Here is a 224,221-nt window from a genome sequence, read left to right as displayed (position 1 = left end):
ACCACTGCCCAACACCGAACACGTCGACTGGACGCTGCGGGCCCTGGCGGCCGGCAAGCACGTCCTGGTCGAGAAACCCATGGCGATGGACGAGGACGGCTGCGCACGCGTCGAGAAGGCGGCCGAGGCGGCGTCGCGTACCGTCATGGAGGCGTTCATGTACCGCTTCCACCCGCAGCAGTTGCGCGCCGCCGAGATCCTCGCCTCCGGCGAGATCGGCGAACTGCGGCTCGTACGGGCTTCCTTCGCGTTCCGCATCGAGAGCGGCAGCGGCAACATCCGGCTGGACCCCGCTCTGGGCGGCGGAGCCACCTGGGACGTCGGCTGCTACGCCGTCGACGTCCCGCTGCTGTTCTTCGGGCAGGCTCCCCAGCACGTGAGCGCCCGCCTCAGCAGCCGCCCCGGCCTCACCGTGGACTCCAGCGCGGTCGCGACGATGGACTTCGGGCGAGGGCGCTCCGCGGTCGTCGACTACAGCATCGACTACGGCCCGCGCGCCGCCTACGAACTCCAGGGGACCCGCGGCACCCTCATGGTGCGCAACGCCTGGGCCATGGACGGTGAGGACGGGGTCATCACCGTCCTCACCGAGAACGGCGTCCGCGAGGAGACCGTCCCGGCGGCCAACCACTACCAGCGTCAGGTCGAAGCCTTCGCGCGAGCCGTGCGCAACGGAGCGCCCGCACCGATGTCGCTCACCGAGTCCCGGCGCACCGCCCGGGTGGGCAGCGCACTCGTGGCATCCGCCGCCGTCGGCGGCGTCGCCGTGGACACCTCGACCGACACGTCGGAGGCCCGGTGAAACCGACGAGATCACCGGCGGCAACCCGCACCCTGACGGTCTGCGTCGCCTCCGTCGGGGGGCTGCTCTTCGGCTACGGCACGGGCGTCATCGCCGGTGCCCTGCCGCTCGTCACCGCCGAGTACGGCCTCTCGCCCTGGGCCCAGGGCGCCGCGGTGTCCGCCGCCCTGCTGGGAGCCGCTCTGACGGCTCCCAGCAGCGGCCGGCTCGCGGACCGCTTCGGCCGGCTCCCCGTGATCGGTTCGGCGGCCGCGGTATACGCGGTGGGCACCCTCGCGTCCGCGGCCGCCACCGGCACCGGGTCGCTCCTTGCCGGGCGCTTCCTGGTCGGCCTGTCCCTGGGCGCCACGTCCTTCGCGGTACCGCTGTACATCTCGGAGATCGCGCCGCCGGCCCGCCGGGGCGCACTGGTCACGCTCAACCAGCTCATGATCACAGTCGGGCTGCTGCTGTCCTACGTCGTCGCCTATGCCCTGGAACCGTCCGGAGCCTGGCGCTGGATGCTGGCCGTGGGTATCGCCCCGGCCCTCCTCCTGCTGGGCGGGATGTTCCTCGTCCCCGAGTCACCGGACTGGCTGCACAGCCGGGGCCACGGCTCGCGGGCGGCGCTGGCGGCGGCCCGGCTCGGTATCGGGACGGGGAGCAGCCCCACGGCGGAGGGCCCGGTGCGCGGAACCGGTCTGCGCGTGGCCTGCGCCCGGGCGGGGCGCCGGTGGGTGGCGCTGGGCCTCGCGATCGCCGTCCTGGTCCACCTGACCGGCCTGAACACCGCTATCTACTATGCGCCGACGATCCTGGCCTCCAGCGGCCTCACATCGGCCGGTGGCATCGTCGGCTCGATCCTGGTGGGATTGTGCAATGTCGCGGCCACGGTGATCACCGTACTGGCCCTGGACCGCTGGGGACGGCGACCGCTGATGATCGGCGGACTCGTCGTCATGGCGCTCACCGCCCTGGGGATCGCTTTCGCCGGGCTCCTCGGCCACGAGGGCACCGTCACCGCTCTACTGCTGTGCGTGTTCATCACGGCCGGCGCGGTCGGCCCCGCCGCGGTGTTCTGGGTGTACATCTCGGAGATCTATCCCTCCGAGGCGCGGGGAGCGCTGATGAGCGTGGCCACCGCGGCCCACTGGGCGGCGGACTTCGTGGTCGCCACCACGTTCCTCCCTCTGGTCCAGCAGCTGTCGCTGGCCGGGACGTTCGCCCTGTACGCGGCGGTCACCGGCGCGTCGGCGCTGGCGCTGGCCCGGTGGATGCCCGAGACACGGGGTAGGCCACTGGTGGCGTCCGGGCGGCCGGCGGCCGCCGTGCACCACGCCGACTGAATTCCCTCCACCTTCTCCGACCCGCCCCGCTCAGACCCTGCTCAGCCTGATCGCAGAACCCGCCACGGCCCTCCTCCGACTCGACCCGACCCGACCCGGCTCGACCCGTCCGGGCTCACACGGGCGGGACCCGGACAGGGCCCACACCCAGAAGGCTCCTTTCGCATGCACCCCGACCTTGCCCCCCGCCACGCCAGCTGCCTGCTCTTCGACTGGGACGGCACTCTGGTCGACAGCCAGTACGCCAACTACCGGGCCATGGCAGCCGTCCTGGCCCCGGAAGGCGTGCACCTGGAACAGGAATGGTTCGACGCCCGTACGGGCCTCTCGTCGGCGGAGATGATCCGCGCCCTGGTCGACGAGCGCGCGCTCACGCTGTCCCGCCCCGTGGAGCAACTCGTCGCCGACCGCGACGAGACGTTCCTCAAGGAGGCCCACACCGTGCGACCGCACCGGGAGGTGCTGCGGGTCGTCGAGGCCATGCACGGCCGGGTCCCCATGGCGGTGGCGTCCGGCGGAGCGCGCCGCGTCATCGAGGAGACCCTGCGCCACCAGCCGTTCAGCGAGCACTTCGACACCCTGGTGGCCCGTGACGACGTCGACCGGGGTAAGCCCGCACCCGACATCTTCCTGCGCGCGGCCGAGCTCCTCGCGGTCCATCCCTCGCGCTGCACGGTCTACGAGGACAGCGACGAGGGCATCGAGGCGGCCCACGCGGCGGGCATGACGGTCATCGATGTTCGCCCCTACACCGGCACCCGTTCCCGGTCCGGCGCCTGATCACCCCCGGTGGACCGGCTCGGCGAGGAACCTGCTGGTGAGTTGCTCACCGAAGAAGCTCGGCTTCTCACCGATCAGGCCGAACTTCGTCATGCCGGCCGCCCCGTGGGATGGCCGACACGGGCCGAGTGCGCAAAGCCTGGTGGGCCGGACTGCCAGTCGCTTCCTGCGCCACGGCGGCGTGTTCACTGGCCCCTGGACCAGAGCAGCCCCTTGAGCTTTCGGGTGGACGGCGGCCCTGGCGTTCGGCCCGCTGGTCGTGCACTCCCGCAGCAGCGACAGGACCTCTCGCGTCATCGGCACCGTCTCGAACTGCCCGTGTGCCGAAGGCCGCACTGTCGGACGCGCCGGCCGTCACCATCCGGGATCCGGCCGAGCTTCTCGACGTCGACGTGGACCGGTTCGCCCGACCGGTCGCGTTCGTAGCGGCGGATGACCTGGTCGGTGGGCCACTCCAGGAGCACCACCGCGGCCCCGCTCGCTGTGAGCCACGCCGGCCGGCCTCCGGTTCGCGGACCTGTGCCGGCAGGCCGGTGCGGCGGCGCACCGAGTACGCCTGGAACGGTGACGACCGGGTGCCGCCTGCCTGACATCACCCCGGGGACCGGACTCGTGATCCCTCAGGTGATGGGTTCAGCCTCCTACGGCCTTCGCCCAGCCCCGGTCGACCGTCACCCTCGCCTTCTCCAGTTGCGCGTCCGTGGGGAACTGGGGCTCCCCCTCGACCGTCGGCAGTTTTGCCGCGGCGTCCTCGTCGAGGGTGCCGTCCTCGCGCATGGTCTCCATCAGTACCGCGCGGGCGTAGCCCTTGAGCCGGAGGTTCTGGCCCGTCGCGCTGAAGAGATACTCCTGCCACAGGCGGGCCGCCGCCGGGTGCGGGGCGTTCTTGTTGACGGCCAGGGCGTAGTACTGGGCGAAGCTGCCGTCGAAGGGGATCGCGACCCGCCAGTCCACACCCTTGTCACGGACTTGGTGATCAGCTCGCTGAAGACGAGTTCGGCGGCGAAGTCGATCTGCTCGAGGCCCCATTCCCGGAGCCGCCGGACACAGGCGGCGCGGACCGGGGCGACCGCCGCCGGGTCGCGGGGCACCTGCCATTCGGCGATCCGGGTGGGATCGAGCCATTGCGTGCGGGCCACCAGCAGCGCGATGTCGTCCCGGGGCCGGTCCGGCATCATGGCGTCGACGACCGCGGCGCAGGTTTCCTCCGGGGAACGGTAGCCGACCGCTGGACGCCGGTCTGATGCGTCAGTCCAAGGTCTGCGTCAGTTCACTCCGGCTCGGTGTGTGAACGATACGGCCGTACCCTCCGTTGACGATCGGCATGTAGGGCGGCACGTGGCCGCACTCGATGTCGGCGATGATCGGCACGTTGAGAGAACCAAGTGCGTCGAGGACGGCCTCGTGCTGGCTGAGGGAACGGTTGTCGGCTGCGTTGGTCCGGCCGACGAGAACCGCGTCGCGCGGGAGCCGCCCTCTCAGCGCGCGGTGTCCGGCACCGCGTGCTCAAGGCCAAGGCGGCGGGCGTAGCGCTCCGGCCGGACAGTCGTCACGGCGAGGGACGCCGGCAGTCGCTGGTGGCGCACGGTCGGATCCGGTTGCTGACCGGCGTAGGTCCGGTTTCTGACGGACCAGACGTCGCCGTACAGACGGGCGCATGCTCACATCGATTGGCGCTGGCCGGCTGCCGAGTGCGACATCGGCGAGGTGCCGCACGTAGGGGCTATGACACCAGTCGTCCGGTGCGCCGCCCGCCGTTCCCTTGCCGCACCACCAGAGCGGGTACGGCCTCGACCGCGAGGCTGCGCCTCAGGCGCCTTTCGGGCGGAAGCCCGCTCGCCCTGGTCACCTCGTTGAAGAGACCCTATGGGCATGGAGTTCTTCTGCTACCACCGAGACCGGCCCGGATCCCTGCCGCTGCGCTCCGAGCTACTGGAAGAGCACTGGTCCTACATGGACCGGTACGCGAAGGAGATGATCGCCCGGGGCCCGACCCTCGCCGACGAGGGCGACGCACCCACCGGCAGCGTGCACATCCTCGACCTGCCCGATCCCGCCGTCGCCCGCGCGTTCGCCTTCGACGAGCCCGGCTACCAGGCCGGCGTCTACCGGGACGTGCTGCTGCGGCGGTGGCGCAACCTGCTGGGGCGCACCATGTGGGACTTCCCTGGTGGCCGGACCGGCGGCAACCGGTACCTGGTGCTCGGCCTCGGCGCGGGGCAGGCCGCCGACCTCGCGGTGCCGCCCGACCGGGACGAACTGATCTCCTACGGGCCGCTGCTGTCCGACGACGGTGACACCTGGCTGGGCACGGCGGCGTTGCTCCGGGCGCCGGACCCGGACACGGCACGCGCCATACTGACCCCGGACCGGTACGCCGACATCGAGGTGCACAACTGGCAGTTCGGCGGGCGGCCGTCATAGCCCCAGGACGTCCGGCCGGCGCACCGCCGAAGCCCTTCGGATCGCTCAGCATCCTCGCGTTTCACGCGAACCCACGGATGCATCGGCCTGACGCACACCGGTGGACCCGTAGGTTCGCGTTGAAGACCCCTCAGTTCCCCTGTACACACGGGGATCTCGAGGTGCCGGTAAGAACGGTGTCACCAGCCTGAACTGCGCACGAAGTCGGAGAGGCCGTCGAGGGTTGGGGACGTCGTGCAGGGCCGGGTGAGGATTTGCCGAAACTGCTGCTCAGTCCCCGTTTCTTGCAGGGATGAGAAGGATGTTCACCCTGGTTGACATCTCCAACCGCTCGGCCGCCCCCGGCTCCATGCGGAGCCGGGGCGGTTTCTCGTCGTGTGCGGTCAGGACCGGGGAGGGTTGCGGCACAGGCAGAACGGATGCCCGGCCGGGTCGGTGTAGACCTGCCAGCCGTAGCCGGACTCGCCGACGAAGCTCTTCTGGAAGGTGGCGCCCAGCTTGATCACCCGGCGCTGCTCGGGCTCGAACTCGTCCACTTCGAAGTCGAGGTGGAACTGCTGCGGATGCTCCTGGCCCGGCCAGCTGGGCTGCTGGTAGTTCTCCACCCGCTGAAACGACAGCTCGACGCCGTCGTTGCGCAGGTTGACCCAGTCCTTCTGGCTGATGTCGGTGTTGATCTCCCAGCCCAGCAGCTCGGCGTAGAACTCGGCCAGCTTCCAGGGGTCGGGGCAGTCGAGGATGACATCGGTGAACGTCAGCATCCGATCATCATAATTCGCGGCGCCGGACGCCCGCGATGCATTGGTCGGCGGCGAGCTCCCGTTCGAGGCCGTTGACGAAGGCGTGGAGCCTGGGCAGGTCCTCGGCGCGGACCGCCTTGATCCCCTGCGGGAGCTGGTCACCCTGGAGTTGGGTGAGCATCTGCCCGAAACGCGCGTACGTGCCCGGTGAGGGCATCCAGTTCAGGGCAGCAGGCGAGGACGGATTTGAGCTTCAGCCGCTCAATCTCCGGCAGGGTGTCGGGGTGAGTCAGGATCCAGCCGGCCGCCGTCCGTGGGGACGGCGGCCGGGCTGCCGGTGTGGTCGGGGTTGTGCGAAACGGCTGGAGGTAGGCGTGTTGGGGCTTCGTGAGAGTCCCCAGACCTGCTCTTCACCACCACGTGGTTGCCGGCTCAATGAAGGGGGCGGCTCGGGGCTGAGGAACATCGCGTAGATCGTCCGCCAAGCCTCTGGTCGTGCTCATCGCGCGTCGGCCTACAGTCGCTCGATCAGCTGGACGACGATCTCCGGCTCGCGCAGCGTCGGGAAGTGGTCGGAGGCGGCCAGTCGGACCAGGCGGCAGCGGGGGATCCGGTCCGCAATCTCCTCGTTGCAGCGCACCACCTCGGGCTGGTCCAGCTCCCCCAGCGCCAGCAGCGCGGGCGCGGCGATATCCCCGAGCCGGTCGAATGCGGGGGCGTCGGTCCCCTGGTGACCGGCAATGCTGAACCAGGCGGGCAGTACACCCCGGAGCTGGGCGGCTGCAACCGGATCGGCCTTTGGGCTGCCGCCGCCGGCCCGCCCCCAGATACCGAGCGCGAGTTGCACGATGCCCTCCATGTCACCGGCACTGGCCAGCTTCCCCACCTGTTCGTAGAACCCGGGCGGAGTCCCGTCGTACCCCGTGACCCCAGGCATGAAGAGTGCAAGGCCTGCGACCCTGTCCCGGGCGTCCAGAGCCAGACTGATCGAGGTGGCGCCGCCCATGCTGGAGCCCACCAGCACCGCACGGCTCAGCCCGAAGTGGTCGAGGACCGCGGCAAGGTCCTCGACAAGGGAATACGCAGCAGTCGGCGCGGGCGAGCGGCCGAAGCCGCGGGAGTCGTAGCGGATCACCCGGCGCCGTGCGGTAAGCGCCGGGAGAACGGGGTCCCAAATCGTTGAGTCGCCGACGCCGGGGTGGAGCAGGACCAGGGGCATCCCGTCTCCTCCCGAATCGTCTGCCCACAGTTCACCGTTGCTTGCAGGCACCTTGGTCTCCATGATTTTCAGCCTGGTTGAACGGTACGGGCGCCCGCCAGCGGGATCTCAGCCGTGATCGCCGCCACGGACCCGTCCCGCCAGCATCAGCCCTGTCGCAGGGATGAGGAACAAGAGCAGGTCTGGCGAACGACATGAGCGCCCGTGACGGGCAGCGCGAGCGCCTCGAGCAGCTCGGCATCACGCCGCTGGCCGCAGCGCAACAGACGTCCGCCAAGGCACCCAAGACGGCCTCCGGCGCCTTCGAGAAGGCCGTAGCAACCCTCGCGCTGCCCTCGCGCAGTTCCTGTCGAACAGCAAGAGCAGGCGGGGAAGCTCACCGCAGACAAGCTCCAGGCGCCGGCGGACCTCGGACTCCACTGGACCGCATGACATCGTTCTTCGCCGATTCACCCGCAGCCGGGGATTCAGCTGCGGGTACCTTCCCCGAGGTCCTCGGCAAGAGTCCACTGGCCGTCTTCGCTGTACTCGCCGGCGTGCGGCAGGATCGAGCGGTTCATCCAGGCGGGTTCCCTTGCCACACTGCGGCGAGCTGGGAGTCGGAAGGATGTACGGCGCTGGGCTCCTTTGGCGTCCGTTTCTTCTGGGTGGATGCCGGTGAAGGGATGTGATCCTTGGCCTGGCAGTCTGTCCAGGTGGACGCTCTCATTGGCACTCAGGTGCCTCATCGGCGACTGGCTGATTCTGCCTCGGCGGTTGCGGCCCTGGAACGGGTCGCACCCGAGCTTGCGCGTTTCCGGCGTACGGCTCCCGCCGGCATCGACTGGGCCCAGGTGGAGGAATGCCTGGGCGTGGGGCTTCCCTCGGACTACAAGCTGCTCGCCGAGACCTACCCGTCCTTGGTCTTCGATGACTTCCTGTGCGTCGGCTTCCCGCCCCCGGGGCGGGAGAAGGCGTGGGCCGAAGACCCGGAGGATCTTGAGATCCTCGCCGAGTGGTGCGAGGACGCCGAGATGGCCGTCCCCTTGTACCCGTTTCCTGCTCCTGGAGGACTGCTGCCCTGGGCCACGTCGAACCAGGGCGACTACTTTCTCTGGACCACCGCTGAGGCCGGCCCCGATGAGTGGACTGTCACCGTGGCCTCCCGTAATGGCGGCTGGTGGCACTACACGGGAGGCGCCATTCAGTTCCTGGCGGACCTGATCAGCGGGTCCCTGGAGCTGTGGGAGTTGCCGTCGGTGCGGCCATCCGTCGAGGCCTTCGGAGCGAACTGAGACCGTCTACATCCGTCCAGGCGGCGGTGACAGATGAGGGTGGCGCCTATGCCGACAAAGGCGAGAAGTGCTCAGCCTTGCGTTCGTAGCGGCGGTGAAGCCGACGGCACCCCGCGAGCCAGGACACGGTCCTCTCAACCACCCACCGGTGACGACCCAGCCGCCGCGATGAGTCGACGCCCTTGCCGGGCGATTCGGTGACGGATGCCGCGCTTGCGCGTGCAGTTTCGCGGGCCTTCGCCGCCGTGGTCCGCGGCGCGAGCGGATGGGCGGGATTCCCCGCACCAACGGTTCGAGGCCCTGGCTGTCATGCATGGTCGTGCCCGAGATGCCCAGGGACAGGGGCAGTCCGTTCCGGTCTGTAATCAGGTGGATCTTCGATCCCAACTTGCCTCGGTCGGTCGGATTCGGTCCCGTCAAAGGCCCCCCTTTGCCGCCCGAAGACTGACCGAGTCGATCGCACACCGCGACCAGTCCAGCTCGCCTCGGGCGCCGAGCTCATCGAGGACAACGCGGTGGAGCCGGGCCCAGACCCTGGCCCGGCTCCACTGGGCGAAGCGCCGATTGACGGGCTGCCAGCTGTGGCCGGGCGGAAGCTGCCGCCACGTGCAGCCCGAGGTGGACACGAAGATGATCGCAGCCAGTACCTCGCGGCCCGCACGCCGCCGGCCCCCGCCCTGTGGACGGTTCACCTCTGTCGGCGGCACCACCCGGCGGAACAGCACCCACAACTCGTCGGGCGCCGGACGCTCAACCAAATTTGTCATGCGCGGCTCAACTAGCGATCCCACCAAGAGAAACGACCTCTTTAGTCCTCCGGAGGGAACACGGCCTCGCCCGTCCCGGCCAGCCGCAGGGAGATCGCCTCGACGGGACAGTTCTCCGCCGCCCCCATCAGTTCTTCCGACGCCGGCGTCTCCTGCTCCACCGGATGCGATTGCCGTGCAGAGTCCAGCCGGAATCCCTCGGGCAACGCGGCCACGCACATCGCCGACCCGATACAGGCCTCCCGGTCGACGTCCACTTGCCACCGCTCACCCATCAGTCCGTTCCCTTCCAATGTGCGGGCAGGTCATGTGCTCCAGAACGATCAGAGCGCATGCGGGAACGCGATGCTGTCTGGCTTAGGCCAGACCGGTCTCGGGATGGCAGATCTCACACGGCTTGCCGTCCGACTCCCCGAGCGCGATCAGCGCCTCATCGCGGTCCTGCCAGCCATCGGGTGCCGGTACCACTGCACCAGATCCATACCCGGTGCGGTGGCGGCCGGCACGCGCGGGAAGCTCACCGCCGACGAACTCCAGCAACTCGCCGACCTCGGACTCGACTGGGCAGTAGCGTGAGGTTGCCCGCCTACGGCAGGCGGCAGTGCCGAGCAACTGCCACCGCGACCGCCCTGCGCAGGGCGGTCGCCGGACCGACAAGGACATCTGATCGAGCACGGGGGAGCCGGATGGTGCGCGGTGCGGAACGGCAGGCGCGATTAAGGGTGCGTCGGCGCCCTCGCCCGGTTCCCGTGCAGGTAATGCACCCGCGGGCCGAGGCGGAGCAGGCACGGGTGATCGCACCAGAGCCTGGTGGCGGGCGGTGGAACGACAAGCCGGGCCCGGCACACCTGACGCGCCGGGCCCGGCCGGGCAGGGCGTGCGTCAACAGGCCCTGCAGGCGTCCTGGTGCGGCGGACTGCGACCCGTGTACTCGGGAGCCCCGGGGAGTCGGCAGCTCGTGACCCGCATCATGGCCCGCGGCGTTCTCAATGGGGCAAACAGACCTGGGACGCTGGTGACCACCGGATTCACAGGCTGTAGTCCCGAATCGGGCGTAGCCGCTGGCCACGCCCGGTCTGCGAACGCTGCCGCCTGGCCGCCTAGCCGCCTAGCCGCCTAGCCGCCTAGCCGCCTAGCCGCCTAGCCGCCTGGGAACGGGTGTCACCGGGTGACGACACGTGCTGGAACACCGCTGACCGGCAGGAACCATTTCGGGCATTCGGGCCGGGCGGCGAGCGACGACGCCGTGGCATGCTGGGCCCGTCCGGGCCGCGCATGGAAGCGTCGGTGGGGCGCCGGGGTATGCGCGCTGGCGCCGGTGTCCGCCTGGTTCGCCTTCGTGGTCGTGTGACGGCCCCGATGCAAGAAGCAACGAGAGAACCCCAGCCAGGACGCTGCTGTTCGTGCCCGGCGACCGACCGGAACGCTTCGCCAAGGCGGCCGCGTGCGGTGCGGACGGCGTGCTCGTCGATCTGGAGGACGCCGTCGCGCCATGGATGGGAAGGCCCGAGCGCGGGATGCCGCGGTGGCATGGCTAGCTAGCTAGCCGCACACGACGGATATCTGCGGATCAACGCAGCCGACACGATGTCGGTGTACGGCCTCGGCTGCCCAGTTGCGTACGGATGAACGTCCCCAGTTGGAGGGTTCGCGTTCTTGGTCTGGCTGGGTCGAGATCACGAGGTCGTCTCTGCTGTAGGCGGCCTGCCGGGCGAAGTCGCCGTCGAGGTCGCCGAGCGTGACGTGGGCACCCTGGGGGGCGTACGCCTTCGCGGTGGCGAGTCCGATGCCGCGTGCGGCGCCGGTGACGGCGATGTCGGCGCCGCGCATGTCGATGGCGGGGAATCTCATGCGCTGAGCTCCTGCCGGTCGGTGGGGTGGATGACGGTGAAGTCGCGGGCGTCGAAGCGTGCCACCTGTGTGCGGAGCCGGCCGGTGGACCAGGGCCAGCTGAAGCTGTTGCGGCCGTTGGCGTCGAGGTAGTAGCTCCGGCATCCGCCGGTGTTGTAGACGGTGCCCGCGAGGGCGGCCTGCAGTTCGGTGTTGTAGGCGGTCTGCACGTCGCGGCGTACCTCGACCGACGCCCACCCCTCGGCGCGTGCTGAGCGGATCGCGCCGAAGACGAGATCGAGCTGGGCCTCGAGGATGGTGAAAGCGGAGCTGTGTCCGGTGCCCAGGCCGGGACCGAGGAGCAGAAACGCGTTGGGGAACCCGGCGGTGACGGTGCCGAGGTACGCCTCGGGGGAGCCCTGCCAGTGGTCGGCGAGGGAACGTCCGGCGCCGTCGTGGATGAGGTTCGACAGCGGCATGTCGAGGATGTGAAAGCCCGTGCCGAGGATGATCGCGTCCACTTCGGCGCTGCTGCCGTCGGCGCCGAGCACGGTGGTGGCGTCGACCGTGCGGACGGCGCAGGCGTGCACGTCCACATTCGGGCGGGTCAGGGCCGGGTAGTAGTGGTTGGAGAACAGGATGCGCTTGCAGCCGATGGTGTAGTCGGGGGTCAGCTTGCGGCGCAGTTCACGATCCCGCACGGTGGCGCGCAAGTGTGCGCGTGCCACGGCCTGTACGCCGCGCAGCAGCGAGGGCCTGCGAAATCCGCGGCCCAGCATCTCCATGGCCCGGTACTCCACCGCGGCCACCGCAGCCCGGGCGCCGGGCACGTGCCGCATCACCCACCGTTCGGCCTTCGGTATGCGATGGTCCGGCTTGGGCAGCACCCACTGGGCGGTGCGCTGGAACAGGTGGAGCCGGTCGACCTGGGGGGCGATGGCCGGGACGAACTGCACGGCCGATGCCCCGGTGCCGAGCACCGCGACCCGCTTGCCGCGCAGGTCGTACTCGTGGTTCCAGCGCGCGGAGTGGAACACCTCGCCGGGAAACTCCGCAAGGCCCGGGATGTCTGGAATGAGAGGCTCGTTCCACGGCCCGGCACCGGCGATCAGGAACCGGGCGGTGAACTCGCCGGCATTGGTGCTGATCCGCCACCGTGCCGCCTGGGGGTTCCAGTGCGCCTCGGTCATGCGCACGCCGAACCGGGTGTGCTCGCGCAGCCGGTGCCGGTCGGCGACCCCTTCCACGTAGGCGAGGATCTCCGGCTGATGCGCGTACACCCTCGTCCAGTCCGGGTTCGGCGCGAACGAGTAGCTGTAGAGCCGGGACGGCACATCGCACTGGCAGCCCGGATAGGTGTTGGCCCGCCACGTGCCGCCTACGTCGTCGGCGGCCTCGATGATCAGGAAGTCCCGGATCCCGGCCTCGCGCAACCGGACCCCCGCGCCGACCCCGGAGATACCGGCGCCGATGACGATGACCTCGAAATGGGCGCTCATGCCGTGGTGCTCCTGTCGATGGCTCGCTTGACACGGTCGGGTGCGGTACGCAGGGAGACGTCGAGGGTGGCCGGTCGGCGGGCGACGTCCATGAAGTTGAAGCCCATGACGGCCAGTTCCTCGGCGTGGGGCTCGATCCGGACGACGCGGGTCCCCGCTGCCCGAAGCAGGTGTTCCTCCGCGTCGAGGGTCCGGGTCATCCAGCGCCTGGCGACGCGTTCGAGGCGGCTCAGCCCGGTGGCGGGCGCGCCCCCGGACGTCGCCATCGGGGCGACGATCACCACCTCGTCCAGGCCGAGCGGGGCAACGAGGTCGGCCGACGTCGGCGACACCACCCCGCCGTCGAGGTAGGCGCGCCCGTCGATCCGGACGGGAGGGAACCAGCCCGGGATCGCCCACGACGCGGCCAACGCGCTGCCGATGTCGGCGACCGGGGCGTCGGGCGAACCGAACGCGACCCGCCTGCCGGAGCGCGTCTCGGTCGCCACCAGCCACGTACGTGACGACGCGAGCCACGTGTGGCCGTCCGCCAGCGCGACGCCGAAGCCCCGCAGCCACCCCGCATCCCCGCGGCCGCGCGGCAGAAGGCCGAGCAGCCCCGACCCAAGCGGGACACGGCCCCGGGTTGCCGCCGCCGTCAGCCCGGCGCCCGGCAGCCCCGGCCACGGAACCGGTGGCAGGGCGCCCGGGTGCGCGCCGACGTGCCGCAGGAGCAGCGGGTCCGCGTCGGAGCGGCCCTGCAGTGCCGCAAGCAGGTCGGAGACCGACCGGCCGGATCCGAGCGCGGACACGACCTCCGCCCCCGCCGACGTCCCCACCAGTACCTCTGCCGTGCGGGCATCCCAGTCGAGCTGCTCCTCGACCGCGGCCAGCGCCGCAACCGCCCATGCGAAACCGAGGGTGCCGCCGCACCCGACGACCAGCCCGCGTCGTTGACACCCCGCCATGGATTCTCCCGGTATTTGAATTCCAAGGGAATCCGAAAGCTAGCGGTATCCTCCGGGGGTGGCAAGACTGACCCGGGCCGAGAGCCAGGCCCGCACCCGCGAACACGTCCTCGACACCGCGTACGCGCTCTTCCTGGGCGAAGGCTTCACGGCGACGTCAATGGAGCGTGTCGCCGAGGCGGCGGGCTACTCGAAGGGGGCGGTGTACTCCAACTTCGCCACCAAGAACGAGCTGTGCCTGGCCGTGCTCGACCGCATCGCCGCGGAACAGGTGACACAGCTGGCCGCCGCGATGGGCGACGCGCCCCTCTTCGAGGACCGGATCGCGGGATTCGCCCGCTGGGCCGACGAGACCATCGGCGACAGCTCGTGGACCTCGCTGGAAGTCGAGTTCGCCACCGCCAACCGCCGCGACAAGCAGGTGTGCGAGCAACTCGCCCAGCGCCGGCGCATCGTCACCGACACGCTCGCGGACCTGATCCGGGCGCAGGCGGACGAACTCGGCATCACACTCGCCCTGCCCGCCGACACCGCCGCCCTGACGCTGCTCAGCCTCGGCATCGGGCTCGGCGTCCAGCGCGCCTTCGACCCGACCGTACCCGTGCAGCCCATCGTCGACCTGCTGCGCAGCGTCATGAGCGGGCGCCCCTGAGGGTGCCCATGCTGCTGCGCTGACGGTGCGGGACCCCCGGCTGCGTGTCAGCGTGGGCGCCAGGTGCGGACTTCGAGGTGGGTGATGTGTGCGTCCGGGTGAATGCGGGCGGCTGCCGGAGGGGTGGACGTAACCGGTCTTGGCGAGGCGGACGGTGAAAGCGAGACGCAGGCCCCGCGGGCGGCCCGGTAGGACAGCTTGCCGTCCGCTTCGAGGCCACCGTCCAAATCGCCGCGATACACCAGGGGCTGTGAGCCACCGCTCCTCGTCCGGCCGTGCCATGCTGGGCCACCGAATTCGACAGCACACGCATGGGGAGAGTTCAGTGGCCGCCAGGTACTACTGCGCTGACAGCGAGAACGGCGACCACGTCGACGACCCGTCCGAGGACGCCCTGTTCATGCTGATCGACGACCTCAACGACACGGACAACACCTTTGTCGTCATCCAACCCGACCAGGACGACCCCTCCTGGTTCGCTTCTGTCGCCGTCCTGAAAAACGGCGGATACGAGATCGTCCGCCTCGACACCACCCGCCGCGAGCACGACGTCGTTGTCGCGACCAGCACCGACCACATCGCGGGCGACCTCACCAAGTGGCTGGCCGCCCGCGCTCCCTGAAAGCCGGCCAAGCGCACGCTCCTGGGGTGCGGTGGTCAGATGCGCCAGGTGCGGATGCAGTCAGCCGCCTGGTAAACGTCCGCCTTGGCGGCCTGGATGTCGCGGACCAGGTCGACCATGGCTCCGTACGGGGGGGTCGATGCCCTCGCCGGAGGCGTGTATGTAGGCGGCGGCGACCCGGCAGGCGTACAGCTGTTGCGGTACGGCAGCGGCTGCAGCCGTACCAGGGTGTGCAGCAGGGCGGCGGCCCCAGTTCGAGGTCGACCGCGCGGTGCGGCTCCAGGCCGGTGAGCTGGCTCAGGGTGGCTGCGGTCGTGGGGGTGTGGCGGGCAGTCCGCGCGCCGCGACACCGGATCCCCTTCGGAAGGGCACCACATCGGCCGACACCCTGCGCATCTGGGCTCACCGCATTTCGGCGGATGAGAGGCTGGAAGCGCGGATTTCCCGGCGAGGCCCGCGTCGGGCGGCTCAGCAGCCTCCGATGTGCCTCCTCTCTGGCGATCGGAGGTGCACCGTGGCGTCCACGCCGAGTGGGCTGGGGCCGGACGGCCAGGAGGTGACCGGCCCCCTGTCCTGGTACCGGTCGTTCACTCGCGAGGGGCGCCGGGCCTTCAAGGGGGCGTTCGGCGGCTTCGCTCTCGACTCCTACGACTTTCAGGTACTGCCGCTGAGCATGGTCGCGATCGCGGGCTACTTCAGCCTCAGCACGGCGCAGACAGGACTGCTGACGACCGTCACACTGCTGATGTCCGCCATCGGTGGAATTCTCGCCGGGGTGCTGATCGACCGTGTGGGCCGGGTCCGCACCCTCATGATCACCGTGGGCACCTACGCCCTGTTCACCGTGCTGTGCGGTTTCGCGCTGAACTATCCCATGCTGCTGGTGAGCAGGGCCTTTCAGGGCATCGGTTTCGGCGGCGAGTGGGCGGCCGGTGCCGTCCTGATCGCCGAATACGCCAAGAGCCGGTACCGGGGCCGGGTGTTGGCCTTCATCCAGAGTTCCTGGGCCGTCGGCTGGGGGCTGGCGGTCATCGTGAGCACCGTGGTGATGGATACCCTCGACCCCGCCATCGCCTGGCGCGTGATGTTCTGGACCGGCGCTCTTCCCGCACTGCTGCTGGTGTATGTGCGTCGCAAGGTGCAGGACGCCCCTCAGGTGACCAGGCGGCTCACGAAGGAGGGGCGCGTCCCGCTGTCATCTGTCTTCCAAGGCGCCCTGGCCCGCAAGACGTTCTTCGCCACCCTGCTCGCGACGGGGGTGCAGGGCGGCTACTACACCATTGCGACCTGGCTGCCCGCCTATCTGAAGACCGAACGCGGTCTGACCGTCGTAGGCACCGGCGGCTACTTGTTCGTGCTGATCACCGGCGCCTTCTGTGGTTACGTCACCGCCGGCTACGTCGTCGACTTCCTGGGACGCAAGAAGTCCTTCGCCCTGTTCGCGGTTCTCAGCGGGGGCCTGTTGATGGCTTACATCAACATCCCCCAGGGTTCCAACAGAATGCTTCTGGTCCTGGGCTTCCCTCTGGGTTTTTGCGCCTCCGCCATCTTCTCCGGCTTCGGCGCTTTCCTCGCCGAGCTCTACCCGAGTGCTGTCCGCGGCACCGGGCAGAGCTTCACCTACAACGTCGGACGCGCCTGCGGGGCCTTCTTCCCGACTTCCGTGGGGTTTGCGGCGGGCGACGAAGGCGTCGGCGGCGCTCTCGTCTACGGTGTCATGGGTTACGCCGTCGCCCTCATCGCCCTCGTCGGTCTGCCGGAGACCCGCGGCACGGAACTCTCGTGACCGGCTCAGCGGCACAGGCAGCCGCCGGTCGCCGATCCGGTGACGGGCCCGGAGTGCGGAGGTCTGGAGGGCCGGCCGGCGCGGAGCCCGTCCGGTCCACGATCTGGCCGGCTCAGATCCGGCGGCGTCGGTGGATCGGGCCGAACCTGACCGGCAGGCCCGGCACGGCCTGAGCTGCCGCAGCCAGTCGGTTCTCGGGTACGACACCGATGACGGGATAGCCGCCGGTGGTCGGGGAGTCGGCCAGGAAGACCACGGGTTTCCCCTCGGGTGGCACCTGAATCGCTCCCACGACCATCCCCTCGCTGGCCATTTCACGGTGCACGGCGCGCTCGAGAACGGGGCCGTCCGTCCGCAGCGCGATGCGGTTGCTCTTGGAGGAGACCCAGAATCGGGCGCTCGCGAGTGTGTCCACGGCGGCGCGCGTGAACCAGTCGTCCCGAGGACCGAGGAGTACGGGAAGCACCAATTCGGACGGGGGTGCCTGCCATGCCACGGTGTCGGATCGCATCGGCCGACCGCCGGGTACGCCCACGGCGACGGTGTCGCCGTCCCGGAGCGGGGCGGGGCCGAGGCCGGAGAGGAGATCGGTGGAGCGGCTGCCGAGGACGGGCGGGACGATGATGCCTCCGCTGACGGCGATGTAGCTGCGCAGGCCGCTCGTGACCGTGCCCACCGACAGCACAGCGCCTGCGGGCAGGTACACCGGCTCGGCCCACGCCGCGGGTCTGTCGTTGACGCGTACCGGTGCGGGGGCACCGGTCACGGCCACGACCACGGCCTGCGTAACGCGTACGGCTACGCCGGTGAGTGTCGTTTCCAACGTTGCAGCGTCGACCGGGTTGCCGACCAGCCGGTTCGCCAGACGGTGCGCAGGCTGGTCGAGGGCGCCGGACCGCGGTACGCCCAGACTGGCGTGGCCGAACCGGCCGAGGTCCTGAATCGTTGTGAGGGCGCCGGCCCGTATGACTTCCATCTTGCCGCCGCTCATGCGTTGTGCCTCCCGCCCTTCGTCTCGGCCTGCCTCGTTCTCCTGGATCCGCCACGATCACGGGTTACAGGCTGGGGGATGAAGCGGACACGCGTGCCCGGGGCCAGCAACGCGGCGGGGTCGCGTTCCATGTCCCACAGGCCCACGTCAGTCGTGCCGATCAGCTGCCAGCCGCCGGGAGAGGCACGAGGGTAGATGCCGGTGTAGGGGCCCGCCAGTGCCACGGAGCCCGCGGGTACGGACGTGCGGGGTTCTGCTTTCCTGGGCACGTGGTAGGGCTCTTGGAGCCCGAGCATGTAGGCGAACCCGGGAACGAAGCCGCAGAAGGCCACGCGGTACTGGGTACTGCTGTGAATGCCGGCCACATCCTGCTCGGAGACACCCCACAGCTCCGCCACGGCTGGAAGATCGGCACCGTCGTAGCGCACCGGAATCTCGACCAGCGGGCCGCTGTCGCCTGTGAGCGCCGGAACCGACCAGTGACGCAGCTCTGCGGCCATGGCGTCGATGTCGCCGACTCCGTACATCAGTACGGTCTTCTCGCCGGGCACGACCTCGCGCACCGGCGGGAGCGTGCCTGCGCTGCGGCGGTTCAGGATCTGAGCATGCCAGGCCTGGGCCTCCTCCGGCGTGTCCAGGTCGACCAGGAGGGAATCGGCTCCCACAGGGCTCAGTCTCATGCGAAGGCCTCTACCCTGACACCCGCCGATTCCAGCGCCCCGCGTACCTGCTTGGCCAGCTCGACGGCCCCAGGGGTGTCTCCGTGCAGGCACAGCGAGCGCGCCCTGATCGGCACCGTCTCCCCGTCGAGGGAGACGACGCAACCCTTCCGCGCCAGGTCCACTGCCCGCCGGGCGACTTGCTCGGCAGAGGTGAGCACCGCTCCCGGGGTGGCCCTGGGGACGAGGGTCCCTGCCGCCGTGTAGGCGCGGTCGACGAAAGCCTCCTCGACAGCCGGCAGGCCTACGAGCCGGGCTTCCGCATGCATGGCCGAGCCGGGCAGGCACAGGACGGGCAGCGTGGCATCCGCGAGCCGGACACCGGCAGCGACGGCGGCCGCCTGCTCCTGGTCGAACACCACCCGGTTGTACAGCGCCCCGTGGGGCTTGACGTATGCGACGTCCGCTCCGGCTGCCCGGGCGAACACCTGGAGGGAGCCGATCTGGTACGTGATCTCGTCGGCGAGCTCCTGGGCGGGGACGTCCATGGCTCGGCGCCCGAAGCCCGCCAGGTCTCGGTAGGAGACCTGGGCTCCGATCCGCACGCCGCGTCGGGCTGCCGTGTCGCAGACGCGGTGCATGATGCTCGGGTCTCCGGCGTGGAACCCGCAGGCGACATTGGCACTGGTCACCACCGACAGCATGGCCTCGTCGTCGGTGAGCGTCCAGCGACCGAAGCCTTCTGCCAGATCGGCGTTGAGGTCGATCACGATGTCTGTCACAGCTGTTGTGTCTCCTTGAAGCAGTCCACTCGGCACGAGCAGCCACTGCGCGGTCATGCGAGGCGGTAGTCCGTGTCACGAGCGTCGGTGATAAGCATGTAGCCGGGGGCGTGCGTGATCGCGAAGGGGGTCGCGACACCATCAGCGCTGCTCGGGGCGTGACCCCACAGGCCCAGAACACCGGCACGTCGCCTGGCTCGGCCGCCACCGGATCTCCGAAATCGGGCCGGCCGAGGTCCTTGATGCCCAAAGTGGCCGGGTCGCCGACGTGCAGCGGGCTTCCGTGGACCGCCGGCAGACGCGGCGCACCGACCCGTGGTGGGCACGTCGGTGCCGTGGCGGAATCCGGCCCGCGCGGCCCGGGGAGTCAGAGCTGCCGGGGCTGGAACATTCGTCATCGATGATCCTCTCGTCACAGGTGTCGGCTACGACTCCCGTCCGGTGCAGGCCTGCGGAATCAGGCTCTGGGCACTGAGGCACTGCGACCCTCGGCAGCGCTGGCGTGCCCCTGATCCGGACTCCAGATCTTGACCGGCAGAGCAGCACCTCTGGAATCCATATTAGAGGATCGTTGAACGATCCGGTAGATGGTGTGTTGTTTCGTTCACGCATTTCCGGTTGACTGGAAACGAGCAGGCTTGAAGAGGTCATCGGCCGCACCGTCGGCCGTCGGGGAAGGAAAAAAGGGATGACAACCGAGGTCGACCCGTCGGTTCTCGCCGGGGACCGGGCGCTCTTGGGGCGGTCCAGCACCGCGGACCGGGTGGCCGACATCCTGCGGTCTCGTATCACCGATGGGTATCTGCGACCGGGAAGCAAACTGTCCGAGGACGCAATCGGCAGCGCATTGGGAGTCTCCCGCAACACACTGCGCGAGGCCTTCCGTCTGCTGACCCACGAGAGGCTGCTCGTCCACGAGCTCAACCGCGGCGTGTTCGTCCGCGACCTCACGGTGCAGGACGTGACCGACATCTACCGGGTCCGCAAGCTCATCGAATGCGCGGCAGTCCGCAATCTCGGGGCGCCCCCCTACGACTTGAGCAATGCTGAAGCTGCGGTCGCCGAAGGCGACCGGGCGGCGGCAGAAGGCTCCTGGCTCGAGCTCGGCACGGCGAACATCCACTTCCACCACGCTGTCGTGGCCCTCGCCCAGAGCAAGCGTCTGGACGAGCTGATGCGCGGTGTCCTGGCCGAACTGCGGTTGGTCTTCCATGCCATGGACAATCCGCGCGGATTCCACGAGCCCTTCCTGGAGCGCAACCGGCAGATCCTCTCCGCCCTGCGCGAGGCGGACTTGGTCAGAGCCGAGTTGCTCTTGGCCGACTACCTCGCCGACGCGGAGAAACTGCTGATTCAGAGGTATTCAGAGCTCCCGACCGCCTGACGGGCCCGGCACCGGGCCGGCGCACCGGCTCCACCCGCCCGACGCCGGTGACGCATGCCGCTTACCCACCGTCACTCGTCATTGGCCACTCCAGCTCGGCCTGAGCCACGTCGAAGGGGTAGACGAGGCGGTATCTGCCGGCATGCACCTGTTCCACGATGCCGCGTGCGCCGATGTTCTGATGGTTGTCGTCGAATTTCACACCGTCCCAGGGCATGATCGTGTCTCGTCCCGGTACATCCGTGTTCACCAGTGCCGAGCGGATGTCGGCCGGCCGGCGGGATCCGGCATCGTTGATCGCTTGGGCGAGGGTCATGACGGCGGTGAACGCACGGGCGGCGTCGTCATTCATCGGAGCGCGATAGCGCTTCCTGTACAGGCCTGCGACGGCCTTGGCCGTGGGATTGCGTTCGGCCAGGTCTGCCGACCACGCGAACCGGCTGCACACTCCTTCCGCCCCGGCACGGGCCTCGCGCAGGAAGACAGGATCCGCATAGCCGCCGCCGAACGCGATGAGTGCCCTGGGGCGGTGGGCAAGGGAGCGGAAGGACTCCTGCAGCGCCAGGGCCTGCGCGGTGTACAGCAGCGTCAGGACGACGTCGGGCTCCTCCTGCGCGACCGTACGCGCGGGATCGACGAGGCCTTCCGTCCCGCTCTCGACTGCCACGTCGGCGACGACGTGCGCGTCGACGTGGGACGCGAGGCGTTTGATCATGGCGGCTCCGTCGTTGCCGTACTGATCGTCCGTGTGGACGACGGCGATGCGTCGGATGGACGTACCCATACTCTGGCGTTCCTTGAGCATGGAGAAGACCACCCGGCCGTAGTCGAGCTCAGAGGGGCCGGTGCGGAAGAACCAGTCCAGTCCCCGTTCGGTCAACGATGAGGCGGAGGAGCCTCCGTTGACGAAGGGGATCTTCAGTTTCTCGGACCGTGCGCTGGACGCTTCGGTGACGGCCGACTCGTAGCCGCCGACGACGGCAACCACCTGCCCGTCGGTCACCAGCTGCTCGACTTCGGCGGCACCCCGCGTCGTGGAGCCGTGGGTGTCGGCCACCAGGAGTCTGATGCGGGCGTTGTGCAGGCGTGGCAGGCCCGCGCCCTTCGCCAGGGGCAGAGGGATCGGGTAACGGCCGTTGACGATCTCGACGGCGAGTTCGGCGCCCCGCCGGGTGTCGGTTCCCACCGTGGCCACAGGCCCCGACACAGGTGCGAGGAAGCCGATGTTCACCGTGCGGTGAGGCTGGACCGGCACGTCGGCACCTCCGGTGCAGGCCGTTGCGACGAGCAGCGCGGTGGACAGAAGCACGGCGACGCCGGCAACTGGTCTGGGCATCAGAGGTGGCCTTCCGTGTCGGGTGGGGTGCTGCCGGATCGGGCGGGAGGCAACGGGCAGGGAGCGGGGGTGTCACCGCTGTGCAAGCGTTGGGCGAACCGGCGCTGGGTCAGCCATTCCTGCGGCGAGGAGAAGGCCGGTGCGGAGTCGGTGCTGTGGGGGGTGCCGCGGGGGAAAACGTGGTCGCCGTCAGTACCCGGGGAGGAGAGCCGGGCGGGCTCGGAGCGGGAGACGGGTCGATCGGCGGGCGGGGGGCACTGCTCGTGGGTGGCGGGAGCACCGTCGTGGCGAGCGGTGAGCAGGCTCGCCGGGATGCGTACCAGTGCCGTGGTCCCCCGCTGGACGCCGGAGACCAGATGGACGTGGATGCCATGTTTGGCGGCGAGGCGGCCGACGACGATCAGTCCCATGCTCCGGCCTGCGCTCGGGTCCAGAGACGAAGCGGAAGCGAGCCGCTGATTCACCGCGGCCAGGTGCTCGGGCGCCATCCCGGTGCCGTGGTCCTGAATGGAGACAAGGAGGTCGCTCGGACGGTCCGGCGCCATCCCGCATGTCACTGTGACGCGCGTGTCCGCGCCGGAGAAGTCCGTCGCGTTCTCCATCAGCTCGGCGAGCAGGTGCACCAGGTCGGTGACCGCATCCGCCGCCATGTCGGCGGTCACCAGGGGACGGTAGTCGATCCTGGTGTACTGCTCGACCTCGGCGCCGGCCGCCAGCATGATGTCGGCCAGAGGCATCGGCTGTTCCCAGATGCGGCCGGTGTCGGACCCTGCCAGCACCAGAAGGCTCTCGTCCGTGCGCAGCATCTGCGTGGCGAGGTGATCCAGGCGGAAGAGGCGGGCAAGGTGGTCGGGGTCGCGCTCGTGCTGCTCGAGGTCGCCGATCTCAGTGAGCAGCCTGCCCACCCGTTGCTGGTTGCGGCGTGAGAGGTGGATGAACATGCCGTTGATGTGCGCGCGCAGCGCCGCCTGGTCCCTGATCAGTGCGACGGCGGCGTTCTGCACCGCGTCGAAGGCCTCGGCGACTTCCCCGATCTCGTCGTCGGACGCCACGCCGGTGGGCGTGGACCGGTAACCGTCGAGATCGTCGACATCCGCCTGCCGCAGACGGGTGAGCGCCTCGGGCAGGCGCTCGTTGGCAACCTCCAGTGCCGACATGCGCAGCCTCGCCAGCGGACGGGTCAGGGACCGCACTACGGCAGTGATCACCCAGCCCGTGGTTGCGAACACGGCCGCCATTCCTGCCGCGGACCACAGGGCCACACTCTCCCGGGAGGCGTGTGCCTCGCTGCTGACGGCCACGAGGTCGGCGAGGATCTCCGCTTCCACCTCCCGCATCAGCGTGATCTTGTGGCTGGAGGCTCTGCGCCAGGCCGCGGGGTCCACGTCGATGCGCGGAGACTGTGCCTGTTCGGTGGCTCGTTCCTGGATGGCGTGTGCGGTGCTGACCGGTGCGCCCTTCACGGTGTCGGCGTACAGACTCCGCTGCTTCGTGCTTGCCGTGGTCATGAATTGGTTGATGGATTCCTGCTGACGGGCGACTGTGCCGGCGAAGTCAGGGAACTGCCCGACGAGGAAGGTGCGGGTCGTCAGGACGCTGTTGAGTGAGGCACGCACCCGACTGGTGTTCTCCGTGGCCCGGGAGAGGGCGTTGAGGGAGCGCACGTGGGATGCGGCCGCGTCGCCGCCGTTTCGCGAGGCCAGGGCCGGTCCGATGTCCAGCAACCTGCGAATGGCCGTGGTGTAGTTGGCGAGGATGGAACTCTGCGTGAGGTTGGCCCGGTCCACGGACGTGCGGAGTGCCGGAAGGCTGCGCAGTTCGCGGGTGATGTCCTGGAGGACTGTGTCGAGTTGCGGATCATCGGTGGTGTCGATGCCCGCCGCTGCCGAGCGGTAGGCGGCCACCGCTGTGTCGACCTCGGCGCGTTGTTCCCGTGGGTCGGTGTCTACAACCTTGCGCCGGCCCCGGATGAAAGAGGCAGTGACGTCGCGTTCGTCCTGGAGAGCCCGGACCAGGTCGAGGGCCGGCTGCTGGAGCCGGGCCATCTCGGAGAAGCGTCTGTGGTCGTTCGCGTCGCCGATGGTGTGAGAAATGCTCACGACGGCCATGGCAGCCGCCAGCAGGCCGGGGAACAGCACGACCGCGGTCAGCTTGTGCCGGACGCGCCAGTTCTCGGGTCGGTACAAGCGGCCCACGGCCTTGACGTCCGGCTCATACCGGCGTCGAAGCCTTCCTATGTGGGAGTGGCTCGCTCTGGTGTGCAACGGCTGGAACCTCTCGTGAGTGCCGGCCCGGCGGTCTGGACTTGGGCGTTGAGCGATGCCGGCCCGTGTGTCGGCATGACAGTGGTGGCCGGCAGTGCCGCCGACCACCACTGATCTGCAGAACCATGTGCCTGAAGGCCGACTGTGCGTCAGGACAGTTCCTTGCCACGGGTTTCCGGCAGCCAAAGCAGCGCGACGAGGGCGAGTCCGTAGCCGATGGCACCGTAGATCAGCGCACCGCCGACACCCGCCGAGGAAAAGCCCACGGCGGTGGGGAAGATCGCCCCGACGGCCCGTCCGACGTTGTAGGTGAAGCTCTGGCCAGTGCCGCGGACCGCGCTCGGGTAGAGCTCGGCCAGGTAGGAGCCGAAGCCGGAGAAGATGGCGGAGGCGCTGAAGCCGAGGGGGAAGCCGAGTACGAGCAGGAGAGTGTTCGACCCCTCGGGGATGTTCACGTAGGTCATCAGCAGGCCCGCGCTGAGGAATGCGAAGAGGGCGAACGATGCCTTGCGTCCCAGCCGGTCGACGAGGTGACCTGCGGTGACATAACCACAGAAGGCGCCGGTGATCAGCACGCTCAGGTAGCCGCCGGTACCGACGACGGTGAGGCCACGCTCCGCCTTGAGGTAGGCGGGCAGCCATGTGGCGAACGTGTAGTAGCCGCCCATCACGCCGGTGGCCAGCAAGGTCGCGAAGAACGTCCTGCGGGTCAGGTCGCCTTGGAAGATGGAGGACAGTGGGACGCGCGCGTCCTTTTCCGCGAGCCGCTCGGTCACCTCGGGCGCATCCTCCACATTGCGCCGCACGTACACCAGCAGTACCGCCGGCAGCGCTCCGGTCCAGAACAGCACCCGCCAGGCGAGATCCGGGTCGACGTTGTTCATGACGGCGGTGCCGACAACGACGGCCAGCGCCCAGCCCACCGCCCACGAACTCTGGACCCAGGCGAGAACACGGCCGCGGTAGCGGGACTTGGCGTATTCGGCGACCAGGATTGCTCCGGCCGCCCACTCGCCGCCGAAGCCGATTCCCTGGAGCGTCCGGAAGCCGAGCAGCATCGGGTAGTTGGTGGCGAAGCCGCACAGGACGGTGAACAGCGCGTAGGTGGCCACCGTGACCATCAGCGTCTTCACCCGGCCGATACGGTCGATCAGCATGCCCGCGATCACGCCACCGACTGCGGATGCAAGCAGCGTGACAGTGGTCAGGAGGCCTGTCTGAGCCGTCGTCAGGCCGAAGTAGGCGGTGATGGCCACCATCGCCATTGGCAGCACAAGGAAGTCGTAGGAGTCGAGGGCATAGCCGCCGAATGCCCCCTTGAACGCCTTGCGGCCTTGCGGGGACATCGACCGGTACCAGGCGAACCGGCCAGTCGGCTCAGCCTCCACAGTCGTCGGGGGGGTGGTGGGGATGGATGTCACGATGACCTCACGGAGGGAGGGGAGGAACGGGCCGAGACCTCTGGGGAACTGCCGGTGAAGCGTTGCTTCCGGCCTCGCGATCGGGAGACCACGCACATCGGGCTCGGCTCGACGATGGGAACAAGGTAGGGATCGTTGAACGATCCTTCAAGAGGGTGGGAGGTTACTTCTACAACTCGGGCTCATTTCGGGCCGTACTCGTACGGCAGCTCTTCAGTCGGCAGCTCTTCAGCGCGGATCATCCCCGCGCCGGCTTCTCCGGCAGGCAGCACCGCCCACACCACATGGCCGTGAGGCAGGCGCCACACTCCCCAGTCCGAGGAGACGGCCTCCACCAGGAAGAGTCCCCGGCCACTGCAGAGGAGTTCGCCCCCGTCGGCGCCCAAACCGGGCACCTCGCGCCGAGCGGGAACACTGCCCGACTCCCCACCCCCGCAGTCGCCGACTTCGAGGCGAATCATGTCGTCGCGGTCGCTGGAGATGCGGCGCATCGTGTGCCAGACCGGCTCCACCTTCGAGCCATGCCTGACGGCATTGGTGACCAGCTCAGAGATGATCAGTTCGGCTTCGTCGATGAGATGCCGCAGGCCCCAGGCCTCCAGCTGAGCACCGACCTGCCGACGAGCGGTCTGGGCGGAACCGGCCGCCGGGGGCAGAACCCAGGTCACACTCACCTGGAGCTCCGCCTGGCCGAAGGTCGGACCGGCCGGCTCGACCTGGGCGGAAACGAAGGGAGGCATTGCGTACCCCAAGAGGGATGTGTGTGCGGCGCCGACGTTGCCGGGACTGACCGCAGGCGGTCCGCCTCGAGAGGGCTCGAAGCGGAATGAATGGCGACTGGCGCCTCTGGCGTCGGCGAGACCGCGGTCATGCGCTCGCGAGTCCCGACTTTCGCCCACCTTTTCCGGGGATCGTTCTACAATCCTTTTTCTGGATTAGCAGGCGATTCACCGATTGTCAAGGGCTCCCGCCTTGAAGTTGCAGCCGCTCCCAGGCGCCCCTTCAGGCGTCAGGCACTGCCGCCCGCTTCGCGAGCGAGGCACCTCAGGCGGGGGGCAAGGACAGGTCAACTGGTGCAACGGCCCGGTTGGTCAGCCGCCCCCGCAGGCGCGTGCGGACCGCAGAGGAGTCCGTGCCGCCGAGAGGGACGGGACCACCAGCACTACCGACGCAGAAAGGATTGAGGAATCGTTCAACAATCCCTACACTCCCGTACTCAGCGACGCCTCGGCCATGCCGCCTCATGCACCCTCCGCGCCACACACAAGGCGTGCCATGCCCCCTCTTGACCCCGCATACCGCCGGTAATGCCTACGAAGCAGCTTCGGCGCCGGCCCTCGTCCGGTACGGCCTCACCGCCGACGGGCCGCGGCCACCCCCACCACCCAAGGGAGTCCTGCAGCGTCGGATCCCTGCCTACCTGTCTCGTACCGGGCGCAGTGTGCCCCGGAACAGCCCATCTGTCACCCACCCGCTCGCCAAAAAAGGAGGCGCCCATGGCCGCCGAGAACAAGGACCACCGTGGCGCTGCGGTGCGCAACAAACCCGTGGACCACTGGAGCGTCGAGGGCGCGGCCCCGGGGGCAGGGACGACCGCCCGGGAACGCGTGAGGCAGCTGGTCGATGAATCCTCCTTCCTGGAGTTGGAGGAGGCGGCCGCGCGACCGGGAGACGCCCGCCCGCGCGGCAGCGGAGTGGTTGCCGGGTACGGCACGGTCGACGGTCGGAGGGTGGCCGTCTATGCGGTCGACTGCATGGTTCCCGGTGACGCTCTGGACGAGGCGCTGGCCCGGAAGATCGTCAAGGTGATCGACTTCGCGCTCAAGACCGGCTGTCCAGTCGTTGCCATCCATGATGCCGGGTTGGCCGGCTGGGGGGACCGGACGAGCGCCCTCGGCCTCTACGGTGGAATCTTCCGCCGCCATGTGCACTGCTCGGGCGTGCTGCCCCAAATCTCACTCGTCTTCGGTGCGTGTGTCGGCAGCGCGGTGTTTTCACCGGCGTTGACCGACTTCACGGTGATGACGGAGGGGACCTCGTGTATGTTCACCGCTGCGCCAGACGCCATCGCCGTGGCCACCGGTGAGGATGTCGGCCTTCAAGAGTTGGGCGGCGCACGCACTCATGCCGCCGCCTCCGGCGTCGCACACTACATGGCGGGCGATGAGGAAGACGCCGTCGAGTACGTCAGGGCTCTGCTGTCGTATCTCCCGTCGAACAACTGTGACGAGCCGCCGGTACACCCCTGTGAGGTGGCCCGGGACAACTGCATCGAGGACCTGGAGCTGGACACGGTCGTTCCCGACTCCCCCAATCAGCCCTACGACATGCGGCAGGTCCTCGAGTCCGTGCTCGACGACGGGGAGTTCCTCGAGACGCAGCCACTGTTCGCCCCGAACATCATGACCGGCTTCGGCCGGGTGGAGGGCAGCCCGGTCGGCGTGGTCGCCAACCAACCGCTGCACTTCGGCGGGTGCCTGGACATCGACGCCTCCGAGAAGGCAGCCAGATTCGTTCGGACCTGCGACGCCTTCAACGTGCCGATACTGACGTTCGTCGACGTTCCAGGTTTCCTCACAACAGTCGCTGAGGAACACAACGGCATCATCCGACGCGGGGCAAAGCTGATATACGCCTACGGTGAGGCCACGGTCCCCCTCGTCACCGTCATCATCCGCAAAGCGTACGGCGGCGCGTACGACGTGATGGGCACCAAGCCCCTGGGCGCCGATCTCTGCGTGGCATGGACCACCGCACAGATCGCTGCGGCCGGTCCCCACACTGCCATGGCTCCCCTCTTTCCGCACGAGCCGGTCCCAGCCGACCACAGTGGAGTTGCCTCGGCGGAGGAGCGGCGGGCCACGCTGATGGCCGATTACGCACAGACACTGCTCACCCCTGCGGCCAGTGGAGAACGCGGCGACATCGATGCGGTGATCAGGCCGTCCAGGACACGTCAGTACATCGTCCGCGGTCTGCGGGCGCTGCGCACGAAGCGGGAGGCCCTTCCTGCGAAGAAGCACGGCAACATCCCCCTGTAAGACAGGTGTTGGGCCTGCCAGTTGGTGCGCCGCACCCATGACACACGTTCTTCCGGCATCAGGAGCAGGCATCCCATGGATTCCATCGAAGTGCTGTACGGGCGGCCCACCCCCGAGGAACTGGCCGCGGTCGTCGCGGTGCTCAGAATCCGTGCGGCGCACGCCGCGGCCGCCGGCCCGGCAACGCTCCGCACAGGGCGTTCGGCCTGGGCGGACCGCGCAGCCGCCATCGGGGTGCGCCCGCAGGCCCTCGACCGCCTGACCGGCCTCCCCCGCACCGCCTACGGCTGGCCGGCCGGGTGATGTCCGGCCTTGGTACGAAGCTCGTCGGTAACGCTCGCAAACCGACGCTGCCGGGCGCCGCACAAGGTGAGAGGAACTCACGGTGGGTAGGGCAAGCAGGAGCCGCAAAGAAGTCAGAATGAGGACGCGGGCGGGCACTCGAGCAAGGACACCGTCACAGGACGAGCGACTGGAGCAGGTCCTCGGCTCCATTCGTGGTCGCCAACTGTCACCAGCCGCCGGCCTGTTCATGGGTTATGCCGAGGTCGTCACCAGACTGCAGGCCGGAGCGGCCCACCCTTGGCACTCAAAGTGCGATCCGCTTGACCTTCTGTTCCTGGGCATGTGCAGGGGCGAGTCCCCGAAGGGCGAGGCCTCCTTCGCCAACGCGCGGGACGCCTGGTTGGACGTACTGCGCGAGAACCGGCAGTGGCCCGCCGTCGCGGAGCTGCTGGAGCGCATGCTCGCGCTCAGCAAAAGGCTGGATGTGCCCATCGACACCCCGCAATTGTTCCTGGAGCTGTCCGCGGACCTCTCAACCGCTGAGCGGTGCATGGAAGCGCTCCCTTTGGGCCTCCATCCTGCCGAGGCACTCGCCGAGCACCGATCAATCGTCGACATCAACCTCCGTGAGCGGCTGCCCGAACCCACCCGGGGCTCCCACCGCGCGGCCGATGCCGTGCGGACGCTCGCGGCCATCGAGATCGAGCTGCCCCACGACCTCACTCCGGCCGACGCCCTCCGCATCGGCCTGCGGACTCTCACCGCGGCCAACGTCACCGCAGCCGACCACGAACTCGTACTGCTCGCCCTCTTCCTGGGATACACCGGATACGCCGGGGGCACGGCCGACATCACCGCAGCGCTTGCTCGCGAGCGCGCACAAAACTGGGTGGCCGGACTTCCCGAACGAGCTCCGGTCACCGCGGTCGCCGACCTCGCCTGCCGGGCAATGGCCCAGCGCCTGGGCAGTGCGGAGACGCTCGCGCGGCTGATGACGCTGCCCCAAGTTCACGTCCCGGCCGAGCCCGCCCACGTCTCCTGGCGATCAGAGGTCGGCATCGCCGCCGTACGCGAGGCCCTTGCCCTGTGGCCCGGAACTTGCGTCCGGACCAGCGAGCACGAACACATCGCGCTCGGAGAGCAGGCCGCGGCCTTGGTGGAGTTCCAGCGGAAGCTGCGGGAAGCACAGCTCCAGCGGCCGCTGCATCTCAACGATCCGCTGTTCGACCCGTCCATTCTCGACCTGCCCGAGCCGCCGTGGCTGGCCCTGCTCGAAGAAGCCGGCCTGTCGGTCACATCACTGCATGCCTCGCGGACCACCGGACTGACACCACCGGGACCAGCCGGATTCACCAAGACCTCCCACCAGCGTGCATGGAGGGCGGCCATCGACGACTTCCTCCATGCACACCCGGAGCACGAGAAGGACTACGACCCCGAGCACGACGCCGGTGTCGCCGAGACGCTGGCCTTCACGCTGGGCATGAAGACAGCCGCCATCGACCCCTCGGTGGGCGCAGGGACCATCGCCGAGATCCGCAGGGACCCCGACGGCCCGGCCGCAGCAATGACGCTCCGGACCGCGGTCACGACGGCCGGTCCTCTCCTCGACGCAAGCCTGGTTGCCGCGGCGAAGGAACATGCCCGCGCCTTCGACGGCCACGGCCTGGCGCGCGACATCGAGCCGGCTGCCGCCCTTCTGTCTGGGCACCGCGAGGGCTTCACCGACCCCAATGCGACAAGGCAGGGCCGCAGGCTGGCCCCCGCATTGTTCTGCCTCACCGTCGCGGCCGCCGCACGGACTCCCCGCTGACCCGCACAGCGCGGGCAGAGTCACGCCTGATCGAGTCCAGGATGTCAGTCTTCACTCGTCACGCGGCGCACGACAGCAATGCGCTGAAAGGCGGTCTCCCGCATGCGAAGTGACCTCGCACGCTTCCGGGCCCGTGGCCTGCGGTGCGTGGCCGAACTCGACGAACGGGGCCGCGACTTCCTCGCCGGTACCTGACCTAAGCGGCACCCAGAGAAGCGGCGGACGACCGGCTCCAAGTAGTCCGCGTGCGGACCGGCCAGACCGGCCAGTTCGTCCGGTGAGCGCACCAGGGCGATGTCGTCGAGTTCAGGTTCGCGGCCCAGCACGCGCTCGGCTGCCGCAGCAGCGGTGAAGTCTGCGCGCAGCGTGGCCTCGGGAAGGGCCGGGGCGAGGTAGGACAGGCCGATACTGCCGTTCTCGCCGCGGGTGACGACCCACAGCTTCAGGTCCTCGGCGGCCGCGCCGATCCCCAACTCCTCGGCGAGCTCTCGCGCGGCCTGGCCGGCCAGTGCCGACTTGTCCAGCACCGCCCCGTCCCGGGGAGGCTCCACAGCCCCCCTGGCAACTGCCGGCGGCCCGGGGCGCCCGTCGAGGGCGACATCCTCGCTGCCGGCACACGGCCGTCGTCCGTCGGCTGGACGACGTTCACGAACAACGAGGGCAGTGCCGTGGCGCCGGGAACGCGACGCAAGGCGTAATGCCGGTAGGTCACCCGCGCCCAAAAGAGGCGCAGGATCCCCGGGCCAGTCCACTCCAGTCCCCCACACGCCACCACAGGCCCGTCGAAGAGGGCGGGGTTGGCCCGGACTGCCATGTCCCACACCCGGTCTCGGGCCTCAGCATCCCGGGGTGGCAGCGGCGGCGCCGCAGCTTCGGTCAGCAGGAGCCGTTCAACGTCGAAGAGGTCAATGCCCACGGGGGCAGTCTCTCGGTCACCGGCCCATCGTAGAACCCGCTCCAGGCTTGACCGCCGACTTCATACGTGAGTTCAGTGTCTGCCTGAGATCCCACGCTGTGCCCCGGAGGTTCTGACCCCTGAACGGGAGTCAGGCAGATGCAGAGGGGTGTGTGCTCCCTGTCCGTGAGTGCGAGAGACACGGCAAGGAGTGGGCGATGGTGTAGTCACCGTACTGACGGATGACGGTGGGTGGCCCAGTACTCGCCAGCAGTGATGCCCATCAGCACTACGTCGTGGTAGCTGCCGGCGAAGAATTCATGCTGGCGAAGCCGCCCCTCCTCGACGAAGCCCAGCTTGCGGTAGAGGGCAAGGGAGGCATCGTTGAAAGCGTAGATCTCTACTTCACACTTGTTGCAGCGCTGCTCGGCGAACATGTAAGTAAGGAGTAGTTCGGTGGCTTCGACCGCGTAACCCTTGCGGCGGTTGTCAGGGGTGATCGAGATGCCCGTCTTGAATCTTCCTGCCCGACTGTCGGTTTCGCCGACTGTCACAGAGCCTGCGAAAGCACGGTCGGCCAGCGCCTCGATGACCAGCCGAAATGCTTCACCACCTGGCGGACGTCCAGCGCGCTCGGCAGTCCAGACACGAAAGCTTTCCTCAGAGCGGGGAGGCTCGATCAGGTCAGCATTGCGGACATCGACGGTGTGCTGAGCCAGGTCGCGGAAGCCTTCCCAGTCTTCCGGCTCGACGCCCCGCAGACGTACCCTCTGACCAGTCCACATGTCACCCATGGCGCCCACCACTTCAATCGGTTGCAGGCGCTGTCGGCCATACATGTCAGATGCCAGATGATATCGCCGGCATACGATTGCGCCTTGAGCATTTTGAAGTCAACGGCTCGTCGTCGGCTGAGGGATGCTTCTGCGCGGTGAGAGAACCTGAGCAAGTGCGCCGGTCAGGGCGGCGAGGGTGAGGATCGCGGCGAATGTGGTGGCGGCCCGCCTGAGGGCGGCGGGGTAGGTGGCGCCGCCCAGACGGATCAGGGGCCCGCCGGCCGGGCCAAGTCCGCACCGGAGCCGCGGGCGAAAGCTACTTCGTGCAGGTCGTCAACACGACGGGCCAGGACGTAAGAGGGTGTCTCACCTGGCAAGTTTCGCGAGCTTCTTGTAGCAGGTCAGGGCGGCGGCCATGGCCAGGCCTCGGCTCTGCCAGTCGCTGCGGACCACGTACGGAAGATCTTGAGACGACGAGCAGCCCATGGCAGGCTCATGCCGCATGATCGATGAATTGGCGAAAGACAACCTGCACGGGAGACTGCGGCGGGACCGCAAGGCGCTGCTCTGGAAACTCGACGGCTTGTCCGAATACGACGCCCGCCGACCTTTGACAGCGACCGGGACCAACCTCCTCGGCCTGGTCAAACACGTGGCCACCGTCGAGGCCAGGTACTTCGGCGAGGTCTTCGACCGCCCTTCCCCGGAACCGCTGTCCCGGTGGCAGGACTCCAACGGCAGCGATCTGTGGGCGACCGAGGACGAGACCCGCGATCAGATCATCGGGTTCTACCGGCGCACGTGGGAACACTCGGACGCGACGATCAACGAGCTTCCCCTCGACGCCCCCGGCCACGTGCCGTGGTGGCCGGAGCCTTATGCCGACACGAACCTGTTCGCCATCATGGTCCATGTCCTCGGCGAGTCCATCCGGCATGCCGGGCACGCCGATATCCTGCGCGAGGGCCTCGACGGCCGGACCGGGTTGCGCGCCGAACACGAGAAGCAGATCGACGAGGAAGCCCGTGCAGCCTACTGCGCGAAGATCGAGCAGGCCGCCAGGTCGGCCGCACCAATCAAGGCTTAGAGGTTGTCTCACGTGTCTTGATGTTCGTGCGGCATGATGCCGGTCGTCGGTGCTGATCTCCTGATCGCTGCCGAACTCGGTCAGGCGGCCTGACTGCCCGTACCGGAGGGATTCCTCACCGACGCGCGTACGACTGCGGGGTCGATGTTCAGGTGTGCCATTCCCACGTCATCAGGCGGGGCGGTACGCGACGTCGGTTGCGTACCGCCCCGCCTGTCCTGGGGTGTCAGCTCGCCAAGGTGACCTTCACCGGCTCGGTGCCTGTTTCACTGTGCCGCTCGGCCCAGTTCTCCAGCGCCGTGCGGCAGGCGTGGTCCAGGTGGTGCAGCCCGGACAGGTCCAGCTCGACCGGTCGGTCTTGCGGCAGCGCCTCCAAGCTGTCGAGGATCTTCGGCAGCCGCAGGAAGGTGGCGTTGCCCGAGAGGTACGCCTGGACGGGGCCGGCGCCCTTGTCGATGACCTCGAGCTTGATGTGCGAGGCCTCCCAGGCGGTCTTGGCGACCGACAGCGCCAGACCGATCAGCACGCCCTCGAACATGTTGACCGCGACGATCGCCACGGCCGTGACCACCAGGATCAGCGCCTCACCGCGGTGTGTCCGCCACAGCGGCACGATCTGCCGGAACGGGATGAGCTTCCAACCCGCGTGCACGAGGATTCCGGCGAGGGCGGGAAGCGGGATCAGCGCCAGAGCCGCCGGCAGCAGTGCCGCGAACAGCAGCAGCCACACGCCGTGCAGAACGCGGGAGGCCTTGGTCTTCGCGCCCGCTTGGACGTTGGCCGAGCTGCGCACGATCACGGCGGTCATCGGCAGCGCGCCCAGCAGCCCGCACACGGCATTGCCCGTGCCCTGTGCCATGAGTTCCTTGTCGTACGCGGTACGCGGCCCGTCGTGCAGCCGGTCCACGGCCGCCGCGCTGAACAGGCTCTCGGCGGATGCGATCAGTGCGAAGGCGATGATGGTGCCGAAGATGGCCGAGCTGGCCAGTTCGCCGAAGGCGTCGGCCCCGGGCGGCTGGATCGCGCCGAGGAGTCCCTGCACCTCGACCGTCGCGACCGGCAGGCCGAACGCCAGCGAGGCGAGCGTGGCCAGCGCGACCGCCGCGAGCGCGCCTGGCACCGCCTGGGCCCGCTTTGGCATCCGCTTCCACAGCACCATCACGGCGATGGTGCCCGCGCCGACCCCGAGCGAGGCCAGGGCCTCGGTGCTGCCCAGGGCGCGGACGAGCGCCTCTGGCAACTCTACGATCTTGTCGATGCCGGACGCCGGGGCCTTCAGGCCCGCCGCCGCGTACAGCTGTCCCGCGATGATCACGAGCCCGATGCCGGCCAGCATGCCCTCGACCACTGAGACCGAGATGGCCCTGAACCAGCGGCCCAGCTTCAGTGCGCCCATGGCGAGCTGGAGCAGCCCGGCTGCCAGCACGATGATGCCGAGCGCGGGGAGCCCGAATTCGCGGACGGCCTCGAAGACCAGGACGGTCAGGCCCGCTGCCGGCCCGGACACCTGCAGGCTGCTGCCGGGCATCAGTCCCGTGACGATGCCGCCCACGATGCCGGTGACCAGGCCGAGTTCTGCCGGGACGCCGGAGGCGACGGCCACGCCGACGCACAGCGGCAGCGCGACCAGGAAGACGACGAGGGAGGCGGCGAAGTCGTGCTTGATGTAGGGGAACTTGGTCGTCGCAGTCATGGCGCCGCTCACAGGGACTCGAAGGTGTCGGTGTCCGCGAGGTGTTCGCGTACGGTCCCGGTGTGCACTTCGTAGTACCAGCCGCGCACCCGCAGCCGTCCCTCGGCCACTCCCTTTTCCACACAGGGGTAGGAGCGCAGGCGGAGCAGCTGGGCGAGCACGTGGTGCTGCACGGCCGCGGCGACCGCCGGGTCGCCCGGGTCGGCCGACACCGGCTTGTCCGCGGCGTGCGCGAGCCAGTCGCGTACGGCGGGCACGGCGTCGAGGTCGTCGCCGCGCACCAGCGCGCCGACGGCACCGCAGTGCGAGTGGCCGCATACGACGATGTCCGGGACGCCGAGCACCTGCACGGCGTACTCGATGGTGGCGGCCTCGGCGGTGGGGCGCTCGGAGACGTACGGGGGGACGATGTTGCCCGCGGTGCGCAGCTCGAAGAGCTCACCGGGGCGGGCGCCCGTGATCAGGGCCGGTACGACCCGGGAATCTGAGCAGGTGATGAAGAGCACCTGTGGTGACTGGCCCTCGGCGAGCTTGGCGAACTCCTCAGGGCGCTGTCCGAAGGTACGGGCGTTGTCGATGAGGGGCTGCATATGTGGTGATTCCTCCTGGCGCGCCGCGTGGCGCGTCGGACGGGCAGGACAACGTGGGGGGTGGAGACTGCTCCGCTGTCAGCAGCGGAAGACCTGGAGTGCGGCCGGGAAGTGGGCTGTCGAAGTTCTCGACAAGCTGTGGTGCCCGGCGCTGAGCGCGGCCGGTTCCTCCGCAGCGGCCGGATCCTGCGCCACCAGCAGGGGACGCTCGGACGGCTGCGGCGCGGAGTCGGCGGCGCGGTTCTGGTGGAGGGTACTCAGGGGGAAGGCCGGGCCGCCGACGTAGCCGACGTCGGGACCGGCGACGGCCTCATTGCGCAGCGTTGTCCCAGAGGGTTTGATTCCGGACTGGGCTTTGGCCTCAGCATGACGGGCCGCGTGCGCCGGTGCGAACGGCACCGCGGATGCCAGGAGCGGGAGGGCGAGCAGGACGGCAGCGAGGACCGCGAGCGCGGTCCGGGCCGTCGTACCTCCGAACATTCGCCCCTCCAGTGCAGTTCACACTTCTTGCGCGTGCCAACGATTGGTCAACGACTGGTCAAGAAACACGTTAACCGGGCAGAGTTGTTTGCTGGGTTAACGCAACGTTTCGTGCCGGAGAGAGCCCGAAAATGGAGGCCGGATTGACCTGAAATGGCTCTTGACCTGCGAGGATTGGCACGGTAGCTGATGCCCCGTTTCCGCTGGCCTGTACACCCGGCAGGGAACAAACGCGTGGGCCGGGACCCTGGCGAACACCGTGCCTGCTTCCCGCTGGGCTGCTGGACCCGTGGCCAAGCCGCTTGGCGGTCAGCTGGCGGCGAGGCAGTGCCTTCCCCGAACGGCGGCACGTCGTCTGTGGTTATGTCCAGCCGCAGGCGCACATAGCGCGTGGATGGCGCCAATGCCCCGCGGAAGGGTGTGGGCCATCCCTGTCAGTGAGGCGGGGTCAGGAACTCTTTGACGATCCGCCGGACCTTGGATGGGACGGTGGAGTCCCCCAAGCGCAATGCGGTGTTTGCGGCGGTGAGGACGGCGTCGATGTGAAACGCCGTGAGTTCCGTGTCCAACTCGGCGATCTCACCGTTGTCCACTGCCTGGCGCAGCTCGTCGGCGAGGAGGCCGAGCCAGGCGTTGCGGTGGAGCAGCAGGGTGTCACGGACCTTGCCGGGCCGACTGTCGAAGTCCGGGAGGGTGGCGGCCCAGAAGCAGCCTCCGGCGAACAGGGGCGCCTCGGCGTACGCGATCCAGTTCTCTGTCAGCGACTTCAGCCGGGCAGCGCCGGCCGGTGCGGTCTGCGCAGGGCGGATGACCGCTTCGGCGAACTCGCGACGCGCCGTCTCGGCGGCGGCGAGCTGAAGGTTCTCCTTGGTTTTGAACAGTGTCTGGATGCCGCTCTTGCTGATTCCGAGGTCGGTGGCCAGGCGGCCGATGCTGAGGCCGTTGAGCCCCTCCAGCGAGGCGATGTCGACGGCGCGGCGTGCGATCTTGTGTCTGGCCCGGGCACCGCGCACGAGGCGTTGGTCGGCCACGACTGCGACCGCCGCTTCGACCGAGGGAACGGCTGCTGCCGAGCTGGGGGGCCCTGTCTGTTCGTTCATCGATCCATCCTGTCATGTGCTTGCCTCAAGCATACGACCGATCGTATCTTTTGTTTCCCGCTGAAGGAGGCTGCCATGCATGACCGACGGATGTTCGAGCTGGCACACGCGCTTGCTGTCGCCAAGAGCCGACAGGACGTTCCCGCCGCGCTGCGGGTGCTCCACCCCGACATCCTGCTCGAGACCCCGGCCTTCGGCACGACCGCCCGGGGCTTGGCTCAGAACGAGAGGGTGCTGAGGCGGTTCTTCGTCTCGTTCCCGGACTATGAAGTCGCGCTGGGCGGTCACGCCGGCAACGACGACACGCTCGTGTGCTGGGGGACGGCACGGATGACCATGACGGGCGACCGGTTCGGCGTTCTCTCCAATGGCAACCGGGCCGAGGTGCCGGTGTTCGTCCAGTTCACCTTCAAGGACGACCTCATCGCGAGTGAGCGGTTCTTCTTCGACCTCGCGACGCTGTGCGCCCAGTCCGGAGTCTCCACGGACGCGGTCCGACGCACGTTGTTCCCCGAGATCACGGAGGGAGATGCCGCATGACAACAGACCCTCGTGTGAAGGACGTTGGGAGCATCCGGACGGCGCACCTTTTCGACATCGTCGTCGACCTGAACCCCCGCCTGCCCATCGGCAGCGGGCCGTTCGGCCGACGGGTCCTCTTCGGAGCCGCCGGCGGCACGTTCCACGGCCCCAGGCTGAGCGGAGATGTCGTGCCCGGAGGCGGTGACTGGGCGTTGTTCGACTCCGATGGAACGATGACCTTGGACGTACGCCTCACTCTGCGCACCCACGACGGCGCTCTTCTGCACATGACCTATGGCGGCCGTTGGGTAACCCCGCCCACGCTGCGCGACGCCATGACAGACCCCGCCGAGCGGCACCGGATCGACCCCGACCGCTACTACTTCCGGACCAACCCGCTCTTCGAAACCGGAGCCGAGCCTTACACATGGCTCAACGGAATCGTCTGCGTGGGCTCGGGCTACCTCGTCGAGGGCGGAATCGCGTACAAGGTCTCCGAGGTCTTGTGACAGGTGGCGGCCGCCGTGGCCGGCGCGCACCTCGTATGGATCTCGGCCGCCCGCCCGGGCCGGTCCTCGGAGATCACCACCGCCCGCCACGACAAGATCCCCGCCTGGCCGCGGGAGACCGGCCTCTGCACCCCGCCAGTGGCGGACCGGCCCGCACCGCCCCGAACCCGACCTCACCCCCGATCCAGAGGATGTGGCTGCGCTTACGGGCATCTGCGCAAGGCGTTCGAGGACGGGAAGAACGAGCCCGGAGCCGCAGACTCATACGCTCTGACCTGCAACGTTTCTTGATCACTCGGCGCTTGCGCCTGTCGGCCTGGGGCAGGCAGCATGCGTAGTCGCAACACGTGCAAGGGGTGGGAATGCGAAGACCGTCGGACGCTGGAGAGTCGTGCTCGCGCTGCTCCCGACACTCGTCGACGCGGCCGCATGCCAGACGGGGAGACAAGGACCGGACGTCGGGGAAGGCGGTCTACGGCCGGCCGCAGGCCGAGCAGTTCCACGCGGCCCAGCAGGCCACAAGGGAAGCGGACGCCGCCGCGTCGCCGCGACACTGACGTACAGGAGCGCCGCCGGCGACACAGTGCACACGACCATCGGCAGCCAGGACCACTCCGCAGGATCCGCACGGGCGACGTCCAGTCTCCGGGTCCCGGCAGACTTCCCCGAGCCTGCCGCCGAGTTCCTCGCGGAGCCGGGCACGACCGAACACTGGCACCAGGAAGCCCTCCACCTGCCCCTGCCGGCACATGTGACCTCCGTACTCCTGGCGGTAGAAGACGTAGGTCCGTGCCTCGACCAGTAGGCGCAGCGCAGCCCGCTCGCACCAGACCCTTGCGCGGCGCTGGTCAGGTCCCCGGGCCAACCGGATCTCCCAGGGCGGCCGGGCTGGTCCGGGTCATCAGGGGGTGTCGCCGGAGTAGTAGAAGCGACAGCTCAGGCCAGGGCCGGGCGCGCGGGGTTCTGCGGGGCGTGGGCCGGGCAGGGTGCGGCCGCCGGGAACTGGCCGAGTTCGGTGGACAGCGGTGCCCCGGTCAGCGGTCCAGTGCGGGCAGGTGGGCCAGGCCGGTTTCGGACATGATGCGGTCGACGGTCTCCTGCAGGGCGCTGTCGGCACCGATGACGGTCTCGAGCCGTCCGGCAGCAGATCGCGCGGCCGGTACCAGTCAAGCGCAGCTGCGTCTCGTTCACGTCATCAGCGGTCGGCTCGGTGGCATGCCCAACGAAGGTTTCGCCGAACGGCACGTCCAGGTAGTACCCGTGAGTCGGACCGCGGTGGTCGGCGCGCGGCTGAGCGAGCATGTCGCCGTAGTGGTCGGCGTAGAGGTCCGGACGTCGACGTCCTGCCGACCACGCGTACCAAGGTCGACTGCCACAGCGCCTGCCGCTGCTCGGCTCGGCCTTCATCCGACGCGTCGCGGTTTGGTGCGCCCACTTTGTGGTGGGCGCGGCGGCTGTATGCCTGACCGGTGACGAGGACGCGTCCCACGTCGTGGCGGGTGGCCGGGTGGCGGTTCTTCGAGCCCGGTGCCGGCGTGGCAAGGACCCGCAAGCGACTGGAGCGACCGGGGAACCGGAACAGTGCAGGCGGCCTCGACCGACGGGGAGTCCACGGTCAGCCGTCACGGGGAACAGGCAGCGGCCCTTGCCGGTGTCCGTGATCACAGCCACCGCCCGCGCCGGGGCTCGCCCATCCGCTTGCGTCGTGCGTCCTTCGGCCCGGGGCGGGAGCGGTTCACCCTGCGCGGCCGGGAGCCACGGACCGGAGGCCACGGACCGCGCGCCATCACCGCCTCGTGGCCGCGAGGACCGCTGTCATCAACAGGGCTCCCCCGCTGAAGGCAGCCTGCAGCGCAGCCCCCACCGCCGGGTGCTGGTGTGCCACGTACGCCAGGCCGGCCAGCAGCAGACAGCCCGTCACGAGCCAGTGCACGATGCGTCCGGCGACTGAGTCGGTCCGGGGCGCGGTGTCCGGCGTGGGGCTGCGCTGGTCGTCGTTGCTCATCCTGGGCTCCTTCGTGTCGGACATGCGCGGGCGCACACGAGTGGATCGAGACGCGGGTGGAGCCTGAAGGCTGCTCGGCGGTGGTGAAAACGCCGTTTCCGCCCGGGAGGCACTCCCTTGGGTATGGAATGGCAGCGCTGTCCCGGCTCCGGGGCCGCGTCTTCATTTCTAGAGCCGGTCGGACGCCGCCGGCCAGGGCGTTCAGGCCGTGGTCAACGAGTGAACGCCGGTGAACGGGCAGGGACGAGGAGAGCACATGCCAGGACGTGGAGGCTTCCAGGCGAGAGGCCCCCGGCGCCCTGATCCGCAGTCGGTGGAGCCGGGAGATCACCACTGGGCGGTGCTGATGCGCCGTGTCTACGACGAGCTCTATGAGCGCGGTGAGCCCGCTGAGCGGCCCACCCTGACCGCTCTGGCCGACGCGGCTCATGTGCACAAGAGCTACGTCTCACAGATCTTCTCCGGGAAGAAGCATCCTCAACGGGAGGTGTTCCTGTCCCTGGTGCGGGCTCTGGGCGGGAACCCGTCGCAGTGGGAGCCGCGTTGGCATGCCGCGGTCGCGCAGACGCGGGCCGGGGAGCGGGGGGACGGCCTGCGGCTGCCGGGCGTCGACGACGAAACCCCCGAGGCCGCGGTGCCTGGTGCCGTACCCGGCTGGCCGGCCCGTCGCCATCTCACCCGTCGCTTCCTGCGCATGGTCATGGGCTGGCTGGTCACGGTCGCCACCTGGCCGACGCGGATGCGCAGCGACAAGGCGGCAGCGAAGCTCAGGCGAAGGATGCTCAAGAGGGTGCGGGCCAAGACCGCGGACGAGATCCGCCGCGCCGAGTCCCATTACTACCTCTGTCCCCGGTTCGTGATCTGGCGGGACCCGGAGGGAAGCGGAACCGGCCGGACGACGCGGGGAAGGAGGACACGGCGTTCCGAGCCCGTTCGCGTGCCAGCCTCCGAAACGGAAATCCGTGTGCTGTTCGACGACGTCGACGAGGTCGTGGTGCTGGGCAGGCCTGGGCTGGGCAAGACCACCCAGCTCGCCCGGCTCGGGCACCAGCTCGCTGTCGAAGCCCTGGAGCAAAACAGCAGCGCAGAGCCGTCACCGATACCGGTCTTTCTGAGCCTGGACAGCTACCGCGGGGAACCCATGGAGGAGTGGCTGGTCTCGGCGATGGGCCGGGGATCCTACGAGCTGCCCGCCGTACTCGTGCGCACCTGGCTGAGCCGGCGGCAACTGCTGCCGGTACTGGACGGTCTGGACGAGGTGCCCGAGGCGGAACGTCCTCGCTGCGTCGAGGAACTGCGCCGGCTGCGGGTGCAGTGCCCCGGCATAGCCATCGGCTGCCGTACCGACGAGGCCGATCTGCGGCGTCTGGCGCGCAGCATCGGCGCCCTGCGCTACGCCGAGCTCCTGCCGCCCACGCGCCAGGACGTCCAGGACTTCCTGGCCTGCGACATCGAAGCCCTCAAAGACGTGAGCGCCGCCCTGGAGGCCGATCCCGACCTGTGGCCGCTGCTGCAGTCACCGATGGTGCTGAACGTCATCCACGTCGCGTACCGCAACCGGTCGGCGGCCGAGCTTCGGGAACCGGGCAGCCTGACGGACCGTCGAGGTCGCATTTTCGACACCTACATCCGGCGGTGCCTGGCGGACGGCCGCCCTGGGGCATACGACGAGCCGGAACGCACTCTTCACTGGCTCACCTGGCTCGCCCGCACGCTCACCGAGCGCGGTGAGCACGTGCTGCATCTGGATCGACTGGATCTGACCTGGCTCTCGCCGGCCCAGCAGGTCCTGCCGAAGAGTGTGCCGAACGTCGTCATGTCGGCCGTGGCCCTCGGGGTGCCGTTGGTGTGGGTGGTGGTCGCCACCCAGGCCGGGGTGATACGGACGAGCCTTTCCGACGCGGCGGCGTTCGCTGTGGCCATGGCGCTCACCATCGCCGGCCAGGCGTACAGGTCCGAGAAGCACTACGCCACGTCGCCGTCCGAACGGGGATCGACCGGGCCCGACGAACCGGGCAGCATCCTCATTCCCTTCGGGGCGAACATGCCGGTGATGCTCTTCAACTTCTTCTGGCTGGTGGTGTTGCTGCGGGCCGATCTGACCGCACCGGGCGTCCTGGTGATCGGACTCGGCTACCTGTGGGTGACCGCCACACAGTTCGACGCCGCGTTCACCGACGTCTACTCACCGGTCGAACAGCTGAGGTGGACCTGGCGGCGTCAGGAGCGGACGCTCTGGTCGCCGACCAAGCAGAACTACATCCGAGGCATCGTCACCATCTTCCTTGTGGTGACGAACGTCCTGCTGTTCGGGTACGTCCTTCATCTGCTCTGCCCCGACCCGTGGTGGATCGGTCCCGCAGCGACCCTCCCCCTCGGGGTGCTCTACGCCTTCGGTAACCAGCTCGAGCCATCCCTGCAGGACCGGCGTCCCCGTCCCAATGAAGGAATCCGCCGCACCCTGCGGTTCTCCCTGATCCAGGGCATAAGCACGTGCCTGTTGATCGGCCTGGCACTCTTCGCTCTCATCACCCTGACCTCGCCGCAGGACGACCGGGCGCGCAGCGCCTGGTTCGTCGCCCTGCTGCTCGGCAGCCTCTACGGTCTGGCCCGAGCCTTCCGCTACGGCGGCCTCGCCATCCTGCGGCACTGGACGATACGCGCAGTCCTGGCGCAGAGCGGCAGCTCGCCCTACCGGTACCGCCGCTTCCTGCACACGGCGGAACAGCGCATTCTGCTGTACCGCGCCGACAGCGGTTTCTCCTTCCCGCACCGCCTGCTCCAACTGCACATGAACACCACAGCGGCGGAGCTGCTGCCGCGTGTCACCCCCAGACGCGAGTAGTCGTGGGTCCGAGCAGCAGGGCACGCTCGCTTCGAGGGATGTCGTGGGCATGGCGGCGCATCTCCATCTCGCCGTAATAGAAGTCGGCGGCGCCGGTTTCGTGCTTGCCGTCCTCGAAGGCCTTGCGTAGCTGTGCCGACCACCGCCGAGGGCATGCCGCTGTCCTGGTGCCTGGCGAGCTCCAAGCTCGGTGAGCGGGAAGTGATGACCGCACTGCTGGAACGCGACCAGCACCTCGTCCGCACTGGTCAGGTGATCCTCGCGGACAAGGGCTTCGCCGTGCGGGAGTTCGAGGCGTTTCTCGACGAGCGCCTGGGCGTCCGTCTGTTACGGCCGGACCGGAAGAACGAGCCCGTCCGCCACGGCCGACTTGCCCGTGCCCGTCAGCGGATCGAGGCCCCATGCGGGGTCTCCAGCCTGCGGGGAATTCCCCCTGAACCAGGGGGAACCAAGAGACCTGAAGGGCATTCCCCCCGCTCTGGATGCCGACCTGCCGGTCAGCATCCAGACCGTCGGGGCGGCTCAGCGTACGGGGCGTCGGGTTCAGTCGGTGATGTACCAATCGTTCTTGAGGTACTCCAGGGTGCAGCTGCCGAGGTCGCTCTCGGAGAAGGTTGCGGAAGCCCTCACCGCTTCGACCGGCATCTCGATCTTGTAAGGCGTTCGCACGGCGATGCGCTGCGGGTCGACCGTCGCGGTTTGCAGGGCCTTCTTCTGCGCGGGCGAGATCATCTGGAACACGACGGAGTACGTCGACGTGCACGGGCCGGAGCCCTGGTCCTGTGCCTTCTTCGCGGCGGGCCCGGCCACTTCGCAGACCGTGTCGATGTCCTCACGGCCCAGGGCGTGGAGGTACTGCTCGTACCGCTGGATCGCGCCCTCCTTCGTCCTGGGTGCGGGCTGGTCGCCGGTTGGCTCGGCCGACGGCTTCTCGGTCCGAGCGGACACGGACGGCGTGGCCGACGGCTCTTCGGCGTCCATAGACGGGGACGGCTGCGAAGGCTTCGCGTCCGTGTCCTCCTCCGAATTCTCCGGACCGCACGCGCACGCCACCAGCGCCACACAGGCCGATACCGCCACGCTCACCATCGTCCGAGCTTTCATTCGGATCCCCCGTCACCAGCCGACAACACGTCAAGAGTCACGCACCATCCCGGGGAACGGTTCCCGAGCCGGTCCGGGCGGAACGCCGACCAGTTCACGGAGGGCCCCGAGTCCGCGTTCGCCGCTGCGCGAGGCCCCGTGCCAGCCCAGACCTCCCAGGCGCCGACGCGGTTGACGAGCCTCGGCGGTCGCCCCGGGGATGGAGAGGGGGTGTCCCACGCACGTCTGACCTCCCGCCCGGTCGAGAGTGACGGCCGCGGCTGGTCTCCGACGGGGATCAAGCGGATGTTCCGCCCCCCGGTGCCCCAGCCCCAGCCCCAGGAAGTCGGACAGGGCGCAGCGTTGCTCTTCCTTCGTCGGGCAACCTGCTCGGCGAGGACCAGGCGCTCGGGTACCGACGTCGTGAACATCGACCTCACCGTAATCGGGGTGCCCCGCAGCTCATCGACAAACGACCCCCGTTCTCGTTCTCGTGTTCAAAGCCACCCGGTGTCGATGACCTGATCCGGGTCGGAGTCAGCAGGGGCTCGTACAGCCGCACCAATGTGCTGTGGGCTTTCCCGCCAGGGCGGCGTCCACCTCCTCGACGGCCGCCGGCCGCAGCAGTGGGCCGCCGGGCGTCCCTGGACGACCTCGGCCTCCCCGGCTGACACCGGTACCTCAGTACACGCGTCGACCGCACGGACGCCTGAGCGAACGCCCCGCCAAAGTCGGGCACTTCCCAGGGTAGCGGTCGGTAACAGTCGGAACCGTTACCCAATCCGACCTGGGGAAGTTCTATTAACCGGCCCTCAAATGAGTGTTACAGGTTGGCTTTCCTGTCCGGCGCCGAGCGGTCGACGGCCGACTGCCGACCGGTACGGCTGAAGCTCGGCCGGGGCGGAGGCACGCTGGGCAGCGAGCTCGGCAACCGTGCGGCCGCGTCCGCCCCGGTCGTCCGCTTCAGCGGCAGGGTACGGACGGGGACCGATGCCCAGCGGGCGGCGCGTGCTCACGCGGTCAGTCGCCCAGCGCATGCGAGTCGAGCACACCCCGGTCCCTCAAGTCGGCAAGGTCCGGGAGGTGGTGGATGGGGCCGGTGTCCAGATCGGCCTCCGTGGCCACGACGCGGGCTCGCGGCTCTGCGGCGGCCACGCTCGGGGCTGTCGCCGGCGCCTTCCTGCGCGGCCAGCTCAGACGGCAGTTCCGCATCGGTCAGGGACGATGCCCCTGGCCAGTGCTCTCAGTCCGTCAGGGGCGCCGAGACCGTCTCCAATGCCACCCGCGGCTTCGACGCTGGGAAGAAGATCAACGGGCGCAAGAGCACATCGCCGTCGACACCCTCGGCCTGCCGGTGATGATCACGGTGACACCCGCAGACACCACCGACCGCGACGCCGCCCGCGAACTGCTTTGACGCCTGCGCCTTATGCAACCGCAGATCACGCAGCTCTGGGCCGACTCCGCCTACGCCGGCCAGCTCATCAACTGGTCCGACGACTTCCTCCACATGACGCTCAGAACCGTCTCCCCTCCCCCGGGGCGAGAGCCTTCGTCATCCCGCCCCGCCGCTGGAAGGTCGAACGGACACTGGACGGGACGGTACGGCTGTGGGACCCAGTCACCCTCACCCCCGTCGGCAACCCCTACACCGGCCACACCGCGGCAGTCCGGTCGTTGGCCTTCTCCCCCGGCGGGGGCATGCTGGCCATGGAACCCTGGAGAAGGTCCCACGGCTGTGGGACCCGTCCACAGGCGCCCCCATCCGCGCCCCAGACAAGCCACCATGGGAGTTCCCTGGCGGTGGCGTTCTCCCCGGACGGGCAACTACTCGCCACCGGCGGGCGGGACGGGACGGTACAGCTGTGGGACCCGCTCCTCCGCCCCCTGTGCGACCCCCTCACCGCCGACGGCGGAGTACGTCGTCGGGTGGACGATGAGTGATCAAGTGCCGAGGCGAGCCGGCCCGGCAACCGGCTGTGGGGCAGGGCGTGGAGTTGCAGGTGGGCAAGGTCGCCATCGCCTCCCGGCCGGGCACGCTCGGACGCCGCGAGCGGCAGCCCGGCGTCTGCCTCAGCGCGCCGGGGCCCGCCGCTTCAGCAGTCCGGCCACCAGGGCTGCCAGCAGCGACCCCGCCACCGGGGCCAGTACGTAGACCCACAGCAGCCCGGTCGTGCCGGAGACCAGCGCGGGTCCGAACTGGCGCGCCGGGTTGGCGCCGCCGCCCGAGAGCGGCCCGAGAAAGATGATCACGGCGGCGACGCAGGCGCCCACCACCGTGGGCAGGTATGTCAGCAGGTGCCGGCGCGTACCGGCGAAGGCCACGATCAGCATGATCACGGTCATGGCGCCGGCCTCCGCGGCGAACACGGCCCCGGTGCTCCAGCCGGCAGCCGGCGTCAGCGCAGCGTCCCCGACCCGGGCGGCCGCGTCACCCCACGCCAGGCGCGCCAGACCCACGCCGGCCACCGAGCCGGCCAACTGCGCGACGACGAACGGCAGCACGGCCTGGACGGGGAAGACCCGCAGCAGCCACAGCCCGATGGTGACGGCCGGGTTCAGGTGCCCGGCCGTCTCCCGGCGCATGGACGGCCCGAGCACGAGCACGACGATCACACCGACCAGCAGACCCATGGCCACGAGCTGGCTGGTCAGCGTCGGAAAGAGGTCCGCGAGGGGCGTGCCGGGTCCCGCCATCCAGCGGACGGCCGTGACCACGGTGAACAGCATGCCGGTGGACAGCGCGAACTCGTAAAGGGCGGTCTCCAGGACGCGGGGCACCCGCCTTCGCACGCGCACGGAAGGTTGTTCGGTCCGTGGACCGGTATCGAGGAAGGTCCCAGTCATGCTCGGAATGTGGGGCCCCGCCCGGGCCCCGGCAACCTCGGGCGCGCCACTTCGTCAGGTGCTGCGGACCTGAAGAGGCCCCGGTCATCTGACGAAGTGGACCGGCGCCCATGGACCGGTCCTTCCGCCGTGCAGCACATTCATGCCAGTCGGCCAAGGACCCCGGCTCGGCCTCCCCTTGAACGAGGCGGCCCGTGGAGCGCCCGCGCCGTCGTGGAGCGCCTGATCGAGTTGAGCACCTGGTCACCGAGTACGACGTCCGCGTCGGGCTCTGAGCACCGGGTGCCCGGCCGCCGTGCGGCGGCCGGGCGCAGCCGCGCCCGTACCCCCGTGCCCAGGAAGCCCGTACTCATGAAGGACGTGAAGGAACGGACATGGTGAACGACACCGCCGCCCCGACGGTGACCATCTGGTCGGACATCGGCTGCCCCTGGGCGAGCCTGGCCCTGCACACCTGCACGGCGTCGCCGAGCGGCGGGAGCTTGCACTGATCATCGACCACAAGGTGCGAGGCGTACCCGCCGGGAGCGAAGAAGTGCGGGCTGCCCTGGATCCGCGGACCCTCGGCCGTGGCCCACTGCCCGGCGCCACGTTCACGTGGACGGGATCCCCCTACGAGGGCGGCTTGCCACGGCTGGACGACTACAGCACCGCGTGGGCCGATGAACTGCTCGACACGATTCACAGAGATCAGTAGAGAAAGAGGAGCTCGATCCATGTCCAAACGATTTGCTGGAAGGGTCGCCCTGGTCGCGGGAGCGGGCGACGGCATCTGCCAGGCGGCGGCAGTCGCGTTCGCCCGGGAGGGTGCGCGCGTACTGGTGGCTGGGCCGGACCCGGAGGAACTGGCGGGCACGCTGAAGCTGATCCGCGATGCGGGAGGTGAGGCCGACAGCGTCGCGGCGGACATGACGAGGGGCGGCTCGGCCGCGGCCGCGGGCATGGTGGCGGCTGCGGTGAAGCGGTTCGGCGCGCTGGACATCGCGTTCAACAACGCGACCGTCACCGGGCCGAACAGCAACGTCGCCGACATCGCCGAGGACGTGTGGGCCGACATCCTCGCCGCCAATCTCACGGGGGTCTTCATGGCGATGAAGCACGAGCTCGCGCACATGGAGTCGCGCGGTCGCGGAGTGATCGTGAACACCGCCTGCAACATGGCGAGCAGCGGGCGACTGGTGGGCATGAGCGCGTACGCGGCTTCGAAGGCGGCGCTGAGCGCGTTGACCCGTACCGCCGCGCACGAGTACATCGGCAAGGGCATCCGGATCAACGCGATCAGTCCCGGGCCGGCCCACGAGGAGGGGGCGAACCACGCCGACGGGGCGACCGCCGCGGAGGTCGCCGAGACGGTGGTGTGGCTGTGTTCCGACGATGCCTCCTTCATCGTCGGACACGACATGGTGCTCGACAAGAAGTTTGTGGTCTGAGATTCCCTCGGCGGCGTCCGCCGTCCGCCACGGCCCGTCGCTGGGTTCCCCGGTCGCCGTCATGATCGGTACAGTGAGTGACCCCAGGTGGGAGAAGGTCATGTCGGCCGATCCCGTGGACCCCTCCCGCTGAAGGAAACTGGCGCAACGCACCGCTGACGCGGCCGCGCCCCCCGGCCACGCCGACCTCGCGGGCATGCAGAAGTAACGGCTTCGACGACGCCCGGTCGATCCCGGAGCGCGCCGGCGCCCGGGAGACCGTCGCCCTCGGCACGATCGCGCGGCCAACGAGCACACGCCCGCAAGAGGTCGCGCAAACGGTCACCGAAGCATGGGATCAGGCATGACCGGGGCGGTCATGGGTGACGGGTGGGCCGCGGGCCGGGAGTGATTTCCGGTAGAGGCTTCCTGCTTCGTGTTGTTGTGAGATGGTCGTCCCGAAGATGCCGAGGACAAAGCGGACTTGGGGGATCAGTGGGTGATGGTGGCGGGGAAGACTGGATGGATCTGGCCGACGCGATCACGCTGTTGCGGGACCAGGTCGCCGAGGCGCAGCGGCGGCTCTCGGCCGAGGGGGACAAGGGGGTCCTCTTCTCCTTGGGAGAGATCACGCTGGAGCTCGGGCTTGAGTTGACCGGCAGCCGGAATCTGGACGGGGGACTGCGTTTCGCAGTCGTCAGCGTGGGGGCCAAGGCGGAGCGGGCGAGCAAGGCCACCCACCAGGTCACGGTGCGGCTGGAGCCGCACGGTTCAAACCTCGGGCCGGTCAACGTCTCCGATGAGGAGTAGACCGGTGCGGTAGCGGTCCGGGACAGCAGAAGGGGGCAGGGTGGAGTTCGACCGGCGGGTGCAGATCAGGGTCCACCGGCGGGAAGGCACAACATTCGGTTCCGGCTATCTGGTCGCGCCTCGGCTGGTGCTGACGGCCGGCCATGTCATCGAGACGGCCATGGGGCCGGACCCGACGCGGGTGACTGTCTGCCGGCCCGATGCGGGGAAGGACCAGTTCCCGGCAGCCGTCCGGTGGTGGCGCATCGACGACGAAGTCGACGCGGCGCTGGTCGAGGTCGACGCAGCGCCTGCACCGGGTGGCGACGGCCTGCGCTGGGAGCCGCCCGAGTCGCTGATTGACGTGCGCACCCGGCCTCAACAGCGGTGGGGCCGAATCATCGGCACCCGGCCCCACCCGGTCACCATCGCTGGGTTTCCCCGCATGGAGAAGGACCCACGCACCCGCGACCGCTTCGACGGCCAGATCAGCGGGGAGATCATGCCGGGGACCGGATCGCTCGCCGGGCGCTACGAGGTCTTCAGTAAGGACGCGACCGTCCCCGTGAGCGAGGGGAACGGCACTGGCTGGTCAGGGATGTCCGGCGCCGCCCTGCTGGCCGAGAGCCGCCAGAGCGGCCTGCTGTGCGGGGTGGTCCGCAAGGACCGTCAGGCCGTGGGCGGCACCCGGCTGACAGCCACCCCGGCGTCGGCGCTTCTTGCGGACAAACGCTTTTCGGCGCTGGTCGCCGAGCACGGCGGGTGGCAATCCCTGCTGGAAGCCGCCGAACCGGTGGACCTGCTCGAACCGGCGGCCCGCGAGCGGGACCTGCGGTCGCCGACCATGCTGCTGCGCGCCGACGCCGAGGCCGTGACGTTCCGCGGGCGGGAGGACGAGCTACACGCGCTGCGGGACTGGTGCCAACGCGACGCCGAGGGCTTCTCGGTGCGGGTGATTACCGGGCCCGGCGGGCAGGGCAAGTCCCGCCTCGCCCGTCGGCTGAGCGATATCCTGCGCGAGGAGGGCTGGGTCACCGGGCACCTCCGGGCGGAACTGCGTCACAGCGACCTCGCCCTGCCCGAACTCAGGTCCCTGGAGACCGCGCTCCCCTTCCTGCTGGTCGTCGACTACGCGGATGCCCGGCCGAGCCTGGTACGCCGCGTCATCGACCAGCTCCGGAGCTGTCGCCACCGCACCCGGCTCCTGCTCCTCGCCCGCACCGGCGGCACCTGGAAGACCGACGGCTTCACCGCCTCCCACGCCGACGAGATCCTCGCCAGGGCCCCGACGACCGAACTGGCGTCACTGGCACCCGAGGACGGCCCGCCCGAGACCCGTACCGAAATGTTCACCGACGCCCTCGGCGACCTCGCCGACCTGCTGGAGGAACTGCCGGGCCTGCCCGGCCGCCCGCCCGCCGGGTGGCCGATGCTCGCCAACGCCCTGCGCGCCCCGCAGGATCTGGACGAGCCCGCGTACGAATCCGTCCTCACCGTGCAGATGACCGCCCTCACCACTCTTCTGCAGAACGGCTCGGCGCCCGTCGAGACCGCGCTCGAGGAACCCGCCGAGGCCACCCTCCTCCGACACGAGCAACGGTACTGGGTGCGGGCCGCCGAGCGGCTCGGGCCGCTCGATCCGACGACCTTGCACCGGGCCGTCGCCGTCGCCGCGCTGTGCGGGGCGACGGACGAGGCCGAGGCCCTCGCGGCCGTCGGCGTACTCCCCGAGGTCCCCCCCGCGCGGGCAGCGGAAGTGACGGCGTGGCTACGCACCCTCTACCCGCCCGGTCCCGACCGGTTCTGGGGCACGCTTCAGCCCGACCGCGTCGGCGAGTACCACGCCTCCCGTGCCCTCCTCGACCTCGATCCGCCACTCCCACTGGCCGCCCTGCTGGCGTGCTCCTCCACCGACCAGCAGGTGCAACTGGTCACCGTGCTCGTACGGGCCGCCGTCGCGCACCACCAGGCGGGCCGCACGGCCCGGACGGCCGACATCCAGCAGGCGCTGCTGAACGCCCTGGAAGCCACCACCGCCGGCATCGACGTACTCCACCAACTCCAGATCGTCGTGCCCTACGGGAACAACGGCCTGGACGACCTCAACCTGCGGCTCGCCGAAGACCACTTGGCCACGGCCCGCCAGCATGCCAAGGACGGTTCGACGTCCGCACAGGCCGCCCTCGGTGTCGCCCTGAGCGGCCTGAGCTCCGCGCTCAGCCGCGCAGGCCGCCACGAGGAGGCCCTGCACACAGCGCAGGAGCGACTGAAAGTCTGGCAGGACCTGGACAGAACCCACCCCACCCGTGACATCCAGTACGCCCTCGCGCTGAGCGGGCTGAGCTCCTACCTGCGCGCCGTCGGCCGCGACGAGGAGGCGCTGCGCTCCCTCGAACAGAGCGTGGACCTGATAGAGCGGCTAGCGAGAACGGACCCAGACCTTCGGGACGACCTCGCCCTCGAGCTGCAGCTACTCACCGACTTCCTCCGAAACCTGGGCCACCACGACAAGGCCACGCGCGCACTGCGCCGGTCCGTGGAGCTCACCCGACAGCTGGCCAGGACCGATACCGCCTACGAATTCGAGCTGGCGCTCCGGAGCTCGAACCTCGGAACGCTCCTGGTCAAGTCGGGCCACCACGAGGAAGCCCTGCAGCTCATGGCGGACTCGGTGGACGGCCACCGCCGACTGGCCCGTCGCGACCCGCGCAACGGCGAGCCGATGCTGATCAGCGCGCTCATGAACCTCAGCAACCTCCTGCAGACCGTGGGGCGTTCCACCGAGGCTCGCCACACCATGCAGCAGGCGATCGCCATCGGGGAGCACCGGCGACGGATCGGGCTCGGCAACAGCGAGACGGACACCGACATCGTCGTCCAGACGCTTCAGCTCGGCCGCTGGCAGGCCGAGGCCGGATCCCCGTCGGCGTTCCTGGCCGCTCTGCGACGTGCACTGGATGTCTGGCACCAACTCGACGAGGCGTCACCCGAGTACGAGCCCGCCGTCGCCGAACTCCTCTCCCGCACGGTGAACCAGCTGACCGCCTACGGCCTCTGGGAGACGGCACTGGAACCCGCGATGACTGCGCTGGACATCTGGAGCCGACTGGTCTGCCGGAACCCCGAGGCCCACCTGCCCGGCTTCGTCCTGGCGGTCGGTGCGATGGAGCAGGTGGCGTCCAACGTCGAGGACGTGTCGGTCCAGGCCGATCCCCTGCTCGCGGCACTCGACCGCCACCTGGCGGAGCTGCTGCCGGTCGCCTTCGAGGCAGCGCAGAGCGCCATGATCCACCGCAGGTAGCGCCGACCCGCCACGACGGGGCTTCGACGGCGGCAGGATCCGGTCTCAATCCGGTCTGAGCCGCGCTTGTCAGCCACTTCCGATCTCCGTGACCACCCGTCGGCGTCAGGAACGCTCAACGACACTCCCTCTTGACTGCGCGCCGCACGCTGCATCCCAACGGCCCCATCTTCACCGCAAATCGCCGGGGAAAGCTTCCGGCCCGGGGCATGGGACACGTAGTTGGCCCACCAACATGGCCCCTGGGCCCGACAAGAGAGCGATGTCAGTGAGAAAGGGCAACGGACCTCCCGCCGACTGGTTCTGCGTCGAGTCCACCGCCCGCACCGAGCAATCCCAGTCAGGGCTCGCCGCACCTCCAGCGTGGAGCGGAACGGGTACTCGTCTCAGTCGTCACCCAGCGTCGGCCGGAGCAATCATGGGCGCGATCTTGTACATGGACCGCACGGGCGTCCAGTGGCGCTACCTCCCGCACTGGAACACGGTCTACGGCTACTTCACGAAGTGGGGTGTGGTTACCGCGGCGAGCGTGTTCCGGGACGAAGCGCCGGGTGGAATGACCTCTGACTGGATCTTGTCCGGTTAGCCGTACAGGAGACAGGATCGTGGCATGTCCAGCGACCGTTTCATGCGCATCCACAGCGCCGAGTTCCAGGCCATGGCCGAGAGGGTCCTGCGGGTCACCGAGCTCACCTCCCGCCTGAACGTCCTGCCCTTCGAGGACGAAGCGGGCAAGGCCGAACTGTTGGAACAGATCCTCGGCAGGCCGCTGCCGCCGAGAGTCACGATCTATCCGCCCTTTTACACGGACCACGGTCTCCACCTCGACCTCGCCGAGCGCGTGTTCATCAACCAGAACTGCACGTTCCTGGACTACGCCGGTATACGGCTCGGCGAGCGCGTGATGGTCGGCCCGAAGGTCACGTTCATCACCAGCGGCCACCCGGTCGATCCCGAGGAGCGGCGGCTGTACCTCACCGGCGCGCCCATCGACGTTGCAGAGAACGTGTGGATCGGTGCCGGTGCCACGATCCTGCCCGGCGTCAGCATCGGCCGTGATGCCGTGATCGCCGCTGGCGCGGTCGTGGCCGATGACGTTCCATCGGCAAGCCTGGTGACTGGCACCAAAGCCACCGTGCACCGACGGTGGTGACGACCTCTCCGAAGCCCCACCAACCGCAGATCCTGGGATGAAACACCGGGAGGAAACGACGTCTAGTACGTGGGGATGTGGCGTCCCGGGATGTCTTGCCGCTCGCAGGACGCACGAGACGTGGCTTCGCGGCGTCCGCACGTGCGTGCAGAGTTTCATGAATTCAGGATTCCGTGTACTGTCGGTGGTGTGCTGACTCTCGCTGCTGACATCCAGGTGCTGGCGCGGTTCGGCCGCGCTCTCGCCGACCCGATCCGCTGTCGGGTCCTCCTCGCCCTGCGCGAGGCACCGGCCCACCCCGCAGACCTCGCTGACACCCTGGAGATCTCCCGGACCCGGCTGTCGAACCACCTGGCGTGCCTGCGCGACTGCGGCCTGGTCGTCGCGGTACCGGTCGGCCGGCGCACCCGCTACGAGCTCGCCGACGAACGCCTCGGTCACGCGCTGGACGATCTGCGCACCGCCGTGGTCGCCGTTGAAACCGACAAGACCTGTGTGGACGCGGAAGACAAGGACTGCTGCTGATGACCGCCGAGATACCCATCGGCACAGGCCCGGCAGCGGCCCGCCGCGACGTCCTCGCGAAGCGGATACGGCTGCTGGTCGCGGCCACCATCACCTACAACGTCACCGAGGCGATCGTCGCGATCAGCGCCGGGACGATCGCCTCCTCCACCGCCCTGATCGGCTTCGGCCTGGACTCGGTCATGGAGGTCTCCTCCGCCGCCGCGGTCGCCTGGCAGTTCTCCGTGCGCGACCACGCGGCACGAGAGGCACGGGAGAAGACCACCCTGCAGATCATCGCGGTGTCGTTCTTCGCGCTCGCCGCGTACGTCACCATCGACGCCGCCCGTGCGCTGGCCGGCACCGGCGAGGCCGAACGCTCCATCCCCGGCATCGTCATCGCCGCCCTCTCGCTCGCGGTGATGCCGTTCTTGTCCGCCGCCCAGCGCAAGGCCGGACGCGAACTCGGCTCTGCCAGCGCGGTCGCCGATTCCAAGCAGACCCTGCTGTGCACCTACCTCTCCGCCGTCCTTCTGGTCGGCCTGGTCCTCAACGCCACTCTCGGGTGGTCCTGGGCCGACCCGATCGCCGCCCTCGTTATCGCCGCCATCGCGGTCAAGGAAGGCTGCGACGCCTGGCAGGGCAAGGGCTGCTGCGCCACCCCGGCCGCCGCCGCGGCGGTCCCCACCGCAGCCGTTGAGACAGACGCGTGCCGCTGTCGCCCCGGCTGCGACTGCTACCGCTAAACCGACACCCGCACAGCACAGGACCCCGGCCATCACGTGGCCGGGGTCCTCTACTGTCCAAGATCATTGCTTAGCGCAATGGCGGTGTGGCCGCTGCCCTGGACATAACCGGGTTTGTCGGAGCGAAACTCGGGTACGCGCGACGTTCAGCCATGACCTGGGCATACCGCCCCCTGTCGGAGTGCGTCCGGGGGGGCCTCAGGTCGGGTGCGTCGCCTTGAGGTCCTTGGCTGTGTCGGTGTGCCCGCGGTCGGCGTCGGATCCGGCCGGTATGCCTCCGGCCGCCGGTCGCATGCGCCGGAGACCGGGTGTGAGGGCCAGGGTGACCGCGGCGGAGGCGACGGCCATCACGGTCATGGCGGTTGCGGGTGAGGTGAGCTGCGCGATGCCGCCTGCGACCGCCGCGGCGATGCCTTGCATGGTGAACATGCCCGAGTGGTGCAGTCCGAGGGCGTGGCCCCTCAGCTCGCTCGGGACAAGGGACATCAGGCGTTCCTGGAGCAGCAGGTTGGCGGAGAAGCCTGTCGACGCCACGGTCACGGCGGCGAGCGTCAGGGGCATCGGCGGGTGCAGGACGAAGATCAGATATGGGACGGCGAGCAACAGGAGTAGTGGCGGCGCACCGAACCTTTCGCGCCAGTGCCTGGGCAGGAAGCGGCCGGTCACGGTGTCCCCGGCCAGCATGCCCAGCGCGGCGGAGGCGAACAGAAGCCCCGCGTGGTGTGGTGCGTAGGAGACGAAGAGGGACTCGCAGCCGACGACGAGTCCGTTGGGTACCCACAGGGCGAGGTACACGCGGCGCCGTGGTTCGGATGCCCACAGGCGCGTGTTGGTCCGCCAGGTCTCGCTCACGGACGGACGGCCTTGTGCGCGCGGCGGCCGTCTTTCGAGACCGAGGCGGGCGACGGCTGCGGCGACGAGGAAGAGGGCGGCACCGGTGAGCAGGGCCCCGCGCGGTGTCAGGACGTTGACGAGGACGGCGCCGAGGGCGTAACCGCAGATCTGCAGGCTTCCCGCGCACATGTTGAGCACCGAACGGCCGAGCAGGTAGCCCTGTGCGGGGAGGAGCTCGGTGAGGAGTCCGTAGCGTACTCCGCCGCCGAGGGAGCCGAGCATGCCCTGCACCGACAGGATCGCGAAGATCGCCCCCATGGACAGGCCGGGCAGGGCCAGGGCGGTGGTGGCCACGGCGAAGAAGAGCGCCAGGCCGATGGTTGCGGTGCGCGGCGGCAGGCGGTCCGTCGCCGACAGCAGGAACGTCGCGCCGATCATCTGCGCCAGCAGCGGGCCGAACATGCTGAGGGCGGTGAGGAGCGGTGAGCCCGTCGCGTCGTAGACGAGCGTCCCGAGCGCCGTTCTGCTCACGGTCTGGGCCGCCACGTGTGCGGCAAAGGTCGCGAGGAGCGGGGTGAACTCCGGGGCTTTGAAGAGCTCCTGGTAGTAGCGCATGGACGGAGTGTCGTCACATGTCCGGGCGCGGAGTTAATGTTTCGCGGGGAGGCGAAAGCATTGGGCTGGTGGGAGGTCGACGCGGATACGCTCGCGAGCAGCCGGTTCGTCGTGTCGCCGCTGTGCGAGACGACAGCGAGCCTGATGGTCCTGGAGAAGGAATCCCCCGGCCATCCCGCCGAGAGCCGCTGGCTGGACAGTCACAGATCCGCCTACCGGGAACGGCTGGCCGCCGATCCGGTCACCGCTGTGCTGGTGCCCGTCGCGCTGGGCAGGCACCGGTGGATCGCCGACTTCCTGACGCCGGTGCCGTCCCGGGCGGGTGAGGCACGCGGCGGTGCCGAGTTCCACGACGAGCTGGCACGGATACGCGAGACGCCGGCCGACACCGCCCGCACCGACCTCGAGAAAGCTCACCGCGGACCGCTGCCGGGCCCGTTGCTGCGCCCCGATCTGCCGGAGCGCATCGCCGACCTTTTGGAGTGGGTGTGGCGGGAGACAGTGGCGCCCGACTGGCCGCGGCGGCGGCGTGTCATCGAGGCCGACGTCGTCGCGCGTGCGGGCCAGTTGAGCCGGGCGGGCTGGGCAGCGGCACTGGACGACATGCATCCGCAGATGCGGTGGCTGGGCGACAGCCGGCTGCAGATCAACACCCGTGCCTTCCCGCCACGGCAACTGAGGGGATCACAGCTGCTGCTCGTGCCGGTCACGCCGCGCAGGGGATGGATCTCTATGGACCGGCCGGACTCCCACGGCGCGGTGCACCGCAACGCCGTGGTGTATCCGTGTTCGGGCACGCTGGCGGAGCCGGAGCGTGCCGCTGCTCCGAAGGCGCTGGGCAGGCTGCTCGGTGCCGGGCGGGCGCGGGTGCTGGTGTTCCTGGATAGCCCGATGAGCACGACGCACCTGGTGGCGGTGACGGGCCAGGGTCTCGGCTCGGTGGGCCGCCACCTCAAAGTGCTCCTGGACGCCGGGCTGGTCGGCCGCCGCCGTGCGGGACGGTCCGTGCTCTACTACCGCACAGCCGCCGGCGACGTGCTGGTGCGGGCGCAGGACTGTTAGCGTCCACGGGGCCTTTATCGCTGGGCTGCGAGGCCGCGCATGATCGGGGGCGGGGACGGGAAAGGCGAGCCGAAGGCGCCGGGATCGCTGAGGCGGCGATCGATCTGCAAGCGGGCCGGCGAATCTCGCATCATGAGCTGTTCTTGTTCTCGTCATGGGGTGAGGTGCACGAATACGCCGAGCACGACTCCGCGGCAGCGGAGCTGAAGGCGATCGTGGAGCCGGTCGACACCTACGGGACGCAGCAGATCATCGCGGCCGTGAAGCGAATGGTCGACGAGGACCAGGCGCGGGTGGGGGTGTTCACCGTCCACAAGGCCAAGGGTCGCGAGTGGAGGCGGGCGCGGATCGGGAACGGATTCACGCCGACGGCGGATGAAGCCAGGGCACGTGCAGAATGCTGCGCTGCACCCACGGCACCGCCCGCCGGCTCGTCCACGAGCAGCCCTTCGGCAGCGGTTCGCCAGGCACTCGGCCGCCGCAGCCGGGCGTCGCCCGTTCGACTCGTCCGACCGGTCAGGAGGGCGCGCCGGCCAGAACTTCCACCTTGCCGGTGTCGAGCGAGTAGTAGGCGCCGACCACGGCAAGGGCGCCCTTTCTCACGAGTGGGGTCAGGTCCTGGTTGGAGCGCAGATCGGCCGCGGTCAACGTGACCTGGGCGCGGGCCATGGTCTCGACCGGGTCGGCGCCACCCTCCCGGACTGCCTGCTCGTACGCCGGCTGCAGGGCCCTGACGATCGCCTGCAGGTTGCCGGGCAGCGGTTTGCCGTCACGAAGGGACGTGTACGCCGCCTTGACGGCGCCGCAACGCTGATGCCCGAGGACCACGATGAGGGGGGTGTCACTCGTCATGGGCCCGTACTCGACAGAGCCGGTGACCACCGGGCCGACCGCCTCGCCACCCGTGCGCATCACGTAAAGGTCACCCAGGCCGGTATCGAAGAGGAGTTCAGGCGGCACGCGGGAGTCGATACACGAGAGGATCGCCCCAAAAGGCTCCTGCTCCTGGGCCACGAACTGACGCCGGTTCGGATCCCGGTCGGGGTGTTGAAGGTCTCCGCTCACCCAGCGCTTGTTGCCTTCCATCAGCCTCGCAAATGCCGCGGCGGGCGTGGTGGGCCGCGCTTGCGGCGAAGCGCCGGTCGCCGACGAAGCGGCCCTCGTGGTTGAGGAGCACCCCGCAAGCGCGACTGTGGCGCCCATAAGTCCGCCGGCAAGCAGCGCTCTACGATCCGGACGTCGGGCACTGTCCATCGGTCGCTCCCCTCGATGTCGCTCAGGCACGTCCCCGCGTTTGACCAGGCCAATTGTTCAGCGTGGTGTGGGTGCCCCGGCAGCAGGCGCAAGCGGGCGCGGGCCACATTGCCGCAAACGGCCCACAGAACCGGCTCGGGCGGCGGCGTGGAGCAGCCCTCATGCCGAGACCGGCTCTGCCCGACCGGAGTGCCGAATCCGCGGATCGTGTCCCCTGTCGTGGTGTAGGGGATCAAGGCGGTGAGCCTGGGTCGGTGCGCCCCGCAGGTGCTTCCGCTGCTCCGGTTCGTGCCCCCTGAACGGCAACGGCCATCGTGCAACGCTCCGGGAAAACGGCAACCGCTCATGTGCGATGCCGGACCATGTGCATCACCCGGCCGCGCGGCAACCGGGTCAACTCGCCGGGCTGGTCAGGACGCAGTTCGGATAATCGTTGTCCGGATCGCCGACGGCGACCCAGAGCTTCAGGACCTTGCCTTGCCTCAAGGCGGCGTAGGAGGCGGGCTCCCGCTCACCCGTTTCGGGGTGAGCGGCGTCGAAGGACACACCGACGAAGCTGTACTCCTCGTTGGAGCCATGCTTCCAGGTGCCTGTTCCGGACCCGGTCAAACCCTCGTCCCAGCGGTAGGCGATGCAGACTTTATCGGCGATGAACGTCCCGTCCGGCTTCAGCGTGAGGGTGCCGCCGTCGGCATCGGTCCACGTGGTCGCAAGTTCGGCCGGCTTCAGAACGACCGGCTTGCCTTCGGGCGGCGGCATGACGGTGAGCCTGCCGCAGGCCGTCAGGGCGAAGGCCATGGCGAGCAAAATCAGCGCAGTACGACAGGAACGCAACACACTCCACCCCTAGCGGGTTCCGCAGGCCGCGTGCACGACCGATGGGCTCAAGAACGCACGCCGTACCCTGGCACAGAGTTTGAACGCGTTCAAGTCGTAGTTGTCGGCGGCCACTCTTCACGAGGCGTGAGGCGGTACGGCAGCGAAGTACCGCAACCACAGCGGCCGATCGCGTTCGGGCCGCAAATAGCCCATGGATCACCTTCTTCGCGAACCGCGTCCTGGCCCGGCGCACGCGACGATCCATGCCATCACCACTTGACGCGACGGGCGCCGCAACAGGTTGCTGACCACCCAGGGCAGAGAACAGCTGCCCGCCGCTACACCACACCAGGGGACAACCAATCCGCGGAGGATCCGGACGGCCTTGAGCTGGAGCTGTTCTGTTTGGGTGAGGGTTTGCGGGTGTCGCGAGGAACTGCTGCGTGCAGGCGCGCCCCGGTCGCAGCGCACTGGATCGGTGACCGGCAGACAGGCCCGTCCGTCCTGCGCCACGGCACGCCCGAGCTGCGCGAGGAGATCCTGCCGCAGATCGCCGCCGCGACCGCGGTCGATGACCTTGCTGTCACGGCGGCCGGGAGCCGGCGTCGTCGTACACGAGAAGGCCGTCGCCACGCAGGCGCACGCCTGGCGTCGGATTGTGCACCGTGAGGCGTCCATCGTGCATCAGGTGGTGAACGAGCACGCCGCGGGCCAGGACGGCGAAATCGGCGATCAGGCGCCGGTGGCATCGCCACCACACCGCCTCGCTGCACATCACCGTGGTGCGCTCCTCGCCCGCTTGGCGCACGAGGGCGTCCATGGCGGAGATGAACTCCGGGCTGCGTGTATGAGCGGCGTAACCACGGAAGGACTCGTTGCGCCATACCGTGTCGGGAGAGTCCGGCGGCGGCTTGCGGAAGCCGCCCAGGCGCGGCTCCCACCGGTAGGCGATGTGCTCCTCGGGCATCCACTGGGCCAGCCGTTGCCGTGACAGGTCTGGGTCACGGCGACTGCCGGGAGCGGTCCTGACGTCCACGACGGCGGTGACGCCGGCTTCTCGGAGGAGTTCTGCCAGAGAGGTCCGGTCCGCGGTGCTGTGGCCGAAGGTGATCAGCTCGAGCCGGGGCATCGCGAACCCGTCTGCAGGGTGGTCCGATCGAGATCCATACAGCAAGTTCAGCAGCTTCCGGCCGGCACGGTGCCACCCGTCCCGGCCGCTGCTGTGGTCAGCGGGGCAGGCCGGTCAAGGCCAGGAACTCGCTGCGGGACCGCGCATCGCTGCGCAGCAGGCCGAGGAGTGTGGAGGTCATCGTCGTCGTGCCGGTGGCCTGGACGCCGCGCAGCGTCATACAGGTGTGTTCGGCCTGGATGACGACGCCGACGCCTTTCGGCTCCAGGTGAGCCTGGAGCCAGTCGGCGACCTGCTTGGTGAGCCGCTCCTGCACCTGAGGACGGCAGGCGAAGTGCTCCAGGACGCGGGCGAGTTTGGACAGGCCCAGGATCCGGTGCCCGGGCAGGTAGCCGATGTGGGCCGTCCCGACGAACGGCAGAAGATGATGCTCACAGACGCTGCGGAGCGGGATGCTCCGGGCGAGGACCAGTTCGTCGTAGCCCTCGTCGTTGGGGAAGGTGGTCAGGTCGAACGGGCGAGGGCTGAACAGTTCGGCGTAGGCGCGGGCCATGCGTCCCGGGGTGCCGCGCAGGCTCTCCGAATCGGTGTCGATACCCAGCGCCTGGAGGAACTGCGCCGCTGCGAGTTCGGCGGCCGTCAGATCCACCCCGTCCACGTCGTGGACCACACGCAGCGCAGCAGGCGCCGAAATCGGTTCAGGGGCGGGGTACGGGCCGGGGGCTATGTGCACGGCGGAGCGGAGGTCCTGGGTCATGTCACTCACCCATCCCGAGAGCACTGCCCATCCGCCCACCGACCGCCACGGCGACCGGGTTCGCATCGAACGGATGCCCGTACGAGTCCGCGAGGGTGGTGCTGACCGGCTGTTTCCCCTGCTTGTGCAGTTCCATGGGCATGGCTACCTCCTTAGGAGTTTCACCAATCAGTATTGGACTTATTGGAGAGGATGGTCAAGCTTCCTGGGAAGAAACCCAGATCGCTTCAGTTCCGCCTGCGTGGATTGGAGTTATCGTGAAGGTATGACCTCAGGACTGACTCCCCCTTCGCCCCATCCCCGCACCGCGGCGGGCGTGGAAGCGGTCTCGGTGCTCGCGGATGATGTGCGTCGCACCCTGTACAACTTCATCCGGCTCGCGCACCGGCCGGTGACACGGGAGGAGGCAGCCTCGAATGCCGGCATCTCCGCCAAGCTGGCCGCCTTCCACCTGGACAAGCTCGTCGCGGCCGGGCTGCTGACCTCCCGCTACGACCATCCGGGAGGCGTCCGCAAAGTCGGCCGCAAGCCCAAGGTGTACGAGCCGGCCGAGACCGACATCCGCATCAGCATCCCCGAGCGTCGGCCCGACGTGCTGGCCGAGATCCTCATCGACGCGGTCCTCGAACAGGAGCAGGGCGAGGATGCGCTGTCATCCGCGCTGCGCACGGCCCGCCGCCGGGGCGAGGAGCTGGGAGCGGCGACACGCGCCAGCAGCCGTCCCGGCCGTCTGGGGCCCGAGCGTTCCCTCACGCTGTCCGAGTCCGTGCTGGAGGAGCACGGCTTCGAGCCCGACCGGCAGGCCCCGACCGAGGTGCGGTTGCTGAACTGCCCCTTCCACCCGCTGGCCACCCGTTCGCCTGAGCTGGTGTGCGGGATCAACCACGCCTTCCTCGGCGGCTTCCTCACCGGCCTGCAGGCAGCCGGGATCGACGCGGTCCTCGCCCCTCACCCGGGACGGTGTTGTGTGGAACTGCGCGCCGCGGCCGGCGGTGCGAGCGTGCCCGGCCCTGCCACCGGGGGGTGTGTGAAGGAGCTCTGCGCCCGGCCCACGGAGGATCCGGGCGCGACGTAGACGGCATCCCGCGAGACGACACATGGGAGAAGATCATGAGTGAGAAGCTGGATCGGCTGGCCGCCGAAGGCGTAGCGGTCTGGCTCGATGATCTGAGCCGGGAGCGGCTTGCCGGTGGCGGGCTGGCCGGCCTGGTGCGTGACCAGCGGGTGGTGGGTATCACCAGCAATCCGACGATCTTCGCCAAGGCGATCCGCTCGGGTGCCCGCTACGACGCACAGGTCCGTGATCTTGTCCGGCGCGGGGTGCGGGTGGAGGAGGCGGTCAGGCTGCTGACGGCGTTCGACGTGCGCTGGGCCTGCGACGTACTGCGACCGGTGTACGAGGCCGGCGACGGGGTGGACGGGCGGGTGTCGCTCGAGGTGGACCCGCGCGTCGCTCATGACACGGCGGCGACGATCGCCGAGGCGCGGGCCCTGTGGTGGTTGGTGGACCGGCCGAATCTGTTCGTGAAGATCCCAGCCACCGAACCCGGCCTGGCGGCGATCAGTACCGCGCTCGGCGAGGGCGTCAGCATCAATGTGACGCTGATCTTCTCCCTCGACCGCTACGACCAGGTGCTTCGCGCTTTCCTTGACGGCATGGGCAAGGCCCATGCGGCGGGGCGTGATCTGGCATCCATCGCGTCGGTGGCCTCCTTCTTCGTCAGCCGGGTGGACACCGAGGTCGACAGCCGGCTGGACAAGATCGGCACGCCGGAGGCGCTGGCTTTGCGCGGGCGGGCCGCGATCGCCAACGCGCGCCTGGCCTACCAGCGCTTCGAGCGGGCCGCCGCATCCCGGCAGTGGCAGGCGCTGGCCGCGGCCGGGATGCGCCCCCAGCGTCCGCTGTGGGCCTCCACCGGGGTGAAGGATCCCGCCTATGAGGACACCCGCTACGTCGATGACCTGGTGGCGCCCGGGGTGGTCAACACCATGCCGGAGCGGACCCTGCGCGCGGTCGCCGACCACGGCCGCATCCGGGGCGACACCGTTCACGGCACCTACGCGGCATCCCAGCAGGTACTCGACGACTTGGAGGCTGTCGGAGTGTCCTACGACGACGTGGTGCGTGTGCTCGAGGACGAGGGCATCGCCAAGTTCACCGCCTCCGGCAACGAGTTGTTCGAGCAACTGGAGGCCGAACTGCACCCGAGGCGCTTCGCCGCCTGATGCAGCCGGCCGCCGACGAACCGTACGAGCGCCACGGTCTCCGGCGACGACCGATCGGCGGACACACCGGGGAACAAGTCAACCGCTGACAGCTCAGGGCTGTCGACGACGATGGTCTGGCCACGTGCGACGTCAGCAGGGAGCGGATCGCCATCCGCCTGCGGGCCGAGCCAACTCAGCAGAGGAGAGAGCATGGCCGCGAACACAGCATTCGTGATCGTCGGAGCGAGCCTGGCCGGTGCGAAGGCAGCACAGACCCTCCGGGAGGAGAACTTCGACGGCCCCGTAGTACTGCTCGGAGAGGAAAGCGAGCACCCCTACGAACGCCCGCCGCTGTCGAAGGGCTATCTGCTGGGCAAGGACGAGCGTGACACTGTCTATGTCCATCCTGCCCAGTGGTACGCCGAGCACGACGTCGACCTGCGCCTGGGCGCCACGGTCACGGGGATCGCCCCAGATCGGCACGAGGTGACGCTCGCTGACGGCAGTCGCATCGGCTACGAGAAGCTGCTCCTGACCACCGGTTCCTCACCTCGTCGCCTGACCGTGCCCGGAGCCGACCTCGACGGAGTGCTCTATCTGCGCCGGCTCGCCGACAGCGACCGCATCAAGGAATCCCTTGAGTCCGCATCCCGCATCGTGGTGATCGGCGCCGGCTGGATCGGTCTGGAGACAGCGGCCGCCGCCCGCGCGGCCGGCGTGGAAGTCACCGTGCTGCAGAGGGCGGAGCTGCCGCTGCTGCGCGTGCTGGGCCGCGAGGTCGCCCAGATCTTCGCCGACCTGCACAACGATCACGGGGTGGACCTGCGCTTCGGTGCTCAGGTCGCCGAGATCACCGGTGCCGGCGGCCGGGCGAACGGCGTACTGCTGGCCGACGGCAGCCGCATCACTGCCGACGCGGTCATCGTAGGGGTCGGCATCACCCCCAACACCCAGCTCGCCGACGCTGCCGGCCTGGAGGTCGACAACGGCATCCGCGTTGACGTCGGCCTGCGCACCTCGCACCCCGACATCTACGCCGCCGGGGACGTCGCCAACGCCTTCCACCCACTGCTCGGCCGACACATCCGTGTCGAGCACTGGGCCAACGCCGTCAACCAGCCGCAAGCTGCGGCCAAGGCGATGCTCGGCCAGGACGTGACCTACGACCGCCTTCCGTACTTCTTCACCGACCAGTACGACCTGGGCATGGAGTACACCGGCTACGTCGAACCCGGCGGCTACGACCAGGTGGTCTTCCGCGGCCGGAGGGACACCCGCGAGTTCATCGCCTTCTGGCTCGCCGAGGGCCGGGTCCTGGCCGGAATGAACGTCAACGTCTGGGACGTCACTGACCCGATCCGGGCCCTCGTGACCTCTGGGCGCCCGGTCGACGCGACGAGGCTCGCCGACTCCGACATCCCGCTGAGCGACCTTCTCGACCGCCCCGACTCGGCTGGGTGACAGCCGGGAGAGGGCATGAAGGTGACGCCTTCGCACGTCATCTCGACGGCGAGCACGGTTTCCTGGCCCGCTCGTGTGGTTTGGCTCGCCGGCTGCCGCTGGCTCACCGTCGCTACGAACGCAAGCCTGAGCACTTCCCGGCCTTCGCCGGCACTGCATAGCCGCAGCCCTCATCTTCCATCGGCGTCCGGCAGGCCGTAACACCGACGACAGCGACGATTCGCCTGGATACGCTGACCTGCCATGACCGGCTGAAGGGTGCCAGGATGAGCCAGTACTTCGATCTCGGCGACGAGACCCTGTGGAACCCGTCCAATGGAGCTTCCCGTATGTTCCAGCGTCAAGTAGCCGTCTTCGAGTCGGAGCTGGAACTTCCATCGGGCATCGGGCCGATGGAGAACGACGAGTGCCAGATCCACCCGGCAACCTACAAGGCCTTCGTCAAGGCCCTGCTGGCACAGCACCGAAGAACGAGCCACGCCATCGTCCTCGCGCGCTCCGAAGACTTCATCGCCAAAGTGCCCGTTCTTGCAGAGCGCGCCGGGATCGGAGTGGACTGGGCGGAACTCGGAGCCACCCCGGAAGCCCCGAACGAAGACGTGAAGGTTTCCGCCGTCACAGGTATGTCGATCCCGGCGGAAGGCGGAGCCTGGGGTGCGGGTCTGCGCGAGAAGGCACGGGAGCTGGGGCGGCGTATGCCCCGCTGACCGGAGCAACCGCGTACGACGAACCGAGCACACCCCTCGCCCCTGCAGCCCGCCACAAGAAGCGGCTTCTCACCTTGAGTTCTTAATCAGATGGCTCGTCGTTCCAGCGAAACCACGCTCGGTCCTGGTGTATGTGCAGGAGGAACTCGTCAACAGGTCCGGAGGGTGACAGTAGGGTCAGGGCGTCCTCGATACGGTCGTACGCGTCGTCGAACCGCTCGAACTCCTCCGTCTCCACGATCGCGTGTACCTCGTCGAACCACGGCTTGACCTGTTGGAAGGCGGGCTCGGGGGCGACCCGGCCTCGCAGCCAGGGGAAGACGGCTTCATCCACGGTGATCGTGCCGATAAGGGCGTCCTCGCGCACCAGCCGCCACACGATGTCGTCGTCGGTCATCCTGCTCTCATGGTGCCTGTCGTCCGGTTCGCACTCCTTGGCCTTCCCTGGCCCAAGCGTCGGCAAGAGGTTACGGAACACGGGCCAGGCGAGCCTCCGGCGGGGTGGTGTTCCTGAACCGAGCTGAGCTTGTAGCGAGGGACCAGGTCAGCCGCTGACCGGCAGAACCACGGGACGATGGCTCTCGCGCCGCGGACAGAGAGGACCGGCCTGCGGTCTCCGCCTGCGGTCTCCGTCCTAGTAGGGCTAACCGCCGCTGATCAGCTCCCCAGCCCAGTCGGTGAGCGGCGGCTGCCGCGTCGCAGGAGGTTACGTAGAAGTCCGCGCAATCTGGCGCGGCGTGGGAAGGACTCCCCGGGCCGGGCGGTCTCCCCTCTGCCAAGTGGCCTTTCGGGCATGGGATGCCTGAGTCCGGCGATCTCCAGCACCAGGGGTGGCACGCTCGGTGGTGGCCTCTGTGTGGAGAGACGTCGAAGGGCTGGGGCGGGTCACGTACCTCACGTTTCAGTCGCAATTTGAGCAACCGGCGTGCGGTGATCCGTTGAACCCGGTAACCGGCGACCCACCGTTGAGCCGGCGAGTGAGCGAGGTTCGCACATGTCCAGGCCCCTTCCCCACAGTGCCCGGCGCCGCCCCGTGACCGCGGGCCGCCTCCCAGCAGGCCGACCCGGCCGAGCTCCCTCTCAGCAACTCGCGCACTGATCGGTCGATCCCATGGACTACTGCGTTCCTTGCCGCCGCCCTCTCAACGACACCGTGACGTGCCCGGAGTGCGGGGCGTACGACGATGGCATGGCACTGCCGGGCGAGTCGGGCGACCGCGCTCCGGCGGTCGACACGGCGGTGATGGAGGTCCTCTTCGGCACCGGACCGGACCCCGTCGAAACACCCTCGCCTTCCCCGGCGATCCCCACTACCCGGAAACGGGCCGCCGAGGACGCGACCGCCTCGGCCCCGACTCCCCCGGACGGGGGGCCCGAGGCCCGGCGTCGTCACGGCGCGCCGCGCTGGAAGAAGTACGGCGCCCGGGCCCTGGCCGCGGCCGCGTTCACCGTGCTGGGCGGCCTCGCCGCCGGCGCGGTGCTTCCCGAGCCGACGGCCGGGCCCCAATCCGCGGACATCCCCGACGCGCCCCCGGAACAGGCATCCTCCGAGGCACCCCAGGGGCACGCCGCCGCACCGCCGCGGGCCTCACGCCCACCGGAACGTGAGGCCAGGCACCCTGCCAGAGGAACCGACCGGGACCGCGACAGCAAGGTGATCCGGCCCCCACGCGCGACCGTCACGCAGCCGGAATCACCAACTCCCCCGGCTCCTCCCGCCGTCACCGCTCCGCCGTCCGGGAAGCCCACCCCGGCCCCCCGCCCGCCGAGCGGCCGCCCCAGCCCCTCGCCCACCCCGACGGCACCGTCCACCTCGGCCCCGGCTCCCACACCGAGTCCGAGCCCGAGCGGCAGTACCGGCACCCCACCCACGGCCGGCCCCACGCCGAGCACCACGGTCAGGTCGCTGGCCGATGCGCTGCGCGGTGGTACGGGGTTGCTGCTGCCGGGGCGGTAACGGGCGGACGGGCGGGGACCAGGGTGATCGAGTACATTCGCGTCAGCGGGTGCGGCGCGCTGATGGCAGGGTTTCGGTCATGAGCGATGGCGGCGCGACGGACGCAAGCGGCTCCTGCCCCTGGCCGGTGGACGTCGGGCGCTGTGACCCGGACGACTCCGACGCGAAGCTGGACGCGCTCCGCGCGCTGCCCGCCACTGAGCGCCGGGAGTCCCGGGCACAAGGCGGGGGGCGGACCGGAAACGAGTCCCGGTCCGCCCCCGCCTCGGGGATCGGATGTCAGCCCATGAAGCCGCCATAGTAGCCGCCGAGTTCGTCCCGGTATCCCGGGTCGTCGGCGTGCGAATCCTTCTCGAACTCGGGCGCGTTCTTGATCTCGTCCTTCGTGCGGGAGACATGAACGGTCTCCGCCGCGAAGTCGATGCTCGAAACGACTCCGGCGGGCAGCAGGACATGCTTGCCGAAGATCCATGGGCCGGTGTCGACGACGATGTGCGAGGAACCCATCTCGTCGGAGTGCTTGTCGACCTTCCCGATGCTGCCGTCGGTGGCCTCCACCTTGAAGCCCACCAGGCCGGCGCCGGTCGCGCGGCCGGAAGCGGGGGTGTAGGCCCAGAGGTTGGGGTCCATGAGAGTCCTCTCAACTGTCGATCCTGCGGCATCGGTTGCTCGGCGACGGCCAAGGGCCGCCTGCAGACGAGGGCCGGATCCCTACCAGCGGTACCAGCGGCCCCGTCGGCCGCCTGAAGCCGCGGGCCGGACCACGAACCCCAGCAACCACACCACCAGCACGATGACGGCGATCCACCAGAGTGCCTTGAGGGCGAAACCGGCACCGAAAAGAACGAGCGCAAGCAATAGGACGAGAAGAAGGGGAACCATTTCTCATCACCTCCGGAATTCCGTATGCCCCGCACCTGAACCGCCATGCGCGCACTGTGACCCGTTTCTCGGAGCCCTTCCCGGGTACACGCACCGCCGCAAAACAGTGCCGCCGACCACTTCACAGTGGTCAGCGGCACAGGGCACGCATCATCGCTCCAAGGCCCACGCCCTTTCCTTCCGCTCATTGAGAATCATCTTTCGTAGCGGTCTTGTGTCGCCGTCACCCATAACGTCGCAACGCAACCGGAATTGCGGCGTGCAAGACCTCCGTATTGCAGCCGGTGAAGACGACAGGGATCAGTCCGTCCTGCGGACCCATGCCGGCAGAACGACCCGGAAGGCCACGCACCAGGTCCGGATGCCGAACGATCCACGCCGCGAGGACGTCACTCAGTACGAAGCGCAGGTTCTACACCCCGGTCTGCGCCACGCGTACTTCCTGGAGCAGCTGGACCCGCCGTCTGTCCCGCACGCTCGGACTTCGACTCGCCGCTCGCGTCGGTCCTCGCTTCGTCAACCGTCATCGCCTGCCCCCTCGTTCTTTCCCCGGCCCACCCTGCGGAGCCTCGACTCGTCGTGTTCCCACGCGCCTGCGTCACCGCCGGCTCGAGCCCGCTCGGGTGCGGAGGGTGTGCACGAGCCGACGGACGACGGCGACGGCGGAGACGCCGTGAGGGCCTCTGCCGAGCCGGGAGTCCACGGCCGGCCGGCGACGGGCGTTCCTGTACCGCCGCAGTTCGCGGACGATGGTGTTCAGCTTGGAGGACATCCGGCCATCTCCCTCTGCGTTTCGGTTTTTCGGGGCAGACACCCCGCTCACCGATTGCCCCGTAGGAAGCGCGACATGCCTGACGCCTGCACTCGCCGGAATCCACGAGGACGCGCCGCGCCATGGCCCTTCGCGCGCAACTCCTCCTCGGCGTAGGACGACGCGCCGACGGCTCCGGCGGGGCGACGCGTTCTCGACGCGGCGGAAGAAGTCTTCGGCGAGCCCTGATGCCATCGGAACGGCCACAGGACGGCGAGGTTCACATGAACGGTGCCGTGTACCGCCCAGTGGTCTTCACGCCTCGAATGTTCGCCCCGCCGGACGGCAGTTGAGGTCCGGGTATGGGCGGCGATGCGCCGATGCAGGCCACCGCCGACATGATCTGGAGCGCCTGCGCCCACCATTGGGGATGGACATGACACCGCACCCGGCCGGCGCAGCCGGGTTCTCGACGGCGACCCGAACGCCCCGCTCGGCATGCCGGGGCACCTGCCCGCGTGGACACTGGGCGCGGGCGAAAGGAGTGTCATGCTTCCCGGATTCCTCACCAGGGCGGTCGGCGTGCTGCTCGGCCGGGAAGGACGGTCACTGCACCTGAAGGCGGCGGGCGGCGCGACAGTCGTCCTCGTGCTGGTGATGCTCGGCGGTTCCTGGGCCGTCGTGGCCGCCGAGGACGGGGCTCCCGGCGCGAACCTGACGTCGTACCCGAGGGCGCTGTGGTGGTCGATCGAGACGGCGACCACCGTCGGTTACGGCGACTTCTACCCGATCACGCCATGGGGCAGGGTCGTCGGCTCGGTCGTCATGGTCGTCGGAATCACGACGTACGGCATGGTCACGGCCGCACTGGCGACGTGGTTCGTCGGGCGGGAGGAACGACGGCTCAGTCGCGCGCACCATCTGCGCGACGACGCCCTCCAAGCCCTGCACGAACGCTTCGACCGGCTCGAACGCCTGCTGGCCGGCGAACGGGACGGCGACTGAGCCCGTCATGAGCAGAGCAGGAAGCGATCTCTGAAGCGTGGAACGCCCCCGAACCAGAACTCCGTCCGGGCTCCGCCAGCCGCCACACCGTACCGGCCGTTGCCCGGCAGAGCGCATCCGGTGCTGCGTCGTCGAAACCCGAGGAGTCGCCGTCTGCTGATCGCCATTCGCTGTATCCGATCCGCCCGACAGCGTGGACGGCCCTCTGCCGCGGACCGCCGGTCCGTGACGCACTCCACACGGTCACAGACGCCATTCAAATAGGAATCGTTCATTCGTATTTGCTAGCGTCCCGACTGTGCGACTGACCAAGTTCACCGACCTGGCGCTGCGATCCGTCATGCGTCTGGCGGTCTGTGCCGATGACGAGGTGCTCACCACCCGTGAGGTGGCGGAAGCCATGGACGTGCGGTACACCCACGCGGCGAAGACGATCACGCGCCTGCAGCACCTCGGTGTGGTGGAGGCCCGGCGCGGCCGCGGCGGAGGGCTCGCCCTGACCGGCCTCGGCCGGCGCGCCTCGGTGGGTTGGCTGGTGCGGCAGCTCGAGGGCGAGGTCGAGGTCGTCTCCTGCGACGACCCACCGTGCCCCCTGCGCGGGGCCTGCCGACTGCGGAGTGCACTGCGCGACGCCCAGGAGGCGTTCTACGCCACGCTCGACCCGCTGACCGTGGCCGACCTGGTCGCCTCGCCCACGGGGCCGGTGCTGATAGGCCTGGCCGGCCCGCCACCGCGGTAGCCCGGTCCCTCACATGCACCTGCGCGTCAGAGCGAGGGCTCACGCGCCTCAAAATACGAAGATCATTTACCTATTAGGAGTCACAGTGCTCTCCGAGCAGTCCGCCCCGGTCGTCCGGGCCACTCTTCCGGCGGTCGGAGCCGCCATCGGGAACATCACCGAGTTGTTCTACCGGAAGCTGTTCGATGCCCATCCCGAGCTGCTGCGCGACGTGTTCAACCGCGGCAACCAGGCCAACGGGGAGCAGCAGAAGGCGCTGGCCGGCTCCATCGCGGCGTTCGCGGGCCTGCCCCTGGAGAAGCCGGACGCGCGCCCCGACGCGTTGCTGGCCCGGATCGCGCACAAGCACGCCTCGCTGGGGATCACCTCCGACCAGTACAAGACCGTCCACCGGCACCTCTTCGCGGCGATAGCCGAGGTGCTCGGCGACGCGGTCACCGATGAGGTCGCTTCGGCCTGGGACGAGGTCTACTGGCTGATGGCCAACGCCCTGATCGCCATCGAGGCCCGCCTCTACCAGGAGGCGGGCGCAGCGGAGGGCGAGGTCTGGCAGCGCATGGAGATCACTGAGCGGCGCCAGGAGACGCCCGATGTCGTCTCCTTTCTCCTGCGGCCCTGCGACGGCCGGCCGGCGGCGTCCTTCCGGCCGGGCCAGTACGTCAGCGTCCAGGTCGAACTCCCCGACGGCGCCCGGCAGATACGCCAGTACAGCCTCTCTTCCGCCCCCGGCCGGCCGAACTGGCGGATCAGCGTCAAGCGCGTCCGCGACATGGCGAGGCCGGACGGCGAGGTCTCGTCCTGGCTCCACGAGCACGCACAGCCGGGCGACACGCTGACCGTGTCGGCGCCGTTCGGCGACCTGGTCCTGCCGGAGCGCGACGGCCCGCTGCTGCTGGCGTCCGCTGGAATCGGCAACACGCCGATTCTGGCCATGCTCGGCCAACTGGCCTCCACCGGCTCGGCCCGCCGCGTCATCGCGGTCCACGCCGACCGCTCCCCCGCCGACCACGCCCACCGCGAGGAGCAGCTCGGCCTGGTGCGGACACTTCCGAACGCCCGGCTCCACCTGTGGTACGAGGTGCCCGGCGACCAGGCACCGGAGGCGGCGGCCGGCCAGGCCGACGTGGGCAGCCTGGCACTCCCGGGAGATCTGACCGCCTACCTGTGCGGTCCGCTGCCGTTCATGCGCGCGGTGCGTGGCGACCTGCTGCGGCTCGGCGTGCCCGCGGAGAGGATCCACTACGAGGTCTTCGGCCCGGACCTCTGGCTGGGCCAGTAGGAGCGGGGGCCCGCACCCGGGGCGGACGCGACCGGCGCGGGCCCCTGACGAGGGCCGTCCCTGTGAGACCGGCTCGCAGGCGCAAGGGACGTCGTAGAGAGAGGAATACACCGTATGCATGCCACTTCGGCGGCCGTGGCCGCCGCGGCTGTCTTCGTCTGGCTCGGGATGGTGCTTGCCATCTCCTTCCTGGAGGCGCCGCTGAAGTTTCGGGCCCAGGCGTGAACGTACGGATCGGGCTCGGCATCGGCCGTCTTGTCTTCCGCGCGCTCAACCGCGTCGAGGCCGTACTGGCCGTTGTCGTGATCGCTGCCGTCGCCGTCGGCGATCCGCCGGCGGCGGTGGGGGTCCTGACGGCCGTCGCCACCGCGCTGCTGGTGATCCAGCTTGTCGGCGTCCGGCCCGCCCTCAACCGCCGGTCCGACCGGGTGCTGTCCGGGGAGGACGTTCCCCGCTCGCGAGCACACCTGCTCTATGTGGTCTGTGAGGTGGCCAAGGCCCTCACCCTGCTCGCGCTGGGCGCTACCGCGCTGATGACCTGAACATCACCACCGCTCCGCCGCGCTGGGCCGTACCAGCGGGGGCCCGCCTGGTCCGGGGACAGGCTCGCAGACGAATCGTCGCAGGGAGCAGCTCGGGCGGAGCCAGCAGGCCGTGAGACCGAGCCGGCCACCAAGTGGTCCATGAGTGAGTTCCTAGGCGGGAGAGGGACCGGTGCCGGATCGCCGGGAGAGCCAGATACGCAGCGGGACAGCGACCAGCCACGAGAGCTGCGCCAGCACGGGTGAGGCAAGGGTGAGCGGCATCGAGGCCGCGAAGACGACCACCACGACCAGGCCCTGCTGGACGGACCGGGTCAGAGTCTCGCGCGGGATGCCCGGTTTCACCAGGGCCGGCCGGCAGACGAGCCGTAGCGACATCGCGGTCATCAGGCTCGAGGCGGCAGCGATCGCTCCCGCGTAGATCATCGTCGCCGGAGCGGTGTCCCCGTACTCGCTGATCAAACGCGTCGGGAACGGAAGCCCTGCGATCACGGCCAGGAGCGCCAGATAGAGGTACAACAGCCACGCGTCGAGCCGGCCGATCGAGGTGAACAGGGCATGCTGAGCCAGCCACAGCATCCCGATGACGGCGAAACTGAGGACATACGCGCCCACGTCGGGCAGTGCGTCGTGGAGCGCGTCGCCGAAATCCGAGGGGGCCAGCCCGTCCGGCACACCGACGTCGAGGACGAGCAGCGTGATCGCGATGGCGAAGACCGCGTCCCCGAACGCCAGAAGCTGCTCGGGCCCCATGGCCGGCCTGCCGCGTTCGACTCCCGGCCCACGTCTCACTGCGCTCACGCCCCGGACGCTACCCGGGGGTGCCTGCGGCGGCACGCGGTGTTGGGCCGGGTGCCGGACGATCTGGTTCTTCGGAGCCTGTCGGCCCGGCCGTCTCCCTGCCGCGCACGGCGGCGCTGGTGCCATCCGCCGCTCCGCTCGAAAGGCGGGACGCCGACGCCCGCCCCGGCAGACCGGGGCGGGCGTCACACCGAGGTGGCTCAGGCGGGGGTGATGTTCTCCGCCTGCGGGCCCTTCTGGCCCTGGACGACGTCGAAGTTCACCTTCTGGCCTTCCTGGAGCTCACGGAAGCCCGAGCTGGCGATGTTCGAGTAATGGGCGAAGACGTCCGGGCCTCCGCCGTCCTGCTCGATGAAGCCGAAGCCCTTTTCCGAGTTGAACCACTTGACTGTTCCGCTGGCCATTTGCCCTCCAAGGGGACTGGAAATCGGTTCCCGCACCGCGCGGGAGCCGGAGGTGATCGCCCTGGTCCTCAGAGGCTTTGAACAGCAAATCGCCCGTGAACTCGCGCTCACGGGCGACCGGTACTTCGGAACCATGACAGCTGGCACTGACGCTACACGGCCCGTCACCTCTTCACCACAAAAACCACGGTGCAAGGGGTAGGACGGGTGATTTGTGGCCACTCTGCGTCCCCCGGTGGTGTGGCGCTCCGGAGGCCGCCTGTCCGGTGCGTCGGACCCATAACGTGCGCGGGCCAACACCCTTGGCGCGGTGCGGCCCTTGGTCCAGCGCAGCTCCGGATCGTCCACGGCGGAGCCGCCCGGCAGGTGCCGCTGCGGACCGCACTCGGGCGACTGCCTGTGATGAGCTCGCGGGCCTCCCAGCGCAGCGGGTCCGGGACGGCACGGTGAGCGTCGGCCGGCACCACCGCGCAGCCCTCACAAGTGGTCGCGGGGCAGTGTCTCGTTCCATGTACGGGAGAAGACACGGCGGTCGTTTTCGAAGCCGTCCAAGGTGGCGTCGACGAAGAACTCGGTCTCGCTGGACCTCAGCTTGGTGCGCGTCTCCACCCGTACGTCCCAGTCGTCCCGACGAAATCGCATTGTCCAGGTCGCTTCTCCGCTGACCGAGGTGAAGTCGTCGGCGACCGCGCTGTACTTCTCGTAAGCCCGCAGGCCGACGTCGAGGCCGATGTCGTCGTAGCGCACCATGCCGCGATCCTTGACGATCTCGAGTTCGGAGTTGTAGCCGACCAGGTCTCGTTTGACCTCCCAGCGTTGTTCCGGAGGGGTCAGCTGGATGGTGGTGCGGGGTGCTGTGCCCTCGGGCTCGCCGAACGGACGCTGGGGAAGGTGGTCGGGCTCACCCGCCGGGCGCAGCGGCAGCGTCAGGCTGCTCGTGCCCTCGTAGACGCTCAACAGCACTGGACGGGGCGGGGGCCAGGCGAGCGGCCAGTAGGAGGTGGACAGCGACAGCCGGATGCGGTGTCCGGGCGGGAAGGCCTGGGCCACGCCGTTGAGGCGGACGGTCGCCCGGTAGCGGGTGCCGGGTGTCAGCGGCTCCGGTGTTCCGGTCTCATTGCGGTGAGTGAGATTGAGCAGGCCGTACGTGACGCGGGTGGCGCTGCCGTCGGGTGCCACGTCGGACAGCCGGGCGGCGACCATGGCGACCGGTTCGCTCACCGAGAGGTCCAGTTCGACGCTGGGAGAGCCGAGGATCTCGACAGGCTCGACGAGTTGGTCCGTCTCGAAGACCAATGAGCCGCCGTCCTCCTCCCGCTGGTCGTAGGGCAGGTCGGGTGGCGCGTTGTACGAGGCCCACTTGCCGGCGAACTGTCCGACGGACAGGGGAGACTGCACGGTCAGGGCATCCTTGCTCGACGTCGTCTCACCGGGGGTGCCGATGCGATGCCGGCTGAGGGGGTGGGCGGTCGGCACGACATGCGGTGAAGGCCAGTCCGGTTCGCCCACCCAGCGACCGGGCCGTTCCTCGTAGCGGGTGGAGGGCGGCACGCTGTCCTGCATCCAGGTCTGCAGCATGGGCCCTTCCATGATTCCGTTGTCGACGCCCTTGAGCCAGTGGTCCCACCATGCGACGACCTCTTGCAGATAACCGATGGCGGGGCCCGGTTCGCCGAGGTGGGGGTACTTGTGCGACCACGGGCCGATCAGGCCCTTGCGCGGTACGTCCAGGTTTCCCAGCAGACGCGTCACCGCGTTGGAGTAGCCGTCCGCCCAGCCGCTGGAGGCGAGGACGGGGCAGCGAACGTCCTGGTAGTTCTCGCACACCGAGGCATGCTGCCAGTAGGCGTCGCGGCGCTGGTGACGCAGCCACTGCAGCACCCACGGACGGGTGTTCTCCAGGCGTTCGTGCCACATCTCCCGCCAGCGCGCGCCTACGACGGAGGGGTCCGGCGGGCAGGTGGCGTAGGCGAACATGGTGCCGGCTTCGGCCAGGTTGTCCGACAGCAGGGCGCCGCCCATGTAGTGCATGTCGTCGGCGTACCGGTCGTCGGTGAAGGAGGCGATGACGATGGCTCGCAGGCTCGGCGGTTGCCGTGCGGCGACCTGAAGGGCGGCGAACGCGCCCCAGGAGATGCCCATCATGCCGGTATTGCCGTCGCACCAGGGCTGCTCGGCCAGCCAGGCCAAGGTGTCCTCTGCGTCGCTCTGTTCCTGCTCCAGGTACTCGTCCGCCAGCACACCCTCCGACTCGCCCGTGCCACGCAGATCGACGCGGACGCAGGCGTAGCCGTGACCGGCGATGTAGGGATGGTGGATGGAGTCGCGTACCGAGGACAGGTCGCGTTTGCGGTACGGGATGTACTCCAGCACGGCCGGTACGGGTTCCGCGTCCGAGGAGAGGGGACGCCAGATCCGGGCCGACAGGCAGACGCCGTCGGACATGGGGACGGCGATGTGTTCCTCTTCCGTTGTCGCGTAGGGCAGGTTGCTCACACAGCGCATACGGCCGGCTCTCTCCTTGTCTTTGCTCGGGCTGGGTGGCTGCCGCGGACTTTGTTCGGCACACCGGTCGGACGAGGCCGTCCTGCGTCAGGCGCTCTTCTCGTCCCGGCCTGCCGACGCGGGCCGGTTGAAGGTGAGGTCCAAGGCGGCCACGCAGCGGTCGTACTTCTCGCGCAGATCCTCTTCGCTGTCCCCTCCGGTGAAGACGTGGGCCAGCTCAAAGCTGTAGCTGTCCTGCTCGGGCATCTGCGACAGCCGCTGGCCCTCCTCGGGCACCATGTCGACCCGCACACCGGGGATCTCCCGCTCGATGCGCCTGAGGTCCTCATCGGAAGGCACATCGTGCACCACACCGTCGGCGAACCAGCGGTAGTACCACTTGGCGGCAGTCTTGTAGCGACCGGCGCCCTTGGGCAGGCTCGGGTCCTTGCCGAGAGCGAGGCTGATCATGCAGTGGTGGTTGGGCACGCCATCGACGTACTCGAACAGTTCGGCGTGCGACTGGGAGTGCCGGGGATTGATCTCCAGCAGGTTGATCGCGTCGGTCCGCGGATCGTAGAAGTACTCGATGCTGAACGTCGCCGAGTCCATCCCTATCCGGCGTATCACACGCTCGGAGACGTCGTGCAGGCGCCGCACCACGGGCTCGGGGAGCGTGGAGGGGTACTGGTGGCGCAGAAAGGACGAGCTGTCGGGATAGTTGATGGAGTCCAGTGCACCGTAGACGGTGACCTCGCCGTGGTGGACGTACCCCTCGACCGCGACCTGGATGCCGGACAGCGCTTCCTCCGCCAGACACACCTGGCCTCCGATGCCCTCCATCTCCGGCGGCAGGTCCAGCTGGTCGAGGATGTACTGGAACGGGCGACCGACGCGGCCGACTCCCTCGCGGATCTCCTCCACCGCCGCGCGGAACTCCTCCTCGTTCTTCACGCCGAAGGCCAGCTCCGACGAGTACGACAGGGCGGGTTTGAGCCACATCGGGAAACGGACGCCCTCGGGCGGGCGCGGGTCCCTGGCCTCCAGATCGACCCGGCCGAAGCGTGGGTGCTCCTCCACCACCTTCTGCTGCTCCAGGCGACTCCAGTACTTGTGCTCGCACTTGACGACCGACTCCAAAGTGGTGCTGCGCGTGCCGTACCGCTCACTCAGGATGGGCACGAGTGTGCTCACCGGGAAGTCCCAGTAACCGACGATCGCGTCGATGCTTCCGTCGAACGCGTTCAGTACGCCCTCGGCCTTCTCCAGAAGTCGGGGCACGGACACCTCGCCGACCTGCAGCTCCTGCAGGGTCAGGAGCGGATGAAAGCGGTACTCGCGAGCATGCGGCACGTTCAACAGGGTGTTCAGGTTGGCGTCGTCCAGACCGATCACGAAGATGTTCTTCTTGCTCACCGGATCTCCTCGGGCATGTGGTGTCTCTTGTCCGGGACTTTTCGATCCTCGCCACGCAGGTGGCCGGCCGGCTCAACAGGGCACGGTCAGGTGCCGAGCAGGGAGTCGTCCTCGGGGCGGGCCCCGGGGAGCCGGTGGCGGGCTGCGACGAGAGCGGCGGCCACGTCGCTCGTTCCGGTCGAGACGCACAGCGTGTAGGCCAGATCGTCCATGCGCTGTCGCGCCTGCGACGACCCCTTCTCGGCGCGCAGCACACGCAGCGCGTCGTACTGTTCGAGCAGATTGCGCAGGACGACAGGGTGAGCCATCAGCACGGGGGGAGCCTCCTTCGGGCAAGGTCGCTGCGGATCGGGGGTTGGCTCGCGCCTACCCCCCGCCTCGCACGACATGCCGTCACGATCACCGTTGGACGGCTCTGGACCACCTCTTGTCCTCCAGCGGCCACCCGCACCGCTCGGCCGCTCTGCCCGCCCCGCAGCAGCAGCAGCAGCTAGGTGAGGCTCGACGGGACGATCCCGTAACGGCGCATCTTGCGGTACATGGTGGCGCGGGAGATGCCGAGGTCCTGCGCGGTGCGCTGGACGTTGGAGTTGCGCTCCATCAGGCCACGCAGAATGGCATCCCGTTCCAGCGCTTCGATGGTGGTCAGGACCTTGTGGGACGACACCCGGCATTCCGGCGGGAGATCGTCCACGTGGATCGTCCCCGCCAACGGGCGCCGTGCGAGGCCGCGGATCACCGCCTCCAACTGTCGGACGTTCTCCGGCCAGGGACAGCGCTCCAGCATCGCCAGTGCGTCCGGGGAGCAGCTGCTCTCTCCGCCTGGCCGGTATTTGAGCAGGAAGAACCGAACCAGGTGCTCGATGTCGCCATAGCGATGACGCAGGGGCGGCACCTCCACCGAGGCCCCACACAGACGGTCGAGCTCGTCGTCGGGCGTGACCATGGACGGTTGGCTGGTCATGATCAATTGCCCCTGGGCGGTCCCGTCGGGGTGCGCCAGCAGGCTTGTCAGCTGCCGGCGCAGCTGATCGCCGAGCAGGTGCACGTCGCGCAGGACGACCACCGTCGACGGCCGGGCCCGCAGCTCGCGGACGTCGCGCAGCCAGTGCTCGGCGGCGTGCGGTGACTCCGACAGCGGCGCTTCCACCATCTCGAGCCGGCGCCCGGCACTGTGGGCCCGGTGGACGGCATGGACCAGCGTCCGCTTGCCGGCACCGGCCTCGCCCACGAGGTGAAGCCAGGATCCGGCGACGAACGCCGCCTCGGTTTCGGCGACCGCGCGCAGCCACTGCGGGGAGGAGCCCACCAGCCCCAGGCCCGATCGTCCGGGGCCGGTGGAAAGGGCCGGTCCGGGCTGGGGGCGTCCGATGACCCGGACCCGGAAGACTGCGCCCGCGTCGCTGTCCTCGCGCCGGCTTCGGCTGACCCGCAGCTCGGCGACTCGTCCGGAGGGGAGGGCGATACTCCGTGTCCCTTCGAACCGGGCATCGGCGGCGATCTCCCGTGCGTGGTCGAGCAGCGCGTAGTGATCCGGACCTGTCACGGCTGATCTCAACTGCTCGTTCATCATGACGACTTCAGGGTTGAGGGCCAGGACAGGTCCCGGGCGCACCGAGGAGCAGGCGTCCATGTAGTCCTGGAACAGGGCCCGCTCCCGTCGCGAGCTGATCGCGGCGATCTCGCCTTCGATCTGGCCCGCGACGGAGCGGGCCAGGGCCATGAGCATCCCGGCGGAGCCCTGACGGAGCGTGGTCAGGTTGAAGGCTCCCAGCAGCGTGCGCCGGACGGGATGCAGGATCGGCACGGCCGCACAGTGGAAGTCCCGGAGCTCCTCGACGTAGTGCTGGCTTCCGGCGATCATGACCGGACGGCCGCTGGCCAACGCGGTCCCGATGCCGTTGGTGCCCACATAGCGCTCGGCGAACACGTGGCCCGGGGCCAGTTGCACTCGGTTGAGGCGCGTCGTCAGACCCTCGTGGGAGAGTTTCCGGGACAGCACCACGCCGTCCCGGTCCGTGATCATCGTGGACACCGGGTCGTCGGCGAGCTGCTCGTGCAGCCTGTTGACGATCGGCAGCGCCGCCCTGGCGAGCGGGCTGTCCAGATTGGGATTCTCGAGGTACGGAGCGTTGATACGGCTCGACTTCACCTCGTACTCGATCGAGCGCTGCCACGAAGCGACCAGGAGCGGGCGGGCGCTCGGATCCTTGGTGACTTCCAGATACAGCTCTCTGGCTGCTGTCAGCGAGCTGCCAGGCCGGCGTCGGGGCATTTAACACTTCCGTATCACGCGCGTCATCCCTCGATGGACTGATTGGAACAGCTCGATGACGCCGCGCCTATGGCGTGTATCACATTGAGACATCCGCGGACCGTTTCTGAGACATCGGCCTGCGAGCAGCGGCCTGTGTAATCGGCGCACCGTCCACCCGCCGAATCGCAGGGAGCGCCATGAAAGCCGTGCAGGTCATCGAGTACGACGAGCCGCCAGTCCTCGTGGATGTGCCGGACCCGCAGATCACCGGTCCGCTGGATGTGATCGTGAAGGTGGGAGGTGCGGGAGTCTGCCGCACCGATCTTCACATCCTCGAAGGACAGTGGGCCGCCAAGAGCGGAGTCGCCCTGCCCTACACCATCGGCCATGAGAACGCCGGCTGGGTGCAGGAGGTGGGGCAGGCCGTCACCAACGTCAAGGTCGGCGACCCGGTCATCCTGCACCCTCTCGTGACCTGCGGTCTGTGCCGGGCCTGCCGGGCCGGCGACGACGTGCACTGCATGAGCTCGGCCTTCCCGGGCATCGACGCCGACGGGGGCTATGCCGAGTACCTGAAGACCACCGCCCGCTCGGTCGTGGCGCTCGACCCGTCCCTCGAGCCGGCTTCGGTGGCCGCTCTGGCCGATGCCGGGCTCACCGCGTACCACGCCGTCGCCAAGGCGGCCCGGATCCTGCGACCGGGCGACCGGGCCGTGGTGATCGGCGCCGGAGGTCTCGGGCACATCGGTATCCAAGTGCTCCGGGCTCTTTCTCCGGTCGAGATCATCGTGATCGACCGGAGCTCGGATGCCCTCGCCCTCGCCAAGGAGCTGGGGGCCGAACACACGCTGGTCGCCGACGGCAGTGAGACCGAGCGCGTGCGGGAACTCACCGGAGGGCACGGGGCCGAGGCGGTTCTGGACTTCGTCGGCGAGGGGGGCGCGGTCGAGACGGGCGTGGCCTGCCTGCGCCGTAACGGCAACTACTACGTGATCGGCTACGGCGGCCGGCTCGACGTTCCGACGATCGACGTGATCTCCACCGAGATCAACTTCATCGGCAACCTCGTGGGGTCCTACAACGACCTGTCCGAGCTGATGGTGCTGGCAGCCCAGGGCAGGGTCGGCCTGCACACCCAGCGGTACCCCCTGGCGTCCTTCCAGGACGCCCTCGACGACTTGTCCGCCGGTGCCGTACGCGGCAGAGCGATCTTGATTCCCTGACGGTCGAAGGAGCACTCCCATGGTCAAGAGTTCGTACAGGGGCGTGGTCGCCGCCGCGATCGCCGTGGCCCTCTCCGCCACTGCCTGCACCGGCCAGGGTCCGGTGGAGAATAAGCCCGACAAGCCCGCGATGTTCAAGCCGGGTTCGGAGATCAGCTACCGGGCGTACAGCAAGGCGTACCCGGCGACGAAGGTCAAGGACGTCCCGGGGCCGTGCAGCTATGAGTCCATCAGCCGTAAGGACTACTCCGGACAGACACTGAAGATCATCAGCCATGCCGTCCCCGTCATCGGCGAGCCGACCCAGCTGCACGCCCGGCAGTTCGAGGAGATCACCGGGGCGAAGGTGCAGGTGGTCAACGTCCCCTTCGGGGAGCTGCACCAGAAGATCCTCACGCCCCTGCAAGCGGGCCAGCCGGCGTACGACGTCATGTTCTACCCGTCCTTGTGGATCGGTGACATGGCCCCCTATCTGGCCCCGGTGCCGAAGAAGTACCTGGACACTCCCGGCATGAAGGACGTCACCAAGGCCTACATGGACGTGGCGACCTGGGACGGACAGGTCGTGCAGTACCCCGTGGACGGTGACAGGCACTATCTCAAGGTCCGGACGGATGTCCTCGAGGACCCGAAGCGGCAGGCGGCGTACAAGGCGGCCACGGGCAAGGACCTCCGGACTCCCAGGACGTGGGCCGAATACCAGGAGGTCGCCTCGTTCTTCAGCGGCAAGGATGTCGACGGTGACGGCAAGCCGAACTTCGGCAGTGCCGAGGTGACCAAGCGTGACGACCTGACGTTCTCGGCGTTCATCAGCCGTGCGGCGCCGTACGTCAAGCACCCGGATGTCAAGGGTGGCCTCTTCTTCGACGTCAACACCATGAAACCGCTGATCAACACGCCCGGTTTCGTGCGCGCCCTCGAGGACATGGTGAAGGCCAAGTCGACCTGGGCACCGGGCGGCGCCAACTTCGGCCTGGGGGACGAAATCCTGTCCTTCGGCGGTGGCCAGAGCCTGATGTCCTATTCGTGGGACGACGCCTTCATCCAGGGCCAGCAGCCGGACGGCCAGATCCGCAACAAGATCCGGGCGGCAAAGTTGCCGGGATCCGAGGAGGTCTACAACCGCACCACGAAGAAGTGGGACAAGAAGCCCAACCAGGCTCCCTACTTCACCTGGGGCTGGACCTCGGCGGTGGCCAAGGGTGCGCGTAACCAGAACATGGCCTTCGACTATCTGTGCTTCTTCAGCAACGAGGCCAACACAGCCCTGGACCTGACCATCGGTCGTTTCGGTGTCAACCCCTACCGCAACGCGCACTTCAACGCGGAGTTCTGGGAGCAGCAGGGCTGGGACAAGGACGTCGCCGAGTCGTACGTCGAGACACTCTCCGGCATGGAGTCGAGCATCAACCGCGTCTTCGACCTTCGCGTACCGGGTGTCAACGGCTACATGTCCGCACTGGCCGACGGCGTCGCCGCGGCTCTCGCGGGACAGAAGTCTCCGCAGCGCGCGCTGGACGACGTGGCCGCGGAGTGGGACACCATCACCGGCCAGATCGGCAAGGACAAGGTCCGAAGCGCCTATCGACACGTGGTCGCACTCGAGGACAACTGACCTGATGACGGGACGTCCCGGGTGGCCGGCCGAGCCGGTCGGCCACCCGGGGGCGCCCGCCCACTTCCACAAGGACAACCATGGAAGCTCTGCGCCGGCACAAGAGCATGTTCCTCCTCCCAGGACTGCTCACGCTCGCACTCATCATCATCTTTCCGCTTCTGTTCACCATTCGTGTCAGCTTTTCCGGCTGGAACGTCAGCAACCCTCAGTTGGACTTCATCGGTGCGGCCAACTACGCCACGATGCTGCACGACAGCCGATTCTGGTCCTCGATCATGCGTCTGGTCCTGCTGGCGGGCGGCACCGTCCTGATCCAGTATGTGATCGGATTCGGGATGGCCCTGCTCGTCTGGCGTGAGACACGCGGCCGTCGTCTGTGGCGGGTGCTGTTCCTCGTCCCCATGATGACCACTCCCGTGATCATGGCCGCCATCTGGCAAATGATCTTCCACGAGTCGCTGGGGCCGGTGAACGATCTGCTCGGGATGCTCGGCCTGCCCAAGGTTGCCTGGCTCACCGAGTCCGGTCCGGCGCTGGTCGCGCTGATGACCGTCGAGGTCTGGCAGTGGACCCCGTTCATGTTCCTGCTGCTGCTGGCCGGCCTGTTGAGCCTGCCCAAGGAACCGTTCATGGCCGCGGCCATCGACGGGGCGGACGCTTGGCGCACCTTCCGGAAGGTGACCTTCCCGCTCATGGCGCCGGTGTCGGTCGCGGCGATCATCATCCGGCTGATCGAGGCGTCCAAGCTCTCCGACAGCGTCTACGTGCTGACCTCCGGGGGGCCCGGCTCCGCCACGGAGACGCCGGGCTACTACCTCTACATCCAGGGGCTCAGGGATCAGCAGACGGGGTACAGCGGGGCGATGTCCCTGACCTATCTGGTCCTGATGATCGTCACGCTCACGGTCGTCGCCGCCCTGCTCGCCAGGGCCTTCAAGCTGAAGGGGGACTCATGAGGTCGCGCCTTTATCCCGTATTCAAGTACACGGTGATCGCCCTCTGGGCGTGCTTCGTCGCGGGACCGTTCTTCTGGGCCATGACGACCAGTTTCAAGGACGTCAACGGCGTACAGAGGGGCGCCACTTACCTGCCATGGCTGCAGTACGAACCCACCGTCACCGGGTGGCGCAACATCTTCGGCGGAGCCGGGGGTGTCGATGTGATGCAGCCCTTCGTCAACAGCGCCATCGTCACCGTCGCGGCCTCGGCCATCAGCCTCGTCCTCGGGTCCCTGGCCGCCTACGCGTTGTCCCGATACCGCTTCAAGTTCGGCTTCGTCAAGAACAGCGACATCGTCTTCTTCTTCGTGTCGCAGCGGATCATGCCGCCCGTCGTCCTGGTGATCCCGTTCTTCTACCTGCTCCAGTGGACGGGCCTGCTGGACACCATCCTCGGACTGGTCATCGTGACGGTCGCCCTGCTGCTGCCGATCGCGGTCTGGGTGATGGTCGACTTCTTCAACGGCATTCCGCGTGAGATCGACGAGATGGCCATGCTCGACGGCTGCGGCCCGTTCCAGACCTTCGTGCGTGCGATCCTGCCGAATTCCCTGCCCGGGCTGACCGTGGCCGCGATGTTCTGCGTCGTGTTCGGCTGGAACGACTTCTTCTTCGCCTTCAGGCTGACCTTCACCGAGGTCCAGACCCTGCCCCAGGCTGTCGTCGCCCTCAATTCGTCCATCCCGCCCTGGTGGACCCTGTCCGCAGCCGCCCTCTTCGGTGTGACGCCGCTGGTTCTTCTCGCGCTCCGGGTCGAGCGCTATCTGTCAAAAGGCAACCTCTCGGGAGCGGTCCGATGAAGCTGAGTGCCACTGATCTGAGCGCCACCGATCTGTGCCTGACCGTCGACGGCGTCGATCATCTCAAGGAGGTGACCGCGGTCTTCGAGCCGGGACGGCTCCACACCGTCATCGGCCGGACGATGGCGGGAAAGACCACGCTGCTGCGGGCACTGGCCGGTCTGCAGGCGGTCGACTCCGGCTCCCTGACCAGGGAGGGAGCCGACTTCCTGAAGACGCCGGTCTGGCGGCGCGACACCGCCATGGTGTACCAGCAGTTCATCAACTACCCGCATCTCAATGTGTTCGACAACGTCGCCTTCCCGCTCAAGCGGGCGGGACTGTCACGAGACGAGATCCGGCGGCGTGTGAGGGAGAGCCTGGCACGTGTCGGCCTTGCCGACTTCGAGCGGCGCAAGCCGTCTCAGCTCTCCGGCGGCCAGCAGCAGCGAGTGGCGCTGGCTCGGGCCCTCGCCCGATCCACGGGCATCCTCCTGCTCGACGAGCCGCTGGCCAATCTGGACTACAAGTTGCGTGAACAGTTGCGAGACGAGTTCAAGACCCTCTTCTCCGACCAGGGCGACACCATAGTGATCTACACGACGACCGAGCCCGCCGAGGCGATGATGCTCGGAGACGTGGTGCTGGTCATGCACGAGGGGCGGATCCTCCAGATCGGTCCTCCGCAGGAGGTCTTCGAGCGCCCGGCGACGACCACGGTGGCGTCCATCATCAACGACCCGCCCATGAACATCTTCACAGGCCGCATCGGGAGCGGTCAGGTCACGGTTGCCGGCTTCCAGGCCACGCACGTGTCCGCGCATCTCGCCGATCTGCCCGACGGCGCCTACCAGTTCGGCCTGCGCGCGACGGACGTCGGCCTGGCGTCCGCCGGCGTCGAGGGCGAGGTCACCTTCGTCGAGATCTCCGGGTCGGAGACGTTCGTCCATGCGGCCGTCGGCGAGACCCCGTTCGTCATACAGATCGAGGGCATCCATGACGTCGCTCTCGGTGACCTGGTGAAACTGCGACTCCGTCCCGAGCGTTTGTTCGCCTTCGACGAGGAAGGGGCGCTCGTGCGGACGCCTTCCTACGATCTCGCTTCAGTGGAAGGGCGTTGATATGACGCAGTTGGACATCGTCGACGTCGGGCACAGCTACGCGCACGGGGTCGAAGAGGAGCAGTGGGCTCTCAAGCCACTCGCGCTGACCTTCGAGGCCGGCAAGACCTACGCACTGGTCGGGCCGTCGGGCTGCGGCAAGACCACGCTGCTGAACATCCTGTCCGGGCTGGTCAGGCCGACACAGGGCCAAATCCTCTTCGACGGCGCGGACGTCACTGCTCTGCCGACCAAGGCGCGCAACATCGCCCAGGTCTTCCAGTTTCCCGTCATCTACCAGTCGATGACGGTGTACGAGAACCTCGCCTTCCCCCTGCAGTGCCGCCGGTGGGACAAGGCGAGGATCGATGCCAAGGTCCATCAGGTCGCCGAGGCACTGGACCTCGACGACCGGCTGAGGCAGCCCGCCCGGCGGCTCACCGCCGACGACAAGCAGCTCATCTCGCTCGGCCGTGGTCTTGTCCGCGATGACGTGGCCGCCGTGCTGATGGACGAACCGCTGACCGTCATCGATCCACAGTTGAAGCACTCGCTGCGGCGCAAGATCCGCGAGATCACGGAGCAGTTCCGGCCCACGGTCATCTACGTCACCCACGACCAGTACGAAGCAATGAGCATTGCGCAGGAAGTGCTGGTCATGAAGGACGGCCGAGCCATGCAGCAGGGCACTCCGGAGCAGCTTTTCGAGGCCCCTTCGTCAACGTACGTCGGCTACTTCATCGGATCACCGGCAATGAACTTCTTGACCGTGGACCGGGCACACGGCAACGTCACCCTTGGGGGCCGGGCCCTGGCCATGGCGTGGGACATTCCGGAGAGCACCACCGAGGGCCAGGTGGGAATCCGGCCCGAGTACGTCAAAGTCGTCACGGAACCGGGGCCCAACACGTTTCCCGCCAGGCTTCGGGGCGTCCGGGACCACGGGCCGCAGCGCGTGCTCGAGATGGAGGTGGCCGGCCGGCTCATCCGGGCGAAGGTGCCGCGGGAGGAAGGCATTCCGGCGATGGAGGAGGTCCTGGTGCATCTGCCTCGCGCCAAAGTCCTCCCCTACGCGGGAGGTCGCCTGGTACTCCAGTCGTAGATCCTGCTGGTGCCGACGGCCGGTCAGTTGTGCCGGGAGGAAAAGCGCCCGCGCCATCGCGGCTCCCGCACCAGCGGGTATACGCGTAAGCGCAGGCCCGTCCGGGGCGCCGCCGCCGGCCTTGTCCGCAGCCAGCGGCTCCAGGGCGTGTACGCACTCGTCATGGAGCTCGCGCACGTCGATGCCGGTCAGTTCCCTGATCGGGACTCCGGCGAGCTCCAGTCAACGGCGGGCACAGCGGCCGGTGCGGTTGTCGGCGCGCCGCACCGGCTGTTCATTCCTCCCCACGGCGTCCGCTCAGTGCATCCCGAATCCGGTCCACCATCCCCACGCCGGGCGCCAGCAGTTTGGCGACCGGCGGTTTCGTGGGCATGGAGGGATGGGGTCGCGTGGGCGCTGTCTCCTTGGACCGGCGAACGAACTCTCCCAGCTCATCCAACTTCTGCGGTGTGCAGGAGGCTGCCAGCTTCGGGAAGAGGCGGCTCTCCTCGTCACGTACGTGCGAGGCCACCTCCAGCCTCAGCTTCGCGACCAGATCGTTGAACCGCGGATCATCCGCGCTCAGATCCTCGAGGTCCTTGAGCACCCGCTCGACCTTGGCGTGATCGGCCAATTCCTTGTCCGCCAGCATCGCACCGTCCTCGACGTACTCGCGTACCGCCGGGTACAGGTGCATCTCCTCGGCGACCGAGTGCCTCACGAGCTCCCTCGTCAGCTCGTCCGCCAGCTCCCGCCTCCGCCGGTCCCCCACCGGCTGCGCCTCGATCTGCTGGAAGATCTGCTCCACCTCGCGATGGTCGGCCTCCAGCTCAGCAATCACATTCCCGCCGTGATCCATGACAGCCCCTTCGCAATTCCTCGCCCCGCAGTACGGCAGAGCGCTGGACCACGGGAGCTAGCCGGCAACCAGGCATACACCAAAGCCGGGACCTGTCGGCTGCCGACAGACCAGGCGCTCACCTCTCTGGCTCAGCGCCGGCTGATCCGTCACCCGGCCGGAGGGCGGCGGGGGGGCTCCGACCGCCGGTGACCGGTCATGGGCCCGGAGCACCCCGCCGCGCCGCCCCGCCTCGAGGCCGCGTGGAGTGCGGTGGCTTCGGCAGGCCGGCGCGGTTCTGGCGAGGAGGGCTCCGGACCACGGGCCGGGGTGCCGTGTCGAGCTGCGTCACCGTGCCAGTGCCGGGCTCCCGGGCAAGGGCCGGCCGTGTGCCGGGCCCTCCTCGCCCGTAAGAATTGCACAGTGCAAAGGTGTATGCCAGGGGTGGAGGCCCTCAGTGCATCCGTCGGCCCTTCCCCGTCGCCGCCTATGCGGGCGTGACGGCGGCTTCCACTTCCTGGAAGGTGGCGCTGTCGACGAGCCCCGTGTCCTCCAGGACCTCCATGTGGTCAAGCACGGTCTGGTTGGCCTGGCGCGCATGACGGCGGATGAGGTCGTTCTGGGTGGCGGCCCTCACCTCCCCGATGGTGGCGAAGATCTTGCCGTGCGAGGCACGCAGCAAGTTGGCGAAGAGGCGGTCGAACTCGGCTCCGCGGGCGTTCTCCAAGCGCCGGACGAAGCCCTGCTGTTCCTCTGTGGCCTCGTTCGGCAGCGAGACGCCGAGGATGCCGGCGTCCTCGCGCACGAGCTGGTCGAGCTTGCTGTGGCCGTCGAGCAGGTGCAGCCCGGCACGCTTCACCGCTTCGCTGTCGGCGTGGGTCTGCGCCAGTCGGCCGGCGGGGATCTCCCACAGACCCGCTTGGCGGACCTTGACGAGGAAGGTCTTGTCCACTTCGGTCACGGGCTGGGGACCTGCGTGCGCCTGCGCCTGTGAGCGGGTGGTGGACGAGTGGCCGCCGTCGTGCCGCGGGATCCCGGCCGGCGAGCCGGCGGACGCTTCGCCGCCGGTGCCCCGTACGAGGATCAGCAGGGTGGTGACGGCGGCGCAGACCGCGACGACGACCGCGACCATTCGTATCGAAGCCCTGGTATGTGCTGCCCGTCGGTTCGGACGCATGGTGCCTCCTGGATCGGCATGGAGAATTCTTCGTTCCTGTCGTCCCGGGAGCTGTTCGGCGGCTGGCACGGCGCGCAGCAGGAGATACGGCTGTGGCTCCTGCGTTGTTCAACCGGCTTGCTGCTCCATGCCGCCGTCCAGCCGTACGAACGGGATGGATGGCCGAAGCCGGAAGCCACGGCCCGCACGGGCGACCGGGGGTCATGGCTCGGCCTTCCGGGCGGCCCCGGTGGCACGAATCCGCGGATCGCTGCTGTCTGGACGAAGGAAGTGCGGACAGAGAGCGAGGGACCATGGACCACAAGCACGAGCGCCTCGGGACACCACGGGCCGCCGGGATCGCCGGGGTCGTGTTCGCGATGCTGATGGCCACGGCGATCGTCCTGGTGCGCATCGCCCTGCCCGGGGGAGCCGACGGGGACGACATCGCCGTCGATGCCGGGCAGCGGAGCGCTGTGCAGACAGCGCTGGCGCTGCTCCCGTTCTCCGGGATCGCCTTCCTGTGGTTCATGGGGGCCCTGCGCGAGCAGGCAGGTGACGAAGAGGACCGGTTCGTGTCCACCGTGTTCCTGGGCAGCGGCCTCGTCTTCGTCGCCACTCTGTTCGCCAGTGCCGCGGCGGCTGGGACCGTGCTGGACGAGAGTCAGCAGCACCCGCCGTTCGGCCGCCACTTCGCCTACACCCTGCTGACCACGTACGCCATGCGGATGGCGGCCGTGTTCATCTTCACGACCTCGGCCATCGGCCGCCGCCTCGGCGTCTTCCCCGGCCCGCTCGTCGTCCTCGGCTACCTCGCGGGCCTGACGCTGCTCCTGGTGGGAGCGGACGTGCCCTGGTCCGAACTGGTCTTCCCGGCCTGGGCGCTGATCGTCGGCCTGTACATCCTGTCGGGCCGGCGCCCCGCCGGCCCGCTGCCCGCCGCCCCGGCCTGACCGGCCACGGCACTCACCCGAACGGTCCGCCCTCGTCGCCGTATCCCCTCCGGACGCAGAGGGTGGTCGCAGGGGGCCGGACGATCGGAGAGGACCGTTCCCTTGGTAAGGCTTGTGGTCGACCTGAACCACTGTCAGGGGTACGCGCAGTGCGCGTTTCTCGCCCCTGACGTCTTCGCGATGCACGGCGAGGAGGGGCTGCTGTACACCCCGGAAACCGACGAGGCACAGCGCGGGAATCTGGCACAGGCCGCAGCAGCATGCCCCGTCCAGGCCATCCTCGTCGACGCGGTGGACGCACCGGCCGAGGCGGTGTCCGGTGAACGCTGACGGATGGCTGGAAAGACTCAGACGCGAGGGCCGTATCGTCGTCGTCGGCGCCTCGCTGGCGGGCCTGCGCGCCGCGGAGACCCTCCGCGACAAGGGCTTCGCCGGTTCCCTGACAATGATCGGCGACGAGCCGTACGAGCCGTACGACCGGCCCCCGCTGTCCAAGCAGGTGCTGCTGGGCATGTCCACCGCGGACCGCACCGCCCTGCCCAGGCGCCGTGCCCTGGACGCGACCTGGCGGCTCGGCGTCCCGGCCACCGGCCTGGACATGGCCGCCAAGCGGGTGCGGCTGGCCGACGGCGACGAGGTGCCGTACGACCGGCTGCTGATCGCCACCGGCGTGCGGGCACGACCGTGGCCGCGCGAGGCCGAGGCGGAACTCGACGGGGTCTTCGTGCTGCGGACCCGCGACGACGGCGCCGCGCTCGCACGGCGGCTCGCGGAGGGCCCCAAGCGGGTCTTCGTCATCGGCGCCGGGTTCACCGGCTCGGAGATCGCCTCCGCCTGCCGCGAACGCGGCGTCGCCGTCACCGTCGCCGAACGCGGCGCGGCGCCCCTGGTCGGCGCGCTCGGCGGGGTGGTCGGCGCGGTCGCCGGCGACCTCCAGCGCAAGCACGGCGTCGACCTGCGCTGCGGGGTCATGGTGACCTCGTTGGAGGGCGACGCCTCGGGACGGGTGCGCGCCGCGCACCTGTCCGACGGCTCCACCGTCGAGACCGACGTGGTGGTCGTCTCGCTCGGCGCCACCCGCAACACCGAGTGGCTCGCCGGGTCCGGGCTCGGTGCCGGGCCTCGCGGCATCGCCTGCGACGCCGGCTGCCGTGCTTTCGACGTCCGTGGAATCGTGACCGACGACATCTTCGTCGCCGGTGACGTCGCCCGCTCCCCGCACGCCCTGTTCGGCTACCAGTTCCTGTCGCTGGAGCACTGGGGCAACGCCGTCTCGCAGGCAAGGACCGCGGCCCACAACATGCTCAGCGAGAGCACCGACCGCATCCCCCACATGTGGGTGCCGGCCTTCTGGTCCTCACAGTTCGGCGTGAACATCAAGTCCGTCGGTGTGCCGTCGCTCGGAACCGAGATCGTCATCTCCCAGGGCACGCTCGACGATCACCGGTTCATCGGCGTCTACGGATACCAGGGACGCGTCATCGGCGCGGTCGCCTTCGACCATGCCCGGTGGCTGCCGTTCTACCAGGAGCAGATCGAGACCACTGCACCGTTCCCGCCGCCGTTCCCCACGGTCGACCGGCGCTCGGACGGACAGCGGCCGATGGACGCCGACTTCCCCGACCCGTCGATCCCCACCCACGGCCCCACTGTGACCCTCAGCGGATACTCACCGGCCGACCGCCGGATGACGTTCACCCCCGCACACTGACCCGCACGGCCACGAGGACCCGCCATGACGCCATCCCTGCTGCACCAGATCCTGGACTACGCCAACCGCGCCAATCCGTACCCGATCTACGAGGAGCTGCGCAAGACACCGGTCCACCAGGAAGCGGACGGGCCGTACGTCGTGAGCACCTACTACGAGATCCGCAGCCTCCTGCACGACCCTCGTATCAGTTCCGACGCCCGCAATCTGGCCTCGACCACCCACGACCCGCTGGCCGAGTCGGCCCAGGAAGAGGAGAGCGCCCTGCCCCCGGGCTTCCTGCGGCTCGACCCGCCGGAGCACGACCGGCTGCGTCGCATGACCAACCGGCCCTTCGGCCCTCCGCACTCCCCCCGCCGGGTCGACGGGATGCGCCAAGAACTCCACGACATCGTCTCCGGCCTCATCGACGGCATCGGCGACACCGGCCGGATCGACCTGGTCGACCAGTTCTCCTACCCCTTCCCCGTGACGGTGATCTGCCGGCTGCTCGGAGTGCCGCGCGAGGACGAGGCACGCTTCCACACCTGGGCGGACACCATCGCCGCCAGCCTGGATCCCGATCCTGACGCGGACCCCACTGAGCGGGGCAAGATCTCGCACGACGCCCGTATGCAACTGGGCATGTACCTGGCCGGGCTGATCGAGGAGCGCCGCAAGAACCCCAAGGACGACATGCTCTCCGAGCTGGCCACGGCCAAAGGCCAGGACGGCCCGATGACCACGATGGAACTGCTCAGCACCGCCGCGCTGCTGCTGATCGCGGGACACGAGACCACGGTCAACCTCATCACCAACGGAATGCTGACTCTGCTGCGCAACCCCGACATCCTGCAACGGCTGCGGACCGACCCACGGCTCGCCGTGCCCATCGTCGAGGAACTGCTCCGCTTCGAACCGCCGGTACAACTGGTGCCGCAGCGCACGACCGTCGCGGACATCGAGATCCACGGCACCACCATCCCCAAAGGCGCCTCCCTCTGGCTGGTCCTGGCAGCCGGCAACCGCGACCCCCAGCGCTTCGAGAACCCCGACCGCTTCGACCCCGACCGCCAGGACATCCAGCACCTCGGCCTGGGCAGCGGCATCCACAGCTGCTTCGGCGCACCACTCGCCCGGCTCGAAGCCCAACTCGCCCTGTCGGAACTCGCCCGCAGACTCGAGAACCCACGCCTGCTGGAGGACCCACCCTCCTACCGGCAGAACGCCGTACTCCGCGGGCCACGACACCTGCCCATCGCCTGCGACGGAATCCGTCCCTGACGCCTCCCTCTGACGGCACGCACCGCCCTCATGGGGCGTTTCGCGACCGCCGGCTTGCCGGAATCGGCCGGAACGCACCGGCTGGGGCGTCCCAGGCACGGATTGGAGGCGCAAGGCGCCGAAGAGGGACAGCGGTGCTCCTGCGGTCCGGGCTGTCCGGGACAGCCCAGACGTGTCCCGGACAGGGAAACAGCCTGGTGGGAGCGTGGCCTCTGCGGAACAGTCGACGACTGTCAGAGTCCACAAACACCTGGGAGTTCACCCATGAGACTCCGTTCGTCCCTCGCGACGTCCACGGTGAGCGTCGCTCTCCTGCTCACGGCGACCACCGCGGCCGGCGCTGTCACTCCCTCCGATGCCACCACGACCGGCCGGTCCGGGATCGGGGCCTCAGCGCCTCCACGGGAGAACAGCACGCTGCGTCCGGTCTTCTTCATCAAGGGCTATACGCCCGGCGACAAGTGCGGCGACAAGTGGAAATCAGCCGTCAAGCTGTTCAACAAGTCGAAGTGGAAAGGGGAGTTGCACCGCGTCGGGTTCTACGGAACAGACGATGCAGGGTGCGATGTGCGGATCGACCCCGGCGGGCAGGGCACCGCTGACACGTCCCTGAAGGATCTGGGACGTGAACTCGCCTGGAAGATCCACACGATGTACTCCTCCAAGGGACAGACCGTCGACCTCGTCGGCCATTCCATGGGCGGGCTCATCGCCCGGGCTGCGGTGGCCGGATACGAACAGGGCGACCCGACCTGGCCGGACACACTGTTCGTGGAAGACGTCGTCACGCTGGGCACCCCGCACAAGGGCGTGCGGGCCGCCCACTGCGTCATCAACCGGCAGTGCCAGGAGATGTACCCGGACAGCACATTCCGGCGCTGGCTCGGAACCGAACTCCCCCAAGCACAGGGGGGAACGGACTGGACCCTCATCGGCTCGAACGCCGACTGGAGCGTCAGTGCCGGGAACGCCGCCCCCACCGACGTCTGGGCGCAGCACCTCGTGCGCTACTCGGAGCGGTCGAACATCGACCACTCGGCGCTGCGTACCCACAGGACGGGCGTGTACCCGCTCCGGTACACCAACAACGGCGGCGCCTGGGGATCCCTGACGCGCGGCGCCGCACCCTTGCGAGCAACGATGAACGCCCTGTACTGGCACAGGCAATGGTGAGCCTCTCCCTCACTGCGCGGTCTGGCGCGGTCCGGCATCCGTGACATCAGCGGCCGGCGGACCAGCCGGGCGCGTAATCGCCGGCTGTCACCCCACACGAGTCCCGCCGTGAGGCGTCGGCCAAGCGCTCGTCACATCCACCGTGCGCACGACAGCAAGGCAGCCCCGGCAACCTGACCTGGTTGCCGGGGCTGCCTTACGTCCTCGGCAGTGCAGTCGGCTCGTCGGCTGGGGTCGGGCGAGGGAAACCGCCATCCGGCCGTCTGAGAGGCTGTGGCCATGGCAGAAGAGATCCCCCTCTGGCGTCGGCCCACCCGCGGTGGTTGGCGCGTCGATGTCGACGAGACGCGCACCCGCGCCGACGTGATCGACCCCTCGGGACAGGTCCGGGCGTCCGTCGCCATCGAGCCTGTGCCGCACTTCACCGGCTGGTTCGCCAAGCGGCAGAACGCGGTCACCAGCCGCGCATTCGAGACCAACGGTCCGTCGCTGCCTGCCCGGACACCCACCCCGGTCACACTGCGTCCGCACGATGAGCAGGCGTTCGTCAGCGATGGCACCCACAGCGGGCGCCGTCGGGAGAAAGCCGGTCGTGCCCTCGTCCACGGCCGGAGTTACGCGTTCCTTCACACCGGCGGGCAGAGTGCCGACGCAGTGCGGGACGGCACCCGAATCGCCTCGTTCGCCAAGCACGGCTTCCGCCCCCACGACGGCCACGTCAGCCGCGACGACCACCATGTCCTGGACGAGACCGACGAACTGGTCATGACTCTCTTCGAGAAGCTCCTGAGGCCCGGACGCCCCGGTGCCGTCTCCGACATCCTCACCGACCTCACCTGAGCCTGCCGGGCCACGGCCCGGCCCTGCCCGGCAGCTGATCACCTCGGATCGTTGGTCCGGGTGTGCCGGTGACCGGCGCGCGGATCACATGGCTGGGCGAGCCTCTGGCGGCGGCGAGTGGGCAGGCCGGGGACCGGGTGGTGACAGTGAGGAGGCTGAGCCCGCCCAGTGGGGAGACATCGGGGCCGGCGACGTCGACCGTGCCCTTCAGCGGCGAGGCGGTGGCGACGTCGGCGCGGGCGTCGACGACGTCGGCTGCCGCGACGGGATGCCCTGGAACAGCAGCCGGTCCGGATGCCGCTTACGCCCGGGGTGCCGGGCCCCGACGCCAGGCCTTGGGCAGCAGTGGCTCGACCACCGCCCACAGCTCGGCGTCGGCTTCCCACGGCTTCGGCCGAGCCACCCAGCCCCCTGGATCATCGGTCCCGGAGTGATCCGACCACCTTGAAGATCATTTCGTGAGGAGTTCCCAGACCCGGGAGTCGGTACATTTGTGCCAGGGCGAGCTGCAGCTGAGCCGACGTTGTTGCCTGTGCTCATCCGCCTCCCGAGCGAGGAAGACATGTCCGACCTGAGCGCGCCGGTTCTGGCCACGTTCATCGTCTACGTGGTGGCCGTGATCGCGGTGGGGATCTGGGCCTACACCCGGACCCGTACCTTCGCCGATTTCGCGCTGGGCGGGCGCAGGCTCAGCGCGCCGGTCGCGGCGCTGTCCGCCGGCGCGAGCGACATGTCGGGCTGGCTGTTCCTGGCCCTTCCCGGGGCCGTCTACGCCGCCGGCATCGGCGCAAGCTGGATCGCCGTAGGTCTGGCCGCCGGCACCTATCTGAACTGGCTGCTCGTCGCGCCGAGGCTGCGTACCTACACCGAGCGGGCCGGTAACGCCGTCAGCCTGTCGGCCTACCTGGAGGAGCGTTTCGAGGACCGCACCCGGATGCTCCGGATGGTCTCGGCCGCCGTCACCGTCGTGTTCTTCACCGTCTACGTCGCCAGCGGCCTGGTGGCCGGGGGGCTGCTGTTCGAGCAGGTATTCGGGGTCGCCTTCGAACTCGGGGCCGTGTTGACCGCTGTGGTGATCGTGACCTATGCGTGTCTCGGCGGCTTCCTCGCCGTCAGCCTGACGCACGTCATGCAGGGCACTCTGATGTTCCTCGCCCTGCTGGTACTCCCCCTGGTCGGTATCGCGGCGCTCGGGGGCTTCGGATCCCTGGCGGACTCCCTCGACAGCAAGACGCCGACCCTGCTGGACATCGGGGCCGAGGCCGACTTCGTCGACGGCCGGTGGACGGCGGGCGGATCGCTCGGCGCCGTGGCGATCGTTTCGCTCCTCGCCTGGGGCCTCGGCTATTTCGGCCAGCCGCACATCCTGGCCCGCTTCATGGGCATCCGCAGCCCCAGGGCTGTCCCGGCGGCCCGGCGCATCGGAACGGTCTGGGTGCTGGTCGTGCTCACCGGCGCCATTCTCGTCGGCCTCGTGGGAATCGCACAGTCCGGCGCCCCCCTGGCCAACCCGGAAACCGTCTTCATCGTCCTGAGCGAGACCCTGCTCAACCCCTGGATCGCCGGGCTGATGCTGGTCGCGGTACTGGCCGCGATCATGTCGACCGCGGACAGCCAGCTCCTGGTGTCCTCCGTCGCCCTCACGGAGGACTTCTACCGGGCGTTCCTCAGACGGCGTGCCTCGGACAGGACGCTGGTGTGGGTCGGTCGCGGCGCCGTGGTGGTGGTGATCACGGTCGCCTGCCTGGTCGCGCTGGGGGGCGGCGGTGTACTGAACATCGTCGCCTACGCCTGGGCGGGCTTCGGCGCGGCCTTCGGACCGGTCGTCCTCCTGTCGTTGTACTGGCCGCGTATGACCTGGGCGGGGGCCATGGCCGGAATCGTGTCGGGCGCGGCCACGGTGCTCCTGTGGGACAGGATCAATCCGCTGCTCGGGCCGCTCGAGTCGGGCATCTACGAGATGGTTCCGGGCGTGCTGGTCGCCACAGTCGCCGCGCTGGTCTTCGGCAGGTTCGTCGGCCGGCCACCGCAGCGTGCTTTCTGGCGGATGCCGGGAGGCGGGGTCAGCCAGCTGCTGCTCGTGCCGTTCCTGTCCGACGCGCCGGTCGGTGTGGCCGTCCTGGACACCGATCTGCGCTACGTCTGGGTGAACAAGGTGCTGGGGCGGCTGATGCCAACGGAACGACGACTGGGGCGCCAGGTGAAGGAGGTACTGCCGAGGCCCACGGCAGAGGCGTTCGAGGAGAGAATGCGGACCGTCCTGCGGACCGGGGCTCCGGTGATGGACCACGAGTTCAGCGGCTTCGGCCATGGCGAGCCCTACCTGGAGCGGGCGTACTCGGCCTCGTTCTTCGGCATGAAGGACCGCCGCGGCCGACAGGTGGGCGTCTGGTACATGATCATCGACGTCACCGAGCGCCGACGGGCACAGGAGCGCCTCGCCCTCCTGAACGACGCCAGTGCCCGTATCGGCAGCGCGCTGGATGTGCAGCTGACCGCGCAGGAACTGGCCGACAACGCCGTGCCCTCCGTCGCCGACTTCGTCGCCGTCGACCTGCTGGACTCGGTCATCAGGGGCGAGGAGCCCGCTCCCGGGCCGGTCGACCTCGGACCCGTCATCCGCCGCGCGGGGCAGAGGTCGGTCCGCGAGGGGAGCCCGGAGGCGCGACTGGCCGTGGGGGAAGTGGTCCAGCGCGCGCCGTCCTCGCCCGTCGCCCGCTGCCTGCTGGAGAGCAGGACCCTGGTGGAGGACCTGGAACACTCCCCCGAGGCGTGGGTGGCCATGGACCCGTCGCTGGGCCCCGCCATCCGTCGGTTCGACCTCCGCTCAATCATGGTGGTGCCGGTGCGGGCCCGCGGCGTCACCCTGGGCGCGGCGACGTTCGTCCGGTCCGGGCGTTCGTGGCCCTTCGAGGAGGACGACGTACGTCTCGCCGAGGAACTCGTCTCCCGTGCCGCCGTGTCCATCGACAACGCACGCCGCTTCACCCGCGAGCGGACCGCGGCCCAGTCGATGCAGCAATACCTGCTGCCGCAGGAGCTGACCGGAGGATCCGCGCTGGAGGTGGCATCGTGGTACTGCCCGGCGGATGCGCCGAACGGCGTGGGCGGTGACTGGTTCGACGTGATTCCCCTCTCCGGGGCCCGGGTCGCGTTGGTCGTCGGGGACGTGGTCGGGCACGGCATCCACTCCGCGGCGACCATGGGGCGGCTCCGCACGGCGGTGCGCACGCTGGCCAATCTGGACCTTCCCCCCGACGAACTGCTGGCCCACCTGGACGACCTGGTCATCGGCCTCATCGAGTCGCGCGGCGGCGGTGAGCCGACATCGGCCGAGAACGAGAGCGTGGGCACCGCGATGTTGGGGGCCACCTGCCTGTACGCCGTGTACGACCCGGTCACCGGAGTGTGCACACTGGCCCGGGCCGGTCACCTCCCGCCTGTGATCGTCGGACCCGACGGCGCCGTCGACTTCCTGGACCTGCCCGCCGGACCGCCGCTCGGCCTCGGCTCCCTGCCCTTCGAGTCGGGGGAACTGGAACTGGCCGAGGGCAGCCTGATCGGGCTGTACACCGACGGCCTCATCCGGGCTCCGGACCGGGACATCGACGTCGGGCTGTCCAAGCTGAGCGGCACACTCGCGGTGCCCGGCCCGTCTCTGCAGGAGACAGGCAACCACGTGGTCGATGAGCTGCTGGCCGTTCCGCCGCGCGACGATGCCGCCCTGCTCCTTGCCCGGACCCGCCTGCTGGGCTCGGACCGGGTCGCGTCCTGGGACCTGCCCTCGGACCCCGCCGCCGTCGCAAACGCCCGCAGCGTCGCCGGCCGGCAACTGTCGGAATGGGACCTGGACGATCTGACGTTCACCACGGAGCTGATCGTCAGCGAGCTGGTCACCAACGCCATCCGTCATGCGACCGGCCCGATCGTTCTGCGGCTGATCCGGGACCGTGCCCTGATCTGCGAAGTGTCCGACGCGAGCAGCACTTCGCCTCGCCTGCGCCACGCCCGGACGACGGACGAGGGAGGGCGGGGCCTGTTGATCGTCGCCCAGCTCGCCCGCCGTTGGGGCACGCGCTACACCAAGACGGGAAAGATCATCTGGACGGAACAGGTGATCCCCTGATCCCCCACCCGCCGTCGGCGCCGTCGACCGGTCGATCTGCCGGTAGTCACAGGTGGGACCACCGGCGGCGCTGAGGGCGCTGATCAGCTCGGCCCAGGTCTGGCCGGCGTCGGGGTCCGCCTTCCGCGCTGTTGTTGTCCCCTGGACCGGACCGCGTTGTAACGCGGACATGGCCCGCCTACGACAGTGTCATTGCAGCGGGGGCCGAACGAACCGACGCTTCTTGACCGGGTTTCGGCCCGTGGCTACGTTCGCCGATGTGCGGATCTCCCAGCGGTTTCGGAAGAGGCGGGCCATCGATCTGATGCGCGTCGCCACCGCGGTGTGTAGCTGAGCCCACCGGGGTGTGCAGCTGACCCCACCGCGGTGTGCAGCTGACCCCACCGACGCTGTCCGACTGCTTCGGCTTCCCCTTTCCCCTTTCGCCACGTTCCGGGCTCATCCCCGCCCTGGTGGCTTCTCACGCTCTGTGAAGGCATGAATGTCCCCTCGCTTGCGCATGCCCCCATCCCTACCGACCGCCCTCACGGCCACGCTCTCGGCTGCCCTTCTGCTGACCGCCTGCGCGGGCACCACACAGTCCACGGCTACCGGCAAAGACGTCTCCGAGGAGAAGATCCCGGCCGCGGTCTCCCCCGACACCACCCTGACCGTCGGTGCGCCGCAGCTCAGGGTCGCACTGGAGCTGTCGGGTCAGATCGACAAGCTTCCCTTCAAGGTGGAGTGGGCCAACATCAGCGGCGGACCGAAGTGCTCCGAGGCCTTCCGTGCCGGGGCTCTCGACCTCTGCTCGGCCGCGGAGATCCCGTCGATCAACGCTCACTGGACGGGCCTCGACACCAAGCTCGTGGCGGCGAAGTTCCGCAAGGATCCGCTCCGGCACCCGGTCTACGAGCTGGGCGTCGCTCCCGGGGCAGGCATCAGGACGCTTGCGGACCTGCGCGGCAAGAAGATCGCCTACAGCCCGGGCCAGGCGCAGGGCGCGCTCGTGCTGCGGATCCTGGAACAGGCCGGGCTCACGCAGAATGACGTCCAGCTCATCGAGCTGGCCAGTACCGACGACGTCTATCCCACGGCACTCGGCAATCGCCAGGTGGATGCCGCTCCCATCGCAGACGTCAACGTCAAGCGCTATCTGACCACATACGGCAGCGCCGGCGGAACGACCGTCAGGCACGGCCTGCGGGACGACCCAGAGCACCTGTGGGCGCTCACCGACACCGTCAGCGACGCGCAGAAGTCCTCCGCCGTCAGGGAACTCATCGCGTTCTGGGCGCGGGCCCAGATCTGGATCGACAAGCACCCGAAGGAATGGGTCGAAGGCTATTACGTCAAGGACCAGGGACTGAGCCGCGAGGACGGCGAGTATCTCGTCGAGCGGATCGGCCACCCCGACATTCCGGCGGACTGGACCGGCGCCATCCGACGTCAGCAGCAGACCATCGATCTGTTGGCGAAGAAACAACACCGTGAGGCTTTCAAGGCGGACATCCTCTTCGACCGGCGATACGAGTCCGTGGCCGCCGCCGCCATCGCGGATGACGGGAACGGCGGAGGGAAGACACCATGAGTGCCACGGTCTTCGACGAGCGGCCGTCGCCGGCGACGAACGACGATCAGCCGCCCCCGGCTGCGAAGCCCGCAGCGGCCGCCACCCTCCGGCGCCCTTCGCGCCACCGCAGCAGGGGACGGCTCGGCCCGGGCCGCCCCCTGCCGTACGGCTGGGCTGCCGGCCCGCTGCTGCTGCTCGCAACCTGGGCGGCAGGCTCCGCCGCAGGCCTCATCGACGCCCGCAGCCTGCCCGCACCGTGGACCATCGCGGCCTCGGCGGGTGACCTCATCGCCGACGGCAGGCTGCAGTCCCACCTCACGACGTCCGCCCGACGCGCCCTGCTGGGCCTGGTGTTCGGCGTGGCCGGTGGGCTTCTGCTCGCGGTCGTCTCCGGGCTCAGCCGGTTGGGCGAGGCGTTGATCGACGGACCGGTGCAGATCAAACGGGCGGTCCCGTCACTCGCGTTGATCCCCCTGCTGATCCTTTGGTTCGGCATCGGCGAGACGATGAAGGTCGTCACGATCGCGCTCGGCGTCTTCGTGCCGGTCTACATCCACACCCACAACGGACTGCGCACCATCGACAACCGCTATGCCGAACTGGCGGAGACCGTGCGGCTCGGCAGGCTGCGGTTCGTCCGCCACGTCGTCCTGCCCGGGGCCCTTCCCGGCTTCCTGCTGGGGATGCGTTTCGCGGTGACCGCCGCGTGGCTCGCGCTGGTCGTCGTCGAACAGGTCAACGCGACGAGCGGAATCGGCTACATGATGGAGCTCGCGCGGACGTACGGACAGACCGACGTCATCATCGTCGGCCTCGTCGTGTACGGACTCCTCGGGCTCGTCTCCGACGCCCTGGTACGGCTCGTGGAGAGGAGGACGCTGTCATGGCGGCGCACACTGGCGGGCTGACCGCCGCCGAGGGACGGGCGACCGACCGCGCGACCGACCGCACGGCGGTCCGGATCGGCGCTCTCGTACGCTCCTTCGGTGAACGCAGGGTCCTCGATGGGCTCGAACTGAGCATCGTTCCAGGTGAGTTCGTCGCCCTGCTCGGGCGCAGCGGCTCCGGCAAGAGCACGCTGCTGCGAGCGCTGGCCCGGCTCGACCACGAGGTGGAGGGGAGCGGCGAACTCGTCGCGCCCGACCAGGTCTCCGTCGTCTTCCAGGATGCCCGGCTGCTGCCCTGGAAACGCGTGCTCGACAATGTCGTCCTGGGTCTGACCGGACCGGGCGCCCGACAGCGCGGCAGGGCCGCCCTCGCCGAAGTCGGTCTCGAGGGGCGCGAGCGGGCCTGGCCCGTCGAACTGTCCGGAGGGGAGCAGCAGCGCGTCTCGCTCGCGCGCTCCCTCGTACGCGAACCGCACCTGCTGCTCGCCGACGAACCGTTCGGCGCGCTGGACGCCCTCACCCGGATCAGGATGCACGTACTGCTGCGCCGGCTGTGCGCACTGCACCGGCCCGCCGTACTCCTGGTCACCCATGACGTCGACGAGGCGATCGTTCTCGCGGACCGGGTGGTGGTGCTGGACCGGGGCCGGATCGCGGCAGACCTTCCCGTGGACCTCCCGGCACCGCGCCGCCACGGCAGCCCCGAGTACGCGGCCCTGCGGGACCGCCTGCTCGCACAGCTGGGAGTGGACCTCGTGGAGGAGGGCAGCCCGGCATGACCGCGCGACGGCAACTGCATCTGAATCTGTTCGTCTATCCGGGCGGCCACCACGAGGCCGCCTGGCGCTACCACGGCACCGACCCGAGCCGCATTCTGGACATCAGGTTCTACCAGGATCTCGCACGCACGGCCGAACAGGCCGCCTTCGACGCCGTCTTCTTCGCGGACGGCCCGTCCCTCGCCGACAACGTCCGCTACGCCAGCCGCTTCCGGCTGGAGCCGTTCACCTGGCTGTCCGCCATCGCCGCGGCCACCGAACGGATCGGGCTGATCGCCACGGCGTCCACCACCTACACCGAGCCCTACAACCTGGCTCGCCTCTTCGCGTCGCTGGATCATCTCAGCCGGGGCCGGGCCGGCTGGAACATCGTCACGACGGGCGCACCGCAGGCAGCGCAGAACTTCGGCCTCGACGAGCACCCGGTGCACGCCGAACGCTACGACCGGGCGCGCGAGTTCGTCGACGTCGTGACAGAGCTGTGGGACAGCTGGGAGGACGAGGCGCTGGTCGCCGACCAGAAGACGGGTGTCTTCGCCGACACCGACCGGATACGCCCAATCGACCACGAGGGCCGTCACCTCAAGGTGCGCGGGCCGCTCAACACACCTCGCACGCCCCAGGGCCGCCCGGTCTACGTCCAGGCCGGTTCCTCACGGGACGGTCGCGCGTTCGCGGCCCGCTACGCCGAGGCCGTGTTCACCGCGCACCAGACTCTCCACAGCGGCCAGGAGTTCTACGCCGACATCAAGGCGCGGGCCGCGGCGCTCGGCCGAGACCCGGGCCGGGTCCTCGTCCTGCCGGGCATCAGTCCGTTCATCGGCTCGACCGAGGTGGAAGCACGCGCGCTGCAGGAGGAGTTCGACGAACTCACTCAGCCCGAGTACTCGCTCCAGCTCTTGCACCGCCTGCTGGGCATCGAGCTCGGTGCCGACCAGCTCGACGGCCCGGTACCGCGCGAGCTGATCGAGACCCGGGGCGAGCGCGGCAACGGCAGCCGCTTCCAGCTGATTCTCGACATCATCAACCGCGAACAGCCCACCGTGCGCCGGCTGTTGCACCGCCTCGCCGGCGCCCGCGGCCACCGCGTGGTCACGGGTACACCGGAACGGATCGCCGACGAGATCCAGGAGTGGTTCGAGCACGGGGCGGCCGACGGCTTCAACATCATGCCGCCCTGGCTGCCGGGCGGTTTCGACCTCTTCGCCGAGCAGGTGGTGCCGATCCTGCGCGAGCGCGGCCTGTTCCGCACCGCGTACCAGGGCGCCACGCTGCGCGATCACTACGGACTGCCGCGGCCGACCGGCAGCCACACCTCCCCGACCCTACCGAGCACACCGGCCGCACCGGCCGCACCGGCCGCACCGAAGGAGAACGCGTGAAATCGTCCGGATTCCGGCCCGCCCTCGTCGCCCTGGGCTCGGCGGCCCTGCTGACCGCCTCGGTTGTCGTTCCGCAGGCCGCCGCGGTCCCGCAGTCCGCCGCGGCCGGCCGTACTTCCACGGCGCTCACCTGGTACGACGCCACGGCCGAGACCATCGCGTCAGCCGGGGCGCCCACCCAGATCACCAACAGCCGTACCTGGGCCATCGGCTGGCTCGCGGCCGCCCGAGCCACCCGCAGCGTGCCCGCGGACGTCGAGCGCGGCGCCTACCAGGAGGCCGCGCTCGCCGGTGCCGTGCACCGAGCTCTGGTGACGCTGGTCCCGAGCCGTACGGAGCAGCTGGACGCGACGTTCAGGGAGACCCTCGACGCGATACCCGACGGCCCGGCGCAGGAGCGCGGGGTCGCGGCCGGAGTGCGGCAGGCGGACCTCGTCCTTCGATGGAGGGAGAGCGACGGACTCGACCCGGCATCGGTCAACGCGCCATATGCCGTGCCCCCCGCGGCGCCCGGCGTGTGGCAGCCGACGCCACCCGCGTACGCACCGGCGACACAGTACGGCAACCGGCTCGCCGAGCCGTTCCTGCTCACGGCACAGAGCCAGTTCCGGCTCGGCCCGCCGCCGGCCCTGGAATCCCGGCGCTACGCCGCCGATCTCGCGGAGGTGCGGGAGTACGGCGCGGCGGACAGCACGGCGCGCGGCGCCCACCGGACCGAGACGGCCGCCTTCTGGCTCGGCTCCTCGCTCACCCTCTACACCGAGCCGCTGCGCGTCGCTCTCTCCCGATCGGGCGAGGGAGCCGCCGGGCAGGCGCGGCTGCTCGCGCTCTTCCACGTCGCGCTGGTCGACACGCAGATCGCCACCTCCGACAGCAAGTACGCCTACGAGCGGTGGCGTCCGGTCACCGCGATCCGTACCGGCGCCATCGCTCCCGATCCGGGATGGACGCCGCTGCACACCACCCCCGCCCACCCCGACTACCCGAGCGGCCACACCACGTACTCGGGCGCCTCGGAGACCGTGCTGTCGGCGCTCGTCGGGCCGCGTACCGCCCCGTTCCCCCTGACCAGCCCCACCGCACCCGGAGTGACCAGGACATACACCGCCTGGAAGCAGCTCTCGGACGAGAACGTCGACGCCCGGGTCTTCTCCGGCATCCACACGCGGTCGGCCGACGAGGCCGGGATCACGCTCGGCTCGAACGTGGCCCGGTACGTCCTGGCGAACGCGGGACGACTCCTCGCCTCACCCTGACAGACCATTCGGCCGCTACGTCCCGGCAGCACCCGAACGCCACCGCACGGCGTGCTCTGACGAACCCCCTGATCGGAGACCCCGCGTGTCCCTCACCTTCCACTGGTTCCTCCCCACCAGCGGTGACAGCCGCCACGTCGTCGGCGGCGGCCACGGCACCCCTGCCTCGGAGTCAGGACGCGACCGGCCGCCGACGGTCGCCTATCTGAGCCAGATCGCCCGCGCCGCCGAGGACCTCGGCTTCGTCGGAGCGCTCACCCCCACCGGCGCCTGGTGCGAGGACGCCTGGCTGACCACGGCGATGGTCAGCCAGAACACGGAACGGCTCAGATTCCTGGTCGCCTTCCGCCCCGGCTTCGTCTCGCCGACGCTCGCCGCGCAGATGGCGTCGACCTTCCAGCGGCACACCGGCGGCCGGCTCCTGCTCAACGTCGTCACCGGCGGGGAGAGCCACGAGCAGCGCGCCTACGGCGACTTCCTCGACAAGGACGCGCGCTATCGCAGGACCGGCGAATTCCTGCAGATCGTACGGGAGTTGTGGGAGGGCAAGACCGTCGACCTGGACGGCGAGCACCTCCGGGTCGAGGACGCGGGGCTGGCCCGGCTGCCCGACCCGGTACCGGAGGTCTATTTCGGCGGCTCCTCGCCTGCCGCCGGCGAGGTCGCGGCGCGCCACGCGGACGTGTACCTGACCTGGGGCGAGCCGCCCGCCCAGGTCGCTGAGAAGCTCTCCTGGATCCGGAGGCTGGCCGCGGAACACGGCCGCACCCTTCGCTTCGGGATCCGGCTGCACGTCATCACCCGTGACACGGCCGAGCAGGCCTGGGCGGAGGCGAGCCGGCTCCTCGACGGCTTCGGCCACGAGGCCGTCGAAGCCGTCCAGGCGGGCCTCGCCCGCAGCGAGTCCGAGGGCCAGCAGCGCATGCTCGCCCTGCACCGTGGCAGCCGTGACCGCCTGGAGATCCACCCCAATCTGTGGGCCGGCATCGGTCTGGTGCGCGGCGGCGCAGGCACCGCGCTGGTCGGCAGCCACGACGAGGTCGCCGAGCGGATCAAGGAGTATCACGCCCTCGGCATCGAGGAGTTCGTCCTCTCCGGATACCCGCACCTGGAGGAGGCGTACTGGTTCGGGGAGGGCGTGCTGCCGAGACTGCGGGCGCAGGGCCTGTGGACCCATCCGTTGTGGACCTCGGCGTCCACCACGCCGTGAGCGGCACCGCCCGTCTGCGCAACCTCGCTCTCTCCGGACGAACGAGTGGGCCGGACACCGGGCGACCGCGTCCGCACCGACTCGAAGATCGGTTGGGGACAAGCCTTGGGTGAGGTGACACGAAGGCGAGCGGCCGACCGCCGGCCGTAGAGGAGACGACGAGGCCCCTGCCGTGGTGATCACGGCAGGGGCCTCCCGCTGTCGCTCCAGCCCTTCGCAGCGCCGCCTATCGGGCCGTGCCGAAGTCCTGCGTCCAGTAATCGCCCGGCTGCGCGAGGCCGACGCCGATCTCCTTGAACGCGCAGTTGAGGATGTTCTCCCTGTGGCCGGGGCTGGACATCCAGCCCGCCATGACGCTCTCGGGGGTCTCGTAACCGTAGGCGACGTTCTCGCCGTACGTGCTCCAGCTGTAACCGGCGCGCGTGATCCGGTCACCCGCGTCCGAGCCGTCGGAGCCCGTGTGGGACATGTTCTGGTGAGCCGCCATGTCCTCGCTGTGATCCTGCGCGGCCTTGCTCAGCTTCGCGTTCAAGGTCACGGGGGAGCATCCGGCCTTGCTGCGCTCACTGTTGACGAGTTCCACGACGCGGGCGACATCGCCGGACGCCGGCGCCGCGGTGGACGGCGCGGCCGACTCGGGCGCGGCCGGCTTCGTCGTGGTCGGCTTGGGCGCGGCCGGCTTCGACGCGACGGGCTTGGGCGCGGCCGGCTTGGGTGCCGCCGTCTTCGTCGCGGTGGGCTTGGGCGCCGCCGGCTTCGACGCTGCCGGCTTCGGGGTGCCCGGCGTCGCGGTGGGGGTCTGCGACTCCTGCGCGCTCGGCTTCCTGTCCCACTTGTTCCCGTCCCACCACAGCTCGGACTCGTTCCCGTGCCACGCCTGCTCGGAACGTGCATTCTCCCACTGGTAGGACCCTCTGTTCCCGGTCCCCTCCGGGTTCATACATGCCATGGCGACTGAGGGCACACCCACGGCCGCCATGGCGACGGCAGCGATGGCTATCTTCCGGTGGTGCGTCGTTCTGCGGTGCTTGCTCATGTGTGACCTCACTCGTCATCGCGGAGCGCCACCGACAGGGTTTGCCGGCCCGTTCTGTGTGTGACCTGCGGGGACGCCTTTGCGGGCAGCCATTGTTAGGACCACTGCGCGCTGAGGGCAACGCGCGCCTCCTACTACCTCGGGTAGTAGGAAAGGGACGCCCTTGCGATGTGCACAGGGGCGTGCAGGCCCCCATGCGGAACCTTCCGATCCTTTTGACACCCCATCAAAAAGCCCTCTGCGGTCGAGAGGCGGGCGGATGCACCGAGACGACCAAAGGCGGCCGAGCGCCGCCGGGGGCATGTCCGTATCGAGATGGACAAATAGCCTTATGTCGACAAGGGGCGATCTACTATCGGCCCTCCTGTCGCCTGAAACGGCTGTGACGGATGTCACGGAACCATTGCTTCCGTTTCGTTGCCGGGCCTGACCGCCGAGATTGATCCCGCCGCGCCCGGGTCAGATGGGTCGGTCGCCCGGACGAGGCCGACGGCGGCCTGGACGTACTGATCGACAACGCGGGACGCCGATGAGGTTTTCGTCCCCGTCCCAAGGACGCGTCAGCCGACACAGCCGGCCTGCGGGCAGGTCGCAGAGCCGGCTGACCGGAGCTGTTCCCGGGAGGGGGCCTTGGCCTTCTCGGAGGAACGCTCAGCCGATCCACTCTCGGACCTCGCCCAGGAGGCCGTCGAGGGCGGCGAGGCGTTCGAGAGCGGCGCGGCTCTCCGACCGTTCCTGCGTGCTGCGCTACGAAGGGCTCGATCCTCGCAGCCCGAACGCAAACTCGATGTTCATGACAGGCTCGCCGACTAGCGTCGCCTCATGGATGAAACCGGTCTTCCGCCGCGCCCGACACGGCTCGCTTTCCACGGTCCCCCGTCCGAGGCCCGAGCCGCACGGATCGTCGGCAGACTCGCCCGAGCCGCCCCAGCGACGGTTCTGGACATCGGTTTGTGGATGGGGTGAGCTGATGCTCCGCATCCTCGAAGCGGTGCCGGCGGCGACCGGGCTCGGGATCGATCTCAACGAAGAGGACACCGCTCGGGGGCGCGAGAACGCCGAGGCCCGCGCGCCGGCCGAACGCGTGGAGTTCGTCCGGGGGTCTGCTGCGGAGGGAGGGGCACGTGGGCCCGCCGATCTCGTCCTGTGCCTGGGAGCCAGTCACGCGCTCAGCGACGCACGCCCACCGCAGCACACTGTCGACGCACTTCAGGCACTGCGACGGATGGTCGCACCCGGAGGGCGTGTACTCCTCGGCGAGACCTTCTGGCAGCGTTCCCCCACTTCCGCCGAGCTGGCAGCAATGTGGCCGGGCGCCCGCGCCGACGAACTCCATGACCTGGCCGGGCTCGTTGACCTCGCCGTATCCGCCGGGTTCCGGCCTGCCTGGGTCGAGACGGCCGGCAGCGAGGAGTGGGAGGAGTTCGAGTCGGGCTACCACGCCGACGTGGAGGAATGGCTGGCCACCCAGCGGGACCCCCCACTGGCGAATGAGACGCGCGAGCGTGTCGACCGGCACCGGACGAGCTGGCTGAGAGGGTACCGGGAGGTGCTCGGGCTGGCCTACCTCACACTGATCCCCGTGGACTGAACGACGGCGGTGCTCCTCGGCCTGGCTGCTCAGGCAGGGAGCGCATCGCCAACCGCACAGCCTCCCGTGGCCCGGCAGCGACGGGGCGACGCGCCCGTCGGGGAAGCGGCATCCCCCTACGAACTCCCGATACTCGGCCGTTGCCTGTCTGCGCACCGGCGTGCGAGGTACCCCCTGCCCAACGGGAAGCCGGCGGCTCCGCCTCACAGCGAGGACGCCGGCACAACGACGCCCCGTGCCTCAGTGGGTTGCGGGGGCGTTCGGCCGCGTGTCGCGGTCAGGACACGTCGCCTCGGACCGTGTCGCCAAGGAGACCGTCCGTGTACGTGACGTACTTGGGCGTGAAGCCGCCCTTGCCGGTGATGACGCCGGTCATGTTCTCGCCGGGCGCGAGGTCGGTGGTGTCCATCTGGTTCTCGTCGACACCGAGTTCGGCCGTGTGCTTGCTGCCGCCGGTGTCGGTGAGGGAGAAGTACAGCGGGTTGACGCTGATCTTCTTGTCACTGTTGTTCGTGATCGTCACCTGGACGCTGGTGTACGCGCCTCCGTCGTGGAGGATGCTCGGGGCGAACGCCGTCTTCTTCGCCGCGATCTTCACGGGCGACTGGGGGGCCGGTTCGGACTCGGCAGGGGTGTCGTCCTTCTTCTCCTGCGCCGGCTCGGCCGGGGCGCTGCTCTTCGGTGCGGCCTTGCCGTCGGCCTGGGTGGTGTCGTCACCGCTCCCGGCTATGGCGCCGACGAGGATGAGGAAGGCGAAGACACCGCCGAAGGCGATGCCGGCGACGGCCCAAGTGGACATGCGCTTCTTCGGGGGCGGCGGGGTCTGGTACGGCGCGGGGCCGCCGGCGTAAGGGCCGGGGTGGGGCTGCTGGGGTGCCGGGTATCCGTAGCCGGGCTGCGCGCCGTGCCCGTGCCGTGGCTGCTGACCGTACGGCGACCGGGGCGGGTTGGGGTGCGTCATGTGAGCGGGTCTCCTGATGGTGGGGACGAAAAGGGGAAGGGATCGGCCGAGCGGTCCGGCGAACTCGCCGGTTGCCGCTTCCTGTTGGGCGCGCCTGGATACGGCTCCGGCTGCCGAACTCGGCCTGCTGGAGGCGGTTACCGCCGTCGGTACTGAGGGGATGGCCGCCCAGATGCCGTCTCCGAGCGCGGGCCGAGCGTCGGCCGTGCACTGTCTTGTGCGCACGAAGTGCTGATGATGTGTTCGTTTCGTGACGACAGAGTACGGATCGGATGTGTGACGCGCGTAGGTTGCGGAGGGTTGCAACACGCGAAGCGCATCACGTAGCCGGGGGCTACCCGCGGCTCGTGAGCTTCAGGATCGGCAACGCCGCACCGACGGCAGCACAGAGTTGCGGCTCGCGCAGCACGAAGGCGTCAGGCGCGGCGGCGAGTACGTCGCTGTGGGTCATGCCGGATGAGCCGTGGGGTCGCTTGCCGCTGCTGCCGCAGCGTGAGCGGCGCGTCGACATCCGGGTTCGCCGGCCGCGGCCGGACCGGGAGCGATTCTGTCGCTGCACGACACCGAGGCCGTCGCCGAAGGCCCCCGCGGACGGGAGATGGGCGAGGCCCTTCACGAGGTACGAGCGTGGCGCCTTGGCAGCGACCGGGCGTCGGTTCTGTCGCGACAGCAGTTCAGCCGCTCGTCTCGTCGGCCACGTCACCCGAACACGTCCCGCACTCGTTCAACAGATCCGGTTATCGGCTCTCACCCAGCCGTGCGCCGGGCCGCACGGATCAGCAGCACCGCGGGGACAAGGCCGAGCAGCAGCGGAGTCGGTTCCAGAATCGCCGCCCCCACCAGGCACCACGTGGCAAGACCCCAGCCGATGGACTGCGGCACCGCGACGCCCCGGCGGGCGAGTTGGCAGATGAGGAGACCGAGCAGCAGCAGGGGAACGGCGAAGCTCGCGACCACGATCCAGAACGCCCCGTTGGCCCCGCTCGGATGCACGAACTCGTCGCGAGGCAGCCCCCAGAGAGCACCACTGAACCATTCGTCGACGTACTCGCCGTTCTGCGCACCTAGCGCGATCAGGTGTCCGACGCCCATCACGACCAGGATGCGACCCGCCCAGAGACTCATGGCTCCCCTTACGAGACTCATAGTTTCGGAACTGTGGGTACCGTATCATCCCGGCATGGGACGACCAAGAGACAGCCGGGTGGACGAGGCGATCCTCACCGCGACCCGCGAACTGCTCGCACACAGCGGATACGCCGGCTTGACGATGGACGCCGTGGCCGAGCACGCGGGCATCGGGAAAGCGGCCATCTACCGGCGCTACGCGACCAAGCAGGACATGGTGTTCGCGGCCGCGATTCACGTCCCGGACCTGCCCCCGTCGCCGGACACCGGGACCCTGGAGGGCGACCTGACCGTCCTCGTCCAGGAGATCGTCGACCACCTGACCGCACCGGCGGCCACCAGTGCGGTCCTGGGGCTGCTCGCCGACATCGGCACCTCGCCCGACCTCGCAGTCCACTTCCACCAGACGTTCGTCGTCCGCGAGCAGGCCGGCATCCGCGAACTTCTGGAACGGGCAGTCACCCGCGGCGAGCTCCCCACGCTTCCCGACGTCTCCCTCGTCCACGCCCTGGTGACCGGCCCGGTCTTCACCACGCTGTACCTCCAGCACCGCACCCCGGACGGCCTGGCCGCACAGCTGGGCCGGCTCATCGCCGCCGCATTGGCCACCGAGCCGGCTCCCCCACGCCCGTGACCGGCCACCACGAAGGCGCCGTCTCTGGGTGCAGAACGGGGAGCAGGGAGGGGTCGCGTGCTGGACGTGTGGAGTGCGCGGGCGGGCGCGCGGGGCTCATCCGGGCGCGGCGAACCTGGCAGCCATCACTCGAACAGCCGAGGGGCATGACCGGCGATTCTCGCTCTCGTGTCGGATCGGCCGTCGTCAGGACAGCGTGATGAAGAAAATGACGCGAGAATTGAGAACCTACACGTGCTCGGGGATGTCACGGAGGTTCTCGCCATGCCCCGCCCCATCTGGTCCGGTGCCGTGAGCTTCGGGCTCGTGACCATCCCGATCAAGGTGGTGCCCGCCACCGAGAGCCACAACATCTCCCTCCGGCAGATCCATCTCGAGGACGGCGGCCGGATCCGGTACCGCAAGATCTGCGAGCTCGAGGACAAGCAGGTCAGCGACGCCGAGATCATCAAGGGCTACGAGGTCGACAAGGACACTGTCGTCGCCGTCACCGACGAGGACCTGGCGGACATGCCGCTGCCCACCGCGAAGTCGATCGAGATCGCCGCGTTCGTCCCCGCGCAGTCCATCGATCCTGTCCGTATCGGCGACAGCTACTACCTCGAGCCCGCCGGGCAGGTCGCCGCCAAGCCCTACAAGCTGCTCCGCCAGGCGCTGGAACGCTCAAGCAAGGTCGCGGTCGCGCACTTCGCGCTGCGCGGCCGCGAGCGGCTCGGGCTCCTGCGCGTGAAGGGCGAGGCGATCGTTCTCCACTCGATGCACTGGCCCGATGAGATCCGTTCCCCCGAGTCCCTCGCGCCGCCGCCCGTGGAACTGGGCGACTCGGAGATCGACGGAGCGGTGGAACTCATGGACGCCATGACCGAGGACCACATGCCCGACCTCACCGACCACTACCGCGAGGCACTCGAAGAGGTCATCGCCGCGAAAGCGGAAGGCAAGGCACCGCCGACGCCGGAGGAGCCGCAGCCGGCCGGGCAGGTCGTCGACCTCATGGCCGCGCTCAACGCGTCCGTGAAGGCCGCCAAGGAGTCCCGCGGCGAGGAGCACGCGACGGTGCACGAGATGCCGAGGAAGAAGGCCGCGGCGAAGAAGGCGCCCGCCAAGAAGGCGACGGCGAAGAAGGCCGCGGCCAAGAAGACGGCCGCGAAGAAGACGCCCGGGCGCAAGCCCAGAGCGTCCTAGGCCAGGCCGTTTCTGACAAAGATCATCGCGGCGGCGGCCTTCCTCCAGGGATGTTGGGCCACTGCGTGTGGGGAGGTCATGCGTGTGATCAACCAGGATGGCGGCCCGTACCGCGAACTCGTACTCGTGGACGGACTGAGCCCTGCGGACGTCGTGCTTGTTCATCGCGAGGCGCTTCGCGTCCTGCGCCCTGGCATCGACACAGCCCACCTCGACGCCTACAGCGACGATGCCTGGCCGCCTGCAGTGCTGCACTCGTACGAACGGGCGCTGTCCTTGGCCAGGGAGGCGGTGGCGCAGGGCACTCGCTCCCGGCGCGCCGATCCCGGGATGGGGATCGACATCGACGTCCGTGACGACGCGCAGTTCGAGCTGCTGCTGGACTTGGCTCCCCACACGATCAACGCCGAAGGCCGGCGAGGAGACCGGCTGATCTTCAGCGCCAGTGACTCGGGGACCTCCCTGTGGATTGCCGTCACACAGGATCAGGCGGCAGAACTCCTGTCCCGACTGGACGCGCTGGGGATCCCACCGACCGTGCTATCCGTCCGGCCACGTGGCCGCTGAGGCGCGTTCATGATGCGGGCCCGTCGCGATCAGCACCTCCAGCGGGTCCAACGCATCGTCCACGGCCCGGGTCGTCAGGCAGACGGGACGCGTGGCTGGACCAGATGCCCACCCTGGGCGCCTTCACCCGGCTCCCGCCGGACAAGCCGGCGAAGGTGCTGGAGGGCGTCAGCGCCGCCATCGACGCGATAGGCGGCAGCTTCACGATGCGTTACGCAACGGTGGCCGTCACCGCGGCGCGAACCGGTGCCCCCTGACCCGGCTCCACGGCCTGTCACTGCTCGCCACATGTGTCCATCAGCACCCGCCCTGCCGAAGTCGAGGACCGCAACGTGCCCTGCCGCTGGGCACCCATGAGAACACCAACCGCCGACTACGGCAGTACCTGCCCCAGGGCGCGGATCTGCGGACGTTCAGCCAGGCCGACCTCGATGCCATCTGCCACAACGTCAACCACCGTCCCCCGCGGGGCTCATGGCCACCGCACTCCGGCAGAGGTCTACGCCGGCCTCCTGAACAGTGGTGATGCGCTGACCGCTTGAGCTCGCCAAGGTTTCTTGAAGCGTGGCAGCTCAGCGAACGAATAATCGGTTGCCTCTTGGCGATGGTGGTGGATGCAATGTCCGGCATGGTCACCCAGGTGCGCCCCCCACGGCGGGACGAGATGAGATGAACACGTACTACGCTGACGGATCATCCGTCCAGATCGGCGCTCTCGTTCCGCTGACTCGGCCTGGCTGGGTCGAGGCAGGCCAACACTTGCTCGCTGGACTCGAGTTGGCCGTTCGGGAGGTCAACGAGGCCGGCGGGATCGTCGGAAGACCACTCGAGCTGGTGGTCCGCGACACCGCGGCTGATCCACAGAGGGCCGCGGCGGCCGTAGACGAATTGGCTCACCTGGGCGTGGCCGCCTTGGCGGGGGAGTATCACAGCGTCGTCGCTCGCGCCGCTGCCGCCAGGGCCGACGCCCTCGGCCTGCCGTTCCTCTGTTCGTCAGCGGTTGTCGACGCGCTCACCGAACAGCCGACGGAATGGGTCGCGCGCCTCGCCCCGGCGCAGTCCCGGGGCTGGCAGATCTACGCGGACTTCCTCCTCAGCGCGGGCCACAGTCGAATCGCCGTAGCAGCCGAGCCGAGTGTCTACTGGGCGTCCGGGATCCGCATTCTGCGGGACCACCTCGCTCCACGCGGCGGCACCGTCGTCGAACTCGACATGCGCGCGCTCGCCCCCACGGCGGTGTGCGACGAACTCGTCGACAATCGCGCGACAGCCCTCCTGCTTCTGGTCGGCCACCCGGAGCCGGCAGTGTCGATCGTCAAGTCCGTCCGCCGCGACCAGCGCCTCGCCGGGATCATGATGGGTGCTCCGGCCGGGCAGCCGGAGTTCGCCGAATGGGCGACGTTGCTGGGCGACGACAGCGCCGCGATCCCGTTCCTGCGCTACCTGCCCGAGCGCCTCAGCCCACTCGGTGCACGAGTCGAGACGGTTCTCCGCGAGCGGCTGGGCGAGGCGCCCTGCTTCGTCGCCTTCGAGGGCTACGACACGGTCGCCGTCCTCGCCGATGTGCTGCGTACTCAGGGCGCGGACCGGGCGCGCACTGCCGAATACTGGCCGCGCGTTGCCGTCGAAGGCACCCGCGGGCAGATCCAGTTCTCCCGCATGCCAGGCATCAGCGTCTGGCAATGGGCTCGGACGCCAATCCAAGTCGTTGATCGAGATCCGGCAGAACCCGATCGCTTTCGGATCCTTCACGCCGACTGAGAGAGCGCCGCGCCGCCTGCACCAGGCGCGCGCCCACCCCCGCCGACCGCCGCCCCGGCCAGCCGTGGCGGCCCGGCGCCCCGGCGCCCGCGCCCGTCGGCCCGGACACCCCCAGCGCGGACATCCGCATGGGATACGCCCGCTGCTCGATCCTCACCCCAGGAACTCCAGACCCAGCTCGACGCGCTCGCCGCCCGGCGCATCCCCCGCGACAAGACAGGGCCGCAGTCGGCGACCCATCCGGCTCCCCGCGAACGTGGGGCACTACGAAGACACCTTCCGCCTGACGGACGGCAGTTGGCTCCTTGCCACCAGAACCACCTTCCTGCCCTTCGGCGGCACGACCGAACGTCTCGCCCCCACGGACCGGTCGTGAGCCGCACACGTTGATCCGCCTCGGGTCCCAGCGTGCTCAAACCACAGCGACAAGATCGTCCGCTGCCGTCCGGCGGGGAAACCCACTCCCCCACCGGAACGGGCCGAGCGTTGGAGCGTCAGTCGCCCTTCACCATCTGCGCGCCCCGTGCGGCCGGAGCACCGGTCGCCGCCGTCACGGCCCTTGATCAGTGCCGTCGCCCGGCCCCCGGCGCTCGCCACCCGGGTCGGAAGCGGGCCTTCGGACCGTCTGCTCGGGTTCGATGGTGAACGCCCCGCCGCTGCCGGACAGCCGCAAGACGCGGGCCAGGGAGCACGGCACGGCCCGCAGGCACAGATCCACGTCGTGGGCGCGGGCGGCACGGGCGCCCGCCAGGAGCGCGCTCACTCCCGTGCAGTCGCAGAAGTGCACCTTCCCCAGGTCCACGACGATGTGCTGGTACTCGGCGACGGCGGCGCGGAGGGCTTGCCTGACGCCCGGGGCGGTGACCACGTCGAGTTCCCCGGCCATGGTCATCCGGCAGCTGTCAGGTCCCGTGGCCGTGAGTTCGACCTGCATCGTGACGTCGTACACCAGCGCCTCCTCACCGGCCGGCGCCCATTCGCAAGAATCGTGTGTCCTACCAGGAAACTCCCGAACCACCGGGCTTGTCTACGCCCTGCCCGGCCGGACGCTCCCCAGAAGCAGTGGGGCGCCCCGTGCGGCTGGATGCCGGGGTGACACGATCGCCGCCGGACCCTCCCGGCGAGGCCCGCGGGCCGGGAAGCCGACGGCGATCCGTGCTCCGGAGCCGGTGACGGGTCCCCACCCCTCTTCCAGAGATCGGACGCCACCGTCAGGCCCTCGAGGACCGCTTCCTCGACCGTGCGCGGGGTGACGCGATCACCGACTGCGAAGACGCGACCGGCCGGGACCCGAGGGCGACGGGGTCGAGCTCGACTCGGTCATGGCGCGCGGCATGACGTTGAAGAGCTCGCTCGGTGTGGCCGAGGGCGCCCACGCCGCCGGTGCGCTGCCGTCCTCGGATTCCAGAACCTCCCGGCGGGGATGGAACAGCTGGCCGAAGATCTTCGTCCCGTGCCGGTGCGCGTACGGCGGGCGCGGCGTACACGGAGGGGTGAGCGGCGGCGCGGTCAGCGCAGGGTGATGTGCGGCTCGAACGCGTCCAGCAGCAGCTCGCGCATCCGTGTCACGGACATCTCTCCGGTCCCTGCCAGCACTTGGATGGCCAAGCCGTCGACCAAGCCGGTGAACCGGCTCGTCAGCGCCTCCGCGTCGGCGTCCGTGCCCATGCCCTCGTCCTGGCAGGCGATCACCAGGTCGAGCACCGTCTGCTGCCAGCGTGCGTAGATGTCGCGCTGTCCTCGGCGCAGGGCGGGGTCGACGATCGCCTCGTTCCACGACTGCACCCACACCGACCATTCGTCGCGGTCCTCGTCACCCGTGATCAGCTGGACCTCGATCAGCCGGCGCAGCTTCTCGGTCGCGCTGTCCGCGTCCCGGAACTCGGCTTCGAGGCGCCGGTGGAGACGTTCGGCGCAGTGGAGCAGAGCGGCTCGCAGGGCGTCGCCTTTCGTCGGGAAGTGGTAGTGCACCGTGCCGGTACTGGTCCCGCACGCGCGGGCGATGTCGGCGACCCGCACCCGGTGGAATCCGCGACGGGCGATGAGTCGTGCGGTCGCCTCGAGGATCTGGGCCCTGCGGACCTCCGCGTCCACGGCGTCCGCACGGCGGCGCGTGTCCGGTGCCGCTGTGTTCTCCGGCGGGGCGGGCGGCCGTCCCTGTCCGGTCCGCAGATACCGCAGTGACACCTTGCCCTCCCGGGCGATGGCAGCGAGTTCGCGGTCCCGGAGACGGCGGTTGCCGTGCAGGGCCTTGGACAGGGCGGTGGGGTCCATGCCGATGCGGTCGGCGAACGCGCGCTGGCTGACCGGTGCCGACCGCACCACCAAGCGCACCCGCTCGGCCACTGTCCGGGCGTCGTCCGCCTGTCGCAACGATGTCATCGTGTCCGGTCCGTCCTGTCCGTCGTCCGTGGGAGCGCCGTCACCGCAGGGAGGCGAGGACGTCGTCGGCGGCCCGGTAGCCCGACGACACGGCGCCGTCGATGTACCCGTTCCACTCCGTCGCGGTCTCCGTTCCCGCCCAGTGCAGGTTCCCGGTCGGCTCCCGCCAGCCGCGTTCGCCGTACCGGCTCCAACCGCCGGGAGTCATGTACGCCTCGTATCCGCCCTGGGCGAAGGGATCCTGTGTCCAGATCTTCTCGGTGTAGTCGCGCGGGCGCCCCGCCCTCGTTCCGGCCACGGCGGCGAAGCTCTCCAGTACGGCGGCCCGGCGGCGGCCCTCGTCGAGGGCGCTGAAGCGGTCCAGGCGGTCGCCGTACACGAATCCGACGAGGATTCCGCACGAGCCGTCGTCCGGGGAGTTGTCGAACACGACGCCGACCGGTCCGTTGTCGTACAAGGTCGCCACACCGGACAGCCCGGACTTCCGCCAGAACGGGGTGTCGTAGACGGCATGGATCTTGGCGACGCGCCCCATCGGGCTGTGCGACAGCCAGCCGTCCCGGCTGTCGGGGAGCGGTGGGGTGAAGCGTATGGCGCGTACGGCGTGCGGGGGCAGTGCCACGATCGCCCGGCGTGCCCGGAGCAGGACGGACCGCGTGCGGACGCGGACGCCTGCCGTGTCGTACTCGATCGCATTCACCTGCTCGCCGAGGCGGACGCGCTCCCCGAGCAGGGCCGCGACGGCGCGGGCCGGGCCGGCCGCGCCCGTGGTGAAGCGGCTGTCCTGGGCACAGCCGCGGGTCTCCATCAGCTGCTCGAAGCCGCCGGCCGCGGCGATGCAGAACAGCACGTGGAAGAGGGAGATCTCGTGCGGTTCCGCGCACCACAGACCTTCAACGGCGAGGGCCAGCCGGCGCCGGGCATCGGTGGCGTCGGTCCGGGAGCGGAAGAAGGAGTGTGCCGTCCGGGCGTCCCACTCCGCGAAGCGGGCGGTGCGCCACGGCCGCTCGGTGTCCACCGTGCGGGCGAGTTCGTCCAGGATCCCCGTGACACGGACGTACTCGAGGATGCCGGGCCCGTCGCTGGGGGCGGCACCGGTGTAGGGGATCCTGCCGCCGTCGTGCCACACCTCGATGTGGCTGCCCGTCTCCCAGGTCGGAAACGTCCGGCATCCGAAACGTGAGGCGAGTTCGAGCAGGCGCGTCTGCGTGGGGCCGACCCACTGGCCGCCGTGATCGAGCGTCACGCCGTCCGCGCGGGTCTCGGTCAGTACCCGCCCGCCGACACGATCGGCCGCCTCGACCAGGGTGAAGTCGGCGTCGTTGTCGTGGAGTCGGAGCCCTGCGGCAAGGCCGGCATACCCTCCGCCCACCACGACGACCTCGGATTCGACCAGATGCTGTGCGCTCCGTCTCTCCATGCCCCGAGAGGATGCGGCAACACTGACGGGTCCGTCAATGGTTGCGGTCAAGCAACGCGGACCGCACGTGCCGGCGCGGGTTCACGCAGCGCGGCCGCCGGCCGCTGCCCGTCCGTCCGGCGCCCGCCGGCGTCGGGAATCCGGCCCCCGGCTTTACCCTGCACGGCTCTTGACAGTCCCGTGTGGCCGGGCTCACAGTGCAGGCTACTGACTGGCTGTTCAGTCAGTAGATGTGCCGCGCCTGTACGAGACCGCCGTGCCGCCGTAGGAGTCCGCCCAGTGACCCAAGCACCCGCCACCTCCAGCAGGGCCGAAGGGCCCGCCCCCGAAACCCCCGACCTCTCCGAGGGCTGGGGCGAACAACGCAGCCGGCTGCGCAAGGAACTGCGCCGCTTCGACGTCCTCCTGTTCCTCATATGCACCCTCGTCGGACTCGACACGATCGGGTCGGTCGCAGCGCAGGGTCCGCAGGGACTGACCTGGATGGCCATCCTCGCGTTGTTCTTCTTCCTCCCCTACGGGCTCCTCGTCGCCGAGCTCGGCTCCGCCTTCCCCGTCCAGGGCGGACCGTACGTCTGGACCCGGCTCGCCTTCGGACGGCTCACCGCGGGCCTCAACCAGATCCTCTACTGGATCTCCAACCCGGTTTGGGTGGGCGGCAGTCTGTGCATCATCGCCCTCACCACCTGGGAGGAGTTCTTCACCCCGCTCCCCGGGCTGTGGAAGTACGCCGCCGGGCTGGTCTTCATCTGGGGTGGCGCGCTCGCCGTCGTCCAGTCCGTCCGGGTCGGCAAGTGGGTCCCGATCGCCGGAGCCTTCGCACGCATCGTGCTGCTCGGCTTCTTCCTCGTCTCGGTCGTCGTCTTCGCCGTCCAGAACGGTGTGCACGCCCTGCCCGCAGGTGAATTCACACCGACCTACGTCGGCTTCGTGGCGCTCGTCCCCGTCCTGATCTTCAACTACGTGGGCTTCGAACTGCCCAGCTCCGCCGCCGAGGAGATGCGCAACCCGCGGCGCGACATCCCGCTCGCCATCCTCCGCTCCGGCTTCGCCGCGCTGCTGCTCTACGGCGGCCCGATCCTCGGCATCCTCTTCGTCCTGCCCAGCGACCGGATCGGCAGCCTCGGCGGCTTCATCGACGCCTGCAAGGCCGTCTTCACCGTCTACGGCGGCTCCATCGCCGCCGACGGCACGGTCACCCTCACCGGTGCCGGCACGGTCTTCGGCGGCATCGCCGCCGCAGGCCTCATCATCGGCCTGCTCACCTCCGGCGTCACCTGGGCGATGGGCGCGCACCGCGCCCAGGCCGTCGCCTGCGCGGACGGCGCCGGACCTGCCTGGCTCGGCACGATCTCCGAGAAGCACGGCACCCCGGTACGGGTGAACCTGCTGTCCGCGGTCCTGGCGTCCGTGCTTCTCGTGGTCGCCCTCAACCTCACCGAAGGCGACGGCGAGAAGTACTTCGCCGCGGGGCTCGGCCTGACGATCTGCACGACCTTCATCTCGTACGTCATCACCTTCCCCAGCCTGGTGGTGCTCCGCCGCAAGTACCCCGACACGCCGCGCCCGTACTCCGTGCCGGGCGGACGCGTCGGGGCCTGGACGGTCACCGCCCTCGCGACCGGCCTGGTCGCCTTCACGGTGGTGGTGCTGATCTGGCCGGGCTTCGGGGTGGGCTGGTTCGGCACGGAGGGCTCCGCCGCCGACTCGCTGCCCGAGGCCTTCGCCGGCCAGCGCCTCGCGTACACACTGAGCCAGGTCGTGCCCCTTCTTGTCATCGCGGTCATCGGCCTCGTCTTCTACTCGCTGGGGGCGAAGACGAGGCGTACCAAGAGCTGAGGATCCGGCGGGGCTCCCGCGCAACGACAGAGGGGGCGGCCCGAGGCCGCCCCCTTCGTCACCTTCCCGGCTGCAGGCGGCGTGCCGCCACAACCGCTGAACTGGCGGGTGTGGTGAGTATTTCCGTGGCGTCCAGGGCTGTATGGGCGAGGTAGAACAGGCGGAGCTCATCCACTTCGCCGCCGAAACGAGGCGGCCAGTCGGGCGATGGGGTGAAGTCGTCCAGGATGAGCAGGCCACCGGGAGCAAGCAGCTCGACCACCCGCTCGGGGTCGTCACGCTTGCCTCCACCGTCGCAGAAGAAGACGTCGAAAGGGGCGTGCTGCTCAAGCAGCCGCCAGTCCCCGGTGAGGACGCTGACGCGGTCGTCGTCCGCGAAGACACCAGCCGCTCGACGGGCCAGCTCCTCGTCACGTTCGACGGTGATCAGGCGCGCACCGGCACCGAGCCCACTGTGCAGCCAGGCGGTACCCACGCCCGAGCCGGTGCCGCTCTCCGCAATGACTCCGTGGGGTTTCGCAGCAGCGGCCAGGCCGAGCAATCTGCCCACCTCAGGGAGGCAACTCTTCTTGAAACCCACCTCGGAGGCGACACGCTCAGCGGCCACCACGCGAGGCGGAACCGTACGCTCTGCCATGATCATGAATCCCCCTTCACCGTGGACATGACGCTATCCGCCGGCAGAGGCGTCCGCACGGAGCTTCGCCCGTAACCGGACCCAGCAGTCCGTTCCCGTCAAAGCATCAGGCGCCCGTGCGTCCGTACACCTGCTTGCCCAGCCACTGGCCGCCGTCCACCGTCAGGCACTCGCCCGTCACGTACGACGCCCCCTCGCCCAGCAGGAACAGCGACGCGTCCGCGATCTCCGCGGGCTCGGCGAACCGGCCCGCCGGAACCGTGGCCAGGACCTCCTCGCGCGCCTCGGGGGTGGCCCACAGGGCCGCGCCGGCGCCTGCCGTCTCCGTCGGGCCCGGGGCTATGCAGTTCAGCCGGATGCCCAGCGGGGCGAGTTCCACCGCGAGGGTCCGGGTCATGGCCAGGACACCGGCCTTCGCGGCGGCCGAGTGGACGGTCCCCGGATGCCCGTGCCAGGCGTAGGCGGCGATCACCGACAGGACGGATCCGCCCGTGCCCTGCTCGCGCAGCCTGCGGGCGACCGCCCGGGTGCAGTAGTACGAGCCGTTCAAGACGATGTCCACGACCGCCCGCCAGCCGCCCGGGGAGAGGTCGATGCCCGGCACGACGAAGTTGCCGGCCGCGTTGTTGACCAGGCCGTCCAGCCGGCCGAAGCGCTCCACCGCCGAACTCACCAGCGCGTCCACGGCCTCGGGGTCCCGTACGTCCGTCGGCACCGCGAGGGCCTCGCCGCCGGTCTTCTCGACCAGGGCGACCGTCTCCTTGAGCCGCTCCCGGGTACGGCCCGCGACGGCTACCCGCGCGCCCTGCGCACTCAGCGCGAGCGCTATCGCGCGGCCGATGCCGCTGCCGCCGCCGGTCACGATGTAGGTACGGTCCGCGAAGCGGCCGGATTCCGAGGTCATGCCAACACTCCATGGGCGTCGAGGGCGACCGCGCCGCCCGGGTGGACGAGCAGTGGATTGACTTCGAGCTCGGTGAGCTCGGGGTGTTCGGCCGCGGCTCGCGCCAGTGCGCACAGCGCGTCCGCGGCGGCGTCGAGATCGACGGCGGGGGCGCCGCGCCAGCCGGTGAGCAGGGGTGCGTGGCGCAGCGAGAGCAGCAGGTCGCGGGCCCGTCCCGGGGTGAGGGGGGCGAGGGCGAGCGCGGTGTCGGCGAGCAGCTCGGCGGTGAGCCCGCCGAGACCGACCACGGCGACGGGCCCGAACGCCGGGTCGCGCCGGACCCCCGCGATGAGTTCGACGGAGTGCGGGTGGGCGACCATCTCCTCGACCGCGTACCGAGTGGCCCCGGTGGAGTCACGCATCCGGGCGAAGGCGGTGCGCAGCGCGGTCTCGTCGGCGATGCCCAGGGCCACCCCGCCCGCCTCGGTCTTGTGGGCCAGGCCCATCGCCTTGAGGGCGAGCGGGTATCCGGTGCGGCGGGCGGCGGTGGCCGCCTCGTCGGCGGTGGTGACGAACTCGGCGGCGGGGAAGGCGAGTCCGCGGGATCCGAGGAGCGTACGGACGGTCTCGTAGTCCCCGGTGGGGAGGGGGTCCGGGGCGGGGGGCGGCAGCCGGGGTGGCGCCTGCTGTGTCGTCCGGTCCTGCCGTGCCGCTTGGGCCAGGGCGGTCGCGGCCTGCTCGATGCGCTCGTAGACCGGTACGCCGTGCTCCCGGAGCACCGTCAGGGCCGGGGTGTCCCTGGCCATGGTGTGGACGACGAGCAGCCGGCCGGACTGCCGTGCGGACTCCCCCAGCTGCCGGGCGACCTCGCACTCCTGGCGGGCCTGGTCCGGGTTGGCGGTGGCGTAGTCGCCGAAGTAGCCGGTGAGGACGGTGGCGTCGGTGTCCCCTCCGTCGAGCAGCGCCCGCGTGATGCGGGCGTAGTTGCGGAGGTCGGCCTCCCCGGCGCCCGCGAGGTCGACGGGGTTGCCGCATCCGCTCCGGCCGGGGAGGTGCCGGGCGACGGCTGCGCGGGTGGCTTCGCCCAGTACGGGGACGTGGAGCCCGCGCGCGGTCAGCGTGTCGGCGGCCAGCGCGCCCTGGCCCCCGCTGTCTCCGACGACGGCGACGCGCAGGGCTGGTCGTCCGCGGGTCTGCGAAGGGGCTCCGCCGGCCGGGGCCGGTGACGACGGCCCACCGGCCCCGGCGTCACGGACGGCGCGCGTCCTGGCGTGCCCGATGCGGCGGCCCGCCGCTGTCAGGAGCACCGCAGTGTCCGCGAGTTCGCCCGCCGACTCCAGCAGCAGCGCCCCCGTGTCGCGGCACACCGCCTCCACGACCGCCCGGGCGCTCACCAGCGCTCCCGTGTGGGAGGCCGCCGCGCGCCCGGATGCCTCGCTGCGGCCGAGCGACAGCAGCAGGACGGATTTCCCTGCCGTGTGGGCGGTGGCCAGGGTGCGGGCCAGGCGGCGCCCGTCCCGGAAGTCCTCCACATAAGCGGCGACGACCCGTGTCGCGTCGTGCGCGATCAGTGCGTCCAGCGCGTCCGCCGCGTCGATGTCGCGCTGGTTGCCGAGCGAGACGAAACGGGAGAAGCCCTGTCCGGCGCGTGCGAGGAGTCGGCCGATCTCGAGCGCGAGGTTGCCGCTCTGGGACACGAGCCCCACCGCACCCGCCGGGAAGTCGCCCCAGCTGAGCCTCAGTTCGGTGGTGGTGTCGACGACGCCCATGCAGTTCGGGCCGAGCAGCCGACCTCCGTGGGCGGTGACGAGGGCGGCGAGTTCGCGTTCCTCTTCGGGGCCTGTCCCGCCGGACGTGATCACGGTGAAGCACCGCGCGCCCGCCCTGAGTCCCTCGACGACGACGGGCCTTACCTGCTGCGGCGGCACCGCCACCACGACCTGCTCGGGGACGGTCGGCAGGCAGTCGAGGCCGGGCAGGAAGGGCACGCCGTCGAGCCCGCCGCCCCGCTGGTTGACCAGGTGGACGGTGCGCCGGGCACGTCCGGCGAGGGCGCCGGACGCCAGCCAGTAGCCCCATTTGGCGGGGTTGGCGGATGCTCCGACGACGGCGACGGAGCGCGGGTCGAAGAGGGCGTCCAGGCTCATGCGTACCAGCCGAGGCGTTCGGCGATGACGGGCAGCCGGTCCGCCACGACCTCGTGTGCCGCGGCGCGCGGGCTGGTCCCGTCCCGCTCGGCCCGCGTCAGCACCTGCTCGACCAGGGCGCGCATGGAGCGCCGGATGTGGGCGAACGCCTCGTCCGCGTCGGCGCCGATGTCGCCGAAGAGCGTCCACCACCACCAGGCGTTGGTGGCGGAGTTGACGACCACGTCGGGCAGGACGGTGATCCCGCGCGCCGACAGCAGGTCCTCGGCGGCCGGCAGCACCGGCATGTTGGCGGCCTCGACGATCCAGCGGGCCGTGATCCGCGCCTGGTTGGCCGTGTCGACCGCGTACGAGACGGCGGCCGGGACCAGCACCTCGGCGTCCGCGGACAGCCAGGCGTCGCCGGGCAGTTCGGCGTCGCCCGGTCGCAGGGCGGTGCGGTCCACGGTCCCGTACGTGTCGCGCGCGGCCAGCAGCGCCTCCACGTCCAGGCCCTCCGGGTTGGCGATCGTTCCCTTGACGTCCGCCACGGCGACCACCGTCAGCCCGGCCCGTGCCAGGAAACGGGCGGTCGCCCCGCCCATCGTCCCGAAGCCCTGGACACAGACGCGGGTGCCCTCGTGGGAGACACCGGCGCGGTCCAGCGCCGTCAGCACCGACTCGGCGACCCCGCAGCCGCCCGCCAGCTCGTCGAGCCCGATGCCGTCCACCTCCACCGCGAAGGCGTCCGCGAGCCGGCGCCGTGCCGCGGCCTCGTCGTCGAGCAGCGGGTAGACGGCCTGGACGGAGGAGACCAGACCGGCCTCGGCCGCCGCCCTGTCGACAATGTCCTGGGTGAGGCCGAGGTCCTCGCCCGTGGTCCAGAAGCGCTCGATGTACGGGCGCACCGCCCGCAGATAGCGCACCAGCACCCCGTACGCCTCGGGGTCGCGCGGGTCGCAGTCGATGCCGCCCTTGGCCCCGCCGAGCGGGATGTACCGGTTCCGGGGGTCGTAGTGGAGGGCCTCCTTCATCGTCATGCCCCGGGCCAGCCCGGTGACCTCGTCGAGGGTGCAGCCCTCGCGCATGCGCAGCCCGCCGCTGGACACGCCGCGTACGAGCCGGTCGATCACCAGATGGCCCTGGCGGCCGGTGACATGGTCCGTCCAGGTGAGGGAGATGAGAGGGGTGGTCGTCATCGGGGGCTCTCCTCGGGAACGGTGACGATGGTGGGTCTGGGGGTGTCCAGCGCGTCGGCCAGGGCGTCGGCGAGCTCCTTTGGCGAGCGGACCGCCGTGCCGTGGCCGCCGTAGGCGCGGGCGAGCGCGGGCAGGTCGACGGGCGGCAGGTCGACTGCCGTGGGGCTGTCCCCGCGGGCCGCCATCTCCTCGCGGATCTCGCCGTAGCCGCCGTTGTCGAAGACCACGACGGGCAGCGGCAGTCCGAGCTGGGCGGCGGTGGCGAGTTCCTGCACGGAGAACTGCAGACCTCCGTCGCCGCTGAGCGCGACGACCTGCCGCTCGGGGCATGCGGTCTTCGCGCCGATCGCGGCGGGCAGGGCGTAGCCGAGGGTGCCGAAACCGGTGGGGTGCAGGTAGCGGCCTTCGGGGCCGATGGGGAGATGGGGCAGGGCTCCGTAGTAACAGCACTGGGCGCTGTCGGAGGTGATGACGGCGTCCTCGGCGAGGACGCGGCGCATGGCCCGGAGGTACGGCGCCCAGCGCGCGTCCCGGGTGCGGGTCTCGTCGTCACGCGCGGCGCGCAGCGCGGTGACGCCGGCGGGTTCGGCGCCCTGTCGCGGCCCTCGCTCGCGGTACGCGGCGAGCAGTGCGTCCAGCAGGGGGCGCGCGTCGCCCACCAGGGCCACGTCCGCCGGGAGCCCCGCGTACATCTGGGCGGGGTCGACGTCGACGCGGATCAGAGTGCCCGTCAGGGCCGGCAGTGGGCCCCAGACGTCGGACTCGGCCAGCTCCGTGCCGACGGCGAGGACCACGTCACGGTCCGCGAGCCACTTCTGCACGGCCGGGCTGTGCAGCGACACGCCCAGCGACAGCGGGTGGCGTTCGTCCACCACGCCCTTGCCGTTGGCGGTGGTCACCACCGGCGCCCCGAGTTCCTCGGCGATGGCCAGGCAGGCGGCGGCCGCCGCCCGTGCTCCTCCGCCGAGGACCAGCACCGGACGGCGCGACCCGCGCAGGGCGTCCGCCGCCTCCCGCACCGCCGCCTCGTCCGGCGCCGGTGGCGCGACGGGCGGCGCGAGCCGTGTCGCGCCCACCGGCTGCGCGGTCTCCAGCAGGTCCAGCGGCACCTCGATGTGCGCCGGGCGTGGCCGCTCCCCGCGGAACAGCGTGAAGGCACGGGCCACGGCCGCACCGATCTCGTCGACGGACGCCACCCGGTGGCTGAAGGCCGCGACGCCCCGCAACGCCTGCGTCTGGCTGCGCATTTCGTGCAGGAGGCCGGTGGACTGCCGGGGGTGCCGCAGCGGCATGCCGGGCGAGACGACGAGCAGGGGCACGCTGTCGGAGTAGGCCTGGCCCACCGCCGCCGCGATGTTGAGCAGTGCGGGCCCGGTGGTGGTGATCGCGGTACCGGGCCGGCCGCTCACCCGGGCGTACGCGTCGGCCGCGTATCCCGCGCCCTGCTCATGACGGGTGTTCACATGTTGGATGCCGTACGGCTGGAGGTGCCGGTAGAGCTCCAGGTTGTGGGTGCCGGGGATGCCGAAGGCCTGGGTGACGCCGTGTGCGGCCAGAGCGCGGGCGAGGGCCTCGCCGCCGGTGAGGGCCGGGGTCATCACAGGCCCCTCGAGATCACGAGCCGCATGATGTCCGAGGTGCCCTCCTCGATCTCCTCCAGCCTGGCGTCCCGCATCCACTGCTCCACCGGGTACTCGCGCGAGTAGCCCCAGCCGCCCAGCGTCTGCACCGCTGCCCAGGTGCAGTACGCGGCCGTCTCCGAGGCCGTCAGCTTGGCCATGGCGGCCTCGGTCGTCGCGGTCAGACCGGCGTCGAGGCGCTTGGCCGCGCGCCAGGTCATCAGCCGGGCCTGCTCGATGCGTGTCCGCATGTCGGCGAGCCGGAACGCCACCGCCTGGTGCTCGACGATCGGCTTGCCGAACTGCTGCCGGGTCCGGGCGTAGTCGCGGGCGTACTCGTACGCGGCCCTGGCCACGCCGGTCGCCGCCGCGCCCAGCACGGCGCGCGAGATGTCGAAGGTGCGCATGAGCCCGTGGAAGCCCTGCCCGTCTCGGCCGAGGCGGTTCTCCTCGGGCACGAAGGCGTCGGCGAAGAAGATCTCCCGGCAGACGATGGCGCGCTGGCCCATCTTCCGCATCGGCTCGCCGAAGGTGACCCCGGTGGTGTCCTTGCCGAGGAGGAAGGCGGTGACGCCCCGGGAGCGCTGCGCCGGGTCCGTCTTGGCGAAGACGACGTACTGCTCGGCCTCCCCCGCGTTGGAGATCCAGGCCTTCTGGCCGTTGAGCAGGTATCCCCCGTCCGTGCGGGTCGCTGTTGTCACGATCGACGCGGCGTCGGAGCCCGCGCCGGGCTCGGTGGTGGCCAGGGCGGTCATCGGGGTGTCGGGGCCGGTCAGCGGGGTGAGCCAGGTCCGCTTCTGCTCCTCGGTGCCGAGTGCGAGCAGCGGGTCGGCGAAGAAACCGTTGGAGCAGAGCAGATTGCCGATGCCGAGGTCGCCGACGCACAGCTCCTCCTGCACCAGGCACTGGGTGAAGACGTCCGTGAATCCGCCGCCTCCGTACTCCTCGGGAAGCATGAAGCCGGTGATGCCGACCTTCGCGGCCTTGCGCCACAGGTCCCAGGGCGTCTCGACATCGGCCTCGTCCACGGAGCGCGCCCGCGGGCGGATCTCCTCGAGGGCGAAGGCACGGGTGAGCTCGACGATGCCACGCTGCTCGGGGGTGAACGGAACCAGCTCGGTGGGGAGGTCGGACATGGTGCCTCCAGGTACGGCAACGACAGATACTGACTGAACCATCAGTCAGTATCTGGATGCCTGTGCGGCGCTGTCAACGCACTGGTGCCACGCCTTCGGGGAGGTCGTCGACACCGCGCCCCGAGCGCCGGGACCGCCGTGGGCGCCGGCCCGGCGTGTCCACGCCGAGAGTCAGGGCGACGCCGTTCGCGCCCGTACCAGGACGGGTGCCCCGTCCGGGGTCCTCACGTTCGCGCCCGTACCGGACGCCGCAGCAGGTAGGCGGCCGCGGTCGTCACCAGGGCGGCCATGCAGGCGATGAAGACGAGCCCCGCACCCTCCAGGCCGATCGGGCCCACCAGTACCCCGACACCGATCACCGGCACCGAGATACCGGCGTACGCCACCACGAACAGGGTCGAGACCACAGACGCGCGACGGTCCGGGGGTGACGCCTCGGCCACCGCGGACAGCGCCCCACGAAAGGTCAGCCCCTGCCCGACGCCACCGACGAGCGCGCTCAGCACCACCAACAGCAGAAGGTCCCAGCGCAACGCTCCCGCCAGCAGCGCCAGCCCGGCGAAGAGCCCTGCGCAGCCCAGCGGCAGCGATCGCGTCACGCCGGCCCGACCGACCGCCAGTTGCCCCGCGGTCGATGCGAAGAAGGCGAGCGCGACGACCAGCCCGCTCACGGCGTGGTCGTGCACGTCCAGGGACTGCGCGAGGAACGCCGGGCTGACCGACGTGAACACCCCGAACAGCGCGAAGCCCACGAACGAGGCGGTCGCCGCCGGCCCGAACACCGCCCGCACCTGCGGGGGCAGGCCGGGCCGCTGCGGCCGTACGGTGGCCGGCGACCGCCGTACGGCCACGGTCTCCGGCAGCCGGAGCAGGACGGCGGCCGACACGGCCACCAGTGCGAGGTGTACGGCGAACGGCAGGTACAGGGGCCACGAGGCGTGCTGCGCGAGCACTCCGGCGAGCAGTGGGCCGCATCCCAGCCCGCCCATGTTGGCGGCGGTCGCCACGAACGTGGCCCGGGAAGCGCCGCCCGCGGGCGCCAGCTCCAGCACGTACACCGTGGCGGCGCCGGTGAACAGACCGGCGGACAGTCCCGACAACAGCCGCCCCGCATACAGCCAGCCCAGCCCGGTGGCACACAGGAAGCAGACGGCGCTCGCCGCCGCGCATCCCAGGCCGGCCAGCAGGACCGGCCGCCTGCCCACGGTGTCCGAGGCGTTGCCCGCCAGCAGCAGCGCACCGATGACCCCGAAGGCGTACACGGCGTACACGACGGTCACGGTCAGCTCGTCGAACCCGAACTTCGCCTGGTAGAGGGAGTAGAGCGGGGTCGGCAGCGTGGTGCCGGCCATGCACACCGCGAACACCGCTCCGCCGAGCAGACATTGGCGCCACCCAGCGCGATCACCGTCCATGCCGCCGACGGTAACCCGCGAACCGCCCGGGCAGGGGCGCGGCGTGCCCGACGCGCCTCTGCCGCGTTCCGGGCCGCCGGCGTAGGGATCAGGCGTCGTAGGCGATGGTGGTCATCATCCCGGATTCCGAGTGGTAGAGGTTGTGGCAGTGGAGCATCCACTGGCCGGGGTTGTCGGCGTCGAAGTCGAGGACGAGCTTGTTGTGGGGCAGGACGGTGGCGGTGTCCTTGCGGGCGCCGTTGGAGTCGATGCCGGCGAGGGCGTAGGTGTGGCCGTGGAGATGGACCGGGTGCCACATGTCGGTCGCGTTGATGACCACGAGCCGTACGCGTTCGCCGTGTTCGACGCGGTGGACGCTGTCGGGTGTGTAGGGGCGGTGGTCGGTCCCCCAGTCGTAGTCCTTCATGTCGCCGGTGAAGGTGACTCTGACGATGCGGTCGGGCCTGCGCCGGTCGAGTGCGACGGATTCGTGGGGCTTGAGCCGGCGGGCCGAAGGGAGGACGGCTCGCCTCAGTTCGGCGGGGCGGGCGTCGGGGCCGGGCAGCGCGCCGCCGGCTGTGCGCAGGACGGCCATGGCGGCGCCGTTCTTGCCCTCGGCCAGTGCGGTGAGCGGGAAGACGCCGTCCTTCGCGGTGATCAGCACGTCGTACCGTTCGCCCATGCCGATGAGCAGGGCGTCGGTCCGGTGGTGGCGTACGGGGAAGCCGTCGCTGTGGGTGATCGTCATCCGGTGGCCGCCGAGTGCCACGCGGAACGGTGTCTCGGCACCCGCGTTGATCAGACGCAGCCGGATCCGGTCGCCGGGCCTGGCCCTGAACTGGGTCGGATCGTCGGGCGTGCGTCCGTTGATCAGATAGTGCGGGTAGGCCACATCGCCCGCGTGGCCGCCGAGCAGGGGGCTGTGGGCGCCCGTCATCAGCCGGTTGGGGCGTCTCGTCGGCCTCGGTGAGGGCGACGCGTCGTGCTGCTCCGGCCCATGGGCCCCGGGCGGCCCGTACCCGGCCGCGACTCCTCCGGAGGGTTTCGGCCGCACGGGCCGGTCACCGCCGTCGTGCCCGCGGTGTGCGGAGCCGTGGCCCATGGCGGGCTTGCCCTTGCGGAGCTGGTCGAAGACGTCCTCGGAAGTGGAGCCGTCGACCCCGTCGAGCCAGTCGTCCAACAGGACGATCCATTCCGCGTCGTACTCGAGGGGCTCGTTGGGATCGTCCACGATCAGCGGCGCGTACATGCCCCGGTCGACCTGGAGGCCCAGGTGCGGATGGAACCAGTACGTCCCGGGGTGCGGCGTCCGGAAGCGGTAGGTGAACTCTCCGCCCGCTCTGATCGGCGGCTGTGTCACGTCGGGCACGCCGTCCATGTCGTTGCGCAGGGCGATGCCGTGCCAGTGCACCGTGGTGGGTTCGGGCAGATGGTTGGCGAGCGTCAGCTCGAGCATGTCGCCGGCGGCGATCCGCACCTCCTCGCCGGGCAGTTCGCCGTTGTAGACGGAGGTCCTGACGGTGCGTCCGCCGCCGATCTCGACCGTGGCCGGCGTCGCCGTGAAGGTGCGGTGGCGGAGCTTCCCTTCGGGACTGGGTGTCCAGGTGGGCGGGACCTTCTTGCCGTCCCCCGGGACGTAACCTCCGGCGCCTGGACCGGGGGCTTCCTTTCCGACACCGCCTGCTCGGCCGGCGTCGCCGCCCGAGCAGGCGGCCAGCAGTGCGGATCCGGCTGCCGCGATCCCGGCACCGAGAACGGCACGCCGCGTGCGAGGGGTTGGACGGGTGTGATCCTGCTGCCTGTACATGGTCCTCCGGTCGGTCTGCACCTTGCACATACCGCCCCGACGAGGGGCGCGCCGCGGGGCTGGGCCTGACGCGGCACGATCCAGCATGGAGCACGATGACCGGAAAATTGCTTATGTGGCTGCCTGTCGCGTATGTCGACACCGAGGCGCCTCACCCGCTGTCCGACCGGCGGTGTGCGCGCACAGACCCACAGCGGTGAAGCGGCGAGAGTCCTGCGGCAGCTCTCCACGGTGCCCAACACGGCGTCGTGCGAGGCTGTGCGGCATGAGCGTCGAACCGAGCGAGTACGTGAAGCGGTTGCCGATCGGGGAACGGATCCCCTTCCCCGCGGAGGGCATCCGGTTCCCCGAAGACGTCTGGCACGAGAGCAACCGCCGGATCGCTCAAGCCATGGCGAACGGCGACGGCACCGCGCACGTCTGACCCCGCCCGCGCGCACGGCGGTCGGCCACCTGCTGGACTCGGCCGCCGCCGGACCGCCTTCCTCGGCTCCGCACGAGCCGCGAGCGCCGCCCCGCCCGTCTCATGGGCAGGTGAGGGTCACCGACATGTTCCGGACCGCCGTGAGCGCGACGACCGTGGGACGGGCCTGGCCCTTGACCGCGATGCGCAGCCGGCCACCGTCCGCCGACAGCAGGGTGCCGCACGTGGTCTCCTCGCCGTGGGTCACCTTCACCGAACCACGCTGTGCGCTGGGCGCCCACCACGTGAGCGCCGTGCCGGTGAACAGCAGCGCCAGGGCCACGGCGACCGCCCGCCGCGCAAGGGTGAGCCGCCGGGCGGACCGCATCGCGGTGGCGACCTCGAAGCCGTCGAGGGATCCGTGGTCGCGGTGGATGTCGGCCAGGGTGACCGCCAGCGGCCGGGTACCGGCCTGAGCGGCCAGAGCCTGCCACAGGCCGACCACGGCCAGCGCCAGCCCGCCGCCGACGAGCAGGGTGACCGCCGCCCGCCAGGCCGTCGTCATGTCGGCGGTGGTGGCCGGGCCCTTGACCACGAGGGCCGCGCCGAGAAGCGTGATGAAGGCGGCCAGCCCGTTGCGCCAGGCCTCGGCCGCCGCGCGTACGCCGGGCAGCGACGAACGCACCAGCTCCCGGAAACGGTCGCGTTCGGCGAGGTCCGTGGCCGAAGGAGGGCGCTGCGGCAGGCGTGGCCTGAGCGTCATTCGGTGACCAGCTCGATCCGGAAGCTGGCGCCGCAGCCCGCGGTCCCCTCCGGCGCGTCGTCGTGCGCCGAGCCGCAGCCGCAGGTGACGTCGAGGACGACGGCCGCCGGGACGACGCCCCCGTGCTCCTGCCGGTCGGGCCCGGAGAGCCCGGCCAGCGCGACCAGGACCTGACGGTCGGTGAAGTGGTGCCCGCACCGCGGACAGGGCCCGCTCACCACGTATCCGGGGACGTCGCCCGCGCCGTGCCGGGACACCGTCAGCTGCTGCGACTCCAGGAGCCGGAAGGCGCGTTCGGTCCACTCGAAGTCTGCCGTGGCGAGATAGGGGGACGCTGCGTCGGACATGGCCACACTCTATTGAAACCTCCCCTCCCTGAAGGGAGGGGATTATTAGCTCACTTCGCCTGGCACCTAGCAGGCGGCAGGGCTTACAAGATCAGCACTAGCCGGGTTGAGACCAGCCCGGACGAGCATCACGCGGGCGGAGTTCTTGTCTCGTGGCGAGACGGCTCCGCACGCGGTGCACGTATACGTTCTCTCGGAGAGGGGGAGTGCGTGCTTGGCTCTCGCTCCGCACTGCGCCTGATCCCCACGCTGCATCAAGGCAACCCGCCGCCGAGCCCGCTGAAGCCTCCGCCACAGCTTGTAACAGAGCGACACCGGCGCACGGAAGCGTGATCGACTTCACGGAGATCTTGACAGAGCCCGAGAACCGACACACCTGGACACGAGATGGGGAGGCGTCGGCGGCGCGTCATGTTCGATGTTCATGAGGAACAACACCTCCCGGCGCGCCCCGCCGTCGCATGGCCTCGCCTCGGCAAGCCGGGATGAGACCTCAACGGGCTCTGCGTGGTGTTCCGACTCCCATCACCCGTTCGGCTCGGTGTCGTTGGTCGCGATGTTGCTGTCGTCCGGGGCCTGGGGTGGGTTGTGACCTCGATCGAGCGGACCGCGTATCCTCGCGTGCCTGACGCACAAGGCGAGGATGCTGGTCCGTGACGACCTGGCGACGATGTTCTGCAACGGGTGGCCACGAAGATCAAGAAGGCCAAGGCCGAGCTGGAGAGATCCGGCTCGCTGAGGAGGAGATCGTGGAGGCCGGAGCACGGCCGGTGTTGCCACGCGGCGGTCAACGAAGCGATCTGCTCCGCGAGGCCTGCGTCGCTGCCGTCTCCGCCAGGACGATCCCCGAGGCCCAGCCGCCAGCTGTCTCGACGTCGTCCAGGGATACTCCCGTCGCTGCGGCGATAGCGCGCTGCGCGAGATCGTTGTACCCACGGTCGGCGATCTCCGTGGAGATGCCTTGGCCATCGGGGAGGAACCCGGCCGCGGTGAGTACAGCCGAGACGGGCGGGCTCATCTCGCCCCATCGGATCCCGCTGTCGAGCGCCATGCCGCCCCACCTGTCGTCGAGGTCCGCGTACAGCAGCTCAAGACGGTTGGGATTCTTGAAGACAGTCATCGCCGGATACTCGGCGCTGCACAACTCAAGGAGAACGGACCGTTCGGCTCCCACGAATCCCGTGTAGCCGCTGGTCTCGATGATGATGCTCCAGTCAGGGTGCACGCGGCCGGCGACGAGAAGAACACCGTCTTCAGCAAGGCCTTCGTCCTCTTCCTCGCGGAGCGCATCGAGCGGGTTCTCGATGGGGCGGATGGAGACCGCTTCCATAGCCTGCAGCGCCTCGAGCGGGGACAGCTTGGTGAACGTGAAGGACCAGCCGCCGAAGTAGCCATCGAGGGTCTGCATCAGGTCCACGAGGCCTCCGGCGAGAACGGGAACGGCGCTCCTCGATGTCCGAGGAGCGCCGTCATCATACTTTCCCGGTGTGACAGTCCTGTGGGCTAGAAGTCCACGATCTGCACGTAGTACCGGTCGTTGCTGTTGGCCGGGTCTGGGAGGGTGTCATCCCACGCGAGGATGCGGTGGTTACGCACGTAGTTCATCAGCGTGTTTCCGGCAGACCGGTTCTGGCTGAGGTCGACGGGATACATCGAAGTCCTTGTAGGCTTGGCTTGGGCTTCCTTAACGCTGTCCGCGGCCTGCTTGTAGGCGTCGGCGAGCGTCATGGGCTTGCCGCTCTGCCGGTTCGCATCGGCAGGGCGCTTGCTGGTCTGTTGCGGCTTTTCGAGCGGCTTGTTCGCCTTGACGCGGTCGCGTGCCTTGTCGATCTGCTCCTGGGTCAGGTCGACCGTCATGGTGATTTACGGCGGCGGCCTGGCAGGCGCCTGCGGCGTACTGCCACCAGAAGCGGGCGCCGTCGTCGGTGTCGGTGAGCTGCAGGACGCAGGCGAGGATCATGGCGTCGCTGCGGGGTTCGGGGAGGCTGTTCGGTGACGAAGTCGGCGACGTCGTCGGCGGGGGTGTGGGTTACGAGGGTTTCGCACAGGGCACGCAGGTCTTCGGCGGCTGCGGTGGAGGTGCTGCTCTTCGCGGACGTGTCGCTGGTGGCCATTGGGTCGGGGGAAGCGGTGTAGGACGGCGGGACGATGTCCTGGGGCACTGTGCGGTCCCGGACCTGCAGGCGCTTGGTGTCGGTGGTCAGGTGCCGCAGGGCGACGGTGTCGAAGGCGGCTGCGCCGAACTCGGGCCGGCCGTCGATGTGCGGGGTGCGGGTCATGACAGTGGTGCGCAGGGTGTCCCAGGCGAAGCGCCGGATGTCGGGGCCGGCGAGGGGCTCGTTCCAGCGCAGCCAGAGGAGGTCGAAGGTGTTGGAGACTGCCGTGTTGCGCTGGTCGTCGTCGAGGAAGACCTGCGCATAGTGGCGGTAGTCGTTCTCCACCATCTCGCGGAACGCGCGGTGCTCCAGGGGCGGTATTTGAGACGTGGTCACCGAGGCCTTGTCGCCGGATCGTTCGATCCAGTCGCTGGACTTCTGGGCCTCGGACGCCGCTTGCCGCCATAGCCGGTACAGGGGCCAGCCGGGCAGCTTTAGCGTGACGGACAGGTTGAGGATGATCTCCCATCGCGGTAGAGCCCGGTTCGTCGCAGCAGCTCGGAGAGCTTCGACTTGGCGAGCGGGACCCTGGTGCTGAGGTCGCTAAGTGGTCGGCTCCGTAGATACTTCGGGGTTGACTGTGGAGCCTGTGTTGTGTGTGGTGCCGGGGTCAGATGATGGGGTCGGTGAGGTATTCAATCGAGGCGTTTGACAGCGAACCCAGTCGTTCAGGCTTCCTTGTCAGCGAACCTGGTCGCTCTTCGGCCCGATGCCTTTGATCCTGGTCGGAGCTCCCTCTGGGGCGAACGAGTGGTGGAAGGTGAAGGCGTGCGGCGCGGAGCCGTGGTCGTGGAGGTGCTCCAGCCTGGAAACCCCGTCCTGCCAGGTGGGTATCACGCCGTCGGAGACCCACCAGAACACGTAACTCGGGTGTCCTGTCCTCTCGAACCAGTCGTAACGCCTGTTCAGCGCCTCACGGTGCAGACCGGTGTAGATGGCGTCGAAGGCGGAGCGCAGGTCGGTCCAGAGTGAGAGGGTCGCGTCCAGGGCGGTGGTTTCCACCGTACGGCCCTTGCCGTACCAGGTCGGTACGGCGAACTCTCCCCATGCACCCCAGTCCAAGTCGAAGTGTGTGCCCCGGTCGCCGTCCGCCGCTTCAGCACGAGCGAGGTACCCGGGGTGCTGGCTGATCTTCCGGTAGATGGCCTCGCCGCTGTCGTGGAGTTCGCGCGTGAGAGGTGCGGGATCGGCGAGAGGCGACTTCAGGACGCCGAATGTGTACAGCGCAAGATGGGGCATGTGTCTCTCCCTGGTTGGGGGTGCCTGGTGTGGACCCGGTTCGGTGGCTTACGCATGGGGGCGACGATTCGTGGGGCGTGACCAACTCATTCCGTCGCGGGTGGCTCAGCCTGAAGGAACTCCTGTGCGACCGTGGGCGATCGCCGAAGACCAGGTGAAGGTAGCTGCCTCTGCGGGCCATGTCGAAGTTGCGTTTTCCCTGTCCAAGTGGCCTCTTGCACCGGTCATTGCGGGGGCTGGGGCGATGACGGGCGGGGCAGGCTGCGAGGTACCAGTGATCCACTTCGGCCGATCGGTTCGCCCGCCATGCCCGTCCGCACCCCCTGTCCGATAGCCCCGAGTGCCGCCGAACACGTGCGGTTGAAGAAGATGGCCTACGGCCACAAGACCGAGCACCGGCTGCGGGTGCGTGCACAGGTGGTGCTGCACGCCGCGCGTGGACGCTCCAGCGCATGCATCGCCCGGGAGACGGGGCTGCATTTGGACACGTGCGCCGCTGGCGTGGCCGGTTCGCCCAGGCGGGCCTGCCCGGGCTCAAAGACCGTCAACGGTGCGGGTGCCGGGCGTGCCCCGTCCCCGTCTCGACTGTCACTGCGGTCGGCATGATCCGAACCTAACAGCCCCTACTGACAACGGAAGAAAGTGCACGTCAGAAGAGATACTCAGAGAACTCCGCCGCTTCGCGGCTCCGGTCCGAGGACCCATTCCTCCCCGCGCGAAGGGCTGAGCCTTTTCGGAGAAACCCGGTGGGAGGGGGCCCGCCCTGGAATGCTGATCGGGTTGTCTCCCGGGGCAGTTGGGGCCCTTCGGGCGGCCGGGGGGAGCACCGATGGATGGACACGACGAGGCGGCCGGATGGCGGTCGGCAGTGCGAGGAGCGGAGCTGGACCGCCAGGGCCGTACGGCGGAGGCCCGGCAGGCGTTCCTCGAGGCGACGGCATACGGCGACGCCAACGGCCCGTACAACCTGGGGCTGTTGGCGGAACGGGCCGGTCGCATCGACGAGGCACGCGCCTGGTACGCCCGCGCGCACGACGCGGGGCATCCGGAGGCGGCCAACAATCTCGGCGTCCTGCTGTACAACGCGGGCGACCCCGCGGCCGAAGGCTGGTTCGCGACCGCCGCGGCGGCGGGGCACGCGCAGGCGGCCGCCAATCTGAAACGGCTCCGCTTCCGGCCGGGTGCAGACGGCCCCGTCGAGGACCCCGTGGTGCTGCGAGCGCTCGCCGTCGCGGCGTTCCGGGCGTTCGAGCTGACCGGTGACGACGCCGCTCTCGTACGGACGGTGAACGTCCACCGGGAAGCCGTCCGGGCCGCGCCTCCAGGGCATCCGCTGCGTGGAACGCTCCAGGGTGAGCTGCGGGACCTCCTCGGACACCGGTACGACCTGCGGGGGCACATGGCCGACCTCGAGGAGGCGGCGGCGGTCGCGGTGACCGTGTGGTCGGACCTCCCGCCCGACCACCCCGACCGCTTCGGCGCGGCCCGCCCGGCCGTCGCCCTGCTGCGCCGCCGCTTCGAGGTCACCGGCGAGGCGGCATGGGGCAAGGAGGCTGTCGGCATCGGGCGGGAGACGCTGGAGCGCCCCGGTGCCGGGGCCCGCGAGCGGGCGGAGCTCGAATCGGCCCTGTGCGCCGTTCTGTCGACCCTGGCCCACTTCCGCGCGGACACGGAGACCGGAGCGGGTTCGGAGGCGGAGACCGGCGCGGACTCGGACACGGAGACCGGGGCGGAGTGGGACGCGGGCCGGATCCTGGACGAGGCGGTCGCATGGGGACGCGCCGCGGTCGAGCGCTTCCCTGACGTCGTCGGGCGGATCAACTGCGGAGTGGCCCTGCTGGTGCGCGGCGGACGCCGCGGGAGCGTGGAAGACCTGGACGCCGCCGTCGTCCTGCTGCGCACCGCGTACGCCGAGGCCGACGAGCCACAGCACCGGATCGCCGCGGCCACGAACCTCGCCACCGCACTGCGAGGGCGCGCCGACCTGACCGGTCGCGGCGCCGACGCACAGGCGGCCCGGGAAGCGGCGCGAGCAGCGCAGCGGGCACAGGAGGAACAGCAGACGCAGGCGCCCCTCGTCGCCGGCCGGGCGGAGGCGCTGGTGCAGTCCGCGTACACGGTGGAGGGGGACGGCACGTCGGCCGCCGTCAGGCGTGCGCTCTCGGCGCTGCCCGAGGGCCACACCGCGCAGTCGGTGCTTCTGCTGCGCCTGGCCGCCGCGCTGCTGGAGGACGAGGACCGGGACGGCGCCGTGCAGGCGGCTCGGCGGGCGGTGGCCGCCGCAGAGGGCACCGGTCCGGTGGTGGAGGCGCAGCGCACGCTCGGCCGGCTGCTCCTCGGTACGGAGGAGGACGACGACCGCCGGGACGCGGCCGTGGCGGAGGCGGTGGAGGCGTTCACCGCGGCGGCCGCCCTCTGCGACGAGTCGGCCATGGTCTACGCCGAGGTCATGACGGGACTGGCGGGCGCGCTGATCGCCCGGTGTCTGCCGGCCGAGGCCGCGCGGGACGGGGCGCAGGGCGGAGCCCAAGGGGAGGCGACAGGGGGCGAAAAGGGTGCCGCGCCCGACCGCGTGGCCGCGCTCGCGGCGGTCCGCGCCGCGGCGGGAGCGCCGGGGTCGCCGGTCCGGGACCGTCTTGTCGCCGCCCGCATCTGGGCGGGTGTCGCGTGGGAGGGCGGGGACGTCGCCGACGCGCTGGCAGGGGCGCGGGCCGGTGTGGCGCTGCTCCAGGAGTTCGGCTGGGCGGGCCTCGACCGCGAGGACCAGCAGCAGGGTCTGCGCGACGGGGCAGCCCTGCCCCGGGACGCGGCCGCCATCGCGATCGCGGCCGGCCGTCCGGAGGTGGCGGTGGAACTGCTGGAGCAGGGACGTTCGGTCATCTGGCGGGGCACCTTGCACCTGCGCGCGGATCTCGACCGCCTCGCCGCTCGGGACACGGCTCTGGCGGCCGGGCTGGCAGAGGTCCGTGACGCCCTGACGGACGGCGGCCACCTGGACGCCGAGGAACGTATGCGGCTGGTGCTGCGCTGGCGGCGGCTGGTGGACCGCGTGCGCGACCTGCCGGGGTTCGAGCGCTTCCTCGCCCCGCCGCGGTTCGCCGAACTCGCCGCCGCCGCCGCGGGCGGTCCGGTGGTCGTCGTCAACATCAGCGCGATCCGATGCGACGCGATCGTCGTGCTCCCCGGCGGCAGGGTGGAGGTGGTGCCGCTCACCGGGATCGACCTGGCGGAGACGGACCGCGTCGCCAACACCTACCTCGCACACCTCTCCAAGGCGGCCTCCTCGGGCGGACTGGCCCGGGAACGCGCGCGGCACACGGTGCACGACACCCTGGAGTGGCTGTGGGAACGGATCGCCCGCCCGGTGCTCGACCGGTTGGGCCTGCCGTACAAGACGACGTCGCCGCCGCGCCTGTGGTGGTGCCCGACGGCCTCTTTGGTGGTCCTGCCGCTGCACGCGGCCGGAAGGTACCCCCGTTCGCTCCACGACCGGACCGAGCCGGCCGGCCTGCCGTACGCCGTCGTGTCGTCGTACACGAGCACACTGTCCGCCCTCGCCGAGGCCGCCGGCGGCCGCCGCGGCCCCGACGCGGGCAGCGGCCGGTGGCGGGCGCGCGTACGGCGTTCCCGCGCCACTGGGCTGCTCGCCGTGGGCCTGTCCGACACCCGCCGGGGGCACACCGTCCTGCCCGACGTGGCCGAGGAGTTGCGGGCGGTGCGTGAGGCGGCCGGCCGGCGGGTGAAGGTGCTGAGCGGCGACGCCGCCACGGTACGGGCCGTGCGTGAACAGCTGCCCCGCCACGCGTGGGTGCACTTCGCCTGTCACGGGACCCTCGACATGACCGCCCCCACCACCTCGGGGCTCTGTCTGCGCGACGGGGACATGAACGTGGCCGACTTCTCCGGGCTGCGCCTGGACGACGCCGAGCTGGCGTTCGTGTCCGCCTGCCACACGCGCCTCGGCAGCGGCCTGCTGCCGGACGAGGCGATCCACACCGCTGCCGCCCTGCGCACCGCGGGGTTCCGGCACGTGGTGGCCGCGCTCTGGTCGGTCCCTGACCGCGTGGCACCGGTCGTCGCTGCGGCGTTCTACCGGCACCTGGCCGACACGGACGCTGCCGGCGCGGCGGTGGCCCTGCACCGGGCGGTCGCCGTCCTGCGTGAGACCCACCCGACCGACCCGGCCCTGTGGGCACCGTTCGTCCACGACGGCCCCTGACGCGGGTACGCCCGGCGCCTCCGCGTGACAGCAGGCGGGCCGGGGTGAGGCACGCGCGCCCCGTACGCCTGTGGTCCGCAAGTCGACTCGGTGGCGGGCGCCCGGCGGGCAGGTCAGGCTGGTCGCATGGGCGGACACACGACGAGGGAGGGCCGCTTCAGACATCGCCGGGCCGAGCTGGTCTACGACGATGCCGGTGAGGGCCCTCTCGCCGTGTACGCGCACGGCGGTTTCGTGAGTCAGGCGGCCGAGGACCGGATGGGCCTCTTCGACTGGGCGCCGGTCGTGAAGGCGGGGCATCGTCTCGTCCGCTACGACGCCCGGGGCCACGGTCGGTCGACCGGCGATCCCGTGGACTGCGACTACACCTATCGGTCGCTCGCCGACGATCTGCTGGCGCTGCTCGACCACCTGGACGCCTCGGAGCCTGCCGTCGCCATGGGGGCGTCGATGGGATGCGGCACCGTGCTGCACGCCGCCGTGCGTGCGCCCAGCCGGTTCTCCCGGCTGGTTCTGCTCATCCCGCCGACGGCCTGGACGACGCGCACGGCGCATGCGCGGGCGAATCGGGAATCCGCGGACGCTGTCGAACGGGAGGGACGGGACGCCTGGCTCGCCACCAGGGCGCGGCAACCTCGCCCGGCCGTCGTGGCCGACGTTCCGCAGCTGCCGCCGACGCCCGCCGAGCGGCTGCTGCCCGCCATCCTGCGCGGCCTGGCAGCGTCCGATCTGCCCGCCCCCACGGAAATCGCCACGCTGCGTCAGCCGGTCCTGGTCCTCGGCTGGGCGGATGACCCGGGGCACCCCTTGTCCACCGCGGAAACCCTGGCGCATGTCCTGCCGCGCGCCGAACTCCACGTGTCCCGAACACGCGCCGACATCCGCACGTGGGGAAGCCGCATCGCCGGGTACCTGAGCCGGCCTCTGCCATAGCCGGCCCGAGGGTGCGGCAGCCGCACGCTCTGCTCGGGCCGAAGAACCCTTGGCGGCAGACGCGCAACGCGGCCTCGCCGAGGGGCGACCGTGCCCGCAGCCACAGGCGCCGCGCCACGGCGAGCATGCGGGCGACAGAGCGTCCGCCGGGCTCCTTGAGATTCCCGGACGGCTGGATCAGGGCGGCGGCCACGGGGGTACCGCGGCCCGGCTCGGATCGCGGGCGCGGCCCGACGGTGGGCACCATGGCAGGAAGCGGGCCGGGTCCGTGAGGCCGACGGCGTGCCGCGGTCACCGCAGCCCGCCCTCCCGTCGACTGCCGGAGGCCGACCACGTGCACACCCTGCTGCCGGTGCTCTTCGCGCTCGGCGCGGCGCTCAGCAACGCGTTCGCCACCGTGCTGCAGCGCAAGGCGGCTCTCGACGTACCGCGTTCGCAGGGTCTCCGCGCCGGTCTCATGCTGGATCTGCTGCGCCGGCCCGTCTGGCTGGCCGGCATGGCCGCCGTCGTCGTCGCGGGCGTCTGCCAGGCGGTGGCGCTGGGGACCGGGCCGCTGACGATCGTTCAGCCGCTCTTCGTCCTCGAACTGCCGCTCGCCCTGATCCTGGCGACCTGGCTGCTGCACGGAAGCCTGCCGCGCGGCGGGTGGGTGGCGCTGGCCGCTGTCGTCGTGGGTCTCGGCATCGCTCTCGGTGCCGCCTCGCCGTCGGGCAACCGCACCGATGTGCCGGCGGAGCGCTGGGCCGTCGCACTCCCGGTGTGCGCCGCGGTGGTCCTCGCGCTCGCCGCAGCGGCCCTGCGCCGGCCGGAGGGCCGCGCCCGCGCGGCCTGTCTCGGCACGGCCACCGCTGTCAGTTACGCCGTCACCGCGGCCCTGATGAAGGAGGCGGTGCACATCCTGGACGACCACGGCCTCGGCGCGTTCCTCACGGCCTGGCAGACCTACGCCTTCGCGGCCACCGGAGTGGCCGCGATCTTCCTGCTCGAGCACGCGATGCAGGCGGGCCCGCTGGTCGCCTCCCAGCCCGCGCTCACCCTCGGCGACGCCGCCGTGAGCCTGTGTCTCGGCATCCTCCTCTTCGAGGAACACGTCCGCACCGGCTGGTGGCTGCTGCCGGAGGCGGCGGGGGTGGCGCTGGTGGTGGCCGGTGTCCTGGCCCTGGCCAGGATGCCGCTGGCCAGGGCCTTGGCCGCCTCCGACGAGCGGGGTGCGGCGGTGCCCTGAGCGCCGGTCAGCCGCTCCCGCCGGACAGGCGCGCGGTCCGGAGCGCCTGACGGACCGACCAGACCACGGCCACCAGGGGCACCGCGACGACCGCGCCCACCACACCGGCGGCGACAGCCCCGCCGACGACCGACAGCGCGACGACCAGGGGATGCAGCCGGACGGCCCAGCTCATCACGATCGGGTGCAGCAGATGCCCCTCGATCTGGCCGATGACGACGATCAGGGCGACGACGGCGGCCGCGATCAGCGGGCCCTTGGCCGCGAGCGCGACCACCGCGGCGACCGCGAGGGCGATGGGCGAACCGACGAGGGGGATGAACGCGGCGAAGAACTCCAGCAGGGCAAGCGGCAGCGCGAGTGGCACCCCGAGCACGAAGAGGGCGACTCCCACCAGGATCGCGTTGGTGGCCGCCACCAGCAGGATGCCGTGGGTGTATCCGGTGAACGTCCGCCAGGCGGCCCGGCCCGCCACCATCGCGTGATCCCGGGCGGCGGCCGGCAACTGGTCGCAGAACCACCCCCACTGGCGGTCGCCGGAGTTGATGAAGAAGACCGAGCAGAACAGTGCGAGGGCGAGCACGGTCAGCACCTCGACCAGGCGTCCGGCGCCGCTCAGCGCTTCGCTGACGACGGTGGACCGGTGGCTGGACAGCAGCTGGCCGATGCGGGACTGGATGTCGCCGAGGGCCTCCGGGGCGACGCGGAACGGAGGCCGTTCCAGCCAGTTCTCGATCCTCTCGATGCCGTCGCGGAACTCCCGTACGAGCGTGGTCCGCTCCCCCGAGACCACCTCGCCGACCAGCGCCAGCACACCCAGCACGAGCAGGATGCTGCCCAGCACCGAGCCGGCGACGGCGAGCGGACGCGGCAGGAGGCGTGCGGCCAGATCGGCCACCGGCCGGAGCACAGCGGTGAGGACGAGGCCCAGGAACACGGCCGCGGCGATCTCGTGGAACCGCCCGAGCAGTGCGAAGACACCGTAGACGGCGGCGGCCACCACGAGGATCCGCCAGGCGTACGCGGCGGCCGTCCGCAGCGCGTCCGGCACGCGTGACGTCTGTGCGGCGGGCGGCGCACCGGAAGGGCGCTCCTGGGGGTCCGACGACCTGGGGGCCATGCACATGCGCGTACCACCGGACGCGTCGCGCACCACGTGTTCGGTGCATTGTTCGCCCGAAGGCACCCGGCAGAAGGGGCCGGCGCCCGGCATCGGCAGCAGGCCCTCCGCTCCGCCTGCGCCGGGGCATGCTCCGAAGAAGAAGGTCCGCGTGACGCGGACCGGATCACGGCCGGTGCCCGTCGGGCGTCACGACAGGCTGGCGCCTTGGGAGCGGAGCTCTGCCTGGACCGCGTCCGCCGGGACGTCCCTGGGGCGCTTTCCCTGAGCCGCCGCGAGGGCCGCGCAGACACCCGCGGCCTGCCCGGTGGCCATGGAGATCGGCATGACGCGGTAGGAGGAGTGGGCCACGTGGTCACCCGAGATGCAGCGGCCCGCGACCAGGACCCGGTCCACATCCGTGGGGAAGAGGCAGCGCAGGGGGATGTCGTAGGACTGACCGCGCGGGAGTCGTTTGAGCGTCGTCCCGCGACCGCTCGGGTTGTGGATGTCCACCGGATAGGCCCCGCGAGCGATGACGTCGTCGAACTTGCGGGCGTTCAGAACGTCTTCGCCCGTCAGCTGGTACGCGCCCTGGATCCGGCGCGTCTCGCGGACACCGACCTGGACGCCGCTCTGCACGATGTACGAGTCGGCGAAGCCCGGCACGCGGCTGCGCAGGAAGCGGGCGATCTGCGCCATCTGCCGGTGGGCGGCGAACTCGGCACGGGTCAGGTCCCAGACGCTGGTGCCGAGCACTTCGGTGACGCGGGTCGAGTTGACCGCCACCTCGCCGGTGTTGGGTGTGGCGAAGAACAGCATGTCCTCGCGCGGCAGGTCGAGTTCCCCGGCATCGGTGGCTTCGCGGACCAGGTCCCACAGCCCGTGCACGCCCTTCCACTGATCCGGGTGGGTCCGGGCGTACTCGGCGAATTCCTCGTGGTCGAAGCGGACCATGCGGAACATCAGCGTCATCGGCTGCGTCCAGCCGTCCTCGGGCCGGCCGATCTCGTACGCGGCCCCGGCCGAAGCGGCGATGTCGCCGTCGCCGGTGCAGTCGACGATCACGTCCGCGTCGATGACGATCGGCCCCGACTTGGTCTCGAACACCGCCCGTGCGCGGTCCGGCATGGCCACCACACCGGAGGCGAACGCGTGGAGCAGGGTACGGACCTCGTGTTGCTCCAAAAGGTCGTACACCACGAGTTTGAACAGTTCCGCGTCGAAAGGCACGGTGTAACCGGTCTCCAAGGAGGGGCGGATCGCCGCCTGCGCGCGAACCAACTGCTCGAGCAGCACCCAGAGCACGCCGCCGACGACCGGCTCGCCCTCTCCATGGTCGGGCGGCAGCAGACGTGCCGAGTCGCCGCTGACCGCCTGCTTGACCTCGTTGTGGAAACTCATCAGCGGCATCACCAGCGCCGCGGTGGCGTTCCCGCCGAGAAATCCGTACCGCTCGACAAGGGTGACCTGGGCGCCCGCGTTGGAGGCGCCGAGCGCTGCGCCGATACCGGCGGGGCCGCCGCCGATCACCAGTACCTGGGTGGAGCCGGCGTGCAGCGCCTGACGCGGGGGCAGCTCCACGTTCCGGGGCACGCGGGGCGGCATCAGGTAGGACACGGTTCCTCCGTGGGGATCAGGGGCTCGTGGTGCGGGTCAGCCGGTCCGGAAGGCGGCTGCCGGTTCGACCTGGTAGGCGAGCGGCCGGGGAGCGGCCTGGTCGAGATAGGCGAGGAGCCGGTCGGCGGTCTCGGCCGCCCGCGACTTCATCGCTGCCGTCCGGGTGGCGGTGTGTGCCACGCGGGCGGGCCGCTCGTCCCACAGACGGTCCACTTCCGCGAGGAGGGGGCCTGCGGCCTCTCTGACCACTCCCCGCAGGGCGGGGGCGCCGATCTGCTGGGCGAAGTCGAACACCTTCCCGGCGTAGGGCAGGGGAAGCAGGGGGATCCCGGCGAGCGCGGCGAAGATCAGGAAGTGCAGTCTCATGCCGATGGCGAGGTCCAGCTGCTTCACGATGTCGAGAACCTGCTGCGGCCGGTAGATCCCGTGCAGCACCTGACAGCGTTCGGCATGGGTCATGTGGGAGACCACGCCGTGCGCGTGCCGGATGTCGTCGCGTTCCATCGGGACGAAGACGATGTGGCCGTCCAGCCGGTGGACGAGGAAGTCGGCCACGTTCCCGAGGAGCTGGTGGTAGCCCTCTTCGTCGAGGTGCTCGGCCGCGCGGCCGGGCTCACGCACGCTCATCCCCACGAGATGCCCACCGCGCGGCACCGCCTCCGCCCGGAGCAGCTCCTCGCCGCTGTCACCGGGTTCCAGCAGGAGTGCCGGGTCGGCGGTGACGGAGATGGGCCGGGTCAGCCCGGCCTCCTCCAGCACCAGCTTGGACTCCTCGTCGCGGACCGTCACCTCGGCCGCGTCGGCGAGTGTCGCGCGGACCCACGCGCAGTCGGACTCGTCGGTGAGCGGACCGGCTCCGATGGCATAGGTGAAGACGGGAACCCCCAGATCCTGCGCGGTGCGGACCAGCCGCAGGTAGCGGCGCGCCTCGGTGTTGTACAGAATCCCGCCGCCGCCGAGCACGAGCAGATTGAGCCGGCGCAGGTGCTCGGAGATGCGCTCCCGGCACACGCCTTCCCAGCCCACGACCTCGACGCCCGGGTAGGTGCTGCGGCTCTGGTCCGGATTGCGGGAGAACACGACGATGTGTGCGTCCGGACGGCCCGCCCGGATGCGGTCCAGCATGGCGGTGAGGATCGCCTCGTCGCCCACGTTTCGCCCCCCGTAGGATCCCAGCACCCCTACGGTCACGCTGCTCAGGTCTCCCATGATCGGCCCCTCGAGAGCTCACCGGAGATGTTCTTCGCGGCCCAGGCGGTAGAGGCCCGGCTTCCTTCCCGCAGTGCCGGGGTGCTCACCTGGCACCGAGCCGGTGCCCTTCCCGGGCCTTTGCCATCCTGTACCCATTTGCGCACTCCCGCACCAGTTCACGCGACGCCTTGGAGGACCGAGCCGCCGGGCCCGCCGTGGTGCGCGGCACCCGGGCGGTCGTTTAGCCCCCTGGCTGCCGGTTACCCGCTTGGCGCAGGAGATCGCATCGCACGCGGGAGGCGGCCATGACCCTGCCGATACGACATGGAGGCGGCTCCCCGGAGCTGCACCGGGCATGGGACCCGTTCAGCGAGTTCGAGGACATGTGGAGCCGGATGGGGCGGCTCCTGGAACAGGCCGCAGCACCCGCCGCGACGAGCAGCGTGTGGATGCCGACGGCCGAGGAGGAGGAAGAGGAGAACGCGTACGTCGTGCGGGCGGAGCTGCCCGGCGTTCCCGCCGAGAGTATCGACATCGAGGTCGAGGGCGACGAGCTCTCGATCACCGGAGAGCTGAGCGAGGAAAGGCGCGGCAGGGTGCTGAGCCGGCGGACCGGAAGGTTCTCCTACCGCACGAGCGTGCCGGCGGGGACGGACAGTGACAGGATCGCGGCCGACCTGACCGACGGCGTTCTCACCGTCCGGATCCCGAAAACGCAACCGGAACACGAGAGGCGCCGGAAGATCGAGATCGGCGGGCGGCACGGGCTCACCGGCGACACCGCCCGGGCCGGCGGGACCGCGCAGCCGAGCCAGAGCCCGGAGCAGCCCGGCCGCACCCCGCCGCCGACGAGTCTGCCGAGCCGGGAGGGTTTCGGAACCGACGAGATGGGAGGAATCCCGGAGTAAGGAGGTCCGGTCGGCCTCCACCTGCGGCGAACGCCGGGCGCCCACGCGCGTACCGGGCACCGCGCTCTGCGCTGCGACGTGGGTTGCTGCCCGTGGTTCACGGGCTGCGGGTGATCCATCGCTGGAGTGCGGTGTGGGTGGTGTCGTCCAGTGTGCTCAGCGCCTCGATGGCGGCGAGATCACCCGGTCGCGGCGCGATGCCCGCCGTGGTGAGCGCGGCGTGCAGGTCCAGACGCCGCCGGTCGGCCGGCTTGAGCGGCATGGCCCGCTCCCGTCCGCGGTCGGGAGCGGGCCACAGGAGGTCGCCGGGCTCCAGAAGGCCGAGGGTGGTGTGCCTCGCCTCCGGACGTTCGTCGGCGACCGCGCCCGGAAACCGGTAGGGGTCGAACACGGGCCCTGCGCCCGGCGTTGTGGTGAAAGCATGCCAACCGGTCATGAGTGCCTCCTCGGTTGTCGAGCAACTGGATACGAGGAGCGCATACAGGACCGGGGCAGTTGCAGGAGCGCCGTCGAACCACCCGGATGTCCCCTATGACATCTCGTCACACAACAGATGAACACCTTGAAACAACGGGCTCTGCACCAGGTCTCGACCGGGGCGGCTACGACAAGACGGCGGCCCCTGCGGCCGGCTGGTCCGTCTCCGGCTCCTGCAACGGGTCGCCGAGCTGCTCGCGCAGGTAGTTCCAGACCACCGCGATCAGCGCGGCGACCGGTACCGCGAGCAGGCTGCCCACGACTCCGGCCAGGCTGCCTCCCAGCGTCACCGCCAGCAGGATCACCGCCGCGTGCAGACCGAGCCCGCGACTTTGGATCATGGGCTGGAACACGTTGCCCTCCAACTGCTGCACCACGACGATGACGGCCAGCACGATCAGCGCGTCCGTCAGGCCGTTCGAGACCAACGCGATGAGCACCGCGACCAGGCCGGCGAACAGGGCGCCCACGATCGGCACGAACGCCGATACGAACGTCAGCACCGCCAGCGGGAGCACCAGGGGTACTCCCAGAATCCACAGGCCGATGCCGATGAGGACGGCGTCGAGCAGGCCGACGAATGCCTGGGAACGCACGAACGCGCCCAGGGTCTCCCAGCCGCGCGCGGCCACGGTCGGGACGTCGGTGGCGAGCCGGCCGGGGAGCTGACGGGTGAGCCACGGCAGGAACCGCGGTCCGTCCTTGAGGAAGAAGAACATCAGGAAGAGCGCGAGGACGGCGGTGACGACCCCGTTGAACACGGTGCCGACTCCTGTGGCGACAGCGGTGACCATGCTGCCGACGCTGTCCTGGACGCGGGCGATCGCGGTGTCGAGGGCACCGGTGATCTGGTCGTCGCCGATGTTCAGCGGCGGCCCGGCGGCCCACTCGCGCAACTTCTGGATGCCTTCGACCACGCCGTCGGTCAGCTCCCCGGACTGGGACGCCACCGGCACCGCGATCAGCGCCACGATGCCCGCGGCGAACAGAAGGAACAGCACGGTCACCACCGACGCGGCCAGGGCGGGGGGCCATCCGCACCGGCGCAGGAAACGAGCCAGGGGCCACGTCAGCGTGGTGAGAATCAGGCCCACGATGAGCGGCCAGACGACCGACCACATCTGGCCCAGCAGCCAGAGGACCGCCGCGGCCATCACGAGGATCATCAGCAACTCACCGGAGACACGCGCCGAAGTACGGAGCGCGGCGCGGGTTCTCGTCGAACTCAGCGTGGCAGACATGAAGGTCACCTTATGGGTACTCCCGTCGCACCCCATGCACCGGTGACCGCGGCGAGCAGTGGGCCCGGCCCCGAGGCGGCACCCCTCGGGTCGAGGTACGCGGCGGCGGTCAGGCGGGGCAGATCCGGTCCGGCAGCCCGGCGGGCATGCCGCGGCGCTCGTCCTCGCCGAGGTCACGGCCGATGGCGCGGCACAGGTGGCGCCCCCAGAGTTCGGGGTCCAGGCGGATCAGGTCCAGGCGTCCGCTGCCGCCGTTTGTCCTGAAGCCGCTTGCGGACAGAGTCCGCAGCAGAGTCCTCCCGTCCTTGGCGGCCGCGATGAAGTACTGGTTCGTCTCGAAGTCGTAGGACTCGAAGTGGCTGGGGTCCGATGCCTGTTGGAAGCGCACGGAGCTGCCGTTGGCCAGGTAGAACTCGCCGTCCCTCCCGGTGAAGTCGAAGGTGAACCCGTCGCCGGTGAACAGGTCGTTCGCTCCCAGCGGCCCCAGCGGGCCGATCGTTCTCCTCGGCCGTTGCCCCGCCTTCGCCGACCACAGCTCCAGCATGCCGCCCGGAGTCTTCGCCGCGGCGTACCGTCCGCTGCTGTCGAGAAAGGCCCGCTCGACGTCCGGGCCGAGAGAGACGCGCAGGGCCTTGTTCTCCTTGCCCGTGCGGCGATCGACGGCGTGCAGCGTGTGGTCGCCGGTCACCATGATCTGGACATGGTCCGCCTCGGGGCGTCTGTTGACCGCGAAGCCCGAATGCACGGCGCCCTCTTCCGAGGCGAACGGAGGCGGGTTCTTCTCGCCGAGCTTGAGCGCACGGGCGTCGATGACCCGGGAAATGCGGCGGCCGCTCTGGCCGTTCCAGTGCTCGACGCGGCTGCCGGAGACCGTGACCAGTTCGTCGCCCCGGTGGAAGGAGAGCGACAACGGCTCGGCGTACCCGGCTTCGTCGACGGGAGGCATCAGCGTCGTGATCTCCGCCACCTTGCCAAGGGACGGGATCTTCCGGACCAGGATCCTGTTCCGGCCGACCACGTCGGCCACGAGTGTTCCGGTGTCGTTGACCGTGAGGGAGTTCGCCTCGTGCGGGGCAGGAACCGTGGGCGTCCTCGGCCGCTTCACGCGGGAGGTGATCCGTCCGGAGGCCACGTCGACAAGGGCCAGGATCTCGTCGCCGTCGGGTTCGTCCCCGGGCCGGACGCGGGCCACCAACGTCTTCCCGCCGTCGACCAGCCGCGGTTCGTTGAGGACGATGTCGTCGCCCTCGACGTCTCCGGCGCGCAGCGGCAGGGCCATCAGCGTGTTCGCACCGTCAGGGACGGCCAGCACCGCAGGAGCCGCTGTGTCGCCGAGGAGACGGCCGGTGTGGTTGTCCACCTCGGGTGTCCTGATGTGGTGCACGTGACTGCCGCGCCTGGTGCCGACGAGTGCCCAATCGGCGAACTGGCCCACCGCGAAGCGCTCACCCGCTCGGTCCGCGGCGATGGTCTTGCAGCTCTCTTCCTTGTCGGTGTAGCTGTTGAGCACCCGCCCGTCCGTCACGCGGACGGCCCGGTAGACGGCGTCGGTGAGGTCGCCCTGTTGTCGTTCCTTGCTGCACGCGACCAGTACGGTGCCGTCGCCCGACAGGGCGAGGGCCGGGCCGTACAGCGTGGCCGTCAGATCGACGTCGTCGACCGCCAGGTCGCGCACCTTGCCTGTGTCGGCGTCCACGGTCACCAGCGAGGCGCCCCCGGCGTCCGGTGGGGGCCGAAGGACCACGAGCGTGTCCTCGTCCGGTCCGAAGCGCACGCTCACCCTGTACGAGGGCACCCGCCCGGGCACCTCCCGGTGGTCTCCCGTCTCCAGATCCCACAGCCGCAGCCGATCGTCCGCCACCGTGGCCACATGGCCGGCGTCCGGTGAGAAGGCCATGACGCTGTCCTCCTCGCTCCGCGCCTCCACGTCGGCCTTGTTCTCGAACTCCGGGTCGCGAATCGGGTGGGGCGCTCCGAGGACGTTCTGCCCCGTGTCCGCCTCGGGGTCCACGTCGTGCCAGACCAGGGCGCCCGCGGCCGTCACGTAGGCGATCCGCCGTCCGTCCCGGCTGACCAGCGGATGGAAGGCCATCTCGGCGAGGCCCAAGTGGTGTCGCAGCACCCCTCCGCCGGCTCGGCGCACGAAGAGTGTGGCGCGCCCGTTGCCCGAGGTCACCAGTGTCACCGTGCCGTCCACGCTGGTCACCGCGTCCTCGATCTGTCCCTCGGTCCCGCTCAGCACCCACGCGGCGTCCTTGAACTGGTCGTACCTGCGCAGCATGGCGTTGCGGGCCTCGTCCGTCGGCGCGATCCGATACGCGGCCATGGCGATCAGCGTCGCCTGCCCCGGATCCTGCTTCGCCACCTCGGCCGAGAAGCCGGCCAGCAGGCGTGACCTGCCCTCCGCCTCCCGTTGTGCGCTGATGCGCGACTGGTGGACGAGGAACGTACCGAGCGCGGCGATCAACGCCAGTACCACAGCCACCGCGGTCCACGCGGCGCGCATCCGGTTCCGTCGCGCCCGGCGGTGCTGCCGTGCGATGCGGATAAAGTCCCTGTCCTCGTCGTCGAGTTCCTCTTCCCGGCCGGCCAGCCGCCCTTCGACAGCGGCGAGTTGGAGGGCGCCGGGCAGCAGGCCCGGTGCCCTGTTCCCCTTCGTCCACCGCTCGCGCTCATGGGACAGCTCCGCCCGCCCCGCCAGAAATTCGCTGTCGGCCCGTACCTGTTCCTGGAGGGCGGGCCAGACGGCGACCAGCGCTTCGTGGGCGAGCTCGACGGTCTCCGGCTCCCCGGGCCCGCCGTGCGTCACGAGCAGCCGCCGCTCGGACGCGGCCAGCCATTGTGCGACCCGCCACCGCTCCTCGCCGGCCTCCTGCCGGGTGAGTCGGCGGCGCAGCGGGGCGGGGCTGCCGGGCAGTACCCGGACGAGCCCGGTGAGCAGCCGCCGCGCCCCGGCTTCGTCGTGCTCCTCGACGCAACTCTCCCAGACCTGTTCGGCATGGCGGGCCAGCGCACCCGGGACGCCACCGGCTTCTTCGTACGCCGCGAGACGCAGCAGGCCGCGTTCCCTCTTCTCCCACAGCTTCTTCAGCACGAAGCCGAGGAGCGGCAGCGTTCCCGGCCCGCTGTCGGCGTCGTCCAGGATGCGCTCCACCAGCCCCCGCTCGTAGTCCACGCCCGGGACCTGCTCCAGCGGTTTGATGATCACCTCGCGCAGCTGATCCCTGGTCATCGGTGTCAGCGGGAGCGTGACGCCGCGCCGGAGCGCCGGACCGAGGTGGGGATGCCTGAGGGCCGCGTCCATGAAATCGGCCCGCAGGGTCAGCAGCACACGCAGTCCACCGGTCGGCCGGCTCTCCGGGAAGAGAAGGCCGGCCACCTGGGCGACCTCGGCTGCGTCCCGGGCCAGGAGCGCCTCGGCCTGATCCAGTACGACGAGGAGCTTCCCGCCCGCCTTCCCGCGCACGCGATGGAGCGTGTCCACGAGCCCCAACTCCGTGAGCCACTCCTGCACCTCGCCGGCGCTCCGCGCCCGCGCGGGCTCCTGCGGCCGCCCGACGACGAAGGCTTCGTACATCTCGGTGGCGAGCGCGACCAGCGGCGAGCCGACGGCCGCGGCGTTGACCACCAGGACGTCGTACGTGTCCGCGCGCATCCGCGGCACCACACCGGCGAGGGCGAGCGACGACTTTCCCGACCCCGAGGGCCCGCACACGGTGACGGCCGCGTGCCGGGCCAGAGAGCCGGCCGCCTTCTCGACGTCGTCGTCGCGGCCGAAGTAGACGTGCGTGTGGCTTTCCCGGAAGGTTTCCAGGCCGGGGAAGGGCGAGGCGGGCGTCAGGGACGGAGTCCAGCCCGGGTATGTCCCGGACCACGGAGTCCGTACGGATCGCGAACGCCTGCTGGGCCCGGCGCCCGGACTGGGCCACCGAGACGATGCCGACCACCGCCCGGTGCCGGGGGTCCCAGACGGGACTGCCGCTGAAGCCCTCCTCCACGTACGCGGTCAGGTCGTCCGTCCGGGAGAACTGCCGTCTGCCTTCGCCTGTGGGGCCGCTGAGCTTCGCCTTGACCCAGATCCCGCCCGGTGCGGTGCCGGTGAACCCCACGACGCCGACCTCGTCGTCCCAGGCGGTCCCGGGCTCGACCATCGGCAGCGGACGGGCCCCGGGGATGGCGGCCGGCAGGCGCAGAAGCGCCACGTCCCCCGTCCCGTCGTCCCGTTCCGCCACGCAGTGCTCCACCCGAGCGGTCCGGTTCGGCCCCGCCACGCGCGGGTCCAGCGGCATGTCCAGCGTGACCGGGGTCCCGGCCTCCACCTCTTGCGCATCGGACACGCCCAAGGCGTACGCCACCACATGGGCGCAGGTCAGGACCACATCGGGTGCGACGAGAAAGCCCGCGCCGATGGGCTCGGCGTCCTCCCCTTTGATCCGGACGACCGATGAGACCAGTGCCTCATCGGGCTTCCGCGGCTCAGCCCCGGTCACCTGGCCTCCGCTTCACCACAAGCCCCCGACGGCACCGTTCAGCCAACGGGCCGGCCACTGTCGCCCGTTGCGTCCGGCCGGTCACTCCTGTTCCATGTGAGCCTCACGGAGAAGTTGGCCGCGGTCGCCGTCGAGGCGATGACGACGCCCGCCTCCGCCGAGAGGGAGACCCCGAATTCCAGGGCGATCTCGTCCGGCGCGTACGCCAGGCCGCGGAACCGCCCCACGAAGCTGTCCGCAACGGGACGTACCGCGTCCAGCATCTGCCCAAGGGTCTGCTCGGCCCGCGCAACGGCCCGGCCGCCACGCCCGACGCGCACGAGCGACTCGTCCACCTCGCGGATCTGGACCCGTACGACCTCCTCGCTGCCGTCACCCAGGGGGACCTCGACGGTGCGCACGTTCCTTTCGCTCATCGGAGCGCCGTGCCGGTGGCGGTGATCTGGACGTGGGTCCCGCCGGCGTCAACGCCGCGGTTCGACCGGCGCCACGGACGGCGGGCCGGAACAACAGTGGTGCTCACCATGGAGCTCCTCCCTCATTCGGGTGACGAGCTCCGCCGGCTGGTGGGAACGAGGCGGACGCTCGCGGGAGATCATAGCGATGCGAACGCGCCCTGGAGTCGGGAGAGTTGGCGAGATCCGGTCCGGCGGCACGCGCCGGCCCGGAGGCCGGCCCCGCCTTCCGGACCCGGTCCGTGCGGTGGTCCACGTGCCCGCCCGCCCCACATTCATCCAGGACATTTCCGGCCTGGTCCCCCTGGCCGTATCCTCCGCCGGGCATGCGGGACCATACTGGAGCCCGTCCTCGACCGCCCCACAGAACGCCTCCATGCCAAAGACCAGTAACTCCGTGACCGCCGCCCCCGACACGACGTGGCTGGGACACGGACGCCACCTCGGGCCCTCGCCCGAGCAGGACGTCCGGCGCAACCTCATCGCGCTCAAGGCCGCTGGGGTCATCGACGATTTCCTCGACCTCGGTCCCGCCGACGCCTTCGCAGGCGGTCCGAGCGGCCTCCCTCCCGCGCTCGACACCGCCGACAGCGCTGCCGCGCCCGACTCCTCCGTACGCCGCCTCTTCGAGGCCCGCTGGCGCGTGGACGGCGACGTCACCGTGCGTGCCCAGCTGACGACTTTCGACTCTCCGGGGCGGCCGCGTGACGGTCAGGCCGTCGCCTGGGCGCTGGCCGCGGAGGCGGAACGGGCCTGGGACCAGCGGTGGCCCTCCCCCGCCGCCATGTTCTGGCCCGACGACGACCGCATCGCCTGGGACCACGACGCCGTACCCGGCCCACGCCTGCGGACCACCAATCCGCTGCCGAACGACGACAAGGAGATGCGACGCCTCCTCAAGGACTGCGCCCGCAACAGCTGGAACATCCATGTCGTCGTCCACGAGGCGATGACCCCCGACGCCCGCGGCCGTCTGCCCCTCACGCCCTACCTGCCGCCGAGCCTGCGTCATCGGGTCGTGGAGCACCGGGCCGCGCCGGACCAGTTCCAGATCGTCAACTGGGCGGTGAAGGACCTGCAGGTACGGGTACCTCGGGGCGGTGCGGCGGTCCTGCCCACGGCGTCGGCGAGCCCGGAGTTCGACGCCGAACGCTTCGCCGTCCGCAGTGTCTTCCTGGACGGCTCGGAGCCGACGGAACTCGTCGGGAGGATCACGGCCTTCGCCGATCTGCCGCAGACCCTGACCGCCGGTGCGGAGCAGGCCCTCGACAGTCTTCGCCACCGCTGGCATCTGCTCACCGTGGAGGAGGAGCTGGCCTACACCCGCGAGCTCGTCACCAAGTACGCCGAGGCCCTCGACGCCATGACCGCGTCCCGCGACCTGTACCGGGAGGCGGCCGAACTCGCGCGGGCCGCGCTGGCGGAGGCGACCGGATCGGACAGCCTCCCGCTTCCGCGCTCGCCCGCGTCACGCAAGCCCGAGACCTCCCCCCGGAACGTACTGACCAAGGCTCTGGGACGCTTCAAGGACGCATCGCGGCAGCACCCTCAGAAGTGACGGCCCGGTCGCGGCCGGGCGTTCGGGTCGGCGCCCGGGGCCGGACGCTCCGCCGGCGTGTCGTGGCTGGGCTCCGCCGGCGTTCTGATCCGTCGCCTCCGGGGTGCGCTCCTGGAGGCCGGCATGGGTGCGGGTCAGTCCTCCTCGTCCTTCTCCCGTCCCTTCAGGGGCTCTCCCGCGCCGGTGCCGTGGGGGTCGTATCCCTCGGCGGCGCTTGCCGTGCCGGGCACGGTGCGTTGTCCGGCCTGCTGTTCGCGCCCCGAATGGGCGCCGGGACCACGGTCGGCCCGACCGCCGTGGCGGGCCTTTCGCGGGTTCTCGTGCTTCTTCGTCATGGTCGTTCGTCCTTGTCGTGAGGACCGGCTCCCTGGGGGACCGGTTGGGCTCGATGAACGCCCCGCCGGCCGTGTGCGGCCGGTACTGCCGGCGAGCAACGCCGAGGCCGGCGCTCCACCGCCCGCCGGTGCGCCGGCTGGACGGACGGTGATCCGACGGCCTTCCGGGGCGGTGCCGCCCGTCAGAACGGCGGATCCCCGCTGCCCTCGATCACCAGGAGGCCGGCGTCGAAGCTGCGGCGGCTGACGACGAAATCACCGACACGGCCGTCGGGCATCCGCAGGTGGCGCTCGGCCGCATGCATCATCATGTCGGCAACCTCTTCGTCCCTGACCTCGAGCTTGCCGTTCCAGTCGGCCGCGCCCTCGACCCACGCCTCGGTCGGGCCGAACGCCGCCACGTGTCGCTGCTCGACCCACGAACGCAGGTCGGCTTTCGCCGGATACTCGGTGCCGTCCGCGATCACCGTGACGTCGCCTCGGTAGACGTCCATACGCCCAGTGTGCGCCGGCTCGCGCCGCCACGCCTCACGCAGCCCTGGGAACCCACGCCGGACGCAGGCTGCACCCCGGGGCTCGCCCCCGACCGATCCGTTGCCCTGCACGACCGTACGCACGAACCGGCATGGTGCGTCGCCGACTTGTCCGGCCGAAGACGTTGTCGTGTGGCCGGACCCTCCCGCAACGTCAGCCGGCGCCCGGTCGCGGTGCCGGCTTCGGGGGCCGGACACGAAGCCGTCCGTCGGCTGTCCGCCGCGGATCCCGTCCCGCCTCCTCGCCCGGTGGCTGCGTGGCCGGGGAGGCGGGCCGGTCGGTCTCCGTCCCCTGCTCGGCTGCCGCCTGCTCGGTCATCGACGAGATGAGCGGGGACAGGACCATGCCGAGGAGGGAGGCCGCGGTGATCGCGCCGAGGGCGATGCCCCAGGCGACGGGGCCGAGAGGTGTGCAGCCGAAGAAATGGCTGATGCCAGGAGTCTGGATGATGGCGACGAGCACGGCCGCGGAACCGAGCCCCGCCGCCAGGACGTTGCGGTCGGTGCCGCCGGTGACGAGGGTCTGGGCGAGCTGGGTGCCGACGACGGCGGCGAGAGCGACGGTGCCGGCTCGCCGTGCGCGGCCGGTCAGGCGCGCGGCACCCCAGGCCAGGGCCGCACCGGTCGCGGTGACGGCGCCGCGCAGCAGCATTTCGTGGGTGAGCGCGGTGCCGAGGGAGCGGTGCGGGCCCTCTTTGAGGAGCCGTTCGCCGGCTTGGCCGGCTGGTTCGCGTACGGCGATGGCGAGGGAGGGGGCCAGATCGGTGAGGAGGTTGACCAGCATGATCTGGCGGGCGTTGAGGGGGGTGGTGCCGGTGAGGGCGGAGATGAGGACGCTGAAGGTGACTTCTCCGAGGTTCCCTCCGATGAGGATGCCGAGCGCGGCGCGGACGGAGGCCCACATGGCCCGGCCCTCCATGAGGGCCGCGACGATGGTCTCCAGGCGGTCGTCGCTGACCACGAGGTCGGCGGCGGCGGTCGCGGCAGGTGTGCCGCGGCGGCCGAGTGCGATGCCGATGTCGGCGAGCCGGATGGCGGGCGCGTCGTTGGCTCCGTCGCCGGTCATGGCGACGACGCGGCCGAGGCGCTGGTACGCCTGGACGATGCGGACCTTGTGATGGGGGCTGCAGCGGGCGATGACGTTCACGTGGGGCAGGAGTTCGTCCAGGGCGTCGTCGTCGAGTGCGTCGATGTCCGGGCCGGTGCAGACTTTGGGTTCCGTGACGTCGCTGATGGCGGAGGCGATGGCGTCGGCGGTGGCGGGGTGGTCGCCGGTCAGCATGACGGTCTGGACGCCGGCCTCGTGCAGCCGGGCCGTGGCGGGGGCAGCGCTGGTGCGTACGGGGTCGGCGAGGGTGACGAAACCGAGAAAGACGAGGTCGCGCACGGTCTCGTCGGTGAGGTCCTCGCCGGGGTCCATGCGGCGTTCCGCCACCGCGAGGACACGGCGGCCGGCGCCGGCGAGCCTCTCGGCCACGGCGGTCAGCTCCCGGCCTGCCGCATCGTCGAGGTGGGTGACGTCGCCGTGCGGCGTCCTGCGGCGGGCGCAGCGGGTCAGGACGTTCTCCGGTGCGCCCTTCACGCTGAGCAGGGTGCCGTGGGCTGTGTGCCCGGTTGTCGCGTGGTAGGCGCGTGCGGGCTCGAAGGGGAGGGTGTCGCTGCGCCGCCAGCGGGGCGCCCCAAGGGATGCGGAGACTCTCGCCCGGCCGGCTCCGGCGGTCACGGCCCGGTCGGTCTGGTGGGCCATCGGTTCGGCCTGCCGGGCGGGCGGGGTGGCGCGCAGTGCGGCAGCGAGGACTTCCTTGCACCGGGTGTCCAGCGCGTCGACGGGCAGGGCGCGGTCGCCGTCGCTGACGTCGGCGAGCTGAAGCTTTCCCTCGGTGAGGGTGCCCGTCTTGTCGAAGCAGAGCACCTGGGCGCGGCCGAGAGCCTCGATGGTGCGGGGGTTGCGGACCAGCGCGCCGGCCTCGGCCAGGCGCCGGGCGGCCGCCAGTTGGGCGGCGTTGACGAGGAAGGGCAGACCTTCGGGAACGGAAGCGACGGCGAGGTTGACCGCCGATGCGAGGTTCTCGGTCAGGGGTCGTCCGTGCAGAACGCCGGAGAGGGCCACCGCCGCCGCGGAACCGAGGGCAATAGGCAGGCTGGAACGTGTGAGGGAGGTCAGCCGGGCCTCCACACCCGTTTCGGGTGCGGCCTGCCGGGCCGTGGCCAGGCTGCGGCCGACTTCGGTGGCGGCTCCGACGGCGACCACGACGGCGACCGCCCGGCCGGCCGAGACCGTGGTGCCCTCGTACAGCATGGAACGGCGGCCGGTGATGTCGGCCGAGACCACGGGTGCGGGGTCCTTCCCCACGGCGAGGGATTCGCCGGTGAGTGAGGACTCGTCGACTTCGAGGCCTTCGGCTTCCAGAAGCCGGCAGTCCGCCGGCACGACGTCCTCGGGCAGCAGCACGACGATGTCGCCGGGTACCAGGTCTCCGGCGGTGACCAGCCGTTCGCGGCCGCCCCGGCGTACCCGGGCGCCGATGGCGGAACGGGCGAAGAGTTCCGCGAGGGCGCGCTCGGTGCGTACCCGCTGGACGCCGCCCACCAGCGCGGATGTTCCGGTGATCGCGGCGACCAGCGCGGCGTCGGTGCGCGAACCCACCGCCATGGCCAGCGCGGCGCCGGCCGCGAGGACGGGGGTCAGTGGGTTGGCCAGCTCCTCGACGAATGCGTGCGGAAGGCTCAGCTTCGGCGGCTCGCCCGTCGGGGATTCGCCGCGCCGCGCGTCGGCCTCGTCCGCGGACAGTCCCTCGCGCCGGGTGCGCAGACGTTCCAGTACGCGGTCCGCCGGCATCAGGTGCCAGGGGGTGGTGGCCACGGGCGGAGTCATGGGGCGGGCCAGCAGTTGCCGGGCGCGCCAGACGCCGAGGCAGAACGCCACGCTGCCGGCGGTGTTGCTCACGGCCATGGCCCGTGCGGTCGCCCGTGGGCCCGCGGACTGCAGCGCGGCCACCGCGCCGACGCCGCCGGCGCCGGTGGCCAGATGGTGGCTGTCGCGGTCCACCAGGGCGGCCGTGCCGACCGCGTCCACGATCATGCCTGCCGCTTCGAGGTCCGTCCCGACCAGGAAGTGGGCTCCCCAGGGTGTGTGCTCGTCGCCGCTGTGGACGCCGACCGCGCAGTCGGCCGTGCCCAGCGCCCGTCTGTGGCCGGAGATGAGCAGCACCACGGCCCCCTCGGCCTGAAGGGTGCGTACGGATGCGGGCAGGCGGCTGCCCGCCGGCACGACGGTGTCGGCGAACGAGTACCCCGGGCGGTCACGGTCGGAGGCCACCACCACGCGGGCACCCGCGCGCCGGGCCGCCGCCGCGACGGCCTCGGCCCCCGGGGCCGACCGGGTGGCCAGGCCCGCGACCGCGAGCAGTCGCCTACCCTTGGCCAGGCCGAGCACCTTCTCGCTGTCGCGGCGCCGCAGCCGGTCCTCCGCCCGCCGCCCGCCGGGGCCTGCCAGGTCCAGTTCGGACAGCGGGCCCAGCACCCATCCTTCCGCTCTGGTCACGTGCAGGGGCCGGTCCGGGTCGAACAGCGCGAACAGCCGCTCCGACACCTGTCGCGGGTCGGCGCCGCCCAGCAGTTCGAGATCAACCGGTTCGTACTGGTTGCCGCGCAGCGCGTCCTCGTCGAGGACGATGGTGTTGACCTGTCCCAGCCGCCGCAGCGCGCTGCGGTCCATCGTGACGACGCCGCGCAGCGCCAGATGCCTGCCGAGTGTGGTGGCGAAGCCCTCTCTGCCGGCGCCGGGCGCCTTGGGCACCGAGGCCAGGGCGACGGCGAGGGCGCGCCGGGGGCCGGCGAAGGGCAGCAGGGCGAGGCCGGACAGGGCGCCGGCGGCCATGGAGCTCTCCGCGTAGCGGTCCGCCCCGTCCTGCTGCAGCGGGCCGGGCCGCTCGCGCATCACCGCTTCGGCCGACGCCTCCTCCGGACTGCGCACCAGTCGCGGTTGCGCCTCCTGCCAGGCCGTGCGTTCGGCATTGGCCTCCCGCCATCCTGCGAGGCGCTGGAGGACGTCGAGCGCGATGCCGCCGCCACGCGTCGCCACACCCTGCACCAGGGCAGTGGCCACGGGAAGGACCGAATCGGCCCGCTCCGTCACGCCGTCGAGCCCTTCGATCAGGTGGCGCAGCCGCGGGTGGTGCTGCACGGCGGCGGTCACGGCCGCCACCTCGGGCGGCAGCGAGAACCACGGAGCGATCCGGCGAGCCGTCGCAATGCCCAGTCCCACCGCATCGGCGGCCAGGGCCGACATCGACGCGGAAGGCGTGCCCTCGGCCGGATGATGCGGCTCCGGCCGCCACTCGTCGAACGCCTCCGCGTCCGCCGCGTGGTCGCCCTCCGCGCGCTCCACGCGTTCGACAAGCTCGCGCTCGGCCGGTGGCGGCGACGCGACGGCGACCACCACCCGCTCGGACGGAGCGTTCACCCGCGCCCAGAGCACACCGGGGTGTTCCTCCAGGGACCGCTCCACGCGTCGCACGACCCTCGCGCCCTCGGCCCCGTGGACCCCGTGGACCTGGATGTAACAGCGTCCGGGGCACCATGACACCTCACGGCTCGCGGGCCCCAGCAGATGCCCGACCAGGCCCGCCGCCCCCCGCACACCTGCCGCAACCCCGGACACCACTCCGGACGCGAGCGGCCCCAGCAAGGACGTTCCCCACATCGGTGAAGCCGGCTGGGGCGACATGGGCCGTACCTCCCTCCACCGGAGCGCTTCCCTGCGGTGATCCCGACGAATCCCAGTCTGATCCAGACTATGAGCCGCGGCATTCGGGGAACACATGCCTATATGTCTGAGGCGGACCGAAAACTCTAGCGAGGTGAGAGTCGTGACCGCCATGACGAACCCCAGCGAACACTCCTCCGTTCCGGGTGAGGGCCCGGCCCTGGGAGGGCAGGGAGTCTCCCCCGACCAGCAGGAGTCCGGCCGGTCCCAGCGCTCGATCACCCTCACCGTTCCCTCGCTCGACCGTGTGGCGAACGGTGCCCTCAACGCGGCCCTGCTGCCGGTGGCCGTCGCCCGCCAGGTGCTGCCCGCCAAGCGGGGTCTCCCCCTCTACGTCGGTCTCGGCGTCCTGGGGGCCGCGGATGTCATCGAATGGCCCGTGGCCATCGGCATCGGCCTCGGGTACGCCGTCCTGCGCCGTGGCGGGGGCGTCCTCGCCGGGCCGCCGGGTGCGCCGGAGCACACGTCGCCCCGGTTCGGAACCGAAGCGGCGGCATGAGGGCGAGGTGCTTCGGCGGCGCGCGGTCCCGGTCGGTGCCTGTCCCCGGGGACGGCCGGTCGACGCCGGCGCGCAGGGCGCATACCGAACGCCGGGACGGTTACCCGGGGGTCGAGCACCGACGGCGGTGCGCTTCATCCATCCACGAAACCGAAGGGCGGGTCCACCATGGCGAGCAACACCGAATCGGGCGGGGTCACCGGTACCAAGGACAAGGACTACAACCTGGTCTGGTACGTCGAGAACTGCCTGAGCAACGCCCTGCGACTGGAGACGTACATCCAGGACGCGGAACGCGAGAGCGACTCCGAAGTCGCGGAGCTCTTCCGCAAGGCCCAGGCCGACAGCCGTAAGGGAGCCGAGCTGGGCAAGCAACTGCTCCGCAGCCGGATGGGCAGCTGACGCCACGTCCTGGACCGGCCGCGCCGCAGGTTGCCCGGCCTCGCCGGCGGCGGGCCGGTCGTCGTCCGAGCCGGTCGACGGGTTCCGATCCACTGACGCCGGGGTCCCCTGGAGGCGTAGGGCGGCAGCGCGTCGCCGTTCGCTCACGCCGGTCGTGCCAGACCCTTGAGTGCCCGTTCCGCTATCTCGTCGACCGGCCCGACGGCCTGAACCGCCGGCGGGGTGTCCGCGTAGTGGTCGAGCAGAGGGGCGGTGTGGCGTTCGTAGACCCGCTGCCTGTGCCGGATGACGTCCTCGGTGTCGTCCGGCCGGCCGCGCTCCAGCTTTCGCGGCACCATGACCAGCGGGCCCGGGGTGCGCCAAGGACGTGGACGAGGTCCTGCTCGACGTCGAGGCGATCGCGCCTGTCTACCGCTATATACGTGAAGCCGTCGAGGCCCTAGCCATCCTCGCCCCGGCCGAGGCGTGTCGACGATCCGGGATAAGGCGTTCGTCATCCTCGACGGCACCCTGCTGCCGATCGACCGTATCGCCGCCGACACCCCACCACTCCGGGAAACACAAGCGCCACGGCATGAACGTCCAGGTCCGCAACGATCGGTTCGGACGACTGCTCTGGGCCTCACCGGCTCTGCCCGGCTCGACTCATCCACCCAGCGGCGAAACGCCCGCGGAGTCAGCCGGCGCACCTCGCTGGTCCGCGCGTTCTTCGCCCGAACCGCCGGCACCAGTACGGGCTCACCGGTCCGGCCGACGACCGCATCGGCACCGGGTTCACCAGCATGGACTCGCGCTGCACCGCCCATTCCTGCAGCCGCGCCTAGCGCGGCCAGGCCACGGTTCCACCGCGCCCCGCCCACCCGGCTCGGGTTTCGCGGCGAGCGGATGCGGATGGCGTCCGCCGGGCCTGTGATGTCCGCTGTCCCCCGATTCACCCGCTTCCTTCCCTCGGTGACCGACTGGCCTCCGAGCGCACTCCTGGACGACTGTACATGTATGGTGGACACCCGTCCAGGAATCATGGACGCGATGATCGGAGATGTCGATGGAGACGACGGCGAACGTGCTGGTGGGCCTGGTGGCCGCCTTGCACGCGTACATCCTGGTTCTGGAGATGTTCCTGTGGGAGAAGAAGCCGGGGCGCGGCCTGTCCGGCTTCGACGCCGACATGGCCAGGGCCACCGCGCCGATGGCCGCCAACCAGGGCCTCTACAACGGCTTCCTGGCCGCAGGACTCGTCTGGGGCCTGATCGCGGAGGATCCGACGGGGTACCGGGTCCAGATCTTCTTCCTCAGCTGCGTGGTGGTCGCCGGGCTGTACGGCGCCGCCACCGCCAACCGCCGCATCCTGTTCGCCCAGGCGCTGCCCGGGACGCTCGCCCTCGCCGCCGTCCTGCTGAGCCGGTGATGCAGGTGGCCAGTACGCCCGAGGACCCCCGGGCGGCCAGGACACGGGCCAAGCTGCGCCGGGCCCTCCTCGACGAGTGCGCGCAGCGCCCGCTGGCCGAGGTGAGCATCGCCGCACTGGTCCGCAAGGCCGGCGTCGGCCGCGCCACCTTCTACCTCCATTACGGCGACCTGGAGGCACTCGCCGTCGACGCCTGCGCAGACGTGGTACGCGACGCGGTGGACGCCCTGCACGCCTGGCGCGGCACGCCCGACCCGGCGTCCCCGCCGCCCGCGCTCCTCGACTTCTTCACCGGTCTCACCCCGCACGCACCCCTCTACCGGGCCCTGCTGCGTCCGGGGGGCGGTGGACCGCTCGGCCTCGTGCTCCACCGGGACCTGCGCGCCCGCAGCCTCGCCGAACGCAGCCTGGTCGGTGCCCCGGAGCCCGCACTGATCGCCTCGGCCGTGGCCGCGACCTTCGCGGGGGTGCTCGCCGACTGGCTGCACGGCCTCGTCGACGGCACCTCGGAGCGCGTCGCCCACCAGATCTGGCGGCTGCTCATCTCCCTGCACCGCGCCCGGCTGTCGTGACGGTCGCGCAAGGAGGGGGAGCGGGGCCGGACGGGGAAACGGTCGGCCCGACGTGCCGAGACCGACGGGGCGGCCGAGAGTGACGGCCGCCCCGTACGGGGTGCGCTACTTCAGGTAGGGTCCGGCAGTGCCGATCTTGCCGGTGCCGTTGAGGACGTACACCCGCAGGTTGCCCTTGCCGGGTGCGGCGACGGAGAGGGTGCCGTTGGTGACGGTCCGCACGTCGCCGGTGACGGCGTCGGTGTACGTGCCGTTCGGGATGCCCGAGCAGGTGGCGCCGCCCGAGATCGTGACGAGTGCGAAGCTGTCCGTACCGCCGCTGGTGCAGCGGCGCTTGAACGCCATGCCGCTGGTCTGCCCAGGCAGGGACGGCGAGTTCCGCCGCCACGCAAGCCATGCACCTCGGCGGGCAAGCCTGTAGAGGCCAGGGTGGCCAGCGCTGAGACGAGAGCCACGCGACGGGGCGGACACCCGCTGTCGCACGGTTCTCTCCTAGTCGGCGTCACCCCGTCGCCGAACTGCCCCTGACACCTCGGCCCCGGCCGCTACGGCAGAAATGCGCTCGCTCTCAGCGAGGGATGGCCGGTCAAGGGAGTGGCAACTCCTGCCGGGGACCGCTCGGTGAGACGGTCGGCCCGCTATGCCGGGGGCAGGAGGTCGGCGTGGGCCTTCAGCAGGCCGGGCGGAGCCGCCTGGCGCCAGGAGTCGACGACGATCGCACGGAGCTCATCAGCGTCGTCGAGCGCGGCCAGGCGCACCCGCACCCAGGCGAAGTACGCCTCGTGGTCCGCGACCCAGAACTTCTCGGGCTCGGCGAGGACCAGCTCGTCGCGCTCCTCCTTCGGGCACCGGACGGCCATCGACGTCTCGTCGTCGGGCAGGGTCAGGAACATCTTGCCGGCGACACGGAAGGTGGGCATGGACCATGCCTCCTTCTCGGTCGTCTCCGGCAGGGCGAGGGCGAGTTCACGGACTTCGGCGGACGTGCTCATGCCCCGACCGTACGACGAGCCACTGACATCGGCCGCCGACGCGGACGCCGGACCGTTCGGGCGTAGGCTTCGCTCAGCACGGACGCGGCGGGGGGCGAGGTACATGACGGCTGGGACAGTACAGACGTGGGGGTCGACCCTCGATTCGGTCGTGGTGTACGCGCAGGGCGCTGTCTGCCGCCGCCTGGCCCGTGGCAGCGTGCCGCCGGACGGCCGGGTGAGGGTGACGGGACTGCCCCGCTCGCTGGACCCCGGCTCACTGCGGGCCCGTGTCCTTCGCACCGCCGGGGTGCGCGTCACCGAGGTCCGGGTGGAGGTCGAAGCCGAGCCGCTCGGCTCGGGCACGCCCGACGACTTGCGACGCGAGGTCTCGCGGCTGCGCAACGCGTGCGCGGCAGCGCGGGGACGCCGGGACCGGCAGCTGAGCCTGATCGAGGAGGTCGGGGCCCTGCGCCCGGTCCCGCCGGCCCGCAGGCGCGAGGACCCGCACCGCCGCACGCCCGTCGATGCGTGGCTGACGCTCGCCGACTTCGTCGACGAGCGGCTGGCAGGACTGCACACGCGCCTCGTCGAGCTGGAGGAGGCGCTGCACCGCGTCGAGCACGAGCTCACCGTCGCCGCGGACAGGCTGGCCCGCGCCTCCACCGACGTACCGTCAGCCCACGTGGAGACCACGGTCTCCGCGGTCCTGGCCCTCGACGGCACCGGTGACGCGGAAGTGGAGCTGGAGTACGGGGTGCCGGGCGCCGTCTGGGTGCCGGCCTACCGTCTCACCCACCGTCAGGGCGACGGCAGCGGCCGTCTGGTGCTGCGTGCTTCGGTCGCCCAGCGCACCGGCGAGGACTGGACCGGCGTGCGCATCGCCTTGGCCACCGCCGACCTGCGGCGCCGCACCGACCTGCCGAGGCTCCGCTCGCTCCGGATCGGGCGCCGTCAGCCTGCCCCCACGCCTTCTGGCTGGCGCGAGCCTCCGGCGGGGCTCGCCGACCTGTTCGCCGGGTACGACTCGGCGGGCCCTCGCCCTGCCACGACCGCCGCACCCGCGGTTGTCGGGTCCGGCTCCGCGCCCGGCCCCGTTCCGCCACCGCCACCGCAGGGCTACGGCGGGCCGCCCCCTGCGCTCCCGATGCCCGGCGGCGCGGACGGCGCCTCCCCGGAGGTCTTCGGCGGCGGGATGCCCGACCTCGCACAGCCGGTCCGGTCGCGACCGGGCGGCAGGCCGGGTGCCGGCGGCAGGTCCGTCGCCGCCCCCGCCGCCATGGCACCTGCGGCTCCCGGCCGTGCTGCACCGCCACCGCCTCCGGCACCTGCGGCCGGTCCGCCACCACCTCCGGCACCTGCGGCCGGGCCGCCGCAGCCGAGCGGCGCCGAACTCGACTACGCCGCCCTCGTCCTGTGCGGCCCCGACGAGCAGGGCGGTCGCAGAGGCCGGCTGTTTCCCTACGCTCCCTTCGACGCGGTGGCGGCCGAGTACCGCCGCCGCGCCGAGGCGGTGGCCGCGCTGCCGCTGCCCGGGCACGCCGTGCGGCCCCGCGAGTCGGCGGATTCCTTCGACCACCGCTTCGATGCCGCCGCGCGCGCCGACATTCCGTCGGACGGCACCTGGCACACCGTCACCGTCGGCGAGATCCCGGTCGGCCTGCGCACCGAGTACGTGTGCGTGCCGTCCGTGGAGCAGACCGTGTACGCGACGTTGGTGCTCTCCAACGCCACCGACCAGGCTCTGCTGGCCGGCCCGGTGGAGGTCACCGTCGGCGACGACTTCCTGCTGACCGCCGCACTGCCCACGCTCGCCCCCGGAGGTGTCCGCCGGGTGGGGCTCGGGCCTGCCGAGGGCATCCGGGTCACCCGCCGTACGAACCTCCAAGAGTCGACCTCGGGCCTGCGCAACAACACCACCGTGCTCAACCACCGGGTCGGCGTGGAGCTGGCCAACCGGCTCGCGATGCCCGTCACCGTCGAGGTCCGCGAGCGGGTGCCGGTCACCTCGGAACCGGACGTCCGGATCGAGGAACGGGCCGACTGGACGGTACCCGAGGAGGGCGCGGGGCCCGAGCACCATGCCCCGGGCACCCGCGTCTGGCGGGTGGACCTGCCCGCCGGCGGCACCGCCGTCCTCGACGGCGGCTACGAGATCCGCATTCCGGCCGGCAAGACCCTGGTCGGCGGCAACCGCAGGAGCTGACACACGCCATGTCCACGGCCCCGAAGCCGATCGCCCTCCCCGTCACCGCCGTCACCTGCATGGAGGACCGCGCCCACATCGAGCGCGCCCTCGTGCTCGACCTGGAGGCCGGGGTGCAGCGGCTGCGTCTCGGGCCGGTCAGTGCGCTGGCCGTCGACCGCACCCTCCATGCCGAGCTGGCCGCCGATCACCTGGCGACCGTGCTCGAGGCGCGGATCGTCCGCAGCTGGACGCCGCGCGGGCCGCTGCCGTCCACCGACGACGACTCGGCCCTGCGCCGCCGCTTGCACACGCTCGATGAGGAGCGGCTCGCCCTGGGGCAGCGACGCGATCGGCTGCATGTCCACCTCGACCTGCTCGGCCGTCTCGCCGCCGATCTGCTGCGGGAGATCGGCGAAGGCGCCGGCTCCGGGGAGACCGAAGCGGCCCGCTGGACACGCGAACTGGACCGGGTGGACCACGAACGCGACTCGTACGGCGAGCAACTCCGCACCGTGGAGGCCCGGCTGGCCGACCTCGCTATTGAACTCGGCGAGGCCCAGCGGGCCTTGGACCTCTCCGAGGAGGAGCCCGCCGAGCTGGTCGGCCATATCGAACTGACCGTGGAGGCGGCGGTCGCCGGACCGGTCGGGCTGCGCCTGAGCCACCTCACCCCGTGTGCGCTGTGGCGGCCCGCCTACCGGGCCGTGCTCGACGGTGACTCCCTGACGCTGGAGACCGACGCGATGGTCTGGCAGCGCACCGGAGAGGACTGGTCGGACGTACGGCTGACGTTGTCGACGGCACGGTCGGCGCTGGCCACAGATCCCCCGCGGCTGGGCGAGGACCGGCTGACGCTGGGGGACCGCTCTGCCGCTGAGCGCCGCACGGTCGACGTCGAGCTGCGCGAGGAGGAGATCGGGGACCTCGGCCCCGCCCCGGTGCTCGGCCTGCCGGGGGTGGACGACGGCGGCGAGGCGCGCGTGCTGCACTCCCCCGCACCGGTCTCCGTGCCCGCGGACGGCCGCGCCCACCGCGTGCCGCTCTCCGCCGTCACCTCGGCCGCGAGGAGCGAGTACGCCTGCTCACCCGAGCTGTCCCCGCTGGTCACCCAGGTGGTGCGGTTCGACAACGAGTCCGGCCATGCCCTGCTCGCCGGGCCCGTGGACCTGGTCCGCGGCGGCGGATTCAGCGGCCGCGGCACGCTGGACTTCACCGCGCCCGGCGCTCCCGTCGAGCTCGCCTTCGGCAGCTCCGACGACTACCGGGTGGTCCGGCACGCCGAGGAGTCCCGCGACTCCGCCGGAATCACCCAGCGGACCGTGGTCACGCGCACCGTCCGGCTTCACCTGTCCCGGTTCTCCGCTCCCGGGGAGAACGGCGAGCAGGTGGTCGTCCTCCGGGAGCGCATCCCGGTCTCGGAGGTCTCGGCGGTGGAGGTACGCCTGCGCAAGGAAGCCTGCTCCCCGGCGCCCGACGTGGTCGACGCCGAGGGCATCGTCCGCTGGGACGTCACCCTCCCTCCCTCAGACTTCGTCCGGGGCGACCCCCATCTCGCTTCGCTCGGCAGCCACCGCACGGTCACCCTGGTCTACGAGCTGTCGGCGAGCGCCAAAGTCGCCGGGCTCTGAGCTCCGAAGGAAAAGGGTCCGGCCCGGCCGTTCACACGGCGGGGCCAGAACCCAAGACCTTCATGAGCCTTCTAGGCGGAGGTGTCGTCCGCGCCCGTGAGCGTGTGCAACTCGAGCGCGGAGTACGTGGCCTGCTCCGGCCTGTCCCTCCCCAGCACCGAGCCCAGCCACCCCAGGAGGAAGCCCAGGGGGGCGGAGACGATGGTGGGGTACTGCAACGGGAACAGGCTGAAGTCCATGTCCGGGAACAGCGCGGTGGGGGCTCCCGACACCGCCGGGGACAGCACGGCCAGGCCCACCGAGGAGACCAGTCCGCCGTAAATGCTCCACAGCGCGCCGGTGGTGGTGAAGCCGCGCCAGTACAGGCCGTACAGCAGCGCGGGAAGAACGGCGGAAGCCGCGACGGAGAACGCCAGCCCGGCGGCGAAGGAGACGTTGAGGCGCTCGGCGAGCAGGGCCAGGCCCACCGCCGCGCAACCGATCAGCACGACCGCGCAGCGGGCCACCAGCAGTTCCTTCTCCTCGGTCGCGCGTCCTCGCTTGAGCACCACACCGTAGATGTCGTGCGCCACGGACGTCGCGGCGGCGAGAGCGATGCCCGCAACCACGGCCAGGATCGTGGCGAATGCCACGCAGGCCATGACGGTGAGCATCCACGACCCGCCGAGGGAGTGGGCGAGCAGCAGGGTGGCCGTGTTCCCCGAGGGGCTCCCGGCGAGGATGGTCTCCGGGCCGAGCACCGCCGCGGCGCCGAATCCCAATACCCCTGCGGTCACGCAGAACACGCACGTCAAAGCCGCCGTCCACTGCACTGAGCGCCGGGCAGCGCGCGCCGAGGGCACCACACACATGCGCATCAGCAGGTGTGGGAGTCCAGCGGCTCCGATCAGGGCTCCGAGCTGAAGACTCAGTCTGTCCAGCGTTTCCAGAGCGGTCCCCTGGGCGCGGGCGCCGGGCGCGAGGAAGTCCTCGCCGACGCCGCTGCGGCGGGCCGCGGTTCCCAGCAGGTCACTGGGGTTCCAGCCGAACTTCGCCAGCACCAGCAGCGCCAGGAAGACGCTGGCGACCAGCAGGAGGGCCGCCTTGAGCAACTGTACGAGCGTAGCACCGTGCATACCGCTGAGGGCCACGTAGATGATCATCAGGACGCCGAGGAAGACCATCAGGAAGTTCTGGGCCGCCTCACCGGACAGGCCGAGCAGGGGTGCCGCGAGCGCGCCGGCTCCCACGAGTTGGGCGGTGAGGTAGAACAGCGAGATCACCAACGTGGCGAGACCCATGGCCAGATGTACGGGCCGCGGCCGCAGCCGGCGCGCCAGCGCGTCGCCCACCGTGTAGTGGCCTGTGTTGTGGAACGGCTCGGCGACCACCAGCAGAATGACGGCCCAGACCACCACGGGCCCCACCAGATACGGGATGCCGTCGAACCCGGCCAGTGCGATGAGCCCCGGAGTGCCGAGAAGCGTCGCCGCGGAGATGAAGTCGCCGAACAGGGCGATTCCATTGCGCGCGGAGGGCAGTTCGCGGCCGCTGATGAAGAAGCGGCGGGGGGTGTCGCTGTCCGCCGCACCCCACAGGGCGATGAGGATGACGCAGACGACGAAGACCGCGAAGACGATCAGGGTTGCTCCGTTGTGCGCGATCTGGGAAGAGAGCTGAGAGGCGCTCACCGACGCCTCCCTCTTGGTCGGAGGCCGCCCCGGACCCTCTCGGTCAGCGGATCCAGGGTGTTGTGGGCGTAACGCCCGTACCACCGGCACACCAGAAGCGTGGTGACGCACTGCAGGAGCGCCAGGACGAGCCCGAGGTTCAGGTGACCGAACAGCCTCACGGCCATCAGTCCGCCGGCCACATTGACCAGAAGGGCGTTGAGCAGATAGAAGCCGACCACGGCGGCGGCAACCGGAAGGACCTTGGAGCGGCGCTCCGCGCGCAACCGCTCGACGTCCGTCGGAAGGTCCGGCTCCGCGTAGGGCGTGTGCGAGTAAGGGGCTTGTGAGTAAGAGGTGTGCGAGTAAGGGGATTGCGCGTGGGGATCGGGGGCGTATGAGCGCGGTCGCTCGTACGGCTCAAAGGGACTGGTCAAGACGACATCAACTCCTCTTGGCTGCATGCCGCGGCGAGGGCGAGGCGTCACCGCAGGGGCAGTCGACCGGGTCGGTGTCAGCCAGAGCACGCACTCGGTGTCCGAGCCGTGCCGCAGTGATGTGCTCAGCCCTTGTGGATCCTGATCTGCTCGGTCGGCGAGGGATGTCGACCACGATCCTCAGGCTCACGGGCGGCCGCCGTGAACCAGGGCGAACAAGTGAATGATGACCGGACGGCATCGACAATGCCGAACGGCGTTCGGTTCGGGAGCCTAGAGGTCTCCGGCGCGCAGGACAAGACGTCGCCGGAGAGTCACGCTCCGCATCCGAAACGAGGTTCGCTGCCGCGGTCTTGCGCGGCGATCAGTACCCGGCCGGTTTCGGGGGTGCGGCGACGCGGACGTGCAATGCGGTGAGGCCGTCGAGGAACATCTCCAGGGCGAGTTCGAAGCTGTCCCGGTCGATCACGCCTGCGCGGTCGCGCAGGCGATGAGCCCCTGCCAGGTGCGGGTAGCGCTCGACGTAGACCTGGACGTCGTCCTCGAACCCTCCGGCGAACGAACTCATCGCGGACCCGACCACCAGGTATTTGGTCGAGGCACCGATCAATGTGGCATAACGCGGCGGCCAGCCGGCGCCGACGAGGCCGCCGTGAACGGCGTCGGCGCGACGCAGGGAGGCTTCACGGCGAGCGGGGCCATAGGCCAGGAACGGGACGATTTGGGGATGGGCAGCCAGCGCGGCGCGGTAGGACCGGGCCCAGGAGGCCACGCCGTGTCGCCAGTCGCCGGTCTCGAAGCCGGAGACGTCCACGTCCTCCATGATGGTGTTGGCGACTTCGTGGAGGACATCGTCCTTGGTCTTGACGTGCTCGTAGAGCGAGGAGACCTGAACCCCGAGGTCCCGCGCGAGCCTTCGCATCGACAGCTCGGCAAGCCCGTCCCGGTCCACAATCGCCAGCGCCATGGCGCAGATGCGCCCGCGACTGAGAATCGGCTTGGTCGGTCGGCCCACCGATGCACCCCCACACCATGAGGCGCCGCAGCCAGCAGCGCCCAGCTTCTGGGTTCACCTTACACCTACTCGCTGGTAACCGAACCCCGTTCGGAAGATCCGTCCCGGACGGATCCGGCTCACTGCACGTCCTCCGATTCCTCGGCCGCGTCGCGCAGGGCGAGAGCGACCAGCAGTTCCAGCAGATCGGCGATCCGGCGCACGTTGCGCCCGGTCCGTTCCTCGATGCGGCGCAACCGGTAGTGCGCCGTGTTGTGGTGCACCTGCAGCCGCTCCGCCGCCAGCCGCAGGTTCAGATCCGCCTCGGCGAACGCCCGTATCGTGGCCGCGAGCGCACCCCCGCGCCGGACGTCGTCATCAAGCATGGCGCTGATCCGGGGGTCGACCAGCTGACGGGCGATGTCGTCCGCGCGCAGGGCGAGGTACTGGAACGGAGACAGCCGCGGCAGCGCCGCCACCCCTCCCCCGCTGGGTACGAACTCCAGGGCAGCCCTGGCCTCCTGATAGGCCCTCGGCAGCTCCGCCGCGCCCCTGGCCACCGTGCTGATCCCCATGGCCAGGACCGTCCCGTTCCTGGCCAGGTGCCGCTGCGCCTCTTCGAAGCGCGCGCACATCTCGTCCGGCTCGGTGCCTGTACGCAGCACCGGCACGGCCACGACCTCGCCGTGCCGCACGACCAGCAGGACTCTGGAAGCCCGCAGGCCGGCGGCGGAGATCGCCGCGCTGGTGATGTACGCGCTCTCGGCCGCCGTATCCCCTCCCCCGTGCCGGGCGCCGTCGGCGCCGACCGCCACGACCACCATCATCGGCACGTGCGCGCCGATGCCGTAGGCCTGTGCCGCGGCCAGGAGAGGCCCCCGGGTCGGCATGTGGCCCGCGAGCAGTTGCTCGAGCAGGTCCCTGCGCTCGCGGTCCGCGTCGGCCACGACGTGCTGCTGGAACTCCAGGTAGGCCTGTGCTGCCTGGGTGCCGGCGAAGTCCATGTACCGCATCAACGGGGCGACCAGGGTGAGCACGGCATCCTGCCCGGCGGCCGACGAGCCCGCGCAGTCGCGCAGGGCCTCCCAGAAGACCTGCCGGCCGACCCGGAACGCGCTGATGTAGTCCTCCAGCGCGAACCCCTCGCGGGCCCTGCGCATCGCCGCCGCGCGACTGAAGGCGAGTTCCTCGGAGGCGAAGCTCCGCTCACCCGCCAGCAGCGCCAGCTGGACCCGGTAGTGCGAGAGCACCTGGTGACGCACGTCCTCGAAAAAGTGCTCGTCCTGCGCCGCGTAGGCGGGGATCTCGGCACGCATCACTGCAAGCGCGTACTCCGTCACCTGCTCCACGCGCGCCTTCACGGCGCACAGGATCCGCAGCCGCTCGCGGCGCAGTTGCTCGGTCAGGGGAGGCACACTCGGAACGATCGCGGGACGCATGGCGGGACGCATGGCGGGATCGTCGACGCCGAATCGTGACCCGTCAACAGGATGGGGGCCGGTTCTTCACGTCGGATTGTGCGCGTCGCACAGGGCGGCGACCGCGAAGTTGAGTGCTCACACCCAATGCCCGCACAGCCGGGGCCCTCCTACTGTGGCGCTCGCCCACCTCCCGGAGACCCTGCTGAAAGGCGGTGCCCATGCTCGAGGCTGACGGCGCGCCCGACAGGAGGCCCTGCGGCGTAAGGAGCGGCTCCGTCACACCCGCCGCCGACGGGACCCCGCTTCCCCCGCGGAGCCGCCCGGTTCCCCAGCAGCCCGACCTCCAGCCCCTCACCGCACCGCCCACCACCGGAAAGGGATGATCCGGATGCGCCACACCATCGCCGTGCGGGCAGCCACCGCGGGCATCGCCGCCCTGCTCACCGCCACCGCCTGCTCAAGTCAACGGGGACAGGAGGATGCCGCCGCCTCGGCCGACGGCGCCTGCAAGGGCCAGCAGACCACGGGTATCACGGACAAGAGCATCAAGCTCGGCGGCATCTACCCGATGTCCGGACCGGCTTCCGCCTACGGCACCATCAGCAAGGGTGTCAGCGCCTACTTCCAGTACGTCAATGCCGAGAAGGGCGGAATCGGCGGCCGCAAGGTCGGGTTCGTCGTCCGTGACGACGGATACCAGCCGCCGAAGGCAGTGGAGGAAGCCCGACGACTGGTGGAGCGGGAGAAGGTCTTCGCAGTGTTCCAGACACTGGGAACGCCCTCCACCTCGGCCGTGAGGGACTACCTCAATCAGCAGAAGGTGCCGCAGCCGTTCGTGGCCACCGGCGCCTCCCTGTGGGGTACGGACACCCAGCACCCGTGGACCATGGGATGGCAGCCCAACTATGTGGCCGAGTCACGGATGTACGCCGACTACCTCAAGAAGGAGAGGCCGAAGGCAAAGGTGGCCGTCCTCTTCCAGAACGACGACTTCGGCAAGGACCTGCTCGGCGGCTTCAAGCAGGCCGTCAAGGGCAGCGGCGTCAAGGTGGTCGCCGAGGAGAGCTACGAGGTCACCGACCCGTCCGTCTCGGCCCAAATAACCAGCCTCGCCCGCTCCGAGGCGGATGTGCTGCTGAACGTCACCACGCCCAAGTTCGGCAGCCAGGCTCTGGCCGCGGATGCGAAGAACCCCAAGTGGAACCCGCTGCACATCGTCAACAGCGTCTCGGCGTCGACGAGCGTGCTCAAGCCCGTCGGCTTCAGGAACGTGCAAGGCGTGGTCTCCGCCACCTACTTCAAGGATCCCGCCGACCCCCAGTGGGCGGACGACGCGGAGATGCAGACCTACCGTGCGGCGATGAAGAAGTACGCCCCGGACAGCGATCCCTCGATCCAGTTCAACGCCTACGGCTGGGCCGTGGCCTCGAGCCTGCACAAGGCACTCGACGCCATGGAGTGCCCGACGAGAGAGGGACTGAGGGACTCCCTCCAGAAGCTCGAGGCCGTCGAGGTGGGCATGCTGCTCCCCGGTGTCACTCTGATCACCGGCTCCCAGGACCGGTTCCCCATCGAGACGATGCAACTCATGCGCTTTCAAGGGGAGCGATGGGTCCTGTTCGGGGAACCCCTCGACACCCGGAAGAAGTTCGGCCCCGTCACCGGCTGACGTCCGGCCGGCCGGGAGGGACGGCTTCGCGCACACCGGCCGGCCCTTCCGGTCCCACGCGGCCTGCCATTCCCGTCCGCACCACACGCCCACACCACCGCGACGTTTCACCCGTCGCCGTGGTGTTCCGTGTGGGCACCTCGCCTTGGAGACTCCATGCCGGAGCAACACCCTGTACGGCACGACCACGCCCTCCCGCGAGTCGTACCCCTGCCCGAGGACGACTGGGACACGCGGACCCGTCACCTGCTGGCTGCCGTCCCGCGGGATCCGGGGGGCCGGGTTCCGAACATCTTCACCACTCTGGTGCGTCATCCCGAGCTCTACGAGCAGTTCATGCCCTTCGGAGGTCAGCTGCTCCGCCGGGGCCGACTCCCCGGAAGGTTCCGTGAACTGCTGATCCTGCGCACCTCGTACAACACCGGCGCTCCGTACGAGTGGGGACGCCATGTCCCCCTGGCCAAGGCGTCGGGCTTCACCGACACGGACATCGACCGCATCGTCCGGGGCCCGGAGGCCGACGGGTGGACCACCCTCGAAAGGAACCTCATCCGGGCCGCAGACGAGCTGAATCGCGATGCGCGGCTTCGCGACGCCACGTGGGAAGTCCTGACCGAGCACTTCGACGACGCGGAAATGATCGAGATCACCATGCTCGTGGGTCAGTACCACATGGTGGGATTCTTCCTGAACTCCGTCGGTGTGCAGCTGGATCCGGGCTTTGACAGCGCAGGCCTCGTGGAAGGGAAGGCTGACGATGAGTGAGGCGGAACCGGACCGCGCCGCCCGTCGGCTGGCAGGCCGCAGGGTTCTGGTGGTCGGCGCGGGCACCCGTCCCGACGCCGCCCCGCAGACGCCTGTCGGCAATGGCCGGGCGATAGCCGTTCTCGCTGCCCGCGAAGGTGCGGACGTGGCCTGTGCCGACGTCGCCGGCCCGGCCGCCGCCGTGACCGCCGACCTGGTCACCGCCGAAGGTGCCCTGGGTTTTCCCGTGGTCGCCGATGCCACGGACGCAGAACAGTCGGCCGCCATGGTCGCTGAGACGGTCAGCAGGCTGGGCGGGCTGGACGCACTGGTGGTCAACGTGGGCATCGGCCTCGGCACCGGACTGGCGGGCTCGTCACCCGAGGAATGGGACGACGTTCTCAGCCTGAATCTGCGTGCGCCCTTCCTGGCCGTCAAACACGGCCTTCCGTCCATGGCTGCTGAAGGTGCCGTCGTCTTCATCGGGTCGGTCGCCGGACTGCGGGCCGCGACCGGTTCTCCCGCCTACGACACCTCCAAGGCCGGCCTCTTCGGGCTGACCCGCCATGTGGCGAGGGAGGGAGCGGCACGAGGCATCCGCGCCAACATGGTCGTCCCCGGCCTCATCGACACCCCCATGGGCCGCCACGCATCGGCGAACCGTACCTCCCGGGCCTCCTCCTTCGCCCGCATTCCGCTCGGTCGTCAGGGCACCGCCTGGGAGGTGGCAGAGGCCGTCACCTTCCTGCTCTCCGATCGGGCCTCCTACATCACCGGCCAGAGCCTGGTGGTGGACGGCGGTCTCACCGCGGCGTGAAACCCTGGGTGCCGCTCAGGCCTGGCTGTTGAGGAATCCGATCCCCACAGCCCCCACCACCCGACCTGGGAAACCACGACGGAGATCGCTCCACGCACCAGCAGCCGGTTGCCACCCGTCGCGGCGCCCCCATGCCGGCGACCCCGACGAGCACGGCCGGGGACTCGCCATCGTCGAACTGCTGACCTCGGAGATCCGGGTCACGAGCGTGCCTCCGGCCGCCGGGTCAGCGTGCTCCTCCGCTCCGGTGCTCCCCACTGACCCGCTGGCAAGACGCCCGAGCCCCTGCTCCGCATGGTCAACGCGTGCCTCGTGCCGACGGCCGCAACGCCTTCAGCGCAGCTCGGCCAGCGGGTGTACGTTCCACTCCCATCCGCCGGTCCGGCTGAGTTCGGCGATGACGACCTGGTCCTCGTCGCCGTTCCGCGCTGCCCGTCGCGCCCGGGCGACGGCGGCGACGAGTTCGATGTGGAAGTCGAGCGGGAGCGCGTCGTCCCCGTCCACGGAGTCGGCCAGCACCACGGTCGTCGCGCCGTGTTGTCCGGCCTTGACGCTGTACTCGTTCGCGCGCAGCAGGCTGATCGTGTCGGCCCGCACGAGAACGGAGGAGGCCGCCGACGTGTCCGTGGCCGGGGCCGGGGTGCGGTGAAGCACCCATACGTCTGCCACAAGTCCCTCCCAAGGGCTCGAGGATCCCTTGCCCGCCATCACATACCGAAACGCCGCCCATGGGGCCGGCCTCGGCAAGGGCGGCGAGCATGCTCCGCCCGGGACAGCCTCGACCGCAGAGGCTCTCGCCCGCCATTCCATGGGGAGCGCTTGGAGTGTCCCACTTGCCTCCGCGCAACGGCAGGACCGCCACGGCACTGACCGCCGATCTCGGCTGCGAGGTGCTGCATACGGGCTCGCGGAACCGCTCACCGCGCGCGCAGCGGTCAGTGCGCGACGTGAAGATGCTGAGCGAGTTGGCGGTGACGACGGCTCCGACGGCGGCCCACTCGGTCCACCCCAGGCTCTGTCCCAGCCCGATCCATCCGGTCAGCGCGGCCGGGACAGGATTGACGCTCATGAAGAGCCAGAAAGCCAACCCGGCGTCGTCTACCGTCCCGTCCGCGACGTCGAACCCATCGCCGTACGGCTCGCCTGGTGGCGGGAGGATCCGCATCCCGCCACCCAGGCCGCGATGGAACTGCTCACCACCCTCTACCGCAGGGCCTGATCGCTGAGGCGAGCGCATGCCGAACGGTTCCTCGTCCAGCGGTGTGGCGGGGGCTCGGGGCGGACGGGCTCTGCCAGGCTCCGGCCGCGCGGCTTCGCCGCTCCGTGTCGGGCGCCCGGCCGCAGGGTGCGACGACGCTTGGTGTGGTCAGCAGGCTTGAGGCTGCTGACCACAGCGCGCTCACCGCTCACCGGCGACGTCAGGCTCCCGGTGCGGCGACCAGGCCCGGCAGGCGCCGCCGGATCAGGTCACCGGCTTCCGTCACCGTTCGGCCAACGAGCTCGGCGACGGTGGGGATGTCGTCGATGAGGCCCATCGCGAGCCCGGCGGTCCAGATGCCGGATTCGGGGTCGCCCAGTTCGTACACCTGCCGGCCGCGTGATCCCGCCACCAGATGCCGTACGTCCTCGAACCGGCCGCCGGCGGCGAGCTTCCCCACGGCCTCGCGGCTGACGGCGTTGCTCGCCACCCGGGAGGTGTTGCCCAGCTGACGCAGGATCAGCTCGGTGTCGAGTTCGCTCGACGCGACGATGTGTTCCTTGACGTTGCGGTGGACGGGCGCCTCCTCGGTGCACAGGAAGCGGGTGCCCATGGTGACCCCCTCGGCCCCGAGGGCCAGTGCGGCGACGAGGCCGCGGGCGTCGGCGATGCCGCCCGCCGCGAGGACAGGGACGGTGAGCGCGGCCGCGGCGCGCGGGATCAGGACGAGGCCGGGGATGTCGTCCTCACCGGGGTGCCCCGCGCATTCGAAGCCGTCGATGCCGACGGCGTCGGCGCCGAGTGCCTGCGCCTTGAGGGCGTGGCGCACGCTGGTGCACTTGTGCAGGACCTTCACACCGGCGGGCTTGAAGTCGGCGATCTGCTCGGCCGGGTTCGCTCCGGCGGTCTCGACGACGGTGATGCCGCACTCGATGACGGCCCGCCGGTACTCGGCGTACGGAGGCGGGGAGATGGCCGGCAGGACGGTGAGGTTCACCCCGAACGGCTTGTCCGTCAGGTCCCGGCACCGGGCTATCTCCTTGACCAGCGCCTCGGGGGTGGGCTGGGTGAGCGCGGACAGCATGCCCAGCGCCCCGGACTCGGCGACGGCGGCGACGAGTTCGGCCCGTGCGACCCACTGCATGCCGCCCTGGACGACGGGGTGGTCGACGCCGAAGAGATCGGTGAAGCGCGTGCGCAGCACGGCGGTCATGGACGGCTCCTGATCAGGGGTAGAAATGCGTGAGCGATTCGGCGACGCAGGCGGGCTTGGCGGAACCTTCGAGCTCGAAGGTGAAGGAGCGGGTCATCCGCATTCCGCCGTGGGCAACGGGTTCGACGGAGGCGACGGCCGCGTGCAGGCGCACCCGGCTGCCGACGGGGACGGGCGCGGGGAAGCGCACCTTGTTGACCCCGTAGTTGAGGGCCCTGCCGACGCCGGTCACCTGGAGGAGTTCGGCGAACATCGGGATGCCCCAGCTGAGGATCATGTAGCCGTGCGCGATGGTCCGCCCGTACGGGCCGGCCTGCGCGCGTGCGGTGTCGGTGTGGATCCACTGGTGGTCGCCGGACACGCCCGCGTAGGTGTCGATGAGTTCCTGGGTCACCTCCCACCAGCTGGAGTGCCCGAGATCCTTGCCGTCGAGCGCGGCGATCCCGTCCATGCCGTGGACGGTCAGTGTGCTGCTCATGTCTGTTCCGGTTCGGTGTCGTTGTTCCGGTTCGGTGTCGTCGGCGGCCGGTCGGCGCGGCGGTCAGGCCGGGACCGCGTCCGCCGCGGCGGAACGGGGAGCGGCGGACTGCTCGTCGTGGTTGGGCCGTCGCAGCAGCAGGAGCATGCAGCCGAGCGTGAGGGCGACCTGGAAGACGGCGTACGCGATGACGGCGGTGATCGAGCCGGTCCGGTTGAGCAGGAACTGACCGACGATGGGGGTCGTGCCGCCGAGCAGGGTGCCGCACAGCTGGTAGCAGAGGGAGATGCCGGTGTAGCGCAGGTGCGCCGGGAAACGGCTGGCGAGCATGCCGGCCAGGGCGGCGTAGTACAGGCAGTGCGGGACGGTGGCGACGGCGACGCCCGCCATGGCGAGACCGTAGTTCTCGGTGGCGATCAGCAGGAACATCACCGGCATCAGCACGAGCTCCGGGAGCAGCATCAGACTCACGGTCCGTGACCAGCTCTTCATCCGGGTGGCGAGGACGGCGCCGAACGGCTGGACGACGACCTGGGTGATGTTGGCGACCAGGAGGATCGTCAGGAAGGAACTGCGGTCGAAGGCGAGGCTTGTCGTGGCCCAGGAGAGAGCGAAGGTCGACTTGAAGTAGGTGGCCGAGAGACCGATGGTGCAGGCGCCGATGCCGAGGGCGATCAGCGCGGGCTGGGTGCGCAGGACCTCGGTGAGCGGGACCTTGGCGACCTCGCGCTTCTCGATGAGGTGCGCCATGGCCGGCGACTCGGCGACCTTCATGCGGACGAAGAGGCCGACGACGACGAGCGCGGCCGAGGCGAGGAACGGCACCCGCCAGCCCCACGACACGAAGGCCTCGTCCGGCAGTTGGCTGATGGCGAGGAAGCTGAGGGTGCTGAGCGTGTTGCCGACCGGGGAGCCCTGCTGGGCGAACGCCCCGTACAGCACGGACTTCCCCTTGGGTGCGTGCTCGGAGGCGATCAGTACGGAGCCGCCCCACTCACCGCCGAGGCCGATGCCCTGGATCATCCGGATGAGGACCAGCAGGATGGGCGCGGCGACGCCGATCGAGGCGTAGCCGGGGAGCAGACCGATGGCCGTGGTAGAGATGCCCATCATCAAGAGCGTGATGACGAGGGTCTTCTTGCGGCCGAGGCGGTCGCCGTAGTGGCCGAAGACGATGCCTCCGATGGGTCGGGCGAGGAAGCCGACCCAGAAGGTGGCGAAGGCGACGAGAGTCCCGATCGCGCCTTCGAGTTCGGGGAAGAAGACTTTGTCGAACACCAGGGCGGAGGCGGTGCCGTAGATGTAGAAGTCGAACCATTCGATCGTCGAGCCGATGAAGGCTCCGATTCCGGCTCGTCGTGCGGTTGCGCTCATGTCGGCTCCCATGGGCAGCTGGGGGACGGGGCGAGGGGTGGGTGCGCGTGACGGCGGTAACAGTGGCAGCCGTCATCGAGAGCGGTCCAATACCGAATAACGGATGCAGCAAGACGGTTTGCGTATCGATTCGGGCGGGCCGAGACAGGGCATCCGGGTTCGGGCGTCCGCATGCGGACGCCCGAAGGACCGGCATCAGGGTTCAGGCGCCCACGCGTTCGAAGACGGCGGCGAGTCCCTGGCCGCCGCCGATGCACATGGTCTCCAGGCCGTAGCGGGCCTGTCGGCGGTGCATCTCCCGCGTCAGCGTGGCGAGGATGCGCGCACCGGTCGCGCCCACGGGGTGCCCCAGTGAGATGCCCGAGCCGTTGACGTTGATCCGCTCGTGGTCGGCGGCTGTCAGACCGAGGGCCCGGGTGCAGGCGAGGACCTGGGCGGCGAAGGCCTCGTTGAGTTCGACGAGGTCCAGGTCGGCGAGGGTCAGCCCGGCCCGCTCCAGGGCCGTGCGGGCGGCGGTGACGGGCGCGATGCCCATGGTCGCGGCGGGCACTCCGACGGCGGCGCAGGACACGAGCCGGACGAGCGGGGTGAGCCCGAGGCGTTCGGCGGTGGCCCGGCCGGTCACCAGGCAGGCCGCGGCCGCGTCGTTCTGGCCGCTGGCGTTGCCCGCCGTGACCGTGGCCTCGGGGTCGGTCGCGCTCATCACCGGCCGGAGCCTGGCCAGTTGCTCCGCCGTGGTGTCGGGGCGGGGGTGCTCGTCGTCGGCGACGACGGTCTCGCCCTTACGGGTGCGCACGGTGACGGGGACGATCTCCTCGTCGAAGAGTCCGGAGGTCATGGCGTGGGCGGCGCGCCGCTGCGATTGCAGGGCGAGGGCGTCCTGGTCCTCGCGGCTGATCCCGTACTCGCGCCGCAGGTTCTCGGCGGTCTCGATCATTCCGCCGGGCACCGGGTGGTTCCGCCCGCCGGCGGTGACCCGGCCGCGGGCCAGGGAGTCGTGCAGCTGGAGGCCGGGTGAGCCGATGCCCCACCGGCCCTCGTGGGTGTAGTAGGGGGCGGCGCTCATCACGTCGACGCCTCCCGCCACGACGACGTCGCTGAAGCCCGCACGGACCCGGAAGGCCGCGTCGAGGACGGCCTGGAGCCCGGAACCGCACCGCCGGTCGACCTGGACGCCGCCCACCGAGTCCGGCAGGCCCGCATCGAGAGCGGCGACCCGGCCGATGGCGGGGGCCTCTGCGGTGGGGTAGGCGTGGCCGAGGATCACCTCGTCGACGCGGTGCGGCTCGACGCCGCTGCGGCGTACGACCTCGGCGATGACGTGTGCGGCGAGGGCGGCGGGCTCCTGGGCGGCGAGGACTCCGCCGAACCGGCCTATCGGGGTGCGCAGGGGTTCGCAGATGACGACATCGGTGTCCGATGGCATGCGTCGGCCTTTCGTGGGCGGCGGGATGTTGCGTCGACCTTCGCATCCCCCGACCGTGAACTTCCAATACTCAGTTGATCGACCACTGAGACGTGAATGCTCTCAATCCTCGTCGCCCGGCGGTGTGGGCAGCGCCTGCTCCGCCACGGCGAGGACGGCCCGCAAGGCGGCGGACGGGTTGTCGGTCCGCCAGGCGAGGGCCGCCCGCATCCGCACCGGCTCCCCTTCGAGCGGCCGGTAGGCGAGGCCGGTCTGCTGGATGTGCTGGACGGACGTGAGGGTGAGAGTCACCCCCACCCCGGCGGCGACCAGCGCGAGGATGGTGTGCGAGTCGGGCGCCTCCTGGACGACCCGCGGGGTGAAGCCCGCCGCCTCGCAGGCGGCGACCGTCACCGCGCGCACACTCGATCCCGCGTTGGCGGGGAAGCTCACGAACGGATCGTCGGCCAGTGCCGCGAGGGGGATGCGGTCGCGGCGGGCCAGCTCGTGGTCGGCGGGCAGGGCACAGACCAGTTCCTCCTCGCCGATCGCCCTGGCCTGTACACCGGGCTGGGTGACCGGCAGCCGTACGAACCCGAGGTCGAGGGACCCCTCCGCGACACGGGTGAGCGCGACGTTGGCGTACGTCTGGCCGGTCAGGACGAGCTCGATCCCGGGGTGCGCGGCCCGCACGGCCCGGGTGAGCAGCGGCAGCGCCTCGTGACTGGAGGCGCCGGCGAACCCGACGGTGACCCGGCCGTACTCACCGCGGCCCGCGGCCTTGACCGCCCGGACGGCCAGGTCGAGGTCGGCGAGCACGGTGCGCACGGGCTTGAGGAACGACTGCCCGGCGCTCGTGAGCCGCACCGAGCGGGTGTTGCGCTCGAAGAGCTGGACGCCGAGTTCCTTCTCCAGCTGGCGGATCTGCTGGCTCAGCGGCGGCTGCGCCATGTGGAGCCGACGGGCGGCGCGGCCGAAGTGCAGTTCCTCGGCAACGGCGACGAAGGCGGTCAGATAGCGCAGCTCCACAGCGACTCCCGGGCAATTTATCAATCCAACGTCTCGATCTGACCTTAATTCGGTATTGGACGGCAATCAATGCTCCCTGTCACGGTGTGAACGACCGCCCCCGCACCGGACCGCCGAGGAGCTGCCAGCCGTGGACCACGTGGACAAGACGATGACGATGAGGGACGCGATCGCGTCCTTCGTCCAGGACGGCGGCACTGTCGCGCTGGAGGGATTCACCCACCTCATCCCCACCGCCGCCGGCCACGAGATCATCCGCCAGGGACGCCGGGACCTCACCGTCGTACGGATGACCGCCGACATCGTGGTGGACCAGATGCTGGCTGGGGGCTGCGTGAGCAGGCTCGTCTCGTCGTTCGTCGGCAACTCGGCGGCCGGGTCGCTCGGTGAGCTGCGCCGCCGCATCGAGCGCGCCGACCCGGATCCGCTGGTGTACGAGGAGTACAGCCACTACGGCATGGTCTGCCGCTATCTCGCCGGAGCCCAGCGGCTGCCGTTCTACCCGCTGCGCTCCTACGGCGGCAGCGACCTCACCGGGGTCAACCAGGGGCTGCGCAAGGTGACGTCCCCCTACCCGGGTCCGGACGGCGAGCCCGAGCAGGTCTATGTCGTGCCGCCGCTCAACCCGGACGTGACGATCGTGCACGCCCAGCGCGCCGACCGGTCGGGAAACACCCAGCTGTGGGGCCTGACCGGCATCCAGGCCGAAGCGGTCTACGCCGCCCGCAAGGCGATCGTCGTGGTCGAGGAGATCGTCGACGACGAGGTGGTGCGCTCCGACCCGAACCGCACCCTGATCCCGGCGCACGCCGTGGACGCCGTCGTCGAGTGCCCGCGTGGCGCCCATCCGTCCTTCGCGCAGGGCTACTACGACCGTGACAACGCCTTCTACCGCGCCTGGTCCCACATCAGCAAGGACCCCGAGCGGCTGCGGAGCTGGCTCGCGGAGTGGGTGTACGGCACCCGCGACCACGCCGAGTACACCGCGAAGTTCGGTGAGGAGTTCTGGACGTCGCTCGCCGTGGGCGAGGCGCTCAGCCTGCCTGTGAACTACGGGCGCCGGCTGTGACCGGACACGACTCACCAGAAGGAACCGGCCGCCCGCACTCCGAAGGAGCCCACGCCATGACGACCGCCGCGACCGACGCCACGCCTCCGCGCCTGCCCGCGGCCACGCCCCCACAGCGGGCAGGCACCGCGACTCCACAGCCCGTCGGCGACACCTCCGCCGAGCCGTCCGGGGCCACATCCCCCGAGCCTGTCGGTGGCACGTCGTCGGAGCTGCTCGCCGTGGTCGCCTCGCGTGCGCTGGCGGGCCGGCGCACCGTGTTCGCCGGCATCGGCCTGCCCACGCTGGCCACCTCGCTGGCACAGCTCACGGTCGCGCCCCGGCTGGAGGTCGTCTACGAGTCCGGGGTGTGCGGGGCCCACCCGTCCCACCTCCCGGAGACGATCGCGGACGCGGTGCTCATCACCGGCGCCGAGGCCGTGCTGACGATGCCCGCACTGTTCGGCTACGTCCTGCAGGGCGGCCACATCGACGTCGGGTTCCTCGGCGCCGCGCAGATCGACAAGTGGGGCAACCTCAACTCCTCCGTCATCGGCGACTGGCACTCCCCCGGCGTACGACTGCCCGGCTCCGGCGGGGCCATGGAAGTCATGGCCAACGCCCGCGAGGTCTTCGTGGTGATGCGCCGCCACACCCCCCGCTCCTTCACCGCGGAACTGGACTTCTGCACCTCCCCCGGCCCGGACCGGGCACTCGCGGACGGCATCCGGCCGCTGGGCGCGGGCGTCACCAAGGTCATCACCGATCTGGGCGTGCTGGAGCGCGCGGGCGCCGGCGAGGAACTGCGCCTCGTCGCCGTGCACCCCGGTGTCACGGTCGGGCAGGTGCGGGAGGCGACGGGCTGGGACCTGAAGGTCGCCGAAACCCTCGCCACCGTAGAGCCGCCGACGGAGGAGGAACTGCGGCTGCTCCGCGAGGACGTCGACCCCAAGCGCGTCTACCTGCGCTGACCACCAAGGCCCCCTCTTTCCCGAATGTGACGAGTGATCAGATGCGCATCAGAATCGCGGGCGCCGGAGTCATGGGCCGGGGCATCGCCCAGTGGGCCGTGACCGCCGGCCACACCGTGGAACTCTGCGACGCCCGCCGCGAGTCCGTGACCGAGGCGGTCGCCTTCGTCCGCGCGATGCTGGAACGGGCCGCACAGAAGGGGCGGATGACGGCCGAAGCCGTCGAGTCCGCCCTGGATCGCCTGCTGGAGCTGGACGATCCCGCCGCGCCGGGCCCGGACGTCGACCTGGTCGTCGAGGCCGTGCGCGAGGACCTGACCGCCAAGACGGAGCTGCTGCGGAAACTGGAGGCGGTCCTGCCCGCCCGCACACTGTTCGCGACCAACACCTCCTCGCTGTCGGTCACGCGCATCGCCTCCGGGCTCGACGACCCGTCGCGGCTCGCGGGACTGCACTTCTTCAACCCCGTGCCCCTGATGAGGATCGTGGAGGTCGTCCCCGGGATGCTCACCCGGCCGGACGTCCCCTCCGTGCTGGCCGATCTCGTGCGGTCGACCGGCCACAGCGCGGTCGTGGTGGCGGACACGCCCGGCTTCCTGGTCAACCACGCCGGGCGGGGCCTGGTCACCGAGGCGCCGGCACTGCTCGAGGAGTCCGTGAGCGACGCGGAGGGCATCGACCGCATCGCGCGCGACGTACTCGGCCTGCGCATGGGCCCGTTCGAGCTCATGGACCTGACCGGTCTCGACGTCACCGCCACGGTCGTCGACACCATCTGGGAGGGCTTTCGGCACTCCGACCGGCTCCGCCCGTCGTACCTCACCCCGAACCGGGTCGCGGCCGGCCTGCACGGCCGCAAGACGGGACGCGGTTTCTACACCTACGGGGCCGATGCCCCCGCTCCGGCCGCCGAACCGCCGGTGACCGGCCATGCGCACCGCCCGGTGCTCGTCGCCGGTGAGGGGCCGGACGCGGACGTCCTCCGCGACGCCCTCACCGCATCGGGCGCCCGGCTCGACGCCGCGCCGGAGGCCCTGGTCCTCGTCCCCACCTGGGGCACGACCGTGGCCTCGGCTGTCGCCCGCGACGGACTGCCCGCCGCCCGTACGCTGGGCGTCGACCCGCTGTCCCTCGGCACGCCCCGCCGGGTGCTCGCCCTGACCCCGGCCACGGACCCGCAGGCGGTACGCGACGCCCGCGCCGTCCTGGCGGCGGACGGCCACGCCGTCAGCGTCGTACGCGACACGGCCGGCGGTGTCGCCCAGCGGCTGCTGGCGTCGATCGTCTCCGTCGCCACCTCGATCGCCGAGCGCGGCATCGCCTCGCCGGCCGACATCGACACGGCGGTCACCGCCGGCCTCGGCTACCCCGCAGGCCCCCTGGCCTGGGGCGACCGCATCGGCGCCGCGCGCCTGCACACGCTCCTGGAGGCCCTGCACCGCACCACGGGCGATCCCCGCTACCGCCCCACCCGCTGGCTCACCGAGCGCGCCCAGCTGGGGCTCCCGCTGACCGAGCCGGGCGTCTCCCCCGGCTGCTGAAGGAGAACACACCATGCTGAACAGGGACTTCGGTCTCACCGAGACCCAACGGGACTTCCGCGCGATGGCGGCGGAGTTCGTCGACACCGAGATCCTTCCCCACGCCCGTGACTGGGACCGCGCCGAGCAGGTCGACCCCGGCATCCCCAAGCGCCTCGGCGAACTGGGCTTCCTGGGGCTGATGCTGCCGGAGCAGTACGGCGGCATCGACGTCGACATGCTGTCGTACGTCCTCGTCACCGAGGAACTGGGCCGCGGCGACTCCTCGGTGCGCGGCATCGTCTCGGTGTCGCTCGGCCTGGTCGCCAAGACGATCGCCACCCACGGCACGGACCAGCAGAAGGAGACCTGGCTGCCCGCCCTGGCGAGCGGCGACGCACTCGGCTGCTTCGCGCTCACCGAACCCGGCACCGGCTCCGACGCGGCCTCCCTCACCACCCGCGCCACCCGCGACGGTGGGGGCACCTCCCGGACGAAGTCTGGGGGAGACTGGATCATCGAGGGCAGCAAGATCTTCATCACCAACGGCACCGTCGCCGACGTCGCTCTGACGTTCGCGCGCACCGGCGAGAACGAGATCACGGCCTTCCTGGTGCCCACGGACTCCCCCGGCTTCACCGCCACGGAGATCCACGGCAAGCTCGGACTGCGCGGCCAGGCGACCGCGGAACTGTCCTACGACCGGGTCCGGGTCCCCGACCGGGCACGGCTCGGCCCGGTGGGCAAGGGCCTGGGCATCGCCCTCGGCGCGCTGTCCCGGGGCCGCATCTCGGTGTCGGCGGGTGCGGTCGGTGTGGCCCAGGGCGCACTGGACGCGGCCGTCCGCTACTCCACCGAGCGCACCCAGTTCGGCAGGCCGATCGCCTCGTTCCAACTCGTGCAGGAGCTCCTCGCCGACTCGGCCGTCGACGTGCAGACCGCCCGGCTGCTCACCCACCACGTCGCACGGCTGGTGGACGCGGGCGCCGGTCCCAAGGAGTACGCGACGGACGCCTCGGCCGCGAAGTACCACGCCAGTGAGACGGCGGTGCGGGTCAGCAACAACTGCCTCCAGGTCTTCGGCGGTTACGGCTTCATCGACGAGTACCCCGTCGGCAAGTACCTGCGCGACGCCCGCGTTCTCACCCTCTACGAGGGCACCAGCCAGGTCCAGAAGCTGATCATCGGCCGCGCCCTCACGGGGATCGACGCGATGAGCTGACGGGGGACGGTCCACCGGACCGCCGGTGCCGGCAGCCCGGCCGTCCGGCGGACCGTCTTCCCCTCATCCCCCGGCAGGATCCGAAAGAGAGGGCCGGCGCGGTGCCCCGAACACGCCGGACAAGTACGCGGCCAGCCTCTGTCCGTCCCCCGCGGTCAGGCGCAGGCCCAGATAGCCGTCCGGCCGGATCAGGAATGCGGTGGGGCCCCGTGCAGCGTAGAGGCGGCGGAACTCCCCACGGCTGTCGTGGCGGGAGGCAAGGCCCAAGAGGCCGTCCGGCCGGGCGTCGGCCCCCAGAACGGCACAGCACCGCACCTGGCCGTGCGTGCGGCGTTGTGTCTCCACCACCAGTCCGGCAAGCGGCCCGAAGGACCCCGTGTCCTCGGCGTACAGCAGCAGTGTGTGGCCCTCGTGGTCGCGCAGGACGTCGAACAGCCGCTCCGGAAACCTCGCGACGGTGCCGACGAGGCCACCGCAGTCCGGTGCCCGGTCACCGGAGCCGGGTCCGTGGAGGCCGGCTGCCCTCGGGCCGACGATCGGACTGCCCCGGTAGGCGACCAGCAGTTGGGCCTCGCGCAGCATCAGCGTCGCCGGGTCCTCCGGATCGGCCTGCACGCCGCCCGCTGTCGCATGACGCACCGTGCGGCCCACCACCTCCTCGCCCACGGGCCTGCGTTCGGCGTCGTAGCTGTCGAGCAACCGAGGATGCGCGGTGCCCGCCACGGCGAGTGCCAGCTTCCAGGCCAGATTGACGGCGTCCTGGATGCCGGTGTTCATGCCCTGCGCGCCGGTCGGCGGATGGATGTGCGCGGCGTCGCCGGCCACGAAGACCCGGCCGGCGCCGTAGCGGTTCACCAGTCGGTGACTGATACGGAAGACGGACGACCAGCGCAGCGCCGCCGCGGTCGTCGGCTCGGGTGCGAGCCGGTCGAGAACGGCCTGGACGTGTTCGAGCCCCGGGGGCCGGTCGCCCTCCAGACCGTGTGCGACACCGTCGTCGGCGGTCCGTCCGGCCGTGGACAGCTCGGGAGGTACGAGCATGGACATGCGGTAGCGCGAGCGGCCAGGCAACGGGATGCACACGAGGACGTCGTCCGGCGCGTCCTGCCTCCGGTGCGTCGAACGCACCCCGTAACCCGGCGGCAGACTCCAGTCGACCTCCACGTCGGCCAGCATGAACTCCTCGGGGAACGCACCGCCTTCGAACGAGAGCCCGAGCGCCTTGCGCACGATGCTGTGCGCGCCGTCGCATCCGACGAGGAAGCGGGACCTGACCTCCTCCTCGCCGCCGGACGGTGTGACGATCCGGTTCCACACCCCGTCCGCGTCCTGCTCGAACGAGACCAGCTCCACACCGCGTTCGATCCGCGTGTCCCAGCGCGCGAGGTGCTCCTCGAGGAGCCGCTCGGTCTCGTACTGAGGGAGCGCGGCGAAGCCGTACGGCACCTCCGGCGGCAGCTTCATGTCGAAGCGCAGGTGTTCCGCGCCGTCGACATACGTCAACTGCCCTCGCATCGGCACGGCGACGTCCGCGGCGGCGCGTGCCAGACCCATCCGGTCCCAGATCTCCAGGGTCCTCGGCTGGATCCCAACGGCCTTCGCGTACGGCAGCCTCGCCGGCAGTTTGTCGATGATGCGGCAGGAGACGCCGCGCCGCCGCAACTCCACGGCGGCGGTGAGCCCGACCGGCCCGGCGCCGACCACCAACACGTCGGTGTGCCCCACTGGTCTCTCCCGTCGAAGACCCCCTGCACCGCCTGACGTCACGGCTGCGCCCCGTCCATGGTCACCCGGCCGGCGGCGTCCGGCTACTTGTGCCCACGCCCGGCCCACCGGCCGGGCGCGCACGGTTCGGCGAGGCCCGCAACCCGAGTGCCACCATGCGGGGCCGACCCGCCGGGCCTAGCGTGGAGGAGGAGTGATGTCCTCGATCAGGACGTCCTCGTCCGGACGTCCTCGCCCGGCAGGAGGTCTGCCCGTGAGGTATTCGCAGATGCGCTGGCGCAGGGCATGCGTGACCGTGGCCGCGGCCGCGATGCTGACGGTGCCGCTGTCCACAGGAAACGTGTACGGCGTCGCACCGGCGCTGGGGCCGTCCGTCTCCGCGTCGGTCTCCGGCGACAACGACTTCCCCGAGCTCGGCCCGGCCGTCGCCGCGCGTCTGGACACCGCCGTCCGGCAGGTCATGCGCGAGGCGAACGTGCCCGGCGTGATGGTCAGTCTGTCGGCGCCAGGCAAAGGGAGCTACGTCCGGACCTTCGGCGTCGCCGACAAGGCCACCGGCGCCCCCATGGAGCCGAATCTGTACATGCGTATCGGCAGCGAGACCAAGACCTTCACCGTGACCGCACTGCTCGAACTGGTCGACGAGGGCAAGGTGGGTCTGGACGATCCGATCGACAAGTACATCAAGGGAGTTCCCAACGGAGACAAGATCACCCTGCGCAACCTGGCGAACATGCGCAGCGGTCTGTTCAACTACTCCATGGACGAGGACTTCGTCAAAGCACTGGAGTCGGATCCGAAGAAGCCCTTCACCCCCCAGCAGTTGCTGGACTACGCCTTCAAACACCCGGTGCAGTTCCAGCCCGGTGAGGAGTTCGAGTACAGCAACACCAACCTGATCCTGGTCGGCCTGGTGGTGGAGAAGGCCGGTGGCATGCCGCTGAACGAGTTCGTCGACCAGCGGGTCGTGAAGCCGGCCGGGCTGCGCCACACCGTTTTCCCCACCGGCGCCGAGTTCCCCAGCCCGCACGCCCACGGCTACACCAACCAGACGGCCTCGGGAAAGATCGAGGACACCGTGGACTGGAATCCCTCCTGGGCCTGGGCGGCCGGAGCGATGGTCTCCGACCTGCGGGACCTGCGCAGGTGGGCGCGCACTCTGGCCACTGGCACCCTGTTGTCCCGCGAGACGCAGGAACAGCGCCTCAAGACGGAGCCCACGGAAATTCCGGGCGCCGGCTACGGGTTGGGGATTTTCGACATCCAGGGCTGGATCGGCCACAACGGCTCCCTGCCCGGCTACGAGTCCCTCACCATCTACTTCCCCGAGTCGCAGGCCACGCTGGTCGTGCTGCTCAACACGGACGTCCTGCACGACAACACGGAGCCCAGCACCCTCTTCGGCGAGGCGATCACCCGCATCGTCACCCCGGACAACGTGTTCAACATTCCGGTCGTGGCGAGCCGGCCGTCGCCGTCGCCGACGTCCTAGGGACGGCGGACCGCCTCGTCCGCGCGGCGGCGACGCGACGGCCGACCCGGCGCTCCGAGCGGGGAGCCGGCTGCGGTCGCCTGACTGTGTGTGCGCTGTCGGACGCGGGGAATTCTGTGCCGGGAGGCGTGGCTCATGGACGACCTGGGGCCTTGGCTCGCGACCGAGTACACCGCCGTGCACGGCGAGAGAGCACCACGGCCCTGAGCCGCCGGGCATGCCAGCGGCTCAGGGCCGGAGGGATGTCTCCCTCACTTCGTCAGGGGTCTTACGCCAAGGACTTCCGGGCGTAGGTGAGGAAGACCGCCCCGCTCTTCAGGGCGGTGTGGCCCGTCAGTTCCCAACCGCGGGGGTCGAAACCGGCCTTGTGGGAGAAGAGCGGTATCCCGGTGCCGATGGTCAGCGGGCCCAGTTTGACGATCAGCCCGTCGATCTCGGAGTAGAGCGCGCCGGCCAGTTCGCCACCGCCGAGCAGCCAGATGTCCTTGCCGTCCTGCTGCTTCAGCTCCCGTACCTTGGCGACCGGATCCCCGGCGACGAGTTCCACGGCGGGGTCCGGGCTCTCCGTCAGGGTGCGGGAGAACACCAGGTGCCGCAGGTGCGGGTAGGCGTCGGTGACGCCGGCGTGGAGACCGATCTCGTAGGAGCGGCGCCCTTCGAGAACGGTGTCGAAATGTGTGCCGCCCGCCGTGACCGACAACGCGGCCCGGGCCGGGCCGGGGAGGGTCTCCGGGTACTCGGCGACGAGGTGCTGCACGTAGTCCTCGGGGATCGGCCAGAAGCCGTCCGGTCCGGTGGGGTCGGCACCGTCCGGTCCCGCGATGAAACCGTCGATGGTGGAGGCGATGTAATAGACGAGTCTGCGCACGAGCACCCTTACGTAGTCCGTTGGTCGTGTGGAACCTTACGAGGCCGGCGTGCCGTCAGGCACTGCCTCGCACCGGCTTCCCGGCCGAAGGGAAGTGGCCTCAACGACTCTGCGCACACCTGCTGTTGACCTCCTGTGGCGGCAAAGCCGTCAATATGTCTCCCGCCGGGGCCGTGGAAGAGCTCGCCACAACATGGGAGCCCCGCGAGCGGACGGCTCGCGGCAGCCGTCACGGTTCAGTGGAACGTGACGTAGCCGTTGCCGTCGCGGTCGTTCACGCTCTTGGTGTAGGAGTGCACGTCGGCGCGGCTGCCCGACGGCTTGTAGAAGTAGATCGTGTCCCGGTCGTTGTTCCATATGAAGTTGCAGTTGTCGCGGTAGACGACGTTGCCGGCGTCGGAGTCCGTGCCGTTGCCGCCGCGGAGCTTCACGTAGTCACCGGGCTGCAGGTAGTGGTTGGCGGTGAAGGTGAAGCGGTTGCCGGCAGCGTCCTTGACGTAGTAGCCCCGGAGGTTGACCGTCGCCGACGACGAGTAGTTCTTGATGGTCAGGTACTCCTCGTGGGTGTTGCCGGTCGAGCAGCTGTTGGAGTCTCTGCCCGGTGCGTCGTACTGGACGCCGCGGAGCTTGAGCGCGGAGGAGTATTCGGCGGCCTGGGCCGGGCTCGCGGTCAGAGCGGCGAGCGTTCCGGCCGTGACGGCTGCGGCGATGACGGCATGGATGCGCACGTGAGGTCCCCCCTCAATAGTGTGATGAGCGGCAGAAGCCTACAGAAACGACGAGTCGCTTGTTAGCGTTTCAAGTTCTTATCCCGGACGATTCCGGATGCGCCCACACCGATCGGCCGCAGCGAGCGGTACCGGGACGCGGGGACCGCCGCCGTTCAGCCGGACCTCAGGGGTGAGGTCGCCCGCCCACCGGTGCACCGGCACGGAATGTGACCCGAATGGGCTCTCCGCCGACCGTGGGCGGCGGGGTAACGGTTGTGTGGGCTCGGCTCGCCGCGCGTCGCCGCGGACAACGTCACCGCTTCGTCCCGAACCGGTGCGGCCGGTGCCCGTCACAAGGACAGGGAGGCGTCATGGGACACGGTGGAAACGTCATCGAGGAATTGACCGCGGACCACCGCGAGGTCGATGCCCTGTTCGAGAAGATGAATGGGCTGCCGACAGCCGACCCCAAGCGACGGGAGCTGGCCGACCGGCTCACCTTGGAGCTGGTGCGGCACTCGGTCGCCGAGGAGGAGTACCTCTACCCGGCGGTGCGCCGGTACGTCGACGGCGGCGACGACCTGGCCGACAAGGAGCTCGCCGACCACGCCGAGGTCGAGCGCATGCTCAGGGAACTGGAGAGCTGCCGGCCCGTCGACGACCGGTTCGACACGCTCCTCGCCCACCTCAAGACGTCGGTCGCCTCCCACGTCCAGGACGAGGAGAACCGCCTCTTTCCCCTGCTGGCCGACGCCTGCCCCGCCACCGCGCTCGACGAACTCGGCGAGAGGATCCGCTCGGTGAAGAAGGCGGCCCCGACCCGGCCGCACCCGTCCGCTCCCGACAGCCCGCCTGCGAACAAGATCCTCGCGCCCGGCGCCAGCATGGTCGACCACCTGCGCGAGCTGCTCACCGGCCGCGGCCACCCCAGCTGACCCGGTGGTCGCGGCTCACGGCCTCGTGCGAGCGCTCACAGCTCGCGTGCTCTCGTTGTCCTCTGTGTTCCGCAGCGCGTGCACCAGTCCGGCGACCAGGTTCGCCCGCTCGGCCATGGCCTCGATCACCAGGTACTCGTGGTCGGCGTGGGCGCCGCCTCCGACTGCTCCGAGGCCGTCGAGTGTCGGCACGCCCAGCGCGGCTGTGAAGTTGCCGTCGCTTCCGCCGCCGACGGCCATGCCTTCGAGGCCGGGAAGCAGCTTCTTCGCCACCGCGAAGAGCTCGGCCGACGCCGACTCGGGCATCGGTGGCCGGCCGACAGCTCCCCGCACCGTGATCTCCGCCCCGTCGAGATGGGGAGTCAGTGCCGCGAACGCGGATTCGACGCGTTCCTTCTCGTCGACCGACTCGACCCGGACGTCGACGACGACGGTCGCCTGTGCGGGAACGACGTTGCCCTGGGTTCCCGCGGACGCGACGGTCGGGGTGACCGTCGTGCCGATGTCGGGTCGAGAGAGCGCTGCGATGTCCAGTACCTGGTGCGATGCCTCGATCAGGGCGTTGATCCCGGCCTCGGGCTCAAGGCCCGCGTGCGAGGCCCGGCCCGAGACGGAGACCTCGAACGTGCCGCACCCCTTGCGGCCGGTCTTCAGGGCGCCGCCGTCAGCGGCGCCTTCGAGCACGAGGACGGCGCCGCAGGCGAGGGCTCGTTCTTCGACGAGCGCACGAGAGGAGCGTGAACCGACCTCTTCGTCGGCCGTCACCAGGATCTCGACGCCCGACCGGTCGGCCAGCGTGGCCAGGCCGTGAACGGCCTGGACCACACCGCCCAGCATGTCGAAGACCCCGGGGCCGGTGGCGTGGCCGTTTTCCACCGTGAACGGGAGGCGTTCAAGGGTTCCGAGCGGAAACACCGTGTCGTGGTGACCGAGGATCAGCACTTCGGGGTCGCCTCCGGCTGACCAGTGGACATGCGGCCCGGCCTCGCTCTCGACGAGGACGGCCTGCCCGCCGAGCCGGCTCTCGATGACAGAGGCGACGGCTTTCGCCGATGCCCTCAAGGCGTCGAGATCGCGCGAGGGAGACTCGGTCTCGACGAGTGTCCTCAGGTCCTCGATCATCGCGTCGACGCTCACATCGGCGCTCTGGTGCATCGTCACGGCGCAAGAGTACTTCGTGCGCCGTGACGGAACGCGGCCCGCCTGCCCCGGGGATCGGAGCTCAGCTCCCGTCGGCCGGAGTCACGTCGGTGAGCCTCCAGCGCTGGTCTCCAGCCGGGGCAACGTCCGCACCCTGGAGGCGATCGCCACCTCGGCCGCGCAGGAGGGCTGCGCGGTCACAGAAGCCGCTGCCCGCCCGTCACTCAACGGTCGGCGCACGAGGGCCTGTTGACGGGACGCGTTCCGACCGGCGCTGCGGGGCCCGTACGGCAGCCGGGGCCGCCACACCGTCGGCTGTCCGGCTTCACACCGCCGAGCCGGCCTCTTCCTCGCCGCGGTCGAGGCCCAGTCGCCCGCCGGGGCCTGAGCGGCGGGGGACCGGGGCCGAGCGGACCGGGCACGCCACTGCTGCCGTTGCCGGTCGGGCCAAGGCTCATGTCGACGAGGTCCACACCGTCGGCGGCCGCCCGGTCGAGGGCGGCCCTTACGGGCCCGGGGGCCCTGCCCGGCACCTGACAGTCCGGGCGACCGAGCACCCCGGCCTCTACGGAACGGCGGTGACCGGCCGGCCCCCTCACGGCGACAGGAACTCGGTGCGCGGCACAGGAGGTTGTCCTCGGGGCCGGGAGCGGATCAGTCCACCGTCAGGATCACCTTGCCGGTGATCTCTCGCCGCTCCAGGGCCGCGTGGACGTCGGCGGCCTGCATCAGCGGGTGGACCGCGCCGATCTCCGGATCGATGACACCTCGGTCCGCCATGTCCAGCAGACGCTCCAGACTGCCTCGGTACCAGTTGCGGTCCGACCCGATCTCGTGCGGCACCATGCTGAGCGCGGTGCGGCGTCCGGGTCGCAGGTTCATGAGCTTCACGCGCATCGCGCCGCGCACGGTGTCGGCGGCCATGCGACCGGGGCGCCCGGAGAACGCGTAGCTCACCAGCACCCCGCCCGGTGCCAGCAGGCGGTGGCCCTTGGTGAGATTGACGCCGCCGATGTGGTCGAACACGGCTTGCACACCGCCCGGTTCACGGTCGCGGACGACGGCCTCGAAGTCCTGGCGGCGGTAGTCGATGAACGTCACGCCGTGCCGGGCGAGCCGTTCCTCGCTGCCTGCGGCGGACGCGGTGCCGTACATCCGCAGGCCTCGCAGCTCGCCCAGCCGGCTCAGCGCCCGCCCCACTCCCCCGCTCGCCCCGTGGATCAGTACGGCGCCCCCGGCCGGGACCCGGCCGTGGGTCTCCAGCACGCTCAGCGCAGTGATCCAGTCCAGCGGCACGGCTGCCGCGGTGAGCGGGTCCAGCCCGTCCGGGAGTGGCACCAGCTGCCACATCGGCAGGCTGATGTACTCGGTGTACGCGGCCATCCTGGTCAGGGCGACCGCCACGCGCGCTCCCTCCCGCAGCCAGTGCGGCCGGGGTCCGTCGAGCACGAAGTCGGCTACCTCGCCGACGAGTTCGTAGCCGGGTGTGAACGGCGCCTTGCGCTGGAGCAGATAGTCGCCGCTGCGGGCCATGAGGTCGGTGAAACCGACTCCGACGGCCAGCACCTTCAGCCGCGCGTACCCCGGGGGCGGTGCGGGGAGGGTCGCTTCCACGGGTTCGAGCACCTCGGGTCCGCCGAACCGCGTCGCGACGATCCTCCGGTAGGGGATCTCGTTCATCTCTCCACCTTTCATGTCGTGTCACAAGGTTGCACGACACATAATTGCCCGGCCGACTTCCTCCGCGCACCGATCAGCAGATGAATGCCGTGTAACCTTTTGCTCCCGTCCACCGACACCGGGAGCCCTGCACCAATGGAGCCGGCCGAAGAACTGCGCTTCCTCGTCCTGGCCGCACAGCGCGAGGGCAATCGCCAACTCGCCCACGGACTGCGGCCGCTCGGGGTCACCCCCGCCCAGGCGGAAGTCCTGCGTCTGCTCGCCGAGCGGCAGCCGCTCAGCCTGTCGGGTCTCGGCGCCCTGCTGGTGTGCGAGAGCGGAAGCAACCCGAGCCGCTTGCTCGACCGGCTCGTCACGGCGGGACTCGTGCGCCGCGAGGAAGGCAGCAGCGACCGCCGCCAGGTCCAGCTCACGCTCACCCCGGCCGGCCACGAGACGGCCCGGGCCGTCGCCTCGGTCGAGTCGGACCTGCACGCACGCATCGCCGCGGCCGCGGAGGGCCACGACGTCGATGCTGTACTCGGCTTCCTGCGCGCCCTCGTCGCCGGCCAGAAGTCGGGTGACGCGGTGGCCCGCCGCACCGGGCGGCCGGTGGTGGCTTAGGACGTCACAGCGCGCGGAGCCGGGCAGGGCGCCCTTCACATCGTGCGCGCATCATCACACGATCCTCACAGCGCACCGTGCTCGACCTGCTCCAGCGGGGCTACCCGGAAGGCAGGACGCTTTCTTCGCCTCCGGGGAGGCCGCCGTGATAGCCGTCGCTCTGCTCATGCCCCTGCTGCTGCTGGGTCTGCTCCTCGTGCTCGATCGCTACGAGGACTACATGACCGCCACCACCCGCACGCCCCGCCACGCGGACCGCACCGGCGTCAGTCGGAGGGCGGGAGCAGCGGGCCGAGCGGCCCGAGATCCAGGTTGAGATCGTCCATGGTCAGCCCGTACTGAGCGCACAGACCCGTCATGCGGTCGTGCAGGATCATGAGGGTGGCCCCGAGCCGCTCCTCCTGTTCTTCGCTGAGATCCCCCTGGTCCACCCGGTGCAGCGCCTGGCGCTCCATGAGCTGACGCAGCAGCTCGACCAGGGTCAGGACCAGTCTGACCAGGTCCCGTTCCACGGTGTCGGGATCGGCGGTGATCCGGCGTGACGGGGTCCGCGCCGGTGGTTCCTCTCCCACCGACGGCAGGTCGCGTGGTGTCGCGGGGAGCAGGTGGAAGGCGCGGGCCGCGGCGTCCGCCACCTCGTCGAGGCGATCCCTCGCAGGGTCCCGGTCCTCAGACGTCATGGCTGTCCCGCGAAGCGGCGGGTATCGCCCAGGGCGACGGGTTCTCGGGGCCGATGGACACGATCAGGGCGCGCAGCGAGACGCGTACGAGATCGATGTCGGCGACGGACAGGACCACGTCACCGGTGATGACCGCCCCGCCGCTGAGCAGCCGGTCGAGCAGGTCGATGAGCGCGACCTGCCGCCCGTGCAGAGGTTCCGGCTCTGGGAGGTCCCGGGGCTCGGTCATGGGGCCGCACCGCCCGTGGAGTCGTCGGAACCGGCGGCGGGCGTGGCGAACGAGTAGGGCGCCCACGGTCCCGTCACCTCGACGCGCACGCCCGTGAGCCCGTCGGCCGCCTGCGCCACCTCGGCACGGAACGCCTGCGCTCGGTCCGCGTGCACCAGGTAGGCGTCGTTGAGGACGTTCTCGTCCGCGGAAGCGGCCAGGGCACCCTGCTGGACACGGTGGCGAGCGCGGCCGGCCGCGTGCCGGCGCCCTGCCGCTTCGACCCGTTCGGCCGCCACGCCGGCGGCCCGGTACACGTCGTCCCGGACGCCCTGCTGCGCCCTGCGCTGCCGCAGGTACGCGCGCCCGGGACTGAGGTCCGCCGCCTCGCCGGGGGCGGGGGCGGCGGAGGCCGCGGCGGGGTCGGCATAGATCTTGACGCCCCACTCGAGGTGCCCGGCCAGTCGTTCCAGCCGCTCGCCGAAGGTGCCGGCCCCGCTGTCCAGGGCCCTGCGCGCGCCGTCGTCGTCGAGGTACACGGTCGCCAGGCGCATGGGCAGGACCGTGGTGCGAGCGGCCAGTGCGTCGATGACGACGTGGTGAGCGCGGGCGACCGCCTCCAGCCAGTCCAGGTCCTCCAGGTGCCGCTTCAGGGCCGCCTCGTGGAAGTCGTCCGCGGGGACGGAGCTGACGGCGAGCAGGAGCCGGTCGTCGCGGGTGGAGGCCATCAGGCGCACCGATGCGCCGGCGACACCCGTCAGTGCGCCCGCGACATCCGCCAGTCCGTCGGCGTCCCGCGCCACGGCGTAGGCGTAGAGCACCTGGTCACTCATCGCGTCCGCTCCCCCGACGACGCCTCTCGCGGGGTTCTCCTTCGCCCTCGGGAAGCTCCGCGTCCTTGCGGAGGGCGTCGATCTCGGCCCGCAGTCGCCGGTTCTCCTCGGCGAGGGCCCTCTCACTCCTTCTGCCGGACGGCAGGGAGGTGTCGGACCTGGCCCTGGACGACAGTGAGGGGTCGTGCTCCCACCAGTCGATGCCCATCTCCTTCGCCTTGTCCACCGAGGCGACGAGCAGGCGCAGTTTGATGGTCAACAGCTCGATGTCGAGCAGGTTGATCTGGATGTCCCCCGCGATCACGATGCCCTTGTCGAGCACCCGCTCGAGGATGTCGGCGAGATTGGCGGAGGAACCCTGCCCGTAGGGCGGTGCCGCTCGTGACGGGTAGGAGCCGAGCCGGTTGGCAGGAAGATCGCTCACCGTGAGGCCCTCGTTCCCTCGTTGTGTGCTGTCACGGCCGCAGACCGTCGCGGTAGGCCCTGATCTCCTCCAGCCGGTCGAGCAGTTCGTCCTCGCGCCGGTCGAACGTCTCCTCGTCGATCTCACCGGCGAGGAGTTGCCGCTCCAGCTCCGCGAGTTCGCGCTGCACCGGCGCGGGGTCGTAGAACTCGTCCTCGGCGGCCTCCATAACCCGCTCCACGACCCACACGACGCCGCGAACCGGTGCGAGGGGCAGGGTGGCGAGCTGGGTGAACACTCCCATGACGATTCCTTCAGACGAAGCTGTAGGGGGGCAAGGGGCCGTTGAGCCGGAAGTGGACGTCCTCTCCCATCTGATTGGCGAGGCTCAACTCGGTGGTGACGAAGAGCTCTTCCTGGTCGCCCGGCACGAGGAAGGAGATGTTGAGGAAGTCCTCGCCGGTCGGCTGCGCCTGCTGCTGGTCCCGGGCGAACGGGCGGAGCGCCTCCACCACGCCCGAGGCCAGTGCCTCCTGCCGTGCCCGCACCTCCCCGGCGACCAGCTCACCGAGGCGTACCTGCGCGTCCGGGGCAGCCGTGCCCCTGCGGATCTCGTCGTTGAGTTCCCGGGCCGTGTCCGACGCGAGCAGAATCTCGCGCAGCAGGGCTTCCTCGTCCTGCGACACCTTCAGGTTGTACTCGGCACAGCCCTCCAACGCCTTGAGCCTGTCCGTGTACTCCCCGGCGCGCTCCTCCAGTACGCCGCGGACGGCTTCGTCGTCCGGGGCCAGAAGGCCGAACCGAAGCGGCAGCACCGTGCCGTCCTCCATCAGCCGGTCCTGGACTCGCTGGTGGGCGCTGATGTCGCGGCGCTTGGGACGCAGGTCGTCCGGCGCGTCACTGACCACTGCGCACAGCGTTCCACCGGTCACGGTGCGCAGCCGGGCAGGCGGGTCACCGACGCCCTCGAGACCATCGAGCCGGACCGGGTGCTGCTTGCCGGTGATGGAGTAGATGTAAACGGCCATGGCTCATTCCCTCTCGCGCGGCGAACTCCTCGTGCGACGGGCGGTGGTGCGGCGGGCGGGCCGCCGCCTTTCGACGGGCTCCTTCTCCTCGTCCTCCTCCTCGCCCTCGTCACGTTCGGTCACGCCTTTCAGGGAGTCGGTGACCGCTTCGACCGCGCCGGTCAGGGCACCCTTGGACTTGCCCTTGGCACCGCTTTCCACCGAGTCGCCGACGATGTCGGTCAGCTGGGTCGGTGCCTTCCTTCCGGTCTCCAGATCAAGGCGGTTGCACGCCTCGGCGAAGCGCAGGTACGTGTCCACGCTGGCGACGACGACGCGGGCGTCGATCTTGAGGATCTCGATTCCCACCAGAGAGACGCGGACGAAGACGTCGATCACGAGACCGCGATCGAGAATGAGGTCGAGAACGTCGTAGAGGCTGCCCGTGCCGCCTCTGGAAATGCTGCCGCCGCCTTGCGGCACCATGGTCATGGTGCCTCCCTTCGCGGGCTGATGAGAGCTCTCAGCCGTCCCGGTCGATGTGCCCTCGGGTGTAGCGTCGGGTCTTCTCGTAGCCGAGCAGGTTGCCCTCCTCGTCCAGTGTGACGCGGTAACTCGCCATCACGCTCGTGGTCTCGGGGATCCGCTCCAGCTCCAGGACCTCGACCCGCGCCTCCCAGCCGTCGGACGTGGGCTGGATCGCGGAGACCGACTCCGGTGTGCGGCCGAGCAGCTCCTGGAGTTGTTGGGCCGCGGCTCGCATGGCGTGGACCACGCCGGGTGAGCGGCCTTCGGCAGGTTGTTCAGGAGCCATGATCTCCCCGACGCTCGGAGCGGAAGCCATACGCCTGACAGAAACATACAATTTCATCATATAGGGATGTCTCTTACCCCATCGAAAAACCCGGCCGGTAGCAGCGGGTGAACCGGCGGTCGCCGTCGGTCCGGCCCTGCGCACGGCCAGGTGAAGGCCCCAGGGGGCCTGCTCGGTTCAATCGTGGCCCGTGCAAGGGCTGTTGGCTCCCGGCCGTCTCTCGCCTCTCCGAAGGGACCAGCCGATGAAAGACATGAACAAGATGGCCGTCGCGGCCGCCATGGCAGGTGGATACGTGCTCGGGCGGGCGAAGAAGGGACGCCTCGCCTTCGGGGTGGCGACCTACCTCGCGGGCCGCCGCTTCGGGCTGGACCCTCGGCAGCTCGTCACCCAGGGACTGCGCCAGCTCGGCGACATCCCGCAGGTCGCGCAGTTGAAGGATCAGGTGCGGGGCGAGGCCCTCGACGCCGGCCGCAAGGCCTTGACGGCGTCCGCCGACCGCAAGCTCGCCGACCTCGCCGACTCGCTCCACGAACGCACTCTCCGGCTCGTGGAACCGGAGGAAGAAGCCGAAGAGGAAGAGATCGAGGGGCGCGAGGAGGAACAGCCCGAAGCCGAGGAAGAGCTCGAGGGCGAGGAGGAGCCGGAAGCCGAGGAGGAAGAAGAAGAGGAGGAGGGCGCGGAGGAACCGGAAGCCGAGGAAGAGGAAGAGGAAGAGGAAGAAGAGGAGCGGCCGCGGAAGCGTCGCCGCACGAGCGCAGCCGAGGAGGGCCGCCCGAGGACGCCGGCCCGCAGGAAGAAGACGGCGGCGCCGGCCGGCCGGAAGAAGACAGCGGCGCCGGCCAGGCAGGCCGCGAAGAAGCAGGCGCCCGCGAAGAAAGCGGCGGCGAAAAAGACCCCCGCGAAGAAGGCCGCGGCCAAGAAGGCCCCTGCGAAGAAGACGGCGGCGAAGAGGGCGCCCGCCAAGAGGACCGCAGCGAAGAAGGCCCCTGCGAAGAAGGCGACCGCCAAGAAGACGACAGCCAAGAAGACGGCGACGCGACGGAGGTAGGGCCATGGCCACCACAGATCGCGACACCGGCCGCGGCGAAGCCTCGGGGCTGGAGCTGTTGCGTGACGAACTGATCGACCACCTCAGTGCGCAGGTGGAGGTCCTGGCGGGCAAAGCGGGCGACAAACTGGCGGGTCTGACGGACCAGCTCCTGGACGTGGCCGAGAACGGCGGCCCTCTGCCCCGAGCGGGTCTGCGCGTGTTCCAGGGGGACTCCCCGCTGAAGGCCCTGGTCGGCGAGAAGTTCAAGAGCGTCAAGGACAACGTCGTCGGAAAGGCGAAGGACATCACCGGTGGTGGCGGCGGAAAGGGCCGCAAGTCGGGCAGCACCAAGGTGATGAACATCGTCGAGGCGCTGGACGTCGGCGTACCGGTCCGCACCGCGTACGACCACTGGACCCAGTACGAGCAGTTCAGCAGCTTCACCAAGGGTGTGCGCAGCGTGTCCCAGGGCGACGAGACGACGAGCGACTGGAAGGTCAAAGTGGGCCCGTCGACCCGCGGCTGGAAGGCCACCGTCCAGGAGCAGGTGCCGGACGACCGGATCATGTGGACCTCCGAGGGCGCCAAAGGCACGACCCGCGGCTGCGTGACGTTCCACGAACTCGCCCCGAGCCTGACGCGCATCGTCCTCGTCGTCGAGTACTACCCCGCCGGGTTCTTCGAGAAGACCGGCAACCTCTGGCGCGCCCAAGGACGGCGCCTGCGCCTCGATTTCAAGAACTTCCAGCGCTACGTCACTCTCACCGAGGAGGAGCCGGAGGGCTGGCGCGGCGAGATCCGTGACGGCGAGGTGGTGCGGACCCACGAGGAGGCTGTGGAGGAAGAGGAGGAAGCGGCCGCACACGAGGACGAGGACGCGGAGGCCGAGGGCGCGTACGGCGAGGAGGAAGCCGAGGAAGGCGAGGACGAGGAGGGATACGAGGACGAGGAAGGGTACGAGGAGGAGGACGAGGACGAAGAGTGAGCCACCGGCGACCGGTCCGCGGGACCTCTTCGGGGCCCGCGGACGCGGTGGCGCGTCAGCGCCCCTGCCCGTCGCCGTGGTACCGCTGGGCGAGCCTTGCCAGCGCGACCGCGCCGAGCAGCAGGCCGAAGTCGCGCAGCGCGATGTCGTAGTGGCCCGGAATGGTCAGCAGGTTGACGATGATGCCCGCCAGCCAGCCGGCCACCAGCCAGCCCCCGAAGCGCGGGGCCAGGGCGACGACGACGCCTGCGACGATCTCGATGACCCCCACCGCGTACATCGCGGCCTGGGCGCTGCCCGGCGCGAGGTCGTCGATCCACGGCGCCAGGTAGGCGGGCCAGTCCACGAGCAGGTTGGCGAACTTGTCCAGCCCGAACAGCACCGGCGCCACCGTGAATCCGGTGCGCAGGATCAGAAATGCCTGGTAGCCCGGGTCGGTGAGCGCGCGCCGCCGGGCGGTGCCGGACCGGGGGGTGGTGTCTGCGGATGACATGATGCCTCCTTCTATCGACAACTGTTATTGACGATAGAAGGGCCTCGTTCTTTAGTCAATGGCGATGGGTTTTACACTGGTGACGTGGACGCACCGCAGGAAGCACGCGACGCCGACGTCTCCGCCATCGCCGCGCTCGACGAGCCGACCCGCAGGAGGCTGTACGACCATGTGGTACGGCAGTCGGACCCGGTCAGCCGGGACGAGGCCGCGACGGCCCTGGGCCTCGCGCGGCAGACCGCGGCGTTCCATCTGGACCGGCTGGCCGACGAATCGCTGCTCGACGTGGTCTACGAGCGCCGCAGCGGTCGGGCGGGACCGGGCGCGGGCAGGCCGGCCAAGCTCTACCGGCGCTCGGCGAAACAGGTCGCCGTCAGCCTGCCGGACCGGCGCTACGAGCTGGCCGGACGGCTGCTGGCCCAGGCCGTGGAGGAGTCCGCGGCGACCGGCGAGCCCGTACGGACCGTGCTGCACCGCAAGGCAGAGGAACTGGGCACGCAGCTGGGCGAGCAGGACGACAACACCGGTGTCCTCGACCTGCTGGAGCGGTACGGCTTCGAGCCGCGTCGCGAGGGCGACGCCATCACTCTCGCCAACTGCCCCTTCCACGCCCTGGCACGCGCCCACACCGAGACGGTGTGCGGCATGAACCTGCACCTGCTGCGCGGCATGCTGCACGGGCTCGGCGAGGAGACCCTCACGGCCCGCCTCGCCCCCACCCCGGACCGGTGCTGCGTACGGCTCGACCCGGGCGCCTGACGACGAGGGGACAGGGCCGGCCCGGCCGGGGGCACACAGCCGGTCTCAGCGAGGCGTCACCGACCGCAGGTAGGCGCCGAGTGCCGCGACGGCCGCCGGATTACGGGGGCTTTCCACCAGGTCGACGTAGTCCAGCACAAAGATGCGCCGGTGCTCGACCGCCGACACCTGGGCGAGCGGCGGGTAGGAGAGCAGGAAGTTCTTCTTCTGCTCCGCGGTGGTGTCGCCGTAGTCGTTGACCACGATGACGTCGGGGTCGCGCTGGACGACGGTTTCCCAACCCACCGTCGTCCACGAGTCCTTCAGGTCCTTCATGATGTGGTCGCCGCCGGCCTTGGTGATGATGTCGTCCGGCGCGGCGAAGCGGCCGGACGTGAAGGGCTTGTCCTCGCCGCTGTCGTAGAGGAAGACCGTCGGCCGGTCCGCCCCCTCGGGCGCCTTCGCCTCGGTGGCGCCGATCTGCCGGCGGAAGTCCGCGATGAGCTTCCGCGCCCGATCCTCCACGCCGAAGAGCTTCCCGAGGTTGCTGAGATCGGTGTAGAGCGCCTCCAGGGGCGGCATGATGCCCCGCGCCTTGTCGCGGCCGTTGCGGCAGGACTCGGTGAGGACGTACGAGCTGATGCCGACCTTGCGCAGTGCGTCCGGTGTCAGGCCGTTCTCCTCGCCGAAGCCGTAGTTCCAGCCCGCGAAGACCAGGTCGGCACGGGCGTTCAGGACGACCTCCTTGGTGATCCGGTCCTTGGAGAGCCACGTCACCTTGTCGTAGCCGGTTTTCCAGGGAACGCCGGTCAGGTCGCCCTTGTCGTCCGGCATGACGAAGCCGGCCATCCGGTCCTCCAGGCCGAGAGCGAGCATGATCTCGGTGATGCCCACGTCGTTGGTGACCACCCGTTCGGGGACCTTGTCGTACGTCACCTGGCGACCGCAGTTGGTCAGGGTGACCGGGCCGTTGCCCTTCGCCTGGGGCGTCGGTGCGACATGCGCGCCGCACGCCGTCAGACTCAGGGTGAGCGCGGTGGCGAGGGCCGCGCGTCGCAGGGCGGGGACCATGGTGCTCCTCATCGGCAGGGGTACGGGGAAGCCGAGGACGTTCGTCTCAGCTCAGGAAGCGGGCAGGTCGTCGGGGCGGGCGATGCGGTCGAACAGCAGTTGCACGGCGTCCGTCACCGGATGCCGTACGCGGTGTGCGCGCACCCCGAAGACGTCGGCCAGCAGCTCGGGAGCCAGGACGTCGTCCGGCGGTCCGGAGGCGACGATGCGGCCGTGCGCGATCACATACAGCACATCGCAGTGGCCCGCCGCCAGGTTCAGGTCGTGCAGGGCGGTCAGTACGGTCGGTCCGCCCCCGGACTCGGTCCAGGAAGACCCGCAGGCCCGCACCAGCGACAGGACGTCCAACTGCTGGGCGATGTCGAGGTGGTTGGTCGGCTCGTCGAGCACGAGCACACGGGGCTGCTGGGCCAGCGCGCGGGCGATCAGGACGCGCTGCCTCTCACCGCCGGACAGGGACAGGAAGGACCGTTCCGCGAGGTGAGCCGCGCCGACCCTGGTGAGGGCGTCGCGGCAGATCCGGGCGTCGTCCGGGGATGTGCGACCGCCCGGGACCGGGCCGCGCCGGTGCGGCAGGCGCCCCATCTCCACCACCTGGGCCACCGTGAAATCGAACTCGGCCGACGACTCCTGCGGCAGTGCGGCGAGCCGGCGGGCGCCGGCGCGCGCGTCCATGGCGTGCAGGTCCTCGCCGTCCAGGCGCACGGTGCCGGCCGCGGGACGCAGCGCCCGGTACACGCAGCGCAGCAGGGTCGACTTGCCGCTGCCGTTCGGCCCGACGAGGCCGACGACCTGGCCGGGAGCGGCGTGCAGGGTGATGTCCCGGACGAGGCGGGCGCCCGCGACGTCGACCGACAGGTCCTCGATGTCGACACGCATCAGCGGCCCCCGAACGCGTAGCCGCGGCGGCGCATCAGCAGCAGGAAGCAGGGCACGCCCACGACGGCCGTGACGACGCCCACCGGCACCTCCGCCGGGGCGAGCACCGTCCGGGAGACGACGTCCACCCAGACCAGCAGCACCGCTCCCGCGAGCGGTGTCACGGCGAGCACCTGCCGGTGGTCGGCGCCCACCACCATCCGTACGAGGTGCGGCACCATCAGGCCGACGAATCCGATCGCCCCGCTCACCGCCACCACGGTCCCGGTGACGGCGGCCGTCACGACGAACAGTTCCCGGCGCAGCCGTCGGGCGTCCACGCCCAGTGCGGCGGCCGTCTCGTCCCCCATGGCAAGGGCGTTGAGCCGCCCCGCCGACAGGGCGAGATGGACCGCCCCGGCGAGCACGGTGGCGGCCGCGACCGGCACCGAGCCCCAGGTCGCCCCGCCCAGGCTGCCGAGCAGCCACATCATCGCCGACCGGGCGGCTTCGCCACGGTCGGCACTGAACACCATGAGGGTGGTGACGGCCGAGAAGCCGTAACTCATCGCCGTACCGGTCAGCACCAGCCGCAGCGGCGTCAGGCCGTGTGCACTGCGCGCCGCCGCGTACACCAGGACCATGGCCGCCAGCGCCGAGCCGAACGCGGAGACCGGCAGCGCCCACATGCCCAGTACGGAGAACGCCCCCAGGAGGATCACCGCGTTGGCCCCGACTGCCGCCCCGGAGGAGATGCCGAGCACGAACGGGTCGGCGAGCGCGTTGCGCACCATGGCCTGTACGGCCACACCGACGGTGGCCAGGCCGGCGCCCACGACCGCCGCCAGGACGGTTCGGGGCAACCGGATGTGCCACACGATGGCGTAGGCGGACTGTTCGTCGGCCCGTATGGTGCCGCCGGTCAGCCCGGCCCGCAGCAGGTGCAGCACCTGGCCCCACGTCAGGTCCGAGGCTCCGAGGCCGACCGCGCACACGAGTGAGAGGAGAAGGAGGGCGGCGAGTGTGCCGGCGAGCGGCGGGGCCGGTATGCGCCGCGGGACGGGCGGAGCCGGCGCGGCGGTGGCCGCGGACGGGGACATGCTGACGGACACGCGTGCGGTCCTTCGCCTCGGGCCGCGTCCGTACACATCAAGGGGTGGCCCTCATGACGAGGACGTACGCCATCCCTCTCGCAGTCCGCGGCGAGCAGTCGGGAACTCCAGCCGTCCCACGGGTGATCGGGCTTGCGCGGCCTGCCCTGACGGGCGGGCGCGCTTACCGTTGCGGGTCAGCGCCGGATTCCCACCGGACTTCCCCCACGGGACGCGGTACGCAGCGTAGCAAGCACGGCGGGCCTCCCGTTCAGCGCGTGGGGGCCTCCACGCCGCGGCGAGGTCGTAGAGGTCCCGCGCCACCGCTGTGGCTCCGAAGCCGGCCAGGAGCTCGGCCGTCGACCCGCGACCCGCCGGGGGTGTTCCGGCGAAGGTCATGCGGATGGGCGGCCGCTTCGCCGGTTCCGGCGGCGCCGTTCACAAGACCGGTGGAGGAACGGCTCCGGAAAGGCGGCACATGTAGAATCGGCGCTCATGTCGAACCCTGATGACCTGCTCGTCGACATCGCCGCCATGGTGGAGTCCGAGCACTCCAATCAGATGTCCCTCACCGTCGTGATCCCCGGCGCCGTCATCACAGGACGGCTGGCTCCGGAGGCCGTCTGGCGGGAGCGAGTGGCCGAAGTACTGAAGGACTCGGACCAACTGGGTGCCTTCTCCCCCGTGTTCACGCGGGCCGGAGTCTGGCGCGACCGGCACGGTGAGGCCCCCTCGTACCTGCACTTCCATGTCGCGAGAATCCTCCAGGGCAGTGTGGGGATTCCCGAGACCGGCGGCATGTACCGCATCGCCATCAAGGACGTGAGCGCCTGGACGGTGGGGGACTTCAGCTACTCCGACCGCTGAGCTGACGGCCTTCGTGGCGGCGGGCCGGGACTCGACGGACGGTCCGGCTCACGCCACGTGGTCGCTGTATCCGCAGACCCAGGCGAGTGCGTCGTGCACTCCGCGGACGTAGTCGCGCTTCCCGGCCTGCAGAGTGGGGTCGTCCAGCTGGACCACCGCCGCGTCCACCTCGGCGGTCAGCAGCCGCAGGCCGGGAATGCCGTCGGCGCCCGCGCCCGTGACGGGTGACCGCTCCGCATGTCCCATCGCCCACTCGTAGGCCGCCGCGGCGCCGGAGGAGAACTCCGGCGCCGCTCTGCGTGCCGCCAGGCCCTTGAACACGAAGGCGACGTCCTCGTGCACCCTGACACCGATTCGCTGCTCGCCCTGCCGCTCGTTCGTGGTCACGTCGACCGACTTCCCTTCACCGGCAGCTCCTGACGTCCGCCGTCCGGGTCCTTCTCTGGCCCAGCCCTGAGAGGTGAGTGGCCAGGTGCCCATACGCCCTCCTGTTCCTCGGATGCGTTTTCGGTCGGTACCACGGGCGGGTTCCCCCTCACTCTGCGCCTACGCGCACGACGACGCCGCTGCACCCGAATCGCGCCGGCGGGTGCCCGGTGCGGGGCTCCGGCGGCCCGGCTCGCCACGCGTGGTGACACCCCCGCCCGCCCGGGTCGATACTTGGGCCATGAACGGGTCCGCGCCTGTCCTCGGGGACCTGCGGAAGCGGGTGGGAGCCGGGATCTTCCGCCGCGTCGCAGGCCCGGTCGGCCCTGCCACCAGGGAGCGTATCCACCACACACCGGGACCACGGTGGTTCGGGCCCGAGCGGCCCATCCGTACCGTGCAGGGCGACGCGTCCATGTTCATCGGCGGGCTGCGCGCCCTCCTCCTGCAGTCCCTGCACCCCCTCGCGATGGCCGCCGTGGACGCGCATTCCGGATACCGCGGCGACCCGTGGGGACGCCTGCAGCGCACGAGCACCTTCCTCGCCGTGACCACGTTCGGCACCGCGGACGACGCGCAGGCCGCCGTGGACCGCGTCCGCGCGGTTCACGAGCGCACACGGGGCACGACGGCCGACGGCCGGCCCTACCACGCGGCCGACCCGCACCTTCTGGGCTGGGTCCACGTGGCCGAGGTCGACAGCTTCCTCGGGGCCCACCAGCGCTTCGGCGCCCACCCCCTCGACGGCGCAGGCTGCGACGCGTACATCGCCGACATGGCACGCGTGGCATCGGCCCTCGGCGTACTCGATCCACCGCGCGACCGGCGTGAGCTGGCAGACCGGATCGACGCCTACCGCCCCGAACTGCGCGGCACCACGGAAGCCCGCGAGGCGGCGCGGTTCATCCTGCTCCATCCGCCCCTGCCGCTCGTGGCCAAGGGGCCCTACGCCCTGCTGGCCGCGAACGCGGTCGCCGCGCTGCCCCCGTGGGCCCGCAGCTCCCTGGGCCTGCCGAACCCGGGCCCCGCCACGGAGACCGCCGTCCGTCTCACCGGCCACGCCCTCACCCGGGCCATCCGCTGGGCCCTGGCTCCCTCCCGCACCGCACCGACCGCGCGACGACCGCCTCGGTGAGGACGCGGAGCGGCCGTGCGGTCGGTTCCGGGGTGCGTCCCTTGCTGTGCACCGCGGTGCGGACGCGCTGTGACGAGGCCCCGCCCGGCCGCGTGCGGGGTCACGTCCTGTCGCTCGGCTTCGTCGAGGACGGTGACTACGCCCTCGCCCGGGTGCAGGCGCAGGGCGGGAAGATCCTCGTGGGCGGCAACGCCCGGCCGACGCCGCGCCCCGGGCCGCCTACGCCGAGCCGGCCGTGGTCCGCGCCAGGGCCCGCCCCGGGCGGGGGCGCACGACGCCCCGCTCACCCGGTCGGTTATCGTGTGGCCTCGGCCCCGAGCGGGCAGCTTGGTCAACTGTCCCCCGTCGGGTGATGGTCCGTACGCCTTGACGGAGAACACGCGCGTGGCAACCACGGAGACACGTCCGGCACCCCTGCCGACCGGACTTCCCGGCATTCCCGGCCTCTTCGACCCGCCGTTCGTCGCCGACCCGTTCCCCACGCTGGCAGCGCTGCGGAGCACCTCGCCCGTCCACTTCGATCCGGACACCGGCCTGTGGCTGGTCAGCCGCTATGCGGACGTGCGGAGCGTGCTGCTCGACCCGGGGACGTATCTGCCGGACAACGCCCAGCACTCCGTGACACCCCTGCCCGTGCGCGTACTGCGTACCCTCGCCAGGGCGGGTTTCTCCCTGCCGCCCGCACTGGCCAACAACCGCGGCGCCGACCACGCGGACCTCCGGCGCCTGGTCATGCGCTTCTTCAACGCCGAGCGCGTCGCGGCGGCAGTGCCGACGGTCGAGCAGACCGCTGCGGAGATGCTGTCCGGTCCGCGGTCCCGCTACGCCGCCGGCGGCCGCTGCGATCTGGCCGCCGAGTACGCGCGGCTCCTGCCGTGCCGCGTGATGATGCGGCTCCTCGGCATCGACGGCGTCTCCGCCTCCACGCTCGCGACGTGGAGCGACGCCGCACTGGAACTCTTCTACGGTCGCCCTCCCGCCGATCGGCAGCTCCACCTGGCGGAGCAGGTCGGTGCGTTCCACCAGTGGCTGACCGCGCAGGTGTCCTCGGCCGCGGCGACGGACGGGCTCATCGGCGGACTGCGCCGGCACCGGAAGCCGGACGGCACGCCGCTGGACGCCGCGACCGCTGTGGCCGTGTGCTTCTTCGTGTTCATCGCCGGGCAGTCCACCACCGGGCAACTGATCTCCACGGCGCTCCTGCGGGCCGTGTCCGATCCGCAGGTCTGGTCGCGCGTCGCACGGGAGGACGGCTTCGCCGAGGCGTGGGTGGAGGAGATCCTGCGGCGGGAGCCGCCGGTCACCACCTGGCGCCGGGTGACCGCGCGTGAGACGGAACTGTCCGGTGTGCGCCTGCCGGCCGGAGCGCAGCTGCTGCTGATGCTGATGGGCACCGGGTCGGACCCCGAGGTGTTCGACGACCCCGAACGGCTGTGCCCGCACCGGGAGAACATCCGGCACCACCTGGCGTTCGGTGCGGGACGGCACCGCTGCCTGGGCGCCTCCCTGGCCCGCACCGAAGCCGCGGTCGCTCTGCGGGCGGCAGCCCGTGCTCTGCCGGACGCGGCGCTCGTGGAACCGGGGACGCAGCCGCCGATGCTCGGCCTGCTCTCCTTCCGCGCACCGCTTCAGGTCGTGGTGCACCGCCACTCCGGCCGGTGAGGGCGGGCCGCTCGGATACGCAGCGACGGCACGACCGAGGATCTGGCCTCTGTCCCCTCCTCGTGCGACACGCTCCCACCAGATCCACATCCCGAACCCTGTGCCGGATCAGCATGGAACGGCGCACGAGCGCATGGGACCGCATGGCAGCCCGGAGGTGAGGATGGCCCCGGCACTCACGACCACGCACCGGGATGGGGTCGTGCCGTTCCATCCCCTCATCCGCCCTGCGTGCGGGGCTCTTTGGAGGTTCGGACCATGCAGCGCACCTGTGTCCGGCGCACCGTTGTCGGCGCCGTTGCCGTGCTCGCGCTCGTCCCGCTGGCCGCGTGCGGCCAGGACGGCGGCCCGCCGGTCTCGTCGTCTCCGTCCGCGCAGACGACGAGGGCGACTACGGCCGCGAAGCCGTTCGTCGGCGCCTTCCAGGAGCTCGAGCGCCGGTACGACGCGCGGCTCGGCGTCTACGCCGTCGACACCGGCAGCGGACGCGAGGTGGCCTACAAGGACGGCCAACGCTTCGCCTACGCCTCCACGTTCAAGGCGCTGGCCGCCGGTGCGGTGCTGCGACAGCACTCCCCGGGCGGCATGGACCAGGTGATCACGTACTCCAGGGACGACCTGATCACCCACTCCCCCGTGACCGAGAAGCACGTCGGGACCGGAATGACCCTGCGGGCGCTGTGCGAGGCCGCCGTCCGCTACAGCGACAACGCGGCGGCCAACCTGCTCTTCGACCGGCTCGGCGGGCCGAAGGGCCTCGACGCCGTACTGGAGGAGCTCGGCGACGACGTCACGCGGATGGAGCGCCGCGAGCCCGAGCTGAGCCGATGGGCTCCGGGCGACACGCGGGACACGAGTACGCCGCGGGCGATGGCCGGGAACCTGCGCGCGTTCGTCCTCGGAGACGTCCTGGGCCAAGCGGAACGCGCGCAGCTCACCACGTGGCTGCGGACCAACAAGACCGGGGACGAGCTGATCAGGGCCGGGGTGCCCAAGGGGTGGGTGGTCGGCGACAAGACCGGGACGGGCAGCGGTTACGGCGCGCGCAACGACATCGCCGTCGTGTGGCCCCCCGACGCCTCCCCCATCGTCGTGGCGATCATGTCGAACCGCAGCGAGAAGGACGCCGCCTTCGACAACAGGCTGATCGCTCAGGCGGCGTCGGTGGTCACCGACACGCTGTCGTAGCCGGAGGTGCGTCCTGCCGTGCGGCGGCGCTCGGCAGGACGAGAGACCATTCTGTGGGGCCGTGTCCTCGCCGACAACGCCCGTGCCGTCCGTCAAGGGGGCTCCTGCAGAAGGTCAGTTCTGCGTCAAGCCCTGCGCCCGGGCCCGCGCGGGGTCTACGGTCGCCGTCATGAGGCGCATCAGTGGATCGCTTCGGGGGCGGGGCGGGAGAGGCGCCGCCTCCCGTGCGCCACGGCACGGCGGCTGGGCGCTGCACGTGCGGTTCGCGGCCGTCTGCGCCACCGTGCTCCTCACGATGCTGCTGGCCGTCGACGCGATCGCGGCCGGATTGACGCCGGCGCGTACCGCGCTGTGGACCGCGCTGGCCGTCCTGCTGTTCGTGGTGCTCGTGCCGCCGAAGGTGACCGTGGGGGAAAATTCCTGGGGTTCGCGCTTCCTGGTGTCGCGCGGTCTGCTGCGCGAACGGCGTGTACGCATGGACCGGCTGGTGTCGGTCCGCTGGGCGGACGGCGTGGCACAGCGCATCGTGCTGCGGGACACGGACGGGGGCCGGGTCGAGCTCGATCCGCGGGTCCTGGTCGCCGACCCGCAGCTGTGGCTGCTCCTCGACGAGGGCGGCCGGACCAGCCGTGCCGAAGGGCTGCTGCTGTGCGGCGCGGACGTCATGCGCGAGCTGGCCGAACGGCTCGAACGGGAGATGGCGCGGAACGTCTTCGAGGTGTCCGGTCTCCAGTAGCCGTTCCGGCATCCGCTGCAGCCGGGCCGGTTCACGGAGCGAACTGTGTCTCCACGGCGTGACCCGCGTTCTCGTGCAGTACCTCGGCGTGCCGGCGGGCGGCGCGGCGCTCGGTGGAGGTGAGGGTGTCGAACGGCTGGATCGTGACGGTCACCCGTTGTGCTGTGGCGCGTCGGCGCCAGGTGCCGGCGATCTCGCCGCGGACGATCAGCACGCCGGGGGGTGCCGTCGCGCGCCAGACGGCGCCGCGCCGGGCCCGGTCCGGCAGCAGGAGTTCGCGGTCGGCGAGTTCGGTCAGCGGATCGTACGGCGGCAGCAGCCGGACCTCGGAGGCGGCGGGCGCGGTCAGCAGCGCGTCGAGGTCCTCGTGGTGCACCCAGCCGCGCCGCCCCTCGACGGTGACCTCGGCGAGTTGGTCACCGAGCGGGTCCCACAGGCGCCGGGCGCCCGCCGGGGTGAGTGCCAGCCACTTCGCGAGGTCCGCCGGACGTGCCGGACCGCACCACCGCAGGAACCGGCGGACGAGCAGGCTGCGGCTGTCCTGCGGATCGGGTCGGCGCCGGCCCGTGGACCGCCGTACGTAGGGGAACGGTCCTGCGGTGCGCACCGCGATGCACAGCCCGGCCTGCAAGGTGGCGTACCGGAACAGGGTGTCCTGCACGTGGTGTACGCCGCAGCCCTGGCACCACGGGCGCAGCCGCAGGTCGACCACCTCGCTGAGTGCGGTGCTCAGCTCGCCCTTCGTGCGGGCCCGCCCGTCGGCGGTCACCGCCCGCATCGCTTCGGCGACTTGGCCGACCGCGGCACCGAGGCCAATGCGCTCGGCGGCCGGCTCTCGCCCGAAGGGACCGAGATGTTCCTTGGCCAGGTCGCGGGCTTCGTCCGGACGGAGCGCTGCCGCGAGAGTGGCCAGGTCCTCGGCCCGGTGCAGGTGCGTGGCGGCGCGCATGGAGTGGACCAGGGCGAGGCGTTCGGCATCGGGGCTCTCGCCGCGTGCCCGCAGGGCGAGGGCCGCGGTGCGGCCGGGCGGGGAGTCCTGAACCCCGGCCACCACCACGCCGTCGCGGAGCGGGTCGTCGGACGGGTGCTCGATGCGGTGCACTGCCACCCGGTAGTCCAGTACCTGCGCGCGCGTCACGGTGACCGGCTTGCGAACGGGGTCGACGTGGACCATCACACCTCCAGGACCATGCACAGGCTAGGCCCGCCACCGGCCCGCTCGCGGAAGCCGCGGGCGGACGCCCGTCCGTGTCCGCCTCCGGCCGGGCGACATGGACGGCACACGAGAACACGACCCGCCGGCTGCCCATGGAAGCGCGTCCTGACGGATCGGGCGCGAGGCGGCGCGACGGCTGCACCCGGCGGTGTCCGGCAGGGCGTGACACCGTGGAGGTGGGTCCCGGGCCGTCCGGTCCGCGAAACCGCACGTCTCCCAGGTGCACCGGCGCCACTGGTGCTCCCCGCCCGGTAAACCACTCCCGCTCCTTTTCCCCCGTTCGGCCCTCCCCGTTGGTCCGTTCGGCCGAGACGGGCTCCCATGGGGACGGGCCGTTTGTCGGGCCCGCGAGAGAAAGGCACGCCGATGTACGAGATGCGCGCCGAGGCCACCGCCGACCGAGGCGAACTGATCTGGCATGTGATCAGCAAGGGAACGTCCGCCAGTCCCCTGTGCGGAGTCCCCCTGGAGTTGTCCCCCGCCACGGCACCCCAGCTCGAAGCAGCCGTCGAACGCTACTGCTCCTCCTGCATGGACGCCTTCAGCACGGCACTGAAGAGCTCGTGATCGACGCCCGTGCGCTCATTCGGCGACGACGTGGCCCGCTCCGGGCGAGGAGGCCGCCGGTACGACGCGCACGCCCGGGTCCAGGCACCAGTCGAGCACGGCCGGCCAGGGACCGTACCCGGCGTCGAGGTCCAGATGCGCTCCTCCGGGCAGGAGGTCGCTGTCCAGTCCCAACGGCGTCGCGAAGACGGCCAGAGCGCCCTCGGGGCAGTAAGGATCGTTGTCCGACGCCACCAGCCGGGTGCCCCCGGGCGCCGCGGCCGCGACGTCGCGGCCCGTCACTCCGGAGTGGGCGAACGCGGCGATCTCCGGATGACCGGCCGCCGTCTCCGGTGCCGGAGGCGCCACCAGCAGGACCCGGCCGGCCAGGACCCGGCCGGGCCGGCGGGCCACCGCGTGCAGCCACAGCAGGCATCCGAGGCTGTGGCAGACGACGATCTCCCGCCCCCGCAGAGCCGTGAGCCTCTCGTCCAGCGCGTCGAGCCAGGTCCGCAGGTCCGGCCGGTCCGGGTCCGGCAGCTGGGGGTACGACGAGTCATGACCGGCATCGCTCAGCCGCCCGTCCAGCCAGCGCAGCCAGTGCCCGTCCGGGCGGTGGTGCTGCCAGCCGTGCAGCAGCAGGAAGGCGGGGCGGTCGGGGGCGTCGAGGGGCATCGGGTCTCGCGATCTGTGCACGGCCCGGCGGCGCGCTGCGGGCACAGGCGGGCGGAAGGTCCACGAACGCCGTTGTCCTGTGGTGCGGATGCCGCTTTCTACCAGCGCGGCTGACGACGGGCAAGGTCAAGTCGGGTGTCCGAGCCCGTCAGTCGGTGTCGAGACCGTCGACGAGGCGGTCGAGGAACCGGGCGAACGTGGCGTCGGGATCCAGGGGCCGTCCGGGTGCGGAAAGGGCTTCGGCGAGCTCCGGGTGGCGGCCGTCGGCGGCGACAGCCGCGAGGTAGCCGGCTACGGCCGCCGCCCGGTCGGAGGAGTCCGCGGCCGCCGCCTGCGAGGTCTCGTAACCGACGTGCCCGGCGACGAAGCCGGTGAGCAGGCTGAAGACCTCGAGCTTCGCGGCGCCGTCCAGCCGGGTGGGCCGCAGGGCGGCGAGCGCGCGTTCCAGGAAGGCCAGCGAGTTCGGGCCGAGGGTCCGCCGGGCGGCAAGGGTGGCGGGAAGCCAGGGGTGACGGAGCATCAGGTCTCGCTGGAGGTGGCCGATGCTCTTCAGGTCGGCGCGCCAGTCGCCCGTGAGAGGACCGGTCGTCGGCAGTTCGCCGCTGACGTGGTCGACCATCAGATCCAGCAGGGTCTCCTTGTCGGGGGCGTAGCTGTAGAGCGACATGACGCCGGCTCCCACCTGGGAGGCGACGCGCCGCATGGTGACCGCCTCCAGCCCTTCGGCGTCCGCGAGGGCGACCGCGGCGGCCGTGATGGCCTCGCGGCTGAATGCGGGCTTGCGTCCTCTGCCGGACCGGACGGGGTTCAGCCAGAGCTGTTGCGGGTCGACGCCTGTGGCGCCGCCGGCTTCGTCACCGCGGGTCACGTTTTCTTCTTCCTTTCCGGCGGCCGGACTTGCGAACGTCATCCAAGCATCCCTTATTCTCGTACGACGTACGAGAATAAGGGGCAAGCGTATGACACCACACGCGTGCGACGTCGCATCGAGGCCCGGCCGGGCCGTACCTGCCGGGAAACCGCCGCTGGCGTCACGGATGATGAGGGCGACGTGGCGCGGCCTGCCGGCCAGGCGCCACGAGGTCGGCTGGGAACCGGGGCTCGTGGTCCCGGCCGCGGACGGCAGCCCCCTCGTCACCGACCACTACTTCCCCCGCGCGGAGGGCGACTTCCCCACGCTTCTCGTGCGCTCGCCCTACGGCAGGGGCCTGCCGTGGTCTCCCATGTACGGCGTCCTCTTCGCCGAACAGGGCTTCCACGTGGTCCTGCAGAGCTGCCGCGGCACCGGCGGCTCGGGCGGCCGGTTCCACCTGTGGCGCAACGAGCCCGCGGACGGGCAGGCCACGGTGTCCTGGCTGCGGGAGCAGTCCTGGTTCAACGGGACGCTGGGCACGGTCGGCCCCAGTTACCTGGGCTATGTGCAGTGGGCGCTCGCTCTGGATCCGCCGCCGGAGCTCAAGGCGATGGTGGTGCAGGTCGGCCTGCACGATCCTCATGCCCTCTTCCACGAGGGCGGCGCCCTCCGGCTGGAGAACGCCCTCGCCGTGGGGCTCGGCATGACGTACCAGCACCGGGGGCTCACGCCCTTCGTGAGGGCGACGCTGCGCCTGCACCGCCGGCTGCGGGAGATCACCACCGCGCGGCCGCTGCGCGGCGCGTACGTGCCCGTCCTCGGCGAAGTCCCCTGGCTGGACGACATGATGACGCACCCGGACGCCGACGACCCGTACTGGCACGGCGCCGTCCTGGCCGAGGCGGCGGAACGGCTGACCGTGCCCGTCGCCCTGACCACCGGGTGGTACGACGGGCTGGTCGACCAGACCTTCCAGCAGTACGGCCGCCTGCGTCGGGCCGGATGCGAGAGCGCCCTGCTCGTCGGCCCCTGGACCCACACCTCGGCGCTTCAACAGGGCTGGCCGGTGGTGTTCGCCGAGAGCCTGGCCTGGTTGCGCGCGCACCTGTGCGACGACCGCGGCGGCCTGCGCCCCTCCCCCGTGCGCGTGCACGTCGGTGGCGACGGTACGTGGCGGGATCTCGACGGCTGGCCGGCGAACCCCGGCACGACCGCCTGGTTCACGTCCGCGGACGGGACGCTCACCGAGCGGGCGCCCGCGGACTCTGCACCGCCGGTGTCGCTCCGCTACGACCCGGCCGACCCCACCCCCTCGCTCGGCGGGCCCCTGCTCTCGCGCGACGCGGGCCCCCTCGACAACCGCGCCCTGGAAGCGCGGGACGACGTCCTGACATTCACCGGCTCTTCCCTGACCGCACCGCTGGACGTCCTCGGCCCGGTCTCCGCCCGCCTGCGGATCTCCACGGACACGGGATACGCCGACGTCTTCGCCCGCCTGTGCGACGTGGACGCACGAGGCCGTTCCACCAACGTATGCGACGGACTGACCTCCGTGCACACCTCCGGTGACGGTCCCTCGGAAGTCACCGTGCCGATGAGCTCCACCGCCTACCGCTTCGAGGCCGGCCACCGCGTGCGGCTCCAGATCAGCGGCGGGGCCCACCCGCGCTACGCACGCAATCCAGGCACCGGGGAGCCGCCGGCCGACGCCACCACCCTGCGACCGGTGCGCATCACCGTGCACACGGGCTCTGCCCTGTCACTGCCCAGTGATCCGGGGGCCGTGTGAACAGCGCAGCCTCCGGCTCCCCTCCTCTCGCGTGACGGTCAAGAACTCGATCCCGCGCCTTGGAGGCCCTGTTCGCCCGCCCCTGGCTCTGTCCCTCCGCGCGAGGGACGCGGCGGCGGCGCGGATACGGGAGTGCGCCCGGATCGAGGGGCCGGGAGTCCGATGGCCGCTAGGCGTGCCCGTCAAGCCGCCTGTGGGCTCGCAGCACGGCGTCGCGCAGCGCGATCTCGCGGCCGTCGTGCGCGGTGACCGAACGCGTCCTGGCCTCGGCGACGGCGATGTCCCACCGGTCGGGGTCCAGGCCCGCCGCGATCTCCTCGGCGGTGAAGTGCACCTCGCGGGCCGCGGCATGAGAGCCATGCGCCTGCGGCGCCGATGGGTGGTGGCCGACGACGAGCAGCGTGCCGCCCTGCGCGACCGATGCGGCCAGCCGGCGGAACAGCGCGTCGCGCGCCGCCGCCGGGTGCACGTAGTGCGTGGACACCAGGTCGAAGTGTCCGGCGGCGGGCGCCCAGGTGGTGAGATCGGCCTCGATCCACTCGATCCGGCTCGCGACGGCGTCGCCGAGGGCCTGGGCGTGCTCGCGCGCCCGGCGCAGCGCGGTGGCGGCGATGTCCACCGCCGTGACGCGCCAGCCGCGCGAGGCGAGCCAGACGGCGTCGGCTCCTTCGCCGCAGCCCGCGTCCAGTGCCGTACCGGGTGGGAGACCGCCGGCCTCCGTGACGAGCTGCGGATTGGGACGCCTGGCGTCGGCGGCCGCGTGACCGCGGTAACGCTCCTCCCAGTACTCCTTGCCGAATTCCTCGGACACATCCGTTCCTTCCTCGGACACGGCCCGTTCCTTTCCGTGGTTCACAGGCCGTGGCGACGGTTGCCCGCCACGACTTCGCAGACGCGTGCTTCGGACTCGGGTGAGAACGGGTCACGGCGGGCGGCGACCGCCTGCCGGGTCTCCTCGGCGACGAGGTCGGCGTTGATCCGGGCCGCCGCGGCGGCGCCTGCCGCGGCGGCACCGCCGACCTGCGCGACGAGATCGGTGACGTTGCCGGCGGCCCACACCCCGGGCACCTCGGTACGGCCCGCCGCGTCGGAGGGGATGTGCTCACCGGCCCCCGAGGGGTGCGCTGCCGGACGCAGTCCGAGCGACGTCAGGAAGCCGGCGCGCGCCACCATCCGCGGCGAGAGGGCCAGCGCCTCGCGGCCGACCACGGTGCCGTCGCCCAGCCGCACTCCCACGAGGCGGTCGTCGGCGATCTCCAGGGACGCCACTTCGCCCTCGACCACGCGGATGCCACGGGCGGCCAGCTGCTCCGCCTCCTCTCCGGCCGGCGGCGGCATGGTGTGGGAGAAGAACGTGACGTCGTCGCTCCACTGCCGCAAGAGCAGGGCCTGGTGCACCGACAGCGGCCCGGTGGCCAGTACCCCAACGGCCTGGTCACGGATCTCCCAGCCGTGGCAGTAGGGGCAGTGCAGCACGTCCCGGCCCCACCGGGCGCGCAGGCCCGGCACGTCCGGCAGCTCGTCGACCAGCCCAGTGGCCACGAGCAGCCGACGCGCCCGGACGGAACGGCCGTCGGTCAGCGTCACCTCGAAGTCCCCTCCGTGCTCCGACCGGAGGGACCGCCCGTCGCCACGAGCCACGTCACCGACCTCGCCGGTCACCACGTGACCGCCGTAGGCGCGTACCTCGGTCCGACCGCGCTCCAGCAGCTCGGCCGGCGGCATACCGTCCCGCGCCAGCAGTCCGTGCACGCCTTCGGCCGGGGCATTGCGCGGCGTGCCCGAGTCGATCACCACCACCGACCGCCGCGCCCGGGCCAGCATCAGCGCCCCGCTCAAGCCGGCGGCGCCACCACCGAACACCACCACGTCATAGCCGTTCCTCAGCTCATCGGTCACCGTGACCACCTCCGCGACCACCATGCGAGGAGCTGGGCCATTGCCGCAATGATGGTTGCCGGAACGGCAAAAGCAGAGGCATGCCCTCCGGGACCGGCGCTCAGCCGCACCGGCGTCGCCCGCCGGCCCGGCCGGTCCGGCGGGTCACGGGTCACGGGTCACGGGTCACGGGTCACGGGTCACGGGTCACGGGTCACGGCAGCGGCGTACCGCCCGTGGCGTTGACGATCTCCGCCGTGATGTACGTCGCCCGGGGCGAGGCGAGGAAGACGTACGCGGGCGCCATCTCGGCCGGCTGCGCCGGCCTGCCCAGCGGGGACTGCTTCCCGAACTCGACGGTGTCCGGCATCGTCGCCGGGATCAGCGGTGTCCACACCGGCCCTGGCGCCACGGCGTTGACCCGGATGCCGTCCGACGCGACCATCTGCGCCAGCCCCTGGGTGAACGTGACGATCGCGCCCTTGGTCATGGCGTAGTCCAGCAGGTGGGGGCTGGGCTTGTACGCCTGCACGGACGTGGAGTTGATGATGCAGCCGCCCCTCGGCATATGAGGAAGAGACATCTTCGACAACCAGAACATGCCGTAGAGGTTGGTCCGCATCACCCGGTCGAACTGCTCCGTGGTGATGGCGCCGATGCCGTCGGGCTGCGACATCTGATACGCGGCGTTGTTCACCAGGATGTCGATGCGGCCGAACTCCTCCACGGCCCGCTCGACCAGGCGGCGGCACTGCTCCTCCTCGCGGATGTCGCACGCCACCTGCACCGCCTTGCGCCCGGCGTCCTCGACGAGGGCCCGCGTCTGCCGGGCCTCGTCCTCCTCCTCGGGCAGATGGGTGAACAGCACGTCCGCGCCCTCGCGCGCGAACGCGAGGGCGACGGCGCGGCCGATACCCGAGTCGCCTCCGGTGAGGACCGCCTTCAGGTCCCGGAGCAGGCCGCTGCCCCGGTAGCTCTCCTCGCCGTGATCGGGCGGCGGGTCCATCGGTCCCGTCCACCCGGGGTGCTCCTGGTCCTGCGGGGGGAAGTCGGGCCGGGGGTGCTCGGTTCCGGGGTCCCGGCCGGCGCCGTTGTCGTCGCGCACGGAAGCCTCCTTCTGTTCGGCTGCGGCGGTGGCGTCACCCGCCTACCCTCCGGCCCTCCAGGAATGCACGCAAATGGGACTTCCGCCTCCCTCCGCCCCACCGCCCGCCGTTCAGCGGCGCCTCTCGTCGGGCCTCTGCACGGATTTCTGGGGCCGCTCCCCCGGCCGCAGCGCGTCCGCCGCCTCGCGGTCGCCGCTGTCGTCGTCGCGCACCTTCGTCCCGGCGTCCTCGACCTCCTGCCGGATCTCCTCGGCGGCCGTCCGCGGTGCGTGCCGTCGGTGCGTCCTGTCGTGGCCCATCGCCGTCTCCCGTTCCGTCTCGGGCACCGGGCGGTCCGCCCGGCGCTGTTCACCGGGCGGGTGCCCGCGTTCCGCCGCCCGAAGCGTTCGAGACCGTACGAGGGCGTCCCGGCCGGGGACGGGGCATCCGGGCGGCGAGCTCCCGTAGGGTGCCGGCCATGGCACGCCGCATCGCCACCAACACCAGGGGGGACATCGAAGAGTTGCTGTCGTTCGTACGGCCCCGTCACCGCGCGATCCTGCTGACCCGCCGGGCCGACGGCTCGCCCCAGGGATCACCGCTCACCTGCGGCGTGGACGACTCGGGCCGGATCGTCGTCTCGACCTATCCGGAGCGTGCGAAGACACGCAACGCCAAGCGGGACGAACGGGTCAGCGTCATCGTCCTGTCGGACGACTGGAACGGTCCGTGGGTGCAGATCGACGGCACGGCGGAGGTCATCGACTCACCCGAGTCTGTGGAGCCGCTGGTCGAGTACTTCCGCACCATCTCCGGGGAGCATCCCGACTGGGACGAGTACCGGGAGGCGATGGTGAAGCAGGGCAAGTCGATCATCCGCGTCACGCCGGAGCGGTGGGGTCCGATCGCCACGGGCGGATTCCCGGCCCGGCTCGCCGGGGACTGAGGATCCCTGGCCGCCGGAATCCGCCCCGACGGGCATCGTCACAGAAGCCGAATCGTCCTGGCAGGCACACCTGCCCGGCTACTCGAAGCGAGCCGTGTCGCCCGCTCCCCTGCGGACGATCTCGGCCTCCCCGCCGGAGAAGTCGATGACCGTGGTCGGCTCGGTGCCGCAGTCGCCCGAGTCGACCACGGCGTCCACGACATGGTCGAGCCGCTCCTTGATCTCCCAGCCCTGCGTCAGCGGCTCCTTCTCGTCGGGCAGGAGCAGGGTGCTGGAGAGCAGCGGCTCGCCGAGTTCGGCGAGGAGGGCCTGGGTCACGGCATGGTCGGGGATCCGGACTCCGACCGTCTTCTTCTTCGGGTGCAGCAACTGGCGCGGCACCTCCTTCGTCGCCGGCAGGATGAAGGTGTAACTGCCGGGCGTCGCCGCCTTGATCGCGCGGAACACGTCGTTGTCGATGTGCACGAACTGGCCCAGCTGCGCAAAGTTCTGGCACACCAGGGTGAAGTGGTGACGGTCGTCCAGATTCCTGATCGACCGGATCCTGGTGATGCCGTCGCGGCTGCCCAGCTGGCACCCCAAGGCGTAGCAGGAGTCCGTCGGGTACGCGACGAGCGCGCCGGAACGGATGCTTTCGGCCAGACCGGTGATGACGCGTCGCTGAGGATTCTCGGGATGCACGTCGAAGTACTTCGCCATCCGCCGAGTCTAAGGCCCGTCCGCCGATCGGTCGCCGTCAGGAGCCGCAGTGGGTCGGTGAGGCGGGCCGCGGCCGGTACGGGCGTGCGAGTCCCGCTCGTCGGGACGGCAACCGGGCGCGACGGGAGAACAGTTGGCTGACGGTCGGCCGGCGCTTTCGTCGGCCGCACCCCAGGACACGTCCGGCGCACGGGTTTCCGTGAGGGTGATCCCCGGCGACCATCCGGACGCTTCCGCGTGGCGTTCCGGCGCGCGCGCCGCGCACCTGGTGTGACCTGGCCCGGGAAAGGCACCAGCCACGGCGGAAGGGAACGGGGCGATGTTCAGGAACACCAAGGCGTTCAGCGGTTTCTCGGTGAACGACCTCGGCAGGGCCAAGCAGTTCTACGGCGACACCCTCGGTCTGGAGGTCGAGGAGTCCGGTGGCGGGGACATGCGCATGCTGTTCATCACCCTCGGCAGCGGGGCGCGCGTGCTCGTCTACCCCAAGGACGACCACCGGCCGGCCGACTTCACGATCCTCAACTTCGAGGTCGACGACGTCGACGCCGCCGTCGACGAGCTGGGGCGGCGCGGGGTCACGTTCGAGAAGTACCCCCAGTTCGAGGCGGACGAGAAGGGCATCGTGCGGCAGGCCGGCCCGACCATCGCCTGGTTCAAGGACCCTGCGGGAAACGTTCTCTCCGTGCTGCAGGAGCGCTGAGCCCGGTGGGCCCGTCCGGTCACGGACGGGCCCACCGGATCTAGGTGTATTGAGCACGAGCGT

202 protein-coding genes, 18 pseudogenes and 1 riboswitch (1 of these 221 cut by a window edge) are annotated in these 224,221 nt (G+C 70.4%); of the genes and pseudogenes, 99 read left to right on the top strand and 121 right to left on the bottom strand.

What is annotated here, in order from left to right; translation table 11 throughout:
• The 3 genes from HW130_RS14295 to HW130_RS14285 form a co-directional block, all read left to right on the top strand.
• On the top strand, positions 1 to 802 hold the 3' portion of the coding sequence (locus tag HW130_RS14295) for a Gfo/Idh/MocA family protein (protein WP_256356078.1). The gene continues 239 nt to the left of window position 1, outside the view; the window shows 802 of its 1,041 coding nt (coding positions 240-1,041); its start codon lies beyond the left edge, outside the window; the stop codon is at positions 800 to 802.
• Positions 799 to 2,127: a sugar porter family MFS transporter gene (locus HW130_RS14290; protein ID WP_177149910.1), complete on the top strand. Its 1,329-nt coding sequence runs from the start codon at positions 799 to 801 to the stop codon at positions 2,125 to 2,127. Before HW130_RS14295 ends, HW130_RS14290 begins: the two co-directional genes overlap by 4 nt.
• Before the next feature lie 165 nt (positions 2,128 to 2,292).
• Entirely contained in the window at positions 2,293 to 2,907 is a 615-nt protein-coding gene (locus HW130_RS14285) for an HAD family phosphatase (protein ID WP_177149909.1), read from the top strand.
• Between the two features lie 320 nt (positions 2,908 to 3,227).
• Here the strand turns inward: HW130_RS14285 and HW130_RS35930 are convergent.
• From HW130_RS35930 to HW130_RS14270, 3 pseudogenes are all read right to left on the bottom strand, one after another.
• Positions 3,228 to 3,353: pseudogene (locus HW130_RS35930) on the bottom strand (IS481 family transposase); the annotation flags it as partial.
• A 187-nt stretch (positions 3,354 to 3,540) separates the two neighbouring features.
• A pseudogene (locus tag HW130_RS14275) lies at positions 3,541 to 3,879 on the bottom strand (ABC transporter substrate-binding protein); the annotation flags it as partial.
• A gap of 276 nt (positions 3,880 to 4,155) precedes the next feature.
• Positions 4,156 to 4,368, bottom strand: a pseudogene (locus tag HW130_RS14270) (LD-carboxypeptidase); the annotation flags it as partial.
• A 411-nt stretch (positions 4,369 to 4,779) separates the two neighbouring features.
• On the opposite strand from HW130_RS14270, the gene HW130_RS14265 reads away from it, so the two are divergent.
• A complete protein-coding gene (locus tag HW130_RS14265) occupies positions 4,780 to 5,331 on the top strand; it encodes a YciI family protein (RefSeq protein WP_177149907.1) in 552 nt (183 codons plus the stop codon).
• A 383-nt stretch (positions 5,332 to 5,714) separates the two neighbouring features.
• Here HW130_RS14265 and HW130_RS14260 read toward each other — a convergent pair whose 3' ends face one another.
• The 3 genes from HW130_RS14260 to HW130_RS14250 form a co-directional block, all read right to left on the bottom strand.
• Entirely contained in the window at positions 5,715 to 6,092 is a 378-nt protein-coding gene (locus HW130_RS14260; protein ID WP_177149906.1) for a VOC family protein, read from the bottom strand.
• A 7-nt stretch (positions 6,093 to 6,099) separates the two neighbouring features.
• The gene (locus tag HW130_RS14255; protein ID WP_177149905.1) at positions 6,100 to 6,288 is read right to left on the bottom strand and encodes a hypothetical protein; all 189 of its coding nucleotides are present in this window, start codon (positions 6,286 to 6,288) and stop codon (positions 6,100 to 6,102) included.
• Positions 6,289 to 6,585: 297 nt separating this feature from the next.
• Positions 6,586 to 7,353, bottom strand: a complete 768-nt coding sequence (locus tag HW130_RS14250; protein ID WP_177149904.1) for an alpha/beta fold hydrolase — start codon at positions 7,351 to 7,353, stop codon at positions 6,586 to 6,588.
• Between the two features lie 632 nt (positions 7,354 to 7,985).
• Between HW130_RS14250 and HW130_RS14245 the strand changes: the two genes are divergently transcribed.
• A complete protein-coding gene (locus HW130_RS14245; protein ID WP_177149903.1) occupies positions 7,986 to 8,564 on the top strand; it encodes an SMI1/KNR4 family protein in 579 nt (192 codons plus the stop codon).
• A 17-nt stretch (positions 8,565 to 8,581) separates the two neighbouring features.
• Here the strand turns inward: HW130_RS14245 and HW130_RS14240 are convergent.
• Together HW130_RS14240 and HW130_RS14235 are read right to left on the bottom strand one after the other, a co-directional pair.
• Positions 8,582 to 9,331 (bottom strand): annotated as a pseudogene (locus tag HW130_RS14240) (IS5 family transposase); the annotation flags it as partial.
• Positions 9,332 to 9,372: 41 nt separating this feature from the next.
• Entirely contained in the window at positions 9,373 to 9,606 is a 234-nt protein-coding gene (locus tag HW130_RS14235; protein ID WP_177149902.1) for a ferredoxin, read from the bottom strand.
• A 103-nt stretch (positions 9,607 to 9,709) separates the two neighbouring features.
• Here HW130_RS14235 and HW130_RS14230 point away from each other — a divergent pair, with 103 nt between their 5' ends.
• Positions 9,710 to 9,907 carry a hypothetical protein gene (locus HW130_RS14230; protein ID WP_177149901.1) on the top strand — a complete coding sequence of 66 codons (198 nt, stop codon included), beginning with the start codon at positions 9,710 to 9,712 and terminating at the stop codon, positions 9,905 to 9,907.
• An 818-nt stretch (positions 9,908 to 10,725) separates the two neighbouring features.
• Positions 10,726 to 10,824: pseudogene (locus HW130_RS14225) on the top strand (aldolase/citrate lyase family protein); the annotation flags it as partial.
• A gap of 49 nt (positions 10,825 to 10,873) precedes the next feature.
• Here the strand turns inward: HW130_RS14225 and HW130_RS14220 are convergent.
• Genes HW130_RS14220 through HW130_RS14210 form a run of 3 tightly spaced genes read right to left on the bottom strand, consistent with a single transcriptional unit; the run spans position 10,874 to position 13,607 of the window.
• Positions 10,874 to 11,182, bottom strand: coding sequence for an SDR family NAD(P)-dependent oxidoreductase (locus tag HW130_RS14220; protein WP_177149900.1), 309 nt, complete (start codon positions 11,180 to 11,182; stop codon positions 10,874 to 10,876).
• Entirely contained in the window at positions 11,179 to 12,660 is a 1,482-nt protein-coding gene (locus tag HW130_RS14215; protein ID WP_177149899.1) for an NAD(P)/FAD-dependent oxidoreductase, read from the bottom strand. The genes HW130_RS14220 and HW130_RS14215 overlap by 4 nt, the downstream gene beginning before the upstream one ends.
• Positions 12,657 to 13,607, bottom strand: coding sequence for a patatin-like phospholipase family protein (locus tag HW130_RS14210; RefSeq protein WP_177149898.1), 951 nt, complete (start codon positions 13,605 to 13,607; stop codon positions 12,657 to 12,659). Before HW130_RS14210 ends, HW130_RS14215 begins: the two co-directional genes overlap by 4 nt.
• Positions 13,608 to 13,665: 58 nt before the next feature.
• Between HW130_RS14210 and HW130_RS14205 the strand changes: the two genes are divergently transcribed.
• From HW130_RS14205 to HW130_RS14195, 3 genes are all read left to right on the top strand, one after another.
• Positions 13,666 to 14,259, top strand: coding sequence for a TetR/AcrR family transcriptional regulator (locus HW130_RS14205; RefSeq protein WP_177149897.1), 594 nt, complete (start codon positions 13,666 to 13,668; stop codon positions 14,257 to 14,259).
• A 280-nt stretch (positions 14,260 to 14,539) separates the two neighbouring features.
• Positions 14,540 to 14,881: a hypothetical protein gene (locus HW130_RS14200; RefSeq protein WP_177149951.1), complete on the top strand. Its 342-nt coding sequence runs from the start codon at positions 14,540 to 14,542 to the stop codon at positions 14,879 to 14,881.
• Between the two features lie 481 nt (positions 14,882 to 15,362).
• The gene (locus tag HW130_RS14195) at positions 15,363 to 16,667 is read left to right on the top strand and encodes an MFS transporter (RefSeq protein WP_177149950.1); all 1,305 of its coding nucleotides are present in this window, start codon (positions 15,363 to 15,365) and stop codon (positions 16,665 to 16,667) included.
• 112 nt (positions 16,668 to 16,779) lie between these two features.
• Here HW130_RS14195 and HW130_RS14190 read toward each other — a convergent pair whose 3' ends face one another.
• The 4 genes and pseudogenes from HW130_RS14190 to HW130_RS14175 form a co-directional block, all read right to left on the bottom strand.
• Positions 16,780 to 17,658, bottom strand: a complete 879-nt coding sequence (locus HW130_RS14190) for a biotin-dependent carboxyltransferase family protein (RefSeq protein ID WP_177149896.1) — start codon at positions 17,656 to 17,658, stop codon at positions 16,780 to 16,782.
• A complete protein-coding gene (locus HW130_RS14185) occupies positions 17,655 to 18,338 on the bottom strand; it encodes an allophanate hydrolase subunit 1 (RefSeq protein WP_177149895.1) in 684 nt (227 codons plus the stop codon). Before HW130_RS14185 ends, HW130_RS14190 begins: the two co-directional genes overlap by 4 nt.
• On the bottom strand, positions 18,335 to 19,099 hold the full coding sequence (locus HW130_RS14180; RefSeq protein WP_309140433.1) for a 5-oxoprolinase subunit PxpA: 765 nt from the start codon (positions 19,097 to 19,099) through the stop codon (positions 18,335 to 18,337). Before HW130_RS14180 ends, HW130_RS14185 begins: the two co-directional genes overlap by 4 nt.
• Before the next feature lie 53 nt (positions 19,100 to 19,152).
• Positions 19,153 to 19,397 (bottom strand): annotated as a pseudogene (locus HW130_RS14175) (D-glutamate cyclase family protein); the annotation flags it as partial.
• Between the two features lie 390 nt (positions 19,398 to 19,787).
• On the opposite strand from HW130_RS14175, the gene HW130_RS14170 reads away from it, so the two are divergent.
• Positions 19,788 to 20,483, top strand: coding sequence for a GntR family transcriptional regulator (locus HW130_RS14170; protein WP_177149893.1), 696 nt, complete (start codon positions 19,788 to 19,790; stop codon positions 20,481 to 20,483).
• A 61-nt stretch (positions 20,484 to 20,544) separates the two neighbouring features.
• On the opposite strand, the gene HW130_RS14165 is transcribed toward HW130_RS14170, so the two are convergent.
• The 4 genes from HW130_RS14165 to HW130_RS14150 form a co-directional block, all read right to left on the bottom strand.
• A complete protein-coding gene (locus HW130_RS14165; RefSeq protein ID WP_177149892.1) occupies positions 20,545 to 21,819 on the bottom strand; it encodes an ABC transporter substrate-binding protein in 1,275 nt (424 codons plus the stop codon).
• Positions 21,819 to 24,005, bottom strand: coding sequence for a nitrate- and nitrite sensing domain-containing protein (locus HW130_RS14160; RefSeq protein WP_177149891.1), 2,187 nt, complete (start codon positions 24,003 to 24,005; stop codon positions 21,819 to 21,821). The genes HW130_RS14165 and HW130_RS14160 overlap by 1 nt, the downstream gene beginning before the upstream one ends.
• Before the next feature lie 227 nt (positions 24,006 to 24,232).
• On the bottom strand, positions 24,233 to 25,429 hold the full coding sequence (locus HW130_RS14155; protein WP_177149890.1) for an MFS transporter: 1,197 nt from the start codon (positions 25,427 to 25,429) through the stop codon (positions 24,233 to 24,235).
• A 257-nt stretch (positions 25,430 to 25,686) separates the two neighbouring features.
• Positions 25,687 to 26,178, bottom strand: coding sequence for an ATP-binding protein (locus HW130_RS14150; protein ID WP_177149889.1), 492 nt, complete (start codon positions 26,176 to 26,178; stop codon positions 25,687 to 25,689).
• An 822-nt stretch (positions 26,179 to 27,000) separates the two neighbouring features.
• Between HW130_RS14150 and HW130_RS14145 the strand changes: the two genes are divergently transcribed.
• The 3 genes from HW130_RS14145 (at position 27,001) to HW130_RS14135 (ending at position 30,643) form a co-directional block, all read left to right on the top strand.
• The gene (locus HW130_RS14145) at positions 27,001 to 28,545 is read left to right on the top strand and encodes an acyl-CoA carboxylase subunit beta (protein ID WP_177149888.1); all 1,545 of its coding nucleotides are present in this window, start codon (positions 27,001 to 27,003) and stop codon (positions 28,543 to 28,545) included.
• 75 nt (positions 28,546 to 28,620) lie between these two features.
• On the top strand, positions 28,621 to 28,848 hold the full coding sequence (locus HW130_RS14140; protein WP_177149887.1) for an acyl-CoA carboxylase subunit epsilon: 228 nt from the start codon (positions 28,621 to 28,623) through the stop codon (positions 28,846 to 28,848).
• A 322-nt stretch (positions 28,849 to 29,170) separates the two neighbouring features.
• Complete coding sequence (locus HW130_RS14135) at positions 29,171 to 30,643, top strand: hypothetical protein (protein ID WP_177149886.1); 1,473 nt, start codon at positions 29,171 to 29,173, stop codon at positions 30,641 to 30,643.
• A 44-nt stretch (positions 30,644 to 30,687) separates the two neighbouring features.
• Here the strand turns inward: HW130_RS14135 and HW130_RS36730 are convergent, their stop codons facing one another.
• A complete protein-coding gene (locus HW130_RS36730; RefSeq protein WP_309140431.1) occupies positions 30,688 to 31,194 on the bottom strand; it encodes a hypothetical protein in 507 nt (168 codons plus the stop codon).
• A gap of 571 nt (positions 31,195 to 31,765) precedes the next feature.
• The gene (locus HW130_RS14125; RefSeq protein ID WP_177149885.1) at positions 31,766 to 32,332 is read right to left on the bottom strand and encodes a GNAT family N-acetyltransferase; all 567 of its coding nucleotides are present in this window, start codon (positions 32,330 to 32,332) and stop codon (positions 31,766 to 31,768) included.
• A gap of 484 nt (positions 32,333 to 32,816) precedes the next feature.
• On the opposite strand from HW130_RS14125, the gene HW130_RS14120 reads away from it, so the two are divergent.
• Positions 32,817 to 33,401 carry a DinB family protein gene (locus HW130_RS14120; RefSeq protein ID WP_177149949.1) on the top strand — a complete coding sequence of 195 codons (585 nt, stop codon included), beginning with the start codon at positions 32,817 to 32,819 and terminating at the stop codon, positions 33,399 to 33,401.
• A 226-nt stretch (positions 33,402 to 33,627) separates the two neighbouring features.
• On the opposite strand, the gene HW130_RS14115 is transcribed toward HW130_RS14120, so the two are convergent.
• From HW130_RS14115 to HW130_RS14100, 4 genes are all read right to left on the bottom strand, one after another.
• Entirely contained in the window at positions 33,628 to 35,094 is a 1,467-nt protein-coding gene (locus HW130_RS14115; RefSeq protein WP_177149884.1) for a SulP family inorganic anion transporter, read from the bottom strand.
• A gap of 8 nt (positions 35,095 to 35,102) precedes the next feature.
• Complete coding sequence (locus tag HW130_RS14110) at positions 35,103 to 35,684, bottom strand: carbonic anhydrase (RefSeq protein WP_177149883.1); 582 nt, start codon at positions 35,682 to 35,684, stop codon at positions 35,103 to 35,105.
• A 78-nt stretch (positions 35,685 to 35,762) separates the two neighbouring features.
• Positions 35,763 to 36,164, bottom strand: a complete 402-nt coding sequence (locus HW130_RS14105; RefSeq protein WP_177149882.1) for a hypothetical protein — start codon at positions 36,162 to 36,164, stop codon at positions 35,763 to 35,765.
• A gap of 434 nt (positions 36,165 to 36,598) precedes the next feature.
• Positions 36,599 to 37,264 carry a TetR/AcrR family transcriptional regulator gene (locus HW130_RS14100; protein WP_177149881.1) on the bottom strand — a complete coding sequence of 222 codons (666 nt, stop codon included), beginning with the start codon at positions 37,262 to 37,264 and terminating at the stop codon, positions 36,599 to 36,601.
• A 75-nt stretch (positions 37,265 to 37,339) separates the two neighbouring features.
• Between HW130_RS14100 and HW130_RS14095 the strand changes: the two genes are divergently transcribed.
• Together HW130_RS14095 and HW130_RS14090 are read left to right on the top strand one after the other, a co-directional pair.
• Positions 37,340 to 37,804, top strand: a complete 465-nt coding sequence (locus tag HW130_RS14095) for an ester cyclase (protein WP_218183503.1) — start codon at positions 37,340 to 37,342, stop codon at positions 37,802 to 37,804.
• Positions 37,801 to 38,295, top strand: coding sequence for a DUF3237 domain-containing protein (locus tag HW130_RS14090; protein ID WP_177149880.1), 495 nt, complete (start codon positions 37,801 to 37,803; stop codon positions 38,293 to 38,295). Before HW130_RS14095 ends, HW130_RS14090 begins: the two co-directional genes overlap by 4 nt.
• Before the next feature lie 472 nt (positions 38,296 to 38,767).
• Here the strand turns inward: HW130_RS14090 and HW130_RS36975 are convergent, their stop codons facing one another.
• The 3 genes and pseudogenes from HW130_RS36975 to HW130_RS14085 form a co-directional block, all read right to left on the bottom strand.
• Positions 38,768 to 39,160 (bottom strand): DUF6210 family protein, encoded by a 393-nt coding sequence (locus HW130_RS36975; protein ID WP_375256532.1) that lies wholly within the window; start codon positions 39,158 to 39,160, stop codon positions 38,768 to 38,770.
• A gap of 169 nt (positions 39,161 to 39,329) precedes the next feature.
• Positions 39,330 to 39,621 (bottom strand): annotated as a pseudogene (locus HW130_RS35915) (kinase); the annotation flags it as partial.
• A 460-nt stretch (positions 39,622 to 40,081) separates the two neighbouring features.
• On the bottom strand, positions 40,082 to 40,300 hold the full coding sequence (locus HW130_RS14085) for a hypothetical protein (protein WP_177149879.1): 219 nt from the start codon (positions 40,298 to 40,300) through the stop codon (positions 40,082 to 40,084).
• A 256-nt stretch (positions 40,301 to 40,556) separates the two neighbouring features.
• Between HW130_RS14085 and HW130_RS14080 the strand changes: the two genes are divergently transcribed.
• On the top strand, positions 40,557 to 43,145 hold the full coding sequence (locus HW130_RS14080; protein WP_177149878.1) for a helix-turn-helix transcriptional regulator: 2,589 nt from the start codon (positions 40,557 to 40,559) through the stop codon (positions 43,143 to 43,145).
• A 543-nt stretch (positions 43,146 to 43,688) separates the two neighbouring features.
• On the opposite strand, the gene HW130_RS14075 is transcribed toward HW130_RS14080, so the two are convergent.
• Together HW130_RS14075 and HW130_RS35910 are read right to left on the bottom strand one after the other, a co-directional pair.
• Positions 43,689 to 44,225, bottom strand: coding sequence for a hypothetical protein (locus tag HW130_RS14075; protein WP_177149877.1), 537 nt, complete (start codon positions 44,223 to 44,225; stop codon positions 43,689 to 43,691).
• A 1,023-nt stretch (positions 44,226 to 45,248) separates the two neighbouring features.
• Positions 45,249 to 45,383, bottom strand: coding sequence for a hypothetical protein (locus tag HW130_RS35910; RefSeq protein ID WP_256356076.1), 135 nt, complete (start codon positions 45,381 to 45,383; stop codon positions 45,249 to 45,251).
• Between the two features lie 69 nt (positions 45,384 to 45,452).
• On the opposite strand from HW130_RS35910, the gene HW130_RS36970 reads away from it, so the two are divergent.
• Positions 45,453 to 46,172, top strand: a complete 720-nt coding sequence (locus HW130_RS36970) for a WD40 repeat domain-containing protein (RefSeq protein ID WP_375256531.1) — start codon at positions 45,453 to 45,455, stop codon at positions 46,170 to 46,172.
• Between the two features lie 129 nt (positions 46,173 to 46,301).
• Here HW130_RS36970 and HW130_RS14065 read toward each other — a convergent pair whose 3' ends face one another.
• Positions 46,302 to 47,075 carry an MIP/aquaporin family protein gene (locus HW130_RS14065; protein WP_177149875.1) on the bottom strand — a complete coding sequence of 258 codons (774 nt, stop codon included), beginning with the start codon at positions 47,073 to 47,075 and terminating at the stop codon, positions 46,302 to 46,304.
• A gap of 716 nt (positions 47,076 to 47,791) precedes the next feature.
• Here HW130_RS14065 and HW130_RS14060 point away from each other — a divergent pair.
• The 8 genes and pseudogenes from HW130_RS14060 to HW130_RS14030 all read left to right on the top strand — a co-directional run bounded on the left by HW130_RS14060 (position 47,792) and on the right by HW130_RS14030 (position 54,977).
• The gene (locus HW130_RS14060; RefSeq protein ID WP_177149874.1) at positions 47,792 to 48,505 is read left to right on the top strand and encodes an SDR family NAD(P)-dependent oxidoreductase; all 714 of its coding nucleotides are present in this window, start codon (positions 47,792 to 47,794) and stop codon (positions 48,503 to 48,505) included.
• Positions 48,495 to 48,789, top strand: a pseudogene (locus HW130_RS35905) (chorismate synthase); the annotation flags it as partial. The gene HW130_RS14060 and the pseudogene HW130_RS35905, both read left to right, overlap by 11 nt.
• 217 nt (positions 48,790 to 49,006) lie before the next feature.
• A complete protein-coding gene (locus HW130_RS14055) occupies positions 49,007 to 49,294 on the top strand; it encodes a trypco2 family protein (RefSeq protein ID WP_177149873.1) in 288 nt (95 codons plus the stop codon).
• Positions 49,295 to 49,334: 40 nt separating this feature from the next.
• The gene (locus HW130_RS14050; protein WP_177149872.1) at positions 49,335 to 52,574 is read left to right on the top strand and encodes a tetratricopeptide repeat protein; all 3,240 of its coding nucleotides are present in this window, start codon (positions 49,335 to 49,337) and stop codon (positions 52,572 to 52,574) included.
• Between the two features lie 415 nt (positions 52,575 to 52,989).
• Positions 52,990 to 53,082 (top strand): annotated as a pseudogene (locus tag HW130_RS14045) (transposase); the annotation flags it as partial.
• 102 nt (positions 53,083 to 53,184) lie between these two features.
• Positions 53,185 to 53,727: a DapH/DapD/GlmU-related protein gene (locus HW130_RS14040; RefSeq protein ID WP_177149871.1), complete on the top strand. Its 543-nt coding sequence runs from the start codon at positions 53,185 to 53,187 to the stop codon at positions 53,725 to 53,727.
• Positions 53,728 to 53,916: 189 nt separating this feature from the next.
• Positions 53,917 to 54,252 carry a helix-turn-helix transcriptional regulator gene (locus tag HW130_RS14035; RefSeq protein WP_177149870.1) on the top strand — a complete coding sequence of 112 codons (336 nt, stop codon included), beginning with the start codon at positions 53,917 to 53,919 and terminating at the stop codon, positions 54,250 to 54,252.
• Positions 54,252 to 54,977 (top strand): cation transporter, encoded by a 726-nt coding sequence (locus HW130_RS14030; protein ID WP_177149869.1) that lies wholly within the window; start codon positions 54,252 to 54,254, stop codon positions 54,975 to 54,977. The genes HW130_RS14035 and HW130_RS14030 overlap by 1 nt, the downstream gene beginning before the upstream one ends.
• Before the next feature lie 198 nt (positions 54,978 to 55,175).
• Here the strand turns inward: HW130_RS14030 and HW130_RS14025 are convergent, their stop codons facing one another.
• Entirely contained in the window at positions 55,176 to 56,426 is a 1,251-nt protein-coding gene (locus tag HW130_RS14025; RefSeq protein ID WP_256356075.1) for an MFS transporter, read from the bottom strand.
• A 60-nt stretch (positions 56,427 to 56,486) separates the two neighbouring features.
• Between HW130_RS14025 and HW130_RS14020 the strand changes: the two genes are divergently transcribed.
• Positions 56,487 to 57,488, top strand: a complete 1,002-nt coding sequence (locus tag HW130_RS14020) for a helix-turn-helix transcriptional regulator (protein WP_177149868.1) — start codon at positions 56,487 to 56,489, stop codon at positions 57,486 to 57,488.
• Positions 57,489 to 58,004: 516 nt separating this feature from the next.
• On the opposite strand, the gene HW130_RS14015 is transcribed toward HW130_RS14020, so the two are convergent.
• From HW130_RS14015 to HW130_RS13995, 5 genes are all read right to left on the bottom strand, one after another.
• Positions 58,005 to 58,574, bottom strand: coding sequence for a carbonic anhydrase (locus HW130_RS14015; RefSeq protein ID WP_256356074.1), 570 nt, complete (start codon positions 58,572 to 58,574; stop codon positions 58,005 to 58,007).
• A gap of 561 nt (positions 58,575 to 59,135) precedes the next feature.
• Positions 59,136 to 59,540: a hypothetical protein gene (locus HW130_RS14010; RefSeq protein WP_177149866.1), complete on the bottom strand. Its 405-nt coding sequence runs from the start codon at positions 59,538 to 59,540 to the stop codon at positions 59,136 to 59,138.
• Between the two features lie 604 nt (positions 59,541 to 60,144).
• On the bottom strand, positions 60,145 to 60,690 hold the full coding sequence (locus HW130_RS14005; protein WP_177149865.1) for a DUF488 family protein: 546 nt from the start codon (positions 60,688 to 60,690) through the stop codon (positions 60,145 to 60,147).
• Between the two features lie 97 nt (positions 60,691 to 60,787).
• A complete protein-coding gene (folE, locus tag HW130_RS14000) occupies positions 60,788 to 61,447 on the bottom strand; it encodes a GTP cyclohydrolase I FolE (protein WP_256356073.1) in 660 nt (219 codons plus the stop codon).
• A gap of 1 nt (position 61,448) precedes the next feature.
• The gene (locus tag HW130_RS13995; RefSeq protein ID WP_177149864.1) at positions 61,449 to 61,589 is read right to left on the bottom strand and encodes a hypothetical protein; all 141 of its coding nucleotides are present in this window, start codon (positions 61,587 to 61,589) and stop codon (positions 61,449 to 61,451) included.
• 123 nt (positions 61,590 to 61,712) lie between these two features.
• Here HW130_RS13995 and HW130_RS13990 point away from each other — a divergent pair, with 123 nt between their 5' ends.
• From HW130_RS13990 to HW130_RS13975, 4 genes are all read left to right on the top strand, one after another.
• Entirely contained in the window at positions 61,713 to 62,522 is an 810-nt protein-coding gene (locus HW130_RS13990) for a metalloregulator ArsR/SmtB family transcription factor (protein ID WP_177149863.1), read from the top strand.
• A gap of 35 nt (positions 62,523 to 62,557) precedes the next feature.
• Entirely contained in the window at positions 62,558 to 63,673 is a 1,116-nt protein-coding gene (gene tal / locus HW130_RS13985; RefSeq protein ID WP_177149862.1) for a transaldolase, read from the top strand.
• 192 nt (positions 63,674 to 63,865) lie between these two features.
• A complete protein-coding gene (locus tag HW130_RS13980) occupies positions 63,866 to 65,116 on the top strand; it encodes an NAD(P)/FAD-dependent oxidoreductase (RefSeq protein WP_177149861.1) in 1,251 nt (416 codons plus the stop codon).
• A 266-nt stretch (positions 65,117 to 65,382) separates the two neighbouring features.
• Entirely contained in the window at positions 65,383 to 65,823 is a 441-nt protein-coding gene (locus HW130_RS13975) for a DUF6086 family protein (RefSeq protein WP_177149860.1), read from the top strand.
• A gap of 82 nt (positions 65,824 to 65,905) precedes the next feature.
• On the opposite strand, the gene HW130_RS13970 is transcribed toward HW130_RS13975, so the two are convergent.
• Positions 65,906 to 66,220 (bottom strand): hypothetical protein, encoded by a 315-nt coding sequence (locus tag HW130_RS13970; protein WP_177149859.1) that lies wholly within the window; start codon positions 66,218 to 66,220, stop codon positions 65,906 to 65,908.
• A 792-nt stretch (positions 66,221 to 67,012) separates the two neighbouring features.
• On the opposite strand from HW130_RS13970, the gene HW130_RS13965 reads away from it, so the two are divergent.
• Complete coding sequence (locus HW130_RS13965) at positions 67,013 to 67,780, top strand: hypothetical protein (protein WP_177149858.1); 768 nt, start codon at positions 67,013 to 67,015, stop codon at positions 67,778 to 67,780.
• 279 nt (positions 67,781 to 68,059) lie between these two features.
• On the opposite strand, the gene HW130_RS13960 is transcribed toward HW130_RS13965, so the two are convergent.
• The 3 genes from HW130_RS13960 to HW130_RS13950 all read right to left on the bottom strand — a co-directional run bounded on the left by HW130_RS13960 (position 68,060) and on the right by HW130_RS13950 (position 69,434).
• Positions 68,060 to 68,410, bottom strand: a complete 351-nt coding sequence (locus HW130_RS13960) for a PRC-barrel domain containing protein (RefSeq protein WP_177149857.1) — start codon at positions 68,408 to 68,410, stop codon at positions 68,060 to 68,062.
• A gap of 81 nt (positions 68,411 to 68,491) precedes the next feature.
• Positions 68,492 to 68,662 carry a hydrophobic protein gene (locus HW130_RS13955; protein ID WP_177149856.1) on the bottom strand — a complete coding sequence of 57 codons (171 nt, stop codon included), beginning with the start codon at positions 68,660 to 68,662 and terminating at the stop codon, positions 68,492 to 68,494.
• Positions 68,663 to 69,260: 598 nt separating this feature from the next.
• Positions 69,261 to 69,434, bottom strand: a complete 174-nt coding sequence (locus HW130_RS13950) for a hypothetical protein (RefSeq protein WP_177149855.1) — start codon at positions 69,432 to 69,434, stop codon at positions 69,261 to 69,263.
• A 528-nt stretch (positions 69,435 to 69,962) separates the two neighbouring features.
• Here HW130_RS13950 and HW130_RS13945 point away from each other — a divergent pair.
• From HW130_RS13945 to HW130_RS13930, 4 genes and pseudogenes are all read left to right on the top strand, one after another.
• Positions 69,963 to 70,418, top strand: a complete 456-nt coding sequence (locus tag HW130_RS13945) for a potassium channel family protein (RefSeq protein ID WP_177149854.1) — start codon at positions 69,963 to 69,965, stop codon at positions 70,416 to 70,418.
• A gap of 298 nt (positions 70,419 to 70,716) precedes the next feature.
• Positions 70,717 to 71,157, top strand: coding sequence for a nitric oxide-sensing transcriptional repressor NsrR (gene nsrR, locus HW130_RS13940; protein ID WP_177149853.1), 441 nt, complete (start codon positions 70,717 to 70,719; stop codon positions 71,155 to 71,157).
• A gap of 85 nt (positions 71,158 to 71,242) precedes the next feature.
• Positions 71,243 to 72,436, top strand: a complete 1,194-nt coding sequence (locus HW130_RS13935) for a globin domain-containing protein (RefSeq protein WP_309140430.1) — start codon at positions 71,243 to 71,245, stop codon at positions 72,434 to 72,436.
• A 114-nt stretch (positions 72,437 to 72,550) separates the two neighbouring features.
• Positions 72,551 to 72,978: pseudogene (locus HW130_RS13930) on the top strand (hypothetical protein).
• Between the two features lie 153 nt (positions 72,979 to 73,131).
• On the opposite strand, the gene HW130_RS13925 reads toward HW130_RS13930, so the two are convergent.
• The 6 genes from HW130_RS13925 to HW130_RS13900 form a co-directional block, all read right to left on the bottom strand.
• Positions 73,132 to 73,779, bottom strand: coding sequence for a TMEM175 family protein (locus HW130_RS13925; RefSeq protein ID WP_309140429.1), 648 nt, complete (start codon positions 73,777 to 73,779; stop codon positions 73,132 to 73,134).
• A gap of 200 nt (positions 73,780 to 73,979) precedes the next feature.
• The gene (locus tag HW130_RS13920; RefSeq protein WP_100105551.1) at positions 73,980 to 74,183 is read right to left on the bottom strand and encodes a cold-shock protein; all 204 of its coding nucleotides are present in this window, start codon (positions 74,181 to 74,183) and stop codon (positions 73,980 to 73,982) included.
• A 477-nt stretch (positions 74,184 to 74,660) separates the two neighbouring features.
• Positions 74,661 to 76,688, bottom strand: coding sequence for a CocE/NonD family hydrolase (locus tag HW130_RS13915; RefSeq protein ID WP_177149851.1), 2,028 nt, complete (start codon positions 76,686 to 76,688; stop codon positions 74,661 to 74,663).
• Positions 76,689 to 76,775: 87 nt separating this feature from the next.
• Positions 76,776 to 78,083: an ATP-grasp domain-containing protein gene (locus tag HW130_RS13910; protein WP_177149850.1), complete on the bottom strand. Its 1,308-nt coding sequence runs from the start codon at positions 78,081 to 78,083 to the stop codon at positions 76,776 to 76,778.
• An 86-nt stretch (positions 78,084 to 78,169) separates the two neighbouring features.
• Positions 78,170 to 78,397 (bottom strand): DUF5133 domain-containing protein, encoded by a 228-nt coding sequence (locus HW130_RS13905; RefSeq protein WP_177149849.1) that lies wholly within the window; start codon positions 78,395 to 78,397, stop codon positions 78,170 to 78,172.
• Between the two features lie 176 nt (positions 78,398 to 78,573).
• A complete protein-coding gene (locus HW130_RS13900; protein WP_177149848.1) occupies positions 78,574 to 80,358 on the bottom strand; it encodes a sigma-54-dependent Fis family transcriptional regulator in 1,785 nt (594 codons plus the stop codon).
• Positions 80,359 to 80,537: 179 nt separating this feature from the next.
• Between HW130_RS13900 and HW130_RS13895 the strand changes: the two genes are divergently transcribed.
• From HW130_RS13895 to HW130_RS13870, 6 genes are all read left to right on the top strand, one after another.
• Complete coding sequence (locus tag HW130_RS13895; protein ID WP_177149847.1) at positions 80,538 to 81,563, top strand: NAD(P)-dependent alcohol dehydrogenase; 1,026 nt, start codon at positions 80,538 to 80,540, stop codon at positions 81,561 to 81,563.
• A gap of 19 nt (positions 81,564 to 81,582) precedes the next feature.
• Entirely contained in the window at positions 81,583 to 83,178 is a 1,596-nt protein-coding gene (locus HW130_RS13890) for an extracellular solute-binding protein (protein WP_177149846.1), read from the top strand.
• Between the two features lie 80 nt (positions 83,179 to 83,258).
• Positions 83,259 to 84,137, top strand: coding sequence for a carbohydrate ABC transporter permease (locus HW130_RS13885; RefSeq protein WP_177149845.1), 879 nt, complete (start codon positions 83,259 to 83,261; stop codon positions 84,135 to 84,137).
• The gene (locus HW130_RS13880) at positions 84,134 to 84,979 is read left to right on the top strand and encodes a carbohydrate ABC transporter permease (RefSeq protein WP_177149844.1); all 846 of its coding nucleotides are present in this window, start codon (positions 84,134 to 84,136) and stop codon (positions 84,977 to 84,979) included. Before HW130_RS13885 ends, HW130_RS13880 begins: the two co-directional genes overlap by 4 nt.
• A complete protein-coding gene (locus tag HW130_RS13875; RefSeq protein ID WP_177149843.1) occupies positions 84,976 to 86,079 on the top strand; it encodes an ABC transporter ATP-binding protein in 1,104 nt (367 codons plus the stop codon). Before HW130_RS13880 ends, HW130_RS13875 begins: the two co-directional genes overlap by 4 nt.
• A 1-nt stretch (position 86,080) precedes the next feature.
• Positions 86,081 to 87,160, top strand: coding sequence for an ABC transporter ATP-binding protein (locus HW130_RS13870; protein WP_177149842.1), 1,080 nt, complete (start codon positions 86,081 to 86,083; stop codon positions 87,158 to 87,160).
• A 274-nt stretch (positions 87,161 to 87,434) separates the two neighbouring features.
• On the opposite strand, the gene HW130_RS13865 is transcribed toward HW130_RS13870, so the two are convergent.
• Positions 87,435 to 87,998, bottom strand: coding sequence for a hemerythrin domain-containing protein (locus tag HW130_RS13865; protein ID WP_177149841.1), 564 nt, complete (start codon positions 87,996 to 87,998; stop codon positions 87,435 to 87,437).
• 466 nt (positions 87,999 to 88,464) lie between these two features.
• On the bottom strand, positions 88,465 to 89,154 hold the full coding sequence (locus HW130_RS13860; protein WP_218183502.1) for a DUF4142 domain-containing protein: 690 nt from the start codon (positions 89,152 to 89,154) through the stop codon (positions 88,465 to 88,467).
• A 293-nt stretch (positions 89,155 to 89,447) separates the two neighbouring features.
• Between HW130_RS13860 and HW130_RS13855 the strand changes: the two genes are divergently transcribed.
• The 6 genes from HW130_RS13855 to HW130_RS13830 all read left to right on the top strand — a co-directional run bounded on the left by HW130_RS13855 (position 89,448) and on the right by HW130_RS13830 (position 95,073).
• On the top strand, positions 89,448 to 90,086 hold the full coding sequence (locus tag HW130_RS13855) for a hypothetical protein (protein ID WP_177149840.1): 639 nt from the start codon (positions 89,448 to 89,450) through the stop codon (positions 90,084 to 90,086).
• A 102-nt stretch (positions 90,087 to 90,188) separates the two neighbouring features.
• The gene (locus tag HW130_RS13850) at positions 90,189 to 90,416 is read left to right on the top strand and encodes a ferredoxin (RefSeq protein WP_177149839.1); all 228 of its coding nucleotides are present in this window, start codon (positions 90,189 to 90,191) and stop codon (positions 90,414 to 90,416) included.
• On the top strand, positions 90,406 to 91,797 hold the full coding sequence (locus tag HW130_RS13845; RefSeq protein ID WP_177149838.1) for an FAD-dependent oxidoreductase: 1,392 nt from the start codon (positions 90,406 to 90,408) through the stop codon (positions 91,795 to 91,797). Before HW130_RS13850 ends, HW130_RS13845 begins: the two co-directional genes overlap by 11 nt.
• A gap of 24 nt (positions 91,798 to 91,821) precedes the next feature.
• Complete coding sequence (locus tag HW130_RS13840; protein ID WP_177149837.1) at positions 91,822 to 93,060, top strand: cytochrome P450; 1,239 nt, start codon at positions 91,822 to 91,824, stop codon at positions 93,058 to 93,060.
• Positions 93,061 to 93,324: 264 nt separating this feature from the next.
• Positions 93,325 to 94,233, top strand: a complete 909-nt coding sequence (locus tag HW130_RS13835; protein WP_177149836.1) for a triacylglycerol lipase — start codon at positions 93,325 to 93,327, stop codon at positions 94,231 to 94,233.
• Positions 94,234 to 94,512: 279 nt separating this feature from the next.
• Positions 94,513 to 95,073 (top strand): hypothetical protein, encoded by a 561-nt coding sequence (locus HW130_RS13830; RefSeq protein WP_177149835.1) that lies wholly within the window; start codon positions 94,513 to 94,515, stop codon positions 95,071 to 95,073.
• A gap of 267 nt (positions 95,074 to 95,340) precedes the next feature.
• Here the strand turns inward: HW130_RS13830 and HW130_RS35895 are convergent.
• A pseudogene (locus HW130_RS35895) lies at positions 95,341 to 95,476 on the bottom strand (IS5/IS1182 family transposase); the annotation flags it as partial.
• Between the two features lie 159 nt (positions 95,477 to 95,635).
• Between HW130_RS35895 and putP the strand changes: the two are divergent.
• The 7 genes from putP (at position 95,636) to HW130_RS13795 (ending at position 106,265) form a co-directional block, all read left to right on the top strand.
• Entirely contained in the window at positions 95,636 to 99,199 is a 3,564-nt protein-coding gene (gene putP, locus HW130_RS13825; RefSeq protein WP_177149834.1) for a sodium/proline symporter PutP, read from the top strand.
• A 499-nt stretch (positions 99,200 to 99,698) separates the two neighbouring features.
• Positions 99,699 to 100,769, top strand: coding sequence for an ABC transporter substrate-binding protein (locus HW130_RS13820; protein WP_256356072.1), 1,071 nt, complete (start codon positions 99,699 to 99,701; stop codon positions 100,767 to 100,769).
• Positions 100,766 to 101,659 (top strand): ABC transporter permease, encoded by an 894-nt coding sequence (locus HW130_RS13815; protein WP_177149832.1) that lies wholly within the window; start codon positions 100,766 to 100,768, stop codon positions 101,657 to 101,659. The genes HW130_RS13820 and HW130_RS13815 overlap by 4 nt, the downstream gene beginning before the upstream one ends.
• Positions 101,635 to 102,417 (top strand): ABC transporter ATP-binding protein, encoded by a 783-nt coding sequence (locus HW130_RS13810; RefSeq protein ID WP_177149831.1) that lies wholly within the window; start codon positions 101,635 to 101,637, stop codon positions 102,415 to 102,417. Before HW130_RS13815 ends, HW130_RS13810 begins: the two co-directional genes overlap by 25 nt.
• Positions 102,414 to 103,799 (top strand): LLM class flavin-dependent oxidoreductase, encoded by a 1,386-nt coding sequence (locus HW130_RS13805; protein WP_177149830.1) that lies wholly within the window; start codon positions 102,414 to 102,416, stop codon positions 103,797 to 103,799. Before HW130_RS13810 ends, HW130_RS13805 begins: the two co-directional genes overlap by 4 nt.
• Positions 103,796 to 105,055 carry a vanadium-dependent haloperoxidase gene (locus tag HW130_RS13800; protein WP_177149829.1) on the top strand — a complete coding sequence of 420 codons (1,260 nt, stop codon included), beginning with the start codon at positions 103,796 to 103,798 and terminating at the stop codon, positions 105,053 to 105,055. The genes HW130_RS13805 and HW130_RS13800 overlap by 4 nt, the downstream gene beginning before the upstream one ends.
• Positions 105,056 to 105,140: 85 nt before the next feature.
• The gene (locus HW130_RS13795) at positions 105,141 to 106,265 is read left to right on the top strand and encodes an LLM class flavin-dependent oxidoreductase (protein ID WP_177149828.1); all 1,125 of its coding nucleotides are present in this window, start codon (positions 105,141 to 105,143) and stop codon (positions 106,263 to 106,265) included.
• A 226-nt stretch (positions 106,266 to 106,491) separates the two neighbouring features.
• On the opposite strand, the gene HW130_RS13790 is transcribed toward HW130_RS13795, so the two are convergent.
• Positions 106,492 to 107,301, bottom strand: a complete 810-nt coding sequence (locus tag HW130_RS13790; RefSeq protein ID WP_177149827.1) for a CAP domain-containing protein — start codon at positions 107,299 to 107,301, stop codon at positions 106,492 to 106,494.
• Positions 107,302 to 108,123: 822 nt separating this feature from the next.
• On the opposite strand from HW130_RS13790, the pseudogene HW130_RS13785 reads away from it, so the two are divergent.
• A pseudogene (locus tag HW130_RS13785) lies at positions 108,124 to 108,892 on the top strand (SAM-dependent methyltransferase).
• Between the two features lie 277 nt (positions 108,893 to 109,169).
• On the opposite strand, the gene HW130_RS13780 reads toward HW130_RS13785, so the two are convergent.
• Positions 109,170 to 109,853, bottom strand: coding sequence for a DUF4352 domain-containing protein (locus HW130_RS13780; RefSeq protein WP_177149826.1), 684 nt, complete (start codon positions 109,851 to 109,853; stop codon positions 109,170 to 109,172).
• 747 nt (positions 109,854 to 110,600) lie between these two features.
• Positions 110,601 to 110,978 (bottom strand): DUF6463 family protein, encoded by a 378-nt coding sequence (locus HW130_RS13775; protein WP_256356071.1) that lies wholly within the window; start codon positions 110,976 to 110,978, stop codon positions 110,601 to 110,603.
• Positions 110,979 to 111,033: 55 nt separating this feature from the next.
• On the opposite strand from HW130_RS13775, the gene HW130_RS13770 reads away from it, so the two are divergent.
• The 5 genes and pseudogenes from HW130_RS13770 (at position 111,034) to HW130_RS13750 (ending at position 115,128) form a co-directional block, all read left to right on the top strand.
• A complete protein-coding gene (locus HW130_RS13770; protein WP_218183501.1) occupies positions 111,034 to 111,615 on the top strand; it encodes a TetR/AcrR family transcriptional regulator in 582 nt (193 codons plus the stop codon).
• A 264-nt stretch (positions 111,616 to 111,879) separates the two neighbouring features.
• On the top strand, positions 111,880 to 112,800 hold the full coding sequence (locus HW130_RS13765; RefSeq protein WP_177149825.1) for a Ku protein: 921 nt from the start codon (positions 111,880 to 111,882) through the stop codon (positions 112,798 to 112,800).
• Between the two features lie 78 nt (positions 112,801 to 112,878).
• Positions 112,879 to 113,367, top strand: a complete 489-nt coding sequence (locus HW130_RS13760) for a hypothetical protein (RefSeq protein WP_177149738.1) — start codon at positions 112,879 to 112,881, stop codon at positions 113,365 to 113,367.
• Between the two features lie 83 nt (positions 113,368 to 113,450).
• Positions 113,451 to 113,624 (top strand): annotated as a pseudogene (locus HW130_RS13755) (SAM-dependent methyltransferase); the annotation flags it as partial.
• Between the two features lie 412 nt (positions 113,625 to 114,036).
• On the top strand, positions 114,037 to 115,128 hold the full coding sequence (locus HW130_RS13750) for an ABC transporter substrate-binding protein (RefSeq protein ID WP_177149824.1): 1,092 nt from the start codon (positions 114,037 to 114,039) through the stop codon (positions 115,126 to 115,128).
• Between the two features lie 550 nt (positions 115,129 to 115,678).
• Here the strand turns inward: HW130_RS13750 and HW130_RS13745 are convergent.
• The 3 genes from HW130_RS13745 to HW130_RS13735 all read right to left on the bottom strand — a co-directional run bounded on the left by HW130_RS13745 (position 115,679) and on the right by HW130_RS13735 (position 118,930).
• Positions 115,679 to 116,077: an STAS domain-containing protein gene (locus tag HW130_RS13745; protein WP_177149823.1), complete on the bottom strand. Its 399-nt coding sequence runs from the start codon at positions 116,075 to 116,077 to the stop codon at positions 115,679 to 115,681.
• Positions 116,078 to 116,637: 560 nt separating this feature from the next.
• Entirely contained in the window at positions 116,638 to 117,510 is an 873-nt protein-coding gene (locus HW130_RS13740; protein ID WP_177149822.1) for a TetR/AcrR family transcriptional regulator, read from the bottom strand.
• Between the two features lie 40 nt (positions 117,511 to 117,550).
• Positions 117,551 to 118,930 carry an NAD(P)/FAD-dependent oxidoreductase gene (locus HW130_RS13735; RefSeq protein ID WP_177149821.1) on the bottom strand — a complete coding sequence of 460 codons (1,380 nt, stop codon included), beginning with the start codon at positions 118,928 to 118,930 and terminating at the stop codon, positions 117,551 to 117,553.
• Between the two features lie 279 nt (positions 118,931 to 119,209).
• Here HW130_RS13735 and HW130_RS13730 point away from each other — a divergent pair, with 279 nt between their 5' ends.
• A complete protein-coding gene (locus HW130_RS13730; protein ID WP_177149820.1) occupies positions 119,210 to 120,769 on the top strand; it encodes an APC family permease in 1,560 nt (519 codons plus the stop codon).
• Positions 120,770 to 120,827: 58 nt separating this feature from the next.
• Here HW130_RS13730 and HW130_RS13725 read toward each other — a convergent pair whose 3' ends face one another.
• The 8 genes from HW130_RS13725 to HW130_RS13690 all read right to left on the bottom strand — a co-directional run bounded on the left by HW130_RS13725 (position 120,828) and on the right by HW130_RS13690 (position 131,570).
• Positions 120,828 to 121,412 carry an O-methyltransferase gene (locus HW130_RS13725; protein WP_177149819.1) on the bottom strand — a complete coding sequence of 195 codons (585 nt, stop codon included), beginning with the start codon at positions 121,410 to 121,412 and terminating at the stop codon, positions 120,828 to 120,830.
• Between the two features lie 100 nt (positions 121,413 to 121,512).
• Positions 121,513 to 122,310, bottom strand: coding sequence for an SDR family oxidoreductase (locus HW130_RS13720; RefSeq protein WP_177149818.1), 798 nt, complete (start codon positions 122,308 to 122,310; stop codon positions 121,513 to 121,515).
• Positions 122,307 to 124,436, bottom strand: coding sequence for an acetate--CoA ligase family protein (locus tag HW130_RS13715; protein WP_177149817.1), 2,130 nt, complete (start codon positions 124,434 to 124,436; stop codon positions 122,307 to 122,309). Before HW130_RS13715 ends, HW130_RS13720 begins: the two co-directional genes overlap by 4 nt.
• The gene (locus HW130_RS13710) at positions 124,433 to 125,614 is read right to left on the bottom strand and encodes a glutamate dehydrogenase (RefSeq protein ID WP_177149816.1); all 1,182 of its coding nucleotides are present in this window, start codon (positions 125,612 to 125,614) and stop codon (positions 124,433 to 124,435) included. Before HW130_RS13710 ends, HW130_RS13715 begins: the two co-directional genes overlap by 4 nt.
• The gene (locus HW130_RS13705; RefSeq protein WP_177149815.1) at positions 125,611 to 127,212 is read right to left on the bottom strand and encodes a thiamine pyrophosphate-binding protein; all 1,602 of its coding nucleotides are present in this window, start codon (positions 127,210 to 127,212) and stop codon (positions 125,611 to 125,613) included. Before HW130_RS13705 ends, HW130_RS13710 begins: the two co-directional genes overlap by 4 nt.
• Positions 127,212 to 128,369: an acyl-CoA dehydrogenase family protein gene (locus tag HW130_RS13700; RefSeq protein ID WP_177149814.1), complete on the bottom strand. Its 1,158-nt coding sequence runs from the start codon at positions 128,367 to 128,369 to the stop codon at positions 127,212 to 127,214. Before HW130_RS13700 ends, HW130_RS13705 begins: the two co-directional genes overlap by 1 nt.
• A 224-nt stretch (positions 128,370 to 128,593) precedes the next feature.
• Positions 128,594 to 129,784, bottom strand: coding sequence for an MFS transporter (locus HW130_RS13695; RefSeq protein WP_177149813.1), 1,191 nt, complete (start codon positions 129,782 to 129,784; stop codon positions 128,594 to 128,596).
• Positions 129,785 to 129,872: 88 nt separating this feature from the next.
• Complete coding sequence (locus HW130_RS13690) at positions 129,873 to 131,570, bottom strand: multicopper oxidase family protein (RefSeq protein ID WP_177149812.1); 1,698 nt, start codon at positions 131,568 to 131,570, stop codon at positions 129,873 to 129,875.
• A gap of 265 nt (positions 131,571 to 131,835) precedes the next feature.
• On the opposite strand from HW130_RS13690, the gene HW130_RS13685 reads away from it, so the two are divergent.
• The gene (locus HW130_RS13685; protein WP_177149811.1) at positions 131,836 to 131,994 is read left to right on the top strand and encodes a hypothetical protein; all 159 of its coding nucleotides are present in this window, start codon (positions 131,836 to 131,838) and stop codon (positions 131,992 to 131,994) included.
• Positions 131,995 to 132,094: 100 nt separating this feature from the next.
• Here the strand turns inward: HW130_RS13685 and HW130_RS13680 are convergent, their stop codons facing one another.
• From HW130_RS13680 to HW130_RS13650, 7 genes and pseudogenes are all read right to left on the bottom strand, one after another.
• A complete protein-coding gene (locus HW130_RS13680; protein ID WP_177149810.1) occupies positions 132,095 to 132,736 on the bottom strand; it encodes a hypothetical protein in 642 nt (213 codons plus the stop codon).
• Positions 132,733 to 133,083, bottom strand: a complete 351-nt coding sequence (locus HW130_RS13675) for a hypothetical protein (RefSeq protein WP_177149809.1) — start codon at positions 133,081 to 133,083, stop codon at positions 132,733 to 132,735. Before HW130_RS13675 ends, HW130_RS13680 begins: the two co-directional genes overlap by 4 nt.
• Positions 133,084 to 133,149: 66 nt before the next feature.
• Positions 133,150 to 133,326 (bottom strand): annotated as a pseudogene (locus HW130_RS13670) (zinc ribbon domain-containing protein); the annotation flags it as partial.
• 544 nt (positions 133,327 to 133,870) lie between these two features.
• Entirely contained in the window at positions 133,871 to 134,500 is a 630-nt protein-coding gene (locus tag HW130_RS13665; protein WP_177149808.1) for a hypothetical protein, read from the bottom strand.
• A gap of 86 nt (positions 134,501 to 134,586) precedes the next feature.
• A complete protein-coding gene (locus HW130_RS13660) occupies positions 134,587 to 134,940 on the bottom strand; it encodes a hypothetical protein (protein WP_177149807.1) in 354 nt (117 codons plus the stop codon).
• Positions 134,937 to 135,575, bottom strand: coding sequence for a hypothetical protein (locus HW130_RS13655; protein WP_177149806.1), 639 nt, complete (start codon positions 135,573 to 135,575; stop codon positions 134,937 to 134,939). Before HW130_RS13655 ends, HW130_RS13660 begins: the two co-directional genes overlap by 4 nt.
• 345 nt (positions 135,576 to 135,920) lie before the next feature.
• Positions 135,921 to 136,478: a DUF3291 domain-containing protein gene (locus tag HW130_RS13650; RefSeq protein WP_177149805.1), complete on the bottom strand. Its 558-nt coding sequence runs from the start codon at positions 136,476 to 136,478 to the stop codon at positions 135,921 to 135,923.
• Positions 136,479 to 137,307: 829 nt separating this feature from the next.
• Between HW130_RS13650 and HW130_RS13645 the strand changes: the two genes are divergently transcribed.
• The 3 genes from HW130_RS13645 to HW130_RS13635 all read left to right on the top strand — a co-directional run bounded on the left by HW130_RS13645 (position 137,308) and on the right by HW130_RS13635 (position 142,855).
• Positions 137,308 to 140,697, top strand: coding sequence for a CHAT domain-containing protein (locus HW130_RS13645; protein WP_177149804.1), 3,390 nt, complete (start codon positions 137,308 to 137,310; stop codon positions 140,695 to 140,697).
• A gap of 126 nt (positions 140,698 to 140,823) precedes the next feature.
• The gene (locus HW130_RS13640; RefSeq protein WP_177149803.1) at positions 140,824 to 141,630 is read left to right on the top strand and encodes an alpha/beta fold hydrolase; all 807 of its coding nucleotides are present in this window, start codon (positions 140,824 to 140,826) and stop codon (positions 141,628 to 141,630) included.
• Positions 141,631 to 141,964: 334 nt separating this feature from the next.
• Complete coding sequence (locus HW130_RS13635; protein ID WP_177149802.1) at positions 141,965 to 142,855, top strand: DMT family transporter; 891 nt, start codon at positions 141,965 to 141,967, stop codon at positions 142,853 to 142,855.
• Positions 142,856 to 142,862: 7 nt separating this feature from the next.
• Here the strand turns inward: HW130_RS13635 and HW130_RS13630 are convergent, their stop codons facing one another.
• From HW130_RS13630 to HW130_RS13620, 3 genes are all read right to left on the bottom strand, one after another.
• Entirely contained in the window at positions 142,863 to 143,981 is a 1,119-nt protein-coding gene (locus tag HW130_RS13630) for an AI-2E family transporter (RefSeq protein ID WP_177149801.1), read from the bottom strand.
• Between the two features lie 183 nt (positions 143,982 to 144,164).
• Positions 144,165 to 145,574 (bottom strand): FAD-dependent oxidoreductase, encoded by a 1,410-nt coding sequence (locus HW130_RS13625; RefSeq protein ID WP_309140428.1) that lies wholly within the window; start codon positions 145,572 to 145,574, stop codon positions 144,165 to 144,167.
• Between the two features lie 36 nt (positions 145,575 to 145,610).
• Positions 145,611 to 146,783 (bottom strand): polysaccharide pyruvyl transferase family protein, encoded by a 1,173-nt coding sequence (locus tag HW130_RS13620; RefSeq protein ID WP_177149800.1) that lies wholly within the window; start codon positions 146,781 to 146,783, stop codon positions 145,611 to 145,613.
• Between the two features lie 287 nt (positions 146,784 to 147,070).
• Here HW130_RS13620 and HW130_RS13615 point away from each other — a divergent pair, with 287 nt between their 5' ends.
• A complete protein-coding gene (locus HW130_RS13615; protein ID WP_218183500.1) occupies positions 147,071 to 147,673 on the top strand; it encodes an Hsp20/alpha crystallin family protein in 603 nt (200 codons plus the stop codon).
• 97 nt (positions 147,674 to 147,770) lie between these two features.
• Here the strand turns inward: HW130_RS13615 and HW130_RS13610 are convergent, their stop codons facing one another.
• The 5 genes and pseudogenes from HW130_RS13610 to HW130_RS13595 form a co-directional block, all read right to left on the bottom strand.
• On the bottom strand, positions 147,771 to 148,109 hold the full coding sequence (locus HW130_RS13610) for a hypothetical protein (RefSeq protein ID WP_177149799.1): 339 nt from the start codon (positions 148,107 to 148,109) through the stop codon (positions 147,771 to 147,773).
• A gap of 166 nt (positions 148,110 to 148,275) precedes the next feature.
• Positions 148,276 to 149,391, bottom strand: coding sequence for an AI-2E family transporter (locus tag HW130_RS13605; RefSeq protein ID WP_177149798.1), 1,116 nt, complete (start codon positions 149,389 to 149,391; stop codon positions 148,276 to 148,278).
• A gap of 109 nt (positions 149,392 to 149,500) precedes the next feature.
• On the bottom strand, positions 149,501 to 153,205 hold the full coding sequence (locus HW130_RS13600; RefSeq protein WP_375256533.1) for a WD40 repeat domain-containing protein: 3,705 nt from the start codon (positions 153,203 to 153,205) through the stop codon (positions 149,501 to 149,503).
• Positions 153,206 to 153,323: 118 nt separating this feature from the next.
• Positions 153,324 to 153,770: pseudogene (locus HW130_RS35885) on the bottom strand (serine protease); the annotation flags it as partial.
• 149 nt (positions 153,771 to 153,919) lie between these two features.
• A complete protein-coding gene (locus HW130_RS13595) occupies positions 153,920 to 154,297 on the bottom strand; it encodes a CU044_2847 family protein (RefSeq protein ID WP_177149797.1) in 378 nt (125 codons plus the stop codon).
• Between the two features lie 415 nt (positions 154,298 to 154,712).
• Between HW130_RS13595 and HW130_RS13590 the strand changes: the two genes are divergently transcribed.
• Positions 154,713 to 155,894: a hypothetical protein gene (locus HW130_RS13590; protein WP_177149796.1), complete on the top strand. Its 1,182-nt coding sequence runs from the start codon at positions 154,713 to 154,715 to the stop codon at positions 155,892 to 155,894.
• 134 nt (positions 155,895 to 156,028) lie between these two features.
• On the opposite strand, the gene HW130_RS13585 is transcribed toward HW130_RS13590, so the two are convergent.
• The 3 genes from HW130_RS13585 to HW130_RS13575 all read right to left on the bottom strand — a co-directional run bounded on the left by HW130_RS13585 (position 156,029) and on the right by HW130_RS13575 (position 161,281).
• A complete protein-coding gene (locus HW130_RS13585; RefSeq protein ID WP_177149795.1) occupies positions 156,029 to 156,229 on the bottom strand; it encodes a hypothetical protein in 201 nt (66 codons plus the stop codon).
• A 182-nt stretch (positions 156,230 to 156,411) separates the two neighbouring features.
• Positions 156,412 to 156,723 (bottom strand): hypothetical protein, encoded by a 312-nt coding sequence (locus tag HW130_RS13580; RefSeq protein ID WP_177149794.1) that lies wholly within the window; start codon positions 156,721 to 156,723, stop codon positions 156,412 to 156,414.
• Positions 156,724 to 156,916: 193 nt separating this feature from the next.
• Positions 156,917 to 161,281: a cation-transporting P-type ATPase gene (locus tag HW130_RS13575; RefSeq protein ID WP_309140427.1), complete on the bottom strand. Its 4,365-nt coding sequence runs from the start codon at positions 161,279 to 161,281 to the stop codon at positions 156,917 to 156,919.
• A gap of 352 nt (positions 161,282 to 161,633) precedes the next feature.
• On the opposite strand from HW130_RS13575, the gene HW130_RS13570 reads away from it, so the two are divergent.
• A complete protein-coding gene (locus HW130_RS13570; RefSeq protein ID WP_177149793.1) occupies positions 161,634 to 162,029 on the top strand; it encodes a hypothetical protein in 396 nt (131 codons plus the stop codon).
• 168 nt (positions 162,030 to 162,197) lie between these two features.
• A complete protein-coding gene (locus HW130_RS13565) occupies positions 162,198 to 162,431 on the top strand; it encodes a hypothetical protein (protein WP_177149792.1) in 234 nt (77 codons plus the stop codon).
• Positions 162,432 to 162,574: 143 nt separating this feature from the next.
• Here the strand turns inward: HW130_RS13565 and HW130_RS13560 are convergent, their stop codons facing one another.
• Positions 162,575 to 162,769, bottom strand: coding sequence for a hypothetical protein (locus HW130_RS13560; RefSeq protein WP_177149791.1), 195 nt, complete (start codon positions 162,767 to 162,769; stop codon positions 162,575 to 162,577).
• Positions 162,770 to 162,831: 62 nt separating this feature from the next.
• On the opposite strand from HW130_RS13560, the pseudogene HW130_RS13555 reads away from it, so the two are divergent.
• The 3 genes and pseudogenes from HW130_RS13555 to HW130_RS13545 form a co-directional block, all read left to right on the top strand.
• Positions 162,832 to 163,080 (top strand): annotated as a pseudogene (locus tag HW130_RS13555) (IS5/IS1182 family transposase); the annotation flags it as partial.
• Positions 163,081 to 163,476: 396 nt separating this feature from the next.
• On the top strand, positions 163,477 to 163,839 hold the full coding sequence (locus HW130_RS13550; protein WP_177149940.1) for a DUF1304 domain-containing protein: 363 nt from the start codon (positions 163,477 to 163,479) through the stop codon (positions 163,837 to 163,839).
• Positions 163,840 to 163,844: 5 nt separating this feature from the next.
• Entirely contained in the window at positions 163,845 to 164,411 is a 567-nt protein-coding gene (locus HW130_RS13545) for a TetR/AcrR family transcriptional regulator (protein ID WP_309140426.1), read from the top strand.
• Between the two features lie 105 nt (positions 164,412 to 164,516).
• On the opposite strand, the pseudogene HW130_RS13540 reads toward HW130_RS13545, so the two are convergent.
• Both HW130_RS13540 and HW130_RS13535 read right to left on the bottom strand, forming a co-directional pair.
• Positions 164,517 to 164,765: pseudogene (locus HW130_RS13540) on the bottom strand (hypothetical protein); the annotation flags it as partial.
• A 284-nt stretch (positions 164,766 to 165,049) separates the two neighbouring features.
• Positions 165,050 to 165,403, bottom strand: a complete 354-nt coding sequence (locus HW130_RS13535) for an MmcQ/YjbR family DNA-binding protein (protein WP_177149789.1) — start codon at positions 165,401 to 165,403, stop codon at positions 165,050 to 165,052.
• 103 nt (positions 165,404 to 165,506) lie between these two features.
• On the opposite strand from HW130_RS13535, the gene HW130_RS13530 reads away from it, so the two are divergent.
• Positions 165,507 to 167,588, top strand: a complete 2,082-nt coding sequence (locus HW130_RS13530) for a DUF4139 domain-containing protein (RefSeq protein ID WP_177149788.1) — start codon at positions 165,507 to 165,509, stop codon at positions 167,586 to 167,588.
• 8 nt (positions 167,589 to 167,596) lie between these two features.
• Positions 167,597 to 169,198, top strand: coding sequence for a mucoidy inhibitor MuiA family protein (locus tag HW130_RS13525; RefSeq protein ID WP_177149787.1), 1,602 nt, complete (start codon positions 167,597 to 167,599; stop codon positions 169,196 to 169,198).
• 71 nt (positions 169,199 to 169,269) lie between these two features.
• Here HW130_RS13525 and HW130_RS13520 read toward each other — a convergent pair whose 3' ends face one another.
• The 4 genes from HW130_RS13520 to HW130_RS13505 all read right to left on the bottom strand — a co-directional run bounded on the left by HW130_RS13520 (position 169,270) and on the right by HW130_RS13505 (position 173,729).
• A complete protein-coding gene (locus HW130_RS13520) occupies positions 169,270 to 170,868 on the bottom strand; it encodes a cation acetate symporter (RefSeq protein WP_177149786.1) in 1,599 nt (532 codons plus the stop codon).
• The gene (locus tag HW130_RS13515; RefSeq protein WP_177149785.1) at positions 170,865 to 171,284 is read right to left on the bottom strand and encodes a DUF485 domain-containing protein; all 420 of its coding nucleotides are present in this window, start codon (positions 171,282 to 171,284) and stop codon (positions 170,865 to 170,867) included. Before HW130_RS13515 ends, HW130_RS13520 begins: the two co-directional genes overlap by 4 nt.
• A 364-nt stretch (positions 171,285 to 171,648) precedes the next feature.
• Positions 171,649 to 172,251: a TetR/AcrR family transcriptional regulator gene (locus HW130_RS13510; RefSeq protein ID WP_218183499.1), complete on the bottom strand. Its 603-nt coding sequence runs from the start codon at positions 172,249 to 172,251 to the stop codon at positions 171,649 to 171,651.
• A gap of 167 nt (positions 172,252 to 172,418) precedes the next feature.
• Positions 172,419 to 173,729 carry a CdaR family transcriptional regulator gene (locus HW130_RS13505; RefSeq protein ID WP_256356069.1) on the bottom strand — a complete coding sequence of 437 codons (1,311 nt, stop codon included), beginning with the start codon at positions 173,727 to 173,729 and terminating at the stop codon, positions 172,419 to 172,421.
• Between the two features lie 358 nt (positions 173,730 to 174,087).
• Between HW130_RS13505 and HW130_RS13500 the strand changes: the two genes are divergently transcribed.
• From HW130_RS13500 to HW130_RS13490, 3 genes are all read left to right on the top strand, one after another.
• Positions 174,088 to 175,368, top strand: a complete 1,281-nt coding sequence (locus HW130_RS13500; protein ID WP_177149783.1) for an ABC transporter substrate-binding protein — start codon at positions 174,088 to 174,090, stop codon at positions 175,366 to 175,368.
• A 156-nt stretch (positions 175,369 to 175,524) separates the two neighbouring features.
• On the top strand, positions 175,525 to 176,133 hold the full coding sequence (locus HW130_RS13495) for a carboxymuconolactone decarboxylase family protein (RefSeq protein ID WP_177149782.1): 609 nt from the start codon (positions 175,525 to 175,527) through the stop codon (positions 176,131 to 176,133).
• On the top strand, positions 176,126 to 176,929 hold the full coding sequence (locus HW130_RS13490; RefSeq protein ID WP_177149781.1) for an SDR family NAD(P)-dependent oxidoreductase: 804 nt from the start codon (positions 176,126 to 176,128) through the stop codon (positions 176,927 to 176,929). The genes HW130_RS13495 and HW130_RS13490 overlap by 8 nt, the downstream gene beginning before the upstream one ends.
• Before the next feature lie 333 nt (positions 176,930 to 177,262).
• Here the strand turns inward: HW130_RS13490 and HW130_RS13485 are convergent, their stop codons facing one another.
• Positions 177,263 to 177,598, bottom strand: coding sequence for a hypothetical protein (locus tag HW130_RS13485; protein WP_177149780.1), 336 nt, complete (start codon positions 177,596 to 177,598; stop codon positions 177,263 to 177,265).
• Between the two features lie 415 nt (positions 177,599 to 178,013).
• On the opposite strand from HW130_RS13485, the pseudogene HW130_RS35875 reads away from it, so the two are divergent.
• A pseudogene (locus tag HW130_RS35875) lies at positions 178,014 to 178,148 on the top strand (LysR family transcriptional regulator); the annotation flags it as partial.
• A 199-nt stretch (positions 178,149 to 178,347) separates the two neighbouring features.
• Here HW130_RS35875 and HW130_RS13480 read toward each other — a convergent pair.
• From HW130_RS13480 to HW130_RS13460, 5 genes are all read right to left on the bottom strand, one after another.
• On the bottom strand, positions 178,348 to 179,340 hold the full coding sequence (locus HW130_RS13480; protein WP_177149779.1) for a nitronate monooxygenase family protein: 993 nt from the start codon (positions 179,338 to 179,340) through the stop codon (positions 178,348 to 178,350).
• 13 nt (positions 179,341 to 179,353) lie between these two features.
• The gene (locus HW130_RS13475; RefSeq protein ID WP_177149778.1) at positions 179,354 to 179,818 is read right to left on the bottom strand and encodes a MaoC family dehydratase; all 465 of its coding nucleotides are present in this window, start codon (positions 179,816 to 179,818) and stop codon (positions 179,354 to 179,356) included.
• A 63-nt stretch (positions 179,819 to 179,881) separates the two neighbouring features.
• Positions 179,882 to 181,192 (bottom strand): MFS transporter, encoded by a 1,311-nt coding sequence (locus HW130_RS13470; protein ID WP_256356068.1) that lies wholly within the window; start codon positions 181,190 to 181,192, stop codon positions 179,882 to 179,884.
• A 202-nt stretch (positions 181,193 to 181,394) separates the two neighbouring features.
• Complete coding sequence (locus HW130_RS13465; RefSeq protein WP_177149776.1) at positions 181,395 to 182,618, bottom strand: acetyl-CoA C-acetyltransferase; 1,224 nt, start codon at positions 182,616 to 182,618, stop codon at positions 181,395 to 181,397.
• A gap of 102 nt (positions 182,619 to 182,720) precedes the next feature.
• Positions 182,721 to 183,626 (bottom strand): LysR substrate-binding domain-containing protein, encoded by a 906-nt coding sequence (locus HW130_RS13460; protein ID WP_177149775.1) that lies wholly within the window; start codon positions 183,624 to 183,626, stop codon positions 182,721 to 182,723.
• A gap of 151 nt (positions 183,627 to 183,777) precedes the next feature.
• Here HW130_RS13460 and HW130_RS13455 point away from each other — a divergent pair, with 151 nt between their 5' ends.
• The 4 genes from HW130_RS13455 to HW130_RS13440 are packed head-to-tail and all read left to right on the top strand — an operon-like array spanning position 183,778 to position 188,387.
• A complete protein-coding gene (locus HW130_RS13455) occupies positions 183,778 to 184,695 on the top strand; it encodes a CoA transferase subunit A (protein WP_177149938.1) in 918 nt (305 codons plus the stop codon).
• A gap of 56 nt (positions 184,696 to 184,751) precedes the next feature.
• Positions 184,752 to 185,645 (top strand): CoA-transferase subunit beta, encoded by an 894-nt coding sequence (locus HW130_RS13450; protein ID WP_256356067.1) that lies wholly within the window; start codon positions 184,752 to 184,754, stop codon positions 185,643 to 185,645.
• Between the two features lie 41 nt (positions 185,646 to 185,686).
• The gene (locus tag HW130_RS13445; RefSeq protein ID WP_177149774.1) at positions 185,687 to 187,186 is read left to right on the top strand and encodes a 3-hydroxyacyl-CoA dehydrogenase; all 1,500 of its coding nucleotides are present in this window, start codon (positions 185,687 to 185,689) and stop codon (positions 187,184 to 187,186) included.
• 13 nt (positions 187,187 to 187,199) lie between these two features.
• Positions 187,200 to 188,387: an acyl-CoA dehydrogenase family protein gene (locus tag HW130_RS13440; protein WP_177149773.1), complete on the top strand. Its 1,188-nt coding sequence runs from the start codon at positions 187,200 to 187,202 to the stop codon at positions 188,385 to 188,387.
• Between the two features lie 63 nt (positions 188,388 to 188,450).
• Here HW130_RS13440 and HW130_RS13435 read toward each other — a convergent pair whose 3' ends face one another.
• Positions 188,451 to 190,112, bottom strand: coding sequence for an FAD-dependent monooxygenase (locus HW130_RS13435; protein WP_177149772.1), 1,662 nt, complete (start codon positions 190,110 to 190,112; stop codon positions 188,451 to 188,453).
• A gap of 268 nt (positions 190,113 to 190,380) precedes the next feature.
• Between HW130_RS13435 and HW130_RS13430 the strand changes: the two genes are divergently transcribed.
• Positions 190,381 to 191,604 (top strand): serine hydrolase domain-containing protein, encoded by a 1,224-nt coding sequence (locus HW130_RS13430; protein ID WP_177149936.1) that lies wholly within the window; start codon positions 190,381 to 190,383, stop codon positions 191,602 to 191,604.
• Positions 191,605 to 191,872: 268 nt separating this feature from the next.
• Here HW130_RS13430 and HW130_RS13425 read toward each other — a convergent pair whose 3' ends face one another.
• Positions 191,873 to 192,472: a dihydrofolate reductase family protein gene (locus HW130_RS13425; protein WP_177149771.1), complete on the bottom strand. Its 600-nt coding sequence runs from the start codon at positions 192,470 to 192,472 to the stop codon at positions 191,873 to 191,875.
• A gap of 236 nt (positions 192,473 to 192,708) precedes the next feature.
• Positions 192,709 to 193,200, bottom strand: a complete 492-nt coding sequence (locus tag HW130_RS13420) for a lamin tail domain-containing protein (protein WP_177149770.1) — start codon at positions 193,198 to 193,200, stop codon at positions 192,709 to 192,711.
• 353 nt (positions 193,201 to 193,553) lie between these two features.
• Here HW130_RS13420 and HW130_RS13415 point away from each other — a divergent pair, with 353 nt between their 5' ends.
• The gene (locus HW130_RS13415) at positions 193,554 to 194,117 is read left to right on the top strand and encodes a hemerythrin domain-containing protein (RefSeq protein WP_177149769.1); all 564 of its coding nucleotides are present in this window, start codon (positions 193,554 to 193,556) and stop codon (positions 194,115 to 194,117) included.
• A 15-nt stretch (positions 194,118 to 194,132) separates the two neighbouring features.
• Here the strand turns inward: HW130_RS13415 and HW130_RS13410 are convergent, their stop codons facing one another.
• Together HW130_RS13410 and HW130_RS13405 are read right to left on the bottom strand one after the other, a co-directional pair.
• Positions 194,133 to 195,272: a M20/M25/M40 family metallo-hydrolase gene (locus tag HW130_RS13410; protein WP_177149935.1), complete on the bottom strand. Its 1,140-nt coding sequence runs from the start codon at positions 195,270 to 195,272 to the stop codon at positions 194,133 to 194,135.
• Positions 195,273 to 195,911: 639 nt separating this feature from the next.
• On the bottom strand, positions 195,912 to 196,937 hold the full coding sequence (locus tag HW130_RS13405; protein WP_177149768.1) for a zinc-binding dehydrogenase: 1,026 nt from the start codon (positions 196,935 to 196,937) through the stop codon (positions 195,912 to 195,914).
• Positions 196,938 to 197,072: 135 nt separating this feature from the next.
• Here HW130_RS13405 and HW130_RS13400 point away from each other — a divergent pair, with 135 nt between their 5' ends.
• Positions 197,073 to 197,540, top strand: a complete 468-nt coding sequence (locus tag HW130_RS13400) for a MarR family winged helix-turn-helix transcriptional regulator (RefSeq protein ID WP_177149767.1) — start codon at positions 197,073 to 197,075, stop codon at positions 197,538 to 197,540.
• Between the two features lie 266 nt (positions 197,541 to 197,806).
• On the opposite strand, the gene HW130_RS13395 is transcribed toward HW130_RS13400, so the two are convergent.
• The 8 genes from HW130_RS13395 to HW130_RS13360 are packed head-to-tail and all read right to left on the bottom strand — an operon-like array spanning position 197,807 to position 201,485.
• Complete coding sequence (locus HW130_RS13395; protein WP_177149766.1) at positions 197,807 to 198,220, bottom strand: gas vesicle protein K; 414 nt, start codon at positions 198,218 to 198,220, stop codon at positions 197,807 to 197,809.
• Positions 198,210 to 198,449: a gas vesicle protein gene (locus HW130_RS13390; RefSeq protein ID WP_177149765.1), complete on the bottom strand. Its 240-nt coding sequence runs from the start codon at positions 198,447 to 198,449 to the stop codon at positions 198,210 to 198,212. The genes HW130_RS13395 and HW130_RS13390 overlap by 11 nt, the downstream gene beginning before the upstream one ends.
• Complete coding sequence (locus HW130_RS13385) at positions 198,446 to 199,261, bottom strand: GvpL/GvpF family gas vesicle protein (protein WP_177149764.1); 816 nt, start codon at positions 199,259 to 199,261, stop codon at positions 198,446 to 198,448. Before HW130_RS13385 ends, HW130_RS13390 begins: the two co-directional genes overlap by 4 nt.
• Positions 199,254 to 199,685, bottom strand: coding sequence for a gas vesicle protein (locus HW130_RS13380; protein ID WP_177149763.1), 432 nt, complete (start codon positions 199,683 to 199,685; stop codon positions 199,254 to 199,256). The genes HW130_RS13385 and HW130_RS13380 overlap by 8 nt, the downstream gene beginning before the upstream one ends.
• 31 nt (positions 199,686 to 199,716) lie before the next feature.
• On the bottom strand, positions 199,717 to 199,968 hold the full coding sequence (locus tag HW130_RS13375) for a gas vesicle protein GvpG (RefSeq protein ID WP_177149762.1): 252 nt from the start codon (positions 199,966 to 199,968) through the stop codon (positions 199,717 to 199,719).
• Positions 199,969 to 199,978: 10 nt separating this feature from the next.
• Positions 199,979 to 200,692 (bottom strand): GvpL/GvpF family gas vesicle protein, encoded by a 714-nt coding sequence (locus HW130_RS13370; protein ID WP_177149761.1) that lies wholly within the window; start codon positions 200,690 to 200,692, stop codon positions 199,979 to 199,981.
• 3 nt (positions 200,693 to 200,695) lie between these two features.
• Complete coding sequence (locus HW130_RS13365; protein WP_177149760.1) at positions 200,696 to 201,163, bottom strand: gas vesicle structural protein GvpA; 468 nt, start codon at positions 201,161 to 201,163, stop codon at positions 200,696 to 200,698.
• Between the two features lie 31 nt (positions 201,164 to 201,194).
• Complete coding sequence (locus HW130_RS13360; RefSeq protein WP_256356080.1) at positions 201,195 to 201,485, bottom strand: gas vesicle protein; 291 nt, start codon at positions 201,483 to 201,485, stop codon at positions 201,195 to 201,197.
• A 244-nt stretch (positions 201,486 to 201,729) separates the two neighbouring features.
• Here HW130_RS13360 and HW130_RS13355 point away from each other — a divergent pair, with 244 nt between their 5' ends.
• Both HW130_RS13355 and HW130_RS13350 read left to right on the top strand, forming a co-directional pair.
• Positions 201,730 to 202,536, top strand: coding sequence for a histone protein (locus tag HW130_RS13355; protein WP_177149758.1), 807 nt, complete (start codon positions 201,730 to 201,732; stop codon positions 202,534 to 202,536).
• A gap of 4 nt (positions 202,537 to 202,540) precedes the next feature.
• On the top strand, positions 202,541 to 203,503 hold the full coding sequence (locus tag HW130_RS13350) for an SRPBCC family protein (protein ID WP_177149757.1): 963 nt from the start codon (positions 202,541 to 202,543) through the stop codon (positions 203,501 to 203,503).
• Between the two features lie 55 nt (positions 203,504 to 203,558).
• Here the strand turns inward: HW130_RS13350 and HW130_RS13345 are convergent, their stop codons facing one another.
• Complete coding sequence (locus HW130_RS13345) at positions 203,559 to 203,996, bottom strand: hypothetical protein (RefSeq protein ID WP_177149756.1); 438 nt, start codon at positions 203,994 to 203,996, stop codon at positions 203,559 to 203,561.
• An 84-nt stretch (positions 203,997 to 204,080) separates the two neighbouring features.
• On the opposite strand from HW130_RS13345, the gene HW130_RS13340 reads away from it, so the two are divergent.
• Positions 204,081 to 204,755 carry a metalloregulator ArsR/SmtB family transcription factor gene (locus HW130_RS13340; RefSeq protein ID WP_177149755.1) on the top strand — a complete coding sequence of 225 codons (675 nt, stop codon included), beginning with the start codon at positions 204,081 to 204,083 and terminating at the stop codon, positions 204,753 to 204,755.
• A 45-nt stretch (positions 204,756 to 204,800) separates the two neighbouring features.
• Here HW130_RS13340 and HW130_RS13335 read toward each other — a convergent pair whose 3' ends face one another.
• From HW130_RS13335 to HW130_RS13325, 3 genes are read right to left on the bottom strand one after another with little or no spacing between them, the layout of a single operon-like run.
• Complete coding sequence (locus HW130_RS13335; protein ID WP_177149754.1) at positions 204,801 to 205,805, bottom strand: ABC transporter substrate-binding protein; 1,005 nt, start codon at positions 205,803 to 205,805, stop codon at positions 204,801 to 204,803.
• Between the two features lie 51 nt (positions 205,806 to 205,856).
• The gene (locus HW130_RS13330; RefSeq protein ID WP_177149753.1) at positions 205,857 to 206,684 is read right to left on the bottom strand and encodes an ABC transporter ATP-binding protein; all 828 of its coding nucleotides are present in this window, start codon (positions 206,682 to 206,684) and stop codon (positions 205,857 to 205,859) included.
• On the bottom strand, positions 206,684 to 207,763 hold the full coding sequence (locus HW130_RS13325; protein ID WP_177149934.1) for an iron ABC transporter permease: 1,080 nt from the start codon (positions 207,761 to 207,763) through the stop codon (positions 206,684 to 206,686). The genes HW130_RS13330 and HW130_RS13325 overlap by 1 nt, the downstream gene beginning before the upstream one ends.
• 132 nt (positions 207,764 to 207,895) lie before the next feature.
• A riboswitch (cobalamin riboswitch) is annotated at positions 207,896 to 207,980 on the bottom strand.
• A gap of 269 nt (positions 207,981 to 208,249) precedes the next feature.
• Between HW130_RS13325 and HW130_RS13320 the strand changes: the two genes are divergently transcribed.
• Positions 208,250 to 208,621, top strand: a complete 372-nt coding sequence (locus HW130_RS13320; protein WP_177149752.1) for a hypothetical protein — start codon at positions 208,250 to 208,252, stop codon at positions 208,619 to 208,621.
• Between the two features lie 48 nt (positions 208,622 to 208,669).
• Here HW130_RS13320 and HW130_RS13315 read toward each other — a convergent pair whose 3' ends face one another.
• Positions 208,670 to 209,008 carry a hypothetical protein gene (locus HW130_RS13315; protein ID WP_177149751.1) on the bottom strand — a complete coding sequence of 113 codons (339 nt, stop codon included), beginning with the start codon at positions 209,006 to 209,008 and terminating at the stop codon, positions 208,670 to 208,672.
• Between the two features lie 280 nt (positions 209,009 to 209,288).
• Between HW130_RS13315 and HW130_RS13310 the strand changes: the two genes are divergently transcribed.
• The 4 genes from HW130_RS13310 (at position 209,289) to HW130_RS13295 (ending at position 213,768) form a co-directional block, all read left to right on the top strand.
• Positions 209,289 to 210,182 (top strand): oxygenase MpaB family protein, encoded by an 894-nt coding sequence (locus tag HW130_RS13310; RefSeq protein WP_177149750.1) that lies wholly within the window; start codon positions 209,289 to 209,291, stop codon positions 210,180 to 210,182.
• Positions 210,183 to 210,566: 384 nt separating this feature from the next.
• Positions 210,567 to 211,844: a cytochrome P450 gene (locus HW130_RS13305; protein ID WP_309140424.1), complete on the top strand. Its 1,278-nt coding sequence runs from the start codon at positions 210,567 to 210,569 to the stop codon at positions 211,842 to 211,844.
• Between the two features lie 258 nt (positions 211,845 to 212,102).
• Entirely contained in the window at positions 212,103 to 213,032 is a 930-nt protein-coding gene (bla, locus tag HW130_RS13300) for a class A beta-lactamase (protein WP_177149749.1), read from the top strand.
• A 169-nt stretch (positions 213,033 to 213,201) separates the two neighbouring features.
• Positions 213,202 to 213,768, top strand: a complete 567-nt coding sequence (locus HW130_RS13295) for a hypothetical protein (RefSeq protein ID WP_256356066.1) — start codon at positions 213,202 to 213,204, stop codon at positions 213,766 to 213,768.
• Between the two features lie 31 nt (positions 213,769 to 213,799).
• Here the strand turns inward: HW130_RS13295 and HW130_RS13290 are convergent, their stop codons facing one another.
• Complete coding sequence (locus HW130_RS13290; protein WP_177149748.1) at positions 213,800 to 214,942, bottom strand: winged helix DNA-binding domain-containing protein; 1,143 nt, start codon at positions 214,940 to 214,942, stop codon at positions 213,800 to 213,802.
• Positions 214,943 to 215,350: 408 nt separating this feature from the next.
• Here HW130_RS13290 and HW130_RS13285 point away from each other — a divergent pair, with 408 nt between their 5' ends.
• Positions 215,351 to 215,551 (top strand): hypothetical protein, encoded by a 201-nt coding sequence (locus HW130_RS13285; protein WP_177149747.1) that lies wholly within the window; start codon positions 215,351 to 215,353, stop codon positions 215,549 to 215,551.
• A 15-nt stretch (positions 215,552 to 215,566) separates the two neighbouring features.
• On the opposite strand, the gene HW130_RS13280 is transcribed toward HW130_RS13285, so the two are convergent.
• A complete protein-coding gene (locus HW130_RS13280) occupies positions 215,567 to 216,205 on the bottom strand; it encodes an alpha/beta hydrolase (protein ID WP_177149746.1) in 639 nt (212 codons plus the stop codon).
• 148 nt (positions 216,206 to 216,353) lie between these two features.
• Positions 216,354 to 217,115 (bottom strand): TetR/AcrR family transcriptional regulator, encoded by a 762-nt coding sequence (locus HW130_RS13275; protein ID WP_177149745.1) that lies wholly within the window; start codon positions 217,113 to 217,115, stop codon positions 216,354 to 216,356.
• Positions 217,116 to 217,245: 130 nt separating this feature from the next.
• On the opposite strand from HW130_RS13275, the gene HW130_RS13270 reads away from it, so the two are divergent.
• Entirely contained in the window at positions 217,246 to 218,847 is a 1,602-nt protein-coding gene (locus HW130_RS13270) for a CocE/NonD family hydrolase (protein ID WP_177149931.1), read from the top strand.
• Positions 218,848 to 219,016: 169 nt separating this feature from the next.
• Here the strand turns inward: HW130_RS13270 and HW130_RS13265 are convergent, their stop codons facing one another.
• The 4 genes from HW130_RS13265 to HW130_RS13250 all read right to left on the bottom strand — a co-directional run bounded on the left by HW130_RS13265 (position 219,017) and on the right by HW130_RS13250 (position 222,157).
• On the bottom strand, positions 219,017 to 219,679 hold the full coding sequence (locus HW130_RS13265) for a class I SAM-dependent methyltransferase (RefSeq protein ID WP_309140423.1): 663 nt from the start codon (positions 219,677 to 219,679) through the stop codon (positions 219,017 to 219,019).
• A gap of 20 nt (positions 219,680 to 219,699) precedes the next feature.
• Positions 219,700 to 220,770 carry an NAD(P)/FAD-dependent oxidoreductase gene (locus HW130_RS13260; protein WP_177149744.1) on the bottom strand — a complete coding sequence of 357 codons (1,071 nt, stop codon included), beginning with the start codon at positions 220,768 to 220,770 and terminating at the stop codon, positions 219,700 to 219,702.
• A gap of 169 nt (positions 220,771 to 220,939) precedes the next feature.
• Complete coding sequence (locus tag HW130_RS13255) at positions 220,940 to 221,830, bottom strand: SDR family oxidoreductase (RefSeq protein WP_177149743.1); 891 nt, start codon at positions 221,828 to 221,830, stop codon at positions 220,940 to 220,942.
• A gap of 111 nt (positions 221,831 to 221,941) precedes the next feature.
• Complete coding sequence (locus HW130_RS13250) at positions 221,942 to 222,157, bottom strand: hypothetical protein (protein WP_177149742.1); 216 nt, start codon at positions 222,155 to 222,157, stop codon at positions 221,942 to 221,944.
• Between the two features lie 131 nt (positions 222,158 to 222,288).
• Here HW130_RS13250 and HW130_RS13245 point away from each other — a divergent pair, with 131 nt between their 5' ends.
• Positions 222,289 to 222,756, top strand: a complete 468-nt coding sequence (locus tag HW130_RS13245) for a PPOX class F420-dependent oxidoreductase (protein WP_177149741.1) — start codon at positions 222,289 to 222,291, stop codon at positions 222,754 to 222,756.
• A gap of 78 nt (positions 222,757 to 222,834) precedes the next feature.
• Here the strand turns inward: HW130_RS13245 and HW130_RS13240 are convergent, their stop codons facing one another.
• The gene (locus tag HW130_RS13240) at positions 222,835 to 223,455 is read right to left on the bottom strand and encodes an L-threonylcarbamoyladenylate synthase (protein ID WP_177149740.1); all 621 of its coding nucleotides are present in this window, start codon (positions 223,453 to 223,455) and stop codon (positions 222,835 to 222,837) included.
• A gap of 319 nt (positions 223,456 to 223,774) precedes the next feature.
• Here HW130_RS13240 and HW130_RS13235 point away from each other — a divergent pair, with 319 nt between their 5' ends.
• Entirely contained in the window at positions 223,775 to 224,158 is a 384-nt protein-coding gene (locus HW130_RS13235; RefSeq protein WP_177149739.1) for a VOC family protein, read from the top strand.
• Positions 224,159 to 224,221: the final 63 nt, after the last annotated feature.

Source organism: Streptomyces sp. PKU-EA00015, assembly GCF_013387495.1.
Taxonomy (GTDB): domain Bacteria; phylum Actinomycetota; class Actinomycetes; order Streptomycetales; family Streptomycetaceae; genus Streptomyces.
The sequence above is the reverse complement of the archived record's forward strand: the minus strand, read 5'-3'. Positions and strand labels throughout refer to the sequence as shown.

Excerpts from the sequence above, each read along its gene's own strand:
- HW130_RS13470 (WP_256356068.1), bottom strand. The coding sequence starts at position 181,192 with ATGAGCGCAACCGCACGACGAGCCGGAATCGGAGCCTTCATCGGCTCG.
- HW130_RS13345 (WP_177149756.1), bottom strand. The coding sequence starts at position 203,996 with ATGTCATCCGCAGACACCACCCCCCGGTCCGGCACCGCCCGGCGGCGC.
- HW130_RS13855 (WP_177149840.1), top strand. The coding sequence starts at position 89,448 with ATGGACCACAAGCACGAGCGCCTCGGGACACCACGGGCCGCCGGGATC.
- HW130_RS13310 (WP_177149750.1), top strand. The coding sequence starts at position 209,289 with ATGAACGGGTCCGCGCCTGTCCTCGGGGACCTGCGGAAGCGGGTGGGA.
- HW130_RS13725 (WP_177149819.1), bottom strand. The coding sequence starts at position 121,412 with ATGATCATGGCAGAGCGTACGGTTCCGCCTCGCGTGGTGGCCGCTGAG.
- HW130_RS13360 (WP_256356080.1), bottom strand. The coding sequence starts at position 201,485 with ATGGCTCCTGAACAACCTGCCGAAGGCCGCTCACCCGGCGTGGTCCAC.
- HW130_RS14025 (WP_256356075.1), bottom strand. The coding sequence starts at position 56,426 with ATGCGCTACTACCAGGAGCTCTTCAAAGCCCCGGAGTTCACCCCGCTC.
- HW130_RS13490 (WP_177149781.1), top strand. The coding sequence starts at position 176,126 with ATGAGTGAGGCGGAACCGGACCGCGCCGCCCGTCGGCTGGCAGGCCGC.
- HW130_RS14015 (WP_256356074.1), bottom strand. The coding sequence starts at position 58,574 with ATGGAAGGCAACAAGCGCTGGGTGAGCGGAGACCTTCAACACCCCGAC.
- HW130_RS14060 (WP_177149874.1), top strand. The coding sequence starts at position 47,792 with ATGTCCAAACGATTTGCTGGAAGGGTCGCCCTGGTCGCGGGAGCGGGC.
- HW130_RS13715 (WP_177149817.1), bottom strand. The coding sequence starts at position 124,436 with ATGAGCCTGGACGCCCTCTTCGACCCGCGCTCCGTCGCCGTCGTCGGA.
- HW130_RS14140 (WP_177149887.1), top strand. The coding sequence starts at position 28,621 with ATGGATTCCATCGAAGTGCTGTACGGGCGGCCCACCCCCGAGGAACTG.
- HW130_RS14065 (WP_177149875.1), bottom strand. The coding sequence starts at position 47,075 with ATGACTGGGACCTTCCTCGATACCGGTCCACGGACCGAACAACCTTCC.
- tal (WP_177149862.1), top strand. The coding sequence starts at position 62,558 with ATGAGTGAGAAGCTGGATCGGCTGGCCGCCGAAGGCGTAGCGGTCTGG.
- HW130_RS14030 (WP_177149869.1), top strand. The coding sequence starts at position 54,252 with ATGACCGCCGAGATACCCATCGGCACAGGCCCGGCAGCGGCCCGCCGC.
- HW130_RS13395 (WP_177149766.1), bottom strand. The coding sequence starts at position 198,220 with ATGACGTCTGAGGACCGGGACCCTGCGAGGGATCGCCTCGACGAGGTG.
- HW130_RS14110 (WP_177149883.1), bottom strand. The coding sequence starts at position 35,684 with ATGCAGCCCCTCATCGACAACGCCCGTACCTTCGGACAGCGCCCTGAG.
- HW130_RS13870 (WP_177149842.1), top strand. The coding sequence starts at position 86,081 with ATGACGCAGTTGGACATCGTCGACGTCGGGCACAGCTACGCGCACGGG.
- HW130_RS13980 (WP_177149861.1), top strand. The coding sequence starts at position 63,866 with ATGGCCGCGAACACAGCATTCGTGATCGTCGGAGCGAGCCTGGCCGGT.
- HW130_RS13415 (WP_177149769.1), top strand. The coding sequence starts at position 193,554 with ATGGGACACGGTGGAAACGTCATCGAGGAATTGACCGCGGACCACCGC.
- HW130_RS13945 (WP_177149854.1), top strand. The coding sequence starts at position 69,963 with ATGCTTCCCGGATTCCTCACCAGGGCGGTCGGCGTGCTGCTCGGCCGG.
- HW130_RS14215 (WP_177149899.1), bottom strand. The coding sequence starts at position 12,660 with ATGAGCGCCCATTTCGAGGTCATCGTCATCGGCGCCGGTATCTCCGGG.
- HW130_RS13650 (WP_177149805.1), bottom strand. The coding sequence starts at position 136,478 with ATGCCCCATCTTGCGCTGTACACATTCGGCGTCCTGAAGTCGCCTCTC.
- HW130_RS13320 (WP_177149752.1), top strand. The coding sequence starts at position 208,250 with ATGTCGAACCCTGATGACCTGCTCGTCGACATCGCCGCCATGGTGGAG.
- HW130_RS13535 (WP_177149789.1), bottom strand. The coding sequence starts at position 165,403 with ATGAGCACGTCCGCCGAAGTCCGTGAACTCGCCCTCGCCCTGCCGGAG.
- HW130_RS14265 (WP_177149907.1), top strand. The coding sequence starts at position 4,780 with ATGGAGTTCTTCTGCTACCACCGAGACCGGCCCGGATCCCTGCCGCTG.
- HW130_RS13975 (WP_177149860.1), top strand. The coding sequence starts at position 65,383 with ATGAGCCAGTACTTCGATCTCGGCGACGAGACCCTGTGGAACCCGTCC.
- HW130_RS13695 (WP_177149813.1), bottom strand. The coding sequence starts at position 129,784 with ATGGACGGTGATCGCGCTGGGTGGCGCCAATGTCTGCTCGGCGGAGCG.
- HW130_RS13295 (WP_256356066.1), top strand. The coding sequence starts at position 213,202 with ATGAGGCGCATCAGTGGATCGCTTCGGGGGCGGGGCGGGAGAGGCGCC.
- HW130_RS13805 (WP_177149830.1), top strand. The coding sequence starts at position 102,414 with ATGACCGCGCGACGGCAACTGCATCTGAATCTGTTCGTCTATCCGGGC.
- HW130_RS14080 (WP_177149878.1), top strand. The coding sequence starts at position 40,557 with ATGCCAGGACGTGGAGGCTTCCAGGCGAGAGGCCCCCGGCGCCCTGAT.
- HW130_RS14085 (WP_177149879.1), bottom strand. The coding sequence starts at position 40,300 with ATGAGCAACGACGACCAGCGCAGCCCCACGCCGGACACCGCGCCCCGG.
- HW130_RS13350 (WP_177149757.1), top strand. The coding sequence starts at position 202,541 with ATGGCCACCACAGATCGCGACACCGGCCGCGGCGAAGCCTCGGGGCTG.
- HW130_RS13335 (WP_177149754.1), bottom strand. The coding sequence starts at position 205,805 with ATGGTCCCCGCCCTGCGACGCGCGGCCCTCGCCACCGCGCTCACCCTG.
- HW130_RS13890 (WP_177149846.1), top strand. The coding sequence starts at position 81,583 with ATGGTCAAGAGTTCGTACAGGGGCGTGGTCGCCGCCGCGATCGCCGTG.
- HW130_RS13245 (WP_177149741.1), top strand. The coding sequence starts at position 222,289 with ATGGCACGCCGCATCGCCACCAACACCAGGGGGGACATCGAAGAGTTG.
- HW130_RS13240 (WP_177149740.1), bottom strand. The coding sequence starts at position 223,455 with ATGGCGAAGTACTTCGACGTGCATCCCGAGAATCCTCAGCGACGCGTC.
- HW130_RS13630 (WP_177149801.1), bottom strand. The coding sequence starts at position 143,981 with ATGTGCATGGCCCCCAGGTCGTCGGACCCCCAGGAGCGCCCTTCCGGT.
- HW130_RS13970 (WP_177149859.1), bottom strand. The coding sequence starts at position 66,220 with ATGACCGACGACGACATCGTGTGGCGGCTGGTGCGCGAGGACGCCCTT.
- HW130_RS14235 (WP_177149902.1), bottom strand. The coding sequence starts at position 9,606 with ATGGGTGAGCGGTGGCAAGTGGACGTCGACCGGGAGGCCTGTATCGGG.
- HW130_RS13810 (WP_177149831.1), top strand. The coding sequence starts at position 101,635 with ATGGCGGCGCACACTGGCGGGCTGACCGCCGCCGAGGGACGGGCGACC.
- HW130_RS13720 (WP_177149818.1), bottom strand. The coding sequence starts at position 122,310 with ATGACCTCGGAATCCGGCCGCTTCGCGGACCGTACCTACATCGTGACC.
- HW130_RS13885 (WP_177149845.1), top strand. The coding sequence starts at position 83,259 with ATGGAAGCTCTGCGCCGGCACAAGAGCATGTTCCTCCTCCCAGGACTG.
- HW130_RS13900 (WP_177149848.1), bottom strand. The coding sequence starts at position 80,358 with ATGCCCCGACGCCGGCCTGGCAGCTCGCTGACAGCAGCCAGAGAGCTG.
- HW130_RS14190 (WP_177149896.1), bottom strand. The coding sequence starts at position 17,658 with ATGAGCGGCGGCAAGATGGAAGTCATACGGGCCGGCGCCCTCACAACG.
- HW130_RS13965 (WP_177149858.1), top strand. The coding sequence starts at position 67,013 with ATGGCACTGCCGGGCGAGTCGGGCGACCGCGCTCCGGCGGTCGACACG.
- HW130_RS13330 (WP_177149753.1), bottom strand. The coding sequence starts at position 206,684 with ATGCGTGTCGACATCGAGGACCTGTCGGTCGACGTCGCGGGCGCCCGC.
- HW130_RS14055 (WP_177149873.1), top strand. The coding sequence starts at position 49,007 with ATGGATCTGGCCGACGCGATCACGCTGTTGCGGGACCAGGTCGCCGAG.
- HW130_RS13960 (WP_177149857.1), bottom strand. The coding sequence starts at position 68,410 with ATGGACCCCAACCTCTGGGCCTACACCCCCGCTTCCGGCCGCGCGACC.
- HW130_RS14155 (WP_177149890.1), bottom strand. The coding sequence starts at position 25,429 with ATGTCCCCGCAAGGCCGCAAGGCGTTCAAGGGGGCATTCGGCGGCTAT.
- HW130_RS13505 (WP_256356069.1), bottom strand. The coding sequence starts at position 173,729 with ATGCGTCCCGCCATGCGTCCCGCGATCGTTCCGAGTGTGCCTCCCCTG.
- HW130_RS13385 (WP_177149764.1), bottom strand. The coding sequence starts at position 199,261 with ATGAGTGACCAGGTGCTCTACGCCTACGCCGTGGCGCGGGACGCCGAC.
- HW130_RS13235 (WP_177149739.1), top strand. The coding sequence starts at position 223,775 with ATGTTCAGGAACACCAAGGCGTTCAGCGGTTTCTCGGTGAACGACCTC.
- HW130_RS13590 (WP_177149796.1), top strand. The coding sequence starts at position 154,713 with ATGCCAAAGACCAGTAACTCCGTGACCGCCGCCCCCGACACGACGTGG.
- HW130_RS14005 (WP_177149865.1), bottom strand. The coding sequence starts at position 60,690 with ATGCCCCGGCTCGAGCTGATCACCTTCGGCCACAGCACCGCGGACCGG.
- HW130_RS13510 (WP_218183499.1), bottom strand. The coding sequence starts at position 172,251 with ATGGCGCTGGCGATTGTGGACCGGGACGGGCTTGCCGAGCTGTCGATG.
- HW130_RS13430 (WP_177149936.1), top strand. The coding sequence starts at position 190,381 with ATGCGCTGGCGCAGGGCATGCGTGACCGTGGCCGCGGCCGCGATGCTG.
- HW130_RS13750 (WP_177149824.1), top strand. The coding sequence starts at position 114,037 with ATGAACACGTACTACGCTGACGGATCATCCGTCCAGATCGGCGCTCTC.
- HW130_RS14010 (WP_177149866.1), bottom strand. The coding sequence starts at position 59,540 with ATGGCCTTCGCCCTGACGGCCTGCGGCAGGCTCACCGTCATGCCGCCG.
- HW130_RS13375 (WP_177149762.1), bottom strand. The coding sequence starts at position 199,968 with ATGGGAGTGTTCACCCAGCTCGCCACCCTGCCCCTCGCACCGGTTCGC.
- HW130_RS13290 (WP_177149748.1), bottom strand. The coding sequence starts at position 214,942 with ATGGTCCACGTCGACCCCGTTCGCAAGCCGGTCACCGTGACGCGCGCG.
- HW130_RS13325 (WP_177149934.1), bottom strand. The coding sequence starts at position 207,763 with ATGTCCCCGTCCGCGGCCACCGCCGCGCCGGCTCCGCCCGTCCCGCGG.
- HW130_RS13525 (WP_177149787.1), top strand. The coding sequence starts at position 167,597 with ATGTCCACGGCCCCGAAGCCGATCGCCCTCCCCGTCACCGCCGTCACC.
- HW130_RS13710 (WP_177149816.1), bottom strand. The coding sequence starts at position 125,614 with ATGACGACCACCCCTCTCATCTCCCTCACCTGGACGGACCATGTCACC.
- HW130_RS13830 (WP_177149835.1), top strand. The coding sequence starts at position 94,513 with ATGGCAGAAGAGATCCCCCTCTGGCGTCGGCCCACCCGCGGTGGTTGG.
- HW130_RS13645 (WP_177149804.1), top strand. The coding sequence starts at position 137,308 with ATGGATGGACACGACGAGGCGGCCGGATGGCGGTCGGCAGTGCGAGGA.
- HW130_RS13790 (WP_177149827.1), bottom strand. The coding sequence starts at position 107,301 with ATGAGCAAGCACCGCAGAACGACGCACCACCGGAAGATAGCCATCGCT.
- HW130_RS13370 (WP_177149761.1), bottom strand. The coding sequence starts at position 200,692 with ATGGCCGTTTACATCTACTCCATCACCGGCAAGCAGCACCCGGTCCGG.
- HW130_RS13990 (WP_177149863.1), top strand. The coding sequence starts at position 61,713 with ATGACCTCAGGACTGACTCCCCCTTCGCCCCATCCCCGCACCGCGGCG.
- HW130_RS13275 (WP_177149745.1), bottom strand. The coding sequence starts at position 217,115 with ATGACGTTCGCAAGTCCGGCCGCCGGAAAGGAAGAAGAAAACGTGACC.
- HW130_RS13880 (WP_177149844.1), top strand. The coding sequence starts at position 84,134 with ATGAGGTCGCGCCTTTATCCCGTATTCAAGTACACGGTGATCGCCCTC.
- HW130_RS13365 (WP_177149760.1), bottom strand. The coding sequence starts at position 201,163 with ATGACCATGGTGCCGCAAGGCGGCGGCAGCATTTCCAGAGGCGGCACG.
- HW130_RS14125 (WP_177149885.1), bottom strand. The coding sequence starts at position 32,332 with ATGGGTGACATGTGGACTGGTCAGAGGGTACGTCTGCGGGGCGTCGAG.
- HW130_RS13530 (WP_177149788.1), top strand. The coding sequence starts at position 165,507 with ATGACGGCTGGGACAGTACAGACGTGGGGGTCGACCCTCGATTCGGTC.
- HW130_RS13620 (WP_177149800.1), bottom strand. The coding sequence starts at position 146,783 with ATGGGAGACCTGAGCAGCGTGACCGTAGGGGTGCTGGGATCCTACGGG.
- HW130_RS13495 (WP_177149782.1), top strand. The coding sequence starts at position 175,525 with ATGCCGGAGCAACACCCTGTACGGCACGACCACGCCCTCCCGCGAGTC.
- HW130_RS13950 (WP_177149855.1), bottom strand. The coding sequence starts at position 69,434 with ATGTCCTCCAAGCTGAACACCATCGTCCGCGAACTGCGGCGGTACAGG.
- HW130_RS13705 (WP_177149815.1), bottom strand. The coding sequence starts at position 127,212 with ATGACCCCGGCCCTCACCGGCGGCGAGGCCCTCGCCCGCGCTCTGGCC.
- HW130_RS13835 (WP_177149836.1), top strand. The coding sequence starts at position 93,325 with ATGAGACTCCGTTCGTCCCTCGCGACGTCCACGGTGAGCGTCGCTCTC.
- HW130_RS14260 (WP_177149906.1), bottom strand. The coding sequence starts at position 6,092 with ATGCTGACGTTCACCGATGTCATCCTCGACTGCCCCGACCCCTGGAAG.
- HW130_RS13860 (WP_218183502.1), bottom strand. The coding sequence starts at position 89,154 with ATGCGTCCGAACCGACGGGCAGCACATACCAGGGCTTCGATACGAATG.
- HW130_RS13920 (WP_100105551.1), bottom strand. The coding sequence starts at position 74,183 with ATGGCCAGCGGAACAGTCAAGTGGTTCAACTCGGAAAAGGGCTTCGGC.
- HW130_RS13675 (WP_177149809.1), bottom strand. The coding sequence starts at position 133,083 with ATGTCCGACGCAGCGTCCCCCTATCTCGCCACGGCAGACTTCGAGTGG.
- HW130_RS13660 (WP_177149807.1), bottom strand. The coding sequence starts at position 134,940 with ATGACGGTCGACCTGACCCAGGAGCAGATCGACAAGGCACGCGACCGC.
- HW130_RS14040 (WP_177149871.1), top strand. The coding sequence starts at position 53,185 with ATGTCCAGCGACCGTTTCATGCGCATCCACAGCGCCGAGTTCCAGGCC.
- HW130_RS14095 (WP_218183503.1), top strand. The coding sequence starts at position 37,340 with ATGCATGACCGACGGATGTTCGAGCTGGCACACGCGCTTGCTGTCGCC.
- HW130_RS14185 (WP_177149895.1), bottom strand. The coding sequence starts at position 18,338 with ATGAGACTGAGCCCTGTGGGAGCCGATTCCCTCCTGGTCGACCTGGAC.
- HW130_RS13450 (WP_256356067.1), top strand. The coding sequence starts at position 184,752 with ATGACGACCGCCGCGACCGACGCCACGCCTCCGCGCCTGCCCGCGGCC.
- HW130_RS13895 (WP_177149847.1), top strand. The coding sequence starts at position 80,538 with ATGAAAGCCGTGCAGGTCATCGAGTACGACGAGCCGCCAGTCCTCGTG.
- HW130_RS13595 (WP_177149797.1), bottom strand. The coding sequence starts at position 154,297 with ATGAGCGAAAGGAACGTGCGCACCGTCGAGGTCCCCCTGGGTGACGGC.
- HW130_RS13820 (WP_256356072.1), top strand. The coding sequence starts at position 99,699 with ATGCCCCCATCCCTACCGACCGCCCTCACGGCCACGCTCTCGGCTGCC.
- HW130_RS13270 (WP_177149931.1), top strand. The coding sequence starts at position 217,246 with ATGAGGGCGACGTGGCGCGGCCTGCCGGCCAGGCGCCACGAGGTCGGC.
- HW130_RS14250 (WP_177149904.1), bottom strand. The coding sequence starts at position 7,353 with ATGGAGACCAAGGTGCCTGCAAGCAACGGTGAACTGTGGGCAGACGAT.
- HW130_RS13740 (WP_177149822.1), bottom strand. The coding sequence starts at position 117,510 with ATGACATCGTTGCGACAGGCGGACGACGCCCGGACAGTGGCCGAGCGG.
- HW130_RS13875 (WP_177149843.1), top strand. The coding sequence starts at position 84,976 with ATGAAGCTGAGTGCCACTGATCTGAGCGCCACCGATCTGTGCCTGACC.
- HW130_RS13440 (WP_177149773.1), top strand. The coding sequence starts at position 187,200 with ATGCTGAACAGGGACTTCGGTCTCACCGAGACCCAACGGGACTTCCGC.
- HW130_RS13865 (WP_177149841.1), bottom strand. The coding sequence starts at position 87,998 with ATGGATCACGGCGGGAATGTGATTGCTGAGCTGGAGGCCGACCATCGC.
- HW130_RS14105 (WP_177149882.1), bottom strand. The coding sequence starts at position 36,164 with ATGTTCGGAGGTACGACGGCCCGGACCGCGCTCGCGGTCCTCGCTGCC.
- HW130_RS13280 (WP_177149746.1), bottom strand. The coding sequence starts at position 216,205 with ATGCCCCTCGACGCCCCCGACCGCCCCGCCTTCCTGCTGCTGCACGGC.
- HW130_RS13560 (WP_177149791.1), bottom strand. The coding sequence starts at position 162,769 with ATGGTGCCGCGAAAGCTGGAGCGCGGCCGGCCGGACGACACCGAGGAC.
- HW130_RS14100 (WP_177149881.1), bottom strand. The coding sequence starts at position 37,264 with ATGAACGAACAGACAGGGCCCCCCAGCTCGGCAGCAGCCGTTCCCTCG.
- HW130_RS13260 (WP_177149744.1), bottom strand. The coding sequence starts at position 220,770 with ATGGTGGTCGCGGAGGTGGTCACGGTGACCGATGAGCTGAGGAACGGC.
- HW130_RS13475 (WP_177149778.1), bottom strand. The coding sequence starts at position 179,818 with ATGAGCAGCACACTGACCGTCCACGGCATGGACGGGATCGCCGCGCTC.
- HW130_RS13735 (WP_177149821.1), bottom strand. The coding sequence starts at position 118,930 with ATGGAGAGACGGAGCGCACAGCATCTGGTCGAATCCGAGGTCGTCGTG.
- HW130_RS13680 (WP_177149810.1), bottom strand. The coding sequence starts at position 132,736 with ATGACGCTCAGGCCACGCCTGCCGCAGCGCCCTCCTTCGGCCACGGAC.
- HW130_RS13500 (WP_177149783.1), top strand. The coding sequence starts at position 174,088 with ATGCGCCACACCATCGCCGTGCGGGCAGCCACCGCGGGCATCGCCGCC.
- HW130_RS14090 (WP_177149880.1), top strand. The coding sequence starts at position 37,801 with ATGACAACAGACCCTCGTGTGAAGGACGTTGGGAGCATCCGGACGGCG.
- HW130_RS14115 (WP_177149884.1), bottom strand. The coding sequence starts at position 35,094 with ATGACTGCGACGACCAAGTTCCCCTACATCAAGCACGACTTCGCCGCC.
- HW130_RS13480 (WP_177149779.1), bottom strand. The coding sequence starts at position 179,340 with ATGACCGCCGTGCTGCGCACGCGCTTCACCGATCTCTTCGGCGTCGAC.
- HW130_RS13390 (WP_177149765.1), bottom strand. The coding sequence starts at position 198,449 with ATGACCGAGCCCCGGGACCTCCCAGAGCCGGAACCTCTGCACGGGCGG.
- HW130_RS13760 (WP_177149738.1), top strand. The coding sequence starts at position 112,879 with ATGCGTGTGATCAACCAGGATGGCGGCCCGTACCGCGAACTCGTACTC.
- putP (WP_177149834.1), top strand. The coding sequence starts at position 95,636 with ATGTCCGACCTGAGCGCGCCGGTTCTGGCCACGTTCATCGTCTACGTG.
- HW130_RS13840 (WP_177149837.1), top strand. The coding sequence starts at position 91,822 with ATGACGCCATCCCTGCTGCACCAGATCCTGGACTACGCCAACCGCGCC.
- HW130_RS14255 (WP_177149905.1), bottom strand. The coding sequence starts at position 6,288 with ATGCCCTCACCGGGCACGTACGCGCGTTTCGGGCAGATGCTCACCCAA.
- HW130_RS13685 (WP_177149811.1), top strand. The coding sequence starts at position 131,836 with ATGAGCGTCGAACCGAGCGAGTACGTGAAGCGGTTGCCGATCGGGGAA.
- HW130_RS14195 (WP_177149950.1), top strand. The coding sequence starts at position 15,363 with ATGTGCCTCCTCTCTGGCGATCGGAGGTGCACCGTGGCGTCCACGCCG.
- HW130_RS13465 (WP_177149776.1), bottom strand. The coding sequence starts at position 182,618 with ATGCCATCGGACACCGATGTCGTCATCTGCGAACCCCTGCGCACCCCG.
- HW130_RS14220 (WP_177149900.1), bottom strand. The coding sequence starts at position 11,182 with ATGAGATTCCCCGCCATCGACATGCGCGGCGCCGACATCGCCGTCACC.
- HW130_RS13775 (WP_256356071.1), bottom strand. The coding sequence starts at position 110,978 with ATGAGTCTCTGGGCGGGTCGCATCCTGGTCGTGATGGGCGTCGGACAC.
- HW130_RS13955 (WP_177149856.1), bottom strand. The coding sequence starts at position 68,662 with ATGGTTCCCCTTCTTCTCGTCCTATTGCTTGCGCTCGTTCTTTTCGGT.
- HW130_RS13285 (WP_177149747.1), top strand. The coding sequence starts at position 215,351 with ATGTACGAGATGCGCGCCGAGGCCACCGCCGACCGAGGCGAACTGATC.
- HW130_RS14210 (WP_177149898.1), bottom strand. The coding sequence starts at position 13,607 with ATGGCGGGGTGTCAACGACGCGGGCTGGTCGTCGGGTGCGGCGGCACC.
- HW130_RS13765 (WP_177149825.1), top strand. The coding sequence starts at position 111,880 with ATGCCCCGCCCCATCTGGTCCGGTGCCGTGAGCTTCGGGCTCGTGACC.
- HW130_RS13995 (WP_177149864.1), bottom strand. The coding sequence starts at position 61,589 with ATGCCCATGGAACTGCACAAGCAGGGGAAACAGCCGGTCAGCACCACC.
- HW130_RS13445 (WP_177149774.1), top strand. The coding sequence starts at position 185,687 with ATGCGCATCAGAATCGCGGGCGCCGGAGTCATGGGCCGGGGCATCGCC.
- HW130_RS13915 (WP_177149851.1), bottom strand. The coding sequence starts at position 76,688 with ATGCGCTGTGTGAGCAACCTGCCCTACGCGACAACGGAAGAGGAACAC.
- HW130_RS13400 (WP_177149767.1), top strand. The coding sequence starts at position 197,073 with ATGGAGCCGGCCGAAGAACTGCGCTTCCTCGTCCTGGCCGCACAGCGC.
- HW130_RS13615 (WP_218183500.1), top strand. The coding sequence starts at position 147,071 with ATGACCCTGCCGATACGACATGGAGGCGGCTCCCCGGAGCTGCACCGG.
- HW130_RS14135 (WP_177149886.1), top strand. The coding sequence starts at position 29,171 with ATGTGCAGGGGCGAGTCCCCGAAGGGCGAGGCCTCCTTCGCCAACGCG.
- HW130_RS14285 (WP_177149909.1), top strand. The coding sequence starts at position 2,293 with ATGCACCCCGACCTTGCCCCCCGCCACGCCAGCTGCCTGCTCTTCGAC.
- HW130_RS14230 (WP_177149901.1), top strand. The coding sequence starts at position 9,710 with ATGGCAGATCTCACACGGCTTGCCGTCCGACTCCCCGAGCGCGATCAG.
- HW130_RS13550 (WP_177149940.1), top strand. The coding sequence starts at position 163,477 with ATGGAGACGACGGCGAACGTGCTGGTGGGCCTGGTGGCCGCCTTGCAC.
- HW130_RS14120 (WP_177149949.1), top strand. The coding sequence starts at position 32,817 with ATGATCGATGAATTGGCGAAAGACAACCTGCACGGGAGACTGCGGCGG.
- HW130_RS14200 (WP_177149951.1), top strand. The coding sequence starts at position 14,540 with ATGCTGGGCCACCGAATTCGACAGCACACGCATGGGGAGAGTTCAGTG.
- HW130_RS13405 (WP_177149768.1), bottom strand. The coding sequence starts at position 196,937 with ATGAACGAGATCCCCTACCGGAGGATCGTCGCGACGCGGTTCGGCGGA.
- HW130_RS13355 (WP_177149758.1), top strand. The coding sequence starts at position 201,730 with ATGAAAGACATGAACAAGATGGCCGTCGCGGCCGCCATGGCAGGTGGA.
- HW130_RS14145 (WP_177149888.1), top strand. The coding sequence starts at position 27,001 with ATGGCCGCCGAGAACAAGGACCACCGTGGCGCTGCGGTGCGCAACAAA.
- HW130_RS13700 (WP_177149814.1), bottom strand. The coding sequence starts at position 128,369 with ATGTCCGACCTCCCCACCGAGCTGGTTCCGTTCACCCCCGAGCAGCGT.
- HW130_RS13565 (WP_177149792.1), top strand. The coding sequence starts at position 162,198 with ATGGCGAGCAACACCGAATCGGGCGGGGTCACCGGTACCAAGGACAAG.
- HW130_RS13585 (WP_177149795.1), bottom strand. The coding sequence starts at position 156,229 with ATGACGAAGAAGCACGAGAACCCGCGAAAGGCCCGCCACGGCGGTCGG.
- bla (WP_177149749.1), top strand. The coding sequence starts at position 212,103 with ATGCAGCGCACCTGTGTCCGGCGCACCGTTGTCGGCGCCGTTGCCGTG.
- HW130_RS13455 (WP_177149938.1), top strand. The coding sequence starts at position 183,778 with ATGACGATGAGGGACGCGATCGCGTCCTTCGTCCAGGACGGCGGCACT.
- HW130_RS13640 (WP_177149803.1), top strand. The coding sequence starts at position 140,824 with ATGGGCGGACACACGACGAGGGAGGGCCGCTTCAGACATCGCCGGGCC.
- HW130_RS36970 (WP_375256531.1), top strand. The coding sequence starts at position 45,453 with ATGCCCCTGGCCAGTGCTCTCAGTCCGTCAGGGGCGCCGAGACCGTCT.
- HW130_RS13580 (WP_177149794.1), bottom strand. The coding sequence starts at position 156,723 with ATGGACGTCTACCGAGGCGACGTCACGGTGATCGCGGACGGCACCGAG.
- HW130_RS13780 (WP_177149826.1), bottom strand. The coding sequence starts at position 109,853 with ATGACGCACCCCAACCCGCCCCGGTCGCCGTACGGTCAGCAGCCACGG.
- HW130_RS13610 (WP_177149799.1), bottom strand. The coding sequence starts at position 148,109 with ATGACCGGTTGGCATGCTTTCACCACAACGCCGGGCGCAGGGCCCGTG.
- folE (WP_256356073.1), bottom strand. The coding sequence starts at position 61,447 with ATGACCCAGGACCTCCGCTCCGCCGTGCACATAGCCCCCGGCCCGTAC.
- HW130_RS14170 (WP_177149893.1), top strand. The coding sequence starts at position 19,788 with ATGACAACCGAGGTCGACCCGTCGGTTCTCGCCGGGGACCGGGCGCTC.
- HW130_RS13770 (WP_218183501.1), top strand. The coding sequence starts at position 111,034 with ATGGGACGACCAAGAGACAGCCGGGTGGACGAGGCGATCCTCACCGCG.
- HW130_RS13410 (WP_177149935.1), bottom strand. The coding sequence starts at position 195,272 with ATGCACCAGAGCGCCGATGTGAGCGTCGACGCGATGATCGAGGACCTG.
- HW130_RS14165 (WP_177149892.1), bottom strand. The coding sequence starts at position 21,819 with ATGCCCAGACCAGTTGCCGGCGTCGCCGTGCTTCTGTCCACCGCGCTG.
- HW130_RS13605 (WP_177149798.1), bottom strand. The coding sequence starts at position 149,391 with ATGTCTGCCACGCTGAGTTCGACGAGAACCCGCGCCGCGCTCCGTACT.
- HW130_RS13815 (WP_177149832.1), top strand. The coding sequence starts at position 100,766 with ATGAGTGCCACGGTCTTCGACGAGCGGCCGTCGCCGGCGACGAACGAC.
- HW130_RS13690 (WP_177149812.1), bottom strand. The coding sequence starts at position 131,570 with ATGTACAGGCAGCAGGATCACACCCGTCCAACCCCTCGCACGCGGCGT.